Raw genomic sequence first — 227,830 nt, forward strand, 5'->3', positions numbered from 1 at the left:
CCGCGATGCACTCCGCGCCGATGCGATCGAGCGCCTTGTCCTCAATCGCCGCCGGCGGGGTTCGCGCGGCGCAGCGAATGCAACGCCGCCAAAGCCTCGTCGCGCCGATCCGACGGCACCAGCAAATGATCGTGATGGAAGCCGGCCAGCACGTTGCAGGCGATGCCGCGCTCGGCCAACACCTGCGATACCGCGGCGGTCAGGCCGACCGCCTGCAGCGCCGAATGCACGCTCAGGCTCAGCCAGGCGGCGACGAAGTCGTAACTCAGGCCGTGCGCGTCGGCGTCTTCGCGGCGCAGCACACAGGTCAGGCCTTCGGCTTCCTCGATCGTCGCCAGCGCCAGGGCGCGCGGCAAACGCTCGGGCTGCACGGCGGTGACGAATACGTACTCGCCGGCACGGGCTTCGACCTCGAGCGTCGCCAGCATGCGGGCCAGATCGGTTTCGGGCGGCCGGGTCGGTTGCGGCTCGGCGGCGCGGCTCATCGCGCCACGGTGGCGGGCGCGGCGCGGGCGCCGTCGCTGCCTTCGATCGCCACGCGCTCGGCTGCGCGCGCCAGCGCTTCGATCAGGCCGTCGACCTGTTCGCGCGTGTGCAGCGCCGAGAACGTCACGCGCAGGCGCGCGCGCCCTTCCGGCACGGTCGGCGGACGGATCGCCGCGACCCAATAACCCTGCTGCTCCAAGGCCTGCGCCATCGCCAGCGCGCGGCGGTCGTCGCCGCACATCACCGGCTGGATCGGCGTGCCCGAGGCCAGCAGCTCCAGGCCGAGCTTGCCGGCGCGTTCGCGGAAATGCGCGGTGAGCTCGGCCAACTTCTCGCGCCGCCAATGGTCGTTGCGGGCCAGCTTGAGCGCCGCCCGCGTCGCCGCGGCCTGGGCCGGCGGCAAGGCGGTGGTGTAGAGATGGCTGCGCGCGGTCTGGGCCAGATGGCCGATCAGGTCGGCATCGCCGTGCAAGGCCGCGCCGTAGCTGCCGAGCGCCTTGCCGAAGGTCGCCAGCTGCAACGGCACTTCCTGCACCGACAGACGCGCCGCGGCGACGGTGCCGCGCCCGTCCGGGCCGAGCACGCCGACGCCGTGGGCGTCGTCGACGTACAGCACGGCCTTCTGCGCGCGCGCGACCAGGGCGAGGTCGCGCAAGGGCGCGAGATCGCCGTCCATGCTGAATACGCCATCGGTGGCGAGCATCGCCAGGCCGTCGGGAACATTGCGCAACTGCCGGATCGCGCCTTCGGGATCGGCGTGCGGATACCGGCGCAACCGGCAACCGGCCAGGCGCGCGGCGTCGATCAGGCTGGCGTGATTGAGCCGGTCCTGCACGCAGACGTCGTCTTCGCCGAGCAAACCCTGCACCGCGGCGATATTGGCCAGGAAACCGCTGCCGAACAACAGCGCGCGCGGCGAACCGAGCCAGTCGGCCAATTCGCGTTCGAGCGCTTCATGCTGGGCGTGGTGGCCGCAGACCAGATGCGAGGCGAGCCCGCCGGTGCCCTCGCGGGCGGCGGCATCCTGGAAGGCGTTGATCACCGCGAAGTGCTGCGACAGGCCGAGGTAGTCGTTGCCGCAGAAGTTCACCAGCGAGCGCCCGTCGACCTCGCAGCGCGCGCCGTCGCGGTGGGTGACCGCGCGGTGGATACGGGTACGGGCGGTCGCCACGCGCTCGGCGTGGGCGGTCTGGATCCGGTCGCGCCAAAGGGTTCGCTGGCTGCTCATCGCGGTAGCTCCGCCGCGTCAGGCGGCGCAGGAGTGGGCGGGGTCGGTGGTTGCCTCAACGTGCTCTTCAATACTCGCATGGACGGTGCCCGCGGTCTCGACGATCTGCATTGGGCGCAGGCCGAGACGGGCGAACAGGGCCAGGTCGCGCTCGGTGTCCGGGTTGCCGGTGGTCAGCAACTTCTCGCCGTAGAAGATGGAATTGGCGCCGGCCAGGAAGCACAGGGCCTGCAGCTCGTCGCTCATGGCCTCGCGGCCGGCCGACAGGCGGACCATCGACTTGGGCATCAGCAGGCGCGCCACCGCGATGGTGCGCACGAATTCGAAGGGGTCAAGCTCGGCGGTGCCGGCCAGGGGGGTGCCCTCGACCTGGACCAGGCGGTTGATCGGCACCGAATCCGGGTGCGCCGGCAGGTTGGCCAGGGTCTGCAACAGGCCGGCGCGCTGCTCGCGCGACTCGCCCATGCCGACGATGCCGCCGCAGCAGGTCTTCATGCCGACATCGCGCACATGCGCGAGGGTGTCCAGGCGGTCCTGGTACTCGCGGGTGTGGATGATCTCGTTGTAGAACTCCGGCGCGGTGTCGAGGTTGTGGTTGTAGTAATCCAACCCCGCCGACTTCAGCGCCGTTGCCTGGTCGCCCGAGAGCATGCCCAGGGTCGCGCAGGTCTCCAGGCCCAATGCCTTCACCTCGCGGATCATCGCCGCGACCTTCGGGATGTCGCGGTCCTTCGGCGAACGCCAGGCCGCGCCCATGCAGAAACGCGAGGCGCCGGCGGCCTTGGCCTGGCGGGCCTTCTCGATCACCGCCTCGGTGCTCATCAGCTTGGTCGCGTCGACACCGGTGTGATAGCGCTGCGCCTGCGGGCAATAGGCGCAATCCTCGGGGCAACCGCCGGTCTTGACCGACAACAGGGTGCTGACCTGGACTTCGGCCGGGTCGAAATTCTCCTGGTGCACGCTACCGGCGCGGTGCAGCAACTCGGGGAAGGGCAAATCGAACAGCGCACGGACCTCGGCGCGGGACCAATCGTTGCGAAGAAGGGGCATAGACACTAGAGCTGGCTCCACAGCGGGGATTTCACTGACGGCGGGCAACGGGGGATACCGACAGCGCGGGCCGTTCGGAGCGGGCAGTCTGGGAAGCATGTCGACAACTGTCAACCAGGGTCGGCCACTCAGGGTTGACAGCATCTGGCGGCGTCTGGGCTGGGCCCTGTGGCCGCCGCGCTGCCTGATCTGCGCCGAACCGGGCCTGTCCGGACGCGACCTGTGCCGGACCTGCGAAGCCGAATGGCCGCGGCTCGGAGCGGCGTGTCTGCGTTGCGCTCTGCCGTTGGCGGGGGTGGCGGCGGCTCGGATTTGCCACGCGACGATCGACCCGCCCGGCCTGCCCCTGGTCTGCGGCCATTGCTTGCGCCGGCCACCGCCGCTGACCCGGGTCCACGCGGCCTGTCTGTATCGCCCACCGCTCGACCGCCTGCTGCCGCGCTTCAAATTCCATCGCGACCTGGCCGCCGGCCGATTGCTCACGACGATGATGGCGCAGGCCTTCGAGCCGCTGCTGACGCAGAGCCCCCCGACTATGACGCCGGGGCTCGCCGTGCCCGAGATATCGGGCACCGCCATCGCAGCACCCGAGCCGGTTCTGGTCCCGATCCCCTTGCATCGCAGACGACTGCGCGAACGCGGTTACGACCAGGCCCTGGAACTGGCGCGGCCCCTGTCGCGGCAACTGCGCCTGCCCCTGCTCGACCACGGCCTGATCCGCCTGCGCGACACCCCGGCGCAGTCCCTGTTGGACGCCAAACAGCGCCGCCGCAACCTGCGTGGCGCCTTCGCCTGGCGTCCTGGCCTGCCCCTGCCCGCCCACATCGTCCTGATCGACGACGTCATGACCACTGGAGCCACCCTTCATTCCGCCGCCATCGCCCTACGCCGCGCCGGTGCCCAGCGCGTCGACGCCTGGGTGTGCGCGCGGGTGACGGCGGGCTGAGCCACGGCGAGACGTCGATTCGACGAGCAAGCTTTCGCCGTCGTCCGTGGTTTCCCGGCCGTCCACGATGTCGTCGCGATCTCGGAGCTTCACGTCCGTGGCTTGTGATCGAAGGAAATCCAGTAGGACGCCGCTCCTACCCAGGCGCAAAGCTCTGGCGATTGCGATTGCGATTGCGATTGCGATTGCGGTTGCGGTTGCCGTTGCCGTTGCCGTTGCCGTTGTCGTTGTCGTTGTGGTGATGAGCTTGGCGCAGTAACGACCTTGCGAGAACGCCAGGAGACCCGGAGGGCGCCGCACAGGACGTGCGGCGTTTTCCGATAAGACAGGGACGTCTTATCGGAAAATCCCGGCGCGGGCATCGCACTCGTGGCCTGTGCCCTTGCAAGGAGAGCCCTTTTCTTTGGTTACATTTCTTTTGGGCTTAGCAAAAGAAAGTAACCCGACCGCGTAGCGGACGGAAGCTCTGCTCTTTCTTGAAGGGTTGTGCCGGAGGCCGGCAGAGCGTGGTCGCAACTTACGTCGCTCCTACAGGGGTACTTCGCACTTGCCTGTGGCTTTAATGGAAGCAAGACCAAACGATAAAAGCTTCCGCCACTAAAGCGGCGGGTAACTTTCTTTTGTCTAAAGCAACAAAAGTCCGTCTGGATTCCCTTCGGTCAAAGGTAACCAAAGAAAAATGCTTTTCTTTGAATCACAGGCCCGCACGAGCGGTGCCGACGCAGGGATTTTTCATACGGGACATCCCTGTCCCGATGAAAAACGGCGCGCATCCTTGCGCGCCGCCCTTCGGGTCTTCAATTGCATCGCAAGCCGAAACTGCGCACAGCAACGGCAATAGCTAGGGGCCACAGCCAGAGCCAGAGCCAAAATGCCGCGGAAGCAGTAGGTCTAGCTGCAACCGCGATTGCGCCTATGAATGACGGGCGTCGAAAAGCAACTCTCCTCTGCCTTCACTACCTGCTGGATCTTCCACTCCAGCTGGTGCTAAGCGGCATCCGATTCGCAACCCAGATCAATCCACCCGCGCCACCACCGGCGCCGCCCCGACCCGAATCGTCCACTTGCGCGAATGCAGCAACAGGTTGCCGGCCATGCTGGCCTTCACGAACGCGGTCTTGTCGGTCACCCGCAATTCCAGGGTGCGCGTCGCTGGTGTCGCGGCATCCTGGCGGAAGTCGTAGCTGGCCGCGGTCGCACCCGGGATCGCCACGCCGTCGAGATACCACTGCACCGCGACGGTGCCCACGCTGGGCCGCAGTAAGGTCGCGCTGAAGCGCCGCGTGGTGCCGCGTGCGTAACCGACCGCAGTGGCCGGCGACGGGATCTCGGTGCCCGGCTCGATCAAGTCGATGCCCGCTGCTGGCGAGCCGAAACCGCCGCGATACAGCATGCGCACGTATTCCTGCCGGCACACCGCGCAGAAGCTGGTGCCCAGGCTGCGCATCAGGCAGCTGCTGTCGACCGGCCGGAACATGCCGGTGCTGCGGTAGCGCGCGCCTTCGAACAGACCGGTGCCGGCAGTACCGTCCGGCGTCGGGATCGGCAGGCCCGGGGTGAACCAGCTGCGCCACTTCACCAGGCTGGCATTGCTCTGGTTGGTGACGTTGGCTTCGCAGGCCGCACTGCCGCTGATGTCGCTGCAGGCCGGGAAGCCCGGGTACGGGCTTTCGTACTCGTCGGCGAGGCCGTGGAAGCTGTGGCCGAACTCGTGGATCGCGATCAAGGCGGCGCTGCTGTGCGCCGAGATCACCGCATAGGAGCCGCCGGCGCCGCCGTAGACCGGGTCGTTGACGGTGACGATGATCTTGTCCCAGTTCGGGAAGCTGGCCGCGGCCGCCATCACCTTCGAGGACCGCGCGGTCAACAGGCGATGGATCTGGCTGGTGCAGAAGGTGGAATCCAATGCCGTGGCGACGAACTGGCCGGCGCGCGGATCGGTGCGCGAATCGGCGTCGGCGCAGCAACTCGTCCCGGTGCAGCCGGCCTGGTAGGGCGGATGGTCGGCGCCGGATTGCTGCGAGGCGACGAAACCGGCCTGCCAATTCACGAAGCTCAGGTACTCCTTGTACGGGCTGACGTTGAACATCGCCGTCTTCAAGGACGCGGCCTGACTGGTGAAGGTGCTCTGTTCGGCCGCGGTGTAGCCGTCGCCGAGCACCAGGATATCCAGGCGATTAGCCGAGTTCGCCGCCTTGGCGTCCTGGGCCTGCTGCGTACCCACCATTGCGACCGGCTGCTGCAGCATCTGCGCCAGCGGCAGCTGCGAGGAGCGGATCGCCAGCTCGCGCAGATCGATGCGCTGCACCGACTTGGCGTTGCCGGCAGCGCCGAGCAGTTCGATCTCGTCGGCCTCCGCGAGTGGCACCCGCACGACGAAAGCACGATGCGGGTCGCGCACCAAGGGGTTCAACTGAATCGCGCCATCGCCGTGCTCGGGATCGCGCGCGAACTCGGCGCGGATGAAATTCGGCACCTGCGCTTCGTACAGCGCCGCGCTCTTGGCGCCATTGCGCGAGGCGCGATACGCCACGCGCTCGACGCCGCGCTCGGCCTGGCGCGCACCCTGCCGGTCGCGCTGCCCATCGGACAGTTGCACCTGGGTGTAGAACACCGGCTCGGCGCGCCCTTGGGCGTCCCGTTCGAACACGATGTAGTGGGCCGGCACGGCGGCGATGGCGCAGGAACTCGCGAGCAGCCACAGGCTGGCGATGCGCAGGAGGGGGGACAGGGTCATGGGAGCGTTCCGGAAGCACGGCACGACGGGCGGCCGCGCAGCGGGCGCGGCCGATTCTCGCCGGAGCTTGCCCGGACCACGACGCTGGACCGTCTTCGATCGGCACCCGACGACGACCGCACGCTAACGCAGTCGCCGCCCCAGGATCACCGTACCGATCGCACTATTCGGGCGTCTGCCGCCCTCGGATGTGTGACGTGCTTGTGCGAATACGCACAAGTCATAACGCAGCCGCCGATTGGAGCCACTAGTCGGCTGGCGATTGAACCCGCGAACGCCTCCTTTGCGACCCGGTGGCGGAGTCCTTTCCGCCACGCGCGCCATCCTGGGCGCGTCCCCGATTCCGACCGGCCGCCGTTCCCTGGCGGTCGCTTCCTTTCGCGCCGCTTCCGGGCGCGCCTGATCGAATCGAGCGGGTTTTTCTGGCCGGCGCTTCCTTCGCCGTGTCGACCGGGATCTCGATCGGAACGCGATCCGCCGACGAGGACGCGATGCCGCATTCCGTTGCTCGAGCCCCGATCCGACTGCGTGGGAGTCCCTTCCCTTTCGCGTGAGTCATTGTCGCTTTCGGGCGTCGCACAGGCTGAGAAGTGGCGGCCTCCGACGACGTCTTTTTTACGGTTTTTTCTGCGATTTTTTGCGATTTTTCGCTTGCTTTTCCCTCCGGCTTCCATGCGGTTTTTCGTCGTCGTGGGCAGCTGCGGCATCCGTGCCGCACGACCGGGTTCCGTAACGGCCGCGACGCTTCCCACGGACATAGAATCGCCTGCGCCGCGGCCCGGGTCAGTCGGGCATCGGCGCAGGCGCGGGTAGGATTTTGCCGGGGCGTCGTCGGACGCCCGCGCGGCACTCAGGGCATCACGGGCGGGTGATAGGTCAGGGTCGAACCGAGCAGCCACAGCAGGCCCAGCACCAAGGGGATATGCACCAGCAACTGGATGAAGGTGAAGCCGACGATGTCGCGCGCCTTCAGGCCCAACACGCCGAGCAGAGGCAGCATCCAGAACGGATTGATCAGGTTCGGCAAGGCCTCGGCGGCGTTGTAGACCTGCACCGCCCAACCCAGATGCACCTGCAGATCGTTGGCGGCCTGCATCACGTACGGCGCCTCGATGATCCACTTGCCGCCGCCGGATGGCACGAAGAAGCCGAGCACCGCCGAGTACACGCCCATGACCAGCGAGAACGTCTCGGTGGTCGCGATCTGTACGAACACGCTCGACAGATGATGCGCAAGCGTCTGGCCGTCGCCGCCCTTGGCCGCGGTCAGCAGGCTGGCGATGCCGCCGTACAGCGGGAACTGGATCAACACGCCGGTCGTGCTCGGCACCGCGCGGGTGACCGCATTGAGGAAGCTGCGAGGGCACCAATGCAGCAACAGCCCGGCGGTCAGGAACACAAAGTTGTAGGTGTTGAGATTAGCGATCGCGGTGACCAGCGGCTTGTGGGCGAACTCATAGGCGAGCCAGCCCAGGCTCATCGCCGCCAGCAGGATCGTGATCAGCGGACTGTATTCGAGCCATTCGCCGGGCCGCGAACGCGGCGGCAGCACCGACGCCGCGCGCTCGTCGGAGACGTCGAAGTCGGCCGCGCGCCGCACCGAGCCGCCGCGCGGCGCGGTCACGAAACACACGACCAGCGAGACCGCGATCAACACCGCGGTCAGCGCGATCGACTGCCACAACAGGATGGTTTCGCTGAAAGGGATCACCCCGGTGATCGCCAACAACGCAGGCGGCATGCTGGCCGGGTTGGCCTGCAACTGCGCCGCCGACGAGCTGAGGCCCATCGCCCACACCGCACCGAGGCCGAGATAGGCCGCGGCGCCGGCGGCGCGGTAGTCCATGTCGAGGTCCTCGCGGCGCGCCAGCGCGCGCACCAGCAAGCCGCCGAACACCAGCGAGAAACCCCAGCTCAGCAGCGAGGTCAGCATGCTGATCAGGCCGACGTAGCAGATCGCGCCGCGGCCGCTGCGCGGCACCCGCGCCAGCGCATCGATTACCCGCGCCACTGCCGGCGCGGTTGCGACCACATAACCGCCGATGACCACGAAGGCCATCTGCATGGTGAAGGGAATCAGGCTCCAGAAGCCGTCGCCGAAGGCGGTGGCGGTCGCCGTCGGGGTGGCGCCGAAGCCGAGCGCGAACACCGCGACGATGACCACACCCAGCGCCGCGAACACGTAGGCATCGGGAAACCAACGCTCGGCCCAGGCGGCGCTGCGCAGGGCGAAACGAGCGAGCGGCCCGTCGGCGGGTGCGGCGGAAACTGCGGTCATGACGGCTGTCCTTCGACGAGAGCAAGGCATTGTCGAGGCGGTCACGGCCACGACCACTTGCACTTTAGTCGCAGGGAAGGGGTGTGGCGAAGGTCGTCGTCTAAGAGCAAATCCCCCCTGCCCCCCTTTTGCAAAGGGGGGAACAGAAGCGGGGCTCGATTGGGCCCGGTGGTTGCGATGCTCATTGAGCTGCGACGCTCGCGGACCTGCGGTACTCACGGAACTCCGGCGGTACCACGGCTGTCGCTCAATCTGGCGGCCGTCGTGCTTGCCGAATAGCTTCGATAATCCTGTCTGTTCGACAGCCAAACCGTTCCCCCCTTTGCAAAGGGGGGCCAGGGGGGATTTGCTCTTACCCCCAAGCACCACGTCCTACATCAAGGCCCCGCCGGCTTCGCAATCTCCGCCTTGGGCCGGCTACCCGAGCCGATCACCGCCTCGGCACGCAGCTCGAAGCTCGCGTCCTTCGAGAACAAGCCCGGCGTCGCGACCGCGGTCCAGGCCGGGTAGTGATCCTTGAAGAACTCGCGGTGCACCTTCAGCACCGGATCCATGCGACGCCGGAACTCGGCGTGATCGGCCGCGACATGAAAACTCTGCAGCTCGACCACGTCGGCCAGGCTCGCCCCGGCGCTGCGCAGATGCGCTTCGAGCTGTTCGAACACCCAACGCGCCCGGGCTTCGTCGTCCGCGCCTTCCATCGCCGGGATGCCGGAGACGATGACCCGGTCGCCGATCTTCACCACCGGCGAGTAATGCAGCCCGTGGTACGAGCCCTCCCAGCCCTTCGGCGCGAAATGCTCGCGGCTCGGCGCCGGCGCCAGCGCCGACTGCGCGAACGCGGCGCCGCTGCAACCCACCAGAGCGGCCAGGGCCAGGCCCTGCAACCGCAGGCCACGCGACAGATTCAACATGACGGCACTCCACTCGGGACGATCCGCCATTGCACGCCAGCGGCGCGCCCCTGTCATTAACCGCGATCACGCACTCACGGCCCGGTCCGGCCGATCCCCCGGGGCAATCCTCGTCAGCGAGCACCCGCGATCAGGCCGCGACGCTGGTCGCGCGCAAGGCATAGTCCAGGGCCAGGCCGGCAAAGATCGTCAGCCCGACCCAATGGTTGTGCAGGAAGGCGCGGAAGCAGGGCTCGCGCTCGCGGTGCCGGGCGATCACGAACTCGTAGGCCACCAAGGCCGCCGCCACCGCCAGACCGCCGAAGTAATACATCCCGAGGCCGGCCCGCTGCCCGACCAGGAACAGCGCGACGAACATCAGCGCGTACAGGATGCCGATCGCGACCAGGTCCATCTCGCCGAACAGGATCGCCGTCGATTTGGAGCCCATCTTCAGATCGTCCTCGCGGTCGACCATCGCGTACCAAGTGTCGTAGGCGGTCGACCACAGGATGTTCGCCGCGTACAACAGCCAGCCCACCGCCGGCACCTCGCCCTGCACCGCAGCGAACGCCATCGGGATGCCCCAGCCGAAGGCCATGCCGAGATAGACCTGCGGCAGATAGGTATAGCGCTTCAAGTACGGATAGCTGGCCGCCAGCACCACGCCGACGAAACTCATCAGAATGGTCAGCCGGTTCAAGCTCAGCACCAGCGCGAACGCCGTCAGCATCAAGGCCGCGAACACCGCCAGGGCCTCGCGCCCCCGCACCTCGCCGGTCGCCAGGGGCCGATGCTTGGTGCGTTCGACGTGCGGGTCGAGCCAGCGGTCGGCGTAATCGTTGATCACGCAGCCGGCCGCCCGGGTCAGCCAGACCCCGGCACTGAACACGAACCAGGTCCACAGCGGCGGCACGCCTTCAGCGGCGATCCACAGCCCCCACCAGGTCGGCCACAGCAACAGCAACCACCCGATAGGCCGGTCGCCGCGGGTCAGTTTCCAATACAGCGCAAGCTTGCGCCGCCAGGCCGGCGCAGGGGTGTCGGGGTGAGCGTGATCCATGGCGCATAGAGTAACGCGGCCGTCCCGGCGCTTCGCCGCGGCAAGGCCCGACGGGCTTTGCGGAGGGCGGCGGCGTTGGGCTGGGGGCTATGGAGTCGAAGGGCCGGCATCGAACGGGGCTAACCGCGGCTGACAAGGACGGCGGATGCCATGGCACCGCAAGGGCGCCCTGCTCCTCACCTAGGCCGGATCGCCGGGCCGGTTCCCGACCCGTCACCTTCGGCTGCGGTTTCCGCTAGAATGCACGGCCGCACGATCGCTTCGTGCGTGTCTACCACGCGCCTGTAGCTCAGCCGGATAGAGTAGTGGCTTCCGAAGCCATTGGTCGGGGGTTCGAATCCCTCCAGGCGCGCCAAACTTCCCCTTCCAACTTTTTCTACGCCTCGTCGCGACGACGAAAAAGGCCTTATTTCCGAGGCTTTTGGCGTTTTCCATTGGTCCGGGAGTTATCCACAGGCAGGCTGTTTGGCTATTTTTTCGCCTCTCTCCTGCCCTTTTTCTCTAGACCTGTGGTCGGCCGACCATTGGACACCTATACGAATCAGTGACTTAGCAATGGCCTGAGTCAACAGTTTTTTTGACATTTTGATTCGCGACGGCGACAACCCTGACCTACCGTGACTAGCAACTTCGGCTGAGGCAACAGATGCCCTAGCCTGGCTTGAATACGAGCCTCAAAGAATCGGGCGTCAGTGGCACAATGCGCCCCACCAACCGATGCCGAAGGAGGGCGCGCATGTTTGCAAGGCAGCTGATGTTTCCGGTACTTCTGTTAGCTTTCGCCGCGCCCGCATCAGGCGCCGACATCGCCACCACTCAGATCGACAGGGCAAAGTTGCTGGTTTCGCAGCGACTGAAAGACCCGTCGAGCGCCCAGTTCGACAGCGCGACTCATTACAAGCTCGGCGGCGAGATTGACGTCGTATGCGGCAAAGTAAACGCGAAAAACTCTTATGCTGCCTATACGGGCACCCAGCAATTCGTTGTCATCAACGATGCTGTCTCTCTACGCGATGAGCGTGGAGGTAATTCTGCGTTTGACAGTATGTGGCAGCACTTCTGTCAATCGAAAGGGCAGGCTCAAGATCAGGGTATCGCAACCACTGCACTAACTATTGATTCCGCGAGCAGCGCGTATGTGACCCCTCAGCCCTCTCTAAAGAAAAGGTCTAGAACCGGTTCTTATGATCCAACAGCGTTTAGCGAGATCGTGCTTGGTGCGACCACACCGGCCGAGATGGAGGACGCCTTCGGGGAACCGCATACAGTCATGAGCTTGGGCGAAGGACTCATGATGGCTACATGGATGCGTGATTTGCAGTCTTTTGCTGCCGTCTTTGAGGAGGGGCGATTTAGACGCCTACAGATGGTGAATGGAATACGGCTGAATGCGGTCGAACGCAAGCGACTTGGACTTTGAGGGTCGTAATTGGCTCACCACTGAACACGGCTCACGATTCACCCGATACCATCACCCATACCAAAGTGCACAAGCGGAAGTCGATTTGCAGTTCGGCTCCCGTCTCTTAATCTTTTGTTGCATCGGGCTACTCAGTTCGATTCGCACTCATGGCGTTGCTCACGAATGTGCCGTAGGCAAAAGATAGAAGATCCAACACGAGTCGAGCTGCAATCTACTGGGCCGCACTACCTACGCTCAACGGCAATTTGCTTCGTTGGCTGTTCCGCTCGATGAATTGGCTGCGGCGGAAACCAGTACGTGTACGCAGCAAATGCGAGTCCAATTACGCCTAGCAGGAATCCGCCGATCGTGTAGTACTTCTGTACGCGATACTCTCTGCTCTTAAGGGTCACCAACTCCCTAATTTGAATTGTCAGCGGCTCAAGCCTATCCGGGCTCGCCTGCATATCTTCCCTAAGTCTCTCCAGATGAATCCGTATCTCATTTGGAAGGCCATCAAAAGGTTCTCGCTCTTTCATCTCCTTGATGAGCGACTCAATCAACGGCTGATGCTCTTGCAAGCTCAGGTTCCGCTGGGCAAGAACCTCTCGGAGCAGGATCTTTAGAGTCCGCTGAATTTCGTGTTGCGTAACGCCCCTGGTCTCCGCAATCTGTTGAATATGCTGAAGAGTCAAGCTTTTTCCACGATTAAGCAAAGCCAAAACCAAGTCCGCAGAGAATATTTTTTGCTTCTTCAGCTTTAATAGTTCGTCGACGAGGCTAGACCCTTGCCAAAAGGCAAATACGCTGACAGCTAATAATAAAATGACTAGCCCAAGGGAGAACCACTGAGTAAGGATCATGATTGATGTCATTTGATATTAGGACGTGCAAGTCCAACTCACATCCAGTGCAGCCCCCTGGCGCGCTGAACGTAACCCCATAATAGAACGGAGTTTATGGGGCCAATGTTCAGATGACAAGCAGGACTAACGCGGGCTAAGCGGCCGAACGAGATAGCCCTAGATTAGGCGAAGATCCCCCCAACCTCGAATCTTGTCCATCGTTTCAACGAGGCACGATTTGTGGATCATTCCCTCGATGCGGGGCTGCGGCAATCGCAGCCAGTGCAGATCATCGGGTCCAGGCGGAGCAAATGGCGTCGACGGATCAGGGAGGTCGAGGTCAGTGCTCAAGGAGCTTCGCGAATCGCCGCTTGCCGGTCGGACGCGAGACTGGATAAGAGCAATGCCAGTTCGAATTGCCCGACTCGCGCCAGCCGAAAATCGTTGCGCGTCTTGGCGAGTAGCCCCAGTTCTCCCTGCGCGTGCGGCCCTGACATAAGCAGATCAATCGCGGGTGCACTACTATATGAATAGGCGCCTGTCGGCGCCCACAGGGGGCCGCGCCGGTACGGCGGGCCGAACTCACCAGCCCGCAAGGACCAAACCGCATGAACACCACTGGAGCACCGACCTCCTCCACCCCGAACACCGCAGGTCGCGCAGCTTGGATATGCCTCGCCATCGCTTGGATAGCATTCCTATTGCCGATTCCTGGAATCGGTGTCTTTATTGGCTGGCCCCTAAATCTAGTCGCCTTCATTCTCGCGATCGTAGCGATGTCGAAGCGTGGCGCCCTAGGTGGCTTGTGGCAGCTGCTGGCATCTCTCATTGCCTCGCCAATCGTCTACTTCATCGGACTGGCAATATTCGCGGGCGTAGTTGGTGCAGCCGGTGAAGCTGGACGCCAAGCAAAAGTCGATGCGCCGAAAGCGGAAATTTCCGCAGCAGCAACGGCAGACGCGATCACGTTGGACGCTGCAACTCTTCACCAAGCCTATGAAGCAAACGAGATCGCCGCTGATCAGCAATACAAGGGCAAGTTGCTCAGAATCAATGGGACCATTGCCGACGTAGCATCTGACGTGAGCGACGACCCGCTTGTGTCGCTTCGCGTAAGTGACTTTGAGTCTGTTCACGCAAAGGGCCTAGCAAAAGATGTGGCAGCCAGCCTCTCAAAGGGCCAATCGATCACCTTGACGTGCACCGGCGACGGCGAGGTTATCGGAACGCCCGTTCTGAGCAACTGCACACTTTAAGTAGGCACTCAATCACTAGGCCCGGTTTACCGGGCCTAGTTGAGTTCTACTAAGCGTCCCATACACGGCTTCACCTACTCCGCAGCCGCTCCTATTTCGAGCGTAGCTCCGTCCGGCTCGCTCCCGCAGGGGAGCTGCGACTACGTGATCGCCTGTTTTTGAGATGACTCAAGGGAGGCGATGCTGCTGCGTCTATGCCGAGCTTGAAGTTCCGCCATCTCCAGAATAGGGGCTCACTTCGACTTGCAGGAAGTGTTATTACCCCCTCCCGCTGAGCGATCCGATTACAGGCACTAGCGCCGCTAGCTTAAGTTTCTCGCATCCGCTCGGCTCAGTTTGATGCGATCCAGTACTTTGCGCCTTGCGCGCTGCCGCTTTGGGTCGAAGCGACGGGCCGCCCAGGCTTCTATAGCCGCCCGGCACTCTCTGTTATAGAGACCGATGCTATCTGGATCGCAGTGCTCGGCGGGAAGTATTGTGCTTGCCGCGGTCGGATGCCAGCGATCGGGCCGATACAGATCCCCGGCCTCAACCAAGCCTAACCCCTGCTCGATTGCATAATCCGCCGCCGCCCAAAAGATGGTCAGCCATTCGCCAGGAAAGATCTGCCCCATACGCTGCCGGACGAGCGAATCCCGTGCGCAATCCAAGCGCAATTGCCTTACCCCCTCAGGGCTTAGGAATGCACCTAAGCCCGCAGGAGAACGAAGCTTCAGAGTACAAATACCGAGACGCTCGCTCTCGGGTATCAACGATTCCCAGTCGATTGCGTACCTATCAAAGAATTGGTCACGCAAGAGCGGCAAGTGTCGACCACTGCGGATATACCAATACTTCCGAAGCGCGCTGCCCACCATCGGAAAGGCGTACCCATAGCCCTCTGGGAAGGGCCTCTCTGCCCTTAAGGACTTCCCTATTATGAGATACCCCTGCAACCTGGATTTGCAATCCTCGTCGAGCCCAAATTGCTCACTGATTCGTAGATAAGCGCTTTTATCGTCTAAGTGGTCGAGAAAAACGCTCCTGAACTCGGCAGGAGATAAAGGGTGATAAGTGAGGTGATAGCCCATAACAATCCATCCTTGTGATTGACAGTCGCTATAGACTAGCAAAAGCCTCGCTCAGTTCAATATCGTCCGCGCTGGGACGCCAGAGGTGAAACACAACATGCGCAATTCAGTGACCTGATTCCCAATCCGTGTCGCGCGCGAGCTCCGCCCGAATCAATCCACCCTGGCGATCGAGCCAGCGCGCCACCCAGCCGGCGGCGGCTGCCGCCGTCCGAAACGGACGGTCGATGTGACTGGCTCGCGCCTTGTGGCGCCGAATTGTGGCGATGCAGCCGACCCCATCGTCACCGATGGAAGCCAGCCAGACCTCCGGCGCAGTGTCGGGAACTGCAACAAGATGCTTTGTGGGTGCCGCACCCAGGACTTCCCAGTGGAAGCCTGTGGGCAACGGGGCATGCTGACTGCTGGTCGTGTCCATGCCGCCACGCTAATCGCACCTCGTCGCAAAGCACGCGACACGCTACCGCCGGAACATCAGTACCGAAGTCGCCGCGTTGACTGGCTGAAGCCTGGCGACCAAGCCATTCTCACTCCGTCGATGCGCCATGCTGCTCAAGGAGTTGGCGGGCCGTGCGCTTGTTCAGGCCACTCACGATGGCAATCTTTTGCATAAATACCTCACGCGGCACTGCCTTCTTCGACTCCCACTTCCAGACCGTGTTCTCGCCAGACCCGACGAGTACTGCGAACTCGCGCCGCGACAGTTCCAGTCGTTCGCGAAGCTGGCGCAGCCTGCTCGCGGCGAAACGGAACTTCTTCTCATCAGCACTTTTCGGCAGCGCTTCGCCTTGATTGCCTTGCAGGCGCGGCTGAGCGGAGCGCACCGTACCCTTCGAGACAGTCGCCAGCTGCCGCTTCAATCCGTCTCGCTCCTGTTTCATTTCGGACACCGCCTTGCGAAGCGCCGCAATCTGAACTTTCAATGGGTCAATCAGCGAGCGACACTCCCTGCGGGAGATGCGCGCTATCTTTTCGTTAAGTGCCATCGCAACATTAGTCATAGTTGATTGTTCCTGTATAGATTTTATCCAAAGCAATCAGAATCTACGAAGCACAAGACGCCGGGCTAATTCCGACGACTGCAAGCTGATCGCTCCAAAGTAAAGGCGGACTCATACCCAATCGGTCGATCTGCACATCGGGCACGGTATCGTCTAGAATTCCTGCGATGATCTCGGGTGCCAGCAGGGTCAGTTTGATGATCCGCCCGACATAGCTGTTATCAGTGGATTCGCGCTCTGCGATTTCTTTCGCCGAGGCAACCTCACCGCTCTCCAGCATTCCTCGCCATCGAAACCCACGCGCTAGGGCGCGTTGCAACGAAGTCAGGTCGGACGCCGAGGCCGCCGCCATGACGTCCTTCGGCGCTCCAATTCGCTTTCGACCCGCGCGTCGAGTAATGCTTACCGGCAAGATGACCGTCAGCGCACCGTCGCTGGTCACAATAATGCTAGGCGATCCGCCTATTCTCATCTTCGGCTTCATGCCGCCACCGTCTGCGACTCGAACGCGCCGGCAAGTGATGCAATTCCATTGGGGTAGAACCGAATCTCTATAGCCTCCGGCCGTACAATGATTTTCTCCACTAATAGCTTCACCAACCGCTGTTGCTCAGCAGGGAATAGAGCATCCCAAACCTGATCGAACTGGCGCATCGCCACCGTCACCTTCGCTTCGTCCAGCATCCTGTCGAGCGCGACTGCCTTCCTCGTGATCAGCTCAAGCATCTCGCTGGAGGTCAAGAGTCTTCGCAAGTACGAAACTACGATGGACTCCACCTCTTGGGCAGGAAGGCGCGGCATCGTTGTTGCCATCTTGCCCTCATGAATCTGCGCCGTGCTTAGGTAGTAACGATACATCCGGCCGTTGCGCTTCGTGGTGTGCCACGGAGTCAGGGCCCGCTGGTCGGGCCCAACTAAGAGCCCCTTGAGCAGAAAATGCACCTTTGCACGGCTCGCGTTACCGCGAGCATGTGCATTCGTGGCAAGCACAGCTTGCACTTGATCCCAAACCCCCTCCTCGATGATCGGTTGGTGGGATTCCTTGAAGTATTGATCCAAGTGCTTCAACTCTCCGAGGTAGGTGCGATTGTGCAGGATCTTTTGGATCGTGCTCCTGTCGTGCGGCTGCGGCTCTCGAACACGACCATCGAGCGTCGTCCATCCTTTGCTCCTATAGCCCATGCCGCGCATATCGTTGACCACGGCCATAATCGATTGCGTCTCGATGAGACGCCGGAAGATCATGCGGACCTGTGCCGCCTCCGCGTGGTTCACTACCAATCTGCGTTCCTGGACGTCGTACCCCAGCGGGGGGATGCCATGCATCCATAGCCCCTTCTTTTTGCTAGCTACCATCTTGTCCCGAACCCGGTCCACCGCCAGTTCCCGCTCAAACTGCGCGAATGCCATCATCATGGTCAAGTTCATGCGCCCACTGGCGTCCGTCGTATTGATGCTCTCCGTAATCGAAACTAGCGTGACGCTGTGCTGATCGAACAAGTCCAAGAGCACAGGGAAGTCCCTCATAGATCGAGTCAGGCGGTCAAGCCGATAGACCACGACAACGTCGACCCTGCCGCTCCTGATGTCGTCAAGCAGTCGCCGCAACACAGGACGATTCATATCGCGTGCCGAGACCGCTAACTCGTCGTAGTCGGCTTCAGCCGGGACCCAACCTTCGCTACGTCGGCTGGCTATGTAGTTCGCGCCGCCGTCGCGCTGCGCCTCGATGGAGTTGTACTCGCGCTCAAGACCCTCTTCGTTGGACTTGCGGGTATAGACGGCGCAGCGCAGCCGATTCGGTACCGGCGCGCTCATGCGGCCATCCGGATCAGCACGGCTTCAAGCACCTTGCACTCCAGTACGTGTACGTCATGCCTATCGAGAAACCGCTTGAGCAGGCTCCTGTCATCTGTGATCGTCGTTAGGCGATCCCAGCCGCACACAGCGACGCAATCGAGGTGCCCCGCAGCGGCGTCTAGGAGCATTCGCTGAAACTCGGGCCGAACCTGCGTGTCCGGGCAGAATCCATCATCGGTGTAGAAAGTCAGGACCGGGGGCAGATCGGTGCAACGGTCAAGCGTCCGCTTGATCACTTTGCGTTGGAATCCGATCTCGTCGCGATCTTTCAAGATCGTGTGGCAGTAGATGGCGATGCGAAGTGGCTCTTGAATAGCAGACATAGAATGTCCTCAAGGTGTGCTGATTCGCAGCGCCGACAAGGCGCGCACGAACCAGGAAGATGTGGGGGCGTGCCGCGATGCGGTGCCATCGGATTCGATAGCTGTTTCTGATCCGCTCTTGGTTGCGGCGGGCTCGATTCGCGCTGCAACAATCAGCGGAATACCGGCGGCCTGGAATCGGACTCGGAGCCGAAGATCGTCCATGTACGACCGAGTGAGCCGATCATGCGACGCCACGATAATCGCCCGAACAAACCCCGCGTCTACATGCTGAAGCAGCGTTTGTAGCGCAGGGCGTCGCATTGTAGATCCCGCCATGCCGTCGTCGCAGTAGGTAACCGTCGCAGGTTCGCCCAACTCCACTTCGGCCGAGCGTTGTGCCGCAGCATACTGCTGCATGATTGCGCCGGGATCTTGTACATCCGAACGCGCATAGATCACTACGCTACCGGCCTTTTTCTCATAGGTCATTACCTACTCCCTTCTTGCTCGCCTGATTTCTTAACCCGAAGAACGCCGGACCCGACCAACGTGTCCCAGTAATTTCCCGCGCCACTTTCGACAAGCTGCTGAACTGTTGCCCTTGGTACTCGAACAGCCCCCCGGCGAGCACAACCACGCGATGGATATGGCCGTTGTGGACGCGGGTCAGCACGGTCCCGAGCAGCGGCGCCGCTCGCACTGGGCGGCGGCTCACACGTCCCGTTTCCAGCAGCTGACTGATTCGCCGCGAGTTGTCATCGATCAACCCTGGATGCGATAGTCGATACGCGTCTTCTTGAATGCGATGCGCCAGACGCCGGACCACGTAGCGTCGGTTGTTTATTCCCGGCGGCTCACCAAACAGCGCGATCCATCGAGTTCTCAGTTGATTCCAGGGCAGATCGGGCAACGCTGCGATCTGCCCTGCGATGGATGCTGTCTCTTTCAAAGATTGCGATGTCACGCTAGCCTCCAGGGCTCTCTAAGGTGTTGACATACACCCTCGGGTGGCCCGGCTTATCAAGTCCAACTTTCGGAGAAAGGCTCTCCGCAGTTTTCGGCCGTGCACGCAGCCTGATCAAGGCGCTTGCGATCAATTCCGCTACTACCTCGACATGATCGTCTGTTGCTCTGACTCGACTCGGACTATCCCTCATCCGATGTACCTTCTCTCTTCGCAGGCACGACTTCTTTACGAATCCACACCTCGCCGCTTTTGTAATCAATGAATCGGAAGAACTCCGGCTTCATTAGCTGATGAAGACTCGTGTATTTCCCGCGATACTTAGATCGACGCAGAAGCCAGTCAGTACTCGCTCGTTTCATTCCGCGCCCGTGTGCATCCGCCAACGCACGAAAGAAGCGACGCTGCCCACGGCGAAGGAGAAGTTCTTCATCGCCCAAAATGAGACGATCCGCGTTGTAAGTAAGACGAAACCACAGCGGGGGAGGCTTTGAAACCACATCAACCAAGTGCTCCACATTGAGCCAGAGCCCTTCCGTCTCCAGCTTCGCCACACTCAACAACGGCACGACAAACCGATCGGGCTCAACGAGGTCGCCGTCGTGGAGCGTGGATGTCGTAAGCACGAGCTGCCGGACCCCGTTCTCCGAGCGCAGCACTTCGGAAATTTCGTCATAGTTGACATGCAAACCGCACCGGAGGAGGTAGACGGGAATACGCCCGGCCTTGGTCTTGATATGGGCCAGTCGCCACAATCTGTTCTCGATCAACACGGTCGGCGCGTGATCGGCGGCGGCCATCTGCTGAGTCAACGCATTGGGTAGCCATTCGTGATTGATCTGGACCGATTGGAACGCCATACCGAGCTCCACATCGGAGCCGCACTCGGTACAACGCAGACCATGATCACCATGGGAATAACTCTGTCTCGCATCGCCGCGGCGACAATTCATGCACGTCACTCGTATAGCTCGCCTGGGCGTGCTCAATGCACCCAGCACAAGTAGGTTGTTGGTCCCTTCGTTTTCGTCAACGGGCATGAGGGCATCCACCGGTTCGCGTTCGAACCAGCGCAAAAATCGTTTGAACACAACAGAACGTCCTTCAGAGAATCGCGGGCAAAGACTGTCCGTCAAGCCGTAAACGGCTTGCTGACGAAGCTCTCAGCAGTTGGAATCAGCGGATCGGCGAAGCCGACGTCGCTGGGCATCCGTGTTGTACGCAGTCAATGGCTATATCGAGTGCGAGTACGCGATCAACGCAATCCGGAATGCCGAATTGCGATATCAGGAGGCGATTGATGGACCTGCCTGCAGAGGGGTGCGGCAATGCCGCATGGTGAAACATTCCGTTGTTCATGGGGTGGTCGCCTTCGACCAGTACTTGCTTGCAGTGTTTGCTGAACGAAGCCTATGCGGCTTCCTGGCTGTGCGCAATATCACACACGCGACTATTTCGCTCGCGAGACTGATTCGAGGACCGCGATTCATCATCCGTTTGGATAGAGGCAGGGTCGAGCTAGGAATCGGCCTCGATTCCTAGCTGTTTCTAGCTGATTTCTAGCTGCTTTCCCTCTTTCGCAGCTAGCCACTTTGAGACGACGCTTCTCCACGGCACGCGTGTGCCGATGCATGAGAGAGGAGTCATTACCTTGAGCAGTACCCACCTTTCCACCGACCAGCTCGCCGCGCGCTGGGAGGTCACCGTCGATACGATCGAACGATGGCGGTCCGAGGGCATTGGCCCGCGCTTCTTGAAAGTGACGCGCGCCATCCGCTATCGCCTCAGTGATATCGAAGCCTTCGAAGAACTGTCCGTGCGGTCCCCGCAAGACGCTGCTGCCTCTTCGGGGGCGCACGGATGAGCCTGTTGCAACGCTGTGTAGACCGGCCTGCCACCGAGCTGGCCGGGTATGCTCCGGAACTACTACTCGATCTGAAACACGAAGCATCCGTGGCATTGGCCACGGCCAAGGCGCACTTCGACTTGGTCGATCGCGCCTTGGATTTGAAGTACAGCCGGCTCGCCCTGGCGCAGCGATTGGCTGCAGGAAAGGACACTGGCACCGTCACGTTCGATGACGGTCCGATCCGGGTTAGTGTCGAGTTGCCGAAGAAGGTTGAATGGAACCAGGCCGCACTCGCGTGCATCGTCGATCGCATCCGGGCTGCAGGCGAGAACCCAGCCGAGTTCGTTGAGATCACCTATAAGGTAAACGAGGCCAGATACGGCGCTTGGCCGGCGTCCGTGCGGTCCTCGTTCGAGCCCGCCCGAACGCTCAAGACCGGCAAGCCGAGCTTCCGACTGTCGGTACTCGGGGAGTCCCCATGAGCGGGCTGCCGATCATCACCGCCAACCAGCGACTGGCAGAGTCGCGCGGCGTCAAAGGCGTCCTCGTCGGTCGCTGGGGCCTAGGTAAGACCTACCAGCTGTGGACCCTCGATCCGTCCAGCACCTTGTTTATCGACATCGAGGCCGGCGACCTAGCCGTGATGGAGTGGCCGGGCGACAGCCTGCGTCCCCGCACCTGGGAAGAATGCCGCGATATCGCCGTCCTCGTCGGCGGCCCGAACCCGGCGCTTCGCGACGGCCAATCCTTCAGTCAGTGGCATTTCAATGAAGCACGTCAGCGATTCGGCGATCCGGAGAAGCTGACCAAGTACCGCACCCTCTTCATCGACTCGATCACGGTCGCCGGCCGGTTGTGTCTGCAATGGTGCAAGGGCCAACCGCAGGCGTTCTCCGACCGGACGAACAAACCTGATACCCGTGGTGCCTATGGCCTGATGGGTCAGGAAATGGTCGCGTGGCTCACCCATATCCAGCACAGCCGCGGGAAGCACGTCTGGTTCGTCGGCATCCTCGACGAACGGAGCGATGACTTCAATCGCAAAGTCTACGAGCTGCAGATCGACGGCTCCAAGACCGGCCTGGAGTTGCCTGGCATCGTCGATGAGGTGATCACGCTGGCGGAAATCACCACCGGCGACGCCCCCCCGTACCGCGCGTTCGTCTGCCACACCGCCAACCCCTGGGGCTTCCCCGCCAAAGACAGATCCGGCCGCCTCGACATGGTCGAGCCCCCGGACCTGGGCCAGCTCATGCGAAAGCTCGGCGCCGCCGAAGCCGCCGCCCCGACCGACCCCACCGCCTACTGATTTACAGGAACCGCATGTCCAATTGGAACAACTTCAACGACGCCGAGAGTCCGGCGTTCTCGCTCATCCCGAAGGGCACCTTAGCTAAGGTCCGCATGACCCTGAAGCCCGGGGGCTACAACGACCCTAGCCAGGGGTGGCTGCATGGCTGGGCCACGCGCGGCGATACGGGCTCGATCTACCTCAGCGCCGAGTTCGTCGTGCTGGAAGGCAAATACGCACGACACAAGCTGTGGTCGAAGATCGGCCTGTCCAGCGTCAAGGGTACTTCGACCTGGGGGCAGATGGGACGCAGCTTCATCAAGGGCGCACTGAACTCCGCATTCGGCCTGCATCCGGACGACGAAAGCGCAACGGCACAGGCGGGCCGATGCATCGAAAGCTTCGGCGACCTCGACGGCCTGGTCTTCGTCGGCAAGGTGGACTGGGAGAAGGACCTCCAAAACGAGGACAGAGCTGTTATCAAGATCCCGATCATGCCCGATCACCCCCAATACAAAGAGCTCATGGGGGCAGCGACATCGGCATCGGTCGCCCGTGCCGCGCACCGCGCGCAGGTACCGGCTCACATCGCGCACACGGCGCAGCCCCCGGCCGCCGCGCAGTCGGTTGCCGGTCGCCCCGCGTGGGCGCAGTGAGGACGAAACTAATGCTCCCGACCTTAGGTGAAATCGAAAGGCTTCGTCGTCTACTTGACGTGATTGACAGCGTAATTCTGGCATGCGAGTCAGAGAAGGTGATTCCCGTATCGGCCAATGTGATCGCCGAAAGAGTCGTCGTCGCCCTGGGAAGCACACATTCATCCGGCCAGATGATCCAAGCCCGGACCGAACTTTGTCGTGACCTTGCGCAGCTGAAGCTGGCATCGACCTTTGAACCGAACTTCGTCACCAGGCCTGTATTTGAATGCGCGACACAGACGCTCTGTTTGGTCCCGAGAACGTCCGGGAAATACCCAGACTATGTGAATGCACATGATCTGAGCGACAGTGAAGCCGCATACCTCTACTACGCCCTAGAGGAAACCGCCGACTGCTACTTGAACATGGCTCGTCCATTCAAAGAGCGATGTGAGAGGGACTCCTCCGATTCAACCCGATGACGCCCTGCTGGGGCTGTGGTCGAGCCGCGCGGGGTCTTGGCCACCTGGACGTGCGCCGTAGGATCGGTGATCCGCGGCGCGCGCCATACCGATGGGCGTTCTGCACGACCACCTGCCAGGACGCCTTCCACCAACTCTACGACACCCGACGCCGGAGCGATCCGGCGGCGCTGGAGGACCTATTGCCTGTGACCCACCCACTATCCCATGACGTACAGCGCGCATGCATACAAGCGTTTGCATCCGTAGTCGATGGCATCGGTTACGACGTTCCGCTCGGTCACTACAACCAAACGCAAGCAACGCAAGTCATTGAAGCGATTACCCAAGCCTACGAAGTGTCGATTCGCTCGCAATCGAATCCCCGCTCACGGCGAACGGATGGTTTCGAAGATGAGGAAATTCCATTTTGACGATGCGGCGATCAGAACCCCATGCTCGATTTCAACACGCATGACTTGTCGGATCATCTCGGTACGCTCGTCGATGCCGCAATGGAGCGCGAGGCCGCTCTCCATCCTCCGCGTACGTACCTGGGCGCTTCCAGCCTCGGCGAGGACTGCGCCCGCCGACTGCAGTTCCAGTACTTCAATGCCCCCAAAGACGTCGGCCGTCATTTTCCCGGCCGATTGCTGCGTGTGTTCGCACGTGGCCATCGTGTTGAGGACTGGATGGCCGAATGGCTGCGCTTGGCCGGCTTCGAGTTGCGCACGCGCAACGAGAAAGACGAACAGTTCGGATTCGCCACGGCTGAAGGCCGCGTACGCGGCCATGCCGATGGCGTGGTCGTCGCCGGCCCCGACAGCTTTAGCTATCCGATGCTCTGGGAGTGCAAATGCGTTGGCAATAAGACCTTCCGCGAGTTGCAGAAGAAGAAGCTAGCCGCCAGTCGACCAGTCTATGCCGCTCAGGTCGCTCTTTATCAGGCGTACCTCGGGCTGCATGAACACCCTGCGCTGTTCACGGCGATCTGCGCCGACAACATGGAGATCTACGCCGAGCGTGTGGTGTTCGATCGAGGGCTGGCGCAGCGCGCGTCCGACCGTGCCGTCCAGATTCTGCGCGCCTGCGATGCGGCCGAACTACTGCCCCGCATTTCCACCACACCCACTCACCAGACCTGTCGCGATTGCCCCTGGCAAGACCGCTGCTGGGCTTTGCCCTTCTCCCCTACGTCCCACTAATCGAGAAACACCATGATTGGCGACAATCTCCCCCTTCCCGGATCGACCGATACCGATTTGTCGTCGGCAATCGCGGCGCTCCCGGACTGCGTGCAGTACCAAATCCACGACGTGCTGATAACGCCTGTGCTCGCATCCACATGGCTGCGGCGCAACGAGGCCAATCGAAAGCTTCGACAACGCGCGGTGGCCCAGTACGTTAACGACATTCAACGAGGTGCATGGAAACCGACTGGCGAGACGATCAAGTTCAGCACGACCGGTCGCTTGCTGGACGGTCAGCACCGCTTGGCGGCGATTGTCGCGTCCGGTGTGGCCGTCCGCATGTGTGTGGCCACTGGCTTGGACAACAGCGCCTTCGACGTTATCGACACAGGCCGGTCGCGCACCGGTGCGGATGTGCTGGTCATCGAGGGCGTTGGCCTACGGGAGTCCACGATTGTTTCGGCCGCTATGCCCTTGATCCTGAACTACCAACGTGGCTTGGTGCCGCACAGTCGAACACGCTATCCGAATCAAGAGCTGATCGAGACCTGGAACACGCAGGCAACGATCCGGCGCAGCAGCCAGTTTGTCGCCAAGCTCCCCAGGAGGGTCATGCCGATCCCTCATTCGAAGGCGCTATTCCTGCACTGGGCGTTTTGCCAGCGCGACATTGCTGCCGCCGACGAGTTCATCGAACGGTTGTTTACCGGAGAGCACCTCGGTAAGTCCGAACCGCTGTACCACTTTCGACAGCGTTTGCTGCAACTGCGCATGGAAGGCCAGTCCATCCCGGACACCGTGGTGCTGCACGCTGGCATCAAAGCTTGGAACGCGACTCGTACTCGACGTTCCTACGGGAATTGGCGGCCGGTGTTCCCGCGCTCCGACGAAACCTTCCCGGAGATCGGACGATGAGCCTGCCGTTCCACCCGCTGTGCTTGGCCTTGCCGGACATGTCCTCGGAGGCGTTCAAGGCCTTGGTCGAAGACGTTCGTCGCAACGGGCAACTGCGGGATATCGTCTTGCATGAAGGGATGATCCTCGACGGCCGACATCGCTATCGCGCCTGCTTGGAGTGCGGAACCGAGCCGCGCATGGTCGAGTTCAGCGGCGGCGATCCCATCGCGTTCGTGATCAGTGAGAACGTGGCACGCCGGCACTTGAGCGAATCTCAGCGCGCGATGGTCGCCGCACACCTAGCGAGCCTTGAGAAGGGGCAAACCCTGAGATCGGCAAATTTGCCGATCTCACCCGTTACCCAGCCGCAAGCCGCTGAAATGCTTGGGGTTTCGGAAAGGACTGTTCGGAAAGCTCAGGACGTTCGCAAATCCGGTACGCCGACGTTGGTAACGAAGGTTGAGGCCGGGGACATCACGGTAAGCGAGGCCGCGAAGATTGCGTCATTGGGCCCCAAGTCTCAGGACCGCATCGTCCAGATCGAGGATAAGCGCGAGCGCCAGTATGAGCTGACTCGGGCACTCAACATCAGCCAAGGTCGGAAACACCACAGTCCACGCACGGATTTCATCGAGCCGGTGAAACAGTCTGCCTGGCTGGTGACTTTCATGGCGCGTCTGGAGAGCCTCATCCAATGCGCAGCGGACGCAGGCATCGAACCGAGCACTCTTCTGCACCGCCTCCTTGCCGAGGCGGATTGGAAGGACCCCCGCTTCGCGGAGCGCTATGGCAGGGCGGCCCCGTGGATGATCGCCCTGGGCGAACTGCCGGACACAGTAGATGTGCAAAGGCGGTCGGCATGATCGACTTCAACGATGCCGGTCCGCCACCGGAGCAGACGCAACGACCTGAGCGCCCCTCTCGCGATGAGGTCAGGGTGCTGCTGATGCAGCGCCTGGACGGCGTGCTCCACTCGTTGTACCCCGATGGCCGTGTTCGCCGCGGCAAGTTCAACATCGGTGATGTCCAGGGCGCTGCCGGTGACAGCCTTGAAATTGCCATGAGCGGCGAGAGAGCCGGTCTGTGGATCGATCACGCTACAGGCCAAGGTGGTGATCTGTTCGATTTGATCGCGGCGCAAGCCGGGCTTGATGCGCGCCACGGCTTCGCCGCGGTGCTTGATCGTGCTTCTGAACTGGTCGGCCATGTGCCGGTGCCGTCTGCCGGCCCGCAGCCCAAGAAGCGGCGGTCCGAACCGGTGCTGGACGATCTCGGCCCGCATACCGCTCGCTGGGACTACCTGAGCGCCGACGGTGAGTTGATTGCGTGCGTCTATCGCTACGATCCACCCGAGGGCAAGCAGTACCGACCCTGGGACGCAAAGCGACGCAAGCACCAGGCGCCGACACCACGGCCCCTCTATAACCAGCCCGGCGTCGCGGCGGCGACCGAGGTCGTCCTAGTCGAAGGTGAGAAATCGGCCGATGCGTTGATCGAGCGGGGCGTCTGCGCCACGACCTCGATGAACGGCGCGAACGCACCGATCGATAAGACCGACTGGGCACCGCTGTGCGGCAAACATGTGCTGATTTGGCCCGATAAGGACAAGCCCGGTTGGGAGTACGCGACGCAAGCGGCGCAGGCGGCGTTCAAGGCCGGCGCCGACTCGTGCGCGCTACTGCACTTGCCCGACGATAAACCGCCGGGATGGGACGCCGCCGACGCCGCCGAGGACGGCTTCGACATCGACGGGTTCCTGCGCGCGGGCGAACGCACCTTTCTGTCGCCCGGGAATGACGACGTCCCGCCTCCGATCGACTTCGAGGGTCTGGACTGGAGCAGCGACGACGGCCTCGGCCTGGCCTTCACCCGCCGCTATGCCGACGACTGGCGCTACTGCGCGGCCTGGGGCCAGTGGCTGAGCTGGACCGGCACGCGCTGGAACCCGGATCGGACCCTGGTTCTGCAGCACCTGGTGCGAGGCGTCTGTCGTGCGGCGCAAGCGTTTGCCGACAAGCCCACGCAGCGTTCCAAGCTGGCGTCGGCTTCGACCGTGGGCGGCGTTGAGCGCCTGGCACGCAGCGACCCGCGCCATGCCTCGTTGGCTGACGACTGGGACAGTGACCTGTGGGCGCTGAACACGCCGAGGGGGATCGTGGATCTGCGGTCCGGCGCGCTGCGCCGGCATGCCCGCGGCGAGCACATGACCAAGCTGTCCACCGCCAGCCCGCAAGGCGATTGTCCGATATGGCGGCGCTTTCTGGACGATGTGACCGGCGGCGACGCCGATTTGGCGGCGTACCTGCAGCGTGTCGTCGGCTACTGCCTGACCGGCGTCACTCGCGAGCATGCGCTGTTCTTTCTTTACGGCACCGGGGCCAACGGCAAGTCTGTGTTTGTAAACGTGCTAGCGACGATCTTGGGCGACTATGCCACGAACGCACCGATGGACACGTTCATGGAGTCGCGCCACGACCGCCACCCGACCGAGTTGGCCGGTCTGCGCGGCGCGCGGTTCGTGGCAGCGAGCGAGACCGAGCAAGGCAGGCGCTGGAACGAATCGAAGCTCAAGTCCATCACCGGTGGCGATACGGTCAGCGCGCGCTTTATGCGCCAGGACTTCTTTGAATATACACCGCAGTTCAAGTTGGTCATCGCCGGCAACCACAAACCCGCGATTCGGAACGCCGATGAGGCGATGAAGCGCCGTCTGCACCTTGTTCCGTTCACAGTCACGATCCCGCCCGAGCGGCGCGACGGTCGTCTGACCGAGAAGCTGTTGGCCGAGCGAGACGGGATCATGGCGTGGGCGGTTGAAGGTTGCTTGCATTGGCAGCATGCCGGCCTGCGCGCGCCGCGCTGCGTCATCGAGGCAACCGAAGAGTATTTCGAGGGCGAGGACGCGCTCGGCAATTGGATCGAGGAGCGCTGCTACGTGCACGCACAGGCCAAAGCCATCACCGCTGACTTGTTCGCCGACTGGCGTGAGTGGGCCGAGAACAGCGGTGAGTTCGTCGGATCGATCAAGCGATTCTCCGACCTGCTCGTGACGCGGCAGTTTCAGAAGCACCGCGGCGGAAAGGGGGTCCGGCACTTCATCGGGATCAGCCTCAAACCTAAAACTTTTGCGCAATACGGAGGCGCCAGCCATGAATGAAATCAATCAGTTGCAGGCCGGGGTGACAAGGGAGGCAGGCATGCCGGTTCCCCCTTATGTGTGCGTGCGCGCGCACACACGCGCATTAACCGGCAACCCTGGCACCCTCGTCACCCCGCTCGGCAATGACCTTGCTCCGACGCTTCTTGCCCTGGACCTGGGCACAACGTTGGGCTGGGCGTTGCGTTTGTCTGGGCAGGCCATGAGCGGCACCGAGCACTTCAAGGTCGGCCGCTTCGAAGGCGGCGGCATGCGTTACCTGCGCTTCGTCCGCTGGCTCGATGAACTGTGGCGCTTTGCCGGTCCGCCCTCGGCACTCTACTTCGAGGAGGTGCGCCGACACCGGGGCGTCGATGCCGCTCACGTCTACGGCGGCTTCCTGGCGCAGCTCACCGCGTGGTGCGAGCGCCATGGGGTTCCGTACCAGGGCGTCCCGGTCGGCACGATCAAGAAGTTCGCCACGGGCAAAGGCAATGCCGACAAAGCGGCGATGATCGAAGCGGCGAAGCGGTGGGGCCACCGGCCCGCCGACGACAACGAAGCCGATGCCCTTGCGCTGCTGTGTTGGGCCATCGCGCAGGAGACGAAGGCATGATCGCGTCCGAGTTCCGATATCGCTCGCCGCTGGGGCGCTTCGTGCCGCAGACGCTGGATCTGGACCGGGTCAAACGCGAGGGCTGGCGCGAGCAAGGCCTGCTCGTCGTGTCGGCCCAGGACGCGCGCTTGGACTGGGTGGAGCGGCAGCTGCTGAGCCAGATTGCCGAGCGCCTGTACGGGAAGCGGGAGAAGGCGCATGGCTGAGTGGACCGTGCAGAAAGTCGCCGATCAATTCCAGGAGGCGGCAATCACCGCTCGCCGGCTGCCGGCGGCCAAGGTGCAGGGCTATGCGTCTTACTGGCCGGATATCCAGCGGCAGTCGTGGGAAGGCTATGCCGACGAGCGCATCGTCCTGCGTTTTGCTGCGTCACCCGCTGCGATCGACCGGTTCGGCCAGACCGTACGTTGGCTGCGGTGGCTGGATGAGGAGCAGCGCCGCTTGGTCTGGCTGAGAGCGCAGTACGTTCCGTGGCGCGAGGTCTGCGCCCGTACTGGCTTGATCCGCAAGACGGCGTGGCGCCACTGGCAGCACGCCCTGGTCCTGGTCACCGTCCACCTCAACGGGCCACTACCCCGTATGGCAGAAGCAAAATCGAACCAATTTGAACTGGCAGGCGACTGAGTTTCGGCTCCCGCCTGCTTAAACCGGCGTAAACCGGCATAACCGGAAGTTGGGCATGTCCCAACTTCCCCGGTTTTGCCCTAGCCTAGTCGGCATGCTGAGCACGGTGTGTCAGGACAACCAATCGACACGTCGGGTCAGTCCGGACTTCAAGCCAAAGGTCGCAAGCCGAATAGCGAGGTTAGTCGGCGCGTCCAGACCATCGGTTTCGAACGTCAGAACGGCATCCGATCTGGATTGACGCTCAATCGATACGTTCCTGACTTCAGGCAGACGGGCCAGCGCCATCGCCGCTAACTCGCCAATCGGCAAGGTAAGGTGTGGTCCCGAGGACGGCTTAATCACGAAGAGGAGATGTTTCGTCATCCGACTTAGACTCCGACGGCCCACTCACATCTTCCTACCTTCACGAAGTGCACGGGAACCGTTGGTCCCCCAGATTGCTCCGTCGGTGCTGGTCGTGGCGCATCTCAATGGGCCGCTGCCGCGCTTTGCTCAGGCCGTCACCGGCGGTCTCGGAGGCGAAATCGAGATGACTTTGTGCCGTTGGGGGCAATTGGGGGTGATTGGGGGCTAATGCGAAAACCGGGGGTGTCCCAAAATCCCCGGTTTTACCCTAGCCTAGTCGGCATGCTGATCGTGGTCTGTCGGGGGACGCATCACTCAGCACGGGTCAGCCCGAAGTGTTTAAGAGCTTGCTCTGGCACTTCTGGCTGCCCCTCCCCGAACCACTCAAACGCCATTTCCACCACCGTCATCCCCGGATCGCCGTCCACTCGCACCATCCTTGCCGAGCGGATGCCTGGGACACCATTCATGGCAGCGACGGCCAGTTCGTGCAGCGGCACTGCCGCCATCGCGACGGCCCAGTTCCTGCGAAGCTTGATCGACGTCTGCATGGCCCATCCAATGCTGGTGGTGAAGTACGCAGGCGGAGCCGCCGGGAGCGAATGCAACGGCTAGCCATGCCCAGAAACTCTGAACTTCTAGCCTAGGCCGTCAGCGAATCGTAATGCGCCACCGCAGTCGCACTTAGGTCCTTATAGCGCACCCACACCAATCCGAACGTTTCCAGCGTGCTGGCGAAGGTTGAAGAAGGACACGATGAAGATGTCCAGAAGCTCAGCTCCGCGGATGTTCTGGTTTGGTGAGTGACTTGGATGCCCTCAATATCGGGCATCCGGGTCAGCGCGAGCAAGGCGAGTTCTCCAATTGGAACCAACGTTAGAGCCCCATCTATCTTGCGCTTCACCGTCAGCAAATACCGGCTCATGACTGTACAGAATTTGAGAGACCAAGAAGCATACAAATCAGTGTGTGTACGCGTTGTAGAACATCCTGAACAAGCTGTCGCTTGGTGACTGCCCGCGCCGGAAGCCAGTTTCCTCTACTCAGCAGCGTAATCCTCTGAAGATAATCCGCGCTGGTTGAGGTGCTCCTCGATGAGGTCGAAGCGTGGATCTTTCCACGCAAACTCGATTCTCACTGCGCCGTCGCTCTCAAGCAGCACCGAGACCCCGGCAGCACCAGGCAATGCCTGTACCGCCGCCAGTGCGTCTTCTCGCAGAGCCTTCCTGGCGTGCTGGCGGGATGAAATCCGTCTCAGGATCAGCTTTGGCATAACAGTCCCCGTGCATCAACGTTTACACCGAAAGCGTAACAAGCGCGTAGGACAACCCAGTTGTCTAAGTCACACGGAAAGCGTGCAAACACGTGAGGCCGGTCATGAATCCTTACACGCGATCGAAATGCGTACGCAATGGCGCACTTGTTCAAACACGACTACGCCGCGACACAGCCGCCACATGCGGCAGGCCAACAGGCCGCCGCCGATCTCCCTCACCGCCTAATTACGCGGCCCACACGCGCCGACACGGCGCGGCCCTCGGCCAAAAAACGCGGGTCCTTCCCCTAGCATAAATCGGGCGGGGGGCCAAGCCGCGAAACCCCACTAGCGACAGAGGCGCGAGTTCGGTTTGCACCCAGTTTGGGGGCGCGAGTTCGCACCGCTCAGGAAGTCGCCAGCCGATACGTCGCGTCCCGACTTTCGACGGTTCCGGAGCCAGGTCGGCCATTCCTGCCCGCCTCTGTGAACTATTTACGCTGTTCATTTGACCTTGCGCGGCAGTTAACAGATCGGGCGTATAGTGATTTTGCGACCAGGCCATCGCGCTCCCCAGCGGCCTCCGGGCAGTCTGGACGCAGGGCGACCCATCTCGATTCGAGTCCCGGTGGGCCGCCCTTCTTTTAAGCCGTTTCGTGATGAGCGAAATCGAATCCCGCCAAGAAGGCCGAGTTCTGATCTGGGAAATCACCAGGGATTGGATTCGGCCCTAGGTCTGGCCAACCCGCGATCTCGATCGTTCGGACGATGGCAGACCCTGACGGCAGCGTCTCTACTGTGACGGAGACGATTAGTCCGTTAATCGGCAGCTGCCGGCGCACGATCTTAGGTAGTTCAGTCATGGCGCGAGCCCCGGAAGCCTCCTGACCATCCCTTTTACTCACTAGTCGTCCGCCTCGCTATTGCGAGGCGCCGGACGAAGAGCGCCCACTTGAGCCTTCAGATCGAACTGCGCCCGATCGAGGCGCTCATTCCGTTTGCGCGGAACGCAAGAACGCATTCCGACGCGCAGGTCGCGCAGATCGCGGCCAGCATCGTGGAATTCGGTTGGACCAATCCGATCCTGGTCGACGGTGCCAACGGCATCATCGCCGGCCACGGCCGGCTGCTGGCGGCGCGCCAGCTCAAACTCGCACAGGTGCCGGTGATCGAGCTGGCCCATTTGACTCCAGCGCAAAAGCGCGCCTACGTCATCGCCGACAACCGCCTGGCAGAGAACGCAGGGTGGGATGAGGAACTGCTGAAGTTGGAGTTGGCCGAGCTTCGCGACGCGGAGTTCGATCTGGACCTGTTGGGCTTCACTGACGACGAGCTGGACGAGCTGCTGATCGATGACCTGGCCGGACTGACGGACGACGACGAGGTGCCCGAGCCGGCCGAGCATCCGGTTTCCCGGCGCGGCGACGTCTGGATCTGCGGCAACCACAAGGTGCTATGCGGCGACGCCACCAGCACCGACGACTATGCCGCTTTACTCGGCGACGAGCTGGTGGATATGACGTTCACCGATCCGCCCTACAACGTCGACTACGCAAACAATCCGAAGGACAAGCTCCGCGGCAAGCATCGTCCAATCCTCAACGACAACCTCGGCTCCGACTTCGGCACCTTCCTGCAGGCCGCCTGCCAGCAAATCCTGACGGCGACCAAGGGCGCGGTCTACATGGCGATGTCCTCGTCCGAGTTGGACCGCTTGCAAGACGCCTTCCGCGCGGCCGGCGGTCGCTGGTCGACTTTCATCATTTGGGCCAAGAACAAGTTCACGATGGGCCATGCCGACTACCAGCGGCAATACGAGCCCATCCTCTACGGTTGGCGCGATGGCAATGACCGGTTCTGGTGCGGCGCGCGCGATCAGGGCGATGTCTGGTTCATCGACCGCACCAGCAAGAACGACCTGCATCCGACTATGAAGCCGGTAGCGCTGGTGGAGCGGGCTATTCGCAACAGCAGCAAGTCCCGCGATTTGATCCTCGATCCGTTCGGCGGCTCCGGCACGACGATGGTCGCCTGCGAGAAGACTGGTCGCCGCGCGCGATTGATCGAACTCGATCCGAAGTACGTCGATGTCATTGTCCGCCGCTGGCAAGACCACACGGGCCAAGCGGCCACCAGGCAATCGGATGGCGTCGCGTTCGAGGACGCGGCCCGCGATGCTGAGGCCGAAGCGAAGGCCGAACTCGCGTGACCCGGCCGGCGTACTACAACGAAATGGACCCTTACCTTTGCGAGTGGCTACGAAATCTAATCGCGGCTGACATCATTCCTTCCGGTGACGTCGATGACCGAGACATCCGATCTGTTTCCCCAGTTGACCTGCGCGGCTACGGCCAATGCCACTTCTTCGCCGGCATCGGCGGGTTCGCCTACGCCTGCCGGCTCGCGGGCTGGCCGGACGACAAGGAAATCTGGACCGGCGGGTTCCCCTGCCAGCCGTTCAGCGTTGCAGGCCGCCAGCGCGCTCAAGCGGACGACCGCCACCTCTGGCCGGAACTGCGCCGCCTTGTTGCATCGGCGCGACCCGCTCTATTCCTGGGTGAGAACGTTGCTGGCCTCATCCCGCTGGGTCTCGACGGAGTTCTTGCTGATCTGGAAGCCGAAGGCTACGCCAGCCGGGCGATTGTTGTTCCAGCTTGCGCCGTCAACGCCCCGCACCGACGCGACCGCGTCTGGATCGTCGGACGGAGTTTGGCCGACGCCGCTGCTGCCGAGCGGCGGGCGTACCGTGCCGGCGGGAACATCGCTGACCGGCACGATGCCGAATGGCCAGAAGCGAACGATCGACCTGCCGAATCTGGCGAAGAGAGTGTGGCCGACCGCGACGGCGAACGATCCGGAGAAGCGCGGCGACTTTGCGGCCGAGCGACGCAATGGCCTGCCGGGAGTGGTGAAGGCGGTCTGGAGCACGCCGCGCGCGAGCGACGGCGAGAAGGGCGGGCCGAATCAGCAGTTCGGCAGTGGGTCGACCCGACCGCTGACGGCGCAGGCGGTCTGGGCGACGCCGACAACGCGGGATCACAAAGACGCATCGAGCATTGGCAGCGCACCGGAGAATGGGATGCTTGGCAGACAAGTCAAACCCTCGCCGGTCGCCGGGTACCTGAATCCGGAATTCGTCTTCTGGCTGATGGGATATCCGCAAGAATTCCTAAGCTGCGCGCCGCCGGCAATGCGATTGTCCCGCAGGTTGCCGCCGAAATCCTCCGCGCCCTGCGCGGCTGACGTCGCGCCCGCCCGCGACGCCAGCGCCGTCCAGTCTCAGTCCGCGTCAGCGAGGCCGACGTAGCGTGCGTAGTCGTAGCCATCGGGCCGGATGTAGAGGGTCAGGCGGGCGGGCGCGCGTATCACGACGCATCGGTCGCCTAACCCTTTGAAGCTGGCGATCCAGTCCTGCGCCCGGCTCATATCGCAAACATAGGCATCGTACTCGGCGGCGGTCATCGTCTTAATCGCGTTGACGCTCACGCGCTCTTCTTCAATATGGTACCCGCTGTGCTCGCGCAAGATGCTGCGCAGGTTGGCAGGCTTGCGCGAGAATCGAACGGTGGCGGCATAGGGTCGGCAAATGGTGGCGGTCATGATGCGCTCCGTGGTTGGGGTGCGTCATGAACGCTTCCTTCGCGCGGGAAGCCAAGTCAGACCTCGCGTCTTCGCGCGGATAAATCGAACGCGTTAAGGCGTCGGACAAGAACGGCCGTTCTCAGAACGACAACGGCGCGCAAGATCTGCGCGCCGCGTCGGGATCAGTAGATCAGGCCGGCTCAAGCCAGCCGGTCTCGGGGTTGTATCGAAGTCCGACGCCCGTGCGAATGGGCGTCGCGCCACCCCAGTAGATGTCGGTCGCGTAAGCCGGGCGATACTGAACTGCCCGTTCCGCTTGCTCGATGGTCAAGCCGCAGGCGACGAAGTAGTGTCGCAGTTCGTCGTCGCTCGCAGAATCGTTGTTGCTGAGTTCGTCCTCAATCAACGCCAGCAGCAGATGCGGTAACGCGGCAAGCAGCGAATCGGGGCCGTTCGTGTCGTTCTGGCTCATGGTGCGGTCTCCGTGTTGGTGACGCATGAACGCTTCCTCCGGCGGAGAAGCCAAGCGCATTCCAATCCAATCTGCGCCGCAGCGGCGGCGCGTTAAGGTGTCGGACAAGAACGAGCGTTCTCGATCCCGCAATGCGGCCGGGCGTGTTTCCCGGCCGCGCGCGTTCCTCATTCTTCTTCGTCGGCGGCGGCGACTTCCGCCGCTGCCGCCATCGCCTCGGTCTTGATGCGGTACACGCGGTCTGCCCTACCTTCCTTGTCGCTGATCAGTTCGTAGCCCTTCTTCTTCAGGGTGCCGGCAAAGAATCCGCGCACCGAGTGCTGCTGCCATTCGGTGGCCTCCATCACCTGTGCGATGGTCGCCCCCTGGGGGCGCAACAGCAGGCCGACCACTTGGTCCAGCTTGCTCTGGGTGCGCTTAGCGGGCGGGTTGGGCGTGCTGGCCTCGGTGCTGTCGGAGCCGCCGGCATCATTTCCTTCGTCCGGGGTAAGGTCAGCCTCGACCGCCGCATTGGCGTCGGTGTTCGCGGTGGCACCGCCATCGGCGGCATCGTCGTTGTTCACCGTGTCGCTCCCGGCAACGTCGTTAAAGCCGGCCTCAACCGTGTCGGCGACTTCCGGGGGCTGGTGACCAACTGCCTCGTAGCCGGCGGCCGTGAGCGCGTAGCCGGAGCCGTCAGCGGCAATCAGATGCTCGCGCAGCAGGCCGCGCACCACTGCCGTGCGCGCACCGCCGCCGAGGTTCTTCGGATAGTTCTCGATGCGGCCAGCGGTCTCGGTCGCGAGAAGGATCAGGGCGCGCTGGCTGTCGGTAAGCTTAGTCATTGCAGTTTCCTTGGTAGGTGATGGGTGTATTCGGGTAAGCGCGCCCCACTGCTGCGGGGCGCGCGGGGTGTTCAGCTGATCAGGACTTCGCCAATGACGCTGCGCACATCGATGTCGCGGCTGGCGATGGCCTGGATCACTTCGTCGGGAAGCTTCTGCAGGAAGAAAGTGGCGCGGCGCTCGATTTCGCGTTGCGCGATATCGCTCCAGTCTTGGAGCACCGCGAGTTGTGCCAGCGCCGAGCGGTTTCCTGTGTTCAGGCCGGCGAGATAGTCCTTCAGGATTTGCGTTTCGTCTCTCATGTGTGGCCTCCGTGGCCGTCGTTGGTGTGGGGACATGAACGCTTCCTTCCACCACGAAGCCAAGCGAATACAGCGGAGAAGAACGAGCGTTCTTCATCGCGTACAGCTGTTAGACACCTTCGAAACGCGGGAACAGAAAGGCGCCCCGTAGGGCGCTCGGAGTGCTTCGGTAGATCATTCGCCGCTGATAGCTGTCTTCGCGTGCTGAAGCCCCCGGCGTGCCAGCCGTAGGCCAATGCGGTACTCGGCATCGCGGGGGCTGGTTTGCAGGTGCTCATCTATGCCGCTGAGCATTTCCTCCAGATTGGGCTCCGACGTCGACGCGCTCGCGTTGAGAAGGTTGAGAATCTCCGGAACATCGCGGGCAACATCTGTCAAGTACACCGCGTGGCCGCCGGTTTCGGCGAGCATCTCGACGATCGCGACGCTGTTCGCCACCAGCTCGGCGGCGGCCTCAAGCTCAGCGGCGAGCAGCGCGGCGTCGCCTCCGGCGTTCAGGGCTTCCAGCGATGTGCGGCACTCTTTCAAGGCGACGAGGGCGTTGCGAAATCGGAAGGTGTTGTTCGTGTTCATGCTGGTCTCCGTGGCTGTCGTTGGTGTGGGGGACATGAACGCTTCCTTCCGCGCCGAAGCCAAGTGAATAGAGCGACTAAGAACGAGCGTTCTCCACCGCGTACAGCTGCCGGACAACTTCACCAAGCGCGCACAAAAAAAGCGCCCCGGAGGGCGCTTCGCGCGCGACGCGGATTAGAGGATTCGGCGCTGCAAGATGGCCGTCGGGATCAGCTCCGTGCGTGCGCGGTCCGCTTCCCAGCGATTCCCAAGCAGGGCTTTCTCGGGGATGGGCGCGGTGAAGATGGTTCTGGCGCCGGGGGTGCTCGGAAATTCGCTCGTCCCGCCCTCACCGAGCCATGTGTTGCCCACCATCGTGTGCTGCTCAGTCGGCAGCTCATCGTCAGGGGTGCCGCTGCCGTTGGCGGCGCGCGCGCAGGCGGCGTAGCCGGCCAAGTAGGCGGCGGTCAGCGCTGCCTTAATTCCCCAAACTCCGACGCTGGGGAAATCCAGCGAATCGCTACCTTGTTCTTCCAAGGTGTCCACATCGAGGTGCTGCTGCGCGATGGTGGTAAAAAGTTCGATGTTCATGTCGGCCTCCGTGGCCTTGCGTTGGTGTGGGGACATGAACGCTTCCTTCCACCATGAAGCCAAGCGGTTCTAGCAACAAAGAACGCTCGTTCTTCAAAGCAGACAGGTGTCGGACAGCTACGTTGCTCGGCAACAGAAAACGCCCCCTACGGGGCGTTGTCGGGCGTTGCGAAGTTCAGGCGATTCGGCGCTGTCGGATCGCGGTAGGAATCAGTAAATCGCAGGCCCTTGCCTCCTGCCACCGGTACGCGGTTAGGGCGACCTCCGGGATCGGCGCGGTAACGACCGTCTCGGCGCGCGGGTCGATGGACCAGTCTTCTGCTTCGCCTTCGCCGAGCCATACGCTGCCAAGCATCGTATGCCGCTCGGTCGGCAGGACGTCCGCTGCGCTGCCGCCAGCCGCGCGCATCGCGGCGGCGTAGCCCGCGAGGTAAGCGGCGGTTAGCGCGCCGTCGAGGCTGCTGGCACACACGTTGTGGAAGTCGAGGCCGTCGTTGCCCCGCATATCCAGCGTTGATACGTGCAGGTGTTGTTGCGCAATGGTGGTGAGCGTCTTGCGGTTCATGGCAGCCTCCGTGGCTGTGCGTAGGGTCGACGCATGAACGCTTCCGCTGGGTGGGAAGCCAAGCGGACTACTCGTCATATCCCGACTTTTCGCAGGCCCTGGACAACGGCCGTACAGCTTCCGCCGCCCAGTTGTCCAAGGCTTAAATGAGTTGGGACAACGCTCGTTCTTCGTGCGGATTCCGCTTGGCTTGTGAGCGAAAGGAAGCGTTCATGTCGTCGCCGCGCTTGGCGGTGAACGCAAAGAGAAGGGAATGGAAGACGTAGAGCGAGCGGTCTTTACGCTGGGCGCGCTGCCCGGCCGCATACGATGGTTGGTCGAACAAGCGCCGACGGACTTGGAGCCGGTGTGGATGCACGGCGTTTGCAGAGTTGAGGCGTGCGCTGCCTTAGCAGGGTTCCTAGAACCCTGGGCCCGTCTCGACCGTGCGCGGCGTGTTGAACCTGTCGAGCTTTGTTCGCGCGTGGCCGCCGCCGACGATGAACTTCGTAATTGGGAGCGACGGGTGCGAAGCGGGTTCAACCCAATCAAACGTCGACCCAAACGACGCAACGCGGCCGTCGCCAGTGCCCTGTCGGATGTGGCCCGCCAGATCGATGAGTACCTCCAGTGCCGACCGGCTATGACCCCGCGTCAATGGGTCGAACACGCGCTCACGGTGGTCGAGCGGTTGCACGTATGGCGGTCCCGCGACGCCGAGTACCAACACGGAATCAGCCTCGCGCTCAGCGGGCTGGAGCAAGCGCTAGGCCAGTTGCAAGAGTAGACGCAGATGGGCTTATGCGAAGCTGTCGGAGACCTGTCTGAAGTCGGAAAGGCGCCGACATACTATTGGCTTCTGCTGAAAAGGAAGCGTTTATGTGGACGCCGCAACGACGCGGCGAAACGGAAGAGAACGACGATGGCGAATATGTCCAATTACCGATTCCAGAACACCGCATCGGGTCTGGCGGACTGCGTAGAGGTCTTGGAAGATATGACCGATGGCGATCCACCTCCGCTGAGTGAAGAGGAATTGGAGGCGGCACACCGCTTGGTCACCAGTTGCCTGAGCATCGTGCGGCTGTTGGCCGAACGCGGATCGTTGGAATTTGAGCCCGACATGGATCTCGCTTTAGTGCTCGATGATTTGAACTTCTCAGCGACCTGATTCGGCGAGAGAGCAGACCCCAGCGCCGACTCGGCGCTGGGGTATTCCCTCTTCCAATCGTATCCGTCCACACGCTGTACGGCATCGGCAATACGTTCAAAGCACCTTGATGTTCCGGCGGGATGAAGCGTTCATGTCGTCGCCGCAACGACGCGGCGTACAGCAGGAGCAGGTATGTCGCAGAGCAACATCAATGTGTTCAGGGCCGCTGGCAAAGCCATCGCGCCGTGTACCGAGGCAATCAAATCAACCGAAGATTATAGGAAGCGGTTTACCGAGACGGAGAGCGAACAGGTCGAGTGGATGCTCGACATCTGTTGCGATTTGTTCGAAACGCTTCACGTCTGGATGCGGTGGGATTACAGGCTGAACGACCGTGCGGGCTTGCTCTACTACTTGGACCGAAGGCTTTGCCTGAAACCCGGACAGGACACGCGCCATCTCCCACCCTGTCGGGCCGGCGTCTTCGCAGCTGGAGTAGAAGCAATGTGCGCGGCTCGCGAACGCCTGCGAGCGGCTGGGCGCGGTACTCAAAGGCCGCTGAGTATCCGGGAGAACTACGCAGCCGATGAAATGGTGCAGGCAGTCGGAAGATTGTTCGACGCCATAGACCCCTGTGGGCCTTTTATCGAAATGGCTGAGGCCATGCGAGGAATCATCGGCGAAGGCGGTGTCCCGATTCCCCACGCCAGCGAGCCGCAAGCGGAATGGTAATGGCCGACCGCTACGACCGACCGTAGCCAGCCCCGACATCGAGAGCGCAGACCCCAGTGCTCACCGGGCGCTGGGGTGTTCCCTCTCAGGGATTCCTGTCTGACAGCCGCCTATGTTCGAAGACTAGTTGCTATCCGCTTGATGTTTACTCGGAAGGAAGCGTTCATGTCGTCGCCGCACCGTCGCGGCGATGCCAAGGAAACGAAATGCCGAACCTGTCCTACTGCCGGTTTCGCAACACGCTCGTGGATCTGAATGAGTGCCAGTCGGCGCTGGAGTCGTTGATCCATGATGAGCCGCTGATCCCACTGTCCCGCGAGGAACTGGCCGCCGCGAAAGAACTGGCGAGGACTTGCTTGGGCATCGTGTACTTGTTGTGCGAGGCCGGCGGTGAAGAAATCGCCGACGAGCCTGACATGGCGAAGCTGGTCGAGAAGTTCAATAGAGAAGCGGCTGCACCGTAAGTCCGGGAGAACGAAGGCCCCAGCGCCCACCGGGTGCTGGGGTATTCGTTCTTCCAAAACGTCGTTCAGCAGCTTCCTGTCCGTCCGCTGTCTCGCCATTGATCTCTGTGCAGAAAGCGCTTGGCTTCTTCCCGAAGGGAAGCGTTCATCACGACGCCGCACCGACGCGGCTCGACAAGGACAAAGCCATGAACAAAAATGCGGCCTTCGCCGAAGCACAGTTGCGCAGCCTGAGCGATTGTTTGGAACGGATACTGCTGTCCATCACGCCGGATGAGGAAGCCGAGAACTGCCTGACGCTCTTCGGCTGCTACGGCCTCGCCAGCGTCCTCGCCGAACGCACCATCACGTTCCGGACCAACCGCCTCGGCGGCGATGTCCTTGAGCGGTTGGTGGAAGATTGTCGGCGGGAGTTGGCCCCGCTGGAGTGGGTTAGCGATGAGGCGAAGGGCAGGTTGGCGAAGCGCCTTGTGCCCAGCGAAATCAGCGAGGACGAGATGACCCTGCGCTGGTTGCTCTCGACCATCGAGCGGTACTTAGAAGGACGGGAGCCGGAGTATATGGCGCTGCCGGTGCATCAACTTCGGCGCGCGGTACGCGAGGTCCGATTGATGCAGGTCTGGGATGTCATCGATGCCGAGTACCAGCCAAAGCTGAGGTTGGCCCTGCGTCACTTGGAAAGCGCGATCTCGGGTGCGGAATGCGCCCCGCGAAACTAATCTCGCTTGGCTTCTGCTCGGAAGGAAGCGTTCATGTCGTCGCCGCAACAACGCGGCTGAACGAGGAACGCGACGATGAGCGAACACCGGGACTTTCGCAGCACGGCAAAGGAGCTGCTGCGATTCGAGGTCTACCTGCATGAGCTGCTGCGCTGGGACGACACGCTGCAACTGGAACTAGACGACCTCTTGGCGGCGGGAACCATGGCGTCGAGCTGCTGGGAAATCGTGAAGATGCTGTGCGAGCACGCGCGTATCGAACTGCCGAGCGAACCCGATTGGCGCACGATTCTGGATGAGGTCAACGAGGCAGCAACGGTTCCTTAACGCGGAGTGGGAAAACCCCAGCGCCCCTCGGGCGCTGGGGTTTGCGCGCTTCGTCTTCACTAACTTCCGCGCCGGGGCCGGCGATGACCGGATTCGACTGCTTCTATCGTGGGAATTTCCATCCGCGCGTACGGCCGCCATCGGGGCGTGTCGGATACGGCCGTACGCAAAGCCATCGCCGCTGGCCGCATCACCGCCGAGGCGGATGGCACCATCAGTCCCGCGCGCGCCGACGCCGAGTGGGCGGCTAGCACCCGCGCGCCGGACCCGCCCCTGGCCGCGCCCGCGCGGCCGGCGCGGGCGCGCGCGGCAACCGCCGCCGAGGACGATGGGGCCGGCATAGCTCCGGTCAGCACCAAGGGCGGCAGCAACACCTACGCGCAAGCACGTACTGCCAACGAAGTCCTCAAGGCGCAGCACCACAAGCTGCGCATCGCCCAGCTCAAAGGCGAGTTGATCGATCGCTCGCAGGCGATGGCGCAGGTGTTCGCGCTGGCGCGGGCCGAGCGCGACGCCTGGCTGAATTGGCCGGCGCGGATCAGCTCGATGCTGGCCGCCGAGCTTGGACTTGACCCACACACCATGCATGTCGCGCTGGAGCGCGAAGTGCGGCAGCACCTGACCGAACTCGCGGAGTTCAACGCCCGACTGGACTAATTCTTGTACGACGGCTTCGACCACGTTGAGAAGGCGTGGCGCGATGGCCTGACGCCCGATCCGTTGCTGAGCGTCTCGGACTGGGCTGATCAGTATCGGATGCTGTCCTCGGTGTCCTCGGCCGAGCCAGGTCGCTGGCGCACCGCGCGCACGCCGTATCTGCGCGACATCATGAACGACCTGTCGCCGGCTTCAGCGACTGAACGCATCGTGTTCATGAAAGGTGCGCAAGTGGGCGGAACGGAAGCAGGGAACTGCTTCATTGGCTACGTGATCCACCATGCGCCCGGACCGATGATGGCGGTGGCGCCGACGGTCGAGATGGCCAAGCGCAACTCGAAACAGCGCATCGACCCGCTGATCGAGGAATCGCCGTCGCTGCGCGAGCGCATTGCGCCCTCGCGGGCCCGGGACGCCGGCAACACGATCCTGGCCAAAGAGTTCCGCGGCGGCGTCCTGGTCCTGACCGGGGCGAACAGCGCGGTCGGCCTGCGCTCGATGCCGGTGCGCTATCTGTTTTTGGACGAAGTGGACGGCTATCCGCGCGACGTGGAGGGTGAAGGCGATGCGGTGGCGCTGGCCGAGGCCCGCACCCGCACCTTCACCCGCCGCAAGATCCTGCTGGTCTCGACGCCGACGATTGCCGGCGCCAGCACGATCGAACGCGAGTACCTGGCCTCCGACCAGCGGCGGTACTTCGTGCCATGCCCGCACTGTGCCCACGAGCAATGGCTGCGGTTCGAGCAGCTGCGCTGGACCTGGGGCGATCCGCGATCGGCACGCTATATCTGCGAGGCCTGCGAGCAGCCGTTCGGGGAGCACCACAAGACGGCGATGCTGGCAGCAGGCCGCTGGATCGCGACCGCGCCGAAGAACAAAGGCAAGACCGCCGGCTACCACCTGTCGTCGTTGTACTCCCCAGTGGGCTGGCGCAGCTGGGCCGACATCGCCGCCGCCTGGGAGTCGGCGCAGGGATCGGCCACGGCGCTGAAGGCATTCAAGAACACCGAGCTCGGTGAGACCTGGGAAGAGGAAGGCGAAGCGCCCGATTGGGAGCGCCTGCTGGAACGCCGGGAGGATTATCGGATCGGCACCGTGCCCGCCGGTGGATTGATGCTGAGCGGCGGCGCTGACATCCAGAAGGACCGCATCGAGGTCTCGGTCTGGGCGTTCGGGCGCGGTCGGGAGACCTGGCTGGTCGAGCACCGCGTGCTGATGGGCGACACCGCCCGCGCTGCGGTCTGGAATGAGTTGGGAGCGATCCTGTCGGAGCACTGGACCCACGCCAGCGGCGCACTGTTGCCGCTGACTCGGCTAGGCTTGGACACCGGCTTCGCGACGCAGGAGGCCTATGCCTTCGCGCGCAGTGTCGGCGATCCGCGGCTGTTGCCGATGAAAGGCGTCGCCAGCGGCGCCGCATTGATCGGCACGCCCACCGCCGTCGACGTCAGTGTGCCGGGCAAGCGGTTGCGCCGGGGGCTGAAGCTGTTCGCCGTGGCGGGCGGCATCGCCAAGCTGGAGTTCTACAACGCTCTTCGTTTGTCGATCGAGATCGGTCCCGACGGGCAGCCGGCGTTTCCGGCCGGCTACGTCCACCTGCCGAAGATCGACGGCGAGTTTCTGCAGCAGCTGACCGCCGAGCACCTGATCAGCCGTCGGGACCGCCATGGCTACCCCGTTCGGACTTGGGAGAAGCGACGGGATCGAAACGAGGCTTTGGACTGCTACGTCTTGGCACGCGCCGCGGCGATGCAGGCCGGTGTCGATCGCTTCGAGGAGCGGCATTGGCGCGAGATGGAGCGATCGCTCGGGGTTCTGCCGCCGTCGACTGCTTCGCCACCGGTAGTTCCGGTCTATCCCTCCATCGAGGCCGCCCCACCGGGTGGCCTTTCCATTTCTGCACCCGCGCGCCGTGGGCGCCGGGTCATTCAAAGCCGTTTCATGCGATGACCGAACTTCCCTATACCCACGAACAACTGCAGGCGCTGCGCAAGGCGCTCGCGCGCGGCGAACGCCGCGTCAGCTTCGGCGACCGCCTGGTCGAGTACCGCAGCGTCGACGAACTGCTGGCCGCGATTCGCGAGATCGAAGCGGCGCTCGCAGGCACCGAAGGGACTCCGCGACGCGTGCGCCGCCTGCGCGTGACCACGAACAAGGGCTTCTAAGATGACCTGGTGGTCGCGCGTCCGAACGGCGATGTTCGGAGGCTCGCCTGTGCACGAGGCGACCGGGCACGGCCGTCGCTCGCTCGCATGGCAGCCTAGCAATCCCGGCGCGGTGGCCGCACTGCTGGCGACCGGCGATGCCCTGCGCGTTCGCTCGCGCGACTTGGTCCGCCGCAACGCCTGGGCCAACGCCGCGATCGAGGCGTTCGTCTCCAACGCGGTCGGCACCGGCATCAAGCCGCAATCCCTCCTGGCGGATCAAACCCAGCGCGAAGCATTGCAGGCGCTGTGGCGGGATTGGTGCGACGAAGCCGATGCGGCCGGGCTGACCGACCTGTACGGCTTGCAGGCCTTGGCCTGCCGCGCGCTGTTGGAAGGCGGCGAGTGTCTGGTGCGCCTGCGCCCGCGTCGACCCGAGGACGGTCTTTCGGTTCCGCTGCAGTTGCAGTTGCTCGAACCCGAGCATCTGCCGATGTCGCTCAACCGGGAAGAGCCGAACGGCAACCTGATCCGGGCCGGCATCGAGTTCGACCGCCTCGGTCGACGCGTGGCGTACCACCTGTATCTGTCGCACCCACAGGACGGGGCGATGGCGCCGATGTCGCGGCACGGCGGGATGGAAACGTTCCGGGTGCCGGCGTCGGAAATCCTGCACATCTTCCGGCCGCTGCGGCCGGGGCAAATCCGTGGCGAGCCGTGGCTGGCGCGCGCGCTGGTCAAGCTCAATGAGCTGGACCAGTACGACGACGCCGAGTTGGTGCGTAAGAAGACGGCGGCGATGTTCGCCGGCTTCATCACCCGCGACGGCCCGGAAGACCCCTTGCCCGGCGACGGGCCGCCCGACGAGTCCGGCAACGCACCGCTGGGCCTGGAGCCGGGCACGTTGCAGATTCTGGAGGCGGGCGAGAACGTCACGTTCTCGCAGCCGGCGGACGTGGGATCGAGTTACGACCCGTTCCTGCGCGCCCAATTCCGGGCCGTCGCCGCCGCCATCGGCATTACCTACGAGCAGCTGACCGGCGATTTGTCGGGAGTGAACTACTCGTCCATCCGCGCAGGCTTGCTGGAGTTCCGGCGCCGCTGCGAGATGATCCAGCACGCGGTGTTGGTCTATCAGCTGTGTCGGCCGATCTGGAATGCGTTCGTCGACGCGGCGGTCCTTTCCGGCGCGATCGAACTGCCCGGCTATCGCCGCCGCAAGCGTGAGTACCGCGCTTGCAAGTGGGTGCCGCAGGGCTGGAGCTGGGTCGATCCGGAGAAGGAGTTCAACGCGATGATCCTGGCGATCCGAGCCGGGCTGCTGTCGCGTTCCGAAGCCATTGCCAGCTCCGGCTACGACGCCGAGAGCATCGATCGGGAAATCGCCGCGGACGCTCAGCGCGCCGACGCCCTCGGCTTGGTCCTCGACAGCGACCCTCGCGCCGTTGCCCGCAACGGCGTCAAGCACGCCCCACCGCCGGCCGACGCGCCGGTTCTTCAATCCAACGGTACCCAATGACCGGACTACCCCATCTGGCGGCGCGTGTGTTCAACACGCCGCTGCTGATCCAGCGCGCCAAGCTGGACGTGATCCTCAGTGTGCTCGAACCGAAGTTCGAGTTGCAGACGCTTCCGCCTCCCCAGATGGCACCACCCGCCCCGACTGCGCCGCGTTTAGCGGACGAACGTGGCATCGCCGTGTTGCCGATCCACGGCACGCTGGTGCAGCGCACCGGCGGCCTGGACGCGCTGTCGGGCCTGACCAGCTATCAATCGATTGCGCGCCGGCTCGACGCCGCGCTGGCCGACGACTCGGTGCGCGGCATCGTGCTCGACGTCGACAGTCCCGGCGGCGAAGCCGCAGGGGTGTTCGACCTGGCCGACCACATCCGCGCAGCGCGAACGCGCAAGCCGATCTGGGCGGTGGCGAACGAAGCGGCGTTCTCGGCGGCCTATGCCCTAGCGAGCGCGGCAGATCGTGTGTTTGTCACGCGCACCGCCGGGGTTGGCTCCATCGGCGTGATCGCATTGCACGTGGACCAGTCTCGCCGCGACGCCAACGCGGGCCTGAGCTACACGCCGATTCAAGCCGGCGCGCGCAAGAACGACGGGAGCCCTTACCAGCCGCTCACCCCGCAGGCGCGCGCTTCGATTCAAACCGAAGTCGACCGCCTGTACGAACTGTTTGTCCTAACCGTAGCCGAGCAGCGTGGCGTATCGGCCGACGTCGTTCGCCACACCGAAGCCGCGCTCTATTTCGGCCAAGACGCCATCGATGCCGGCCTCGCGGATCGCATCGGCACGCTCAACGATGCCATGCAGCAACTACACACCGAACTGGACGCCACCGCGCGTCCTCTTTTCTTGGAGAACCCCATCATGTCCACCCCCGATTCGACGGCGCCCGCCGTTGAACCCGATGTCGTGCGCGCGCAAGCCCGCAGCGACGCCCTTGCGATCGCCGAGCTGTGCGAACTGGCCGGCCAGCCGAAGATGACCGCGACGCTGCTCGCCGAAGGCATCACCCCGGCCGTCGCCCGTCAGCGCCTGCTCGCGGCCAAGGCCGATTCCGCCGAAATCACCAGCCACCTGTCGCCGACCACACCGACCCCGTCGACGGCGTTGTCGCTGGACGACAACCCACTGATCCATGCCGTCAAGGCGCGCGCTGCGCTCGCGCGCAAGGAGCGCTGAGATGCGACTGACCACCTATCCGCCGATCCACGAGGGCCAGAACCTGGGCGATTTGCTCAAGTTCGAGGCCGACAACCTGTACTCGCGCGACGCAGTCACCGTCGCGGCCGATCAAGTGCTGAAGCTCGGTCATGTCGTCGGCCGCCTGACTGCGACCGGCGAGATTGCCGCGCTCGATCCGCTCGCCACCGATGGCCGCGAGGTCGCGGCCGGTGTCGCCATCGTGCCGATCACGACCACAACCGACCCGAGTCCGGACGGCTTGATCGTTGCCCGGCACGCAACGGTCGCCGACCACGCCCTGGTCTGGCCGATCCGAGCCACCCCTGAACAACGCGCCGCCGCCACTGCGCAGCTGCGCGGCATCGGCGTCCTTGTGCGCCGCGGAGTCTGATCTATGTCCATGAACAACCCGTTCCATAACCCCGCGTTCTCGATGAGCGCACTGACCACCGCGATCAATATCCTGCCCAATCAGTACGGCCGATTGGACGAACTGAACCTGTTCCCGGTTAAACCGGTGCGCACGCGCCAAGTCACGGTCGAGGAGCGCAACGGCGTGCTGTCGCTGCTGCCCACGCAGCCGGTCGGCTCGCCGGGCACCGTGGGCAAGCGCGGCAAGCGCGCCCTTCGCGCCTTCAACGTCCCGCACATCCCCCATGACGACGTGGTGCTGCCCGAAGAGGTGATTGGCGTTCGGGCCTTTGGCTCCGAGAGCGAACTGCAGACGGTCGCAGGCGTGATGGCCGACCACCTGCAGACCATGCGCAACAAGCACTCGATCACGCTGGAACACCTGCGGATCGGCGCGTTGAAGGGCGTGATCCTCGACGCCGACGGCAGCGAACTGGCGAACCTGTTCGACATCTTCAACATCACGCCGAAGACCTTCGAGTTCCAATTGACCGACCCGAAGACGGACGTGCGCGCCAAGTGCATCGAACTCAAGCGCTATATGAGCAAGTCGCTTCAGGGCGAGCGCATGAGCGGCATTCATGTGCTCGTGTCCAGTGAGTTCTTCGACTTGTTCACCGCGCATCCGAAGGTGCAGGAGGCCTACCAACGCTGGCAGGAAGGCGCCGCGCTGCGCGACGACATGCGTTCGGACTTCCGTTTCGCGGGCGTCCGGTTTGAGGAATACGCCGGCGAGGCGAGCGATGCAGAGGGTAATACCCGTCGCTTTATCGAGGTCGGCGAGGCGCATGCCTTTCCGCTCGGCACCCTGGATACGTTCGCGACGTATGTGGCCCCAGCGGACTTCAACGAAAGTGTCAATACGCTCGGCCAACTGCTCTACAGCAAGCAAGCGCCGCGCAGATTCGACCGCGGTACCGATCTACATACGCAGTCGAACCCACTGCCAATGTGCCATCGCCCGGCACTTCTGCCCAAGCTCAAGGCATGACGTCCGCGTTCGAGACCATGGACGATGTACTCTTCGAGACGCTCGGCGTCGTCGCGCGGATTGAACGTGATAGCGGTTACACGGTGAGATCGCGCATTGTGGTGCGCGACGGCGTCGAGCGTCTCGGTGAATTCCAACAGGTCATCGGACGCGCGCGCCACGTCGTCGTCCGGAATCGAGACTGGGTACTACGCCGTGGCGACAAGATCGCGCTCGACGGCCGTGCACTGCTCGTAGAAGCTTTGGTCTCCGATGATGGCCTGGTCAACGAGGCGGTGCTGCATGGCTGAAGCCGCGCCGAGCTGGGTGTTGTTGCAGCGTGTCGCCGAGCGATTCGGCGAGATCCGCATCGACGCAGGCTATCGAACCGACATCGGCGCCGCGGTCGCGCTGGAACCGGCCCAGCATCCCGACGACGACGTGACCGGGCTGACGTTGGCCGCTTTGGGCATTCAGCGCGACGCCAACAAGCCCCATGGGCGGCATCGCGTGCTGCAAGCCCTGGCGGAAGCGACGGTTCCGGCCTCCTTGGCCGACGCCCACGCGCGATCGCACGCCATCGCGGCCGACATCGAGGACGCGCTGGACGACTGGATTCCGCTGCCGCAGGCGCTGCCGGTGCAGGTCGAGGACATCGTGTTTCTCGACCGACCCGAGGGGCTACCGGTGGTCGCGGTCCAAGTCGCGCTGACGATCCGCTACCGCCGCTAATGGACCTTTTCCTCGACGCCAACCCGGTGCTGGCCGCAGTTAAACGCATCAGCCAGATCCCGGCGAAGGCTGTGTTGGCGCAGCGCCGAGCCCTCGGCACGCTGCGTCGGCGTTGGCCGGTCATTGCCCGTCGCGACATCCAGACCGAGTACGCCTTGCCGGCCCAGCGCATCCGGGCCGGCGTCAGCGTGCGCACCACGCGCGAGGGCGTCGAACTGGTCGGGGTAGCGCGCGGTGTCGGTCTGCGCAACTTCGCTTCCAAGCGCAGCGCGGACGACCGTGGCCTGGACTACACCGCGGTCCGCGGCCGGCGCAGCTTCAAGCGCTCCGGTTTCCATCGCCGCCACGGCGGCGCCGACATCGCTTTCGAGCGCACGCCGGTCGCGGGCGCCAAGCGCGTACCGCGCACTCCGATCCGCCGCCTGTACGGCCCGTCGTTGGCGCAGATGCTGCGCAAAGGCGATCGGCCCGAGCGCATTGCCCAAGCCGGCCTGGACGTCATCACCGATGAGATCGACCGGCTGCTGCCTTCGCTGCGCCGCTGATCTCCAGCTGCCCTCGGCAGCCACAGCCCTACACCTTATATTTAGGAGCAACGCGACCCATGGCCGCGCAGGACCTGTTTTCGTTTCAGGGCAAGGTCTTCCTTGCCCAGCGCCAATCCAATGGCAAGCCCGGCCCACTGCGATGGGTCGGCAACGCCCCCCAACTGCAACTGCAGCTGGAGGTGCAAAACTCGGACAAGACCGAGTCGTTCAGCGGCAATCGGATGCTGTATGGCCGACTGGTCCAGAGTAAGACCGCCAACGTCAATCTGACGTTGGACGAGGCGACCCCGGAGAACATCGCCGAGGGTCTGTACTCGGTGCCGGCGACGCTGCCGGCCGGTGTGGTCAACAACGAACTGCTGCCGCCGGGCTTGACGGCCGGCGACCTGATCGCACTGGACCGCGGCTGGGTCAGCGACGTTGCGATGACCGACAGCGCCACCCCGCCGGTCACGATCCCGCCCGCGAATTGGTGGACGGAGTCGGCGTCGGCGGGTTTGATCGGCGTGCGCAAGGTGGACGGGCTGACCCAGCCGTTCAAGGCCACCTACAAGCACGGCGAGACCGTGAACATCGCCCTGTTCAACACGCCGCCGCCCGAGCGGATGCTGTTCTTGGACGGCATCAACACGGTCAACGGCCGCCGGGCCAAAGTCACGCTCTATCGGGTGGCGTTCAACCCGATTGAGCAGCTCGACCTGATCTCCGAGGAATGGGGCAGCCTGCAGCTATCGGGCGCGGCCTTGTTCGATGAAACCCGCGCGCTGGACCCGACCCTGGGCGGCTTCGGTCGCATCGAAATGGTGCGAGCGTAATGGCGCGCAAAGTCCAACGCCCTACGCCCGCCGCCGACGACCTGGTGGTGCTGCAGCCTCATCGCGTTCTACCGCTGGGCGATCGCAGCGTGACCGTTCGCGAGCTGGGCTTCTTCGAGAGTCTGCAACTGCACGGCGCCATCGCGGCCTTGGTCGGCGATCTGGTCGAGCAGACCGACGATGGCAACATCGACCTAGCCCGCTTGCATCGGGTCTGCGCACAGCACCCCGAGGCGACGATTGCCCTGTTAGCCCAAACCAGCGACCAACCGGTCGAATGGGTACGCTCGCTCCCCGGCGTTCAAGGCGACCTGCTGTTGCTCACGTTCTGGGCGGTCAACGCCGATTTTTTTCTGCAGCGCGTGATCGCGGCGCTGGAACTGCGACGCGCGGCGCCGGAAGCGACTGGCCCAGTGTCCTCGCCACCCTGATCGATCACGGTCACGACTGGTCGTGGATCGAGCGCGCCACCGCGCGCCAACTCGCCTTGTTCTACCGCGTCGCGATCCAGCGCGAGCGCGCGCTGCGCGCTGAGCGCATCGAGGACGTCAATGCCGGCTTCGCGGGCGGGCGCGACGTCACCGCTTTTATCCACTCTCTTCGGAAAACCTGATGAAACTGATCGATAACTGGCGCCAAGCCTGGCGCTTTGTAAGTGTGCAGGCGATGACCGTGGCCATCGCCTTGCAAGGCGTGTGGCTGAACCTGCCTGACGACCTTCGCGTCCATGTCCCCGACCGGATTGCGGCCAGCGTGACCGCCGGCCTGTTGATCCTGGGTCTGATCGGCCGCCTGTTCCAGCAGCGAGGGGCCGATGGCACGACTCTCCGCTGAGCAGGCCGGGGGCCAGAACGTTATCGCCTTCCTCGACATGATCGCGCACGCCGAAGGCGTGGAGCGATTCAGCGAGCACGGCGGTTACGACGTGATGGTCGGCGGCAAAACGTTCACCAGCTACACCGAGCATCCGCGCAGGCTGGTCTGGCTGCCTAAATACCGCATCAATTCCACCGCTGCGGGCCGCTATCAGTTCCTGTGGAAGACCTGGAACAGTCTGCGCAATCGTCTACGGCTGCCCGATTTCGGCCCTGCATCGCAAGATCGCGCCGCCATCGAACTGCTGCGCGAGACCGGCGCACTGGCCGACGTCAAGAAGGGCTGGATCAGCAGCGCGGTGCGCAAGTCGCGCAAGACCTGGGCCTCGTTGCCCGACGCCGGCTACGGCCAGCGCGAAGTGCCGCTGGAACGCTTGCTCGCCGTGTACCAGAAGGCGGGAGGCCAGATCGCATGATCGCACTGAAAGTTTGGGCGACCACGGTGCTGACCGCGCTCGCCGCAGTGCTGGCTGCCTTCGGCTTGGGCCGCTGGAAAGGCCGGCAGCATGAGCGGGCCGACACCGCCGGGCGCGTTGCTGAGAGCGAGCAGCGGGTACGCGTCGCCGAACGCGAGCGCGCCGATTCCGAAACCCGTACCGAGGTAGACACCGATGTCCTGCATCTTCCGACCGGCGTCTTGGCGCCAGTGGCGATCGCTGTGCCTGATTCCGCTGCTGACCGCTTGTACGACGAATGGTCCCGTGACGGAAGCGACCACGGGTTGCGCCTGGACGCGACCGATCCTGGTCTCTCGACAGGATCAGCTAACGGATCTGACAGCACGACAAATCTTGGCCCATAACGAAACCGGTCGCCGACTGTGCGGCTGGGGACCGAAACCACCGGCGGCGGTAGAGCAGCACTGATTCATGGCGAACCGCGACACCACGATCACGCTGCTGATCCGGGCCAACGCCGCACAACTCAATCAAGCACTGGAACAAGCGGGCGTGCGCGCCCGGGTATTCGGCAACGAAGCCGAGGGTGCCGGCCGGCGGGCAAGCAAAGGGTTTGATCAAACCCGCAACAGCGTGGCTGCGATCGGCCGACAGCTGGACCAAACCAAGACGCAGTTGCTGGCCTTTGTGGGTTTGCAGAGTGCTGGCGATGCCGCAGGCGGCCTGGTCCGAGCGGCCGATGGCTACGCCAACCTCTCGGCCAAGATCAAGCTCGCCACGACCTCGCAGGCCGCGTTCAATCTGGCCGAGGACGCGGTCTTCGCGATCTCGCAGCGGACCTCGACTGCGCTCGACTCCACCGCCACCCTGTTCGGCCGGCTCAGCAGCGCACTGAAAGATCAGGGCGGATCGCAGCGCGAAGTCCTGGGCCTGACCGAGACCATCAACAAGGCGTTGGCGGTCTCCGGCGCCACCGCTGCGGAAACCTCCTCAGTCATCGTCCAGCTGAGTCAGGCGTTCGCGGCCGGGCGGCTCAGCGGCGACGAGTTCAACTCGATTAACGACGCCGGCCCCCGCCTGATGAAGGCGCTGGCCGCCAGCATGGGCGTCACGGTCGGCGAGCTGAAAGCGCTGGCGGAAGCCGGCAAGCTGACCAGCGAGCAACTGCGCATCGCCTTCTCTGGCGATCAGGCCAAAAAGATCGCGGCCGAGTTCTCGCAACTGCCGCTGACGATCGAGCGCAGCCTGGTCCAGCTCGACAACGCGTTTACCCGCTTTATCGGTCAGCAGGACCGGGCCAGTGGCGTGTCGGTCGCCGTCGCGGGCTCGATCCAAGGGCTGTCGCAGAACTTCGATAGCCTGGCGGGTGTGGTCGGCGTGGTCGCAGTGGCGGCGCTCGGCCGATTGATCGCGACCCTGGCTACGGCCGGCGCATCGAAAGTATCGGCCCTGCGCAAGACGCAGCAATTGGCGCAGGAAGAACTGGCGCAGGCGCGCGCGGCGGAAACGGCAGCGCAAGCCGAGCTGGCACGCGCTCGCGCGTTGGCCCTGGCCGGTGGCGCCACGACGCGGGTGACCAGCGCCGAGGCCGGGTTGGCCGCCGCGCAAACCCGGACCGCGGCGGCGACCCAGGCGGCGACGGCCGCCGTCGGCGCCAAAGCGGTCGCGATTCGCGGGCTGTCGTCGGTGCTGACGCTGATGGGCGGCCCACTCGGTTTGGCGATCACTGGGGTCACCCTGCTTGCCGGTGCCTTTGCCACCGCGAGTGCGAACGCCACCGCCGCCATGGTTGAGTTTGAAAACACGATCAAGGCCGCCCAGCGCTTTCGCGACCAGCAAGACCTCGATACCGGGGTCGACCTGGGCAAGCGACTGATCGATCAGCGGCAGCAACTGCAGAAGGAACTCGACAACCTCCAAGTTCTAAAACAACCGCTGGGGCCCTTCTACGGCGGCATCCACGACAGTCCCGGCCAAAGCAGCATGCAGTGGCTATGGGGCAGCGATGTCGATGCCGAGATCAAGCGGGTCCAGACACAGCTCGCCACGACCAAGGCCGCGTTGGGGCAAGTCAAAGGCTCGTTGGCAGATCTGCGTCAGGCGCAGGCAAGTGGTGGCCGAACCCGCGTACAGGTCACCAAGGATGCGACCGACTTCACCAAAGCGCTGAACGACCAGAACGAGCGGCTCAAGGTCGAGCGCATTGAGCGCGAGAAGGGATTGCGCGCGGCGCTGGAGTATCAAGCGGTCAAGGCGGCGGGCGTCAAGGACACCACGCAACTCACCGAGGCCATGCGCAAGGCCATCGACGTGCAGGTGCGCGAACGGGAGGTCGCCCAGGCGGCGACCGATGCCGGCCGGGCACAGACGAAAGCCGCCCGAGCGGCCGAGCGCCAGAACAAGGCCGACCAACGCAAGCTGGCGGCCGATCAGAAGGCACAGGCTGACGCGGCAGCCAAAGCGGCCAAGGACGATGGCACCTTGGATCGCACCGTGCAGGACGCGGATATCGCCTTGATGCGCAACCGCGGCGACGGCGCGGCAGCGCGCAGGAAAGAGCTGGACCTGGAGTACAAGCAGGCGCTTGCCGATCTTCAGGCGAAAGGGCGCACCGCCGATGCGCTCAAGGTTCGACTGCGCATCGACACTGACGTGGCAAAGGTCGAGCTGGAGGATCTGCAAGCTCAGGTTAACCGCGTGTTCGGCGAGCAATCTCGGCAAGAACAATCCATCCAAACTCGCCAGCAAGCCGGTCTGTTGACGGAGATCGGTGCGCGCCGGGAGTTGATTGACCTGCATGCCCGCACCGCGGCCGAGGTCGAGCAGCTCCTGCCGATGATGGACCAACTGGCGGCCAAGACCGGTGCGCCGGAATCCATTGAGCGAGTCAAAGACCTGACGGCCCAAGTGGCAGCGCTGAAAGTCCAGTCGAACGAGTTGGTCGTTACGCTCACCAATGGCTTCGAAAGCGGCCTGAGCAATGCGCTGGAAGGATTGGCGACCGGCACGCTGACCTTGCGGCAAGCGCTCAGCGGTCTGGTGCAGGACATGACCCGTTCGCTGGCGCAGCTGGCATCTCAGCAGCTCGCGGCGCTGGCTACGGCCAAGCTGATGTCGGTTGTGGGCAAGATCGTCGGTGGGGGCAAGACACCCGACGTGGCCCAACCGGACCCCGTCCAGGCCGCCGCCGCTGGCGTCGCTTACGCCACGCCGATTACCGGTGCCTCGGTGGCGCTGGGTGTAGCCGGTGGTGTGGTTTTGAAGGCCGCCGCCGCGATGCAGTCGGCCGCCGCGACCCTATTGGCCGCTAACGCCGCCGAGAGCGCGAGCGGGTTCTTCGCTTCGGGCGGCTTTACCGGCATCGGTCCTAAGTACGCCCCAGCCGGCGTCGTGCATCGTGGTGAGTTCGTCCATCGTCGCGAAGTCGTGCGACAACCGGGCGCGCGCTCATTTCTTGAGCGCTTCAACCGCCTGGGTATGTCGGCGCTAGAAGGCTTACGCGGTTACGCCACGGGCGGCTTTGTCGCCCCGGCGCCACGCGCGCCGGCGCCCTCTCTCGCCCCGCTGGCCGAACGCGGTCCAACCACGTCGGATGCCGGTCAACGTGGATCGCAGATCACCAACGTGCTGTATCTGGACCCGCGCGAGATCGTCAATGTTATGAGCACACAGGCCGGGCGACAGGTCATCATGTCGACTATCCGAGCGAATGCGCCGACCGTTCGTCAGGACCTGGGATGAGGACAGCCTTTACGTGTACCGGCGCTCCAGGCCGCGGGTGGCGAACATCTGGTTCACACGCGTCAGCACGTAACCGCGGTCTTGGATGTCCGCTTCGGACAGCAGACGCTTAATTCGCCTGTCCAAAAACGTGAAGAGCTCAGGCTCGCTATTCATTTCCTTCGGCCAGAGCGGAAGGGTAGAGCGCAGGGTGAACAGTTCGGAGGCGAGCTGGGATCGAGACTTGGCCATACCTGCGGGAATCGGGCTGGATGCATGGACGCGGGTAAATCATACGGCGCGGATTCGCTGAATCAGCGACAAGCCGATTTCTGTCCCGAGTAAAACGTGAATCACATCAACCTTGTCCCCGCCAGCGAGTGCAGTTCGGACCCATCTCCCGTATTTACATTACCTTACGCATCGGCGTTGCCAGCGACTACTACGATTTCCTCAACCAATTGGAAGCCGCGCTCTGTCGCGAGGGCCATGCCTGGGGTCTGCTATACGCGGGCACCGGCACGCGGACCGATGACCGATGACCGATGACCGATGACCGACGGCCAGGACTCCCGGCTGACGGCGAGCGCCGGGGATCGCAGATCACGAATGTGCTCTACCTCGATCCCCGTGAGATCGTGAATGTTATGAGCACACAGGCCGGGCGACAGGCCATCCTGTCGACTATCCGAGCGAACGTAGGCAGCATCTACTTCCACCGCAGCCAATGCACGAAACGTCTGCTTCCAATTCAGACGGGCGATGCCCCGCCGGCATGCGAAAACTTGCAGAAGATGGCCGCCTTACGCCGTCCGCACCGTTCCAACCGTGGTGGACTGTCAAAAGAGGGTCAATCATGAACGGTTTCATGAAGCATGCGGTCATTCTCGCTTTTCTGGCATTTAGCATCTCAACCTCCAAGGCTCAGTCCTGTCGATGGGATGGAACAGCCCCTTTCTGCGACGGCGAATGCGCTGCCGGAGAAGAAGAAATCACGCGACTATCGACTTGGCCGGGACATTGGACGGGAGCTGTGTCCAGCCCTGCAGTGAATCACTTCGGTAGCGCTTGTGTTACCGGCTCGAAGGCGCTGTGCTGCAGGACGGGACGCGCAGCGTCCCGACTAGGGTTAGCTCCGGTGATATTGAGTGGGGCAAACAAGTGCCTTGATGTACATGCGCCTGATCAAAGGAGTAATGGCGCAAGAGTACAGGTGTGGGATTGCAACAACTCGCTCCAGCAGACCTGGAAGGTCGAGGCGGGAACAATTAAGAGCGGCGCAGGGAAATGCCTGGACGTCCATGTATTTGACCAGCATCAGAACGGCGCAAAAGTCCAAGTATGGGACTGCAACGGTTCGCAACAGCAACGTTGGACAGTTGTAGGTCGCACCATAAGGAGCGGTGCTGGCAAATGCCTGGATGTGCATGCTCCTGACCAGCACAACAACGGGGCCAAGGTTCAGGTCTGGGATTGCAACGACACAATCCAGCAGTCATGGACTGCACCTTGATTTCGATATTCAAGGGGGCGGCATATCTCATTTTCCAAACGTCGGTCTAGTTCTTTACGACCGATATCGGCCCAGCATTCACTGCGGACAGACAGCCCCATCCTCCGTTGGGGGCCTGACGAGACTGTCCGCCGGGGGGACGCGTTGCTGGCGCGTCCCCCTTTCTATTTGCAGCAAGCGCTCGGTTCCGCGACGTCCGTCGCGGCTGCCGAGCGACTCAGCCATTTGCATGCTGGCAATGTGCCGCATGGCCCACATTTCCCTTTCCTCAAGCGACTGATAGCTTGAGCGTAAGGTCTGTGCCTCCCCAGGAGGCCCTACCCACGCGACCGGAGCACACGCCGGTCGCGTTTTCATTTGTGCTCTCATGACGCTACGAAGCGGTATCGCTGCCGACTATTTCGATTTCCTCAACCAACTCGAATCGGCCTTGTGCGGTGAAGGGCACGCCTGGGGTTTGCTCTACGTCGGTACCGGCAACGGCGTTCTGACCGGTAAAGACGGTGCGACCGGCAGCTATCGCGGCGGACCTGCGGCGGTCGCTGAGGCCTTCACGATTACAGCGATCGATGCCAATCGGTTTCAAGTGACCGGATCGGTCGCAGGTGATTCCGGCATCGCGACGGTGGGTCAGCCCTTCGAGAACGAACGGCTACGATTCCTGATCAAAGCAGGCACCATTGCGTTCGTTGCCGGCGACCGCTTCACTCTGAACACCTCACCGCCCTGGACCTTGGTACGTCGCATCGGCGTGCGCAATCCCACGCTCCGCACCGGCAACTTCAGCAACTTGGGCCATCTGTTCGACGGCACGGTCGATACCTTCGGCTCGTGTCCTGTCGCCAATCTTCCGGCGACCGCAGGCATCGAAATGATCGGCCCGATCGCCGTACGAGCGATCACCTTGGGCGTTGCCGACGCGACCAATCGCGGTGTATCGGCCTTTGAGCTGCAAAGCTCGGTCGACGGTTCGACCTGGACGAAAGTGCAAGGGTGGACCGGCGTGCGCTGGGCCTCGACCCGGGCGCGTCAGACCTTCGTCGTGACGGGCAATCCGACTGCGGCTCGATACTGGCGCGTTCTTTTCACCGCCGCGAGCGGTGGTACGGTTCTGGATTGCAGCGAACTGTCGTTCCAGACCGATCTCAATGCCGACTTCGAGCTCGAGGAGCGGGCGCAATGGATTGTCCGCGCCCCCGGTCTGGACGGCCGTAAGGCGATCTTCATCGGTGCCGAACTCTACGAAGACCCTGCGCGCGCGGCGTACAACCTCAACTGGTACGGATTCCGCTTCCACAACCCACTGCTGGGCGTGCGCTCGCAGGTCAACAACAGCGGACTGCGGAACCTGCCGCTGCGCAACGGCCCGTTCGGTTACTGGCTGGCGATCAACGGCCAGCGGGTGGTCATTGTCGCGAAGATCGGTACGGTCTATGTATCCGCGTATCTTGGATTCGGACTGCCCTACGAGCCGCCGTCGGATCACGAGTTCCCGATGCTCGTCGGCGCCTGCGGCAGCAACGAAGGTGGAACGCCGGATGCGACGGACCCAAACTTCCGCGCCTTCTTCGACCCGGGCCGCTACGGCCTGGTGGCGTACTACCCCGACAACGTCTGGCGACCTCACGCCAATCGCTACCAAAGTAGCAACGACAACGGCGACAACGAAACGCAAGGGAAGGTCTATCCCAGCGCGATGTCAACGGACGGGGCGCGGGCTTGGCTGCGAGAGAACCTCGACGGGTCTACGCCGCTGCTGCCTTTGATCCTGCAACACCTCAACGTTCGCCATCACTGGGGCGAGTTCGACGGCTGCGCCTGGACCACGGGATTCAACACGCCGTCGGAGTCCCGCATCAACCGCGATAGCGCGATCTGGCTCGTGTTCCAGAACACCTTTCGTACTTCCCCCGACAACTATTTCGCACTGCGGATGGACTGATGGCATACCTCACCAGCTCTGCCAACGATCCGAACGAGTTGCTCGATAAGCTGCGGTTGTTCGCTTCGAGCGCTGGCTGGACTATCGATGGATTTCGCGATCGCACGGTGGCATCCGGTAAAGCCCTGAGCCTGCACTCCGGTAGCCTGCATGCGACCTTGATGTCGCAAACCACCGGCGGCGACAGCAACAATCCGTCGCCCTTCTTCCTCGGCTTTGGGCACACTGGTTACGCCGCCAATGCCAATCCCGATGTTCAGAACGAAGCCAGCCTGCCGGTCTGGACGAATTACGTGCAAGGCCCCTACAGCGCGGTGTACTTCTTCGGTGGCAGCGGCGCCTCTCCGTACCTGCATGTCGTTATGGAAACGCAGGCCGGCACGTTCAAACACTTCGGTACCGGCCGCCTGATCACGCAGGGCGTCGTGAACACCGGTCAGTATGTCTACGGCAGTCAGTGGTACTACCACAACACCTACATCGACAGTCCAAACGCCGGTCAGCACAGCGTCGCGTTTGATGACACCTTCGCCAACTACGTCTCGCCCAGTACGCGCGTGCGGGCCGACTACGACGGTGTTGCGCCGCGCTGGCACGCGATTCCCACCGACAACAACGACGCGCGGCGGCTGGTTTGTGGATGGCGATCCGCAGCGTCCCCGTTGGGCCTGCCGCAACGGACCGGGCACAGCATGTTGACCGGGCGGGCGCCGGGATACCCGCTCTGGTGCGCGGTCCCGCGCGGCGCCGGGCTGTTCTCCGGCATCGGTCATCCCCCGGATCTGCGCTTTATCCGACTTGACAGCTACGCACCCGGCGAGGAGGTCTCGCTGGGCACAGATCGCTGGAAGGTCTTCCCTGTGCATCGCAAGCAAGGGCCGGTCGGCTCACCCACCAGCGGTCTATACGGCTACGCCTACCGCATCAACGAGTAAGCCCTCATGTTCTGGCACGGCCTGTGGCCCCTGACATTCAGTGGCCGGCCGGACTATGCCGTCCCGCCGAAGGCCTGGGACGGCTCGCCGTCCATGGCCCTCGCCAGCGCTTCGGATCACGGTGGTGTGGCCTATGGCGTACCGCCCGTCGTTGCCGATCGGCGACCGGGTGCGTGGCAGTCGCTATTCGGCGACGATTTCTACGACCGCATCCACGTCGTCCCGCAAACGCTCAACCTGGGCAACGTCAGCAGCGTCCAGCAGCGGGCTATCCGCGTCTGGAATGCGTTCCGCGCCCGAGCGTTGATGCTGGTCGAAGCCTCGCTGTCGGGTGGCGAGGGCATCGTGCTGACGGCACCCGGCGCGCCACCGGTATCGTTCCCTCCGCTGTCGGAGCAGGTGTGGCAAGTCGCGGTCGGCACCGACGGGCCACCCGTCATCGCAGCCGCCTTGACGTACCAGTTCGCCGGATTCGACCCGATTCCGGTTGTGATTACTGGGCAGCGCATCGTCGCCTGGGCGTTCACTCCCGATTGGTCGCGCGGCGTGCTGGAACGGCTGGCCTGGAAGACCGACATCCTGCCCAGCCCGACGCAGGTCGAGCAGCGACGAGGCCTGCGCTCTGTCCCGCGTCGCTCATTCGAGGCCACGATGATCGTGGACGGTCGCGAACGGGTACTGCTGGATCTGGCTGTGTTCGGATGGGGCGGACGCACCTGGGCGCTGCCGGTTTGGCCCGATGGGCAGTGGCTGGCCGACGAGCATGCGCTGGGTATCCGGGTGATCGCTTGCGACCCAGTGCATCGCGACTTCCACGTCGGCGGCCTGGTGCAGCTGCGCGGCAAGACCGCCTTCGAGGTCGAAGTGGCCGAAGTCGAGGCCATCGGCGCAGCCTCGATCGCGCTGCGGCATCCGACGACGAGGGCATGGCCGCGCGGCACTCGGCTGTATCCGGTCCGAACCGCGAGGCTGGCTGAGCCACCGAAGGTCACACGCCTCAGCGACCAGGCCGCTTCCATCAGCGCACGGTTCGACGTAGTCGAAGCCTGCGAATGGCCTGCGATCGTCGATGCCCCGATGTACCGCGGCCATCCGGTGATGGTCGATCGACCGGACGAGTCCGAGGCGTTGTCGACGGGATGGCAACGCGCTTTGCTGAGCTTGGACAACGAGTTCGGACGTCCCTTCGTCCTGGACCCGGCGGATTGGGCCGCGGTCGTGCAGAGCCATCGCTGGCGGATGCACGGGCGTATCGAGCGCGCCCGCGTTCGATCCTGGCTCTACACCCTGCGTGGCCGCCAACACGCGGTCTGGCGGCCCACGCACGCCGACGACTTGACGCTGGTCGCGCCCGTCGGCGGCACCGCTACTGCCCTGGACGTCGCCAACGTCGGGCTGAGCCGCTTCGCCGGGCTGCGGCCGGGGCGTCGCGATCTGCGGATCGAACTGAAGAGCGGCCAGGCCTTCTATCGCCGGATAGCCGCGGCGGCGGCGATCGACGACGACGTCGAGCGATTGACGATCGATGAGGCACTCGGGGTGGACGTACGTCCGCACGGCGTTCGCCGCATCAGCTTTCTGGTCCTCTCCCGCGGCGATGGCGACGAGGCCGAAATCGAGCACCACACCGACAGCGACGGCGCCGCCGACGCGTCCCTTGTCCTTCGCGCGGTGCGCGACCCCGATAGCGACGACAGCGGCCCCGCACCGGCATGACCTTTGAACAAGTAGAACGATCGACTGCCGCGGGCAACCCGCGGCGGCTGTACGAGTTCGTGCGCGGCGCCAAGCGCTGGCGCTATACCGGCGGCGACCGCGACTTCCAGCTCGATAGCCAAAGCTATCGGGCAGTCGCCGTCCGCGACGACGGCCTCCGCCAGTCCGGGCACACCGCCAGCGACGTGCTGACGATCACTGCGCCCGGCGATTTCGAGGTGGCCCGTCTGTACCGCGGTCTGCCGCCGTCGACCGAAGTCGCCGTCATCGTCCGCGACGTCCACGAAGGCGATGGCGACGCGCGCGTCGTCTGGATGGGGCGGGTGGCGGGCGTCAATCGCCCCTCGCTGGACAGCACCGAAGTCCGTTGCCAATCACTCGATGCCGCCCTCGGACAACCGGGGTTACGCCTGGCTTGGACACGAGGCTGCCCCTACACGCTCTACGACCGCAACTGTCGGGTGAATCCCGAGGTACATCGGGTCGCTGCCGCGCTGACCAGCGTCACCGGCCATCTCGTCACAGCCGGCGAGTTCGGCCAATACCCGGATGGCTGGTTCGCGGGCGGCTTCCTCGCCTGGGACCTCGGCGAGGCGGGACTGGAGCGGCGCGGTATCCGATCGCACCAAGGCGAACGCCTGACCTTGCTCGGGGCCGGCGACGGCCTGCGCAGCGGCCAGGCAGTTTGGGCCTATCCCGGTTGCGGCCGATCAATGGCGATCTGCCACACCAAGTTCAACAACGCCCCGAACTACGGCGGCGCGCCCGGTCTACCCGGCAAGTCGCCGTTCGACGGCACTCCTATCTTCTGATCCTCGGCACTGCATGAACATCTGGGTCCAACTCGCGATCTGGGTCGTGAGCTATTTCGTTTCGGCGGCCGCACGGCCGAAACCGCCGCAGCCCAAACCGGCCGCGTTCGGCGACTTCCAATTCCCTCAAAGCACTGAGGGCACGCCGCAGGCGGTGGTCTTCGGCGACGTCTGGACGAGCGACTGGATGGTGCTCGGCGTCGGCCAGTACCGCACCCAGCCGATCAAGCAAAAGGGGGGCAAGAAGTGATCGTGACCTTGGCTCACCTGCGTCGTGCTCCTGGTTTTGGAGCGCGGCCGGGTTTCTGCGCTCAGGGTGGACGCGAGTGGTTCGCCTACTACGGCTTGGACTGGAGCGCGTTTGTACACGATGGCATCGAGGCCGACGTAATCGAAGCCACGGGCGACGCGCTGGGCTTGCACCTGGTCGCGTTCGCGCGCGCGGAGGCCGAGCGTGGGCAGCAGTAAGAAGCAGACCGTCGGCCACCGCTACCTGTTCGGCCTGCACATGGGACTGTCGCGCGGTCCGCTGGACGAGCTGGTGGAGATCCGGGTTGGCGACCGCGAGGCCTGGAAAGGCTCGATCACCAAGAGCGGCCGGATCTTCATCAACAAGCCCGACCTGTTCGGTGGCGACAAGGGCGAAGGCGGCATCAAGGGCTGGCTCGACGTGCTGATGGGCGACGCCGCCCAGGCAGTACTGCCGGCGCTCGGCGCTTTGCATGGCGTTCCAACGCCTGCGTTCCGCAACGTCACCACCCAATACTTCGATGGCCAGATCGCCGCCAACAACCCATACCCGAAGCCCTGGAAGATGCGCACGCGTCGCGCCCTGGCCGGCTGGGATGGGGCGCCGTGGTACCCAGAGAAGGCAGTCATTTGGTTGGCCAACGGCGCCATCCGGGCCATGAACCCGGCGCACGTCCTGGTCGAATGCCTGACCAACCGCGACTGGGGACGGGGCCTGGACCGCGGCGTGCTGGACGAAGCCAGCTATCGCCAGGCAGCCGATAAGTTGCATGCCGAGGGGTTCGGCTTGTGCTTGCGCTGGAGCCGCCAGTCCTCGATCAGCGAGTTCATGCAGGTCGTCATCGACCACATCGGAGCGGCGCAATACACCGATCGTTCGACCGGGCGCTCGACGCTGAAGCTGCTGCGGGACGATTATCGGGTCGACGACCTGCCGGTGTTCGACTACGAATCCGGCTTGTTGGCGATCGAAGAAGACGAGGGATCGGCGCAGGACGGCGCAATCAATCAGCTCATCATCGGCTGGTACGACCCGATCACCGACGAAGAGCGGCAGGTTCGAGTGCAGGACCTAGCCGGCATCCAGGCGACCGGCGGCGTCGCCTCCAGCACGACGGACTACAAAGGACTGCCGACGGCCGATCTCGCTGCCCGGGTCGGCATGCGCGACCTGACAGTGGCGTGTTCCGGGCTGAAGCGCTTGAAGCTGCGCTTCGACCGCCGCGGCGGGGTGTTGGCGCCGGGCAGCGTGTTCCGCATCCGCGATCCGTTCCGCGGGATCGACAACCTGGTGCTGCGGGCTGGCACCTACGATGACGGCAAGCTGGCCGAGGGCGCGATCACCGTGTCTGCGGTGCAGGATGTATTCGGATTGCCTGCGACGACCTATGTGGAACCGCAGCCGCCGGTCTGGACACCGCCCGATCGCAATCCCCAGCCGTCGCCAAACCGCCGGTTGATGGAGGCAAGCTACCGAGATCTGGCCGCCACGCTTAACGCCGCGGCACTGGCGGCGGTCCCGGTCGATGCCGGCGCGGTCTTGGCCGTCGCCGAACAGGCCACCGGCTTGGCACTGAACTACGTGTTGACCACCCGCGTCGGTAACGGCGAATTCACAGAGGCAGGGGTCGGCGATTGGTGTCCGACCGCGATGCTCGCCGACTCGACGGACCAAACCTCGACAACGGTGCAGTTGGCATCGGGTCGCGGCCTGGATCAGGTCACGGCCGGTACCGCCGCGCTGGTCGAGGATGAGGTTGTCCGTGTCGTCGCCATCGATCCCCAGGCGCAGTCCGCCACGTTGGCGCGGGGTTGCGCCGATACGGTGCCTGTCCCGCATGCGGCCGGGGCGCGCATCTGGTTCTACGACGACTTCGCAGCGAACGATCCGACCGACTACAGCGTCGGCGAGACGGTGCAAGCGAAACTTCTGACGCGTACGTCCAGCGCGCAGTTGGACCCAGCGCTTGCGCCGGTGGACGCGATCAAGCTGGCCCAGCGCCAGGCGAGGCCGTACCCGCCCGGCGACCTGAAGCTCAACGGTCAACGCTACCCGCCGTCGATCGACGGCGACCTGGTGGTGTCCTGGGCGCACCGAGATCGGCGGCTGCAGGCCGATCAACTGGTCGACCACGGCCAAGGGTCGATCGGACCCGAGGCCGGAACGGCCTATGTTCTGCGGCTACTGGACGCGATCGCGGGTCAAGCCCTCGATAGCCCACCCGCTCTAACCGGCAACAACTACACCTCGCCATTACGCGGCGCGTACCGCGTGCGCGCGGAGATCGGCACGACGCGGGATGGCCTGGCCAGCTGGCAACGGGCCACCCACACCTTCGACTTCAAGAACGGACTGCTGCGCACGGAGACCGGCGACGAGCTGATCACTGAGGCAGGCGACTACCTACTCATCGAGTAACCATGGCGAATCAAAAACTGTCCCAACTGCCTGCAGCAAGTGCGCTGACCGGCACCGAGATCGTACCCGTCGTACAAGGCGGGCAAACTCGAAGCGCCACCACAGCCGCAGTTGCCGACCTGCGTAAGGGCGCCTGGCAGGCACCGACGCTCAACGCGTCGTGGGCGAACTATGGGGACGTCTTCGCCGTGGCCGGCTACCGCCGGGATGCCGGACGCGTGCAACTTCGTGGGCTGGTGAAAGCGGGAGGTGGGGGCACCGCCATCTTTGTGCTGCCGGTAGGGTTCCGCCCGCCCACGCAGCAGATCTTTACGGCCGTGAGCGATTCAAGCGTTCAGGCACGCGTCGATGTGAAAGCGAATGGCGAAGTGCTGGTGTCGCAGCCGGGCGCCGGGGTGCTCGGCTGGCTATCCCTTGATGGGATCGCGTTCTTTGCAGAATAATTCTTCCAGATAATCTCGCTGGCGGAATCAGGCACACGCCGCACCGCCCTTTCCGAGCGCAGAAACTGCGGAGCCCTAAGGCTCCGCATTCACGAAATGAGAAAAACTGACCTCACGGCGCGTGGCATCCGAAGTTCAATTAGCTAAATTCCGGGCAAGAATCACTTTTTCTCTATTTCACGAACATAGAAAGTCTCGTCGCCGCAACCGCCGGCTTCAACTTGACGATCTAAGATTTTGTAGTGAAGTGCACCGTCAACGCTGGGCCTAGCTATTGATTCACCATGGACTATGACCGTATATCCGTCCCAGTCCTTAACGTTGCTGAGAACGGACGCAGGAAGCGCTAGATCATGGCATTTGCCGTCCTTCCCTGTAAGCGAGCCGGCCCCTCTTCCGCCAGTAAGTATGCTCAACCTCCCTTCTAAGATGTCCGCGTTGTTAGCCTGCCCCCTCACGTTGGATTGTGGAGAATTTGAGAAAGAACAGCCCGTGCAAAGAACTGTAATGATTAGCAAACTTTTGAACTGCATGTGACACCTCCTCCTCCGGCGGCCCCATCATTCTTGTTCCAGAACTGAACAAGTTTGACCATATCACTGCGTTGCTGTTGTTCTACCCTCGAACCCGCCACTTGTCGAATTCGATATCCAACGTCTGTTTTCTCTATTGCGAAAGCCCCAAGCGTAGAAATCATGTAGGCCGTCTGATGCGTAACGCCAGTCAAGCCCGCGTCGCCTCGACCTGGTATTCCGTTCAACAGTAATGGATGCGTGTGCCCGGGACTCTCATTGCCTTTCAAAGCGGAAACGTTGTACTTGCCCCCGGTGCCGCTTTCGCCGTTGCTGCAGCTCCAACAGATTTTAAGCAATGGGTTCGAGAAGGTACCTGTTTCACTAACCCTGAAACCTTGCTCGTCGTCCGTCTTTTCGTTTATGTTGGTCTTTGTATTATCCGAATACTGTCCGGATTTAAAGGCCACCCGCACCTGAGCATCCTTTGCTTGAACCGTTGGGCCTGGTCCAGGCTGCTGAGTTGTGCCCGACTCTGATCTTCTATCCTCAATACACATCTGTCCCGAGCCCTTGGGGCAGGCGGCGCGTCCATCCGGGTCGATGAACTTGTAAGGGTTATTATTAGCGTACCAATAGCGGTTAAAGTTCCCTCCAGTCGCTCCGTCAGCTGTCACCGGATCTACCGACAAGAATCTTCCGATTCCCGAATCATAGTAGCGTTGCTGCATATAGCTAAGGCCGGTCGCCGCATCGCTTGCGTGGCCGGCATAACCCGGACCGTCCTGGAGCGCGCGATTGACCTGTAGCCCATATGGCTCGTACTCAGTGCGTTCGACGATCTGCTGGTTGACGTCAGTAACTGCTACCGGGCTGCCGAGCGCATCGGTGTGAATATACTCGATCACGGTCTGCGCTTGTGTCATGACAGGGAGTGCGGCGAGTATGGCCATAGCGGAAAACTTGGTTGTCCATTTCATGTCGATATTCTCCGATCAGTCCATAGGCTCGGTGCGGCGGGTGGCCGGGAAGGGTGGCGTTGACCATGCGGAGCAGCCTCCCGATCCGCACGCACGCACTGCATAGTTCAACGTGCAGTACTGACCCTTCGAGCCTGATGCGATTTGAGTCGAAGTTCCACGATAGAGCAGCGCCCCGTTGTCCGAGGACTGTAGTTCGTAGGCCGTGGTTTTGGCCGTCGATGTCCATCGCACTGTGCAGGTGTCGTTGACAATCCGCCCGTTTAAGGTGTTTCGCAGCCAATCTGCCAAGGTGATGGCCGGTGTCGCGGGCGGAAGATCCACAGTAATGAACGTCACCTCGGAATACGACCCGCAACCAGCTGGGTTGCATGCACGGACGCGGTAACCGTAGCGGCCATCACCGCGGCCCCATACGGTGGTCCCGCCACTGCCGTCCTGGTGTATTAGCGTCCAGGCCGTCCCTTCGCGGCTTTCCTCCAATTGATAGACCGTGGCCGTCGCCACGCCGGTCCAGGCCACACCGAACGTGCCGGTGTTGCTGCTGGCCGGTACGCTGATCGATGGCGCCGCGGTCGGTGGGCCGATGACCTGAACATTGACCTGAGCCGAAGTCGCGCCGCAGCCGGCGGCATTGCAGGCACGCACGCGATAGCTGTAGGTGCCGGTGCTGCCGCCATGAATCATGCGACTGGTGGCATCAGCGTCCTGGATCAAACCCCAACCGCCGCCAAGCGCGCTCTGCTCTAGTTGGTAGCTCGTTGCTCCGCCGATCGCATTCCAAGTGACCGTGAAGCTGCCGGCATCACTTTGCGCCGGTGCGCTGATCGTCGGCGCCGAGCCGGGCGGATACAACGAGTACACGGTGCTGACCGCCGAGGTCGGGCCGCAACCGGCCGGGTTGCAGCCTTTGATCCGGTACGCGAAGTAGCCGTAGGGCTTGCCGGAGAACGACTTAGTCAGGTTGCTGCCGGTGTAGACGGTAGCCCATGCGCCGCTATTGAAGCTTTCTTCCAGGGTGTATTCCGTCGCACCCCCGGCGGCGGACCAACCGATGCCGTACTGGCCGTTCAAGGCCGTAGCCGGTGCGCTCAGCACCGGCGCGGCGCTGGGCGGGCGCTGCATCACCACCGTGGCCGTTGCGCTCCAGCCGCCGCAGCCGGTGCTGTTGCAGGCGCGCACGCGGTAGCCGTAACTGCCGTCGGTCTTACCGGAAATTGCCCGGCTACGCTGGCTGCCGCTGTAGATGCCTTGCCACACGCCGCCTTCGGCCTGTTCCTGCAGCTCGTAGTTGCCGGTGCTGGTGGTGGCGCTCCATTCGACGGTGAAGCCGCTCTGCGACACGAAGCTCGGCGCGGTCACCACCGGAACATCGGGCGCGACCGGCGTGGTGGCGCGCGCCACCAGACTGCCGTTCAACTGGATATAGGCGATGTCCTTTTCTTTGCGGTAGTCGCGCTGGTAGCGCAGTACGCCGTCCTGGCCGTACATCGACACGATGCTGCCAAGGGTCGGGCTGGTCGAGAGCACGCGCCGGCCGTGGCCGTCGTACCGGTAGGCTTCCTTGCCCACAGCTTCGCGCAACCGGTTGCCAAAATCGAACTTGAACTGTTGCTCGTTTTTGGCCTCAAGATTGCCTTGCACGTCATAGGCCAGCGCGATCACTTTCGCGTTGGTTCCCGTGGTCTGTACGAGCTCCAAGCGATTCAGCGGATCGTACAGATAAGTGTGGCTTCGCCCAGGCGTGGCTCCAGTGCCTGGAACGCTCACTGTACGCAAATTGTCCAATGCATCGTAGCTGTAGCTGGCGGCACCGAACATGGCTGAGGTGGCGGCCGTCAGCCGGTCCACGCCGTCGTAGACCATGCTGCGATTGCCACGCCCGTCCGGGAGGCCATCGCTGATCGCGGCCACATTGCCATTGGCGTCGTAATCGTAGCTGTCGTCATGGACAACCAGATTGCCGGCATCACGACTGCGCTCAGCCAGGCCGCGCGCATTCTGCTGCAGGGTGTGAACGATGCCGTTGCCGTAGGTGAAGCGCGACATGCCGCCGTTGGGGAAGTAGTTCACGCCCGTGGCATAGGCGCCAGCCTGGCGCGGCTGGCCCAGGGCGTTGGTTGCATAGCCGACCGCTTGGCCGTTGGGATAGGTGTGGGTATCGAGTTGGCCTTCGTTGGTGTAGCTCGAGCCGATCGCCCAATCGATGCCGTCGAACTGCAGGCGCTCGCGGGTCAACAAACGACGCTTGTTGTACTCGTAGGTGTTGATCACCTTCGCCGCGGCCAAGGCGTTGTCGGTGACCACCTGCTTGAGCTGCCCGTCGGGGTAGTAGTCCCAGCTCTGGTTGCCGCGGCCGTCGGGGAAGCTGAGGGTCTTGACACGATTGCGGCTGTCGTAGGCGCGCCCGACTGCCCGGCCGGAGGCGAGGGCTTCTTCGCGGTTGCAATGAGCATCCGACGGCGCCGTCACGCCGGAGGCCGACCAGGCGACGTTACCGGCGGCGTCGTAATCGACCACGGTCGCCCCGGTTTCCGGCTCGATCGATTTACACAGGCGATGGTGGCCGTCGTAGATGTACTGGCGCACAGCCTGCATGCTGCCGTCGCCGTTGCGGCGTTTGATCATCTGCAGCGAGCCGAACAGGTCGCGATGCAGCTCGGTGGCTATGCCTTCCGGCGACACGATCCCGACCGGCACGTCGTAACTGGGCTGACCGAAGGCCTGGAACAGAGTGACCGTTTGCTGCAGGCGTGGATTAGTCACACGCGTCAACAGCTGCGGCAAGTACTCGGTCTGAGTCTTGAGTTGCCCCAACTCGCTGTCTTGCTTGACCAGGGCCGTGCGGCCCAGGGCGTCGTACTCGGTGTGCACGCCCTGTGCAGGAGCGGTGGTGGTGGCACCCGGATAGCTGATGAATACCGGACGGTTTTTGTCGTCATACCGCGTTGCGGTAGTGCGCAGGGTGCCGGCCAAATCGGTGCCATCCCATTCGTGAGTCAGTACCGGGCGCCACAACGCATCGAGAAAGACGTTCTTGGCGCGGTTGCCGGTCACCGTGCTCTGCATCCAGTGACCGGCCGCGAGGCCGTGCTCGTCTATGTCGCGACGGCTGAAACTGATTGTGGTTGGATACCAGGCGTTGGTGTCGGCACCCGGGTAGGCGATCGTTTGCAACCGGCCCGCCGGATCGTAGGCATACGAGGTGGTGAACGCATTCTCGTCCGTGACCGAGGTGATCCAGCCGTTGTCGTCAACCACGGCCGATTCGCCGGTCTGGTCGGCGTAGCCGATAGACTGCGGAATGCCGCGCTTCCAGCTATTGAGCGAGGTCGCGTTGTTGCGCCCGTCGGTCACCGTCGCCAACGTACCATCGGGATGATAGTTGTAACCTTCGACAACGCGGCCGAAACTAAAGCGCACACTAGGCAGCGCACTGTTGTTGAAGTGAGTTTCGGACGTCACACGGCCTGTGTCGGTGTTGGTTTCCTTTTTGACCTGGCCCAGGACCCATAGCGCCAAGTCGTCATGGTACTCGGTGGTATCACTTCGGCCGCGGTCGCTCTGGGTGCCGGATGACCACTTGCTGACGCTTAGCGGGCGTGCTAGCACGTCGAAAGCATTCACGCTTCGATTGAATGTCGCGCTGTCCTGCGACGTGACGACGGTTTTGACGGGTCGATTTGAGTTCGGCAACCGATCCGCGTACTCGTCACCGCTTGAGCCGATCCACGAGAGAAACGGTTGATTCGCCGCTTCCGAGTCCGAGAGGTAGGTATTTTGAACCGTCTTGTAGTTCACTCCAGCCTTGCGCGTTACAACACTGAATAGCTGCCCTTCATTGATGTCTCGGTCGCGGCCGAAGGTATGGACATTCTGCGTCCCATCTGGCTCGGTGACAGTAATCGTTTTGTAGTTTGGTGCGGGCGGTGCGTACTTTGCGTTCCAGCCGGCACCGATGTCCCAACGAGACTCATCCTGGGTTTGGTAGCCCTCGCCAAGTCCGTCATAAGCATAGGTATACACTTGCTCCGGAACATTGGGGCCTGAAATGCGCTTCTCGATGAGTGACCAAGTATCGTGGTGCGTCGAGAATCGATTCCGCCTACTGTTACCTTCGTCCAGGCCGGTCTCGCACCAGTACGGCACGTTAGTGCGGCCGTGGCGCATACCTTTAAAGGTATATTCCGCAACGGCGCCGGACGGATGTGTGATCCGGGCTCGGGTCGTGGTGTCTTTAATGATGGCACCCGGTGAGCAGGGGACATTCTGCTTAAGGTAGGTCTGATTCGTGTCCGGGTTCAGGAGGTACTCGGCGACGTCCAGTCGGAAAGTATTGAATTGGCTAGGCCCCTCGTACTTCCACTGCGTACCATCGGGGTTGATGACATTGCCGCCGTCCGTAGGTGTATACGGGAATGACCAGGTCCGTCCGTTGGCTGTCGCTTTAAGGATGTTCGTCTGGAAGTTACCCGTGAACAGGTAGGGTGCAGGAGCGGAGTACTCCATCGTGATCTCGCGCCCGTCGTTCGCATAGATACGCTTGGGATGGTCGTATTCCCAATCGTACTTGACCCAGTTGCCGAAGCGGTCTTCGATCTTGGTAACGTAGAGCTTGAGCTTGTAGCGATGCAGGAGCGCATTAGCCACCGTATATCCCCACGGATGGGTGATCGATGAATAGCGCTTGTATACGAGCCAATCGAAGGTGTACTTGGAGCCGTCCGGCGCGTGGCCGATTAGTCCTTTGCCTGGACCGTTTTGCACGCTGGGCAGCTCGGAAAAATACCATCCATCCTTCGTTGTGAAGGTGTATGTCACCGACGTGTTGGGTTTGACCCGTTTGGGGTCGTCAGTGATCTTGAGAAGGTCCCCGCCCCCACCGCCGTTGATGGTGAGACGGTTGCCGCTCCAGAACATCGAGGGATCGAAATCGACATATCCGTTGTTGACGTATGGCGGAAAGGGAACCCAGCCTTTGGATTCGGCGCTCTTGCTGTGGTGGATCGCACTGACGTTCGGGATGTCCAGATCCCAGAGGCCATTCAGATCACCGCCAGTTACGTCGTGCGGATCTAAATAGATGCCTAGTGCAACGGGCAGCGCGCTATTGCCTGGGATGGAGATGAGGTCGTGGCTAAACCGCACGGTGCCGTTGAAGAGGCTAACCTTATCGCCGAAGGCGTCGTCGCTCAGGGGCGATACGTTCTCCTTTGAGCGAAGACGCTTTGCGTACTCATTCGGCCAATCTGTGCCCTGAGCATAAACAGCGCTCAAAGCAAAAACGAACCCCAAAAATACTGCCCCCATTAAGCCCCGCCGCAACGCTCCGCGACGATTAAAACCCACACTCGAATTTGTCATGCCGTGCATCCCTGTAAATCAGCCGCTGTGGCTGAAGCCAAATACTCTGGGCAATCGTTGCCCTCCCCACACTGCAAAGCTTGTCACAACTAGAATGCGATGCAAGCTTCTCAGAAGCTGAGAATAAGTCCTATAGACCGTGCTGTGGCGAAAGTGGGAGGGGTATGCGACGGGCCCCTACCGGGGCGGCGACCCCAACTCCCCCAGCGTCGAGCTCTTATCTCATTACTATCCGACTGGTCCACGCTGTGGTCGCCGGTGGTCAGGATTTCCGCATGCCTTGAGCCTCGATTTGAAATCTCTCGTGGCTGCTCCGTCGCAGCCGTGTCTTGAGAGGCGAGTGGCGAGTCAAAAGCTCGCGACCGTCTTTCCGCTCTGATCCGACTTGCTTACCGCCCCTTGCCCGCAGACAAGCTGGCCCTGGCTGAAGTTTAGAGTCCGATCTGCACTGGCCACCGTTTCCGGTCGGTGTGCAATGATCACCTTTGTTATGGCGAGCGAGCGCACAGCTTCGTTAACAAGACGTTCGCGGTCGACATCCAGATGACTGGTCGCTTCATCAAGAAACAGGATGCGGGGCTGCCGAAACAGAGCGCGCGCCAGAATGATTCTCTGCTTCTGTCCGCCGGATAGCGTGCTCCCCATGTCGCCGATCACCGTCTGGTATCGCATCGGCATGGCCTCGATCTCGTCATGAATTCCGGCCAGGAGCGCTGCGTTGACGACTTTCGTCGGATCGTTGGCCTCGTCGAAGAAGCTGATGTTTTCGGCAATGGTCCCTGCGAACAGTTGATCATCCTGCAAGACCGCACCGAAGTAATTCCGAGCCTGGCGAGGGCCGACCCTGGCCATATTGTGGCCACCGATGTAAACAGAGCCGCTGGTCGGGGTTAGCACGCCCAGCAGCAACTTCATCAGCGTCGTCTTGCCACACCCGGAAGGGCCGGTGATGGCGACGGATTCGCCGGCTTCGATCCGAAAACTACAGTCGTGAATGACCCAGGGTTCGCCGTCTGCGTATCGGAAGGACAAGTGATCCACGACGATGTCGGCATCGTTCAGGACAAAGTCGGCCTGAGGGCTGGCCAAGGACTGCTCCGGCGGGGTGAGGGCGATGTCGGCCAATCGCTCGCCGAATAGGCGCAGCATGCGGAACTCGACACCCTTGTCGATCAAGGCCGCGACACGCTGGGCGAACAGCTCCCTGTAGGCGAGATAGGCCACAAGCATGCCGACCGAGAAGGCGCTATCTAGCGCCATGGACGCGGCCATCAACACAACGACGATACGTTCGACACCGAATACCAATTGGTTGACACTGGTAAAGGCGATGCCTGCGCGAGCGAGCCAGATGTCGTGGTTGGCGGTCGCCACCATAAGGTTCTCGTACGCTGCGCCACGCATGCTCTCCCGGTTGGCCACCTTGAGACTCTGTACGCCCCGCAGGGACTCCAGTAGATGGCTCTGTTGCTTGGCGGCAGCAACTAGCTGCTGCTCCGTCCTCTCCTTGGTGTAGCGATAGACGACTACTCGCGCAGCGAGGTACAAGCCAACCGCGATCAGACTGATCGCCATGAGCTTGACGCTATAGACCGCCATCATGGTGAGAGTGACCGCGGCCATGAGGCCATCGACCAGCGCTTCGACGGTGCTGACGGTTAGCGTCTTCTGGATTGACTGCGCTGCCCCCATGCGCGATGTCACGTCGCCTACATGTCGCTTCTCGAAGAACTCCAACGGCAGCTTCAGCAAGTGGGCATGCAGATTGCCGACCCATTGGAGGCCTAAGCGAGTAGACAGCAGCACGACCGTGGCACCGCGAAGCCAGACAATGGCCACTTGGACTACGAGGGCCAACGTGAAGCCGATCGCGAGAACCAAGAGTAAATTCCGGTCTGCCGAGACCAGGACCTGATCAACGACCCATTGAACATAGAATGGTGCGATCGCGACAAACAGCTGGAGTACTAGGGACAGCAGGAGCACAAGCCCGAGCGAGCGGGTCAGGCCGGTGATTGGGCCCGTCAGCTGGCGCAACGTCACCGCGGGCTTGGGTAGGGCGCGGGTGAAATCACTGGCCGGAACTAGCTCCAGGGCAACGCCCGTGAAGTGCTCTGACAGGGCCGACAACGGCAGCCGTCGCTTGCCCAATGCGGGATCGAGTACGACTGCATGACGCGACGAGAGGTCCGCTAGCACGACGAAGTGATTCAGGTCCCAATGCAGCACACAGGGCAGTGCCAGGCGCGACAGCTGGGACAGATCCAGTCTTAGTGCCCTACCGCGTAGGCTCAGGTCTCCGGCAATTTCAATCAATCGCTGAAGTGTCGTGCCTTTGGCTGACACGGGGAATCGTTGGCGCAGCTCGCGCAGGCCGAAACTGGAGCCATGAGCCTCGGCAACCATCGCGATGCAGGCCAAGCCGCATTCGGTGGCTTGCGACTGTAGAACGACTTGAGGCTGCCTCATGAGTTGGCAGCCGATCGAAGGCAACGATCGCCTTTCGAGTCGGCTTTGTCCTGGCTCTCTTTGGACGGGCCTAAGACCCCCTCGCCAAGCGCTTGCTCCCCGTCGAGGGTCTCGCGCACTAGGCGATAGCGACCGTTCGGGAGCATCAGGGGCGCCACCGTAGCGTCAGGCGGGATCAGCACTTGATCCATGGGGATTGATCGTGGGGCCTCCGAAGCGACAAAGGCTCTGACGAGGGAGACTTGACGACTGGGCTTGATCTGGACGCGGCAAGGGTGTCGGTAGCCGTTCATACCAAGCCAAGTCGCTCGGCCATTCGCGAGTTGCTGACGTGGGTGGAACACGATGGTGTCGAAGCCAGGAGCCGTCAGGGGGCCGGTCGTAGATTGAACGACGGAGGGAACGGACAGCCCCGTGCTGACCGAGCGATAGAGCGCGCCGTCGAGTTCGGGGCGACTACGCGGGGTGCCCAGAACCTGGTTCACCGTAAGCGGGTCGATCCCGTGCTCTTTCTTGAGCACCAGGGCCATCCATTCGCGGCCGTCCGGCTCGGTTGACTCGGCAATGTGGCCCGCACCCGCGAAAATGAAGATGCGGGCAGCCGGATTGGCTTTGAGGATGGCGGCGATGTTCCCGGCCTGCGCTCGCTCGCGGACGAGGCGTTGGTCTTCTGAACTCCCGGCGCTGGACTCTTGATCCGAGCGCTGCTCGTAATCGAACAACGAGTATCCCAAGGCCGCGGCCTGCCGGGCCATGTCGGCATAGAGTGGGTCGGTGGTGTAGACACCGGTGCGCAGGTCCGGCGCACCGTCCGACATGCTCTCCTGCAGCGTGGAGCCAAAGGTCTCGGCGCCGAAATGGGTGAAGCCTGCCTTGCGCAGTTCCGTGAGCAACAACAGGCCGAACGCGCGGTGAAGTTGGTGATAGTGATCTTCGTTGAGCATCACCACCTGCTTTCCCGCCGAAGCTCGGAGGATTTCAGGTAGCGCTGGGCGCTTGACCCATTCAGGCCGGTCGATTTGCGGGTGCTCTGGTTCGCTCGTCTTGGCCCCTCGATCGTTCATCTGTGCGGTGCCGAGCGCATCGCCCGATATGGCGTAGAACTGGGCAGAGGTTGCCGCAGGGAACTTCCCGCTCTCGACTCCGGCACGGAGCATTTCCAGTGCCGGCAACGGCCGGTCTTCCTTAAGGATCAGGTTAAGGGCTGCTGAGAGTGATGGCGTCGGGCTTTCCGCTGCAATGGCAGCGCAGACCACCATCAGTGTGATGCCGATACCGGCCGCCGTGCTGAGTCGTGCGAACTTCATGTGCGCTCCCTGGACCATCCGTTACGTCCGCAGCCAATATAGCCTCTATGCGGCAATTTGCCGGCCGGCGGTGTCTGCAGCTTCTGGAGCAGGACATCTGCAAAGGCATCGGTAATCTCCCCGTCGACGAGATCATCGAGCCACGCCCAGACACCGTCCTGGTTGCACTCCAGGAACCAGTTGTTGCCGGTCTTGTCGACGATGAAGTCCAGGCTTCCGGTGGTAAGGCCCATGGCCTCCATGAAGGCGGCGATCTGGCCTTCCAATCCAGGATCAATTTCGCAGCGGGAGAACGTGTTCAGGCCCGTTGCCTTGCGCCAATCAACCTGCGTGGACTGAAACTTCTGTGAGTCGATGCGGAACGGGATGATCCGAGAGCCAGCGACCACCACGCGCAGCTCATGAGACTTTGCAATCTCCTCTTGAGCGAAGTGGGGACAAACCTCAAAGTGGCCAGGATCAGCTGCCGCGACATCTCTCTCCGGGACGCGCATCGTCATCACGACGTACGGCACTTCCTCGCCTTCCCCCTTCGTCGATACTTTGGCGCCCGACAGGGATTTCATGATCATGCTCTCGCACTCTCCAGCGAACGCCAGCAAAGCATCCTTGTCGTTCGAGACTAGGGTTCTCGGCACCCGAAGCCCCACCGACGCAGCGACGGTTTGTTGATACGGCTTGACCATGCACTGCCTGGAACGCAGGGTGTTCACGGCGCCGTCGCCGCAAAAGGCCGTCAGCAATGCGTAGTACGCACGCCACTCCTGAGCCGCGTAGCCGACCTCCGGCTCCGTGCCGCGAATGTAGTACCGCGTACCGGGCAGGATCTTCGTCTTGTCCCAGACCGTCGAGTCGCAGGCTAGACGCCGGCCGTCCACCTTGATGACTCGATGTGCTCGATCATCGAGCTCCAAAGAAAAAGTTGTGCCCGCGTGATAGTCGATCACGACGACATCCTTGCAGCCGCGCTCTTCCAGCCGACGCGCAACACGGTCAACATGTGGATCAGTTCTGGTGCCCAGCACCAGGATTACCTTGTCGTTCAACGTTAGAATCCTTTCGCTGTATGAGTGAAGCGGGAGAAGGTACGCGTCCCTCCTCCCACCCGAAGCTCACTTAGGCCGAATCGCAGCCGTCGTCCTTGGAGCCGGACTGGGTGACGGTGGTCGTGGTTTCCTTGCCACCCGGGCAGGCGTAGGCGCCGCCGACGGAGGCGATTTCGTCGTCGCGCAGCTCGCGGAACTGGTTGAAGTCCTTGTCGTACTGCTTCAGTGCAAACGGAGTCATAGCTACCTCTACTTCGTGATGCGCAGAACCCCTGCGCAGGGACTGGCGACTACCGCCGGTATGAATTCGCGGTGCTTTGGTTGGCGAGCGAGTAAAGCGGCTCGAACAGCCACTGGAAGAGGGGGCGGGTATCACCGAGCAGATCGGCATCAACCACCATGCCCGGACGCAACGGTTCCAAGCGGCCATACGCTGGGACCGTTTGCTGATCGAGCGCGACGATCACGCGATAGAGTGGCTGTCGATCGGGATCGGGCAAGTCCAGGGCCTTGGTCTCGGCGGGGCCGAGGGCATTGCGGCCGATATGGGTTACGTGGCCGATGTGATGGCCGAATTTTTGGTAGGAGAACGCCTCGTAGCGGAGAAGAACGATCCCGCCCGGCCGCAGAGTCGGGATCGCGCGGCTGGGAACCAGAAGTTCCGCTCGCAACGTGCTCCCCTCTGGCAGCAGGGTAAACAGCGGCTGCCCCGTCTGGACCGCTTGGCCTGGCTTGATGACTTGGGTAGCCACAACACCGGAGGTGGGGGCCGCGATCCTCAGCGCGCCGGCGCCTTCGATGTCGATCTCCTCTTGGCTCAGTTTGGCCAGGTCGCCGCGATGGGCCGCTATCGTGCTCGCGCGCTGAACTGGGACCTGGGCGAGTGCCTGTTCGACCTGAGCGGCAGCCCGCTGTAGGGTTGACGCTTGCCGCTCAACCTCCTGGGAAGCAGACACTCGATCCAGGGCTGCCGCTTCTTGCTGTTTGATCTGGATGTCGCTGACGTACTTGTCCGACTGAAGCCGGCGCATGCGTTCCAATACTTCGTTGGCTAACCGGGCCTGCGACTGGCGGGTCTTCCGCTCCGCTTGTAGCTGGATCAGTTCGTGCTGCAGGGACCGTAGTTGGGTCCGTAGGCTTGCCTCATCGACGTCCAATCGATCCTGCTGCGCCGCCTGATTGCCTTCGAGACTGGCTCGTCGCTGCTGCACAATCTTTCGCAGAGCGGCGGAAGTGTCCCCATGACCTACGGTCAGGCGCGGGACTCGAATGAGGCCGAGGACTTGTTGCTCCTGGATAGGATCTCCTTCGGTCACAGTCACGCTCTCCATCACCCCAGAAGCCGGTGCGATCACGCTGGCGAGTCCCTGGGCGGGGACCAGGCGCCCCTGAACTCGCGAGCGTTGGGTATAGGTCCCAAAGATCAGAAACAGAATGAGCCCGCAGCCCATTCCGCTAGCGAGTAGGGTCAACACCCAGGTTCGGTGTGGTTGCGCGAGGCTGATGCTTCCAAGCCAGACATTGCTCTGAGCCTCGATGACCTGCTTGCGAAAGAGATCAGACATGGCCCTTCCCTTTGCGGCAAACCCTATCGCGGGGACCTTGGCGTGGGGGCTGGCAAAGTAGCTCATCGCGCACCACCTGCACCGTTCTTGGTGCAGTAATACCGACGCGTACTTCGCCCGCGAAACGTGGCCTCAGTAAGCGGACCTCGATCTCGTCGCCGATCATTAGTGCCTGCCCGGGTCTGCGCGTCAGTACCAACATCGAAGCCGGCTCTTTAATGGTCATGGGTGCGCCGCACCGAGACGGTAGCCGTCGCACGCCTCTCGAAGCTGAAGGCTGCTATCGCTCTCGGTTTCAAAACAGAATTCGAGGAGTTCGTGAGGGAGCATGTAGGTAACTACTGATTCCAACTCGCCATCGATACCAGGAGCCCGCACTTCCGTAGGAACGCCCTGATCGAGGTGTCGCTGACGGGCTCGCACGCGAGCAGCCGCGACGCAAATTTCCTTGGAGGAAAACGGAACATGCTCGTCGTCGCCATTGACGGAAACGCGCCAATTCAGAGGTCCGCGCCAGACCACGTCGAAGTGCACAACCCTTGCGCTTACCATCCGTCGTATTCCTTGAGTGTTCCGATACGTCTGACGAAGCCGTCGCCGACCCATTGGGGGTGGTAGGTCCGATCGGACATCTGGTCGGGGTGCATAAAGAGGCCACCTGCTTCGCGCTCGCCAGGGTCAGACAGCGCCGGAAACACAGCCCAAAAGGTCGGGTCCACGATTTCGTGGCTCGGCAGAGTGAGCCAGGCGTGCAGGCTGATCCGCGCACCGGGCGCGATGCCGGTGCGCAGCATCTGCTCCAATCCTTCAATGGGCGTATGGCAGAGCCGCTGCCCGTTCTGATAGACGTAGCCCAAGGTGTAGGCGACGCGCACGCGCAACTGCGCTTCCAGTATCCCGCGCACCATGACGGTCAAGCCAAACCGCTGAGCAGCAACTACGTCTTCGCGTAGCCCGCCCAACCCGTAATCGAGGAGACGCCGGGTGGTAGCAATGGCTTCGGCCGATGCGAATCGCAACGGAAGAGGTTCAAAGCGCGGTGGCTGCAGACCCCAAAGGATGGTGCGCGCGCGCGCAGCCTCGAACTTGGCCTCATACACGCCAGCAGCATTCTCCGGCGAGCGGCCGCCCTTCTTGAACAGCCGACTTAGCCAGTTAGGCAAATGGAGGGGCATATACGTTGGTGACTGGAATTGAGACACAAAGCCCTCCTGACCACCCCTTGCGGAGCGGTGCGGCTGAGGTCGGGTTGGGAGGTGCCGCGTAGTACGCGGCGCATCTTCTACGTCAACTGCGCGATGGCCCGGATTGCTGCTGGCCTTGTTGCTGAGCCAGCGCCCGCTCGCGTTGATGCTCTTGCGCGATGGCCTGGGTGGCGGCTTCGAGCTTTTGGTCCGATTGCTCAACCGGCGTCCGCAAAGCCTGCTCGATCGACACTCCGGCCCGCTTGCTGGCGGGGTCTTCGAGCTTGCCCTCCACTGCGAAAATGTTGCCGGTGGGCCCTATGACCAGTTGGTCTACGCGGTTCAACTGATTGGCCGCCAACGAGTAGTCCTTGCCAGGGTGCATTTCCCGGTTGTCCTTGCAGGCCGCCAGCAGGCAGCGGCTGATGCGTTCGCTACCCTCGTCGTAGGGCTTACCAAACTTCTCATCCTGGGCGCGCATGCCGGTGCGAATTTGTCCCAGCATGGAGTGATTTGCGTTGCTCGGGTCATCCGGACCGCGAGTTGGGAGCACGCCGGAGCGCTCATTGCCGCCGACCGAAGGCGCCGCGGGTTCCGGTGACTTAGGGCTGGTCAAGCCCGGGAACTGCGCGCGCACCGCGCGCTCCTGCTCGTGAATGTAGTGGGTCATGCTCGGCAGGACCGTCTCTGTCATCAGATGGCGGGTGAACGCCTCGTTGCCCGAGGGAACAACCATGCCCGCCGCAACGGCCGTATGCACTCGTTCCATGTGGGAGTCGGTCGCGGCCTGTGCTGCGCCAGCCAGCGTGCCGCCGATGATCGCGCCGGCTGCGGGCGCCGTCTGTGTCCTGGCTCTGACCTCCAGGCCGGCATAGCCCAAGGCGGTGTCGGCCGCCTTGCCGACCCCTTCGACGCCGACCCGGTTCGCGCGCTCGGCCACCACCTCGACCCGCTCAAGATCAATCACGCGGCCTTCGGTTGCGGTGCGGATGGCAGATGCATCTTCGCGTGCTTCACGACGCGCCTCTTGGGCTTCGCCGATATTCTGTTGCCGTGCCGCTAGACCGGCCTCTTGCAAGTCGTCAGCGTTTCGATTGACCCACTTCTGAACGGAATCAGGTAGCACATCGATACCGCCAATACCGCGCAGCAGCCCCGCGCCGGCGGCTGCTCCCCGCGCCTGCACTTCGCCCTGGACCGTATCGATCGTGGCGTCGACGGCGCCAGCTACTTCACGTGCTTTAGCCACTCCCTCGCCACCGAGGCGAACATTGTTCTGGATCTGGCCATGCACGGCACCGACTACGACATCAGAGAAATCAGCGACCTTCCTGGACGCTGCATTTGCCAGGTCGCCAGTGGTGTCCAGTCCCTGCGCAGCGCTACGGCCCAAGGCGGCCGGCACTTCGCCGGCCCGGTGGCCCATGTGAGCCCCAACAGCAGCGACGCGGGCCGTATCGAGCACGGGGCCGGCGAAGGTGGACAACTCCTGCAGAGTCATCCAGTCGGTGCGATCGACCAGTTGCCCATCCTTGAAGGTTTTTACAGAGTCCAATGGCTTGAACTGGCCGGCAGCCAGCGGCAACTCGTTCAGCAGTTGATCGGTGTCGTCCACGGCTAACTTCTTGACGAACCCCGCCACAGCGCTCTCGGCATGAGGTGGTACCAGCTTAGAAAGGCCGAACTGAAGCGCTGCTTGACCTTCAGGCACCTTGTGTAGCAGCTCGCAAGCTTCCTTCAGAACGCCGGCCATCTGCTCACGGCGGTGAGCATCGAATCGGTGCACTTGCAACTGAATGCCGTCGTTCAGCAGTTCGCCGGAGATCTGATAAGACGTCACGATCTTAGAAGTATCGTAGACGCGAGTACCGGGATTCTCTTGTGCGAAGCGTGCGGCGGTGTCCGGATGCAAGCCCGAGGCGTTGTAGGTAGTCGCGGGCTGACCTGTGACCGCCGACATAGCCGAGGCCATGCCACCGCCGAGCGAGTGGCCCGCGTATTCGGCATCTAGACCGGCGAACTGCATGTCACGAGCCAAGCGCATGGCACGATCATAGAAATCAGTCTTCATGCCGACCGACTGCGGAAAATTATTGGCGAGGAAGTCCTCAGCCATGGTCTCTTCTTTGCCATTCTTGCCATCGATGACACCCGAAGATCCTTTAGGGGCGATCACCGGCTTGAACCCAGGTCCAAGGACGCTAGCGTCGGGAAGGTAAATTTCGGCGCGAAAGCCCGATCCCTTGGGTCGCAGATATTCCATAAGCTGGGCGTCATTCATCCTTGCCAACCCAGGGGCTTGATCGCGAAGCAAGTCAAGGTTTTCGCTGGCACGAACCCAGCCCGGCGGTGATTTCTGGAACTCGGGATCGGCATGCTTTTCAGCTGCCGAGAAATAGGTATCTTTAGCCAGGACAGCCATGTTGTCGTGGTGGTAGAGGATTCGCAGTTCATCAGCCTTGGCGAGGGCGGCAGGATCGCCGTTATCGCGCAACTGCTTAAGCAGACCTTGGCGTTCCTTGAGTTCTTCTGCCGTGGGAAACATCGTTGACTCCATTCGGACGGTGTGAGGCGTTAAAGCAAGGGAACGTCACGTTCTTCGTAGGGAAATCCCAGGTTCTTGCGCATACTCCGCAAGTGATCCGGCATAGGCGTTCGTTTGTAGCCGTGTTGCAGCAGCCATTGCTGACACTTGCGCTGCCAGGTGGGGTCTTCGGGGTTGCCGGGGTGCCAAAAAATGGCATCAATAATGTGCGATTGATTGGGCGTGGCTGGATTCTGTAGGTAGTTGACCGTAGGGTTCGCTCCTTTCTCCAGGAGCCAGTAAGCCTGCATAAATCCACCACCGCCGGCATAGTCTTGCAAGATCGTTGAACCTTGACTGCGCGCATTGATATCCGCACCCCGTTCGACAAGGAGCTTCACGCTCTCCCATTCGTTGCCTGAGAGGAAGGCTTGAAGCATCAAAGTTTCACTGTTGGAGTTGCGAGTATTCGGGTCTCCGCCGTGATCCAAAAGCAACTTTAGGTAGATCGGGTCGTTCGCTTTCGCCGCAAAGACCATCGCGTTGTTTTCGTAGGACACGCTTTCGCTGCCGTCCTTGAACTTCTCGATGATAGGTGTCGGAAAGCGAGCATTGGGGTTTGCTCCGTTCTCAAGCATCCCCTTCAACCCATCGGGGTTGTTTGTGATGACCGGCCAAGCAAGCAGTGGGTATCCGTCTTTGGAGAAGATCTTGTCGGGGTTGACCCCCTCGTCCTTCATCAGGCGGCGGATTTCGGCGACATTGCCATGCTCGGCGGCTACGGCCAGCGCCTGGGCCTTCGGGTTGCCGGGGAACCAAGAGGCGACGGGGAGCGAGGACTGCTGGCCGGGTGACGACGGGGCTAGGCAGCCTACGAGGAAGACCAGTAGGACCAGGGCCGCCCATCGCGCGTCGAATACACGTGTAAGTTTGGAGCGGACGATGTGCAAGGTGGGTTCCTTGTCGAAGACGGTCTTGGATTATTGGCGGCGGGAGCAGGCAGATCAAATCGTCGGTGCTAACTTGGTTCCCGTCCCCCGATCGCTTTGGGTCACGGACTCTGAGGCAGTGTCTTCAAGCTCGCTGGGGCTGGAATACCGTTCCAGTCCATTAGAGCCTTCTCCACAGCCGCTCCATTCGCCTTGATCCAAGCTCCAAAATCCTCTGCGGCGGACTCGCCGTAGTTCCGGTGCGCGTAAATGGACATAACTCCAACGCCATTGATCAATTTGAACCGAACGAAGGTCGTTTCGAAGAATCCTTTCCCCGGCAGAACTGCCACGAGCAGGTACTCGGCAGGCTTATCCGCCGTCAGAGGTGTCGAGCCCGTCTTGATGATCTGGCCCGCGCCTTTGTAGGTGGCCAGCGTGGCCTCAGCCAGCGAGGCCAAGGTCTGTCCATCGTGAGCATCTTGTCGCGGAACCAAAGTGATCATGTCCTGCCACTTAGAAAGATCTTCCTGGCCAACAGGAGTGAATTCGTGCTGCGTCCCCTTGGACCAGCGGTGTGCATAGCGCGCGCCATTGAAGGTCAAGCTGGACGCCGATTGGGCCTGGGTCGCGCTGCCGTTCGCTGTGGGCGATTTAGCCTGCAGTGACTGTGAAGCCGTGACGACAACGATGGCAGCCAAGATCAGGTGAAGCGATTTACGTGCGATCAACATTTTTTTCTCCCACCTTGGGTTGATAAAGCTCCAACACGCGATGATGAGGCGCACCGACGAGGTGGTGCGCCGGCACTAAAAGGAACGAGAGCTGAGAGTCTTCAGAGCCGTGGCGGTGGCTATGGATGCAGCTCCGAACTGTAAGGACTTGATCGCAGAGAAAAGGCCGACCATAACGAGCGCAAACTGCGTAACGACGATGGCTCCATTGCCGGTTGGACCTAAGCTCCCATAAGGAATGGATAGAAAAGTAACACCTGCCGCGAGCGAGCATATAGACGCAGCGAAGATCGCGAGCTGCGTATTCCGCCGATCGTATTTCCTGCCCGCGCCCGCAGAAGGTGACTGCTCACCAGAAAATCCGCTGAGTCGAAGAAGCCAGATGCATGCCACCGCCACAACTATAAGCATGATTCCTACGCCGGCAGAGAAAGCTGCGGATATCACCGGCATATCAATTTCGATTGCCCACTCAAAGCATCGTCCCGACATAGACATCATGTGCAGAACAAGGGCAGACAAGACAGCGAGCGACGCTGGACGAAGTAATCGTTCTGTCTCGCTCAGGTTTAGGCGTGGCTTTTTCATGAACGACCTCGCTGCCCGTGACTAGCGAACTTGAACGGGCAAGCTGCATGCCTTGTAGTAGACGTTGCAATCAGAGTCGCCGCGCTTGCGACAAGACTCCATGCCAAGTTGAGTTGCGTACTCGATTGTTGCTGCATGAGCGTCGGTGGACCCGGTATTGCCTTGAATTGTCACGACGCATTGATTGGTGTAAGACAGTGTCACTTTGCACTTCTTCCCTCCGCGAGCTTGGCATTCGGACAATGCGTCTTTGCCCGCCTTCCGCTTACTCTCGCGACTATCAACTGCCCCCATAATTCCGTTAACTTCGTCTGACGCGATCGCTCCCCAGCGCGATGACCAGCCTGGCCCACTGGGTGTTATTGGTGCCGGTCCCTGGGGCATCGGCCCACATGCGCTCGGGTCCGTTCCACCCCGGTAGGGGACCATGCCCGGAGGGCAGCCGGCCTCCGCCGCTACATTTCCGGCTACAGAACACAGCAGGACGCAGCCCGCGATGAGAAATTTAATGTTCATTTCTTCTTGATCTCGTTGTTGTTTGCTGAGTCATTCAGCCCGGTTGGCGTGTAACGACCAGGGTCGTAGCTCGGTCCCTGCATTTTGCCCCTGTCCGCGGCTCCGGCATCCGGATTACGAGGAGGAACGTACGTGCCGGGCGGCTGCCCCTGCGGCCCCGGCTGGCTGGATGCGCCAGCGCTGAAGGCAGAGTAGTGCGAGAAGCTGCCCAATGCCCCGTTGAAGAACGTACCCACCATCGGCGGCACCGAGATCAGAAGAACCGTGACGATGAGCCCAATACCGCCTTGCTGAATTGCCAGCGAGGTCATTCCTTCAGGCTCCAAGCCCAGGATGCCGTTCAATGCTTTGGACACCCAAAAGGCGACGGCGACCTTCGCCATGAACTTCAGGGCGATAGCGGACATCACGCTCAGCGCTGCCATCGCGAAGTAGGTCGCTATCCCCGACATCAACCACTTCTTGAACAACTCCTTGGTCTGTTCAAACATCAAGCATAAGATGAACAGCGGCGCCAAGCCGACGAAGAAGGCAATACCGAAGCGATACATCAGTGTAAGGGCACCAACAGTCATGGGGACGCTTGCGGTGCCGAACCCGGCCATGAGCAAAGCGCGGCCTTTCTGCTCTCTTGTTTCGTCGTCGCCGTCGACCACTTGAACGGCATCGATGGCGCTCATGGCGATCTGCATGTAGGCCAAGTTCTGATCAATGGCTGCGACAGAAGTTTTGCCCGTTTCGCCGCTGATTGTTTCGTGAATTTCGGCGTCGAGGCCCGTGGTGAGCAGGTTGTAGATATTGACGTTACCAAAGGTCATCCCGGTGGCGACGAACAGGATCAAAACCACCTTCAGGCTGTTGGTGACGAGTCCCATCATCGGCTCACGGGACTGACCCGTTGCAACGCGATAGCCGGCCACCAGGAAGTACAGCGTAGCCAGGGTGAGCGCGAGTCCACCTACCCACGTCATCATCCGCTGCATGAGCTTGAAGCCGAAGGTGGTTATTTCTTCGCTGAAGTAGTCGTTGATGAGCTTGAAGAAGGCGAAGTCCAAGACGCCGCCTTGAGCCTTCGGCGTAAAGAACGGGAAGATTCCGTCCAGGGAAAAGATATCCATAGGTCAGGTCCGGTCGAAGAGAGCAGAAGGGCAGTTGCTAGTACGAGTACGCGGGTTCATCGCGAGAGCGCCGCCTTCAGTACGCCCGCCTGGATAATCTTGCCGAGGATCTGCCCCTTGCCCCTGTTGCCGTTGAGCGCTCGCTTGGCAAGGCGACTCTGATCCCACTTGAGAGCCTCGACATAGTCGTCGTATGCCTTCATTCGCGCTTGCCAGTAGTCCAGTTCCATCGACGTACGAAGCATGAATCGCTGGGCTTCGTTGTCGTTCGCAGCGAGGTCGCCCTGCCGTGAGCCGGCGCCGTCTCGTTGTGCTTCAATCTGCTTGAACTCTACATTGCGGAGCATCAGCGTCCGCAGCATCTGGACCGACTCGTTGTATTTCATGTTCTCGGCGTACACCATGCGCTGACACACCGTCAGTTGCTCATTGATGACATTCGCGTCCAGTTTCGGCATAGCCATCTTGAAGGCCCCGGCGAGTTGTTCCTTGATCCCACCTTCTCCGGGGCACATGTCTTCCATGCCGTAGTCCGCCTGCCTCGGCGGGAAGGTGTCGGTCATCTGTGCTTGACCGAAGTTCAAGCGCTGGAGTCGGATGAGCTGCTGTTGGTAGTGATTCGCCGTATCTGTCCACCGCTTGGCATTCTTTCCGAACTCGGCCGCGTCCTTTGCGATCTGCTGCAGCTTCGCTGCGTAGTTGACTGGATCGTTGACGACCAGCTGTGCATTGGCTTGGCTTGCCACCAGACTCAACGCAATTACGACGGTTCCCACAGCCCCCCTGACGGAGCGACGCTTCACTCTGCTGCGATGCTTCATACCCACTCCTTGGTCACAGAAATACTTTTACGATTACGGCGCTACCGAAGGTCTTGGTGCGCCCGGCCCTTCTTTGAAAATCAGAGCTTGGGCATACGCTGGTGCTGCACCGCCATAGGCGGTGTCGAGGAACATGCGGCGAACTTTGCGCCCTCGTTGGCGCTTGGAAACGCGCCACCCCCCTACTCCGAGCTCTTCGGGCAGGCGCTGGATGCTTTCTATGCGGTCCTCGCGACCGGTGACGACTTCGTAAGCCATGATCCCGGCTGCGATTGCGGCTTCGCGCTTGGGATTAATCACCTTGAGCTTTGGCTTGGGTCGTACACGCCCGGCGCGTTTCGGCTTGGCGCCATTCTGTCGCCGACCCGACTCCACATGGGCTCGGGACAACTGCTGGCGTTTCTCGGCGATAGCCAGAGCCATCACAGTGGCTGCGCTGCGACGGCCTAGCAGAAAGGTCTCGCTCAGCAACTCACCGGAGGGCAGTGTGGTCTCGGCGACATAAGCGATTGTCAGCTCGCCATCGCGGATAGCCATCACTCCGTCGTAGACGGTGAATGTGTTTTCTCCGCGAGCCTCGAGCGGCCTTGCTGCGATCCTTGCGGGTGCGGTAGTCGAAATCCGTTGCCTGTGCATAATGCCCTCCGTGGCGTGTGTTGATACCTCGCAATTGCGAGCCGTACAAGTCTATTCGCGATGAAATTGAAAAAATGTAGGGAAAGTCTGATTTGCTTGTCACCCATTTGGGCGACACGTGTCGCCCAAATGGGTGACAAACAGGTGGGCTCTTCAGCAAATTCAGAAAATTTGACTTGAACCCTCTAGCACTATTTTGGCTAAGTCGCCTCCCCCATGGATGACAATAGCCAGGACCCGCTGTGATCAGAGTGTTCATTGTGGATGACCACGAGTTGATCCGCTTTGGCCTTCGGCGCTTGCTGGAGGATCAGCAGGACATTGCAGTGGTTGGCGAAGCGTGTAACGCTGCTGCCGCCATCGATAATGTGCCGCGAGTCACGCCTGATGTCGTGCTATGTGACTATCACCTGCCGGATGAAACCGGGCTGGTGATTATCAATGCCCTACTGAACACGGACACGGGGCTGAAGATTCTCGTAGTGTCAATGGCCGAAGATCCGGAAATTCGCAGACGCCTGTTGGCCGCGGGGGCAATGGGCTTCGTCAGTAAGACCTGTGGCGCGACTGTAGTGCGCGCGATTCGCCACGTGGCCGCAGGGCAGCGCTTCGTGGAGTTCTTAGCCGCCGCCGAGCAGCAGGACGAAGGGCGAGCGACTTCAAACACCCCTGGCCAACTCAGTCCGCGTGAAGTGGATGTGCTACGTCTCCTGCTGTACGGCCACTCCTACAAGAGCATTTCGGCAAGCCTGGCCATCAAGGTCAATTCGGTGAAGACGCACCGGAGTCGCGCATTTGAAAAGCTAGGCATCGGGAGCCGCATCGAACTCCTTCAATGGGCTCGATCGGTAGGCTGGGTGTCCGCAACGGACGAACCCTGACGGTGCCGAGCACTGGCGCGATCCGTTTTCCCTTCGGGCTGGCGCTGACCGCATCTGGCCGGAGCGATCTGCACCCGGACCGGTCCGGCGCCGAGCCCGCCGCTCCACCACTCCGCCACTCCGCCACTCCGCCACTCCGAGTACGCGCTTAAGCTGCCAACGAACTGCATTAGTTTCCAGCCACTTCCCACGTAGCAAGTGCAGTGGCACCATTTGCCCTAATTGACTTCCAGCGTAAGTTCGACCACCAAACGTTCTTTCTCATAGCAAAGGAGTGCGCCATGCTTTTCTTTAAAGACAGCTTTCAGCTGTATCGTTACGACGAGAACACCTCGCGGCTGGAGGAGGCAATTCATGGTGGCTGGATGGGGAGCCGCGGCGAACTGTTTGTCCGTGGGGCTACATCTATCATTATGATGTTCAGCGAAGCGCGTGCTTCAGCCGGAAGTGTAATTCCATGGTCTGGCGGCACCATGCCTGTCCCCGCGGATAGCTTGGCCGAGCGGGTACTGCGTAACGGGAGAGTCGAAGTCGCGTGCGCTGGAGACTGGCAAGCGTCTGCCTGGGATCGCCATCGCTCAAGCTTTTCTGATTCGGGGTTCGACGTCGTCGGGTTTCGCGTCCTTAAGCTCGTCGGCTTAAGGTCCAAATACGGCATGACGGTGAGAGATGGAATCTATTGGCGCAGCTGGTGATAGCGCTCCCTGGCTTGGTGCAATCCGATCGACAGTCCAAGCCAGCCCCCCAGCGCGGACGGCCACTTGGACTTTTGGCACTCGATGGCGAGCAGGCGCGTAACTGAAGCCAGCGCGCTCGCACCGTATTCCGACACACTGGCCCAGTGATCGTGTCGCTGGCGCCCACCACCTGTGCTCACGACTATGCTTAATCGCTTGCGCCATTTGTTCAAACCTGCTGCTACAGCACGCCCGGCCGACCATCCGCCATCCCCGTCGGAATCGCCCGAGGTCGTCATGTACTGGCTGGCGGATACCCGCCAGCCCCTAGCGGATTGGCAGCGCATTGCCGAAGCGGAGCGACCCGACTGGACCGATGCCGAACGCGACGTGTTCTGGACTGCTGCTGCGCACCAATGGCTGCAAGCCTTGGCCAAGGGGCTCGGCCCCGACTACCACGTGCTGTCGTCCGAGCGCTTCCTGCTGCTGACGTCACTCGAACCGGCCCAGGCCCAGCCGTTTCTGAGGTTCTGCGAGACCGCGCGACGTTGGGTCGTACGCAATCTCGGTCCGCTTGCTCATCCGATCGGCGGTGGGAAACATGTGTGCCTGATGTTCGCCGAGGACGACCAATACTACGACTACATCGCGCACTACTACCCCGAAGGGGGAGAATATGCGCTGTCGGCCGGCATGTTCGTAAACGCCGGCTACGGCCACTTCGCCCTGTGCGAGGGCGACGCCGACACCATGCAACCCACCATTGCCCACGAACTGACTCACGCCTTGCTGGGCCATCTGCGTATCCCGACCTGGCTCAACGAAGGCATCGCGGTCAACACCGAGCACAGCCTATTTCCGCGTTTGGCCGACCCGCGCGCCGCACTTTATTCGCCGCTAGAAATCGCACGGAAGCATGCCGCGTTCTGGACTCCCGAGCACATCCAGGAGTTCTGGTCCGGCGCCGCCTTTCACCGCACCGATGACGGCAATCTGCTGTCCTACGACCTTGCCAAGAAGATCGTCGGACTGGCCGCACGTGAGCATGACGCCTTCGTCGCCTTTGTCCTGAGCGCCGACCGGGACGACGGCGGCCAAGCAGCGGCGGAGCACCTCGGTTATCCCGTGCACCACCTGGTCGAAGCCGTACTGGGGGACGGACAGTGGGCGCCAGATCCTCGGCTTTGGTCATCGATGCCGGCCACACCCCGTCTGCAGAACTGAGTTATGCCTTCCGGCCGCGACCGGGCCTACCCTCGCCTAGGCCGTGCGGTCGACCTACCCAGTACCCGCGCAGGCGACACGGCGGCGGACGCGGCGGCGTGAGGCCAACCGGCAGGAGCCGGTTTAAGCCGGTTCAAGCCGGTTTAAGCCCATCAAGAGAGTTGGAGCCCGCGCGCCCTGGGCGCGCCAACTCCCCCACTTCAGAAAGTCTCTGCCGACTTCATCGGCAACGGAAAACCCCTTATTTCCGAGGGTTTCCGCGCCAGGCGTTGGACCTAGGTCCTCGCCGCACCGGCCAACTTCCGGCCGAATCCGGTCTCTCGTCCCCTCTTTTCTCTGCCCGTTGGTTTTTTGGTCCAATGGTCGATTTCGCGTTTCCTTTGTTTTCAAAGGCTTAGCGCTGGACCAAATAGAGCGGTTTGATGGCGTAGATGACCCCCAAGAGCGGCGTTCTAACGGCGTGCCGGATTAACCGTCACCGTGTTGAGCGCCAGTACCTCTTGAAGCGCAGCACCACAAACGACGCCAGAACCAACCCCGGCACCAGCCCGAGCCAAGCCCTCGGACTCGCGCTTCCTAGCACAATAAAGATGCCGGGCAGCAAGCACCAGTAGGCCGCCAGCGTCGCCCAGCCAATGACGCCCATTGACCACCAGCGCTGGTGATCAACGCCGGTGTAGTAGCAGCGCTTGGCGAAAAGACGCGAGGCCAGCCAAGCCATTACATGCCCACCGACTACAGCCGCCGTCAGCAGATACCAGAAGTAATCCTTCTGCATGGCTCTCCTCCCCTCCGTCCTTGACGGCCGCCAGGCTACTCCTCAAGCCAATCGGCGTGGGGCAGCAAGTCTTCAACGTAGGGGATCAGATCTCCTACTTCGCATTCGAGAGCGGCTGCGATCTTCACCAGCGTCTTAATGTTGGGCGCGATCTTGCCGGTCTCGATGAGCCCAAGGTGCGCCCGGTCGAGAGGGATGGCATGGGCGAGATGATCGCCGCTGAGCCCTCGCTCCCTCCGCACCTCTCTGATCTGGGCACCGACCAGCTTGAGCAGTTCATCGGGCTGCTTGCGGCGCTTGGACGTGGCAACCTTCGCTCGCTTTGCGGGAGCACGTTTTTTCGGCGCGACTGCCGCCACCCGCTTCGCAGGTGCCCTTGGCTTAGATGTGAAGGACTTCTTGGACATATCCAAGAAGCTAGAGCGAAGCGTGCGCGAATACCTCGGCAGCCCTCACCCGGTGATTCCTCACCTAATAACATAAGCTATTGATGCTGTTGACTTATCTCGGGAATTGCGGCCGTATCCGACCACACGATTGGACCGGTGCCGCAACCAATGCGCTTACGAAACAGCACGAAAATCACACATGCCAGCGACGAAGCGGGACGTTCCTTCCCCCTCAGAATGCGGCTCGATTGCGCGTCAGAAAAACCCTACAGAGCATGGAAACGTGCTTTTCGTCACATACGCCAGTGCAGCATCAAGTTGCAGGAAACCACTGCTTTTCAGCTTCCGAACCCGAATTCGGTCGCGCTGGGCCCCGACTACCTAGAGCAAACGCTCGGACTTCTTGGATTTTTCCCGTATCGACATTCACGCGAGCAGGGGGCAACACTACCTACGTCGCACCCGAGGCCGGAGGCCGAAGCTCTCGAAAAGGGAATTTGTGAATGAAGTACATCGTTGCTGATGATCAACCCTCAATGCGGCTGTTGGTATCCGAACTGATCAAGTCGCAGTTCGGACCGCCTCCTGAAGATGTCTGGCAGTGCGCTACGGGTGATCAGCTTCTGGAACTGGCGCTTCAACCGGACTACGCCAGCGCCGTCATTGTGACGGAGCTGTTGATGCCGGGACGGTTCAAGCGCCTCCAGCTAGTGAAGGAGCTGAAGCGGTGCGCTCCATTCGCAAGGGTGATCGTTCACACGGGCTATACGAGCCCACACCTCGCTCAGGAGCTTATCTTCCACGCCGTGCAGGGCTACGTCTTCAAGACTAGCCCGACCATATGGCTGAAGTGGGCGATCTCCAACGTTCTTCGCGGCGATCGATTCATCGATGAAACGCTGGACACCTCAAACAACCTGAGTAGCGACTGGTGGGATCTGACGGTACGCGAAAGTAACGTGGTAGTGGCCCTGTGCAAAGGGCTGTCGAGAGAACAAATCTGCTCCTTGTACGAGTTGAAGAAGAAGACGCTATCAGCCCACAAGTGCACAGCCATGGACAAGTTGAAAATCAGCGAAGAAGCGGGCCTAACGGCTTACCTCTACGCAAATGGATTGGACTACCTGATGGATGAGTAAACGCTCGAGCCGCTTCGGATGATCGCAAGGCGACAAAGAAGAGCGGCTGATCAATCGCCAAGTAGGTCTCTGAATTTTCAAAGGGAAGTGGAGTCGGTATGAAGAATCGCAGCAGAGTGAATCGTCGCTCCATCAGGGGGGCTTCAATCGCAGTAGCAGTGGCGGCCAGCTTGTGGGGCAGCGTCAATGCACAGCAGATCGTGTTCGATCCGAAGAACACTATCGAAAGCATCAAACAGCTTCAGGAAATGAAGCGCTCCTATGACAAGCTGAACGATCAGTACAAGGAACTGCAGAAGCAGTACAACCAGCAACTCGTCGCTGGCATGTCATACATCGGGCGAGACGGCGTGAAGGTCAAGCTCGACCGGCGCGCACTTGGCTACGGCGTAGCGGAACGCTGCACTGACATCAAGAACCCAGGTCTGAAGCAGAAGGAACTCTGCACCGCTTTGGTTCAGACCCAGAACCGCCAGTTCAATGCGATGGTCGACTTGCAGGAGCTGACCGAAGCTCGCGAAGGCGAGCTGAAAGATATCTATAAGGAACGCTCGGGGATCAAGCCCGATGAAGCCGGGCGACTCCAGTCGAACAACAACCGACTGCTCTCGTTCCAGGCCCGAACGCAAGTGGACCTTCAGAACGCACAGAACATGCTTGAAGCCTACGGCGGGCAAGTCAGAGTGCTTGAGTCTGAGCACTCGAAAGCCGCGCAGGCCGTCATCGAGGGCGAACAGTCGGGCAGCAAGCTCGATATCAAGCGCCTTGGTCAGGGCGGGATGCGCGCTGCTGCGCTGAAGGCCGCCTTTGAAGTCGCCAAACGCCGAGAGCGCTGATCTGGCGGAACGGACTCCCCTACCTCACTGGACTAGACATTATGTTCGATTTGTACTCTATCAGCTTGAACGATACCCTCGGTTCCTTGCTGCGTGCGGGCATCCCGGACGGCATCGATAGTCTCGGCTTCTTCGCGCTATTCAAGGATTTCCTCGACGGCGAGATAGCGGAATACTCGCGCAATCTTCTGCGACGGGTAGGTGCGCTTGGCGCCGTCGCCGTGACACCGCTCGTCACCTTCTGGATCATTTACCAAGGATTCCTTCGCGTAACCGGGCGCTCTCACGAATCCATGGTCGCCCTGCAGGTGGATGCAACGAGGATCGTCCTGATCACGATGGTCGCCGGATTCTTGGGAGGCTTCCAACCGACGATCTATAGGGCGATGACGGACGGCATTAGCCAGACGATTAACTGGACGATAAGCGGTCAAGACGACGCCACCGTTTACAACGACATTGATCAGGCGTTGGCGATCATGCAACTGGCCACCAGCAGCATTGACCTGCTCGACGTCGGCGACAATCAGGTCGCGATCAAGAAGCGAGATGATGCAAGTTTAATGGCGGGCCTCGGCGTCGGCGGCCCGGCAATTACGGCAGGGTGCCTGCTCATCCTGAACAAGTTCGTTATGGCCCTCCTCCTCGGTACTGGCCCATTCTTTATCCTCTGCCTGATCTTCAAGCAGACCGAAGGTCTGTTCAAAGGCTGGTTCAATGCACTGCTGGGAACGCTGATGTCTATGGCGTTCCTCAGCGTGGCAGTGACTCTTGCGATGGACATCACACTCGCCCTCGCGGGTGCCTTCTGGGCGACGGAGGGGCTATCGAGACTGCTGGGTATGGGCACTGCGTCGGAGGGCATCAACAGTGTAGTTCAGATGCAAGGCATTCTCGGCCTGATCCTGACCATGCTGATCCTCAGCGCGCCGCCTGCGGCAGCGATGTTGTTCAGGGGCCTCCTCGCAAACTTCAATCCGTACTCACAAATCGGCGGGGGTGGCGCTAGGGGTAGCGACAGGGCGCCCCCTCAAGGCCATCCTCAGTATCCTGGGCCGCAGGCGGGTCCAGCCGTTGTGCCCAACCACTCGACGCGTGCCGCCCCCGCTGGGAGCAATGACATCGACAGGTCCACAACCACAATCCGGCAGCGCGACTAGTTGAACATTTGGATGAAACTCATGAACAGAATGACTCTGTCATTGACGCTATTGGCTCTGCTTCCTCTACAGGTGTTTGCCCAAAGAGGATGCCCCGAGGGCTACTACGAGCAAAACTCATCGGGTTTGAACTCGTGCATCCCCATCCCAGGGGGCGAGCAGTCCCCGCCCCCTGGACCGAAATGGGTCAAGACGTGGGGAGCCATAGCGGTACAGGCCGGCGGGGGCGCCATCGGCGTATCGAAGAACCTGCTGACCAAGTCTAGAGCCAAAAAGGATGCCCTGGAGTTATGCCGGGAGGGCGGAGTGACTGGCTGCGAGGTTGTGCTCGCATACCACCACCAATGCGCTGCCATAGCAGAGATAGATCGCTCTGTAAAAGGTGAGCTGTCGAAACGGGGCTATGCACGTGGACCTGACATCGACGGCACTGGACGTGACGCCATAGCTAGTTGCGAATCAGTCAACCCAGGCAAGTCATGCGAGGTCATCTATTCGGCCTGCACCAAACCGGTCCTGCAGCAATAGGATCGGCTCAAGTGAGTATCAGTCGAAATCGTCGCCGGCTATCTCTAGGGAACTGACATGAACGGCAATGCGCTTAACCCCGACATTCGCATCTGGCTCGGCGACGAGAAGGCCGTTGATGCGTCGGCCATTGCGGCGCCTCTCGCGATGATTCTGTCGATAGTAATTCTGACGATTGCGGTGAAGTTGCAGGTCAGCGAGATGGTTGTGGTCGCCGGGATCACAGCAGCATTGTCACTGGCATGCCACATCTGGTTCGCGCTGCTTCGGTCCCGGCTCGTCATTGCGCTTTATCAGTACATCTTTGTCCGCTGGGGAAATGCACGCATCGATGCGATCGCACCGATCCGGCGACGGGCCGTGACCCTAGCAACGGGAGCGGTCGCCTCCTGGGTGGTCGCTGGAATGCAAGCATTGTGGTTGTTGTCGGTGAAGCTGGCTTACATGTTTCCGGAAGCTCTTACTGTCTACGCCGTCGTCATCGTTGTTTCTTGTGCGTACTCGACAGCATTTATCTACTCGCACAAAGCACTGCGCTGCGACGTTGAGCATCTGTGCGATGTTGCCCCTGCTTGCGAAACCCGACTCTAGCCAGTCAATTTTCAATGCGCTGCTTGCGGCGCCAACGAATGGACGAAATGAAGTGAAAAATCGAGTCGCTACCTGTCTCCTTGCAGCGGCACTAGTGCTGGTTCCCGCGTTGGCGGGCTGTAAGTCTCCGGATGTGCCGCAGGCCAGTGGCGGAAAGGACATCACGCGCGTACTCAACAAGAAGCCTAAGCACGTCGTTCAACTTGATGGACGTGTGCCCGCCTCCTTGCAAGTTAGGCTTTTCGCGCTGTACGTAACCGACACGAAGGACATGACTTGCTTTACCCATCCCGGCGCGAAGTGGGGCATAGGCCCGAACTACCACACCGAACCTCTCGAAGTGTCGCGCGCGAACGGCCGCTACAAGGCGACCCTCGTCGTGGACAATTACCTACCGGGCGTCTGCAACTGGACGCTGGCGCAGGTCAACGCCGCTGTCGGGAGGACCGGCAAGCCAGACGAGGAAGCTAAAGGCGTCGGACAAGTAATCCATGCCTACTATTTCTATCACGATGAATCGGACTCCTCAGGCTGCGACGTCAACCCGAGGTCTGGAGACCATCGCAAATGCCCTGTCGAGGAGAATTCCTTGAACACCCCAGTGATCATTCCTTGCAAAGTGCAAAGCTACGACAAAAACTTCCCTAACACTCCCTCAAGCTTCTACTGCCCGGACACCTCTGCGACCAAATCGGCATTTAAGCTGAGCCATCGCATCAAGCCAGGGCAGACGCATGTACAGATTGATTTTTACGACCTAGATAACGAAGCCGATCCCACAAAGTAAAACGATCCACCCGCACAAGGAATCAGTGTAATGAGCAAGAACGACACCCCGATCTTCCCCGGAGCCATGCTTGACCTCAAGGAAGACGCCGCCTACGCGATGCTGTCCGATGCAGCATATGGCGATCACGCCGACCTGGTTGCTGCCCGTGACGGCAAAAGCCCGTCTTACACACTCCCCCAGCGCTGGTCTTTGTTAGGTCAAGTGGAATCGACTCAACGGGACAACTTCGAAGATGACCGCAAGAACGGCCTGACTGTTGCGGCCTTCGAAAAGCAAGACGACCCTGAGCGACGCATCGTGCTGGCCTTTCGCGGCAGCGATGAAGCTCAGGATTGGTATGGCCCTAACATCAAGCTGGCAGCCGATGGTGATCTTCTCGGTGCAATCGGTGTGTCCGGACCGAAGACAGAGCGCACCCAGAAGCAAATGGGCGATGTACAACGTGGAGCGGTAGATCACGTGGCCAGTGGCCTGGGCCGAGGAGCGAAAGACTGGGACCCGCAGATCGAAGCGGCGTTGAACTATGCCCTCGCGATGCAACGGAAGTACGGCGCCGATCATAAGATCGAAGTCACTGGCCATTCGCTCGGCGGCGCACACGCGCAGATTGTCGCGCATACGTTCGGCTGGGGCGGGCGCACCTTCGATGCGCCAGGTGCAAAGAACATTATCGAATCTGCGGAATATAGAACTTGGTGTAAGCAGAACGGTGTTACACCACCCGGCGCTCCGGCTTACGAGCACGGAACAGTTCAACACAGCAGCTTGCTCAACTACACCGTCAACAACAGCGTCGTGAACGAACGCACCGGCGATCACATCGGTCCTAAGCTGTCGGTCTCTAGCCTCGCCGGCCGCCAAGGCGTACTCGAGCACGGGCAATGGGCAGTTGGGCTGATTGGAGGCGCGATTGCAGAAACGCCGTTGCTAGATCAAACACTGGGCAAGGTGATCGGCCCAGGCTCTAAATGGGTGGAGTATCTGTCGAAAGGTGCCGCGTTAGGCGCGGATGTCACCGAGCGGCACGACATGAGCCGCATCTCGCGAGCATTTCAAGAAGACATCGCCAATGGCAGGACCATGCCCCGACAGTATGGTGACGCCAGTCCCGGCGTTGAGGACAGTCGCCGACTGGCGAGCGATCCCGCCCAGCCAGGCCATCCCGATCATTCGATGCACGAGACAATCAAATCGGGCATTCAGGACATTTTCGCCAAGCGCGGCATGCCCTTCGATGAATCAGGCGAACGACACGTCGCGGCTTTGCTGGCGAATGCAAAGCAAAGCGGACTGACGCGTATCGACCACGTTGTCGAAGGCGTAGGTGCTAAGTCTGGCGCTGACATCTTCGTCGTTGAAGGCGATCTGCGCGATCCGGCAAACAAGCGGGCCCTGGTCAACACCGAAGTTGCGGCTCAGATCCCGGTCGAGAAGTCGATCCAGCAGATCGACGCAGCCAACCAACGTCAAGACCAACTGGCTCAAGAGCAATCTCAAGATCAGACCCGCACCGTAGCGCCCCGCACGGTCTAGTCGCACAACCACCCGACCCCATCCGCACCGCCCCGCAAGGGGCGGCCAGGAGCGCTTTGTGCCTCAATTTCAAACCCCGGCGATGCATTGGAAGCTACCAACTTGGTTACGCCGGCTTTTTTTCACTCATCGCAACCGGTCGTCGCAGCACGCCGCTGGCCACTACGAAGCCGTGTTCCTTGCGGCTCAGGCGCGTTCGATCCTTTGGGGGCTGCATCCGCCCTCGATGAATCCACTTCCGGCTAGGTACGCCTCACCGTCAGCGATCGCAGCCATTCGGTGGCAGCTGCATCGTGCGGTTGGCCACTTGGGCGAGGATGTCGTTGCTACACACCGGTTCGGCATCACCGCGGCGGTGCGAACGATGCTGGAAGCCGAGCTTAAGGTGCCGCTGGCCTATACGCTCGGATACATCCGACAGAACGGCCAGCGACTGTGTTGCACCCCGATCGCAGGTCTGGAGCAGATGCTGCGTACCGGCATCGCGCCTGGCGCGCGTGTGAGCCTACACGCGTGGCTCACCTTGCCAAGTCATGAGGTCATCGACGTCAGCTTCTGGGCTTTGTTCCCGGACCTAGGCTGCGCGGATGAGCGCGAGATGCGAAGCCTATTCATGCATCCAGATCAGATGCCGGGTCGCAGCTACCACCCGCAGTGGGTCGGGGACGAGTTCGTCCGCAGGATCGGTGTACTTAAGGAGTACGAGGGATGGTAGGCGCAAGGGTTGTGCACTTCGACGTGGTCTGGCGGGGACCTCTGAACTGGCGCGTTTCCGTCAACGGCGACGACGAGCATGTGCCGTTTGCCTCCAAAGAAACGTGTGTCGCTGCCGCCCGCGCCCGCGCCCGTCAGCGGCATCACGATACCGGAATGCCCACGGAAGTCCGAGCACCAGCCCTCGATGGCGCGCTGGAATCAGTCGTCACGTACATGCTGCCGGAAGACCTACTTGAGTACTGTGTGGAGACCGAGAGCGGCAGCAGTCGTCAACTGCGCGAAGCGTGCGACGTGTATGGTTTGGTGCACGCTCGTCCATGAACGTCAAAGGCCGAGGTTCAATGCTCGTCCTGACTCGTTGCCCAGGCCAGGCACTGATGATCGGCGATCAGATCGAGGTGCGCCTGTTGCCTCCTCGATTCGCGGGTGAAGTACGAGTCGGTATTACGGCTCCGAAAACGGTCCACGTCGTGCGCGAGGAGCTTCTGTGCCAGCCCCCGCGCCAAGGTCCCCGCGATAGAATGTGCCGCAAAGGGAAGGACCATGTCTGATCTCTTTCGCAAGCAGGTCATCGAGCCCGGAGCAACGCCTGGCTTGGCAGCATCAGCTTCGCTCAGGCGCGCCGAACCTGGATGTTGATCAACCCGTAGCCGCAGCATCTCAAATCAAGAGACGCGTTTGCACAACACTGGCCAAGAACAAGATTCGTCGCTGCGTCTCGACGAGGACGGCCTGGACACAACCATATTTCCAAGGAATAACGATGCTCGTTGGGAAAAGACTCATTCCGCTAGCCGCAAGCCTCGGTGTCGCGCTGACTGCCACGGCCCCATTTTCGGCGATGGCCGCATTCCCGGTTGAGACCGGACGGTCCCAGTGGCCTGCACCTGGTCCGAATTGGATGGGCGCATGGCCGTCGACCTATACGCTCCGTGACGCCATGGCCAGCTGCAAGCAGCACAAGATCGATAGAGCCGAGGACTTGATTGAGTACCCGCCGATGCAAGACGGATTCAATCAAAGGACATGGATCATCACCGACTGCAAGAAGGCAATTGTCCAGCCTGAGGTGACAGGGGGAAAGCTCACCATTCATTTGGAGATGGGCAATCGGTACGATCTTCCGCCATCTAAAGATCCGCCCGTGGAATGGTATGCGTACTATTACGGGTCGACCAACGCGTACTGGCCACTGAAAACACTCGAGGAGGACAGCGGCAAGAATCTAGGTCGAAGCGATTGCAGCAACAACTGCATCGGCAATCCTATCGTGGTGAACGCCGCAAACAAGTTCCAGGACGAGACGGACTATGCCGGCACCGGCGGCAGGGGCCTGAAGTTCCATCGTTACTACAACAGCGCCCCCGAAGTCGAATCGGCTGATCTCGGCGAGAACTGGCGGCATACGTACAGTCGGAATCTTGAGTTCAATGCCTTCTCGGCCGACAGTAAGGCCATCACTGTCCATCGTGATGACGGCATGCAGATCATATTTCGCAGGGTCGATGGCGCGTGGTTGCCCAGTGCTGAGGTAAAGATGGTTTTGATCCCAACCTTGGAGGCAGGACAGCCAATCAGCTGGGAGCTGACCAATGCCGCCGATGGGTCTGTCGAGACTTATGACGCGGATGGACGTCTGTTGGCTATCGACTACCGCGATGGCTATCACCTCACACTTGAGTACGCCTCGGGGCTCCTTAGCACGGTCACCGATGCTCAAGGACGGTCCTTGCACATCTTGCACAATGGGGATGCGCAAATTTCGTCATTGACCGATCCAAACGGCGTCAGGTACGACTACACGTACGTGGCTCCCGACTACCCTACCTTCCCGGGGGATACGGAACGGCGGCTAGAAAAGGTCGTGGCTACCTCAGGGTATAAGCGGGAGTACCGATACTACGCAGGCACAGAGATTGGGATGCGCGGACTCCTGACTCAGATCCTGGATGAGACCGGCGCGGTGAAAGCCACGTTCGGCTACGACAACAGCGGCAATCCCCTATCTACGGAGCACTCTCAGGGAGCGGAACGCTACGTTGTCGAAGGTGGCCAGTACGGCACAACGGATGTCGTGTATGCGAATGGCCTGCGATTCAAGTACAAGTTCACCACGATCAACGGGCGGAAACTCACGACGGATGCAGAGCGGATCTGCACGGACGGCTGCGCCAGCGCGACGGCCGTCTACACCTACGATGCCAACGGTTTTCCCGATCGGGTTGGCGACTTCGGGCGCACATCTGCGGACTACGACTACAACACCCGCGGGTTGGTCGCACAGAAGCGCGAAGCTATCGGAGATCGTGAGGAGCGGCTAACGCAGATTGATTGGCATCCTGTGTTCGACGTTCCGACGGAGGAGCGCGTCTACAACCGTGACGGCGAGCTTTGGACGAAACGCCAGTGGACATATAACGGACGTGGGCAAGAACTCACTGCAACTAAGATCGACCCGCTGAGTGGAGCCGCGCGTACCAGCACGACGAGCTACTGCGAGGCTTCCGATGTCCAGGCGGCCCGCTGCCCAATCGTAGGGCTGGTCACGCAGGTGGACGGACCGCGGACTGACATCAACGACACCACAATCTACGCCTACTACGCCCAGGACGACGCGGGATGTTCCACCCCCACCAGCAGCTGCGATCACCGAAAGGGCGACGCTTGGAAGGTGATCAATGCCCTGGGCCAGGTCGAAGAGGTTCTTAAGTACGACCGCAGTGGCCGGGCAATTTCCAGTCGTGATTCCAATGGCATCGTTACCGATCAGGAATATCACCCTCGTGGGTGGTTGCTCAGGCAGGTCGTACGGGGAAGCGACAGTGCCACCGAGACGGATGATGCAATCACCATGATGGAGTACGACTCAGTCGGGCTCTTGAAGAAGACCACGGACCCAGATGGCGTCGCGACCCGTTTTGAGTACGACCCTGGTGGCCGACTGACGGATGTGATCAGCTCCACCGGCGCACGAATCCACTACACACTGGACAACGAGGGACGCCCAGAGAAGACGGATATCAAGGACCCGGGCGGCGTGATTCAGCGCACCCTATCGACCCTGCGTAATCAGTTGGGGCAGATCAAGACCGAAAAAGACGCCTATGGGCGTACGACCAACTTTACATACTCCGCCGCGGGCACACCGAGCTATACGACCGACGCCTTAGGGCGCCAAAGCACTGAAACAGCCAATTGGTTCCGCCAGACGGACCAGACACGTGCCAACTTGACCGGTCGCACCACGGGTGCAAGTCACTTCTACGATGCCGTTGGCGAGATGATTTCGACCTATGACGGCCTGGGTCGCGAGACCGGCTACGATCGCAATCGGTTTGGCGAAGTCTTGACGTTGAGGAGTCCGGCGACTGGATCGAGCACCTACGCCTATGACAGCGGTGGGAACCGGACCTCGGCGACCGACGCAGACGGACGGCTCACTCAGTACACCTATGACGCGCTCGGCCGATCATTGTCAACGCTCTATCCGACCGATCCGACCCTGAACGTAACTCGCTCTTACGACGTCCCGTCCGCGGCGTGTGCGGCTGATGAAAAGTTCGGCAGGGGCCGCCTAGCCCGCATCACGGACTCGACCGGCTACACCGACTATTGCTATGGCCGCTACGGAAACATTGCCAGGAAGATCCAAGCGGTCAACGGAAAGACGTTCACTTCGCGGTACGAATACACCAAGGGTGGTCGGCTTAAGGCAATCACCTACCCAAGCGGTACGCTGGTCGCGTACGGGGCGAACAGCGAGGGCAATATCGCAAGCGTCACCGTGACCCGGCCGGGCCAAGCTAGCCAGGCGCTTCTGACGGGCATCACCTACTACCCCTTCGGTCCCGCCGGAGAGGTCGTCTTTGGCAATGGTCGCCGGTTGCGCCGACAGCACAACTTCAACTATCAACCGACGAGTATCCAAGACTCTGGGGTGGACGGCCTTTCAGTGGGCTTCGTTTTCAACGAGGTCGGGAATCTTGTCGAACTGCGGAAGGGCGACCAGTCCACACCGGCCTTGCGAAAGTACGGGTATGACACGCTCAATCAGCTCGCCGACGTCAAGACTGGAGCGGACGCTCCGCTCAAGACTTACCTTTACCATGACTTCACCCAGAACCGAACGACAGAGATTACCAATGGCGCGACGAGCATTAGCTCGGTCTATACGGTGGATCGCTTGACCGAATGGAACGGCGTAGCGCGAGCATATGATGGCGCCGGAAACACGATAAGCATCGGAGGCGCGGCTAAGGAGTTCACCTATAACGCGGCCGGCCGGATGAGCACCGTCAAGGCCAGCGGCCAGACTAAGGCCACCTATCGCTATAGCGGCATTGGCGAGCGAGTTCAGCGGCAGATCGGCAGTGTCGTGGACTATACGAACTACGATACGGTCGGTCGATTCCTCGGTAGATATGGTGCTACTGGCGCTGCTGTCCAGGAAGTGATTTGGTTAGGGGATACGCCTATCGGCCTTATTGCAGCAAACAAGCTTCTGTATATCGAGGCAGATCATCTGGGGACACCTCGCGTCATCATCGATCCGTCGCGACAACGGGCGGTGTGGACCTGGGATCTCGCCGGCGATGTCTTCGGAGCGACGCTGCCGAATCAGGACCCGGACAAAGACAGCCAATCGTTTGTATTCGATCTTCGCTTCGCCGGACAGCAATATGACGCGATCAGCGGGATGCACCACAATCTCTTCCGCGACTATGATCCCGCGACGGGCAGATATCTGCAAAGCGATCCAATCGGCCTGCAGGGCGGCTTGAATACCTACCGGTATGTGAGCAGTTCCCCTTTGCTTTGGACCGATCCAACGGGGCTGCTTCAGTGGACTGAGCTTCCGGCTAGGGAAATGTGGGGCGCTGTCGCCAGAGGAGGTCTGATGGAAACCTATCCCGGCGATGGCATCCAGGGGTATGAGCCAAACACATTGGCGCGAACGGGCATTGATTGGACCGTCGGCGTCAAGTGCCAGTGCGACATGGGGCAATACCGCTTGAATGAGTTTTCCGTGACGATCGAGCCTTTGGTCTTCTTCAGGAGCAGTTACAGTACGGCCAAGCTGACGAAGGAAGTACGTACTGACGAGTACGAGCATGTTAAGGATTTGAGGATGTGGATGGCTTCTGCAAGAAAGCGTGCGGCCAAGATGGAGAAGGTCCTCCAGGCCAACATTCATGCTGCCGAGACGGAGTGCGTCGCCGCAAACCACGCCGAAATGGGATCATTCTTGGCTATCGGCGCGCGGAAAGCCGTCCTCAGATCGAGTAAGAGATGGGACAAACCTGGAGAACACATGGCCGTAACTGGGGAGCCGCCGCTATGAATCATTTCAAGTCAATCGCAGTTTCGGTCGTTATTGTTTTCGCATCAGGATCAGTAACAGCTGCCGCGAAAGAATGCGGCGGTGGATTAAGGAAGGCTGTTCGAATTGAATACCTTGGCAACGACGCAGAGCGCGCCAAGGACTGGCACTACATTTACGGCAAGTACGTACTGAAGAACAATTCCGCTAAGACGTTGTCATTTGACAGCTACAAAGATAGCGTGGCGCCGGTTGTTCTGTACCCAATGGGCTTCAAGGTTGAGCGCTCATCGGATAGTGGCTGGTCTGAAGATGTGCGCGCGCTCGATCACCCGCGGGCACCGGATGCAACCGTTAGCGTGCCGCCAGGGGGCGAACTGCTTTTTCTTGGACAAAGTCGCCGAAGTGAGCCGGTGCTATATCGGATAAAGATACGTGAGAAGCGTGGCTGCTGGCTCACCTCGGATGCATTTCACTTTGCCGAAGCCGGCGCAACGGATGTACCCAACTAGATCGTGCGGCAAGACTAGCTTGGAAGGTGCGGGAGGCATGCCCACGCGAGCCGTCTGGCATGCTTCTTGTTCATCAGAGAACCCCTCATGAATTGGATCATCCTCCTCCTACCTCTGATCCTTCTTCTTCCCGCGAGCTCGCATGCGAACGGTGACTGCGACAAGCCAATTGAGGGGGTTCGGATCATCAACGATGGCCTGGATGCTGCGCGCGCTCACGATTGGGGCTACGTATATGGAAAGTACGTATTGATCAATGATTCAAAGAAGACCTTGCGATTCGCTACATACAGGGGTGAGAAGGAGCCGATCAAGCTGTATCCACTCGACTTCATAATCGAGAAGCAAACAGTCGATGGATGGAGCTATGACGTGACGGTCATCGACCACCCGTTACCTGCATCAGCCACGGTTACTGTGCCTCCGGGTGATCGATTGACCTTCCTAGGGCTCAGTAGGCCCACCGGGCCGGAGATCTATCGCGCCAAGATTCGGCAGATGCGCGGCTGTTGGCTCCCTTCAGAGCCATTTCAGTTTACGGGCGCCGCTGAATCGAGTGAGCCCCACTAGGCGGTGTTTCCCGAGCTTTCCGATTCACACCAAGGTGGGACATTTCAGCGCCCTCTCCATTCAGCTCATGTCAGGGGACTGCGCTAGCCGAATGGCGATCGACGTCTTCGTTTGCTGAGCGAGCTCTATCCAATCAAGTGACATATCCAGGGCAGCCCGATGAAAAGGATTTCGTTCGCTTTTGGTGCTATTTTTCTAATAGCATTATTTGCTACAGATGCGGAGTCGTGCGACGTCCCCATCGAGGTGGCACGAGAGATCAGTATCGTGTTTGTCGGTGAGGACGCTGGGCGATCGAGCGCTGGCTCCGCGACGCTCGGCAAATATCGAATAACGAATTACTCGGTCAAGCCTTTCGAGTTTGCTGCGTACAGGGGGATGCCCCCACTTCGCGCCTATCCAATGGACGCCTTGGTTGAGTATCGAGACCCGAGCGGGAAATGGGTGTTCGACCTCGTCGTCCTCGATCACCCAATGCCAGCAAATAAGATCGTAAGGGTAAAGCCCGGGCGATCGTATGAGTTCGTCGCCTCCGGCAGTGGTGGCCCACGTGAACTCTATCGACTGAAGCTTCGGCAGCCAGATGGATGCTGGCACTACTCGCAGCCGTTCAAGTTCAGTCAGCGCCAAGCAAAACCAAAGCAGTGATCCCGCGATGTCGCGCGGGCGCTGCTTCTATTTCAATTCTCAAGGACAGACCAAATGAACTTAAAAGGAACTCCCGGCCATCCGGCCCGGGGAATGCTCAGGGTGTCAGTAACAGCAAATTGCGTTGCAATCATACTTGCTAGCCTGGCGCTTCCTAGCGGCGCCTGGGCGCAGGAAAGCGGCCACAAATGGCGATTCTTTGACACGACCTACAACACACAGCAGGAAGCCGAGGCCGCGATACGGGCAATCGGTAACGGCTATGAGTACGTCAGGGTCGTGCGTGATCGTCGCATTGCCGAGGACAAGATCGAACTCGTCTACGGCATCCCCTACGAGATCGGCGCCTTGCGCGATTGGCATGCCTTTAGCTCCGGCAATGCCGGTGTTACTACCAGCGAACAAGCGTTTCTCGATGCGATACGCACGTACTACAACAACAAGAGCATCTCTGTCGGCTGCACACCAAACACGACGGCAACTCTCGACCGCAACTGGCGAGGCATTCGGTTCTGGAGTGATGGTGTCGCCTATCAGGAGATGGCTGATTACAAGTTGAGGTATGTGAGTAAGCCTATCGGCGGTACCACCTGCGGAACATTCTCCAGCAACGAGTCCGTATTGCGTGACCGCCGCCGATGCTCTAACGAGCATCTAGTTTGGGAAACCGGCGATGTCTGCAAGAATGACGTCTACAAGCACACGCTGGAGGCCCCGCTGGTCGCGTGCGACCCGTGCAATCTCATCGGCAATCCGACCGATATCTCGACCGGCGACAAGTTCGAAACCGAGTCGGATTTCGATCTGGGTTGGGTTTCGCTGCAGCGGTATTACCACTCGGCCACATCCAACAATGGCAATGGCGGGTTCGGCCACGGCTGGACGCATTCGCATGACTTCCGACTGGCGATCAACGCCAACGATTTCCCGACCGTCATTGGTCTTGTACAGCCGAACGGCTCCCATCTGGCCTTCCGCAATCTGGGCTCAAATGTCTTCGAGGCCGCGGACGACAGCGGCGATCGCATCATCGCCAACGGAGCCAACTGGGAGCTGAGCCGCTCCGATGAGGTAATGGTCTTCAACGCCAGTGGCCGCGTGGTCGAGCGGCGTTTCGAAAACGGCACCAGCCTGGCCTACGTCTACGACGCAGCGGGCCGCCTGACGACGATCAGCCACTCCAACGGTCGGTCGGTGGCCTTCAGTTACCAGGGCGTATCCACCCTCTCACCGATTGCCTCGATCACGTCGGCCGGGACGGCGCTCGCGACCTATGGCTACAACGCGAACGGCCAGGTGCAGACCGTGCAGTTCGCGTCGCCGGAGTCGCGTACTTATCACTACGAGGACACCAACTTTCCGCTGCATCTGACCGGGATCAGCGCCGAAGGCGGGGTGCGCTTCAGCACGTTCTCCTACGACACCCAGGGCCGCCTGATCGTCAGCCAACACGCCGGTGGAGCGGACAAGGTGTCCGTAGCTTATACCGCCCAGGGCGGCGCTGTGGTAACGGACGCCCTCGGCTATCAGACCAATTATGGCTTGAACGACGCCGGCTCCACGCTGCCCAAGCCGCGCAGACCCGGCGATGTGGTCGACAGCAAGGGCACCGTCGCCCGCACCTACTACCCCGAGTCGCAAGACTTCCGCCGCCGCCTCGACACCGTCACCGACCGCAACGGCACCCAGACCAAGCACACGTACGCCGAGGCCAACGACCCGGTGACCGGGCAGCCGGCGCGCACGCATACGGTCAAGGAAGCAGTCGGGCTGGCGCAGGAACGCAGCAGCGCGGAACGTCGCGATGTGGCCAGCAACCGCACCGTGCTGACCCAGATCGGCAATCGCGAGACTCGCATCGTCCGCAACGCGCGTCTGCAGCTGGTCACGGTCACCGTGCGCGACACGGTCAGCAACCAGACCCGCACGACGACCTACGCCTACTGCGAAGCGGCCGATGTGGCCGCGAGCAACAGCACCTGCCCGATCCTGGGGCTGGTCAAGTCGGTCGACGGCCCGCGCACCGACGTCAACGACGTCACGACGTTCCAGTACTACGGCAGCGACGACAGCACCTGCGCGACGCAGCCGGCGCTGTGCACCTACCGCAAGGGCGACCTGCGCAAGGTCGTCGATGCGCTAGGCCGCGTCACCGAAACCTTTGGCTACGACCCGCAGGGCCGTCCGTTGTCGGTCGTCGACGCCAACGGCATCGTCACCGATTACGAGTACCACCCGCGCGGCTGGCTCACCGCGACCAAGGTGCGCGGTGCTGACAACGCCGTCGAGACCGACGACCGCATCACCCGGGTCGAGTACTGGCCGACCGGTCTGGTCAAGCGCATCACCCCGCCGGGCGGCGCCTACATCACGTACACCTACGACACCGCGCAACGCCTGACCAGCGTGGCGGACAAGGCCGGCAACAAGATCCAGTACACCCTCGACTTGGCCGGCAACCGCAAGCAGGAAGACACCAAAACGGCTTCCGGCACTTTGAAGCGCACCCTGTCGCGCGTCTTCAACACGCTCGGACAGTTGCAGGCTGCCAAGGACTCGTTGGCGCGCGCCACGAACTTCAGCTACGACAACGACGGCAATCCGGACCTGACCACCGACGCCCTGAATCGCGTCACCAATCAGGACCACGACCCGCTCGATCGTCTGAGCCGCACCCTGCAGGACGTCGGTGGCCTCGCGGTCGAGACCAAGCTCGAATACAACGCCCTCGACCAAGTCACCAAGGTCACCGATCCGAAGGGTCTGGCCACGACCTACGGTTACAACGGCTTCGGCGACCAGATCCAGCTGTCGAGCCCGGACACCGGCGTCACCACCTACGGCTACAACAGCGCCGGCCTGCTCGCGAGCAAGCAGGACGCCAACGACGCCAGCCCGCATATCTACACCTACGACGCCCTGAACCGGCCGAAGACGGTGTCGTACAGCGGTGGTGCGGCTGACGTCGAGTACGACTACGACATGGTCAACACGGTCTGCATCGCCGGCGAGAACTTCGCCCTGGGGCGTGTGACTGCAATGCGCATCGACGGCACCGAGCTGAAGTACTGCTATGACCGCTGGGGCCAGCTCGTGCGCAAGGTACAGACGGTCGGCACCCGCAGCTTCACCCTGCGCTACGCCTACACCAGTTCGGGCCAGGTGCGCAGCATCACCTACCCGGACAACGCCATCGTCGACTACGTCCGCAACACCCTGGACCAGGTCACCGAAGTCGGGATCAAGCCGGCCGGCGGCGTGCGCACGGTGTTGCTCAACAACGCCGCCTACGAACCGTTCGGCCCGGCCACCGGCTGGACTTACGGCAACGGCCGCAGCTTGGCCCGCACCTACGACCAGGACTACCGCGCCAAGACGATCCTCGACAGCGCCGCTGGTGGCTTGTCGCTGGCCTACGGTTACAACGAAGTCGGTGAGCTGACCGAACTCAAGGACGGCCTGCAAAGCGCGTTCCTGGCCAAGTACGACTACGACACCCTGGGCCAGCTGAAGATCACCCGCGACGGTCCGACCGGCATGCCGTTGGAGACCTACGGCTACGACGCCACCGGCAACCGCAGCAGCCTGCTGCACGGCGGCATCACCACCAGCTACACCTACCCGGGCACGAGTCACCGCCTGAGCAACGTCGGCGGCGTCAGCCGCGGCTACGATGCGGTCGGCAACACCACCAGCATCGGCGGCACGGCCAGGGAGTTCGTTTACAACGCGAACGACCGCATGAGCCAAGTCAAGCAGGCCGGCGTGGTGAAGGCCAGCTACCGCTACAACGCCAAGGGCGAGCGGGTCTCGCGGGCCGACAACGCGACTGGCGCGATCACCGGCTACACGCTGTACGACGAAGCCGGCCACTGGCTCGGCGACTACGACGCCAACGGTGCGACCAAACAGCAGGCCATCTGGCTGGGAGACGCACCGGTCGGCTTGGTCGTCGGCGCCGGCGTCGCGCAGACCCTGCGTTACGTGCAACCCGACCATCTGGGCACCCCGCGCGCAGTGATCGACCCGAGCCGCAACGTCGCGGTCTGGACCTGGGATGCCAAGGGCGAAGCCTTCGGCAACAACCCGCCGAACCAAGACCCGGATCAGGATGGCACCGCGTTCGTGTTCGATATGCGGTTTCCCGGGCAAAAGTACGATGCTGCGAGCGGGCTGGTCTACAACTACTATCGCGATTACGATCCGAACACGGGGCGATACCTTCAGAGCGATCCTGTTGGGCTTGTCGGCGGAAGCTCCACTTACGGGTACGTGAAGGGAGCCCCACTAAATACCGCGGACCCTCGCGGGTTGCAGCCTGCATTCGGCTCAGGCCGGATTTGGTCTAATGGCCCTATAGGACCACTCGACGGATTGCCTGGTCACCGCCAGACGGAACACGTGTTCGCGGATGCAATGAAGATGGCCGAGAGATTGTCAGCTCGTGAGACGATAGCTGCTTTGGATGAGGACAGCGATGGCGATACTCACTGCGCGGAATTGATCAAACATTCGAGCACATTCGCAGCACCGAATGCCCAGCAGTTTTGGAGGCAAGGTCGTAGACTGCGTCCTGGGCTTCAGGTTGCACCGGGAACCGCTATAGCAACTTTCGATGAGAATGGCCGATACCCCGTTGGTCCCGTAAAGCACGCTGCCATTTTTATTGGGTACTCTGAGGGCGGCACGGGTGTACTGGTTCTAGACCAGTGGGATGGCGTCAATTTGCAGTATCGAGAGCTTCGCTGGAACTACACCATCGGTAATCCGCACACGAACTACGTACAATCTGCCTCTAATTTCTCAACCATCATTTGGTGACCCATGTCAATTTCTGCTGTGGCATTAGCTGTGGGAATGCAGATAGCCGCCTGCCCGCCGGTGATTGAAGATGCGCAAAGCATCCAACCCGTTACAGGCTGGAGCGTGTCCGTTAGGAAGCATCCTCGACGTTTAGATCGGGTAATGCTCTACACCGAAGAGCCCTCCAAACGCCGATCCGTGATGCCAGTCCCTGGCAAAGTAAAGGGAACACAAACCTGGAGCTTTAGGGGCGTGGATATCTGGGTCGAGTGCGAATATAGAGATTCCGCTGCTGTGCTCACCAGAAACCTAGGTCCTGTTACTTCCTGTGATTTCACCCGCCACCAGGGTGGCTTAACTCCGCCGGCGAAATTGGTCTGTAAGAAGTAGGGTTGAGCTTTTCGGCCGTTTGATCTACTGAGTTAACAAAGGCCCCGGCAACGGGGCCTTTCTTTTTCGTAGAAAGTCCCCGCAAAATAGCCGACAGCGCACCAACAATTGTCGCCCTCGAGCATGCAAAGCAGGAGTCCTTCATGACCCACGTCCCACCGGCTCCAAATGGATTTGAATGGAGGCAGTTCAGCGACGTTTTCGTCCTGAAGCCACTGGGCTGGAATGAGCGAAGCAAAGTCGATACGACGAAAGAACCGTCTGTTGACCTTCATGCGACCAGTCCCGAGACATTCTCGGAAACTGAATTCTTCGAGACGGGATTTACGCTTCAGATAATTCGCAATGCGGGCGCACTCTATAGCGCCAGCGCGGAGGCCGTTGCGTCCGCACATCTTCTTCCCTTTCTGCAGGAACGAGCGAAGGAGGACATCTTGCTGCTCAATGAGGAAGTGCAAGGCGAAATCGTGCGCATGATTGCACGCTATGTTGACCACTCTCCTGGGCTCAGGCCAGTCACGGTCCACAAGTTCTTAGCCGTAAACAATACGGCTGATTGCGTTCATGTCTTTACCTTCGAGAGTCCGGTAGAAACATGGGACGAGAACTGGGCAATGTACGGCGAGACGATCCTGGGCAACCTCTGTATGAAGCAAGACACGCCAGCGAATGAACCGATCTATTGAACCGAGCATTTTGCGACGAATTTGCACGCTTCGCTTTTCATGACTTGGGTGGCTCGGATTCTCCGGGTCTGACTCGATAGATGGCGTCGAGACCAGCTTATGGCGAACAGTCGCTATGGGTCCGTAAAGAACGCAACCCCATCCAGGGAAAGCCACCCGAGCACACCGGTCCCGGGCTGCGAAACCAGCACGTCACCATTAGCTTTGACATCGATGCGCGCCTGAACGCTCGAATCGCTGATGGCGGTAAAGATCTGCTGTGCAGTCGGGCGGAACCCGACAGGGAGTACGAAGATGACGGTTCCGCCAGCGCCGGCCTTTACCAGCCCTCGCAACTGGACCCGGCCTCCATCGCGTCGGTAGCCGGCTGACGCGAAGACGTCGCCATAGTTCGCCCACGGCGCGTTGAGCGTCGGCGCCTGCCAGGCGCCCTTACGCAGGTCGGCAACTGCGGCTGTGGTGGTGCTTCGGGTCTGCCCGCCTTGCACGATGGGTACGATCTCAGTGCCGGCCAGTGCGCTGGCGGCCGGCAATTGGGAGAGCTTCTGATTCGCCATGATTTACTCGATGAGCAGGTAGTCGCCCGCTTCAGTGACCAGCTCATCGCCGGTCTCCGTGCGCAGCAGTCCGTTTTTGAAGTCGAAGGTGTGGCTCGCTTTTTGCCAGCTAGTCAGGCCATCCCGCGTGGCGCCGATTTCTGCACGCACGCGATACGCGCCGCGAAGTGGCGAGGTGTAGTTGCTGCCCGTTAGAGCGGCCGGGCTATCGAGGGCCTGACCCGATATCGCTTCTAGCAGCCGCAGGACATAGGCCGTTCCGGCCTCTGGGCCGATCGAACCTTGGCCGTGGTCGACCAGTTGGTCGGCCTGCAGACGTCGATCACGGTGCGCCCAGGACACGACCAGGTCGCCTTCGATCAATGCCGGATAGCTCTGCCCATTTAGCTTCAGGTCTCCGGGTGGGTACGGCCGTGCCTGTCGTTGAGCCAGTTTGACCGTATCCACAGGCGCCAGCGCGGGATCAAGCTGCGCGCTGGACGTGCGCGTCAGAAGTTTCGCTTGCACGGTCTCGCCGACACTGTAGTCCGCCGGATCGTTTGCGGCGAAGTCGTCGTAGAACCAGATGCGCGTCCCGGGTGCGTGTGGCACCGGCACGGTGTCGGCGCAGCCCCGGGCCAACGTCGCGGACTGCGTCTGTGGGTCGATGGCAACTACACGGACGATCTCGTCCTCGACCAGGGCGGCGGTGCCGGCGGTAATCTGATCCAGCCCACGTCCGGATGAGAGCTGAACCGTCGCGGTGGTCGCGACCATGGGCTCGGCCAGCAGGGCGGTCGGGCACCAATCGCCTACGCCGGCTTCGGCGAATTCGCCGTTGCCGACGCGCGTGGTCAGCACGTAATTCAACGCCAGCCCTGTCGCTTGCTCAGCCACAGCCAGGACCGCGCCGGCATCGACGGGGACGGCCGCCAGCGCCGCGGCGTTGAGCGTGGTCGCCAGGTCGCGGTAGCTGGCTTCGATCAGCCTGCGGTTCGGCGGCGGCTGCGGATTGCGATCTGGCGGGGTCCACACCGGCGGCTGCGGTTCCAGATAGGCGGTCGCCGGCAACCCGAACACATCCTGCACTGCAGCGATCGTGATCGCACCTTCGGCCAGCTTGCCGTCATCGAACGTGCCCACACGCAGGACCAAGCTGTCCAGGCCGCGAAACGGATCGCGAATGCGGAACACGCCACCCGGCGCCAACATCCCACCGCGCCGGTCGAAACGCAGCTTTAATCGCTTCAAGCCCGAGCAGGCGATGGTCAGATCGCGCATGCCGACTCGGCTCGCCAACTCGGCGGTGGGCAGCCCTTTGTATTCGGTGTTACCGGACGCGACGCCGCCCGTGGCTTGGATGCCGGCGAGATCCTCGACCCGGATCTGCCGCTCTTCGTCCTTGATCGGGTCGTACCACGTCACGATCAGTTGATTGATCGCGCCGTCCTGAGCGGCGCCTTCGTCCTCCTCGATCGCCAGCAGACCCGACTCGTAATCGAACACCGGCAGGTCTTCGATCCGGTAGTCGTCGCGCAGCAATTTCAGCGTCAGCCGGCCGGTGGAGCGGTCGGTGTACTGCGCCGCGCCGATGTGGTCGATCACGACCTGCATGAAGTCGCTGATAGACGACTGCCGGTTCCAGCGCAGGCACATCCCAAAGCCTTCGGCGTGCAGCGTGTCGGCCGCCCGGCGATAGCTGGCCTCGTCCAGCACGCCGCGATCCAGACCGCGCCCCCAATCGCGGTTGGTCAGGCACTCGACCAGGATGTGCGCCGGGTTCATGGCGCGGATCGCCCCGCTGCCGAGCCAGATCACCGCCCTCTCGGGATACCAGGGCGCTCCGTCCCACCCCGCGAGCGCCCGCCGGGCGCGCATCTTCCAGGGCTTGGGATACGGATTGTTTGCCGCGATCTGGCCGTCGAAGTATTGGGTCGTGACATTGCGGAAGGCCGGCGTTGGCACGCCATGCAGCGCGCCCAGCGCCGGCAGCACCGCCTGGGCGGCCTCGCCCATCAGGACATCGAGCCAGCCCTTGATCCCGCCTTCGCCCTTGTCGCCGCCGAAGAGATCGGGCTTGTTGATGAAGATGCGGCCGGTCTTGGTGATCGATCCTTTCCAGGCTTCGCGATCGCCGACTTGGATTTCGACCAGCTCATCGATCGGTCCGCGCGACAAGCCCATGTGCAGGCCGAACAGGTAGCGATGGCCGACCGTCTGCTTCTTACTGCTGCCCACGCGCGGCCTCCGCACGCGCGAACGCGACCAAGTGCAAGCCCAACGCGTCGCCGGTCGCTTCGATAACCTCGACCTCGATGCCGTCGCGAACGAACGCGCTCCAATCCAGACCGTAGTAAGCGAACCATTCGCGCCCACCTTGGGCGCAGTAACCCGGCCGCGCGCCGAATCCTGGCGCACGACGCAGGTGATCGAGGGTCACGATCACTTCTTGCCCCCCTTTTGCTTGATCGGCTGGGTGCGGTACTGACCCACGCCCAGCACCATCCAGTCGCTCGTCCACACGTCGCCGAAGATCACCGCCTGCGGCGTGCCCTCGGTGCTCTGCGGAAACTGAAAGTCACCGAACGCGGCCGGTTTGGCCTGCGGCGGTTTCGGCCGTGCGGCGGCCGATACGAAATAGCTGATGACCCAGATCGCGAGTTGGACCCAAATATTCATGTTTCGATCCGATGGTCAGAACAATGGGGTGCCGTCGAACGGCGATTTACCGGGCAGGCCGGGTGCGCCGCCGTAGTTCGGGGCGTTGTTGAACTTGCTGTGGCAGATCGCCATCGACCGGCCGCAGCCGGGATAGGCGATGACGGCCTGGCCGATGCGTAGCCCGTCGCCGGCACCGAGCAGCACGAGTCGCTCGCCGACATGCGATCGAATGCCGCGTCGCTCCAAGCCGGCCTCGCCCAAGTCCCAGGCCAGAAACCCGCCCGCGAACCAGCCATCGGGGTACTGGCCGAAAATGCCGGCCGTGACCACGTTCCCGGCGAGCGTCGTCAACGAGGCCGGAACGCGGAACGACTCGGGATTCACACGGCAGTTGCGGTCGTACAAGCTGTAAGGACAACCTCGCGTCCACGCCAGCCGAAGTCCCGGCTGCCCGAGCGCGGCGTCGAGCGATTGGCAGCGCACCTCGGTGCTTTCCAGCGATGACCGATTGACGCCCGCGATGCGGCCCATCCAGACCACGCGCGCATCGCCATCGCCTTCATGGACGTCCCGGACCACAACCGCGACCTCGCTCGATGGCGGCAGTCCGCGATAGAGCCGCGCCACCTCGAAATCACCAGAAGCGGTGATCGTCAGCATGTCGCTGGCGGTATGGCCGGACTGGCGGATGCCATCGTCGCGGATAGCCATGGCGCCATAGACCTGTGTATCGAGCGCGAAATCGCGGTCACCGCCGGTGTAGCGCCAGCACCGCGCGCCGCGCACGAACTCGTACAGCCGCCGCGGATTGCCCGCGGCAGTGGATCGTTCCAGGGATTCGAAGCTCATACCGGCGTGGGAATTTCAGTGTCGGGATCGCGCACGGCGCGCAAGACGATGGATGCGTCGGCGGCGCCGTCGCTGTCGGTGTGGTGTTCGATTTCGGCCTCGTCGCTGTCGCCGCGGCTCAGCACGAGGAAGCTGATTCGCAGAACCTCGCGCGGACGCACGTCCACGCCGAGTGCGGCATCAATCGTCAGCCGCTCGACCTCGTCGTCCAGGGCCACTGCTGCGGTGATCCGACGATGGAACGCTTGGCCGTCGCGCAGTTCTATCCGTACGTCGCGCCGGCCAGGTCGCAAGCCAGCGAACCGGGCCAGGCCAACGTTGGCCACGTCCAGCGCCGTGGCGGTGCCGGCCAGGTTGGCGCCCAAGGTCAGGTCGTCGGCGTGGGTGGGCCGCCAGACCGCGCACTGGCGGCCACGAAGGGTGTACAGCCAGGACCGGACCGTGCCCCACTCTTCGCGCCCGTGCATTCGCCAATGGTGGCCCTGCGACACCGCCGCCCAATCCGCCGGGTCCATCACGAAGGGGCGGCCGAACTCATTGTCGAGCGTTAGCAGCGCACGCTGCCATCCGTTCGACAACCGGTCGGTTTCATTAGGCCGCTGCGCCAACACTGGGTGACCGCGATACATCGGCGCATCCGAGATCTGCGGCCAGTCGCAGGCTTCGACCACATCGAAGCGCGCGCTGACCGACGCGGCCTGATCGGTCAGGCGCGTGACCCTCGGCGGTTCGGCGAGCCGCGCGGTCCGCACCGGATACAGCCGAGAGCCGCGCGGCCACGCCTTTGTCGTGGGATGGCGCAGCGTGATGGATGCAGCACCGATCGTCTCGACTTCGGCAACTTCGACGTCGAACGCGGTCTTGCCGCGCAGTTGCACCAAGCCGCCAATGCGGAAGTCGCGATGGCCGGGATCGCAAGCGATGACACGCACACCAAGCGCATGGTCGCCCGCCAACCACTGAACATCGGGCCAGATGGGCAATGCCCAGGAGCGTCCGCCCCAGCCGAATACCGCGAGATCGAGCAGCACGCGCTCGCGGCCGTCCACGATCATCGTCGCTTCGAACGATCGTTGCGGCGCGGAGCGCAGGCTACGTCGCTGCTCGACCTGCGTTGGGCTGGTCAGAATGTCGGTCTTCCACGCCAGCCGCTCCAGCACGCCGCGCGACCAATCCGGCACGAACGCCCAGGCGACGATGCGCTGGCCGGCGATGACGACAGGGATGCTATCGAAGCCGTCGAACTGGAACGCCAACGTGGCCGCGATGACCGGTGGCCCGTCGGTGCCGACCGCGATCTGCCATGTCCGCTCGGACAGCGGCGCGAACGGCAGGGGCGTTGCGCCCGGCGCGGTTAAGACGATGCCCTCGCCGCCCGCCAGCGCGGCATCGGTCAAAGTCAGCGCGCGGGCGCGATAGGCATTCCAGACACGAACGGCGCGTTGCTGCACGCTGCTGACGTTGCCCAGGTTCAGGACGCGGGGCTCGATGTGGATGCGGTCGAAGAAGTCGTCGCCGAACATCGGCTGCGGCACGCCGCGGCGCTGGTCGGCGACATGAGAGGGCACCTCGACGGTACGTCGCCCCCAGGCTGGCTCGGAACCGAGCGCGATCGACGCACGGCCGTCCCAGAACGGCGGCGATTTGTAGTAGTCGCCCTGACCGCTGAAGGTCAGCGGCCACAGGCCATGCCACATAGAGCGAACTCGTCCTAGTCGGTGATGCGGTAGGCGTAGCCGTAGACACCGCTATTGGGCGTACCGGCGGGACCGTTCTTGCGGTGGACCGGAAAGACCTTCCAACGATCGCTACCCAACGGCAGTTCTTCACCTGGGGAGTAACTATCGAGCCGGATGAAACGCAGATCGGCCGGGTGGCCGACGTCGGAGTACAGCCCCGCACCGCGCGGCACTGCGCACCACAGCGGCTGGCCTGGCGCGCGACCGGTCAGCGTGCTGTGCCCGACATCCTTCAGCAGGTTGATCGGCGCGGCCTTTCCGCGCCAGCCGCACAGCAACCGCCGGGTATCGCTTTCGGAATCGGACACCGCATGCCAGCGCGGCGCGATGCCTTCATAGTCCGCCCGCACGCGCGTCACCGGCGACACGTAGTTGTTCCACGTGTCATCGAACGCGACCGCGTGGCGATAGTCGTCGGGGTTTCCGATGTAAGTGGCGTCGTAGTACCACTGGCTGCCGTACACGTACTGGCCGGTGTTGACCGCCCCCGCCGTGACCAAGCGGCCCGTTCCAAAGTGCTTGAAGGTGCCCGCCTGGGTTTCCAAGACGACGTGCAGATACGGCTGCGGTGCGGTCCGAGTGAAGAAGTGGACCGCGCTGTAAGGGCCTTGGACGTAGTTGGTCCAGGTCGGCACGCTGGCCTCGTTCTGCACCTCGGCGTTCGCATTGGCGGCGTAGCCCGTGTGGCCGACGACCCCAATGAACGGAGGCGGCCGGTTGCCGTCGCCTCCGGTGAGTTCGGTCAGAAAGGTGGCATGAAGGCTACCGGCGTGCAGGCTAAGCGCTTTGCCGACTTTACCCGTGCGGTCGCGGAACCCGTCGATAGCCCATCCGTTTGCCTGGGCGAACAAACGCAGCTTGTCGAGCAGTTCGTTCGGGTCGTTGGCTGCAGAGGTCGCGTAGGCCATCAGTCCAGCCTCAAGGCGAAATAGTTATCGGGTGAGATCCGGAACGTGTTCTGGAACGCCAGCCAATCGGCGTCGTCGTGATCGATGCGCGACTCCGATGCGGTGCTGAAGCCCGTGGTCCATCCACAGCCGTCGAACTCGCCCAGCGGATGACGCGGATTGGAACTGCCCAGGATCAGCGGCAGCACCGGGGAGGTGCCGTCGAGGTTCTCGCGCAGATAAGGCCGATCGCCCGAGGTCGACATCGCACTCGGGTAGACCTTGCCCGGCGTCTCGGTGTCGCCGTATTCGTTCGCCCCGGAGGCATAACGATTGGCATGCAAACGCCAAACGTTGTCCGGGTAGTTCACGACCAAGCCGTAACGACCGGGATCAAAGAAGGAACGGAAGTTGGCGTCGGTCGCATCCGGAGTCAATGTTTCCGCCGAACCGCAGGCACCGATGGCCAGAGGGTACTCGTGGATCGACGGCGGCTCGTAGGCGTTCACGAATCCGAGGTAGGCGCTGACGTAGACCGTGCCGATCCGGGCCACGATGACGACGCGTTGGCCATTGATCGACAACCAGTAGGCGAACGGCCCGTTGCGCAGCGGAAGGCACCGTAGTCCGCTGACGTTGACCTGTGTGCGTAGACTGCGCAGCGGGTTATGCGAGCGGAACCCGTACCAGTTGAGATTGTAGGCCGCACGCGCGGGATCTTCGTACAGTTCCGCTCCGATGTAGATGGCCTTCTGACCATCCAGGCCCGGCGCCTGCACGATCCACTGCGCGCGATCTTCCAGTTCGAAGTCGGCGTTGAGATCGGTGTGGAAGCTGACATCGTTGACTTCCAACGGGTCGCCGCCTGCGGTGGCGGTCAACAGCACCCGCCAGAAGCGCGCGGGCGTCGAAGTGCTGGTGACTGGATAGGAGCGGCGCATCTTGGCGGTCGGCCACGTCTGCCCTGACCACGCCTGCACCCGCGACCAGGCCGCGCCATCGTCGGAGCGCTGCAGCTCAAACGCCGCGGGTCCGCGCGCGCCGGTATCGCCGATTCCCAGAGTCACGGTCTTCACCGCTGCGGGCCCAATCATTTCGACCGTGGCGTGCGCCGGCAGATCGACCACCGGCCGCATGGCCCAGGTGTCGGTCCGGTTGTCGAAGACCGCGCCCGGAGCAATGAGGTTCGTGGTGCGGAAGGTCGGGTTGCGGCAACCGTAGCGACGGACCAGCGTCCAGGCCGGCGAGGTGTTCAAGGTGAAGCGGTCGCCGGCCGCGAACGGAATCGAACCGGCGTTGATGCGAAATCGCAGCCGGTCCAATTCAAACGGTTGACCCACCTGGGCGATGCCCAGCTCACCGGCCAACGCACCAATGACTTGAAACCGCTGGGCATCCAGCGCCTTCAGGGTGAAGCCTTCGGCCACGCTGGTAGCCCCGCCCCGGTACCCGCCGGTCGCACCGTCGATACCGGTCAGGGTGCCGTTGCCGGCGCCCGCGTACAGCAGACCCCAGGCATGGCCCTCGCGACAGAGCGCGGCTTCCATTTGGTTGAGGAAATCGTAGTAATCACTGGCAACGCCCGTTCGAAGTGTCATAGAGCAACCAAAAAAAACGCGCCCGGCTGGGGGGCCGGGCGCGCATAGCGGTAGAGAACAGGGGGGATCAAAACCGCCGGGCGCAGTATCCGGATCGACGGTCGCATTCGCTGCGACAGCTAGCCCAGGTCCTGTCGAACGGTCGGCGCGTTGGCCCGAATCGTGGACAGGATCACTTGTCGGCCCGCTTGCGTGCTCATGACATTGACGATCTCGCGCGGGTCCAGATACAGCACGTTAGTGATCTGCGATCCACGTTGGCTGGCATCCGGCGTTGCTGGTCCGCATTCGGCCAGCGGGGCGCGAGAGGGTGCCGGCGCGCGTGGCGCCGGGGTGACAAAGCCGCCCGTGGCGTAACCGCGTACTCCTTCCAGCGCCGACATACCCAGGCGGTTGAAGCGCTCAAGAAATGAGCGCGCGCCCGGTTGTCGCACGACTTCGCGACGATGGACGAACTCACCACGATGCACGACGCCGGCTGGGGCGTACTTAGGACCGATGCCGGTAAAGCCGCCCGAAGCGAAGAACCCGCTCGCGCTCTCGGCGGCGTTAGCGGCCAATAGGGTCGCGGCGGCCGTCTGCATCGCGGCGGCGGCCTTCAAAACCACACCACCGGCTACGCCCAGCGCCACCGAGGCGCCGGTAATCGGCGTGGCGTAAGCGACACCAGCGGCTGCGGCCTGGACGGGGTCAGGTTGGGCCACGTCGGGGGTCTTGCCCCCACCCGCGATCTTCCCCACCACCGACATCAGCTTGGCCGTAGCCAGCGCCGCCAGTTGCTGGGAGGCCAGTTGTGCCAGTGATCGGGCCATGTCCTGCACGAGACCGGTGAGCGCTTGGCGCAAAGTCAGCGCGCCGGTCGCCAATCCCTCCAGCGCATTGCTCAGGCCGCTTTCAAAGCCATTGGTCAGCGTTACGACCAGCTCGTTCGATTGGACCTTCAACGCAGCGACCTGCGCGGTCAGATCTTTGACCCGTTCGATCGATTCCGGCGCGCCGGTCTTGGCGGCCAGCGCGTCCATCGTCGGAAGCAACTGCTCGACTTCCGCGGCGGTGCGTGCGTGCAAGTCGATCAGTTCGCGGCGCGCCCCGATTTCGGTCAGCAGCCCGGCTTGTTGGCGAGTTTGAATCGATTGCTCTTGTCGGGACTGCTCGCCAAAGACGCGATCGATCTGCGCCTGCAAGTCGTCTAGCTCGACCTTCGCAACCTCCGTATCGATCCGCAATCGGACCTTCACGGCGTCGGCGGTGTTGCCCTTGGCCTGCAGGTCGGCCAAGGCTTGCTTGTACTCCAGATCCAGTTCTTTCCGCCTCGCCGCCGCGCCATCGCCGCGGTTGCGCATCAGCGCGATGTCCGCCTCTTGAACCGTGCGATCTAGAGAGTCATCGTCCTTCTTCTCTTTCGCGTCGGTTTGAGTTTGCTTCTTCTGGTCAGCTGCCAGCTTGCGTTCGTCGGCCTTGCGCTGCCGCTCGGCGTCGCGAACGGCCTTGGTCTGCGCCCGCCCGGCATCCGTCGCCGATTTGGCCGCTTCACGCTCGCGCACCTGCAGGTCGATCGCCTTGCGCATCGCCTCGGTCAGCTGCGTGGTGTCTTTGACCCCCGCAGCTTTGACGGCCTGGTATTCCAGCGCGGCGCGCAGACCCTTCTCTCGCTCAATCCGTTCGACCTTGAGCGTTTCGTTCTGGGTGTTGAGCGCCTTAGTGAAGTCGGTCGCGTCCTTGGTGACTTGTACGCGGGTTCGTCCCCCCGTCGCCTGCGACCTACGCAGATCGGCCACCGAGCCCTTGACCTGATCGAGTGCGGTCTTAGTTGTCGCGAGCTGCGTCTGAACCCGCTTGATCTCGGCGTCGACATCGTCCCCGAACAGAAACCGTGTACTGCTCTGTCCGGGAGCGTCGTGGATGCCCCCATAGAAGGGACCCAAGGGCTCTTTAAGCACTTGAAGGTTTTCGAGTTCCTTCTGCAGTTGCTGCCGCTGATCGATGAGCCGTTTGCCGAGGTCCACCCCGGTGTCGATGTCCTGCTGGTCGCGAAACCGCTGCGCGGCCTTGATGGTGCTTTCGAACTCGGCTTTAGCCGCGCTCGCATTCGCGCTGGCGGTAGCGAAGGCGCTCGCCAGCAAGGTGACGCCCGTAATCGCCAAGCCGAGCGGCCCGCCCATCAGGGTCAGCACCGAAGACAGGCCTCGGATCGCGACCGCCTTAGCGCCCACGGCCGCGGTCGCCGCTTGGGTCGCCGCCGCGGTCCTGGCCTGCGCGGCGGCCAATCCCGCCTCGGCGCTGGCCACACGCGTGGCGCCGGCACCGGCCAGGGTCAATGCGCGGGCACGGGCCAGCTCCGCCTGCGCCGCCACCTCGGCCGCGCGTGCCTGCGCCAGTTCCTCTTGCGCCAGTTGCTGCGTTTTGCGGGTAGCGGTGACTTTCGCGGCGCCCGCCGTGGCCAGCGTTGCGATCAATCGGCCCAGCGCGGCCACGGCGACCACACCGAGCACGGTCGCCAAGCTATCGAAGTTCTGCGACAAGCCCTGGATCGAACCGGCCACAGCCGCCGATACGCCGCTGGCGCGGTCCTGTTGGCCGATGAAGCGCGTGAATGCATTGTCCAGTTGGACCAGGCTGCGCTCGATGGTCAGCGGCAGCTGCGAGAACTCGGCGGCGATCTTCTTCGCCTGCTCACCGGAGAACGCGATGCGCAGCTGCTCGCTGGTCAGCTTGCCGGCTTCCGCCAGTGCTTTCAGTTCACCGACCGTGACCCCCATGCTGGCGGCCAGCGCCTTCATCAAGCGCGGGCCGGCGTCGTTAATCGAGTTGAACTCGTCGCCGCTGAGCCGACCGGCCGCAAACGCCTGGCTCAGCTGAAGGATGACCGACGAGGTTTCCGCCGCGGTGGCGCCGGAGACCGCGAGCGCCTTGTTGATCGTCTCGGTGAGACTGAGAACTTCGCGCTGCGATCCGCCCTGATCCTTCAGCGCACTGCTGAGGCGACCGAACAGCGTGGCGGTGGAGTCTAGCGCCGTCGAGGTGCGCTGGGAGATCGCGAAGACCGCGTCCTCGGCCAGATTGAATGCGGCCTGCGAGGTGGTGGCCAGCTTGATCTTGGCCGACAGGTTGGCGTAGCCGTCCGCTGCGCGCACCAACCCGCCCACGGCATCGCCCGCGCTCTGCAAACCCACAAAGGCCAGCAGCTGCGTCTTGGCTTGGTCCAACTGTCGGCCGATCGCAGTAACGCTGTTGCGGGTTTGATCAAACCCTTTGCTCGCCCGCCGGCCGGCACCCTCGGCTTCGTTACCGAAAACGCGGGCGTGCACGCCCGCTTGTTCCAGTGCTTGATTGAGTTGTGCGGCGTTGGCCCGGATCAGCAGCGTGATCGTCGTGTCGCGGTTCGCCATGAACTAGTGCTGCTCTACCGCCGTCGGTGGTTTCGGTCCCCAGCCGCACAGTCGGCGACCGGTTTCGTTATGAGCCAAGATTTGTCGTGCTGTCAGATCCGTTAGCTGATCCTGTCGCGAGACCAGGATCGGTCGCGTCCAGGCGCAACCCGTGGTCGCCTCCGTCACGGGACCATTCGTCGTACAGGCGGTCAGCAGCGGAATCAGGCACAGCGTTCTCCACCGGCGCGAGAACGCCGGTCGGGAGTTGCAGGACATCGGTGTCTACCTCGGTACGGGTTTCGGAATCGGCGCGCTCGCGTTCGGCGACGCGTACCCGCTGCTCGCTCTCAGCAACGCGCCCGGCGGTGTCGGCCCGCTCATGCTGCCGGCCTTTCCAGCGGCCCAAGCCGAAGGCAGCCAGCACTGCGGCGAGCGCGGTCAGCACCGTGGTCGCCCAAACTTTCAGTGCGATCATGCGATCTGGCCTCCCGCCTTCTGGTACACGGCGAGCAAGCGTTCCAGCGGCACTTCGCGCTGGCCGTAGCCGGCGTCGGGCAACGAGGCCCAGGTCTTGCGCGACTTGCGCACCGCGCTGCTGATCCAGCCCTTCTTGACGTCGGCCAGTGCGCCGGTCTCGCGCAGCAGTTCGATGGCGGCGCGATCTTGCGATGCAGGGCCGAAATCGGGCAGCCGTAGACGATTGCGCAGACTGTTCCAGGTCTTCCACAGGAACTGATAGCGGCCCGCAGCGGTGGAATTGATGCGGTATTTAGGCAGCCAGACCAGCCTGCGCGGATGCTCGGTGTAGCTGGTGAACGTTTTGCCGCCAACCATCACGTCGTAACCGCCGTGCTCGCTGAACCGCTCCACGCCTTCGGCGTGGGCGATCATGTCCAAGAAGGCGATCACGTTCTGGCCCCCGGCTTGCTCAGCGGAGAGTCGTGCCATCGGCCCCTCGCTGCTGGAACAGACGGCCGATCAGGCCCAGGATCAACAGGCCGGCGGTCACGCTGGCCGCGATGCGGTCGGGGACGTGGATGCGCAGGTCGTCAGGCAGATTCAGCCACACTCCCTGCATGGCGATGGCCACGGTCATCGCTTGCACACTTACAAAGCGCCAGGCGTGGCGCCAGTTATCGATCAGTTTCATCAGGTCTTCCGAAGGGATTGAATGAAGGCGGTGACGTCGCGTCCGCCCGCGAAGCCGGCGTTGACGTCCTCGATGCGCTCAGCGCGCAGCGCGCGCTCGCGATGGATGGCGACGCGGTAGAACAAGGCGAGTTGGCGCGCAGTGGCGCGCTCGATCCACGGCCAGTCGTGGCCGTGATCGATCAGGGTGGCGAGGACGCTGGGCCAGTCGTTGCCGGGTCCGCGCGCCGCAGTTCCAGCGCCGCGATCACGCGCTGCAGAAAAAAATCGGCGTTGACCGCCCAGAACGTCAGCAACAGCAGGTCGCCTTGAACGCCGGGGAGCGAGCGCACCCATTCGACCGGTTGGTCGCTGGTTTGGGCCAGCAGGGCAATCGTCGCCTCGGGGTGCTGTGCGCAGACCCGATGCAAGCGGGCCAAGTCGATGTTGCCATCGTCGGTCTGCTCGACCAGGTCGCCGACCAAGGCCGCGATGGCACCGTGCAGTTGCAGACTCTCGAAGAAGCCCAGCTCGCGAACGGTCACGCTGCGATCGCCCAGCGGTAGAACGCGATGAGGCTGCAGCACCACCAGGTCGTCGGCGGCGGGCGTAGGGCGTTGGACTTTGCGCGCCATTACGCTCGCACCATTTCGATGCGACCGAAGCCGCCCAGGGTCGGGTCCAGCGCGCGGGTTTCATCGAACAAGGCCGCGCCCGATAGCTGCAGGCTGCCCCATTCCTCGGAGATCAGGTCGAGCTGCTCAATCGGGTTGAACGCCACCCGATAGAGCGTGACTTTGGCCCGGCGGCCGTTGACCGTGTTGATGCCGTCCAAGAACAGCATCCGCTCGGGCGGCGGCGTGTTGAACAGGGCGATGTTCACGGTCTCGCCGTGCTTGTAGGTGGCCTTGAACGGCTGGGTCAGCCCGTCCACCTTGCGCACGCCGATCAAACCCGCCGACGCCGACTCCGTCCACCAATTCGCGGGCGGGATCGTGACCGGCGGGGTGGCGCTGTCGGTCATCGCAACGTCGCTGACCCAGCCGCGGTCCAGTGCGATCAGGTCGCCGGCCGTCAAGCCCGGCGGCAGCAGTTCGTTGTTGACCACACCGGCCGGCAGCGTCGCCGGCACCGAGTACAGACCCTCGGCGATGTTCTCCGGGGTCGCCTCGTCCAGTGTCAGGTTGACGTTGGCGGTCTTACTCTGGACCAGTCGGCCGTACAGCATCCGATTGCCGCTGAACGACTCGGTCTTGTCGGAGTTCTGCACCTCCAGCTGCAGTTGCAGCTGGGGCGCGTTGCCGACCCACCGCAGGGGGCCGGGCTTGCCATTGGACTGGCGCTGGGCAAGGAAGACCTTGCCCTGAAACGAAAACAGGTCCTGCGCGGCCATGGGTCGCGTTGCTCCTATATATGGTGGGGTGCCCGAGGGGTGGCAGGAGATCAGCGGCGCAGCGAGCGCAGCAGCAGCCGGTCGATCTCGGCGGTGATCACGTCCAGGCCGGCTTGGGCCATACGTTCGGGCCGGTCGCCCTTGCGCAACATCTGCGCCAGAGAGGGGCCGTACAGGCGTTGGATCGGGGTGCGCGGAACACGCTTGTCACCAGAGATCGGGGTGCGCTCGTAGGCGATGGGCGTACCGCGGTAACGGGTCTTGAAGCCGCTGCGGCGAAGACCCCGCGTTCCCCGCCGTGCGCTGTAGGTCAGGCCCTCGGCGACCTTGCGGACGCTGAAGTTCATCAGACCGACGCCGCGCGCGACGCCGATCAACTCGACACCCTCGCGCGTGGTCCGCACGCTGATGCCGGCCCGGATGCGCTGGGCCGACAGGGCGTACTCGGTTTGGATGTCGCGGCGGGCGATGACCGGCCAGCGACGACGCAGGGTGCCCAGCGCGCGCCGCTGCGATAGGGCGATCTTCGCCGGGATCTCGCTCACGCGTTTCGCCGCGTCGAGCACGGCGTTGGCGTCGATGAAAACGTCCATCAGCGGCGATAGCGGATCGTCAGGGCGACCTGGACGGCAACGACGGGAAGCCCTTCCGGCCGATCCAGGAACACGATGTCATCGACCTGCACCGGCAGTGCGTTCGGCAGCGGAATCCAGTCATCCAGCGCATCCTCGATGTCGGCCGCAATGGCGTGCGATCGCGCGTGGGCGTCGGCCAAGGAGGCCGGAACGGTCGCTTCGGCCAGGGCTTGCAGCAGCCGATGCCGCCCGTGCGGCTTGTTGGAATCGCGCTGAATGCCCAACGCGGCCAGCGTCAGCCCGGTCACGTCGTCGTCGGGATGTTGGGCCGGTTCCAGCGCGACCGCGGCACCGATGTCGGTTCGGTAGTCCGCCGCGGTTCGGATGTCGGCCAACCGCTCAGCGACTCGCTGCAACAAGGTCCAGGTCTGCACAGTGTTAACCATGCAGGACGGCCTCGTTGACCAGGCCATCGTCGCCGACCAACGCTTCGACGGGTTGAGTCCGGCCTTCCAAAAGCACAGCGTCGCCGCGGCGGAACACCCACTCCCGATTTCGAGCCACGACATGTCGGGCGCGGCCGACCACCTGCTGGAACTCGCCCAGTCGCTCGACGCCGTCGCGCACGATAAGGCGGATCGGCGCCGAGGGGTTAGGTGGGCGCTGAACCTGCGCGACGGTGCCGAGCGTGTCGAACACTACGTCATCCATCGTGGAGAACGCGTCCACGCTCTTATGCCTTGAGCTTGGGCAACAACGCCGGTCGGTGGCACATCGGCAGCGGATTGGACTGCGTGTGCAGGTCCGTGCCGCGGTCGAACTTGCGCGGTGCTTGCTTGCTGTAAAGCAGCTGACCGAGGGTGTTGACGCTCTCGTTGAAATCCGCCGGTGCGACGTAGGTCGCGAACGTATCCAGGGTGCCGAGCGGAAAGGCATGCGCTTCGCCGACTTCGATGAAGCGCCGGGTATTCCCCTCGGCATCGCTGGCTTCGCCGGCATATTCCTCGAATCGGACACCGGCGAAACGGAAGTCCGAGCGCATGTCGTCGCGCAGTGCGGCGCCTTCCTGCCAACGCTGGTAGGCCTCCAGTACCTTCGGGTGCGCCGTGAGCAAGTCGAAGAACTCGCTCGACACCAGGACATGAATGCCGCTCATGCGCTCGCCCTGAAGCGACTTGCTCATATAGCGCTTGAGTTCGATGCACTTGGCGCGCACGTCCGTCTTCGGGTCGGTCAATTGGAACTCGAAGGTCTTCGGCGTGATGTTGAAGATGTCGAACAGGTTCGCCAGTTCGCTGCCGTCCGCGTCGAGGATCACGCCCTTCAGCGCGCCGATCCGCAGGTGTTCGAGCGTGATCGAGTGTTTGTTGCGCATGGTCTGGAGGTGGTCGGCCATCACACCCGCGACCGTTTGCAGCTCGCTCTCCGAGCCAAAGGCGCGAACGCCAATCACCTCTTCAGGCAGTACCACGTCGTCATGCGGGATGTGCGGGACGTTGAAGGCGCGAAGGGCGCGTTTGCCGCGCTTGCCCACCGTGCCCGGTGAGCCGACCGGCTGGGTCGGCAGCAGCGACAGCACGCCGTTGCGCTCTTCGACCGTGACCTGCCGCGTGCGCACCGGCTTGACCGGGAACAGGTTCAGTTCGTCCAAGCGGCCGTACTGGTTGGGCAGGATGTTGATTGCGGTGGTGAGCGCGCTCATCGAGAACGCGGGGTTATGAAACGGGTTGTTTATCGACATGGATCAGACTCCGCGGCGCACGAGGACGCCGATGGCACGCAGCTGCGCAGTAGCGGCGGCGCATTGTTCAGGGGTGGCTCGGATTGGCCAGACCACGGCGTGGTCGGCGACGGTCGCGTGCCGGGCGACGATCAAACCGTCCGGACTCGGATCGGTCGTGGTCGTGATCGGAACGATCGCCACGCCGATAGCTACTTCTCGGCCATCGGTGGCCAGCGGATCGAGCGCGGCAATCTCGCCGGTGGCGGAAATGCGGCCGACAACATGACCGAGCTTCAGCACTTGATCGGCGGCGACGGTGACTTGGTCGCGCGAGTACAGGTTGTCGGCCTCGAACTTGAGCAAATCGCCCAGGTTCTGACCCTCGTGGACCGGTGGGTAGGTGGTCAGTCGCATCTCAGCGCTCCTTGCGCGCGAGCGCAGCGCGCGCCTTGATGGCTTGGATCAGTGGGTTGTCGTCGAGCGACGCAGTGGTGGTCGACATCGGCGCGGTTGGCGACAAATGGCTGGTGATTTCGGCGGAGTCGGCCTTGGCCGCGAGCAGGCGCTGACGAGCAACAGCCGGGGTGACGCCTTCGGCCAGCAGCGTCGCGGTCATCTGTGGCTGGCCGGCCAACTCGCACAGCTCGGCGATGGCGAGGGCGTCGCTGCGGGCTTGCGCGCGGGCGGCATCAAGATCAACAACGGCCGGCGCCGTCGCATCGGGGGTGGACATCGTGGGGTTCTCCAGGAAAGGCAGACGCACGGTGGCGTCGAGTTCGGTGTGCATTTGCTGCACGGCATCGCTGAGCGTGCCGAGGCGGTCGGCCAGGCCGACGTTGATGGCGTCCTGGCCGAAATACAGCGCCGCTTCGGTCTTGCGCACCGCCTCGGCGCTGAGACCGCGCTGGTCGGCGACGGTCAGGACAAACAGTTCGTGGAGGCGGTTGACCTCGGTCTGGATCGAATTGCGGGCTTCATCGGTCAGCGGACCATGCGGCGTGCCGTCGTTCTTGCGCGCACCCGCATGGATGGGGGTGAACTTCAACCCCGCGTTCGTATCCGATTGCGACTGATCGACATGCAAAGCGATCACGCCGATCGAACCGACACCGGCGGTACGCGTCAGAAACACGCGGTCGGCGGCACTCGCGATCGCGTAGGCGGCCGAGAACGCGGCGTCGTTGGCCACGGCCCAAATCGGCTTGCGCAATCGCGCCGCATGGATTTGGTCGGCCAGATCGAACACGCCCGCGGCTTCGCCGCCGGGGCTGTCGATGTCGAGGACGATGCCGCGGACCGACTCGTCGGCCAACGCCGCATCCAGCCGACGCGCGATCGACTGATAGCTGGTGAGTCCCGACAGCGCGTCCAAGCCGGCGGTTCGTTGCACCAGCGTGCCGTGGACCGGCAAGACGAAGATGCCGTTCTGTGTCGGAAGCGTCGGCGTGGGCGTCGGACCGGGCGGCGCCATCTGCGGCGGCGGCAGGGTTTGCAGCTCGAATTTGGGCGCCAGCACGCCCAGGATGACTTCCAGCTTGGCGCGTTGAATGAGCAACGGCGTGTTGAACACGCGCGCCGCCAGGTGAGGCAGTCCGGTCATTCGGTAGGCTTCGTTTCAGTAGCCGGCGCATCGGCCGGCGGAGGGGCGTGTTTGACGCCGTTGCGGGCGACGACGCGCGGATCGGTGTCGAGGACCAGGCCGAGCGCATCGGCGCGCTGGGCGTCGGCGGCAATCTCGCGGTCGATGGTCTCGGCGTCGTAGCCGGAGCTGGCAATCGCTTCGGAGCGCGACAACAGCCCAGCGCGGATCGCCAGGATCATCGCGTTGAACTCCTTCTCCGGATCGACCCAGCTCCAGCCCTGGGGCACCCATTTGCAGGCGCGGTACTGGCGCTTACGCCGCCGGTAGCCCGGTAGCTCGATCGCGCCCGACAGCACGGCTGCACCGACGAAGGCGTTCCAGATCGGTCGGCACAGCTGATAGACCAGGACCGCGTGCTGGAACATCTCGCAGCGGCGCCGAAACTCCAGCAGGCCCGCGCGAATGGAGGAGTAGTTCACCCCCGACAGATCGCCCGTCAGCTGCTCGTAGGTAATGCCAATGGCCGCGGCAACGGCCCGGAACTGGGCGCGCAGGAACGGGTCGTAGCTCGACCCCACATCCGCCGGTTGCGAGAAGGTGACGTTCTCGCCGGCCTCAAGGATCTGCAACGTGCCCGGCTCCAGACCGAGCGGCGCGTTGCCGGACTCGTCGGGCGGGCCGTCGCCGGGCAAGGGGTCTTCCGGACCGTCGCGGGTGATGAAGCCGGCAAACATCGCCGCGGTCTTCTTGCGGACCAACTCGGCGTCGTCGTACTGATCCAGCTCATTGAGCTTGACCAGCGCACGCGCCAGCCACGGCTCGCCACGGATCTGACCTGGCCGCAGCGGCCGGAATATGTGCAGGATTTCCGATGCCGGCACCCGGAACGTCTCCATCCCGCCATGCCGCGACATCGGCGCCATCGCCCCGTCCTGCGGATGGGACAAATACAGGTGGTACGCCACACGTCGACCGAGCCGGTCGAACTCGATGCCGGCCCGGGTCAGGTTGCCGTTGGCTTCCTCCCGGTTGAGCGTCATCGGCAAGTGCTCGGGTTCGAGCAACTGCAATTGGAGCGGAACGACCAGGCCGTCCTCGGGCCGACGCGGACGCAAACGGACCAGGCATTCGCCGCCTTCCAGCAGCGCGCGGCAGGCCAAGGCCTGCAGGCCGTACAGATCAGTCAGTCCGGCCGCATCGGCCTCGTCGCACCAATCCCGCCACAATGCTTGCAACGCTTCACGCTGCGGTTGATCGGCGAGCAACGATTGCGGCTTGATGCCGGTGCCGACCGCGTTCGCCACGAACGCCTCGACCGCGGCATTGGCCCAGGCGTTGCGGCGGACCAGGTCGCGCGAGCGCACCCGCAGGGCGTCGCCGGTCGCCAGCAACGCGGCGACGGCACCCGGGTTGCTGGGTTGCCAGGCGGTCGAGCGGCGGCCGTAGCCCGATGCTTCGTGCACGGGCGAGCCTCCGAACATCGAGGTTCGGAGGCGGGACCACCAACTCATCAGAATCCTTTGTTCGTGTTCACGCGCAAACGGCGGACGCGGCGTGGCTGGCCTTCAGTGCCGGCAAGCGCGGCTTCGATCTCGCGGATCGCCGCCAGCAGCTCATCGACGCTGCGGTACTCGACTAGGCGGTCGCCGAAGCTGACGCGACGTTCGCCGCGCGCGAGCGCCTTGCGCAGCGCCTGCAATTGTTCGTGGGTGTAAGGCAGGTCGGTCATCGCATGAAACGGCTTTGAATGACCCGGCGCCCTCGGCGCGCGGGTGCGGAAATGGAAAGGCCACCCGGTGGGGTGGCCTCGATGGAGGGATAGACCGGAACTACCGGTGGCGAAGCAGTCGACGGCGGCAGAACCCCGAGCGATCGCTCCATCTCGCGCCAATGGCGCTCTTCGAAGCGATCGACACCGGCCTGCATCGCCGCGGCGCGTGCCATGACGTAGCAGTCCAAAGCCTCGTTTCGATCCCGTCGCTTCTCCCAGGTCCGAACGGGGTAGCCATGACGGTCCCGACGGCTGATTAGGTGCTCGGCCGTCAGCTGCTGAAGGAACTCGCCGTCGATCTTCGGCAGGTGGATGTAGCCGGCCGGAAAGGCCGGCTGTCCGTCTGGGCCGATCTCGATCGACAACCGCAGGGCGTTGTAGAACTCCAGTTTGGCGATGCCGCCCGCCACGGCGAACAGCTTCAGGCCGCGTCGCAACCGCTTACCGGGCACGCTGACGTCTACGGCGGTCGGCGTGCCGATAAGTGCTGCGCCGTTGCCGACGCCCTTCATCGGGAGCAGGCGCGGATCGCCGACGCTGCGCGCAAAGGCATAGGCCTCCTGCGTCGCGAAGCCCGTGTCCAGGCCCAGCCGGGTCAAAGGCAGCAACACGCCGCTGGCGTGGGTCCAGTGCTCCGACAGAATTGCGCCCAACTCATTCCAGACCGCAGCGCGGGCGGTGTCGCCCATCAATACGCGGTGCTCGACTAGCCAGGTCTCCCGGCCCCGGCCGAAGGCCCAGACCGAGACCTCGATTCGATCCTTTTGGATGTCAGCGCCGCCGGTCAGCATCAAGCCACCGGCGGGCACGGTGCCGATCCGATAGTCTTCCCGGCGCTCCAGCAGCCGCTCCCAATCCGGGGCCTCGCCTTCCTCTTCCCAGGTCTCGCCCAGCTCGGTGTTCTTGAATGCCTTCAGCGCCGTGGCCGATCCCTGCGCCGACTCCCAGGCAGCGGCGATATCGGCCCAACTGCGCCAGCCGACCGGCGAGTACAGCGACGACAGGTGGTAGCCCGCCGTCTTGCCCTTGTTCTTCGGCGCCGTCGCGATCCACTGCCCCGCCGCTAGCATCGCGGTCTTGTGATGTTCGCCGATCGGCTGCTCGCAGGACTCGCAGATGTAGCGAGCCGAACGCGGGTCGCCCCAGGTCCAGCGCAGCTGCTCGAACCGGAGCCACTGTTCGTGGCGGCAATGCGGGCACGGCACGAAGTACCGGCGCTGGTCGGATGCGAGGTACTCGCGCTCGATCGTGCTGGCGCCGGCAATCGTCGGCGTCGACACCAGCAGGATCTTGCGGCGGGTGAAGGTGCGGGTGCGGGCCTCGGCCAGCGCGACCGCGTCGCCTTCCCCCTCCACGTCACGCGGATAGCCGTCCACTTCGTCCAGAAACAGGTAGCGGACCGGCATGGAGCGCAGGCCGACCGCGCTGTTAGCGCCGGTCAGGACCAGGACACCCCCGCGAAACTCCTTGGCAAGGATGGTGTTGCCGGCGTCGCGCGCGCGCGAAGGGGCGATGCGCTCGCGCAACGACGGCGATTCTTCGATCAGCGGATCGATGCGCTGTTTCGAATTGCGCTTGGCCATCTCGACCGTGGGCGCCACGGCCATCATCGGACCCGGTGCGCAGGCGATGACGTAGCCGATCCAGTTGTTGCCGCACTCGGTGCCGCCAACCTGCGCGCCCTTCATAAAGACGACGCGTTCCGTCGCCGAGGCCGGCGATAGGTCGTTCATGATGTCGCGCAGGTACGGCGTACGCGCGGTGCGCCAGCGGCCTGGCTCAGACGACGAAGTGCTCGACAGCACCCGATCCCGGTCGGCCCAATCGGACACATCGAGAAACGGATCGGGCGTCAGGCCATCGCGCCACGCCTTCTCAACGTGGTCGAAGCCGTCGTACAAGAATTAGTCCAGTCGGGCGTTGAACTCCGCGAGTTCGGTCAGGTGCTGCCGCACTTCGCGCTCCAGCGCGACATGCATGGTGTGTGGGTCAAGTCCAAGCTCGGCGGCCAGCATCGAGCTGATCCGCGCCGGCCAATTCAGCCAGGCGTCGCGCTCAGCCCGCGCCAGCGCGAACACCTGCGCCATCGCCTGCGAGCGATCGATCAACTCACCCTTGAGCTGGGCGATGCGCAGCTTATGGTGCTGCGCCTTGAGCACCTCATTGGCGGTGCGAGCCTGCGCGTAGGTGTTGCTGCCACCTTTGGTACTGATCGGCGCTACGCCGGCCAGGTCGTCAACGGCCGCGCCGTTTGCCGCGCGCGCCCGCACGGGCACTGCCAAGGGCGGGTCCGGCGCGCGGGTGCTGGCCGCCCATTCGGCGTCGGCGCGAGCCGGATTAATCGTGCCATCTGCCTCGGCGCTGATGCGTCCGGTCGCAATGGCCTTGCGCACAGCGGTATCCGACACGCCACGGTGGCGGCCGTAGGCCCGGATGGAAATTCCCACGGTAGAAGGATTCGACTCGGTAGAGCCTCCGCGACCGCCGGCCTCGGCGCGATGGATGGATGAAAGAACTGAAGTGGGTAAACCCCAGCACCCAATGGGCGCTGGGGTTTGCATCCTCCAGATCAGCGGGCGGCAGCCTCGTGCATGAACTTGTCAATCAGCGCCGCGAGATCAGGCTCGTCCTCGATAAGCACGTCAGCCGCTATGCAGACGGTGTTCACGATGTCCAGGCAGGTGATCACCATCTCCTTCGCGGCTGCAAGTTCTTCGCGCGACAAGGCGACGGGCTTCAGCGCATAGATCATTGTATCCAGCCAGTAGTAGCACTCGTTCAGATCGCTGAGGGTGTTGCGGAAGCGGCAGGAAGGTTTGTTCGGCATGTTGTTCTCTGGGCGTCTCCGCGTTGTTGCGGCGACGACATGAACGCTTCATTCCGAGCAGAAGCCAAGTAGTTTCCGGGCGTTCTCGCAAACTTAGTTTCGCGGGGCGCATTCCGCACTCGCGATCGCCCTTTCCAAGTGACGCAGGGCCAACCTTAGCTTTGGCTGGTACTCGGCATCGATGACATCCCAGACCTGCATCAATCGGACCTCGCGTACCGCGCGCCGAAGTTGATGCACCGGCAGCGCCATATACTCCGGCTCCCGTCCTTCTAAGTACCGCTCGATGGTCGAGAGCAACCAGCGCAGGGTCATCTCGTCCTCGCTGATTTCGCTGGGCACAAGGCGCTTCGCCAACCTGCCCTTCGCCTCATCGCTAACCCACTCCAGCGGGGCCAACTCCCGCCGACAATCTTCCACCAACCGCTCAAGGACATCGCCGCCGAGGCGGTTGGTCCGGAACGTGATGGTGCGTTCGGCGAGGACGCTGGCGAGGCCGTAGCAGGCGAAGAGCGTCAGGCGATTCTCGGCTTCCTCATGCCACGTGCTGGACAGCAGTATCCGTTCCAAACAATCGCTCAGGCTGCGCAACGGTGCTTCGGCGAAGGCCGCGTTCTTGTTCATGGCTTTGTCCTTATCGAGCCGCGACGGTGCGGCGTCGTGATGAACGCTTCCCTTCGGGACAAAGCCAAGGGATTTCTTGTGGATATCAGGATCGAGACAGCGAACGGACAGGTAGCGGCAGGCCAACGTTTCGGAAGAGGGTCGGTCTAGCCCGCCATTACCAGCTGGGATGGATGGTCGACCTACCCCCAATGAGGCGGTGAACCGAACGCCGCCCGCAGCGCACGCTTCAGTCCCCGAATACTCGCTCGCAAGCCCTTTTCGTATTCCGTATTCGGCATGTCCCAAATCGTCAGCAACTCCGTCTGCCGTAGTAGCTGATCGAGTTGATGCAGCGGCAGCAGCGCGGACTCAGGCTCTAGATCGTCCAGGTAGCGGCCAATCGCGCTATGCAAGCATCGCAGGGCTACTTCGTCGTCGCACAACTTGGCGGGGACCAGGCGCTTCTCGAACCCACCATTACCCTGACCGATGGGTTTCTCCAGGGGCTCCAGTTCGTCTATACAAGCTTCTAGTAACCAGATCAGCGCTTCCGGGTCGAGCCGACTGGCCCGAAGAGAAGTGCAGTGGGCAGAGAGCGTGCTGCCGAGCGCATAGCACGCAACCAAGGGCGCGCGGCTAGGCCCTTCAAATATCCGGACGTTGGATAGCAAAAGTTGCTCGATGCATCTGTGCATGACTTTTAATCTGACATGCGCGAGCGTTGAACGGTCGGGTGTCCAGGGGTCGCTCATTCTATGTTCCATGGATTCACCGCGGAGTGCGGCGACGACATGAACGCTTCATCCCGCCGGAACATCAAGGTGCTTTGAACGTATTGCCGATGCCGTACAGCGTGTGGACGGATACGATTGGAAGAGGGAATACCCCAGCGCCGAGTCGGCGCTGGGGTCTGCTCTCTCGCCGAATCAGGTCGCTGAGAAGTTCAAATCATCGAGCACTAAAGCGAGATCCATGTCGGGCTCAAATTCCAACGATCCGCGTTCGGCCAACAGCCGCACGATGCTCAGGCAACTGGTGACCAAGCGGTGTGCCGCCTCCAATTCCTCTTCACTCAGCGGAGGTGGATCGCCATCGGTCATATCTTCCAAGACCTCTACGCAGTCCGCCAGACCCGATGCGGTGTTCTGGAATCGGTAATTGGACATATTCGCCATCGTCGTTCTCTTCCGTTTCGCCGCGTCGTTGCGGCGTCCACATAAACGCTTCCTTTTCAGCAGAAGCCAATAGTATGTCGGCGCCTTTCCGACTTCAGACAGGTCTCCGACAGCTTCGCATAAGCCCATCTGCGTCTACTCTTGCAACTGGCCTAGCGCTTGCTCCAGCCCGCTGAGCGCGAGGCTGATTCCGTGTTGGTACTCGGCGTCGCGGGACCGCCATACGTGCAACCGCTCGACCACCGTGAGCGCGTGTTCGACCCATTGACGCGGGGTCATAGCCGGTCGGCACTGGAGGTACTCATCGATCTGGCGGGCCACATCCGACAGGGCACTGGCGACGGCCGCGTTGCGTCGTTTGGGTCGACGTTTGATTGGGTTGAACCCGCTTCGCACCCGTCGCTCCCAATTACGAAGTTCATCGTCGGCGGCGGCCACGCGCGAACAAAGCTCGACAGGTTCAACACGCCGCGCACGGTCGAGACGGGCCCAGGGTTCTAGGAACCCTGCTAAGGCAGCGCACGCCTCAACTCTGCAAACGCCGTGCATCCACACCGGCTCCAAGTCCGTCGGCGCTTGTTCGACCAACCATCGTATGCGGCCGGGCAGCGCGCCCAGCGTAAAGACCGCTCGCTCTACGTCTTCCATTCCCTTCTCTTTGCGTTCACCGCCAAGCGCGGCGACGACATGAACGCTTCCTTTCGCTCACAAGCCAAGCGGAATCCGCACGAAGAACGAGCGTTGTCCCAACTCATTTAAGCCTTGGACAACTGGGCGGCGGAAGCTGTACGGCCGTTGTCCAGGGCCTGCGAAAAGTCGGGATATGACGAGTAGTCCGCTTGGCTTCCCACCCAGCGGAAGCGTTCATGCGTCGACCCTACGCACAGCCACGGAGGCTGCCATGAACCGCAAGACGCTCACCACCATTGCGCAACAACACCTGCACGTATCAACGCTGGATATGCGGGGCAACGACGGCCTCGACTTCCACAACGTGTGTGCCAGCAGCCTCGACGGCGCGCTAACCGCCGCTTACCTCGCGGGCTACGCCGCCGCGATGCGCGCGGCTGGCGGCAGCGCAGCGGACGTCCTGCCGACCGAGCGGCATACGATGCTTGGCAGCGTATGGCTCGGCGAAGGCGAAGCAGAAGACTGGTCCATCGACCCGCGCGCCGAGACGGTCGTTACCGCGCCGATCCCGGAGGTCGCCCTAACCGCGTACCGGTGGCAGGAGGCAAGGGCCTGCGATTTACTGATTCCTACCGCGATCCGACAGCGCCGAATCGCCTGAACTTCGCAACGCCCGACAACGCCCCGTAGGGGGCGTTTTCTGTTGCCGAGCAACGTAGCTGTCCGACACCTGTCTGCTTTGAAGAACGAGCGTTCTTTGTTGCTAGAACCGCTTGGCTTCATGGTGGAAGGAAGCGTTCATGTCCCCACACCAACGCAAGGCCACGGAGGCCGACATGAACATCGAACTTTTTACCACCATCGCGCAGCAGCACCTCGATGTGGACACCTTGGAAGAACAAGGTAGCGATTCGCTGGATTTCCCCAGCGTCGGAGTTTGGGGAATTAAGGCAGCGCTGACCGCCGCCTACTTGGCCGGCTACGCCGCCTGCGCGCGCGCCGCCAACGGCAGCGGCACCCCTGACGATGAGCTGCCGACTGAGCAGCACACGATGGTGGGCAACACATGGCTCGGTGAGGGCGGGACGAGCGAATTTCCGAGCACCCCCGGCGCCAGAACCATCTTCACCGCGCCCATCCCCGAGAAAGCCCTGCTTGGGAATCGCTGGGAAGCGGACCGCGCACGCACGGAGCTGATCCCGACGGCCATCTTGCAGCGCCGAATCCTCTAATCCGCGTCGCGCGCGAAGCGCCCTCCGGGGCGCTTTTTTTGTGCGCGCTTGGTGAAGTTGTCCGGCAGCTGTACGCGGTGGAGAACGCTCGTTCTTAGTCGCTCTATTCACTTGGCTTCGGCGCGGAAGGAAGCGTTCATGTCCCCCACACCAACGACAGCCACGGAGACCAGCATGAACACGAACAACACCTTCCGATTTCGCAACGCCCTCGTCGCCTTGAAAGAGTGCCGCACATCGCTGGAAGCCCTGAACGCCGGAGGCGACGCCGCGCTGCTCGCCGCTGAGCTTGAGGCCGCCGCCGAGCTGGTGGCGAACAGCGTCGCGATCGTCGAGATGCTCGCCGAAACCGGCGGCCACGCGGTGTACTTGACAGATGTTGCCCGCGATGTTCCGGAGATTCTCAACCTTCTCAACGCGAGCGCGTCGACGTCGGAGCCCAATCTGGAGGAAATGCTCAGCGGCATAGATGAGCACCTGCAAACCAGCCCCCGCGATGCCGAGTACCGCATTGGCCTACGGCTGGCACGCCGGGGGCTTCAGCACGCGAAGACAGCTATCAGCGGCGAATGATCTACCGAAGCACTCCGAGCGCCCTACGGGGCGCCTTTCTGTTCCCGCGTTTCGAAGGTGTCTAACAGCTGTACGCGATGAAGAACGCTCGTTCTTCTCCGCTGTATTCGCTTGGCTTCGTGGTGGAAGGAAGCGTTCATGTCCCCACACCAACGACGGCCACGGAGGCCACACATGAGAGACGAAACGCAAATCCTGAAGGACTATCTCGCCGGCCTGAACACAGGAAACCGCTCGGCGCTGGCACAACTCGCGGTGCTCCAAGACTGGAGCGATATCGCGCAACGCGAAATCGAGCGCCGCGCCACTTTCTTCCTGCAGAAGCTTCCCGACGAAGTGATCCAGGCCATCGCCAGCCGCGACATCGATGTGCGCAGCGTCATTGGCGAAGTCCTGATCAGCTGAACACCCCGCGCGCCCCGCAGCAGTGGGGCGCGCTTACCCGAATACACCCATCACCTACCAAGGAAACTGCAATGACTAAGCTTACCGACAGCCAGCGCGCCCTGATCCTTCTCGCGACCGAGACCGCTGGCCGCATCGAGAACTATCCGAAGAACCTCGGCGGCGGTGCGCGCACGGCAGTGGTGCGCGGCCTGCTGCGCGAGCATCTGATTGCCGCTGACGGCTCCGGCTACGCGCTCACGGCCGCCGGCTACGAGGCAGTTGGTCACCAGCCCCCGGAAGTCGCCGACACGGTTGAGGCCGGCTTTAACGACGTTGCCGGGAGCGACACGGTGAACAACGACGATGCCGCCGATGGCGGTGCCACCGCGAACACCGACGCCAATGCGGCGGTCGAGGCTGACCTTACCCCGGACGAAGGAAATGATGCCGGCGGCTCCGACAGCACCGAGGCCAGCACGCCCAACCCGCCCGCTAAGCGCACCCAGAGCAAGCTGGACCAAGTGGTCGGCCTGCTGTTGCGCCCCCAGGGGGCGACCATCGCACAGGTGATGGAGGCCACCGAATGGCAGCAGCACTCGGTGCGCGGATTCTTTGCCGGCACCCTGAAGAAGAAGGGCTACGAACTGATCAGCGACAAGGAAGGTAGGGCAGACCGCGTGTACCGCATCAAGACCGAGGCGATGGCGGCAGCGGCGGAAGTCGCCGCCGCCGACGAAGAAGAATGAGGAACGCGCGCGGCCGGGAAACACGCCCGGCCGCATTGCGGGATGGAGAACGCTCGTTCTTGTCCGACACATTAACGCGCCCGCCGCTGCGACGCAGATTGGATCGGAAACCGCTTGGCTTCTCCGCCGAAGGAAGCGTTCATGCGTCACCAACACGGAGACCGCACCATGAGCCATAACGACACGAACGGCCCCGATTCGCTGCTTGCCGCGTTACCGCATCTGCTGCTGGCGTTGATTGAGGACGAACTCAGCAACAACGATTCTGCGAGCGACGACGAACTGCGACACTACTTCGTCGCCTGCGGCTTGACCATCGAGCAAGCGGAACGGGCAGTTCAGTATCGCCCGGCTTACGCGACCGACATCTACTGGGGTGGCGCGACGCCCATTCGCACGGGCGTCGGACTTCGATACAACCCCGAGACCGGCTGGCTTGAGCCGGCCTGATCTACTGATCCCGACGCGGCGCGCAGATCTTGCGCGCCGTTGTCGTTCTGAGAACGGCCGTTCTTGTCCGACGCCTTAACGCGTTCGATTTATCCGCGCGAAGACGCGAGGTCTGACTTGGCTTCCCGCGCGAAGGAAGCGTTCATGACGCACCCCAACCACGGAGCGCATCATGACCGCCACCATTTGCCGACCCTATGCCGCCACCGTTCGATTCTCGCGCAAGCCTGCCAACCTGCGCAGCATCTTGCGCGAGCACAGCGGGTACCATATTGAAGAAGAGCGCGTGAGCGTCAACGCGATTAAGACGATGACCGCCGCCGAGTACGATGCCTATGTTTGCGATATGAGCCGGGCGCAGGACTGGATCGCCAGCTTCAAAGGGTTAGGCGACCGATGCGTCGTGATACGCGCGCCCGCCCGCCTGACCCTCTACATCCGGCCCGATGGCTACGACTACGCACGCTACGTCGGCCTCGCTGACGCGGACTGAGACTGGACGGCGCTGGCGTCGCGGGCGGGCGCGACGTCAGCCGCGCAGGGCGCGGAGGATTTCGGCGGCAACCTGCGGGACAATCGCATTGCCGGCGGCGCGCAGCTTAGGAATTCTTGCGGATATCCCATCAGCCAGAAGACGAATTCCGGATTCAGGTACCCGGCGACCGGCGAGGGTTTGACTTGTCTGCCAAGCATCCCATTCTCCGGTGCGCTGCCAATGCTCGATGCGTCTTTGTGATCCCGCGTTGTCGGCGTCGCCCAGACCGCCTGCGCCGTCAGCGGTCGGGTCGACCCACTGCCGAACTGCTGATTCGGCCCGCCCTTCTCGCCGTCGCTCGCGCGCGGCGTGCTCCAGACCGCCTTCACCACTCCCGGCAGGCCATTGCGTCGCTCGGCCGCAAAGTCGCCGCGCTTCTCCGGATCGTTCGCCGTCGCGGTCGGCCACACTCTCTTCGCCAGATTCGGCAGGTCGATCGTTCGCTTCTGGCCATTCGGCATCGTGCCGGTCAGCGATGTTCCCGCCGGCACGGTACGCCCGCCGCTCGGCAGCAGCGGCGTCGGCCAAACTCCGTCCGACGATCCAGACGCGGTCGCGTCGGTGCGGGGCGTTGACGGCGCAAGCTGGAACAACAATCGCCCGGCTGGCGTAGCCTTCGGCTTCCAGATCAGCAAGAACTCCATCGAGTCCCAGCGGGATGAGGCCAGCAACGTTTTCGCCCAGGAATAGAGCGGGTCGCGCCGATGCAATAAGGCGGCGCAGTTCCGGCCAGAGGTGGCGGTCGTCCGTCTGCGCGCGCTGGCGGCCTGCAACGCTGAACGGCTGGCAGGGGAAGCCGCCGGTCCAGATCGACTCGTCGTCCGGCCAGCCCGCGAGCCGACAGGCGTAGGCGAACCCGCCAATGCCAGCGAAGAAATGGCACTGGCCGTAGCCGCGCAGGTCGTCTGCGCAAACAGATCGGATGTCTCGGTCATCAACGTCGCCGGGGGGAATCAGGTCGGCTGCGATCAGATTTCGTAGCCACGCGCAAAGGTAGGGGTCCACTTCGTTGTAGTACGCCGGCCGGCTCACGCGAGCTCGGCCTTCGCTCCGGCCTCAGCATCGCGGGCCGCGTCCTCGAACGCGACGCCATCCGATTGCCTGATGGCTGCCTGGCCCGTGTGGTCTTGCCAGCGCCGGACGATCACGTCCGCGTACTTCGGGTCCAGTTCGATCAGGCGCGCGCGACGGCCGGTCTTCTCGCAGGCGATCATCGTCGTCCCCGACCCACCGAACGGATCGAGGATCAGATCGCGGGTCTTGCTGCTGTTGCGGATCGCCCGTTCAACCAGCGCCACCGGCTTCATGGTCGGATGCAGGTCGTTCTTGCTGGTGCGGTCGATGAACCAGACGTCGCCCTGGTCGCGCGCGCCGCACCAGAACCGGTCATTGCCGTCGCGCCAGCCGTAGAGGATGGGCTCGTACTGCCGCTGGTAGTCGGCGTGGCCCATCGTGAACTTGTTCTTGGCCCAGATGATGAAAGTGGACCAGCGCCCACCGGCCGCGCGGAACGCATCTTGCAAGCGATCCAACTCGGACGAGGACATGGCCATGTAGACCGCGCCCTTGGTCGCCGACAGGATCTGCTGGCAGGCCGCCAGCAGGAAGGCGCCGAAGTCGGAACCGAGGTTGTCGTTGAGGATTGGCCGATGCTTACCGCGCAGCTTGTCCTTCGGGTTGTTGGCGTAGTCGACGTTATAGGGCGGATCGGTGAACGTCATATCCACCAGCTCGTCGCCGAGCAGGGCGGCGTAGTCGTCGCCGCTGGTGGCATCGCCGCACAGCACCTTGTGGCCGCCACAGATCCAGACATCCCCGGTACGCGAAACCGGATGTTCGGTCGGCTCGGGCACCGCGTCGTCGTCGGTCAGCCCGGCCTGGTCATCGATCAGCAGCTCGTCCAGCTCGTCGTCGGTGAAGCCCAACAAGTCCAGATCGAACTCCGCGTCGCGAAGCTCGGCCAGTTCCAGCTTCAGCAGTTCTTCGTCCCAGCCGGCGTTCTCGGCCAGGCGGTTGTCGGCGATGACGTAGGCGCGCTTCTGCGCCGGGGTCAGGTGGGCCAGTTCAATCACCGGCACCTGAGCGAGCTTCAGCTGGCGCGCGGCGAGTAGCCGGCCATGGCCGGCGATGATGCCGCTATCGCCATCGACTAGGATCGGATTCGTCCAACCGAACTCCACGATGCTGGCGGCGATCTGCGCGACCTGCGCGTCGGAGTGCGTTCTTGCGTTCCGCGCAAACGGAATGAGCGCCTCGATCGGGCGCTGTTCGATCTGAAGGCTCAAGTGGGTGCTCTTCGTCCAGCGCCTCGCTATAGCGAGGCGGACAACTAGTGAGTAAAAGAGATAGTCAGGAGACTTCCCGAGGCTCGCGCCATGACTGAATTACCTGAGATCGTGCGCCGGCGGCTGCCGATTAACGGACTAATCGTCTCCGTCACAGTAGAGACGCTGCCGTCAGGGTCTGCCATCGTCCGAACGATCGAGATCGCGGGTTGGCCAGACCTAGGGCCGAATCCAATCCCTGGTGATTTCCCAGATCAGAACTCGGCCTTCTTGGCGGGATTCGATTTCGCTCATCACGAAACGGCTTAAAAGAAGGGCGGCCCACCGGGACTCGAATCGAGATGGGTCGCCCTGCGTCCAGACTGCCCGAAGGCCGCTGGGGAGTGCGATGGCCTGGTCGCAAAATCACTATACGCTCGATCTGTTAACCGCCGAGCAAGGGCAACTGAACAGCGTAAATAGTTCACAGAGGCGGGCAGGAATGGCCGACCTGACTCCGGAAGCGTCGAAAGTCGGGACGCGACGTATCGGCTGGCGACTTCCTGAGCGGTGCGAACTCGCGCCCCCAAACTGGGTGCAAACCGAACTCGCGCCTCTGTCGCTAGTGGGGTTTCGCGGCTATGCCCCCCGCTCGGCGAATCGACAGGGTAGGACCCGCGATTTCAGGCCGAATGGCGCGACGTGGGGGCCGACGTGCGCCGCCGCCAAGGAGGTCGGGGCCGTGTAGCGCGGTGTCGGCGAGCCGCACGTGCGGCCTGTATGGCCGCGGTGTTGCGTCGGGCTTCGTGCTCGACGCAACGTGATCAGCATGCCGGTCAGACTAGGGTAAAAACCCGATTCTTGGGACATGCGGATTTGTTCCCCGAGCTGCGTTTATCTCTGTTTAGCTCTGTCAGTCTGCAAGCCCATGCCTCAACGCCCGCTCTTCGCGCTCAACCTCAGCGAATCGCGGCAGAGATTCGTTGAGGTTGACGGTCACCAGCGCCAGCGAATGCAGCCAGTGGCGCCAGGCCGTCTTGCGGATCAACCCCGTCCTCGCGCAGATCTCCCTCCAAGGAACCTGCTGGGCGCGCAACCACACCAATCGTCGCTGATCCTGGTCCAGCCAGCGCATCCATCGCACGGTCTCGCCGAAGCGGTCGATCGCGGCAGGCGATGCGGCGAAGCGCAGGACGATACGCTCGTCGGCGTACCCTTCCCACGACTGCCGCTGGATGTCGGGCCAGTACGAGGCGTAGCCTTGCACCCGTGCCGCCGGCAACTGGCGTGCGGTGATCGCCGCCTCTTGGAATCGATCGGCAACACGCTGTACCGTCCACTCAGCCATGGGCTTTCTCTCGCTTGCCGTACAAGCGTTCGGCAATCTGGCTCAGCAACTGGCGCTCGACCCAATCCAGACGCGTGTCCTCGGCCGACACAACTAGCAGCCCCTGATCGCGCCATCCCTGTCGCTTGAGCCGGTCCAGGTCCAGCGTCGTCGGCACGAAGCGCCCCAAAGGCGAGCGATAGCGGAAGTCGGGCGGGATCATCGCGGTGCCTCCTGGGCGATGGCCCAATGCATCAGCGCGATCGCATCGGCTTCATTGTCGTCTTCGGGCTGATGACCCCAGCGCTTCGCCGTCTCAATCATTGCCGCCTTGTCGGCGTTGCCCTTGCCGGTCGCGAACTTCTTGATCGTCCCGACCGGCACGCCCTGGTACGGGACGGCGTGGCGCTCGCACCACGCGGTGAGCTGCGCCAGGAAGCCGCCGTAAGCGTGCGCAGCATCGACGCCGCGGTGACGGCGGACCTCTTCGAAATGGACGGTGGCCAGCGGGCCAGCGAAACGCCAAAGGTCATCGAGCCAACGCACGAATCGCAGGTAGCGCATACCGCCGCCTTCGAAGCGGCCCGGCTTGAACGACTCGGTGCCGCTCATGACTTGGCCCGACAGCCGCAGCGCCCAGCCCAAGGTCGTGCCCAGATCGAGGGCGACGATGGTCGGGCTGCCCGTATCGAGCGGCGGACTGAAATTCGTTGCGGGAGGGCCTGCCGACTCGTCGGGGATCGTCGTGTTGGCATCCGCGCCGAAGGCGTTCGGTTGACCGATGCGGGCGACCGCATGCGAGGTGCGTGCTTCGTAAGTCATTGTTTCGTCTCTAGGTCAGTTCGGTTTGTGACCGAATGAGGCCGTAGAATCGTAAGTCTATACGCGTGCGTGCGCGCACACGCGTATAGGGAGTTACGATTCTTCGGCACCATTCGGTCACACGGGGTTAGTTGTCGGCGTAGGGAAGCCGTGCGGATTGCTGCCGCGGCTTGAGCGAGAGCCCTGCCAGTCCCTTCGCGCCGCCGGGCAGTCGCAAGCGAGCGAAGCCTCTGGCGAGCAACTGCTGAACCAGCCACCGGGACGTTCCGATGTACTCGCCGCGTTGCTCGCCACGCTCTCGCCAACGAAGGAACGCCTCCTCGATCGTTACGCGCGCATCGGGGTGCACGAAGAAATCCTCGGTGACGAATTCACCGACGCGGTCTTCTTCCTCGAAATATTCGTCGGTCGCATCGATCACGCACTGAGGCGGGCGCAATCCGATGTGCTGCCAGTCCAGGCAGCCCTGCACGGCCCAGGTCATGATCCCGTCGCGCTCGGCCAGCAACTTCTCGGTCAATCGGCCGTCACGACGCTCGGGCGGAATGGTCACGGTGAAGGGCACCATGTGCAGCCGCCGCTTCATCGCCTCGTCCACGTTGCGGATCGCCGGCTTGTGGTTGCCGGCGATGACCAGCTTGAACTGCGGGATGTACTCGAAGAAATCCTGTCGCATGAAGCGCGCGCTGATCTTGTCGCCGCCGGTGATGGCCTTGAGCTTGGCCTCGTTCCAGCGCCGGCCCTGTTCGGTTTCGCTAGCCGCGACGAAGCGCGCGCCACGCAGCCCGGCCAAGTCGGTCGGGTGCCGATCACCACGGGCTTCCATGAACGTCTCCATGGGCGCGTTGGTCGCGTAGTCACCCAGGATCGTCGCCAGTGTGTTCACGAACACGGACTTGCCGTTCGCGCCCGTGCCGTACAGGAAAAACAGCGCGTGCTCCCGCGTGACGCCGGTCAGGCAGTAGCCCACGACGCGCTGCAGGTACGCCGCCAGTTCGGCATCGTTGCCCGTGACGTCGCCCAGAAAGCGGCGCCATGTCGGGCAATCGCCCATCGGGCTGGCGGTGGTCAGCTTGGTCATGTGCTCGCCGCGCGCGTGCCGGCGCAGTGCACCGCTGCGTAGATCCACGATGCCTTGCGGCGTGTTCAATGCCCACAGATCGCGGTCCCAGTCTTCTGCCGCCGACGCATGGCGCGGGTCGCTGCGGGTCAGTCGTTCGACCCCGCCCACGGTCGAGGACGACGCCAGTTTCGCCCGTTGCGAGGGGATGACCGCGAATCCGGAGGCGGCGCGGCACACGCCACGCACCAGGTGCTGCAACACCAGCGTTCGGTCCGGGTTCCAGCGCGTGCCCGTCCAACTGAGCCACTGGCCCCAAGCGGCGCAGTAACGCCAGTCGTCGGCGTAGTGGCGGGTGAAGGCCAAGCCCAGACCGTCGTCGCTGGCCCAATCGAGCCCGCCGAAATCGATCGACGGCGGCACGTCGTCCGTGCCGGGGGTCAGGAACGTGCGCTCGCCCGCACGCAGGAAGCCGTCGATGTCGAAGCCTTCCTCCGCGGCGTCCGCGGCGTCCCAGCCTTGCGGCTTGTCTTCCGGCAGATGCAGCAGCGCACAGGAATCCGCACCAGCCTTGAATGCGGCCTGCGATGCCTGCATTGCGAACTCCCAGCCGGGCTTATCCTTGTCCGGCCAGATCAGCACGTGCTTGCCGCACAGCGGCGACCAATCGGTCTTGTCGATCGGAGCGTTCGCTCCGTTCATCGACGTTGTGGCGCAGGTGCCACGCGCAATCAACGCGTCGGCCGACTTCTCACCCTCGACCAGGACAACCTCATTCGACGCCGCGACGCCGGGTTGGTTGTAGAGCGGGCGTGGCACCGGCGCCTGGTGCTTGCGCCGTTTCGGGTCCCACGGCCGATATTGTTTGCCCTCAGGCGGGTCGTAGCGATAGACGCATGCGATCAGATCGCCATTCGCGCTCAGGTAATCCCATCGCGCGGTGTGCGGACCGAGATCGTCCACCGCCGGCTCGGACTGGCGTTTCTTGGATGGTGAGCCCCTCGTTGGCGCCGGCACATGGCCCGCCAGCTCGGACGCACGTTCGAGCACCGCGGCGAAGTCGTGCCGAGCATCCAGCCCGGCCTGGGCCGCGATCAGGTCGAAGAGGTCGCCGCCCTCGCCGGTCGCGTGATCGATCCACAGGCCGGCCTTCTCGCCACTCACCGAAACTTCCAAGCTGTCGCCGGCCGCGCCATGAACGTCGCCGAGGTGGAACTTGCCGCTGCGCATACGGCCTTCGGGATACAGCGACCTCAGCACGCCATCCAGACGCAGCATCAGCTGCGACCGGATCTCGTCGCGCGCGGGGCGGTCGGGCTGCCGGGTCTCCCCCAGCGGCACGGCATCATTGAAATCCATCATGCGGCTTGCGACCTCCGCAGCAGCTCCTGGTGAAGCTTGGCGACGGCTTCGATGCCCCGACGCGCGTGAGCGAGCCGCTGAAGCAAGATCGGCTCGTTCCAGTCGAACTCGCTCAGGAACCGGGACGCGAAGGCCTCGGCATCGTCGGCGCCAAGCAGCTGATTAGTAATTTGGTCGAGTCGGTTCAACGTATCGCGCACGAAGACGGTGCCCGGCAGGGTCTCGATCAACTCAGGACGTGGCGTCTTGGTTCGACTTGCGCTGCGGTTCAACGACGCCGTCAGCTCGCGCTGCCGAAGCTTTCGGTCGTCAATAGCCACAAGCCGTGCTTGGGTCCTCGGATTCAACTCAGCGATCTTGGCAGCCTCGTGCAGGGAGATAGCACCGGCGTCGACTTGGGCGACGAGTGGCTCAGCGCCGTGCTCTTTCACTCGCGCGGCTTTTGCAACGCTGCGATCAGAAACCGCTAACATCCGCGCTGCGTGGGTTCGCGTCACCAAGCCATTCTGCAAATTTGCAGAATGGCCATCACCGCCTACGCTCCGGTTAGCCAGTCGCGCGGCCACCATGGCTCGCTGGGACTCGTTCAAATGCCGTCGCGCCACGTTCTCGCTGATCACGAAGCCGAGCGGATCGCTACCGGTGAATTCGATGTAGCGGGGCTCGATCTGACACTCCATGCAAGCGCGATACCGATGCCTCCCGTCCAGGATCTGGTCGTCCAGCAGCACGATCGGATGCAGTAACCCGTTGCTTTTAACGTCAGCCACCAGTTGCTGAAACTGATCTTTGTTCATATCGGGCAGGGCTTGGCACAACGGATGAAATGCGTAGCTCACGGCAACACCTCCGGAAATGCTTCGTCGGACGAAGGAAACAGCGCCCGCCAGCCGCGCACGCGCTTGTGTGCGCGCTCGGCGTTCCAAGCCTTGATGCAGGCGTGCAGTTGGGCGCCGTCGTCGGATTTACGCCGTTCCACGCGATCAAGCAGCAGCCGCTCGCGCAGATGGAACACCGCGCCCATCCGATCCAGTCGATCGCCCACAAACAAGCCTTCCATGAATTGGTCGGCTGCGGCCACGTCATGACGCGCGAACGCCCAATGTAGGAACATGGCCTTCGATTGACTGATCGGAACCATTCGGTGCGGCAGCTTGGCCACGAACTGACTGCTGGCACGGACCTGAGGCTGGCTTGCCCAGCAGTCCAGCAGTTCGTGATTGGGATAGCGCGTAGAACTATGCGGCAGCAGACCGCACCGGTAGTTGATGATCATCGGCAATGCCGCTGCGGCGATCCTAGCCTCGAACACGCCGATGCCTTCGATGATCAGCACGTCAGTGCTGGTGCGGCGACGGCCGGTATCGATCGTATCGAACGCCGCATCCGCCACGCCGGTGACGATGAGCATCGGCTGAGCGATGCCTGCAGCGGCGATGGCAGCAATGCGGTGCTGCCCATCCAGCAGGCGGCCGGAGCGACCGAATTTTACGGTCTCGCCGTTCTGCTGCCAGTGACCGCTCTTCAGGTCGTTAGCGTATTGGGCGACCGCTTTCTTGCGAATCGGTCGGTTGCTGGCGTTGCGACGAAGCCAATGTCCGGCGATCTCCGGGGTGACCGACACCGGAACTGCGTGGTAGTCCCGGATCTCCGGCAACATCAGTGCGGCCTGCTGCAGGTCGTCGGCACTGGCCTTTGCGTCGAGTCCAAAAAGTTCAGTGAGAGTGCTCATTCACGTTCTCAATCAGTGGGAGGTTGGGGGAAGGCAGCGACCAGCAGCGGTCTTGCCATGGGCAATCGCGACAGGTCTGGTGGGTGGGCGTGGTGGAAATGCGGGGCAACAGTTCGGCGGCATCGCAGGCGCGCAGGATCTGGACGGCGCGGTCGGACGATCGCTGCGCCAGCCCGCGATCGAACACCACCCTTTCGGCGTAGATTTCCATGTTGTCGGCGCAGATCGCGGTGAACAGCGCAGGGCGTTCGTGCAGCCCGAGGTAGGCCTGATATAGAGCGACCTGAGCGGCATAGACGGGTCTACTGGCGGCTAGCTTCTTCTTTTGCAGCTCGCGGTACGTCTTGATCCCGACGCATTTGCACTCCCAGAGCATCGGGTAGCTGAAGCTGTCGGGTCCGGCGACTACCACGCCATCGGCATGCCCGCGCACGCGGCCTTCAGCCGCGGCGAATCCGAACTGCTCCCCTTTCTCGTTGCGTGTGCGCAACTCGAAGCCGGCCAGGCCCAGCCATTCGGCCATCCAGTCCTCAACTCGGTGGCCACGTGCGAACACGCGCAGCAATCGGCCGGGAAAATGACGGCCAATGTCTTTCGGGGCATTGAAGTACTGGAACTGCAGGCGGCGGGCGCAGTCTTCGCCGAGGCTCGACGCACCGAGGTAGGCGCGCGGCGGCAACAACGCCGCCTCGCGCTCCATGGCCGTGTCGATCAGCGCGCTGACCTGATCGGACAAATCGTGGGTGTTGAAATCAAGCATGGCTCAAAACGGAATGGAGTCGTTCTCGAACCCATCGAGCGGAGGCGCGACTTTGTAGGCGCCCGCTTGCGTCTGCGTCCGAATCGATGCCTCGTAGGCTTGCGTGATGGACTCGATGACCTCGGTGGCTTGCGCCTGGTTGTAGTGGCCGAGCGGGGTGTCGAAGCCGATCCGACCGGCAACGGACGCTAGCGCTTTGAGACATGCGTGCTGCGCTTCTTGGGTGAATGGGTGGGTCACAGGCAAAAGCTCCTCTATCGACGCCGGATCGTTCCGGCGCCGGGTGTCGTAGAGTTGGTGGAAGGCGTTCTGGCAAACCATCGAACAGAACGCCCATCGGTACGGCGTGCGCCGCGGATCACCGATCCGGCGGCGCAGGTCCAGATGGCCGAAGCCGCGGGCGGGCTTTCCGCAGGCCCAGCAGCACGTCATCGGCCATGGCGGGACTTATCGACCACGCGATCGCGGTAGGCGATCAGGGCTTTGGCATGCTCGTGGTGTTGCTGAGCCAATTGCAGTTGCTGCTGGATCTGCACCTCCAGGTCTGCGCCGGTGAGCTTGCGCAGGTCGGTGTAGATGCCATCGCGGTTCGGGTATCGGTCTTGGGGAAACGTATTTCGCTTCATCCGCTACCCCGCCTTACTGCGCCCACGCCGGGCGACCGGCGACGGGGCTGGCCGAGGACGCGGCTTGGGCCGCGTGCGCGACGTGCGCCGGCACCGCAGCCGCGTGTGCGCCGCGCGCAGCCGGCGGCGTGGCCGTCGTGCCCATCAGTTCTTTGTACTGCGGGTGGTCAGGCATCACCGGCATCTTGATCACCGCCTTGTCTTCGCCGAGGCCGTCCTTGTCCCAATCGACCTTGCCGAGGAACACCAGGCCGTCGAGATCGCCGAAGCTTTCGATGCAGCGCGCGGCCTGCGCTGCGGCGCCCATGTCGTCGGGATGGACACCAAATGCGGAGTTCAGCGCGCCCTTGATGAAGCTGCGCCCCATCTGGCCCCAGGTCGAAGTGCCTTTGGCGCTCGACAGACCAATCAGCGACCACAGCTTGCGTCGTGCGTACTTGCCCTCCAGCACGACGAACTCGCCATTGAGATACACCGAGCCGGTATCGCCACGCGTGGCCCAGCCGTGCATCCAACCCTGGTTCACGTCGTTGTAGCCACCGGGTTTGATCGTCATGCGCACCTTGACCAGGCTGCCTTTCGGAATCAGAGCGAACGAGGGATCGTCTGCGTCGTTGAAGTTGTTCCAAGTCGTCATCGGGGAATGCCTGCAAAATCAGGGGGGGAGGTTTCGTTGGTTGCGGCGGCCTCGGGTGCGCCGAGCTTGCGCATGAGCTTGCCCAGATCAGGGGGCTCGACCATGTCGAGACGGCCGGATCGGTCCTTTGCGGGGTAGCCCCACGGATTGCCGGTCTGGCAGACAAAGGCGCGATACGGCGGCCCGTCACCGGGTGCGATCTCGACCAGGGAGATCACCTCGTCCACGATGCCGGGCAGCTCCAAACCGGTCTTGGAGCCATCGATCTGCAACTCGTAGAACTTGCGGTTGAACTCGTCGATACGCTCATCGAGGATGCCGACGAACCAAACGTGGCGACCGCGGGTGTGCTGGATGTGGGTCAGCCACGCGACCATCTCCTGACCGAGCAACCCGTAGGCGCCGCGCATGTCGGGCTTGCCGGTGCGATCTGACGTCGCCTGGGGCTGGCCTTTGCACCATTGCAAGCACAATCGACCGGCGACCGTGATCGAGTCGATGAAGAGCGTGCGGTAGCGATCGAGCACCGCGGGATCGCCGTAACGCTGGCACGCCTGCTCGTAGTGCCACTGGCTGAAGTACTGGCCGTCGCGCAAGGCCGGGTTCGGGCCGCCGAGGAATACCGCCAAGTCGCGGCAGTCGTCCCAGGTGCGCGGGCGCAAGCTGTCGCCTGGCCAGTTCTTGACCGCCAGGTCGCCTGCCTCGATATCCACGAACAGCGTCGTCGCGGGGTCCAGGGTCCACAGTTGGAAAGTCTTGCCCAGGCCCCATCGGCCGACGAGGACACCCTTCACGCCACGAACCTCGGCCAGACGCTGGTCGGCGGTGATAATCGGGAGGGTCATCGACAGCCTCCCGCCAGCTTGCGCAATAGCTCCGCCCATTCGGCGTCGCCGGCCGCGGTCGAATTCGTCCTTAGATCGGTCCCGGAGTCCCGAGGCGTGTCGGAGGTCATAGCGGAAGGGGCGGTGGCCGGCAGCGGCGTACCGCCGATGGATTCACCGGCGACGTAGATCAGCGTCAGCCGTTCGCAACCGAAAATTGTGATTTTCATCACGATTCACCGTCCGCCAGTGACAGCCGGAAGGCGGGCTTGCCGGTCTTGAGCGTGCGAGCGGCATCGAACGACGAGCGCATCGACGCCGACCAGGCGTTGTACTTGGCCTCATTGATCCGATAAGTGACCTCGATGAACTCGGACGGATCTTCGCCAGCCGCACGGATACGATCGGCGATGCGCGCCAACTGGACTTGGTTCCACTCCACCTTCTTGGGCACCTCGACGCTGACGCGGACGACGCCATCGGTGAACGAGACCGCCCCGGTGTCTTTGCCGGCGGCGAGTCGATGCTCAGCGGCGACACGGCTGTAGCGCAGGTCCAGCGCGCGATCGATCCACTCTGCGTTGGCCTTCGCGGTCGCGACGGCGTCCGCGGCCTGCTGCTTCAGGTCGAGCAACATCTCCGGCGGGTAGTCGGCCAACTCCGACGCCGGACGCCCGATGCAGCGTTCCAGCAGGCTCATGCGCACACCGCCTGCGCGGCTGCGACGCTCGAACGCAACGAATCGGACTCGTACGACGCGATGTCCTCAAGCCGATAGCGGATGCGTCGTTCCATCTTCAAAAATCGCGGGCCGACACCTTCGCATCGCCAGCGTTGCAACGTTTCGATCTTGACGTCCCAACGAGCGGCAAGCTCTTCGGGGGAGAGATAGGTACCACTCACTGCGAAGCTCCTCATTGTCGTCGGCAGCACCGTGTGCCGAGGACGAGAGGTTCCGCGCAATCGTGATAGAGATGAAAGCCAAGCTCGATAGAACTTCGATAGAAGGTTGATAGAACTTTCGTGCGCGGTCAGCACATAACCCAACGGCGCATGAACACATTGGACTACGAACACCGTCTCACCGCACGCCATGCACGTGTGATATTGCGACCCGTTCATGTGCGCGCTAGGCTGCGAAGCAAGACAGATAACCACCACTAGAAGTGGTTGCAGGATTCCCCCATGAACAAAGGATTGTTGGACCTCATCGCGCTGTTACGACCCTGGTCGCAGCAACTCGATACGCCACGCATGCAGCGGCTGATCGGCGTACAAAGCCGAGACCTATCGCTGTGCGCAAGTGATCTGGCCTCAGTCAGAGCGCGGCGACATCGATCGATATCGCCCTAAGCGAATCGCTGCACGAAATCTGACGATACCCTGCGTCGGGTCGATATCGACCTGATCGGAGCCGTTCGTCCTTCGAAAAATCAAGGTAGTAATTTGCGTGCTCAAACCTTACCTGTCCTGGTTCGAAGACGAACCGGTCGATGCCGTCGTGCCTGCGAAGGGGGCGGAGTTCATGCCCGACCTCGCCGCGCTGGGGGCATTCCATGCGGCTAAGCGGACCCGAAGAATTCGGTGCCGCGAGTGCGGAAAGCAGATGCCGCGCCAAGTCTATGAAGCCGGCGACCACCTGTTGCGCTGCCTGGACTGCGGCGGCAATGTCGAATGGCTCGGTCCGCCGTATCTGTCGGTGCAGTTGCGGCACCAATGGCTGCCGGAAGCGTTGAACGCGCAGATGGGCGGCGGCGCCGCGATGCCCGAGGAACTGTTGAAGGATCGCCTCTGGCGACTGGTCGACGCGAAGGCTCCACGCGGCAGCGTGCCGGTCGTGCTTCTGCGCTGCGGCTGGAGCGTGGACTACGCGGCGGTCATCGCAGCGATCCGTAAGGTCTCGCCACGCCGGGTGATCGTCCTGACCACTTCGCGTGTCCACAGCGAGCAGATCGTTGGCGCGGGTCGCGCGGTCGTGCCTTTGGCAAGCGTCGCCAAACTCAACGCGAGCGGTCTGTGGCTGGATCGCGAGGAACTGACCGAGCGGTGCCTGCGCGGCAATGTCTTGACTCGCAAAGTGTTGTCGCAATCCGCCTCGTCACCGCACAGCAATGGGCTGTGGTTCGAACTCGCGCCTGATAGATCGTGGCTGCGCGTCAACGGCAGGGTCATGCGCCTGTGGGGAAAGCAGCGCGCGTTCGTGGCCTCCATCGAGAAGGCACACAAGCGAAACTTTGCGCACAAGCGATTCGCGGACGCACTCAATGATGCCGAGTACGAAGGCGATGTGCGCAGCCTGAAGCAAGTGAGCAAACGCAAGGACTTCAGTGACTTCATCGGCATCCGCGATGGCCTGGTTTGGATTCGCGACGATGTGGATTGATATCCCAAGGCCGAACGTCGTCGCCCAACCCAATGCTCCCCGGCCACCCCCATGATCAACAACCCGCAGCGCCCAAAACTCCCAACCCCGCAAGGACTCGACATGACCAATCAAACACAGCTCAAGAACGACATAGCCCGCATCGCGCGTAAAGAAGCCAGGGTGCTCATCGCGCCGCTACTCAAGCGCCTGGCCGTGTACCGTCACGATATCGCTGCCCTTAAGCGCGAGCGCGGGGCGCACCTGCGATCCACGAAGGCAGTCGCCAAGCGCGAGCCAGCTCCCGCGAAACTATCCTTGGAGGAAGCCACCGAGGCCTTCTCCGCGGATGCGCTGATCGCGCTGCGCACGCGGCTGGGCCTGACCGCACAGGAATTTGGACTCCTCATCGACGCCTCGCCCATGTCCATCTACCGGTGGGAATCGGGTAATGGTCGCCCGCGCGCTACGTTCCTGTTGAAGCTCGCTTCGATTCGCAATATCGGCAAGATCAAAGCGCGTAAGCTGGTGACCATTGCGCAAGAAGGCTAATGCCCCAAGAGAGACCGGAGCATCGGCCTCGGTCTCTCTTCGACTTAATCAATCGGCGACCTTGAATATATGCAGTAGCTGATCCGCCGATAGATGGTGGCTCGTCACCTCCAGCATCTCCAACCGGTACATTTCGTAGGTCGCCTCATACGTCTCCAGCATCGGTCGGCTCGCTATCAGCGGGCCACGTCCTAAGAAGCGGGCGAACATGCACATGTGCTGCAGGATGAAGCGGGCTGTCGCCAAGAACTCCCATTCCGTTTTCGCGTCGAATCCCGGCATCCTCAATGGACTTTTCCCGAGCCCAAGGGCCGCCGCCACGCGCTTCTTATCTTTGGCCGATAGCTCGTCATAGGCGCTTTCGAGGTGTTCCCACATTCCCAGGTAGGCATAAACGCGCGTCACCTGGGGTGGCGATGGCTCAAGTGCGAATAGGCCTATGTACTTATTTGGAATCGCCCACTGCTGGTTCTGTCGAATCGCTTCCATGATAAAGGCCGGATTTACCGCATCATCGTCTTCCGTTACTGCCAGCTTTTGCTGAATACTCGCCAGCATTGCCACAATCAAGCGTTGTTCGTTGCTTAAATTCACCGGATTCCCCCCTGTACGTATTACATTCCATAGTGCGAGTTCTTTGACTAAAAGCGCGACCGGGCACGCCGTGGCAGTCGGGTTGCCATTCTACGATGACACCCGTTAACGAACCGGCCAAGGCCCACCACGTCCTGGCGGCGCCGGACGAGAACGCTGGCGGAAGCCATTGGTTTACACGTCTCGGCCTATGCGACGGGCGCGGCTTAGCGTCCCCTCCATGGAACCGACTTCGATCTCGCAGACCCCGTTGCCCGCAGGCTTTCACTGGGAGGTGGAAGGCCTCGGCCGCGCCCGCCATTGCGTCGCCGTTCCGGACTTGGCACCCGAGATGTGGCTGGCAACGATTGGCCCCAGCCATTGCGGTTGTACCGCGACGATTCGACGCCACCAGGCGCGCGCCTTGCACATCGATCGTCCGTTCCGAACCGAAGCTGCCGCCGCGGGGTGGGTGGCCCGCTGGCTAGAGCGTCAGGGCTACCTGATTCGGGCCGAGCTCCAGGCGGACGTAATCACCGCAGGCAGCTGACCTGCGCCTAGCTCCGTTTAGTTCGCACTAGCTGCGTTTAGCTCTGATTAGCTGCAACGCGCGCTGGCGCTGTGCCGGCGCGTACCTAATGTGTCGCGGATGTTCCTCTTGGGAGATTCGCATGACACAGGGTGACCTGACCCCCGCCGACCCGCCGGCCTACTTCAACGAGGCGGCACTCGCCGAGCGCTGGCAACTTGCCGCCAGCACGCTGCGCAAATGGCGCTCCCGAGGCGACGGCCCCGCATACACCAAGCTGGGTGGACGTGTCCGCTATCGGGTGGTCGACGTGCTTCGCTATGAGCAGCAGGTCTCCCACGCGGCGGGCAGCAAGCCATGACTCCGGCCTCGAACCAGCGCAGCCTCAGCGCGCGGCCTACGCCCGATGACCGCCGAACACAGATCGCGGGGTTGATCGCAATTGCATTGGTACGTTGCCGTCGTGGTGAGCGGTTAAACGACCATTGGACCGGTACAGGGGTTGCTATTCGGCCCACCGGAAGCGTCCATGCACCCCCCTCTCAGCCGAGTCCAAAGGCACGATGAAAACCACCCCGCCCACCTTGCCCACCGCGGTACTGGCCCGCATCGCGGCACTGCCGAAGATGCCCCTGAAGATGCTCAACGCCGAGTGGCGCGCGCTGTTCGACCATGATCCGCCGCTGACCCATCGGCGTTTCCTTGAGCGGCGAATCGCGTACCGGCTGCAAGAACTGGAATGGAACAAGACGCACGGTCCGATGCTGGAGGAGAACCGCCAGCGAGTGGCGGCCTTCGTTGAACAGGGCACGCTGCCACCCCGCGTCCGCAACGGCAAGCTGATGCCCGGCTCCATTCTGGTTCGCCACTTCGACGGCGAAGATCATCAGGTCACGGTGACTGCGGATGGCGACTTCGATTACCGCGGCCAGCTATTCAGCAGCTTGTCGGCCATTGCCAAACGCATCACCGGAACGCAGTGGTCGGGACCGAGGTTCTTTGGGCTTCCCACCGGCAGCAAGCGCAAGGAGGGTATGCGATGAACACGACGGCCACACCGCGTCGCCTGCGCTGCGCGGTCTATACGCGCAAGTCCACCGAAGAGGGGCTGGAACGCGAGTACAACACCATCGACGCCCAGCGCGACGCCGGGCAAGCGTTTATCGCCAGTCGTAAGGGCGAGGGCTGGATCCCGGTCGGCGACGACTACGATGATCCGGGCTACTCCGCAGCCACCTTGAACCGGCCGGCGCTGCAGCGACTTCTGGATGACGTGCGCGCCGGCCGGATCGACATCATTGTGACCTACAAGATTGACCGCCTCTCGCGTAGCCTGCGGGACTTCCACGAACTATGGGATGTGCTGGCCGCGCACAACGTAGAGTTCGTTTCGGTGACTCAGCAATTCAATACGACGGACTCGATGGGTCGGTTGATGCTGAACATTCTGCTGTCTTTCGCCGAGTTCGACCGCGAGTTGGACGCTGACCGCGCGCGCGACAAGATGATCGCCAGCAAGAAGAAGGGCTTGTGGATGCACGGCGTACCGCCGCTAGGCTACGACCTGAAGGACCGGCGCTTAGCCATCAACGACACGGAGGCTGCCATCGTGCGCCATATCTTCGAACGGGTCGCCTCCGACGCGTCGACTGCGCAGTTGGTTCAGGAGTTGAAGGTGCTGGGTGCGACATCCAAATGCTGGACCACACGAAAGGATCGCCAGATCGTCGGCAAGCCTATTGACAAGTCACTCATCTATAAGATGCTGGGCAACCGAACCTATCTCGGCGAGTTGCGACACGGGGAGCAATGGTTCCCTAACGCGCACGCGCCCATCATCGACACCGCGCTGTGGGAACGAGCACAGGCAGCCATCGCCTCGCCCGAACGGACTCGGACTTTGCCGGGTCGGTCGCAGGTTCCGTTCCCATTGCGCGGGCTGGTCTTCGCGTCGGACGCCCGAGCGATGACGCCGTGGCACACGACCAAGCGCGGCCGCACGTACCGCTACTACGTCCACACGCGCGCGCTGCATGAGGGGGCGGGCGCGGTCAAGCTACCCCGCGTGTCGGCCGGCGAACTGGAGGCCGCTGTCATCGAGCAACTGCGGCACGTCCTGCGCGCTCCCGAAATGATCGCGGCGGTGATCCCGCAAGCGCTGGAACTAGACGGCACCTTGGACGAAGCGCAGGTGACGGTCGCCATGCTGCGTCTGGATGAGATCTGGCAGTACCTGCTCGCCGACGAACAGGCCCGGATGCTGCAACTGCTCATCGAGCGCGTTGTCGTCCATGATCGACGGGCGGAACTGCGGCTGCGGCCGTTGGGCTTAGCCAGCCTGACTACGGAGCTACTGGCGAGCAACGGGGAGCAGGCCGCTTGAGCCGCTCCAAGTTCACGGTGGACGTCGTCGCCGGCAGCGACGGCTCGATGACGTTCGACATTCCCTTGCGAATCGTGAAGCGCGGCTATCGCAAACTAGTCCAGATCCCGAGCCCTGAGGGCGCACAGCGCCCTTGGGATACACGCCCCACGGCCCTGCAGCGCGCGCTCGGGCGAGCCGAACGTTGGCAGCAGATGCTGCAGTCCGGGGAGGTAACGTCGATCAACGAAATCGCAGCGCGCGAGAAGGTCGACTTCAGCTACATCGCGAGGTTGTTGAATTTAACCATGCTGGCCCCACCGCTGGTGGAGGCCATCTTGGACGACACACTACCCAGCGGCACGTCCGTCAACGACTTGGCAATCAACCCGGCTTTGCTTTGGACCGAGCAGGTGGACCGGCTGGAACGCAGGCGTGGTCGGCTAACGGAGTGACCTCATCGTTTTCTTTCGGGTATGACGAAGAGCATTCCATGGAAATACGCGTCGATGAGCCTGAAGGTATTTTTCTCACCGGCAGGTACGTAGATCGTTCTGCAATTGTCGGCAATCATCTTGAAGCAGTTGCAGGTTTCCCCTTCACTCTTCTTTACGATCCTTGCCTTCCTGCCCGAGAGGTCACCTGCCTGGACTTGCACCAGTGACTCGCTGTTGCAGTTGATGCCAACGTATGCATTTTGGCGGTGCAGCCAGATGGAGTATGAACTGCATTTGCAGATTCGGGTCGGCTGCTCGATAGGCTTGGCACTGCTCCTGCGCCCAGGGAGGTGGAGCTACCAGGATTTCGTGGACACCCGCTAGTATCCGCACTGATTGCTGAAGTAGTTTCCGTGTCTGCGGACAAGGCGCAAGGCCAAGCTAGGCAAGCCTGTAAGCGGGTTGAAGTGCATCAGGTTGGCGCGGCGTCCAATTGACTTGGAATCCCGAGCATTGCTCGCGTGAACCATCGCGTGCGATTTCCCGTTCGACGCTAAACCGAGCTGAGGAGATCTACCTCGGTGATGTCAGTGCGAATGAAATGCTCGTAACTCCAGGTCATGTTTCGTATTCTTGCTTCAGTAACTACCGACCAGATTGATGAACCAGCCGCGGTGGTCGTAATCGAAATCGGTCAGGTCGTCGCTGAAGTCGGTGAAGTTGTAACCGGCGCCGATGCGGAAGTGCTTGTTGATGTCGCGGTCCAGTCCCACCAAGAAGCCCTGCTTGCTGCCGCCCTGATCGACATCCAGCCAACGGTATTCGGCCAGCGCGTGCCATTGGGTGCGCAGTTCGTAGCGCACCTGCGCGGCACCGAACGTCGTGGCCGAGTCGGCCCAGTCCCCGACGCCACGACCGAAGCGGACCTCGCCTTCGCGGCGCGCCAGCTTGGCGGCGTACTCCCAATGCTGGTTGTGCTTGTAGACGCCTTCGAACGAGAGGATCTGCGACTTCTGGTCGTATTGCGCACCGCCCGACTGCCCCAGCGTGGCCAGGTCGTACAGGTAGGTGTAACGACCAAATAGGCCCCAGCGCGTGCTGTTCCACGGACGCCAGGCGAAGCCGACGTTGCCTTCGATGAACTTCGCGCCGGCCAACGAATCCAGGTCGTCCGTGGTCCTGGAATAGTTGAAGCGTGCCGCGATGCGCCAGCTCTCGTTGATCTTGTGGGTCAGGCGATTGGTGGTGACCCACTGTTCGCGCCGCTCGGCGCCACTGTCCTCACGCCATTCCAACTTGCTCTGCCAGTCGGTCTCTGACGACGTGTGCCCGCCGCTGACGCTTACCGCGCGTCGATCGACATTGCCACCGATGCTGTTGGTCAACTCGCCATCCTGCAACGTGAAGCCCAGGTTCCATCCCTGCGCCGGATAGAAATCCATGCCGAAGGTGTGGGCCAGCCCTGACTGGTTCGGCTCCTTCAGGAACTGGCTTTCGTTGAACATGTTCACCTGGTTGGACAGGCGCCAGCGCTGCCCGAGGGTCCAGCCATTCTGCCGGTTAGGATTGAACAGCGACTCGTACTGAGTGGTGTCGGTCGAATAGGTGTAGCGGCCGTAAGCGGTATGTTCCGGACTCAGCCGGTATTCCGCGTTGAGCGTGGCCGCGTCGCCACGATCGCCGGTGCTGACTTCGGCGCCCACCGAGGACTGGCTGCCGAACAGGTACTTGCCACCCACGGCGAAGGCGTCGTTGTCGGCGTAGCGACCATCGTCGTCGTCCAGCGTGAACTGCGCCAGGCCGTACAGCTCCAGCGCGGTGCCGAAGTGATGCATGTATTTTAGTGCGCCCAGCAGGCCGGCGGCGTCCGTCGCCACAATGGTCTGCTCGACCCGGCGGATTTCACCGCTCAGCGTATTGAAGTCGTCGATCCGCCATTCCAGCGTTCCCTGTGCCTGGATCAGCGTATTGGCGCCGCTCTCGGCGTGGCTGTAGCGGGCATACGCACCAAGATTGGGCGTGAAATGTCCCAGGATTTCCGCACCGTATTCGGTGACCGGAAGGCCCGTGGAATAGCGACTCATCGAATAACCCGCACCGGTGTTGCGCCACCACGCACCGGCGGCCCAGTCCTCCTCCGTCCAGCCCAGTTCCTTGAAGTTGGCGCGCGCTTCCAGCGACTTGGCCTCGCCTTCGCGCGGCCCTTCGGCATTGATCTGCGCGAAGCTGAAACCGCCGTTGTCCGAGAAGAACACCGGCGAGGTGAACGATTCGGTCTGGACGTATTCGGCCTTGAGGTAGGTGCCCTTGCCTGCCTGAAGGGTCAGGTCGCCACCGGCGATGGTGTAGTCCTCGCCAGCGCGGTTTTCGTCGACATAGGTCACGCCCACGCCGACGTGGTCACCGAACCAGTGTTTGGCGCGGACGCCGGCGGTCATGTTGTCGGCATCGAAATCCGACGGCAGCCACTCGTAGTCCACCACCAACCGCTGTTCAAAACCGTCCAGTGGTGCATCGCGGGTCAGGGTAGGACTGTTTTCGCGGGTGACCTGCGCCAGGGAGCGGGTCAGCAGGATGCGGCCCTGCAGTTCGTCGATTTCATAATCAGCGCCGCGCTGCAGCGGTATGCGGTTCTCGACCCGCCCCGTGGTCAGGTCGCGCACTTCCAGCACCACGGCATCCGAGCCGGGCAGGATGTCGGTGTGCTTGAGGTAGTACAGGCTGCCGCCGGTGCCGATGAACTCGTTGTGGCCCGGCGCGGTTTCGGCCTCCGAGCCGAAGGCGCGGACTTCGGAGCGCGGATCGCCCCACGCGTTGATGCCGCGCGAGCGCCAGCCCAACGCCGCGCCGTACAGCGAACGCACGTACTGGGCGTACTCGGTGTCGGTCATGCCGGTGGCGTAGTTGCCCCACAGCGCCTGGTTCTTGTCCCAGTCCACCCGCAGGTAGAACCGCCCCATCGTGTCGACGTCGCGATAGGTGGTGGAGTCGTCGCCGTAGACCGGGTAGTACAGGTCCGGATCCAGGCGCCGGAAGATGTCGTATGGATACGCCTTGGAGAACCCGTCGAACAGGTGCTCCAGGTCGCGCTCGGTGGTGTCGGCTTGTGCCGTCACCAGGTATTTGCCGCGCAGCTTGGCCTTGCCGTAGAACGCCAGGCGTCCGTCGCTGATCACGTCATCCTGGTAGCGGCTGTCGACCGCGAACGGTTGGACGGCACCGCTGATGTCGTTCTGCGCGATGGTGACATCGGCCAGGCCGACGCCGAAGAAGTAACGACCGGTGACATCGATGGCCAAGGTCTGGTGCGTGCCGGCCTTCGGTTCGCCCTTACCTTGCCGGACACCGATGTCGAACCTGTGCTGCCCCACCGGCACCAGGTACTCGGCGACGAACTTGCGTTCCTGGTCCACCGGATAGTTGTCGCCGTTGATGGTCAGCGACGCGTTCTGCGGCACGTTGCGACCCTGGATGCGAATGCGCGAGCCATAGATCGGAATGTTCTGCTGGCGCAGCCCGTTCTCGGCGAAGGCGCCATCCAGCAGGCTTTGATCCTGCGCCTGCTCCAGCGTCAGTGCGGTACCCAGGCTGCCTTCGGTGCTGTCGCGCAACAATTGGCCGCTGCGCTCGGCTTCTTCCGGCCGCACCAGCTGGACCGTGTGCGGATGGGTTTCGTCGAACACGCCGTTGCGGTCATAGGCGCGCAGCACATAGACCAGCTCGTCACCGGCGCGGAAGTGATACTTCGCCGGAAGCTCGCCGTTCCAATCGGTTTGTGCGACCGCGGCCACGTCCACCGGGACGGTGGCAATCGGTTCGATCAGGTCACCGTCGCTGGCCCTGTACACGCTGATTTCGTAGCGCTCGATGAAGGCGGTGTAGTTGCCGCGCACGAAGAAGCTGATCGGTTTGCTGATGCGTTCACCGTCGAAGGGCACCACAGACGGCGCCGACACCGACAATTCCGGTTGCCCCAGGTTCGGGTCTTCGGTGGCCCAGATCACACCGCCGTTGGGCAATGCGATCGAGAACTTGCCGACCGCGGTCGCCTTGCCCGGTGGTTCCACCGCCACTGTCGCGCGGCGATCCGGTTGCAGCGCTTCGGACGAGGATTGCTTGCCCGTGCCCTCCGTGACCGGCTTGCTGTAGCTGCGCGTGCGCAGGCGCAACAGCAATCCGCTTTTGTCGGTGCAGGTATCGTCCGTGCAGTCCACGGTCGGGGCCGCGGCTTCGGGCTGTTCCTGTTCCGGCGGCTGCTCCTGCGGCGTGCCGGTCGTGTTCTGCGCTGCCGCCAGGGGGGCCATGCCCGCCAGCAGGCTGATCAGGGTGTAATCCAGCAACTTCATCTTCATGATCCCTGCCCCCCCTGCTTGCGCTCCGTGCTGACCGGGGCTGCCGGATCGTTCCCGGTTTCCACGCGCACCTTGGCGCGCACCCCCGGGCTCAGACGTTTGGCGATTGCCTCGTACACCGCTTTCGCGCGGCGCATCCCCAGTGCAGCGTTGTGGGCATACGAACCACGCACGTCGGTGTGCCCGGCGATCACGACCGCACCTCCACCCCGCTGCTCCAGATCTGCCGCCACCTTGTCCAGCAGCGGTTCGAACTCGGGCTTGATCGTCGACTGGTCGGTGTCGAACAACACCGTGCCCAGTACGGTGCCGCCCTCGTCCAATCCGACCACCAGCGACTCCGGATCATCGACATGGCCGCGGGCGCTGATGACCACGCCCTTGAGGGACTCGGCATCCAGCAAGTCGGTCAATGCCGCCTTCACGGCGTTCGCGCGGTCGAACGCCAGGCCTTCGGTGTCGCCATTGGCATCGATGACCACCTCACCGCCGTGGTACTCGCGTACCTTCGTCGCGATCTTCTCGAGCACCGGCTGATGCTGCGGCTGCACTTCGGCACCGCCCGCAGCGAAGAACACCTCGCCCAGCGCCATCTCGATCTGTTCGGTGCCGCCTTCGATCACTCCGGCCGGCAGCTTGACGCCCCAGTCGAACCGCACCGGCAGGCCTGGAGTGATCCGGCGCAGCAGCGGATTGTCGGTAGTGAACTCGGCGCCGCTCGGCAGCGTGGATGGGTCCACCTTCAGGATAAAGTTACGGCCACGCTCCCATGGACCGCCCGACATGCCCGCCAGGTGGTAACGACCGAACTGGTCGGTTTCGATCAGCAGCCCTTCCGTTGACGCGATGCGTACGCCGGGAATGCCGCGTTCATCGACGCCGGCGTTGCCAATGATGTAGTCGACGACATAGCCGCCCTCGCCTTGTGCGACACGCCGCTCCACCGTCGGCGCGGCGGCGTTCAAGCCCTTGGCCGCTTCGGCTTGTTTCTCGACGGTGGTGGTGCCAGCGGCATCCATCCGCACAGTGACACCCTCGGCACTGGTCAGCACGAAGTCGTTGGTGAAGCTCAGAGCGCTCAGACGCTGGCGCACGATCACCTGATGCGCGTCTTCCGGATCGGCGTCGGATTGGCGTGCGCTAATCGCACCCACGTCGATGCCATGCAGCATCGGCGAACTCGCATCGGGCTCGGGTTGCGGACCGGCGCCGCGGTCGACGGTAGTCGAGTTCGCGATATACGCACTCGGCGCAAACCCACCTTGCACCTGCACACCGCTCAGATCCGCACGATCCTGCCAACCGTCGCCGTCGCGGTCATCGAACACCGTGCCCATGATCAGGCTGTCATCCAGCAGCGGATCGGCGACCAGTTCGACCTGCGCGGTCGCCACGTTGGAGATCGGCTCGCCCGTCGTCGGCGAGAACGCCTGGGCCTGGTTCTGGTGCATGCCGGGACGCACGCCTGCGCCGACGCGCATCAGATAGGTCAACGTCGCGCTCTGACCGGCGGCAATATCCAGGCCGGTGAAACGCAACGGATGCTGGCCTTCCACACTGCCCTGGTTGTCGCCATCGACCACCAGCAACGAACCTTCGACATACGTGAAGCCCGCCGGAGGCGTGTCCACGACGCTGCCATTGGTCAGGGTGCCGTTGCCGACGTTTTCCACGGTCAGCGTGTAGCGCACCAGATCACCGATCCGGACCTCGCGCACGGCCGCGATTTTCACCAGCCGCAATTCGGAAGCGGCGACCTGGTGCTGCGTCGAACAACTGTCGCAAATGGGAGGTAACTGGCCGCTGCCCGTGCTAGTCGCTGTCACGGCATTGCCGACGGTGGCACCTGCTTGGTCATTGACCGTGGCGGAGTACACGAAGGTACGGACACCGACCGGCGATCCCGCCGGCAAGGTGCAGGTGATGGTCGCCCCGCTCATCACGCAACCGCTGGGCAGTGCCCCAATCGTCAGCCCTGGATCCGGGGTGTCGACCAGGATCACATCGGCGATGGTCGCCGAATTGCTCACCGTCACGGCCAGGGTGTACGTGATCGTCTCGCCCACCTGCACTTCCGTATCGGCATCGGGGTCGGACGACTTGGCCACGTGGATCGCGGGCGCGGCCACCGGCGTGGCGGTGCTGCAGGTGCCGGCGCAGGTCGGATTGTCTGTGCCGGCGCCGGCCACGGCGTTCGTCACCGAGCCTGTCGCCTGGCCATTGACCGTGGCGGTGTAGCTCAATGCATACGTGCCTGGCGCCGTGCCGGCAGGCAGCGTGCATACCAGCGGGTTGGCCGCATTGCAGGTGTAGATGCCGGCGTTGGTCACTTCCCCGAAGGTCAGGCCCGGGCCCAGCGTGTCGGTTAGGGTCACCACGCCCGTGGTCTGCGAGTTGCTCACCGTGGCGGTCAGGATGAAGGTGAGGACATCGCCGGTCCCCACTGGGCCGGCCGTGTCGACGGTCTTGCTGTAGCTCACCGCCGGGGGCGCCACCGGCGTGCTGGTGTTGCACGTGCCGGCGCAGGTCGGCGGACGCGGGTCGTTCGGATCACTCGTGCCGACCACCGTATTGGTTACCGTGCCGGTGGCGCTGGTGTTGACCGTGGCGGTGTAGCTCACCGTGTAGGTGCCCGGTGCCGTGCCGGCCGGCAATGTGCAAACCAGTGGATTGGCATCATTGCAGGTAAACACGCCGGCGCTGTTCACGGCCACGAAGTCAAGGCCCGGGCCCAGCGTGTCGACCAGCGTGACCGCATGCGTGGTCGCGGCATAGGCCACCGTCACCGACAAGGTAAACGTGATCGCATCACCCACCGCTACCGGACCGGCGGTGCTGACCGTCTTGCCGTAGCTCACCGACGCCAACACAGTCACCGTCGCGCTGTCCGTGGCCGGCGTCAGCGTGCCGCTGGCCGGCGTGCCGGTCGCGCTCGCGTTGTTGGTCACCGACCCGGCATCCAGGTCGGCCTGGGTGATCGTGTAACTGCCGGTGCATGTTGTGCTGGCTTGTGGCGCCAACGTCGTCAGCGGGCAGGTCACCGTGGCGATCTTGTCGTCGGTGACGGTCAGTGCACTGATCGTCACGTTGCCGGTGTTGGTCACCACGTATTGGTAACCAACGACATCACCCACCGCGGCATACGGATTGCCCGAGACCACCGTCTTGTCCAAGGTCAGGGCTGGCGTCGCGATGGCATTGACGGTCACCGTATCCGTGGCCGGTGTCAGCGTGCCTTGTGTCGGCGTGCCGGTCGCGGTCGCAATGTTGGTCACCGATCCGGCGTCCAGGTCGGCCTGCGTCGTGAAATAGGTGCCCGAGCAGGTGGTGTTCGCGCCCGGCGCCAGCGCCGTCGCGGCGCAGGTGACCGTGGCGATCCTGTCGTCGGTGACGGTCAGCGCATTGATCGTCACGTTGCCGGTGTTGGTGACGAGGTACTGGTAATTGACGGCATCGCCCACCGCATCGAACGGAGCGCCCGACACCGCCGTCTTGTCCAGCGTCAGCGCCGGGGCCGCCACCGCCGCGACCGTCTCCGTGTCGGTGGGTGGCACGATCGACTGATCTGCGTTGGCGGTGGCGATGTTGGTCACCGCGCCGGCATCCAGGTCGGCCTGGGTGATGGTGTAGCTGCCGGTGCACGTGGTGCTGGCGCCCGGCGCCAGCGTCGTGACCGGGCAGGTCACCGTGGCGATCCGGTCATCGGTGACGCTCAACCCGGTGATGGTCAGGTTGCCGGTGTTGGTGACGAGGTACTCGTAGTTGACGACATCGCCCACCGCATCGAATGGATCGCCCGACACCGCCGTCTTGTCCAACGTCAGCACAGGCGACTGGGTAGCGTTCACGCTCTCGCGGTCCGTGCCCGGCACCAGCACGCCGCTGGCCGGCGTGCCGCTCGCGGTTGCGTTGTTGATCACCGATCCGGCATCCAAGTCGGCCTGGGTGATCGTGTAGCTGCCGATGCACGTGGTGCTGGCTCCGGGCGTCAGCGTCGTCACCGGACAGGTCACCGTGGCGATCTTGTCGTCGGTAACGGTCAAGGCGTTGATCGTGATGTTGCTGGGATTGGTGACGAGGTATTCGTAGCTGACGACATCACCCACGGCGTCGTACGGATCGCCCGCGACCGCCGTCTTGTCCAGCGTCAACGCCGGGGTCGCCGAGGAGGTTACCGTCGCGCTGTCGGTCGCAGGGGTCAGCACGCCACTGGCCGGCGTGCCGGTCGCGCTTGCATTGTTGATCACCGACCCGGCATCCAGGTCGGCCTGGGTGATCGTGTAGCTGCCGGTGCACGTGGTGCTCGCGCCCGGGGCCAAGGTCGTCAGCGGACAGCTCACTGTGGCGATCCTGTCATCGGCGACACTCAACGCGCTGATGGTCACGTTGCCGGTGTTGGTCACCACATATTGGTAACTGGCGACATCACCCACCGCGTCGTACGGATTGCCCGACACCACCGACTTGTCCAGCGTCAGCATCGGGGCCGCGGCAGCGGTCACCGTCGCATTGTCGGTCGCCGGGATCAGCGTGCCCTGGGTGGGCGTGCCGGTTGCGCTCGCGTTGTTGGTCACCGACCCAGCATCCAGGTCGGCCTGGGTAATGGTGTAACTGCCGCTGCACGTGGTGCTGATCCCGGGGGCCAGGGTCGTCACCGGACAGGTCACCGTGGCGATCCGGTCGTCGCTCACGCTCAACGCATTGATGGTGACATTGCCGGTGTTGGTCACCTCGTACTGGTAACTGACGACATCGCCCACGCCGTCGTACGGATTGCCCGACACGGCCGTCTTGTCCAGCGTCAACGTCGGGGTCGCGGTGGCCGTCACCGTGGCGGTGTCGGTCGCCGGTGTCAGCGTGCCCTGGGTCGGCGTGCCGGTGGCGGTCGCGTTGTTGGTCACCGACCCGGCATCCAGGTCGGCCTGGGTGATCGTGTAGCTGCCGGTGCACGTGGTGCTGATTCCCGGAGCCAATGTCGTCACCGGACAGGTCACCGTGGCGATCCTGTTGTCGCCCACGGTCAACCCATTGATCGTCACATTGCCGGTGTTGGTGACGAGGTATTCGTAATTGACGACGTTGCCGACCGCTGTGTACGGATTGCCCGAAACCGCCGTCTTGTCCAAGGTCAGCGCCGGGGTCGCGGTGGCCGTCACCGTCACATTGTCCGTCGCTGGCGTCAGCGTGCCACGGGCCGGCGTGCCGGTCGCATTCGCGAGATTGGTCACCGCGCCCGCATCCAGGTCGGCCTGCGTGATGGTGTAGCTGCCGGTGCACGTGGTACTGGCACTGGGGGCCAATGTCGTCACCGGGCAGGTCACCGTGGCGACCCGGTCGTCGCTGACGATCAACGCGCTGATGGAGACGTTGCCGGTGTTGGTCACCAGGTATTGGTAGTTGACGACATCGCCAGCGCCGTCGTACGGATTGCCCGACACGGCCGTCTTGTCCAGCGTCAGCGCCGGAGTGGCAGTGGGTCCGGTGAGGGTCACCGAGTCCGTGATCACCCCCAGCGTGCCGGCAGGCGGCGTGCCCGTCGCCGTCATGACGTTGGTCAGCGTGCCCGCATCGATGTCCGCCTGGGTGATGGCGTAATTGCCCATGCACGTCGTGCTCGCGCCCACCGCCAAGGTGGTCACCGGGCAGTTCACCACCGCGATGCGGTTGTCGGTCACCGTCAACGCATCGATCACCGTGTTGCCGGTGTTGGTGATGACATACGTGTAGGGAATGACTTGCCCGACCGACGTGTAGTTCGTCGCCGTAGTCCGCTTGTCCGCCGTCAGGGCCGGGAACGCACGATTGATCACCGCATCATCGGTATCGATTGCAAACTGGCCCGTCGTCGTGCTGCGGGCCTGTGCGGTCGCGATATTGGTGACCAGCACATCGTCGATGTCGGCCTGCGTAACCGTATAGCTGCCGGAGCACGTGACACTGGCTCCTGGAGCCAACGTGGTCACCCCACCACAATTAATCGCGGCAATCCTGTTGTCGGTAACCGTCAGTGTATCGACGGCCACGGCACCAATATTCGTGACGACATAGCTGTAGGTGGCGATGTCACCGACGCTGTCGTAGAGCTGGCCGCTGGTGACGGTCTTAACCACCTCAATGAAGGCCGGCGCGCTGGTGACCTCGTTGGTGAAGACGCAACTGATGTTGTCGGTCTGGGTCACCGTCAGGGTGAAACTGCTGCCGCTGCCGCTGGGGAGCACCGTGGCGGAGTTGGGCGTGGCGTTGGTGCACGAAATCGCGGGCGAATAGGACGACAGCGGCGAGCTGCTCCCGGCCGACATCACTTCCGACAAGGTGTAGACCGAGCCCACGGCCGCTGGCCCCACCGTGATGGTGCCGTTGCCCACGGCACTGCCCGTACCCGTCGTCGTGGTCTGCCGGCCGTTGGTGCCGATGATGCGCAGCACGAACTGGTCATTGACGCTGAGCCGGTTGGCCGACAGCGCCTTGGTCAGCTGGATGCGTGGCAGCGGATCGGGGTCTTCGCTGATCGTGCTGGTCGTGTTCGCCAGCGGCGCGCCGCCGCAGGTCTGCAAGGACGCCAGGTTGTAGGGCGCGCCGGTGCCGGCGGTATCGGCGATGTTGAAGGTGATGGTTTCGCCCGGGTCGCCGGGACCATCGTCTAGGATGGTGATCGGCAACGGGAACGAGCTGCTGTCGTACACACCTTCCGGAATGAACACGGAGACATCGGTCGTGCCCGAGGCGGTGGTGTAGTCGAGCCCCAACGTCGCGGTGCCGCCGGTAATGGTCACCGTCACGGTCATGCCGCCTGCCGGGACCGTGCCCGCTACCAGCAACCGGGGACGGTTGCCGAGCGGGGATGTTTCGTTCTGCGTGTACGCAGCCTGTGCGAATTCGACGAACGGGCGCAGGTTGACGCGGATATTGTCGAGAAAGTTGCCTTGGGTGACGCCCCCGGCTGCGCTGATTGCTTCAAAGCCCAGATCCACCGTGCCGGTAGCCCCGGTGTAGCTGAATACACCGCCGTAGTCGACCCACCCATTGCCCGCCTGAATCGGCGTATCCGCCGTCCCCAAGAAAGGCGTGATCGAACTGGAACTGCCGTCATTCGCTGTCGCCATCCGCGCAATGGGGATGGCGCCGATCTTGAATTCCATGACGTCTGTGCCGCTGCGACCCCGATGACTCGCATTCCAGTCCACGGTCTCGCCATTGAGTAGGCAGACATCCTGGCGCAAGCGTGCCGCATTGAAGGCATTCAACTCGACAAAGGTAGTCCCCGCACGGGGAGGAATGCCTGCGAACCCGCCTGCCCAGAGCTCGAGGGGACGGCCGGTGGCACTCGCGCCCGCAATGGGTACGCCTTGACAATCCGTCGTGTTGAGACCGCTTCTAACGGGCTCCGTAGTGACCCAGCCGGGCACGACGCTATCGGCGAGAAATCTGAGGCATCCGCCTGCTGGGTTAAGCGGCGGTTGCTCGAAGCCGGTATTGATGATGGTGCGCTGCACCTGCGCGTGCGTTGCCGATGCGGCCAACAGTAGGACTGCGGCCAAGAGCCAAGTGCCTATCTTCCCTACTGGATCGCAAGCGCGATCACTCCCACGCACGACAGAAGACTGACCCGCGCTGCCCCGTGCGCCGACTTCATGTCCCGTTTCCATTTTTTGCTTCCCCGCTCCGACGCACAACCAGCCGTTGAGAGGGCCTCTGCAAAAAGCAGATGCCTCGCATCACAAACGACAGCAGTACCCCATCAGAGCTGGCAGCAGGATCCTGTCCCTTAGCTCTGCCTGCAACGCTAATACTCCTGGTTGCTGCTTCCGTCAAGTCTCCAGACCTCCATGACCATGCGATCAGGCGTCTGGTCACTGGGTTACCTCACCCATGCCGGCAACACCATTCATCGCACCTACGATTCGAAAAACCATCTGCTGACTCAGGTGCGCATGCAGTATTACGATCAAGGAACTCTACGGAGCTCAGCCAGGAGTTGGGATCGCGGGTAAGAAGCGGGCGTCGCGGCGAAAGGTTAGCAAGGTTGCTGCCAAGTACCGCGACCCAGAGAACGAGCGCAACACTTGGTCGGGGCGTGGGCGTATGCCGCGGTGGCTGGCCCAGAAGACGGAGTATGGCCGCAACGTCACGGACTTCCTGATCCCCGGCCTAGGAAGGCCGACCGCGCGCAAGAGCAGTTCAATAGGCCGAAAAACAGTCGTCAAGCATGGCTGACGCAGAATTCTTCATCCAGGCCGAGCCGCGAAGCGGCTTCGACTGAGATACTTTCGGACAGAAGCGTTTCTCTTGGCTAAGCTGGGTCGGGCCAGCTTGCCGTCCCGGCAAGTATCCGAGGCACGAGTGTTTCCCCCCAACGTTGCCTGAAACATTACTACATCGCGTTGCAGCGGGCGCCGGGGGGGGCGGTGGCTAGTGACGCTGTCTCCGGAGAGACGTCCCCATCAACGAGATCACAGCGCGCGAAAAGATGGACTTCAGCTAGATCGCGAGGTTGTTGAACTTGACGATGCTGGCGCCGCAGCTCGTCGCCGCCATTTTGGACGACACGCTACCCAGCGGCACCACCGTCAACGACTTGGCAATCAACCCGCCACTACTATGGGCTGAACAACTTGTTCGCCTGGAAAGCAAGCGCGGTCGGCTCGCGTGCTGATCTCATCGTTTTTTTCGGGTATGACGAACAGTAATCCCCGCTTGTATGCGTCAAGGACCGTGAAGGTGCCTTTGTTGGCAGGCACGTAGATCGTTCTGCAATTGTCGGTGATCATCTTGAAACAGTCGCAGGTCTCCTGGCCGTTCTTCTTGACGATCTTTGCCTTCCGGCCCGAGATGTCATTTGCCTGGACCTGCACCAAGGACTCGCTGTTGTAGCTGATGCCAACATAAGCGTTCGGCGGTGCCGCCAGATGGGGGATGAACTGCATTTGCAGATTCGGGTCAGCCGCTAGAAAGGCCTCGCACTGCTCCTGCGCCCAGGCAGGAGTCGTCAGAAAATAGGTGAGAAAGATCCATTTTCGCATCGTGTTCTCCGAAGCTAGGTAGGCCGGGTTGACGCGGCCGTGGTGGTGGCCGCCAACTATGCCGAGAGGCCACCAGCCTCCGCTAGCCCCCGACTTTGCGAAGGGAGACGCCTGCCCGAAAAATTGTCGCAGGGTTATTCGTCAGGGCAGCATCGGTGTTGCGGCCATGCCGACAACTACTTGGTGTCGGGCTCACGTCTGATCCAACCATCCCCGTAGAGGCGTTCCTTGACCGCGTGGTAATACGCGTCTGGCTGCGCCGGGCTGACCCCGGGAAGCTGGTCCTCAATTCGGTCATCGCGAAGCCAGAACGAACCATCGGCGATATAGGCTTGAATCCGCAGTCTGGCGAAGCGGCCTAATTTTCCAGGCCCATACATACAGTTGAGCTGCGCCCCCTTCTGGATGAAGTAGTACGCGACGACAAGCGGGAAGTCGGAACTGGCTTGCAGCAGGGCGCGGAATGACTCGATCGAATGAAAATGAGTGTCGACCACTTCGATCGCTACGAAGGGGTTTTTGTCTGTCAGCTCGATTTCAGCATCGGATCGGCCCAGAAGATCGAAGCGAATAAACCTTCCGCGTACCAGACCAAATGCAACCTCTTTCTCCCACTTAAATTCCTTGAGATCAAGAAGTTTCTCGAAGCCCTTGTCTTCCAACCAAGGTGTTTCGTAGTAACCGATCCAGGTGCGTGTCGAGTTCTTGTTCAAGAACCCACGCAGGATGTCGCGTCCCTTGTTGTGCTCTTCGCTTTCCAATGCGCGCGCATCAAACTGCCTTCGCAGTGGGCGCCTAGCAAAGAAATGGGGCGTTTCTGGATGATTGCGAATACCAAGCCGGATGTCGCCATTCGGCCGTTCGCGTAGCTGGCGGGCTTTCAGGTAGGCCCGTCGATCCGGTCGCGCCAACTCCTTGTAATGTGCCTCGACCCACTGCTTGTTGTCGTCTTGGAAAAACGCAGTCTGATGAAGGGGCATCTCTACCTCAGTGGGTCGGCCTCGGCGGCAACGCCCCATAGGCTAATCGCAGCAGATGAGACAATGCCGCCCGCGGTTTCGAACTGGAAGCGGCATCGCACAACGTCAGCCCCCCTTCGGCGGCTCAGGTCAGGTGAACATCCCGAGAGAAAAGGCCGAGACTTCGCTGATCCGACCCCGTCAGAGAACTCCTTGGATGGGGGTGAGCACCCCCTCCCCAACTACGCTGCTGCCGTCCGAGGCTAGGCCAGTACCCCTGGGCACAAGACTTCAGTCCGAGCGCGCGGCCGGTCAGCCGCTTGTTTTTGCGTTGTTTTGGTTGCGTCGGAATTGTTTAGACGCACCCATAATTGCTATCTATCCAAATAGGGGATGTTTATGAAATTGTCAATCTCATGGGTTGCCACTTGCCTAGTTCTCGCAGCGGTCAACGTCAACGCCGGCGAACCCGTCCGGGCAGTTTCGAAGGATTTGGGCGAGGCGATGGACAAGACGATAGTCGCAGTCGAGCGGGCCGCAACCGTCGCCGGCACTTGTGTTTCCGAGTATCCGAAGCTGGAGTCGTGCAACCAAGTTCATGGGCACTGGCAGTGCGTGGCCATCCGTGCGAATCACAAGGGCAGTTGCGCGCAGCGCCCAACGACGCTGGACGACGTAATTAAGGCGGCAAAGGGGTTCTCGGCCGCCGCCGCGCAGCAATGCATGGGCGGTGGGTCATGAGGTGGACAATACCAATGGCATTGGCGGCCGGGTTGTCGCTGGCCTTGCCTGCTGCGGCAGGAACTAAGATTGCCGTGGAGGGCGATAGCCTTGAAGCTGCGATGGATGCGGCGACGATCGCTGTAGAGACAGCGGCTAGAAACGCGCGTCGATGCGTCTCTTCGTATCCCAGGGCGGAAGCCTGCACGCGGCTTCCAGTGGCGCGATGGCGGTGCCATGGTGTGAGGGCAAACCACAAGGGCAGCTGCAACTGATGACGCTAGTTGGCGGCCGTCGAGCTTGCTCTGCGGCCGCCGCTTCTCTCCACAGAGGCCGAATACGGCAGGTTGGCGCCCTATGTAGACGCGTGTTGACCTGCGTGAATAGACTGGTTTGAAAACCGCAGCCGTGGGCGCGCCAATTCCCCCTCAACTTTTTCTACGCCTCGTCGCAACGACGAGTAGGCCTTATTTCCGAGGCTTTTGGCGTTTTCCATTGGTCGGCGAGTTATCCACAGATAGGCCGTTTGGCGATTTTTTCGCCTCTCTCCGGGCCTTTTTCTCCAAGCCTGTGGTCGGCCGACCATTGCTCGCCCTTGAAAATCAGACACTTACAAAGGCCGGTTTTTTTGATCTTTTGAGGCCGAGGCGACATCCAACCGCTTTGAGCCGACCATTGGGTGCGTCGGCATTGTTTTCACGTCTGAATTCCGGTTGCACCACCACGTTGCCGCGTCAAACCCTTTTTTGACCTCGTGCAGCGGAAGACAGAAGCGCCTAATTCCCCGGTCATTTCTGTAATAGCCCTTGGTTTTCGGAGAGTCGGCGCAACGTCGGTTCCGACTCCGAAATGGTCGGATATTTCAGCTCTTTCTCCCTTCCTGTGGTCTCGGAACCAGAGGCCTGACTTCTCGGTGCTTACAGATCAATAGCTTAGTCGTGGACCTCTCGGCGAGCTTTTTGGTGATCAATTCGGCAGCCTGGACGTAAACTGGCAACCGCGTCCCCGGCCCGATCGCACGGTCCTTGTCGCCGCCTCAGACGATGGAAAAGGATGTCCATGAACTCGGTTGCCCGCGTGTGCTGCCTGGTCGTTGCCTTTGCCCTGGCTCGCGATGCAATCGCCGCGGACGGGCGCGAGTTGTATCCGAGCTTCGTGGTCCACCCTCATGAAGGGACTAGGCCTGAGTTCAAGTTCTCCGAAGCCTATGCCACCTCGGCGTCGCCGGTGGTAATCACCGTCGTTGGACGGAAGATGAAGAAGTCCGACAGCGAATACCGGACTAGCTTGCAAAGACATTGGCTGTCGGTCCACCTGCCAGAGCAGATGGAGATCGTCATGCGCGAACAAGTTCTCTGCGATTTCAAGACTGGCACGGACGCGTCGCGTTGCGATCGATATCTCTTCGAAGGCGGCGGAAAGACATTGGAGTACTACTTCTATCTCAATAACTGGCGTTGACCTTCTAGATTGATTGAACTCGTAGTTCACATCACGAGCCGAGCCGCTTTGCGGCCGAGCTCAAGTCAGGGAATAGACTCGCGTGGACATATCATCGCAAACCCAACTCAGGCAGCACGGGCAGCCGAAATTCTGCTATCTCTGTGGCGAATCATTGAGTGACGGCAGATCCGTTGACCGAGACCACTGCCCGCCTAAGGGTTTTTTTGCGCCGGTTGATAGGACCAATTTTCCGATAATTCTTCCAACTCACAAAGCATGCAACAACAAGTGGCACGGCGCCGACGAGCTTATCGGGATAATTACCGATGCGCTTCACACTAAGAAGAAAAGCTCAGATCCTTCTGTCACGAAAAAGCTGGATGCTTGCCTGCTACCGTTCAAAGGCGGGCAGGCTGCGGCCGTTACTAATGTGCCATTAGGTCCATCGACCGCACGGATAGTTCGTGGCATGCACGCGCTGCTCTACAACGAGTTTTTGCCGCTGGACACTCCAAGCAAATTTCATGTTCCGCTTCCTGAAGCGGACGTTGCCACTGGGACGCTTCGTCAACCACTGGATCAGACCTTTGCCTTCGGGAGCGCCATTCGCAAAGCAATTATTACCGGAAGTACAGACATGGTTCGTGCATACAGCGGCAATTTTAGGTATGCGTGTACTTGGGAGCGGTTCGAGAATGGAAAGCCCTTCTGTATAGTCGCGTTCGACATCTATTCCTTTCATGTCCTGTCCCCAAAAATAGATAATTTCCCCAAGTGCTTTATCGGCATGTACATTCCTGTGTCAGCACCGAAAACTGCTTCTTGGGCCTCACAGCTAGAGATCAAGGTGAGCCGTGGCGAAATGCTCGATCCACTACTGCGAACCTAATGTTCATTCAAGCCGGTGCCGGGCTTCGCCGCTCGGCTTAATTGAGGCGTTACGCAAGCCCACCCTTCTCTCAAACTTCAGCATCGACCTTAATTCGCTTATTACGCACTCTATTGCTACGGATGTCCGAGAGTACGTTCAGCGGACTCTAGAACTGCCGAAGTCGATTCGACGCCCCAGGCCGTAACCAAATGATGACGCAAGCACTTCATTTCGCCGCCCTTTCTTTTGTCGACTTCAGTCGAACGATTTCGACGCTGGAAGCACGCCTGGGGCTTGAAGTCTTAGAGCGGGACGATGAAGTTGCATGGGCCTATGTGACCGCAACCCTTCCTGATGGGACTCAGATCAACCTTACAAAAACAGACAAGACGACTGAAATCGTGACCTGGCTGCCGGGCGCTCCGGGCAACGTCAACTGGCAGATAATTTTCAGCGGCGACGAACTCTCGGGCTCGGGCGTGTCCGCCGCCCTTCTGGTAATGGAGGACGCGCTCGGTGTTCGACCGGAGCAGTATCATCCTGGCTGACGGCGTATTTGAGCCGAAGCCGCTTGTAGCTCAACCAAATTCAATGCGGAGCTCGCCAATGAATCAGCAATATGAGGAAGAGATGGAGTCAGTCACACGCCGACTCACTGAATCTCATCTCAATAATATGAGGGGTTCTGCGATAGGTGGCGCCAGTGTAGCTACTGCCATAGTGCTACTACTTTTACAGACTGGTATATCGAGCTCGGCGCTAAAGCTAGGCCTTTACTCTGCATCGCTAGCAATCCCAGCGTGGCTTGCCGCATGGCAATACATTGAGGCGTATAATTTTTACGGTCGCTCCTCGTATCACCATTTCAACACCGTAAAAGGATCGGGAATTGCGATCGCTCTCGCCGTCATTGGCATGACGTGCCTATTCACCAGCTTAGCGTCGCTGATCTGGCATTTGGCACCAATGGCTTCTGCAATATTTTCGCTAGCGTCAGTGGCTATCGCCATACTTATCTTCAAACATAACAACGCAGTCAAGGTGGCTGCTGATAGCCTTAAGCATACTAGTGATGCATAGCAACTCATTCAGACCGAAGCCGCTTTGCATTGATGCCTCCAGCCATAAGCGGATCGAGGGGCTTACCCCTCGATCCGTGTCTCACTATGTTTGGTCGTCCACAGTTGCCGTGGGCCCGTTCGCTTTCACCGAAGCGATACCACCGTCGCGAGCCGATTCACTCGAATAGAGCTCGCTGGTCCCGATGACCTGGCCGTTCGAGGCCTTGAGGTTGAACATCGGCTTGCCGTTGCTGGAGACCTTGCGCTCGTATCGCTCATCGAGCGCAGAATTCTTCTTTACCGATTCGATGCCATCCTCTGCGCTGCCCTTCGCGTTATAGAGCTCGCTAGTGAGAATAGTCTCATGGTTGCCTGCCTTCAGGACGAACCGAAACTGCTAGCCAGAACGGCTGAGTACATAACGTGCTGCCATGGACTGCTCCTTTGATCGAGAGGACCCGGATGCAACCTGTTGCTCGTCTCGAAGCCAGGTGATTGCATTGGGCAATCGATACTTGCACGCCCATAGCGCGCGAAACAACTGGCCGAGCACTCCGGTATTTCGACGCCGCAAGTGTGCTTTGCTATTGATTCAGAAGTGACTAGCCCTTAGCCAGCAGCCGGACCGAATGGGAACGCTTCCACAGAAACGAACAGGCAGCCTGAGCGGGCGTATGCACCCGCAAAAGGCTCAGCGGCCTTGGCGCTTGTTCATTTGCTGACATCGTCGCGTTCACGGAACTCCGCAGGGAAGTACTCGATGCGGCCGTCCGTCTCCGTGTCGGGATAGAAAGAGCGCCGGGTCCCCCGACCGGTTGTCTCGACCTCAGCGTCGGCGCTCGTGAAAGGACCACGCTTTCCTGATGCAAACGACGCGTAGACGTGAGGGGTTTGCACGTACTCGTCACCGATGTCATCTATGTCCAAGACATCCTCGAATGCCACCACACCGATCACTTCGAGCCACGCTTGGTTTGCCTCCGGAATCCTATTCCAGAAATCGTGGATGGCCTTCCGTTTCTCGCCGAATCCGTCGTCGCCCAGCCAAGGGTCCTCATGCGTGCTACTTTTTGCGTCGTTCACGGCCATGGCAGCGTCCCACGATTTGCCGTCATCAGAGAGGTACGCGAAGTAGCGTCGTGTGCAGAACTTGAGCCCTTCGTGCGACATGCCCCGGTACGGCCACACCATCCACAGCGGATCTTGCTTGAAATTGGCGAGGTCGCCGGTATACGGGTACTCGATGGCATCAGGTGAGCGCAGTAGCAGCGGCGCGTGGGAGTGGTCCTCCAGCATGCGGTTCGCCTTCCTCTTCATGGCAAGCCTGGCACGCAAGTCGGCCCGTTGCGAACGTCGACGGATCGTAAGAGAGACGCCGAAGTAGGCGAACAAGAGGTGGTCGTTTTCAGGCCGAAAAAGCCGATCCTCTAACTCAGCCTTGCCCCAGAGGTGCCACTCCTCCAATGCCATCTCGCGGCACTTCCTGGCAAAGTCATCGCGGGCCTTCTTGGAGAAATCGCAGGCCGCCGCGAAAACAAGTCCATGAAGCTTCTCATCCGGGTCGAGCGCAGTATCGCCCAAGTACTCGACCAACGCCTTCGGCCCGATGGCCCGTTCACGTTTGCACTGGATAAGCCAGAGCCGGTCATCAGCGCCTTCGCTCAGCTCCTCAATCGAATCGCCGTCTTCCGCCGAAGCAGAGGACCGAGCCTCCTTGGCAGTGATCTCGTAGCCTCGAACATCGAACCCGTCGTCGCTCCCCGAGCGTCCTGTGGCCTCCAGTCGACGCCAGGGCTTGAACTCGTATGCAAGCTGCCGCACGAGGTCTTCGAACCGTTTCGGGTCCAGGTCTTCGAAGTGCAGCGGGCCAATGGTACGAGTGATGATCATGCGACACGATGTCCTTTCTCGCGGAGGGCTCTACGAAACGTCGCTATCTATTCCAACTTTGTGATCGTTATTCTCGGGTCGCCTTCTGGATTCAGCATAGAGACGACACCGTTCTCGTGGAACACTACGAGTGTACCGGGGGCGATGCCCGGATATGAGCGGACAGGCTGGTAGTCACCTGCGTAGGCGAAGTAGATAGCGAGCGGATTAAGCAAGTGTCGATTCTTCTCATACTGCTCAATCGCGCCAAGCACAAAGAACAGCGCCGCGAATGCGCCAGCTACGTTGCAAGCCAGCCGCCAAACCTGCTGATTGCTGCCGCCGGTCGTGATCAGCTGCGCATATAACCATAGCTGCCCAGCGACCGCGTATGTGCCGAGGATTGCTGACGTGGCCGCGATCGCTGCGGGGATGTAGAGCAGCACCGAAAGCATGGCCACTGCCCAATCGAAGTCCTGACCCGGAAGCCCGGTTGCGGACGTCAGAACAGTTCTCGCCAATGAACCAGCTATCAAGAGCACCACAAAATTGGAGATGGTGAATGCGAGTTTTCCAACCGGGTGCGACCATACTCTCTTCACGACTGGCGTTGCCGTAAGCGCGAATCCTAGAACGAACAGGATACCCGCGATAACTAACGCCAAACTGGCAATCGGGTAAGCCGAACGCGCGACGGTAAGCACGACCCAAGCAACCAATGCGAAGGTCGCGGCGGCGTAGAGCCACGTTACGCATGTTTCGATGCGTGAGGACATAACCTCCGTATTCATCATCTATCCTAAATGGCATGCAGCAAGTGGCGTTTCGGGCACTGAGCGAAGCGGAAGACCGATCTCCCCATCATGCAGATTAGGAGTGGCTAGTCGCACAGAATGCGACAGAAGAAGACACTTTGTGACGTATGTCGCCAAAATCTTCTATCTCCTAAGCTCATCATCCGCCTACGACCGAGCCATCAGACGCATATGGACATCCACGAACTGAAGACGATTCTAGATCCCTGGCTGCGTGTGGACACATGGCACACCGGGCACCCACTCGATGAGGAGCGGTTCCACAAGGCATTACATAGCGCATTTGTCAGGTTGAACACTCCGATTGCGCACGAATATTTCAAGACCGCGATCATTGAGCAGGTCAATCAGCGTCACCCGGGGTTTGCCCCGGATTTTCTGGAGAAAGAGGCGGACGAGCTCGCCCTGACAGCCGAGCGTATTTCCTACTACGTTCACAATACGGCAGCGCTCGTAACCTAGCGACGGCTTGATGTTCTATGTTTATGGATATTGGCTTAGTTCCTGCCGAGATCATTGGCTTTCCGAGGCCGCAGCTTGGATACTGCTACCGACGTTATCCGCGCTCCATTTGGTCGCAATGGTGGCGTAGGAGAATCGTCGCAAACCATGCTCCGGGCGCTCTACACACAGCGCTGCGAGGTGCGGGCGAACGACAGAGCCAGAGAAGGGGCCTCCTAGTGGACGCCAGGAGGCAGGCTCTGCAAGCGCGAGTGGCGTTCAAAGTGAAAGCTAGTTCGCGCCAGACTCATATAGCGAAGCTCGCTTCGGCTGGTAGAGCCGGCCGGAATGATTAGGCGACGGGACTGGAGCCCGACTTCTGCTTGACCCCCGCCTTGCGCGCATTCTTCGTAGTCGCCGCAGGCTTGATCGCCGCCTTCCTAGACGCGTGTTGTTCGATAAGCGCGTCGATCTGCTTCCTACTCAGGCCTCGCAAGGCTGCGATTTTCTGCAGGAATTCCTGTCGCGGCCGAGTATCGGTCTGCTCCCAGTTATAGATCGCCTGCGAGCTCGCCCCCAATAGCGGTGCAAAGGCGTCGCGGCTGAGCCCGAGGCGTTCCCGCAGTTTCCGAAGGCCGACGGACGAGTATCGGATCGCAGCTGCCGGTGCATTGGAGGCCTTCTTGACCGGATCGGCCTGACGAAACCCCTTAGAGGCGGACTTGACGCCACGCCGGAGTGTTTCAACCTCCTGCTTCAACGAAGTCAGCTGTTTACGCTGTGTCACAGTCAGGTACGAGTAGCGTGCGACCGGTGGCTAATAATTCATTCAGGCCGAAGCTGCTTCGTGGCCCAGATCAACACAGACGAAACCGCACACGGGCGCTTTAGACGGCGAGCGTCAACGTACGATGTCCGCGCAAACGTCGCCCTCGGTGAAGTAAGAAAAGACTTTATACGCGCGGGTGAAGACCGCCACCTTGCAGGAATGCTCTGCGCCATTCTTGCCGCGATAACCCTTCTCATAGGTCAGCCGCGACTCTCCCTGCATGACTTCGGTGGTGGCCGACGGAAAACCCCAATGAGCGCGGAACTCGGCTTCGGTGCGGCCAACCCAAGGTTCGAGCAGCGCCGCTCCGGCTTGACGACTGCGCTCGGTATCGGCCTTCGCGCCGGCGTGGATGCGCGCGTAGTCGTAGTCGAAATATGCGCGGCCGGAGCAGTTCGGCGCCGACACCAGACAACCGGCGCCGTTCGCCGCGGCGCACTGGCTCAGCGCGTCCACGCGCGCGGCTTCCGGATAGGAGCTTTCGGCCACGAACGGCGCGCCGCCTTTCTTCGGCCATGCCGCCACCAGGCAGCTATTGCTATGCGCCGCGATCAACTTGCACGCCGGCCCGGTGCAACGACTTTTCGCGGATTTCTCGGCATCGGCCTGCGACAGCGCGTTCGCCGCCGAGTACACGGCCTTACCGTTGCCGGCCAGCGCGCCGAAGAACTGTCGATCGTCGCCGGCGATTTCGAACAAATGCGCGCGCTGCTGGGCGCTCATGCCGCCAGTTTGCAGCAAACCGCCGGCGATGCCCGAACACAGCGGCTCGCTACGCAGATTACAGATCTTGTCCGGGCTTTTCGCATTGCAGCCGCTCAGCGCGTTACGGCTGGCGGCGATCTCGTCCTGGCCCACCGCGCTGGCGAATAGCTTGTCGGCATTGAACGCCACCGCGATGCAGGCGTTGTTCGCGCTCGCCATCAGCGTACAGCCTTGACCGCCCTGATCGGCGCATTGCTTGAGCGCCGCGCTTTCGGCCTTGCGTTGACTGCCCAGATCGCCGGCGATACCGAGCTGCGCCAGTCCCGGCGACGCCGCGATCGCGCCCCAACCCTTGCGCGCTTGCGCGCCGGCCTTGGCCTGCATCGCCTCCATCGGACTTTCCGGGGGCGGCAGCGGTTGATTCTGCGCTGCCGCCTGCATCGCCTGCTGATACGGCACGACCACGTTCTGCACGAAATTCTGCATGCACTGCTGTTGTTGCTGGCCACCGGCTACCGAGCATTGCGCGCGCGCCTGGACGCTCCAGCCCAGAAGCAGCAATGCGGGCAGCAGAAGGATCTTCTTCATCGAGTCCATGGGGGAATCTCCGTTTCCTGACTATCGAATGGTCGCAATTTTTGCGCGAAATTTCCTGGTTTATATCTCTGCGCAGCGATTGCATCGGCGAAGGAACCGCCCTCGGTTCCCAACGGCCTGCGCAATGAAGGCATCGGATCGAGGTCGTCGTGAGGTCGGCCGCTTCAGAGCCATGCCGTGGCAACACTTCGAACCATACACTGAGTCTAACGGCATCATACAGATGAGTCGACGGCGCTTCGTCAGACCATCGCTATCAGCCAGAAGCAGAACGACTGGGTAGTCCCGGAGACCGTGGCCTCGCATTCCACGCGTGCCTTGCGAATGAGTAGCTGCTCCTGCTGGATGGAGCCGATGGCTGCGCACCTGAGAAGTATCGTAGCCCCGCGCTGTCGAATGGGCCCTACCGAAAACTCAGTAGTATTTGGTTGCACTGTCATTGCCTCCAAGGTTCCGGGCTTCGCAGCGGGTGTCGGACTGCGCAGCCAATCGACTGCCTGACTGATCGCCCGACTACGTCCTGGCCCTCGACTCGGATCATCAGGTCCGCGCTGCATGCCTTCTTGCGAAAGCTGCATTTCCCGCTGCAGATTCAACGACTGCATTTCGCGCAGGGTGTGTTGCATCGCCGGGGCGGCGCCGATGGCCGAGACCCGAGTGCGGAAACCAGGCGTGCGGGCTCCGACCCAAAGCTTCCGCCGGCGACGCCGACCAGGCCTACGCTTTCTGCGTCCCGTTCTGGCATGCGTGGATGTCGCTGTTCAAAAAGCAGCTCCAGCTCACTAATGCTCACCGTGTGACCGCAGGCAGGTTCCGTCGGCGGGTCGTCCAATACCCTCGCCTTCGGATGTGCGGCCGAAATGGAGAGGGGATATGCATAACAATATCTCGCGCAATCTCGCGTTCTTTGCGACGCTCGCTTGGCTCATGCCCCACCCCTCCCTTGCGGCACTGTCTGCGCTGGGAACGCTGGGCGGCAACCTCTGTATGGCGATCGATGTCAACAACGAGGGAGCCGCAGTAGGTAAATGCCGAACGCCTGCCGGAGATATCGTCCCTACCTATTGGGCCAGTGGCAGCAGCGCGGCGATGGCATTACCTGGATTGGAAGTCGACGGCCCTTGTTCCGTTGTGGGTATCGGCGGGAGCAACGCTGTGGCGGGTAACTGTGAACTTGGGGCGGATGGCGAGCGGTTTCCCGTACGCTGGTTGACCCCATCACTTCCGTCTGCGGTGCCGCAAATACTCAATGCGCGGACTGGACATGATCGCGCCGAAGCACAGCTCATGAACCAAGCCGGCAGCGTGGCTGGTATCAGCACCGATCCCGACGGAACGGACCATCCGGTCCTATGGAAAAATGGGCAAACTAACGCGACAGCGCTGCCTGTCCCTGGATTGCTTCCACCCTTACTTTCGCCCATAACCGATTGTCATATCACCAGCATGGGGCACGCGGCGACTCCCGCGCTCGTAGGCTATTGCGACTTGCGCTACGGCGGCACCCTGGCTGTGAAGTGGACGCCGAACGCCATTGGGGGCTACAACGTCGCATCACTCCCCCGAATCCCGGGCGGATCAAACTGCGTGGCCATTGCTGTTAATCCGAACGGCTATGCCGCAGGAACATGCGAGGACACGGTCGGCGACCTGGCGGCTGTTCGTTGGAACCCATCCGGCGGCGCGCCTGCGATGTTGCGTGGGTTACCGCGCGAAGCTGCAGTGGGTCAGCAGGTATTTGCCGCCGACATGAACAGTGCAGGCACGATCACCGGGAATTACACCGCGACTGACGGAACGACTCGGAGTTTTGTGTGGGCCCCCACCGACGATCCCGACTCCGAGGACGGGCTGGATCTCGGCACCCCCGATGGCGACACGATGCGCGCGGAGCGGATCGCCGATAATGGGTACATCCTCGGGAGTGCTCTGGATGCTCAGGGTGGGAACGTTGCCGTTTTATGGACGCTCGCGACCAATCTGCAGACGCTGGGAACACTCGGCGGCCCGTACAACCGTCCGGTAGCGATCAGCCCCAATGGGGCATGGATTGTCGGCACCAGTGAGATCAGCACCCGGAATCAGCACGCTTACCGGGTGGGATCGGCGCAAGTCGGTGGCACGTCCAAGGCGAAGGGCTTTATCGGTCTAGCTGGGGCCCCCATCGAATCCAATTGGTGTGCAACTCTCGGGAAAGAGAGCACTGATTGTCCGGATGGGTTCTAGACGACGCCCGGAGTTGCCAGGAGTTTGCAGACAAGGCGCAACAAACGCCCCAGCCGAAGCCGCCTCGCGCCTGATTTCAGGCACGCGGTGCGGCGAGCTTGTCAGCGGAGCGACGCCGTACTGCTGCTGAGTGCGCCTCGCCACCTCCAGAGTGGCCTCCAACCGCTGCGGAGTTGGATTGATCTTGTGGACGTTGTGGGTGGCCAACCGGTCGGCCCGCTCAATAGCCTCCAAGGTCGGGGCTGACGACTCGGAATCGCGGCGAACTGTTGCTCATGCTGTCTTTCCCTGATTAGAAGCAGTAGCGGCAATCGGACCTGGCGGCCTCCGCCCTTTCAGGCATTAGGCCGCATGGGCGAGATTGCCGCTCCTCAAGGACTGCTTCTGTCGCCTCAACGGCTCCAGCGCTACGGTTGAGGTAACTGCCGATAGTTCCCGCACTGTGGCGATTCGATGAGCAGCGCATCGTCGCTCCGGCTCCTGGACCTGTATCGCTCTTAGAGTATATTGCGTATCGCCGTGCTGAGGCCCTGGATGCGGGCTAGCCATTTACTCAAGTAGAGCCACTTCGCGGGTCAGTTCAACTCAGGCGCTAGAGGGCAGGACATGGATCACCGCGAGACACTCTCGAACAGGGAAAGCACGGCATGAAAATGCTTGGAGTTCTGTTTTTTATCCCCCTACTCCTGCCATTCGAGGCAGAAGCGTGCCCCACTGGCATGTTGTACGACGGCAACGGCTGTAGCCCGCCTTACGAGTACAGCATGGACGATTGGATCCGCGAGAAGAATGATTACCTGGACTCCCTGGGACCCAAAGATCGCGCACCGGCACGCTCTCTGAGCCCGGAGGAAGTGGAAAACCTCAGGAAACTTCAAGCCGAGAAAGACGAGAGGGACGCAAGAATCGCTCAGGAAGTCGCCAAGGGCATCTGGTTCTCCGCTTCGAGCTCGACGCCTGAAGGCAAGCTTTGCACGGCTTCATTTGCCAAATTGACAAGCGAAGACAACGGCAAAAGCGGAGGCATCGTCAGCATCATGGGGTTTCAGAAGCCCAAGCCGGATGCCTGGCTGATTTTTTACGGCACAGGCATTCCAAGGCCGAAGAACGTCAAGAAAATAAAGGTCGAGCTTCAGCAGGATGATGAGCCTGCTCAGACCGTCCAGGTGTTCAACTACAGATATCAAGGCAGGGCTGGAGCCGTCGCATTTTCCGTGCCTGGGCTGGCGGCGGCATTGGACGGTATGCGTGATAAACAGAGCTTCAAATTGTCGATTGATGGGAAAACCGTAATGGCGATACAGTGGGCAGACGCCGCGCCGGTTATCGGGCAACTTAAACAATGTTCAAAGTAAAGCGACGGCGCGAGGAAAACCTTTCATTCGGCTTAGTTACGCTCGCCACGCTATAACGAGCCGCTCAAGGCCGACGGCATGCAGCCGCGGCCGAGCGCCAACGTTGGCGGCATGGACAGCTCTCAGCTACCGGCAGCAGCTTTCTGCACTTGCGTTTACATGCCTACTTTAAGTTGTCGCTCTCTTCGACATCGCTAATTCAGCGAATGGATGTTTGAAGTTTGCACTTCGGCCGCCATCGTTGGCGAAAGAAGCGCCATCCGCAGCCGCTCCGCCGCTCCGCCGCTCCGCCCGAGCGTCAGATAGCCTGATCGAGACTTCTCGCATTTGTTGCAGCTCTGCCTACTCCATGTCCGCTGCGGCATGCGGCCGCTGGAGCATGCTCGTGCCGACGAGGAAGGACGTTTCGGCTACGGTGCGCGCGGGAGAGATCGCATTCTTTCAAGTAGGAGGGCGGACGGATTTTCAAAGAACAAATAATTTCAGCGGGACTCGACACCAAGCGCCCTATCCGCGGATTGAGCGACGAGGAAATCGCGGAAGTCGAAAGAAGTCAGGCGTCGAACTTCCGGGTATTTACAGAACATTTCTCGCGGAATGCGGAAGATCGGCAGGAGAACTTTTCTACGATGTCCACTTTACGTTCGCGGCATTAATACATCTCAAGCAGAAACTCAGGGCCCTGATGGAAGAGGAAGGCACCGACTTTGAATTTCCGGACAATGCTTTCGTATTCAATGCCTATCAGGGGTATCAGTTTCATTATTTCGTTTGCGACCAGGACGACCCGCCCGTCTTCAGAGTCTACGACGATGGCACAGTCGAACCGGCCGCGGGCTCTTTTTCAGAGTACATCCGCGAAGCCATAGAATCCTGAAGTTTGTTGGGCAAGCACCCGTATGAAAATTGGGAATCTGTTGCCGCCGCCTGTATCGTCGATCGCGATTACATGCTCTCCCGAGACTTTAGCCACCGGCAGGCCTTGCAGAAGCCGCTTCGCGACCGGCTTAACTCTTGCGGTCGGGGATGTCCGCTTTTTTGGCCGAGAGCGGCAACACCGCCACCATTTAATTACCCCCGTCAGAAATGGGGTCTATTTGACGTTAGGCCGCAAGAACTCTGCTCCTCCGTTTTCATATATGTCCATATGGACGTGAAGCGGAGTGGTGTTATGAGGACGTTACTATATCGTTCACTAATCCTGTCGTCGTGCTTTCTTCTTGGCGGGACGGTTGGCGGCGTCGCGAAGGGCGCCGGATTCTGCGGCGGGCGCAATGAGATCGGCATCTTGGGCGTGGAGGCCGACAGCACCTCGGCAACCGTCACGTGGGCAGGAAGCGAACAATCGTGCGGCCGTAGCCACTACAACGTGGCTTGGGCCGGCGGCGGCGGACGCATGCAGCGCGAAGTGCCGATTTCGAGGAGCACCAACACATGGCTTGGCGAGCGGATCAGGGGCGCTGTGTACACGGTAGCCATGCAGGCATGTACGTCACGTACAGCCGCACCGTCGATATGTGGCCCTTGGGTTTCAAAGAAGTTCGTGTCCTGCGGCACGAAGGGCGTACCTTGCGGACATCCACGACTCAACGCACCCGAGCCGATGGTCATCACGTCAGGAGCAGGGCTGTGCTTGGATGTACACGCCCCAGATCAGGCCAAAGACGGCGCAAAAGTGCAGGTCTGGGTTTGCAACGGGTCACCCCAGCAAACCTGGGTGGTCGATGAGAAAGTCGGAGCGGTCATCAGCCTCGCTGGAAAGTGCCTCGATGTGCAAGCCGCGAAGGTAGGCATCGATGGAACACCCGTTCAAATGTGGGACTGCAATCGGCAAGTGCAGCAACGATGGCAGCACAAGACGCGTGTGAGGCGGGCGCCAAGCGGCGGTCTGTTCAGCCCGATGGCGCTCCAGAACGCTGGCGGAAAATGCCTTGATGTCCATGCGCCAGATCAGTTCAATAATGGGGCGAAGGTCCAGATCTGGAGCTGCAACAGCGAGAAGCAACAGAGGTGGCAGATCACTCCGATGCGCTGAAGCACGGCAGAGTCCCGGGATTCAGGCGCACGCTAGCCCGATGAGATTCTCGACCCCCTACTCGGATCATCCGTCCCGCGCTACTCGGCTTCCTGTGCAAGCTGTAGATCGCGCTGCTGACTGAATAACTGCGCTTGTCGCAAGGGGCCCTGCATCGCTGGCCCGGGCTCGGCGACCGGGACACCGGTATGGCAGCCCGGGATCTGCGCACCTGCTCAAAGCCTGCCGCTGGCTGCGCCGACCGGTCCGATGCATCCGCGCTCACGGTTCGGATGTCGCACCGATCAACATCACCTGGCGGGATTGCCTTCTTGAGCATCGAATTGCGAAGCCAAGCGCAGAGATAGCTGTCGACTTCGTTGTAGCAGGCGGACTTGATCAGGCTTGTCGCCGGCAATCGGATTGCGCGGGTTCCGCCTGGCAAGGGCGGTAGCGAGCGTGATTGACTTTGGAACAACGGGCGATGCCCGCGACACAATGCCCACAAAGATATCGAAGTCGGTCGTCAGTCCATTCCGCTTAGTTTTTTATCTGGATCCCGGGCACAGTTACGCATCGATCTCTTCTAGGGTCAGCACGAGTAGTCGCTCCTGACCGCGCGAGTACGCTACTCATTGGCGATATCCCGCCCCTGGAGAGATTTCATGTATCCATCCGATATTTCTGGTCCGTCGCGACTCCCGATGTCGCCGCTTCCCGACCCTCCGGGGCCGCCGACACTAACGCCGGTGCAACAAGCCGAGCTCGCCGAGCGATACGCTCCCATCATGTACTTCCATCCAATGGAAGAGAACTTCCTTCAAGATCCGAATAAGTTCATCGAGCAATCCAGCTTGCGCGAAGACAGGCACTACATGCCCGACAAGGAGATTAGATCCCAGGGCAATGTCACGGCAGAGGATCTGTTGAAGATCGGCCCCAAGAACGACAAGTCCGAGATCCCTAAATTCCTGGACAATCGCGATGAGGACTTCGATTACGTTCGAGATGGAGATCTTCGCAACAGCAAGAATCTTTACCAGTACGATGCGGAAAGCAACACGCTTACGTACCACTTTTTCTACTCGTATAACGATGGTGCGCCTGGCCTAGGGGACGCGCAGAATCATGAGGGCGACTGGGAAAAGGTAACGATTCAACTCGACGACACGCTCCAACCAACCGCCGTTCGCTACAGCGCCCACAGCAACTCGTCATCTGAGCGTTCGTGGGCTGACGCTCCGAATGAGAACGGCCGCCCGGTCGTCTATGTCGGAAAGGGATCGCACGTTAACGTCCCGACGCCGGGCCATTGGCGCAGTGATTCCGGCTGGGTGCAGGACGAGGCAGTGCACGGAATTCGCTTCGACCTTCGCACTTTACCGACAGTCGATGTGACGCAGGAGCCGTGGTACGGAACACACGTGCAGTGGGGGGAACGCGGTTCGTTGACTCTCGCCGGCAGGTGGTTCGGATTGGACGCAAGTGGCATGACCAGCGGTCCAACGGGCCCGTCGGAAAGCAAAGGCCCCATCCTGGCTGGCGATGCTGATCCGAATCGTTTCCCTACTGATGACAGGTGCCCGGACACGAGGCCGCGACCGACACGGTGATTTAGCGCTCGTTCGTACACGGCACCGTTCTTCGTTGGATCAGTGCACCGCGGCTTCGGAATGGCTGCGTGGGTCTGCGCCCATCTTCGGGGCAGACCCTATCACTCAATTTGCAATTTGCAGACGACAACCCAGCCGCCAGATCATCGAAGGCAATGCCATCGCCCCGATAGGGGCCGCGCACGTATCGCTGAAGCCTGCCGAAGATTCGCTGCCGACCACTGCGGACTAGCCAGCTCCCGCTTGGCGGACTCGCTACCGTGCGCCAGGCACCGGCTCGGTACCCGCCCTCGCCCGAACCCCTCTCCCACGGTCGGGAGAGGGGCGAGACATCCACCGCGCGCGCATTCGCATGCACGCGCGATGGATCGGTGCCGCAGGATCAGAAGGTGACGCTCCAGGTATCGATACGGCCGGTATCGAACCAGGCGTTGTCGTTGACGCGCAACTTCCAGGTACCGTTGAGCGGCTCGCTCGACAGATCGAACGTAAACGTGCCGCTGACATTATCGGCGCTGCCGCCGGTGCGGTTGTGGATGTTGTACAGCGAGCCGTCCGGCGCGACCAAGTCGACCTTCAGATCGCCCTTGTAGGTATGGACGATGTTCACCGACACGCTGGCATTGGTCGGTCCGTTGTCGCTGCGGCCGGATACGGCGATCGAGCTTTCCACCGTGGCGTTGTCGCGGATGGCCACGTCGGTGCCATTGGTGTAGGTCTGGGTGCCGCTGCTGCCGACGGTGACCGTGCCGCTCTTGGTGTGAGTGGCGCCGTCGTCGTCGGTAACGGTCAGGCTGACGTTGTAGGTGCCGGCGGTGCTGTAGGTCTTGCTGGGGTTGGCCGCGGTCGATGTCGTGCCGTCGCCGAAAGCCCAACTGCGCGAGGCGATCGTGCCGTCGCTGTCGGTCGAGGTGTCGGTGAAGCTCACCGTCAGCCCGCTGACGCTGGAGGTGAAATTGGCGACCGGCGGGTTGTTGCCGGGACCTCCGGAGAACAAAGAATACAGCAGGCGGTTCGGTGAGCCGCGCAGGTCGGTGATCTTGCCGGGCGTGGCGTTGTTGACGATGGCGGTGTGTACCTGGTCCGGTGTCGCCGTCGGGTTCACCGCCAGATACAGCGCCGCGGCGCCGGCCACGTGGGGCGAAGCCATCGAGGTGCCGCTGTTGGCGGCCGATGCGGTGGCGCTGCCGATGCCGGCCGATACGATCGAGGTGCCCGGTGCGAACAAATCGAGACAGCTGCCCCAGCTCGACGCCTGGCCGCTGGTCCAGATGGAGCGCGCATCATTGCGATCGCTGGCTCCGACCGTGAGCGCACGCGGCACCCGCGACGGGGACTCGGTGCACGCGTCGATATTGCCGTTACCCGCCGCCACCACTGCGACGACACCGGCGTTGATCAGATTGTTGACCGCGGTGTCGGTGGCCGTTGAAGCCGGGCCGCCCAGGCTCATGTTCGCCACCGCGGGTTTGACGTGATTCGCGGTGACCCAGTCGATGCCGGCGATGATCTGCGAATTCGGCGCACTGGAACCGCAACCGAACACGCGTACCGGATGCACCGTGGCCTTCTTGGCCACGCCCCAGGTGGTGCCGGCGACCGTGCCGGCGACATGGCTGCCGTGACCGTGGCAGTCGGTGGTGCTGGAGTCGCCGGGCACCGAGGAGAAGCCGTTACCGATGCGTCCGGTGAACTCGGTGTGGTCGGCGCGCAGGCCGGTGTCGACGACGTAGGCGTGTACGCCGGCCGCGTCGGTGTCGTAGGTGTAGGTCGTGCTCAGCGGCAGATCGCGCTGATCGATGCGATCCAGGCCCCAGGTGGCGTTGTTCTGCGTTGCTTCCACCGACATGTAGCCGTCTTCCTCCACGAAGGCTACCCGCGGGTCCCTGAGCAGCTGTGCCAACGACGCGTCGTCCGCATCGATGACGAAGCCACGCAACGCGTGTTGGTAACTGCGCTGTAGTTTGACGCGGTACTGCTGGGCGATGCCCTGCGCGACGGCGGGCACGTTGGCCACGCCGTTGCGGCTGTCGGCCGATAGCACGGCGGCCTGTTCCTTCAGTACGACGATGTAGCGGCCCTCGATCGGCCTGTCGACGGTCAGCAGCTCCGCGGTCAGGCCTGGCAGTGCGACGGACACCAATGAAGCACCGATAGCCAGCGACAAAATGCGACGATTCATGCACATCTCTCCGTGTGTGGACGGGATGAGGACAGTCACCGTGGATTACCTATTCGGCGCATTGGCGGAGAGAGGCGCCCCACTCCACGCAGTCCGACGCGCCCCCTTGTGGCAAGCGCCCGGCATGGCACCGGATACAGCAGCGCGCTGCGGCTCCGCCGCCAACGCTTCTACGGCACTGACCGTTGTTGCGTTCCCGATTGAAACCCCAAGGGTGCCGCGGTACGCGGCGGGTAACCGTCCTGGCTTCCGCAGTGCGCAACATCAGAAAAGGCGAAGACCCGACGGCATGTACGGCCGATGCGCTCGCAGGGCCGTGGCGACCAACCTAGGTAGACAAGCAAGCGGCGTCTATGTTCTGAAAACGGTTTACCGGAGCGCAAATCGTGAACGTGACCCGCATTTCCAACTATCCAAGGAAAGCTTCATGAGCGCATGGCGAACCATACGTCGGCGTGCGCGCATCGTCACGGCACGAAGTTCTCAGGCACGGGATCTCGGGCTGCGTAACCTTCCTGCCTACGGCTAAGCGTGGGCAGAGTCGGCGGCCTCGCCGCAATCGAATTCAGCTTTCGCACGGCGTCGGCGCATCGTCGGCCGTCAAATCTTCTGTACCGCGGATCGGGTTACTGCGGCTCATGCGGCATCTCAGCCACGACCCGGTCGTCCCCACAGGGGCTTGTGTCCTCGTTCATTCGACGCAGACCGAAATCTGGAGTTTGTTCGCGGTGCCGTTCGTTCATCCGAACGCTCACGCATATCCAGCCAGGGTTTCGAGCGGAGTTGGCGTTCGGTTGTTGCGCCGCCGGTGGACATCGATCACGGGCACGTCATGCCATGGCCGAGATAGTGCGGGCTCTCTTGAAGTAGCTTAGGAGTCAGACATGTCAGATCGTGCAACCACGCATAATCTCAACGATCTCATCGAGATTGCCCGCGACGGCAAGGACTTCTACACCGAGGCTTCCGCAGAGGTGAAGAACGCCGAGTTGTCCGCGTTGTTCTCCCGCATCGCTTCGACGAAGTCCGACATCGTTACCGCACTCAGCACGCAAGTCGCGGCGACAGGCGGAAAGCCGGCCGAACATGGGACCTTCGCGGGTTCGATGCAACAGCTTTACGGCAAGGTCCGCGCGGCCTTTGGCGATACCGCCTACGGCTATGTTGCCGAACTGGAGGACTCGGAAGATCGTCTGCTCAAGGCCTTCAATGAGGTGGCAGGCGACTCCAAGCTGACGCCGGCCGCCCGATCCGCTGTCGAGCGCTTCTTGCCGATAGTCCGGGATACGCATCGCGAAATGAGTCAGCTGAAGCACTCGATGAAGGGCGCGGCTTAAGCGTTCTGTTCGCCGCCGAGCGCGGCATCCGGATCGAAGTCGAAAACTTCGTACCGCGATCCGAGGTCTTGGTCTCACTACGCAGTTCAACTCGTTGGAACCGACTTGCGATCTCAGTACGGGAGATTCGCATCAGTCAGCATTTCAGCACGGCAGACCAGCTTCCCCCCCGTAGTTGTTCTGCCTCGCGCGTCCGGTTCCCCAACCGGGCGCGTTTTTGTTTTTGGAGCCTGCCGGCGCTCGCCCGGATCGGCTGGCTCAGTTCCTCGAGGATTTGCCGTTCTTCTGCGGCCTGACTCTATTACCTGGCCAGGCGCGACCGGATCAGGCCTGATTGTCGGCAGTTGCGGCTTCGAGCATCACGTGAGTCCGGTCGCAACTTGGACGGGTCAGCGCCTGCTCGGCGATGCCCCTTGAAGCACGCAGCGGCCCATTCGCTGAGCGGATGCCGGCGGCGCCGGATCATGCCGCGGAGGGCTTCGATCATCGCCCCTCTGGTCTGCACGGTGAGTCTGGCCTCGCAGTTCACGCACGATGGATGGGGCCGTCAGTGACGTCCCCATCCATTCGACGACTAGCGAGTGAGGCGACCGATGACCCGGTCGGCGATCGGGTCAAGGCGTGGCTGCGTTAGTCCGTGCCCCTTGTCCTTTCGTCCCTTCTACAGGCCTCCAGGCGGTTTCGTCGGCGGTGTTGAGGTGATCGATGATCCCGTTGGCGACCGCGTCGAGTAGCGGCTGCGGCAGATCGTGCCCCATGCCTTGGACGCCCTTTTCCGGGTCTCCGAGCCACTGGGCCCCAGGGATCGCCTTGCGGGTGGCCTTGCCGCCGGAAATGTGGATGAGCGCGTCCTCGTTGCCGTGGATGACCAGGGTCGGCAGGGTCAGACCATTGAGCTCCTTCGTGCGATCGCCTGCGAGCAGGATCGCGCCGACTTGACGTGCGCCGCCGCCGGGGTGGGCCGGAGCACCGTTCGAATCGAGCGAACGCTTGTAAGCCGCCTCGGCAAGCGCTCGACGACGTGGGGCCTCTTCGCCGGCATGCGTTTTCGAGCCGATGAGAGCGTATAGCGCCGCGATATGATTGATCGCGCCCTCCTGGTCTGACGGCGGCTCCTTGATCAACTCGCCGATGACGCCGGGCTGCGCATATCCGACCCAGATGTTGCCGGTAGTGCTCATGATCGAGCATAGGCTGCGCGCCCGCTCGGGACAGTTGATCACCAGCCTTTGCGCGATCATGGCGCCCATCGAAGCGCCGACGATATGGGCGCTGTCGATCCCAAGGTGTTTCAGCAACTGGATGGCGTCATTGGCCATGTCCACAAGGCGATAGCCGTCGGCGGGCGGCTCCCCTGTCCGCCATCGGGTCAGGCCGCTGTCGCGGTTGTCGAAGCGGATGACCAGATACTCCTCTTTCAGCTTGTCGACGAGTTGCTGCGGCCAATGAATGAGCTGGGAATTCAGGCCCATGATCAACAGCACGGGCGGATGCGATGGGTCGCCTTCAACCCGATAGCACAGTTTTACGTCATCGATCTCAACGAATAAGTCTTCGGATTTCGCCGTCATGATTTTTCTCCGTTGCGGGGTTCGTGGATGAGTGTTTATGGATCGGGGGAGAACCATCCAACCTGTCTCGACTACGACCAACCTGGCGACTCGCTTCGCTCTGCAGATCGATCGGCCGCGCTCAAGCCGCCTTGAACTGGCGGCAACGCGGTAGTCAGAGGCGCGAGTCGACTGCCCAAGCCCTTGTCGACGCGGCTTATGGACAGGTGCCGTTGGATATACCGGCCATTCGAATCCGATTCCGAGACGGCGTAGTCGGAGTCCGGCTTCATCACCGAATCTAACTAACAAGCACGAAATCTAACGGGGAACCAAGGGCCTCGCCGGATCTCATTGCGTTCACTCATTGTGTGACGGGTCGCGTCCGCCGAATGAGTCCCAAGCGTAGATGTTGCGACGGCTGCGGTGACCCGTCGCACATAAAGGACATACATCACCGACAGCAATGACACTTCGAGCACTCGCACTTTCGCGAGCCTTGCTGCAGGCGACCGACCGGTAGTCGGGACCGCGCCAACCGGCCGGAACCCGATTGGACCGACGTGCGCCTCCGGCTTCCGCCGGCTTCTGGCAATGTAGCCTTCGCACTGATCTGCGCGATGCGACCATGAGGACGATCGACAACGGTTCCAGCGGCGAACCGACAGGGATATCGAAGGGCAAGCACTGGATGCAGATAGCCGAATGCTCCATGGAAAAAAATCGACGCCCGCGCTCGCAGGGACACAGGAGGGCACCGCGGCGTTATAGGTGCGGTCTTGTGCGTTTCTGTAAACCATCTTCCATGGGGCGCTCTGTCTGCATCAAACGACACCCGGCATGCGACGCTCCTATACCGCTGTTCATAAATCGGCTGGCCGATGTGCGCACTGGTTCTCGTTACGCCAGATAAGATCGGCTCTAAATGGGCTTCCTTGTGCCCGATATTTTGTGAGTACCGGCCTCTGGAGGCGGCCTTGAAAGAATCCCCGGCGGCATTGCTTGCTGCTCGCGGCTGTCTTATATCTGAGCTTATGCGCCCCTCGAACCGCCGCCCCAATGAGAATCCAACCGCGGAAAGGGTTAAATCGTCGGGCCTTTCTATTGTTCGACGCTTAGGTGTATAGGTGATGCTGCCTGGCATTACGCGAAACTCGCGGCCTTAGAAGGGGCGTTCAATGCGAGACGTAACAATCCAGAGTGTCGCGAGCCCTCCGGGGACCGATGCGAGATATCGAGCCGTCGTGCAGTCGGCTCTCGACGCGATCATCGTCATCGACGAACTCGGACAGATAACCGAGTTCAATCCAGCCGCCGAGCGCGTGTTCGGCTGGAGGCGCGAACAAGTCATCGGCCTTGAAGTCGCAGAAGTCATCATCCCGCCGGACGTGCGGGACAACCATCGGCGGGGCTTTCGTCGGCATTTGATGACCGGCACCTCGACCATCCTCGACCGGAGGTTGGAGCTTGTCGCGATTCGGGCAGGCGGCGAGAGGTTCCCCGTCGAACTGACAGTGACGCGGATCGATGGCGGCACGGTGGCCTACTTCACTGCCTTCATTCGCGACCTCACCGAGCAGAAGCGATTGCTTGCCGCGGAGGCCGACCATGCCAGATACGACATCGTAACCGGCTTGGTGCGCTATTCCGTTCTAGAGCCACAGATGATTCGGGCGGTCGAGAACGCAGGGGCGTTCGCCGCGGTGATCTTTATCGACCTGGATCGCTTCCATGGAATCAACGGCTCTCTGGGCCATAAGAACGGCGACGAGGTTCTGAGGGCCGTGGGCGTTCGCTTGCAATCGCTCGCGAGCGAACAGGTCGCTGTATGTCACTTCGCGAGCGATGAGTTCGTCGTCGTCCAGCAAGGCGGCGACGGGGCCGCGGCCGTACGCCTCGCCGAGAGCATTCGGAACCTGCTTACCTTGCCGTTCGAGGGCGATAGTTACCGCGTGTTATTGACCGCGACGATCGGCATAAGCTATGCCCCCGCGCATGGCGACATCGCACTGGATCTGATGCGCCGGGCCCAAGCTGCCGCGGAGCGCGGAAAGGTTCTGGGCCGCAACTGTGTTTGCCCATTCCAAACCGAGGACATGCAGGATATCGAGGACCGCATCGTAATGGGCGGCCTGTTACGCGAGGCCATCCAGGCCGGCGAACTGATGCTTCAGTACCAGCCTCAATTTTCCGCCTCGGATATGCGCCTGACCGGCTTCGAATCGCTGTTGCGTTGGAGCAGCCCGGTGCTCGGCGACGTCGCACCGGATAGATTCATACCTATCGCCGAAGGCTTGGGATTGATCCGGGAAATCGGTGACTGGGTGATACGCGAAGCCTGCCGCCAGGTCCGCCTCTGGCTGGACGCCGGCTATGGAGGATTCACGATCGCAGTCAACGTATCGCCGCAACAGCTGCGGCGCGCGGGCCTGCATCGTTCGGTCGACGAGGCATTGCGGGAGTTTCGGGTGCCCGGCCATATGCTCGAAATCGAACTGACGGAAAGCTCGGTACTGGAGAACCTGGTTCGAGTGAAAGATGAGCTTGGCAAGCTCAAGTCCCTGGGGGTCCTGCTGACGCTGGACGATTTCGGCACGGGTCATTCGAGCCTCGCCTATTTGAAGCATTTCGCCTGGGACAAGCTGAAGATCGACCAGAGCTTCGTGCGCGGACTGCCGCACGTCCTTCTGGACGCGTCGGTATCGCGTGCGATTCTGACCTTGGGCCGGGATCTGGGGCTGCGGGTGGCGGCCGAAGGCGTGGAAACCGCGAGTCAGGCCGAGTTCTTGCGCGACCTCGGATGCGACGAACTGCAGGGCTATCTGATGGGACAACCGGCGCCTGCCGACGCGGCTCAGGTTCATTTCAAGATCATCTGAGCCCGGAAGAAAGCCGTCGACTGAACTTAGAAGACGCCCTGGTAGCGAGCCGATTATTTCCGACGAACCCTCCAGGGGCCCGCGACCGGCCGGTGGTTTGCGTGCAGATACCGGCGGCAATCGCGCCCAAGTCACCGCTTGCCATGTCATGACGGGCGCCACTGGGGCTAGGTGGCGGTCGTAGCAGCGCAGCCGGTAAGGCGACGGGCCGAAACCGCCCCTGCGTCAAGACATGAGCAGGACTACGGATGCATGGAACGCATGACGTCCTGGCCGCGACTGCCGACGCCGGTCGATGTCGGCAGACTTGTTCTTTGGCCTGGCGGCGTGGCTTTTGGGCGAGGCCAAGGTGTCACACATACGCCTGCGAACCCATGCAGGAATATCGGCGTAGCCGCCGCCGTTCGCGGGACCGCCTCGCCCAGGCGGATGCTCGACGCCTGGGCAGCGCTGGTGCTTCTGTGCCGCCGCAGTCATGTTGCCGATGAAGGTGTCGAACAGGGCACCTCCCGACCCTGCGCTCGAGAGCGCGGTCGATCCTTGCCGAATATGCCGATTGGTTCCACCATCATTAGCCGCACGCTTTCGGAATGCGGCTGGCAGGCTCGGCGGATCGGAGCGGGTTTCTCGCCCGCCGATCGATTGCCTGAAAAGCGCGGCTGCACTGGATCGTCTTCCCGGGCGTAGTTGCTTTGCGAGGTGAGATCACGATGACCGGCCCCTGGCCTCCCGACGTCCGCTACCTGCAGCTGGCCGATCTGACCATCGATCTGCGTTTTCGCCGGCTGATCCACTCCGGGCACAGCGCGGACGTTCCGCAGCGAGTGTTCGATCTGCTGGTGTTGTTCCTGGCCGAACCCGACAAGCTGCACACGCGCACCGAGTTGTTCGAACGCCTGTGGCCGGGACTGATCGTCGAAGACACCAACCTGTCGCAGACGGTATGGCTGTTGCGCAAGGCGCTGGGCGAGGAGCGCAAGTCGTGGATCCGCACCGTGGCCAAGAGCGGCTACGTCTTTCAGGCGCCCGAGCCGGTACGTTCGGTCAGTGAACCGCCAACGGCGGCGATGCCTGCGGAACCGGCGGCCGAGCAGCCCGCGGAATCGGAATCGACTCCCGCGCAGGTCGACGCGCCAGCGCCCTCGCTCGAAGCGGCCAGGCCGACGCGCAGTGCGTGGTCGCGCCACCGTGTTCGGCTGCTGGCACTGGCGGCAATCGGCCTGGTCGCGATCGCAAGCGCATGGTTTTTCAATCAGCGCACCTCGCCTGCCGAGCCGCAACTCACCGTAGCCTTGGTCACGATAAAAGACGATGGCCGCGCGGCTCGCTGGCCGGCTGAACTGCTCGAACAATGGCTCGGTTGGAAGTTGGCCAGCCTGCCCGGCATCAATCTGCTCGACGAAGCGCAACTGGCCGCCGGCGCGCCGGGTTCGGTGAAAGTGCTGTTCCTGTCGTCGGCCACCTCGCCAGGCGACCCCGCAAAGATCAAGGTCCATGTCCGTTTGAGAGACCGCGGCAAGGAGCAACGGCTCGAAGTCGAAGGTCATCGGTCGGACCTGCCGGCCTTGGTCGATTCCTTGTCCCGCCAGATCGTGACGCGCCTGCAACCTGCTTACGCCGAGCCCTGGCCGGCCCTCGAGCTCAGCGCCGATGCCGCCGAGCGTTACGTGCAGGCAGCGCAGGCGTTCAAGCACGGCGATTGGAGCGCGGCGGTGCATCTGGGCGAGGACGTGATCGCCCGCGCTCCGCGTTTCGGCCTGGCGCGCATGCAGCTGGCGCTGGCACAGGCTCGTCTCGCCCAAACCACAGCGGCCAAGGTGCAAATGGACCAGGCCGTGAAGTTGCTGGCCGGATCGCCGCCGCCGGTCATCGAACTGCTGCAGGCTCAACGCCTGGCGATCGACCCGGCCCGCGGTCCCGAGGCTCTGGCGGCGTACGCCAAGTTGGCCGATCGCTCCCCCGAGACGGTGTCTCTGCAGCTTGAGTATGCGTGGCAGCTCATCAGAGCCGGCGAACCGCAACGAGCGCTGGAGCGACTGGCGGATCCCCCGGTCAACAACGACACCACCTGCATTTGCGTCGGCAAATGGTTGCTGCGGGCGAACGCTTACGCTGTGCTCAGCGATCCGGTGCGCATGCGCGCGGCCGCCAAGGAGGCAGTGGAGCTTGCGCGAAAGGCCGGTCCGGCATGGAATCTGGAGCAGGCCGATGCGCTCATGGTGCTGGCAAGCGCGAATGCCGGGCAGTTCCCCGAGCGCGGCACGCCGCCCGAATTCGAGCAAGCCGCGGTTCTGTACGAGAAGGGAGGCAACGCCACCGGCGCCTTGGAAGCGCGCGTGCTGGCGCGGCTATCCGCCCCGTTGCCGGCCGATGGCGCCGACCCGGCTTTGGAGGCATTGCTCGCACGCGCCAACGCCGCCGGCTACCGCGGCCTGGAGATCCATATCCTGATCGCCAGCGCGAATCAACATGCGCGGGCCGGCGATATCGCCGGTTATCGGTCGCGGCTGACCCAGGCGGCGGCGATCGCCAGCGCCACCGGCGATCTGATGCCGCTGACCGACTTGAATCTATGGTTGATGGCCGACGATTTGCTCAGCGCCCGCCTGAGCAGCGCTTCGGCGCGATTCAAGCAGCTCTCCGAGATGAAACTGCCCAGCGCGCAGCGCATGTCTTCCAGCCTGTACGCTGCGGACATGAGCCTGGTGCGTGGCGAGTACGCGCAGGCCTTGAAAATCATCGACCGCGCCGAAGGTATCTTTCCGCCGACTCCCGCCGGGCAGCCCGACTCGGAGATGCTCACCACATTGATCTGTATGCGCTCGCAGGCCTTGTTGAGCATGGGGGAACCGGCCAAAGCGCGCGCGAACATAGACCGATGCGCAAAAGGCGACCGAGAGAGTTTGCGCCACCTGGGATTGAGCCTTCGCAGCCAAGTCGAAATGCTCGCCGGCGACCGCCCCCAGGCCAAGGCCTTATTGGAGCAAGCTGAGCAGGCACTGCCCTCGAGCGCAACCGATCGATGGGTCGCGTCCTTGGAAGACGCCCGGTTGGCGACGCGTCTGGGCGAGCTCGACCGCTCGCAACGGCTCTACACGCAAGTGCTGCAGCCGATCCGGTCCGCGGGTTATGCCTTGTTGCTCGCCAGAGCCCTGGCCGGCCAGGCCGAGAACGCCACGGCGCGCGGCGATTGGGCGAGCAGCCGCGAACTCGTCGCGAGCGCGCGCCGCCTGATACCGAACGATGCCTGGGACGTGGTCGCCCGGCTCGATCTGCTCGAAGCGGCCGATGCGCTCGAACGCGGCGACCGCGCCAAGGCGTCGGCCCTGGGCAGCGTCTTGCATCGTGAGGCACGAAGCCGGGGCGACGCGGTCCTGGAACTCGAGCTGCATGGAATATTCGCAGCCGGATCGTTATCCGGCGACTGCAGCCCGGCCGAGCGCGAAGCCCTGGTCGCGCGGACCGGCATGCGCGGCGTCGATGCGAGTTGGCTCAATCTTCAATCCGCGGTTCTGGACGGCGGCAGCATCAAGACGACCATACCGGCAGGCGCCAGCTCGGACTGATTCGAGACGGTTTGAATCGGCAAAAGAGCCGACTCCAGGTCCGCTGGGCGAGCCGATTTCCAGCCCTGCCCCCCGGCTCGTCCGCACGCCCCTCCGAAAGCCCGATCCTGGCGGCCTTCCACGAATGTGTTCGGTTCTTGGCGCTTAACACGATCGCGCACCCGGCCTCTCGCCCGAGCGCGCAAGTGCGCGGGCTTATCGCGATAAACATCACAAACGTACAGATGCCATGACGACAGCCACTACGACGGCATGACGACGCATGGCATCAACATCCGGTCCGATCTGCCAGCAGTCCGGGTGGAGCCCGCTGAGGTTCCGCCCGCCGGCCGTCGTGGCCAGAGCGGACCGGTCGCGTTGCCTGCGATCGCCGCCGACTACTTTCACACCGTCATCGTCCAGGAAATTGCGCAGTGGCTATCGACTCTCGTAACTCATCGTCCCGGTGCAGGCGCGTAACGCGCATGCTGCCGGTCTTGTTCTTAAGCGGGTCGATCGTCGCCCCGGCCATCGCGGCGCAGCCGCGCATCGGCGGCGAAGGCCAGGCCCATGCGGGCTTGATGTGGCCGAGCGAGCCGCCGGCGAACTATTGCCAGGCGGGCGTCATGCCGAGCGGCCCGGCGATGCCGCCGCAAGGCGCGATCGTAGTCCCGGCCGGCGACAACAGCGGTTTCGATTTCAGGCGCGCCGGCGTGACCTTCTGGTTCGAGCCGGGCGTGCATACCCTCGGCACGGACAAGTACAGCCAGATCATCGCCCAGGACGGCAACACCTATCTGGGCGGGCCCGGCGCGATCATCGACGGCCAGAACCGCAACCATTACGCCTTCACCAACACGGCGCAGAACGTCGTGGTGCGTTACCTGACCATCCGCAACTTCGGGCGCTACAGCGACGACCCGACGGAAGACTACGGCAACTTCGACCAGGGCGTGGTCAACCACGACGCCGGCGACCACTGGACGATCGAGTACAACACCATCGCCAACAATCGCGGCGCGGGCGTGTTCCTCGGCAGCCACAACAAGGTCAGCTTCAACTGCCTGAAGGACAACGGCCAGTACGGCTTCAGCATGTACAAAAAGCCGCTGCAGAGCGAGGGCCCGCCGACGCCCGAGCAACCGGCGCCGGGCCGCTCGGCCATCGTCGATATCGAGCTGAGCCACAACGAGATCGCCGGCAACAATGTCGACGACTGGGAAGCCAGCACCAAGTGCGGCTGCACCGGCGGCGGAAAGTTCTGGGACGTGCGCGGCGCGAAGATCGTCGGCAACTACGTCCACGACAACCGCGGCACCGGCCTGTGGGCCGACACCAACAACATCGACTTCCTGTTCGAGAACAACTACATCCGCGACAACGCCGGCGTCGGCATCTGGTACGAGATCAGCTACAACGCCACCATCCGCGCCAACACCTTCATCAACAACGGCTGGACCTCGGGCAGCTCCGACCTCGGCGCGCCGGCGCCGGCGATCTATCTGTCCGAATCCGGCGGCGACAGCCGCCTGCCCAAGGACGTCAGCGGTTCGGACCTGCTGCGCATCTACGACAACTACTTCGAGAACAATTTCTCCGGGGTGTCGATCTACGAAAGCTCCAATCGCTTCTGCAACTCCAACGGCAACACCAGCCAGGTGTACTGCACGCCCTTCGTCCACCCGGCGCTGATCGTGCGTCCGGATCCGAAGAATCCGAGCAAGTACCCCGATCCGGTCAGTCATCTGCACCCCTGCTACACCCAGATCAACGGCGATGCGGCCTTGCAACGCGACTGCCGCTGGCACGCCAAGAACATCGAGGTGACCGGAAACGAGTTCTACTTCGACCCGGCGGTGGTGCCGTGCGGCAGTTCCAGCTTCTGCGGCGCGCAGGCGCTGTACGCCACCGGCGACAACAACCTGAGCTGGTCGCCGTACACCGTGCAGCAGGTGCAGAACGATGTGATGTTCGACAACAACAACCGCTTCGCCAACAACCACTACTACGGCCCCTGGCGTTTCGCCAAGCGTTACGGCGAGACGATGAGTTTCAAGAGCTGGCAGGCCGCGCCCTATCTGCAGGACGCCGGCAGCACCACCGACGGCTCGTCGTTCAACCTGCTCGATCCGCAAACCTCCGGCCTGGAAGCATCGGCCGGTCTGTGGACCGCGTGGTACGGCAGCCGCATCGCCCGCGCCGATGTCGGCCACGGCGGCGCGCACAGCCTGCAGGTGGTGGCCGAGGACAGCTATTGGGGCGTGGCCCTCGCCAATCACCCCGGTTACCTGTCCGACAACGCCGCCAAGCGCCTGAGTTTTTGGGTCAAGCGCGTCGCCGGCACCCCGCCGCTGCCCGCCAACGCGCGCATGCGCCTGCGCTGGCTCAAAGAGGACGGCACGCCGGCGACCGGCGATGAAGAAACCTCGTTCAGCGACGTATCGCTGGGCGCGGCCGGCGACGAGTGGACCCAGGTGGTCGCCGATGTGCAACCGCCCGCGCTGACCGCGAGCGTGTGGGTGCTGTTGGTGGGCTCGGGCGGCTCGGCCAATCACAACGCCGGCTTCTACCTCGACGACATCGTGTTGCAGGACGCGCCGCAGTAAGTACAGCGCACGACGTGCCGCGAACGATGCGTTCGCGGCCCGTTGACTGCGCCCACACACCGTTCCGACGAGTCGCTCCATGCAGCCGCCCGACTGACCATCGCGCTGAAACCCGCTCGCTTACTGCTTCGGGGCGATCTCGCCTTGCCCACGATGCGGCGCGGGTTCCGAGCATGACGGCCCGACTGTCGGCAGGTCCGCTGCGTTGAGGTCCATCCCGGCACGCACGACGCGACCATGCCGTGCGTATTCCAGGACATGCCGGAACGTCCAGAGAGCGGTCGGCCCCGCCATGTGTGACATGGTTCATGTGTGACATCTTCGGCGCGATGTGCCCCGCGCATGAGGGCGATAGCGTTTGAGCCTTCAACCGCCGGTATGCACCGTGCGGTTCAGACCGTTGAAGTCCGATGCGGCCGAGTCCATCCGCGCAGCGGCGATGCTATGGTTCGATTTCGCCATAGAAGCCAGGCGTCCGGAATCCGCTTGGGCCTGATCGATACGGTTATGTATGGCCAGATTTTCTCACGCATTCATCGTTTTCCTCTCACTGACGGTCCCGCAAGTCGCGGTGGCTTATCAGGCCTCAGCGAGCGCTGTTCCGCCCGGTGGCTATAGCATTCCGCCCGGGGCCTTGGACGATGCGCTCAATGCCTTCGCCTCTCGCAAAGACGTGCAGCTGATCTATTCGCCCGCCTTGGTGGCCAAGCGGCGCAGCGCAGGCCTCAGAGGCCAGCCCGGAGTTCGTGAGGGCCTGGCTCGATTACTGGAAGGGACCGGCCTCACCGCAGTCGCGGTAAAAGCCAATGTTTACTTGCTTCAGCCCACACCGCGCCCGCGGACCGAGGCGAGGCCGACAGCGCCGAAGGCGACCTCCTCGCCGAGGTCTCCGACCCAGTTGGACACGGTCCACGTCACCGGAAGCCGGATCAAGCGCGCGGGGCTTGAGAGCGCACTGCCTTTGACGCTGATCACGCAGGAGCAGATTCGCGCCAGCGGCCATCAGACCTTGTTCGATGTGCTGCGCCTGATGCCGGGCATGACCGGTCACCATCCCCGCAATATCGCCAGCGAGGGCGGCAACAGCCAGGTGCCGACGGCAGCCGCGGCTTCGGCCAGTTTGTACTCGCTGGGCCCGCGCGCGACTTTGTTCCTCGTCGACGGGCGACGCATGGCCAACTACGGCCTGGTCTCGACCGATATGGGCGCGTTGACCGACCTCAACGGCATTCCCTTGAGCATGGTCGATCACATCGAGATCGCTCGTGGTGGAGCGTCGGCCATCTATGGCGCCGACGCGATGGCCGGCGTAGTCAACATCATCCTGAAGAAGGACTACCGCGGCGCCGAGGTCGGCGGCAATTTTGGCGTGTCCCAGCGCGGCGATGCCGAGCAGCAACGCGCGTACGCCAGCTTCGGCGCGCAGACGCGCAGCGGCGGCAACGTTTTCGTCAGCGTCGATCACTTCACCCGTAATCCGCTGATCGGCAGCCAGCGCCCATGGGGCACGCTCGATCGACGGCGATTCGGCGGGGCCGATCGGCGGATCGCACTGGGCTTCCTGCAGGACGACGGCAGCGTGCTCCCGATTGCGGGCTGCCGCAATCGCGATCCCACGCCATCCGGCGTGGAGTGCGGTTTCGACGCTCCGCGCTACAGCAGTCTGCAACCGGGTATCGCCAGCAATGCCTTGTACGCCCACCTGCGTCAGCCGGTCAGCGAGAACCTCGAGGCCTACGCCGACCTGCGCCTGTCCCGGGTCGGGCTGGAACTGCGCAACGCTCCGAGCCATGGGGTGATGCCGCTGTCCGGGGATCACCCCGATAGCGAAGGAGCGCGCGACTATTCGTTCTTGAATTATTGGTTTTCCGACGTGGGGCCGATCGGCAATCGAGTCGTTACCACCAACAAGGACTACACCATCGGCATAAACGGCTACCGCCGAACTTGGGCCTGGGATCTGAGTCTGTCGCGCCGCGACAACGAGGTCGCCAATCGCATCAATGGCTTGATCTGCCTGTCGGCTCTCGGATCGGCCGTCGACGATCGAAGCTATCGTTTCAATCGGGTAGACAGCAATTCCGATGCCGTGCTCGCCAAGCTGTCGCCTCCCATCGTATTGGGCGGGAAGATGTCGCTGGAAACCTTGTCCGGCAGCGTGGACGGGCCGCTATTCGCATTACCCGCCGGCGACGTCCAGGTCGCGGCCGGATTCGAAGCCCGTCACGAGCACCTGAGCAACCGGCCGGACCCCTTGCTGACGAAAGGCGATATCGCGCTGGCCATGGACTTCCAGGGCCGAAGCGACCACCGCGATGCAGCCGCGGTCTATGCCGAGCTCAAGGCGCCGCTGCACGATAAACTCTCGATGGACGCGGCCTGGCGTTTGGATCGCAACCGGGGCTACGGCGATCAGATCTCCCCCATGTTCGGTCTGCGTTGGCAAGCTTTGCGGTCGCTGAGTCTGCGCGCTTCGGTTGGCGAGGGTTATCGTGCGCCTACATTGGCCGAGTTGCGTGGCCCGCTGCTGATCAAACAACAGACGACGTCCTACGTCCCCGCCGACGATTCGACCCGGCCCTGCCGTGACGAGTTCGACGACTATTGCGCCGTCGATCTGCGCGCACGAGTCAACCCGAGGCTGAAGCCGGAAACATCGACCAACCGCAATCTCGGTTTGACCTGGACCCCCAGCGAAGACTTCTCGCTGACCGGCAGTCACTATCGCATCCGGCGCAGGAACGAAATTCTGCCGATCAATGCACTCGGTCTCGACGAACTGTCACCGGAAGCCTTGATTCGCGACGAGAACGGCGAGCTGATCGCCGTCGCCAGCTATCTCGATAATGTCGGCAGCACCGAAGTGCGGGGCTGGGAGATCGAGGCCGAGTACAGCCACCGGACGCAGCACTGGGGCGACCTCAATTTCAGCCTGAGCGGCCACTACACGCATCGCCTGCTCCGGCGGCACCGTCCGTCCGAACCGATCGAAGACCATGCCGGCATCGAAATGCCCAGCCGAAGCGCGCTGGGCGATGTTCGCTGGAGCTATCGCGATTGGATCGTAACGCTCAATCTGTACTACATAGGGCCAACGACGGTGTCCGTGCCGGGACCCAGCAGTACCTTCACTTACGGCAGTAACGTCGACCACATGCGCCGTGCGCCCAGCGCGACCCTGGCCGGCATCGATGTTGCTTACGGCGGCTTCAAACGTTGGCTGTTCAGCCTCAACATCAACAACCTTGGCGATCGCCATCCCGGCAACTACAACTACAGCAACGGCGGCTACACTGTTGCCGACAGCGACCCGATCGGACGCTACTACTCGGTTAGTGCGACACATCAGTTCTGAACCGAACACCCGCTTCCTGCGCCGAACTTTGCATTTCCGTATGCCGCGCAGGCTTGGCTCAACACCAAAGAGACGATAGACAAGGCCCGGTCTCGACGCGGTGGACTTCGGGACAAGCATTGCAAGAGCGCGTTCGCGTGCCGTAGCAAGATGGCGAAACGGCTCTTTCAATCCGTTCTCCGCTGTCGCCGCAGCACCACGGAAAGGCTTCTTGGCAGGGTTTTGGCGATAGCCCGTAATCGGCGATCGATCCCCGCCTAGCGAATGCGGCCCAAGGCCGTCCCCTCTCTACTGCCGGCGTTCTCCAGACCTGTCCTCGGCCGAGCGTTGTGCATGCATACGAATCAGCGACTTAACATTCGCTGGAGACGACCGCACTTGCCGTTGCCGGCTCCTGGCGTTATCAAGGCACTTCAATCGGATCATCGCGCCTTCAACATCGAAAGGATTCCAGTTTGAACGATCGGTATCGGCGCTCCGCACGGATCGCGGCGTTTTTCCTGGCGCTCATGGCGTGTATCGGCCAGGCCCAGGCGCAGTTCGGAGCGAGCGGAACCAGCGATCTGCCGCTGCACCTCGTATTCGGCCCCTGGATCGTCCTGCTCGGCGTACTGCCGGTAGCGGGCTGGTTGCGCCCGTCCTGGCGGCCGCGGCTTTGCAAAGCGGCGCGTCGTGCGGTGGCCGGCTATCTCTTCATCGAGTTCGTTCCGCTGCTGGTCTGCATGCTGGCGGCCGGCCTGTTCGATGTGTGGAAGAACGCCGCTTTGATGGTCTGGGCCCTGACGATGCTGGGCGTGATCTTTTCCGGACTGGTACTCCTGTTATTCGTATCGGTGGCGCTGATCCTGGATTGGGTGTTTTTCTGTCGATGCCGGGCGCAGGCCGACCAGCAACGCGAGTTGGCCCCATGACCCAACAAGGGCCGCTCGCAACCAGTCCGCCGCCGGTGGATGCCCGGCTGGCGAAACGCCATCGCCGCGCGCGCATCTGCGCGATCGTCTGCCTGATCCTGGTGTTGCTGCTGGCAGCCGCTTCAGTCGTCTCCCTAAGCACCGGGGTCTTCGGATGCTGGGGCGGCGCCTATGTGTTCCTTGCCTGCCTGGTGGTTCTCGGCGTCCCGGCGTTGATCCTGCTGCTGACGGTCGCCTACCTGAGAGCGTTCGAGTTGATCTGGCTGGGCGTCGCGATATGGCTGATCTATTTTGCGGTCGAGGTGGCCTCGCATATCCTTCCGCCGGTGTTTTGCAGCGGCTCCGGCTGAGGTCGCCGATTGCCGGCGGAACGTCGGCCCGCACCGAGCTTGAATAGTCCAACCGACCGAAGCCGCCCCGCGGCTCGGCTCAGCTCAATCAGGGTATCCGCCATCAAGATGAAGCCACACCCTGCCGCCGCGCTTTCAGCGTTGATCTTGCTCTGCCTTCTGTCCGCATGCGCATTCCCTGCCAGAGAGAAAGCCGCCGACCTGCCCGACTCGGAGCGAGAGATCGCCGAGAACTGCGCACTGGCCAAGGAACGGCGGAATCAGGCGGCCATCGACCACTGGTGCCGTGAGCAAGCGCAGGGGAAGTGATCGCGATGGCCGACAAGCCGACGCTGCTTCGCGGCTGGCGACGCCAGCGGTCTTCGTCGACATCCGCGTATGCTTACGCAGGCAGATTCGATGCGGTCGAGAACTGAGACCGGCCTGGGCTTCCCCCGCTACCGCAAGAGAAAAGGATTTTTCAGATGAGTACGCAAGCCGATACCCGCCAAGCGTCGATCCCGGCCCTGCTGATGGTCGCGGCCCTGTGCAGCGGACCGCTCATGGCTCGGAGCCCGGCGCCGCCACCGATTCCGCCTCCGCCGCCTGAGCCATCCGGAGTGGTGCTGGAGGCGCCACCGATGCCGATGGCGCCGCCGCCGGCGTCCTCGTTGCCGCTCAAAGGCCCGGTCGACGTCAACGACTATGTCGGTTACCCGGCGGTCCAGCCTAGGCATCATGTCGGCGACGCCATCAGGGTGTTCGCGCTCAAATCGACCTGGGCCAAACCGCCGGCCGCCAGCAGTTCTCAGGACGCGTCCAACGACCTGCTGACCATCATTCCGGCAGAGGTGGTCGCCGTGAAGCCGGACGGCAGCGTGCAGATCCAGGGCCTGCTGACGCTAGATGTCAGCGGCATGCAACAAACCTACCGGGTCTCGGGCCTGGTCCGTCGCGAAGACCTCGACATCGATAACGCGGTGGTTTCGAACCGGATCGCCGACGCCGGGCTGGAATTGGTCGACGACGGCGGCATGGACCCTTCGCGGGTTAAACGCTCGATCGAGAACATGTACAAGTTTCTGAGTCTGCAGCGGGCGCGATGACGGCTTTCATCCAGGCGCCGCAACACTAGCGGGAGGCGACCACGACCGGCGAGGTCTGCAGGCGATGGCGAACATGCTTGAATCGGCCCCTGTTGCCGCGCGCTCTTCGATTGCCGGAAGATTGGCCGAAGCAGTGCCGCTGGTTTCCGCATCACCGCCGAAGCACGAACCAGGAGCCGTCCGCATGATCGACTACGACCTCGAGCTGCAACGTCACAACGCCGTGTTGCGGCGCGCGTACGGCATCCTCGCTTCCGATCGGGTCCTCGACATCGGCTGCGGGACCGGGCAGACGACACGCGAAGCGGCGCAACTCGCGGCAACGGGGTCGGTGCTCGGCATCGACTGCTCGAATGAAATGATCGAGCGCGCACGGGAACTCACCCGTGCAGCAAGGCTCGGCAACGTCGAATACTCATGCGCCGACGCCGAACGACATGGGCTGCCGCGCGAATCCTTCGACGTGGCCATCAGCCGATTCGGCACGATGTTCTTCGAGCATCCGCTCGCGGCCTTCTCCAACATACGCAGCGCATTGCGTCCGGAGGGACGCCTCGTGATGATGGTGTGGCAGCAGCGCGATCGTAATGAATGGGCCACCGCCATCGAAAGCGCGTTCCCGCCCTATGATGCGGCAGCCACCGATTCCCTCGCCGCTCCACCAGCGTTCTCCCTGGGCGACCAGGGCTTCGTAGAACGCATTCTCGATGCCGCCGGCTTCGCCGCCCCGATGTTCGAAGAGGTGCATGAGCCCGTCTTCTACGGGACCGATGTCGATGCCGCCTTCGAGTTCGTCTCCGGATTTTCTACCGTGCAGGAGAAGGTCGCCCGCCTCGATACCCGGCCACGCGAACAGGCGCTCGATCGCCTCCGCTGTCTGTTGACCGAGCACCAACAGGCCGATGGCGTCTGGTTCGATTCGCGTGCCTGGATCGTGACCGCGCGGCGGGGATGACCCGCCCGGCGACATCGCGAGATCTGCATGCGTCATAGCATCGGTCTGCTACCGGGTGCGGACACGCCATACGACTGGGCCGTCACGCTCGGGGTCATCTCCCATTTTCCCGGCGACCTTTATGAAATCGTCATCGTGATTAGCGCCGGCGCCCCTATGCCTTGGTCGTGAACGGCAAGGCTTTATCCTCGCCCCCAACATTCGCCAACGACGGAAGCGATCGCTCGCTTCCGTCGTGGCGGTCATCGGCATCGCAAGGCGGTCGCGATCAGTGGGTGGGCACCGAGAACACCGTCTTCAGGAAGCCCGGCCAGGCCGACTCCTGCACATAGCGAATCGGGCGATCGGTATTGCTGACCTTATAGCCACCGCTGGAGTAGTCGGCGTTGAACTCCTTGGCGTTTTGCGGGAAGAACACCGCCAGACCGGTGTCGCCGTAGAACTTGTTGCCGATCTTGTTGCCGCTGCTGTAGTTCGCCTTGACCGCCAGCGCCAACGCGTCCTGCGCGTCCTGCACGGCGGCCTTGCTGTCGGCGTCGATGGCCTTGGTCTTGAGCGTGGCCAGCCACGCGCCGATGTCCACCCCATAGGACGTCTCGTACGGGGTCATCGCCTTGCGCGCATCGCGCGCGGCCTGCTTCTCGGCGGTGGTGGTCAGGCTTTCGGTCACCGCATCGAGCGCGTCGGCGACCAGGCCGGTCTTGCTCAGGTCGATCGAGGACAGCGTGGTATGGCCCGACGGCTTGTTGGTGTAGTAGGCCTTGTAGCTGTCGACCACCCACTTGCCCAGCGCCTGCGCTTCGGTCGTGGCCGGTTGCTTGGCCAGGTTGGCGAGGAAACCGTAATCCCAACCTTCGCCCGGCTCGAGCTCTTCGCTGCCGACCAGGAACTTGGCGCGGTCGCGCAGTTCGTAAGCCGGTTCGATCATCGCCATCAGGCAGGCATCGAAGGAGACGATGTCGAGCTTCTTGCTTCCCAGCGCGGTCTTGATCGCGTCGGCGACATCGGAGTTGTAGATGATGTTGCCGGTTTCGTCGTCCGAGGACACCGAGCGGTGGGTGTTCTTCGCCCCGGGCGCAACGCGGAAGCCTTGGCCGTGGTTCCAGATCACCAGCATCGTGCGCTTGGCCGGATACTTTTGCGTGCCCCACTTGATGAACTCGGCGAGCGTTTCCTTATCGCCCATGTCGGTGTTCAACTTGGACTTGCCCAAGTCCATCAGCGCGCCCGCGGCAGTCGGCTTGTCGCCCTTCTTGACCCGGAACCGCTTGACGCCGGTCCAGTTGCCGTTGCTGCTGTCGTAGCCTGCGATGCGGCCGTACTCGACCAGGATGTTGACCTTGTCGGAACTGCCGACTTTCGCCATCTGGTTCCAGTTGTGGACCGTGAACGGCTCCAGGTTGTTCTTGCCGTTCATGAACACCAGCACGTTCCACTCGGCCTCGGCGGCTTTGGCAACGGGTTTGCTCGGGACTTTCGCGGTTGCCGCGGCACTGCCGCAAGCGAACAACGCCGCGGCAAGCAGTGACTTGTTTAACAGCTTCATGGATTCGATTCCTGTGTGGGTAAGGTAAGCCGCGCGCACGGCGCGCTACGTTCGCGCGGCGAAAGCGAGTGCACTTTCGCTACAGGTAAAAGCGCAGGCAGGCGCATGTCTCCCCCGGCCACCCCAGCCGAATGCATGGCGATTTGTGTGATCCCTATAGAAGAACGCGGAGGGACACGACGACGACGGCCGCCTCGAGCGCATCGAGGACTCGCCTTGCGACGCGCGAGTGCTCAGAGAAATCCGTTCGCAACAAGACTGTTTATCGCAGATAGACGCCACACAATCCGTCGCTCCCAACCGCAGAGACGGACCATGAAACATTGGAATTCCTGGCTATGGCGATTTTCGGCGAAGTAGTGGCAACGTCCGCACTCAAGGCAAGCGACGGCTTCAGCAAGCTTGTTCCGTCGCTCGTGGTGGCCGCGGGATACGTGACGGCGTTCTACTTCCTGTCGCTTGCGCTGCGCTCGATTCCAGTGGGTATCGCCTACACCATCTGGGCCGGGCTCGGCGTGGTCCTCGTCACCGCGTTCTCGTGGATTTATTAAGGACAGAAGCTCGACCCTGGGGACAGTGGCCGGCATGGCTTTGATCGTGGCCGGAGTCGTCGTCATGAATCTGTTCTCCAAGACCATGTCGCACTGATGTGCGCGCCGATATGCACGGTCTGCGAATCGAATCCGGGCGCGGGCCTCTGGGCACCTTCACTTCGCATCGGCACGGAGCGCGGCCGGTGAACCGCCATGCATCCTGGGCGGCCATGACACAGGCGCCAGGTGCCGACCCGGTCTGACGCCCATTGCAGCGTAGCCGCGGGTATCGGCGGGAACGAATCGACGTAATTATCAGGCGCAGCGCGGGGTTACGGCGTTCCAGACAGCGACCTGCGCACGATCGTCGGCGAGGAGCCGCATCGCCGCTTGACCCGCGTCGTTCCCGGCATGGCCCGGTTTCGGCCTTGAGCGATGGCGGGCACTGCCTAGTATCGATCCGGCGCATCGGACGCGCATGGCGGCTTCGCAAGGAGCGAGTGGCCTGCCTGCCCCACAAACGCGCGGACAGGTTTTCGCTCCGCAGGCACTCGTGCACCGACGTCCTCGCCATGGCCGCGGGCGCGCATGCGCCGCGTCGGCAGGCACCCCATCGGTCTCAACCTACGAGGGAACAAGATGAAGATGCTTTTGAAAGTATTGGTGCTGGGCACTGCGCTGCAGGCCGCGGCGTGGTCGACGGGCGTCGGTCAGGCCCAGGCGCAGGCAGGCAACGGCCCGAGCAATCCGGACTATTCGTTCTGCGCCGAAGGCGAAATCGCCGTGGATTACCCGCCCTACTGCATCAACCCGAACGACCCGGGCACCGGGCCGGGCGGGCCGGGCTCGGGCGGAGAGTGCGTGCCGCCGCCTTGCGTGCCGGGCAAACCTTGCCTCGATCCCTGCCCTTCATTCGACCCCAATCAAACCGTACAAACCGTCTCGGCCTGACCGTCGATGGCGAGGCACGGCGGAAGCCCGCGCCTGCCCGTAGCGGAGCGTGTTTGCCTTGTCTGACTGCCACCCTGCCCCATCCCTCGGAGGATTCATGAAACGTCCCGTCCGCACCGCTCTGTTGATCGCAGCATCGCTTTCCGCACTGGCCTTCGGCGCTTCGGTCGCGCGCCCGCCGCCGACCGGTTCCGGCTGGATCGAATACAAGTACTACGACAGCTCCAACAACCTGGTCGGAGCCCGGTTGATCGACTGCACCGGCATCGTCTCGACCTTCGGTGTCTCGCAGGGCCGTGTCGAGGTCGAGCAAGGCCCCTGCTTCTGAAGCGCTCCCCTCGGACTGACGCGTTTCGATCGCTCATGCGATCGCGAACTGAAGTCTGAATCGTGCACGGAGCTTTCCCGCCAGTCGAGGAAGCTCCATCAGCGACGGCTGGGCCGCCCCGCCAGCCCAGCCGTCCATGTTCGGCCCTGGCTGAACTTGCGCCCTCGTGGGCGCCGCTCAGTCGCCGATGCCCCGCGGCAAGGCCAGCCCCGCTGAGCCCGCGACCACTTTGCGTACGCTGGAGACGGCGGCCGACGAAAGCGACCGCTGCGCCAGAAACGCGGGGGTCTGGCCGCCGATGTCGGTCAACGACAAATAGGTCAGTCGCGTCCCGGCACTGGTCGGGGTCATGGTCCACTCGCCGCGCGAGCGCAGCGCAATGCAGTCGGGTTTGGGTTTTCTGCCGACATAGTCGAGGGATACGAACTTCACCCGTATCTCTCCGTTGGCCAGGGCCTGCCGCTCGAAACGCATGGAGTAGCAGCGATCGCTGGTGACCGGCGTGCTGAGCACGTCGGACCAGATCGCCTGGTCCGGTCCGCGCTGGACGAAGCTGCGGCGGATGTTCTTGTTCTTCTCGTCGAGGTACTTGCCGAGCAGGTAATCCGCAATGGTTTGCGGCGAGGCTTTCAGCGAGGTGGTGACGCGAAGCTCGTCGAAACGTTCGCGGGGAAGGCTGCGGGCCTCCAGTCGGATGCCGTCCTTGTCGCTGACCGTCCGCCACGCCGGGGCCTGTGCGCCAAGATTCGCCGACCAGGCGATCGGCAAGAACGCAAGGCAGGCCAAGTACCGGGCCAGCCCCTCGCGGACGGCCGCGACCCGACGGGTCGCAAGCGTGTGGAACGAAACCATGACTCGTCTCCCCGGCACTGAGCCGTTCCGGGGATTCGATGCCCAGGCCATGACAGGATCAAGACAGGCGAGATCCGATCGGCCGAATCAGGCTAGCTCGCTTGCTCGGCCGCAGCCTAAGTGCCGCATTCGAGATCCGCCGCGCCCATGTGGTCGAATCCCTGCAGCGTGAGACAGGATTTTCCCTGCGCACAATCTTGAAGATCCACAGACATGACGTTCTCCGGCTTCGGGCCATCGATGCGCAGACCGAACATGGCCTCGACCTCGCGCGCGCTCACCTTTCGATCGAATGTCACGGACAGGTCCTGCAGCTCTCCGTGCTCCCATTCAAGGTCGACCTCACTGATCGGCGAAGGCAGGGACTTGGCAACGCTGAGCGGAAGTGCTGGCCCGACATTGTAATTAGTTGTAGCACCGAGACAGGCGTCACCCCAGTCCATGCGGTCGAAATCGGCCGCGCAGCCGTATGTTTTGTCTTGTATTCCGAAACGCTTTTCGAGCATGCAACCGAAATCGGTTGCCTTCATTCTCGGCCACGTCGCCAGTTCGGGCGGCACCAGCTTGATAACGAAGGGGTTTTTTGCGGGCAGGGCGGCGAAAACCACATCCGCGCAAGCAATCGTCAAGACAGCGATAAGCACTTTTTTCCGCACAGCTGACACTCTCCTTGTATTCGGATTTCAGCCTATCACGTGCCGATTCGCGAACTTGGACAGTGCAAGCGAGCCTCGATCCGGACACCGTCATCGGCATCCGCCATCCAGGCATTGCAGAACGATCATCTGCGCCGCACACGACAGGGCCGAGCCAGTGCCATGGACCTTATCGATCCCGGTCTCGCCCGCAGAGAGAAACTGCAGTGCAGTGGTTCGGTCGACAGCCGGGAGTGAAAGGGCGCGGTTCGTTCGAGCGGTCCGACGTGTGCGGGCCGACCTTCGAACTGCCCTCACTGTCCCCAATCGACCCAGGCGCCCGGCGTCAGCGGCTGTATGTCGATCGCCTTTCCACGAGCCGCCTTTTTCACTTGCTCGATCGGGTCGGCGACCTCCACGTATTCGTCCATGCCGGACACGCCGTAGTGGATGGGGACCAAGCGTTTCGCACCCAGGATGGTCGCGGCGGCAACGGCTTGCTCCGGCGTCAGCACGCCGGGCTGGCCGCTGACCGGTTTGCGCCAACCGAAGCGCGCGCCGTTGACCGGCAGGAATGCCGCATCGAAGGGGCCGAACTGGCGGCCGATCCGCCACCAGTGCCCGTGCCAGAGCGTGTCTCCGCCGTGGAAGATGCGGCGCCCGCCCGCCGATACCACCCAGGACACTTGCGGGTCGCCATAGCCGTCCGACGCCGGCACGGCCGTGGCGGTGAAGTCGCCGATCAGTTGCGGCTCCCACAGCGGGCTCGGCCGCACCCGGGCTTTGGCAGGCAGCGGCAGCGGGTTCGTTCCCGCCGGATGCGCGAGGACGCCGCCGTTGCCGAGCGCCTGCGCGACCGCCTTCGCGTCGAAGTGATCGCCGTGCGCATGAGTGATGAGGACCGAAGCGTCGCCCACGGCGTCGCCGACCGGGATCAAGGCGTCCTTGAGCGCGGTCCCCCACTCCTGCGGATTCACCAGCGGATCGATGAACAAGGTGGCCTGCGGCAACTGCAGGCGGATACCGGCCCAGGCCAGCCGCTGGATGCGCAAGCCGTCGGCGCGGCCCGCCGCGAACGCGGCACCGCCGAAGGCCGCACCACCCAAAGCCGCACCGGCCAGGCCGGCGCAGCCGAGCAGGAACTCGCGGCGACGGATGGGTCGGCCCAGGATTTCGTCGTCGCGGCTCATGCGCAGCGCTCCCGCGAGGCCATCGCCGTATCGAGCTCGAACACCGACTGCGCGACGATGACCTCCAGGTTGCGCTGGTGCCAGTCGCGTTCGAACGCTGTCGGTTCGACCTGCGGCGCCAGGCAGGCTTCGATGGCGATCGCGGCGAGGCGCCGCTCGATGTCCTGTCCCGCGGCTTCGTTGCGAATGCGGATGACCTGGTCGCGCAGCCGATCCAGGTAATGGATCGCGTTGTCGAGCACGGTAGCGGGGAATCGCCCTAGGTGTCCGCCGATCACCGTGCTCCGGCCAAACTGGCGTATCCGGCCGATCGCGGCACGGATCAGCGCGGGGTCCGCCTTGGACAGGTAGACGATGTTGCCGACGATGTTGTCGCCAACGCAGACCAGGTCGGCGGTGGGCACGTCCACGCTGACGTGGTCCATGGTCTTGCCGGGGTTATGCACGAAGCGCAGTTCGTGTGCGCCCCAGCGCAGGGTCATGGCGCTGTCGAAGACCAGCTTCGGCTCGCGATAGAAATCGTCGACACGCCGGTTCTGCGACAAAAACGTATGGCGATGATGGCGGTGGGCCAGCGTGAGCGCGTCGGGGAACAGCGACAGGCCCGCCATGTGGTCGCTCATGTAGTGCGTCGCGGCGATGGCCCGCACGGTCTTGCCCAGGTCCTCGCACAGGACCCTGCGCATCCACTTCGCATCGTCCGCGCTGCTCAGCGAATCGACGAGCAGGACATCGTCGCCGTCGAGGAAGGCGGTGGCGACCGACTCGTAGTCGTCGCCGACGAACATCAGTACATCGGAACCCAGGGACTCGAATCTCATGACCAACGCTCACCGTGTTGCGACGGGCCATCATTGCCAGCGCCCCGGGCGCCGACAAACGAGATGTTTTGAGCCCCACATTAGAAAAACTAACTTGATAGGATGCGCGCTTCGGTCCGCGAACCCGAGGCGCTCTTGAAGTCACGCCCCCCTGCCCCGCTCAACGCCCTGCGGGCCTTCGAAACGGCCGCGCGCTGCCTGAGTTTCCAGGAGGCGGCCGGGCAGTTGTTCGTCACTCCGGCGGCGGTCAGCCACCAGGTCAAGCGCCTGGAGGCCTACCTCGGCGTGAAGCTGTTCGAGCGCGGCCACCGCGCGGTCGAGCTGACCGCCGAAGGCGCAGCGCTGGCGGCATCGTTGAGTGAACTGTTCGGCCAGCTCGATCGGGTCCTGGACCGGGTCGCCGCTCCCACGGCGGTGCATCTGCGCGTCAGCACCGTGGAATCCTTCGCGGCGAAGTGGCTCGCACCGAAACTGCACCGGTTTCACCACGACCATCCCGATATCCAACTGCGCATCGAGACCGGCAACGAACGCGTCGATTTCGTCCGCGACGACATCGACGTCGCCATCCGCTACGGGCCCGGCGCTTACACGGGCGTCCATGCCGAGCGCTTGCTGGATGCGCCGGTGTTTCCGGTGTGCGCGCCTACGCTGGCGAACGATGAGCGCCGGCCGCTGGCCTCGCTCGACGACCTGCGCCAGCACACCCTGCTGCATGACGAAGGTTCGACCGGGCGCGCCGGCGTACCGGATTGGGCCGCCTGGCTGGAAGCCGCCGGCGCGATGGGAGTGGATGCGACCCGAGGCCCGATGTTCGCCAGCATGTACCTGGCCCAGGAAGCCGCCGTCGCCGGGCACGGCGTCGCCTTGGGCGTCGCCCCTTTGGTCCAGGAAGACGTGCAACGCGGCCGCCTGATCAAGCCTTTCGACGGTTCCCTCGACAACGCCTACGCGTTCTGGATCGTCCGTCGGTCAGGCGCCGACATCGCGCCGGCCGTCGATGCGTTCTGCCGGTGGTTGCGGAAGGAAGCGTCCACGAACGCGGTCCCTTCGTCTGGCTAGGGATCGTCGCTAGAACGATCGTCGCGCCTCCCTGCGGCCATAAGTGGATGGAGATGCGTGCAGAAGCGGCCGCACCCACCATCAATGCAAATGAATCGCCAACCACAGCGCGCCCTCGGAAACACGGCGCACGCTATGCGGCGTACCGGCAGGCAGGAACAAATAGTCGCCGGAGCGCAGCTCGACGGCCTCGCCTGCGACCTCGAGCGTCGCCTCACCCTGCAGCATCGCCACCCACTCGTCCTGGGTTTGCACATACTGCGTCGGAGTGATCGCCGCCGAACTGACGATGCGCTCGATCACCAGGTTCTTGTGAGTGAGCAAGGCTTCGAAGCGCTCGCCTTGCGCCGGCGCCGCGGCATTCGCAAACAGGTTGTCGACTCGCATCAGGATGCTCTCGGTGGGACGCCTGGCGTCTGGGGCCAACCAGGCCGCAGCCTGGTGCTGGTTCTGGTTCTGGTTCTGGTGCTGGTTCTGGTTCTGGTTCTGGTTCTGGTTCTGGTTCGGCTGAATTATCGAACAGGGCTGCCCGCACGAACCGGGATCAGGCGCACTCCGAGCTCTCGATGGACCGAGCCGGATAGCGGCCATCCGCGCAGGCCCGATTGCTAGAATCCCTGCCCGCAGAACGGCGAGACAGACTCGTGACCCAAGACGAAATTCGGCGGTATCTCGCCGCAAACGGCTCGGTTCGCATCCAGGTGGCGGCGCGCGAAGACGGCAGCCCGGAGATGGCCTGGAGCGACACCTTCTGCTTCGCCGTGGGCGCCGACGGGCAAGCGAAGAAGATGCCGTTCGTCACCATCGTCACCAAGGACTACGTCGGCTTCGACGAGGAGTCCCGACTCGATCGCGGCCTGTACCGGGTCAACCTCGATGTCGGCAAGGCGAAGTTCGAGGCGCTGTTCGGCTTCGCTCCCAGAGACCTGGCCGATCGTCGCGGCGACTTCGACTTCGCTGCGGTCGATACACTGATTCCACACCCCGCCTATGGCGCGAACGGCTGGGTGTCGATCGTCGAGCCCGGCAAGCGATCCGACGACAAGCTCAAGGGCCTGCTGGATTTCGCGATTCATCGGGCGCTAGCCTGAAGGATTCAGCCCGGCGCGGCCGAACGATGCGGCGCCGCCGGGACGCTAGACTGGCGTCGCCGACGCATCGCCCCGAGCCCCATCCGCCTATGCCTGCCGCCCTCACCGATCGCGCCTGGACCGGCACCCTGCTGCTCGGTGAGCACCTCGCGGCACTGCAGGGCCGGGCCGGCGGCAGCGGCCGGCACGCTCATTACGCCCATCAACTGCTGCTCAGCGATGGCACGCCGTGGCAGGTCGAGATCGACGGCGAACGGCGTACCGGCCAGCGCCTGTGGCTGCCTTCGTTTCGGCCGCATGCGGTGCTGGCCGCGCCGAGCGAAGGCTGCACGGTCTATCTCGAACCCGGCCATGCCGACGTGGAAGCGATCCTGCGGCGATTGCCGCAGCTGCCGGCCCGGCTGCCGGCGCTGCAGCCCTTATTGCCCGAGCTATGCCGGGCGCAGCCCCTCGACCGTCGCCTGCAGGCAGCCATCGCCGAGATCGTTGCGCGCCTGCCCGACAGCGTCTGCGCCGCCGACATCGCCGAGGCCGCGCATCTCTCGCCGAGCCAGCTGCACCGCCGCTTCCAGTCCGACCTGGCGATTACCTTGCGCGGCTGGGTCTTGTGGCGACGCCTGCATCACGCCTTGGCGCGTTTCCTGGCCGGCGACAGCCTCACCGCCAGCGCGCATGCGGCGGGCTTCGCCGACTTGCCGCATCTGTCGCGCAACTTGCGGCGCATGTTCGGCATCGGCGCGGCGCAGTTACACGGCTTGCAACTGCAGGCATATCGCTAACCGCGCCGAACACGAGCCTGCAGCAGTTCGGCCGGCAACGCCGGCACATCGCCCTGCGGCAGCGCGCGGAACGGCGCCAGCAACTGGCCGGCATAATCGCGCGGGTACTCCGGCTGAGTACCGATCCCCAGGTCGCGACTGCCCAGTCGATAACCGGGCGCATCGAAAGCGGTGCCCAACAACCGATCCCAAACGGTGAAGAACAGGCCGAAGTTGACGTCGCCGGCGGCGCCGTAGCGCAGATGGTGGAAACGATGCAGCGGCGCCCACGCCATCAGCCGGCCCAACAGGCCCGGCCGCATGTCGACGTTGGAATGCTGCAACAGCAACTGGATGGCGATGGCGAACGCCAGCACCGCCGCGACCGGATACGGCAGGCCGAGCAGCAACAACGGCAACACCCCACCGACCGCTTCGACCGCCTGATGCAGCGGATGCTTCATCAAGCCGTTGAAACCGTACATGCGGGTCACGCTGTGGTGCACCGCATGCAAGCGCCAGAGCCAACCGATGCGGTGACTGGCGTAGTGCATGAGAGTAACGCCGAGGTCGGCCCCGATGACCGCCAGCGATAGTTGCAACGCGAACGGCCAGTGCGTGGGCCACCATTGCCACGGCATCCACGCCGCCAACAGCGGAACGGATGCGATCGACAGCAGATTAAGCGCCTCATTGACCACCGCGTGCGCGACATCGCGAGCCCGGTCGCCATGGTCTTGGTTGAAATGCGGGTCGTACGGCCAACGGCGTTCGGCCAGAAAGGACAGCGCCACCGCCAGACCCAGCAACGGCAACAACCACAAGGCAGGACCGTGGCGGTCACCGACCCACCATGCGGCCGTGCCGACGAAGCCGAACAAAAACAGCGGCGCATACCAGCGCAACATCCACTCTTTCATCTTCAACCCAGGCATCGACGAGGCCAGCATGCTGGCCCCGACGCTGGGCTTGCGGCTTGGATAAACCGCGCATGTTGGTGGCGAATTGCAGCCTGTGGACTGAGTGGCCATCCGAGCTACGAGCAGGAGGTACCGAGCGGAAGCGGAACGATGATTCGCCGGGAGCGCATCTACGCCGAATCAGAATTTCCCTACATCCGCCCGGGCAGTTCCTGCACTAAGCTTGCCGTCACTCCAAGGCGATATCCGGTCAGAAGAAAGCACATATAGCGCCATGGTTTTTTACCGGCTATAAGCAGTTTCAGATCGCCCCCAATGCGACTGAGTATGCCGCAAGAGCCGATCGGCCCTTGCGGACACACCGTCACCGGCTAACAATCCGGTCACGAATGCCAGGTGGGTAGGGGCAAGTCACCGGGGCTGTCCAGGCGAGCACGAAGCATCAACTGCACTAGGAAGCACACGAGCACACGGACTGGGCATTTTTCGCCGACTGAAGACGAATAGATCTATCCCAATGCGTATCCGCAGCCATCCAAAGCCGCGGCTTCTCAACGCTTGGGACAAGGTGTTGTTGTACTGGGAATCCGTTGATCGACAGAGCCGTCCGGTAAGGGCGCAGAAAGGGGACAGCATGAAGGGATCGATCGAGCGGCGCGCAGCTTGCGTGCTGGCCGCTGCCGTGGTTACTGCGATGGGGACTGCACACGCCCGTACGCCGGTTGCGCCGCTGGAGGAGTACTCCAAACGCGTACGTTCGGCCGAGATGGTCAGCCCACTGCAGTCCGATCTGATGGGCGAAAGCGTGAGCCTCTACAACGGCTCCACCGAATTCGTCGCGACCGATATCGATCTGCCGGGCAACAACGCCCTTCCCGTACGCCTCGGCCGGCGTTTCAAGGTCGAGTCGCGCAAGGAGACCGAAGTACTGGGCGGCTTCGGCGCTTGGGATATCGATGTCCCTTATATGTATGGCGTGTTTCCAGCAGGGTCCAAATGGAACGTGTCGGGCACGGGCACTACCCAGAGATGCTCGCAGGTCTGGTATCCGGACGTCGGAGCCCCGTTCAGTACCGCCGACATCTGGAGCGGGACCTACATGCATATTCCAGGAGGCGGAGATACCGAGATGCTTCTGCTCTTGGCGAATACCGTCGTCCCCAATGACGGAGCTACCTACAAATGGGGTTCCCGGTCGGACCATAGATTCCGCTGCAAGCCCAATACCAGCAACGGCTACCCGGGCGAAGGCTTCATCGCCGTCGATACGCAGGGCAATCGCTATACCTTCGATGTGGGCATCGAACGCGGAGCCCCGGTCGTCAGCAAGTACGGATCCGAGGACGGCAGCGCCATGATCGGGCGCGTCAAGGTCTTCCTGATGGCCAGCCGGGTCGAGGACAGACACGGCAACTGGGTCGCCTACAACTACTCGGGCGACCAGCTCGCCAGCATCACCTCCAGCGACGGCCGATCGATCCAGCTCGGCTATACCGACGGACGGGTGTCCAGCGCGACCGCCGATGGGCGCCAGTGGACCTACGAATACGCGACGCAGACGATCGGCGACTATTACCCCAAGAAGCTCTTGTCCCGGGTGGTGCAACCGGATGGATCGTCCTGGCAGTACCGTATCTATGGCGAGAACGGCACCATCAGCAATGCCCTGCTGCTGCCCCAATACCAGGGCCTCGACGCCAATCTGCGTTGTGCGCAACCCCTCGAGCCGGTCGACATGCTCGGGGTGCAGATTACCCACCCCTCGGGCGCCTTGGGCACGTTCCGATTCAACTTCATGCGCCATCTGAAGAACGGCACGCCTGCCAACGCCTGCGTGTTCGATCATCGCGACAACATGGGCAACGAGTACTACTCGCTGGGCATCCCCGAGTATTTCGATAACTACTCGTTGGCCACCAAAACCATTGCAGGGCCCGGCTTGCCGGCCATGCAATGGACTTACGAATACGAAGTTCCGCAGGAATTCGGCCGCGTCAATCAGATACCTTGCACCTCCTGCCGCGACTGGAAGCGGGTCTGGGTCACCCAGCCCGACGGAAGCATTCAGGAACAGAAATATGGGGCGTTGTGGCTGGTCAATGACGGCCGCCTGCTCGGTACGACCATCAAGAAGCCCGATGGAACCGTGCTTAGAACACAGACCTCCGAGTACGTGTCCGAAAGCGAGATATCTTCGATGCCGTTCCCGGATATCTACGGCGTCCTGACGGGCTCCGACGACTCCAGCTCCGTCCGTATTCGGCCGATCAGACGCAACACGATCGTGCAGGACGGCGTCGAGTTCAGCTCATACGTCAACCAGTTCGACAGCTTCGCCCGGCCAATCACCGAGAGAAAGTGGAGCTCGCTCGGCCCCTCTAAGGTGCAGGCCACCGCTTATCACGACAATCTGACGAGCTGGACTTTGGGGCAGGTCAGGTCGACCAGTATCGACGGCGTACTGAGCGAAGAAACCCTCTATCACTCGACGACCGCGCTACCGACAGAGATCCGCTCCTTCGGCAAAACCATCCAGACGCTGGTTTACAACCCGGATGCGACGCTGGAGAGCGTGGCCGACGGCCTGAATCAGAGGACCAGCTTTTCGAACTGGAAACGCGGAGTGCCGCAGAACATCAGCTACCCCGGTGGCACGTCCCAATCGGCAGTCGTCAACGACAGAGGCTGGATAGGCTCGGTAACCGACGAAAACGGCTTCGCCACCAACTACAGCTACGACGCCATGGGACGCCTGGCCAGCATCGCCTATCCCACTGGCGACAGCACTGCATGGAACCCGGTCTCGCTGTCGTTCCAGCAGATCGGCTTCGATGAACATGGCCTGCCCGCGGGACATTGGCGTAGCAGCCGCATTGAAGGCAACAAGCACGTCAACATGTACATGGACGCCCTGTGGCGACCGGTACTGGAGGAGCAACTCGACCTTGGCGACATCGCCGGGAGCTTGAGCCAGGTCGTCAAACGTTACGACTCCAGCGGTCGACTGAACTTTCAGTCCTATCCGCTACGGAACGTCGGCAACTTCGGCGATGTCGCTCAGGGCACCCGTACCTTCTACGACGCACTAGACCGGGTCACGCGCGTGGAACAAGACAGCGAGCTGGGCGTCCTGGCCACGACCACCGAATACCTGACGGGTTTCCAGCGACGGATCACCGACCCGCGCCAGAAGGTTTCCACGCAACGGTTCCAGGTCTTCGACCAACCATCCTATGACGCACCCCTGGGCATAGATTCGCCCGCAGGCGTGTCGACGACCATCAATCGGGACATCTTCGGGAAGCCGCTGGAGATGATTCGTTCCGGCCCAGAAGGCTGAGTACGCACTCGTCGATACGAAGACTGAAGCTCGCAGCGATTTCGAGCGTCCAGTGCCCAGAACCTGAAGGACCGAATCCGATGCTGTACTCACTGATTTTCCGACTGCTGCTGATGCTGTTGCTAATCGGCGCCGTCACCGATGCTCGCGCCACCTACGTCACCATGACGTCTACGGAATACGGCAACGTCGTAGCGCCCGCCACCGTAACGGTCGGCGTCAACGGCTACAACGATGACGACGGCATTCCGATCCAGCAGGTCAATCTGTTCCATAACGGACAATTGATCGCAAGCAATCCGTACGGGCTGTCTCACACCTTCACCGGCCTGCAGATCGGCACGCATCATTTCACCGGCCAAGCGGTCGCCGACGGTGCCGGGGCCAGCGAGACCATTACGATCCAGGTCATCGCGCCTGGCGGCAATCCGCCGACCGTCACCATCAACGCTCCGACCACGGCACCGTTCATCGCCCCGGCGACCATGACCTGGACTGCCAACGCTTCGGACCCGGATGGACAGGTCGTTCGGGTCGAGTACTACGCCAATGGCAACCACATCGGCACCGCGACCAGCGCACCTTATGGGATCACCGTAAACAACGTCGCCGCCGGCACCTACTCGGTCTATGCAAAAGCCGTAGACAACAATGGCGAGGCCACCTCGTCCGCGCCGACATCGGTTACGGTGGGTAGCACCGAAGTTACCGGCTGGATCGATAGCGTCAACAGCGCGTACAAGGTCGTCGGCTGGGCTTGTTCGACTGGCAGGAACCAACCCATCGACGTACATATGTACGTAGGCGGCGGCTCCGGTGTCGGAACATTCGTCGCCGCGCAGACCTCCAATGAGCCTAGCGAACCGGCGGTCGCGGCGACCTGTCACGCCCAAGGCGCCGCCTATCGCTTTTCGATTCCATTGACCGCCGCGATTCGCCAAGAGCATGCCAACAAGAAAATCTACGTTCATGGCATCTCGCCGGAAGGACGCTCGAACCTTCTGTTGAACGGCTCAGGCATCTATGTGGTGCCCGCTCCCTTGGCGCTGGCGCGCCGATACGTCTACGACCAACATCAGCGCCTTTGCAAAGTGATCGAACCGGAGACCGGCTCGACCGTGATGGAGTACGACGCAGCCGGCAACTTGGCATGGTCCGCCAGCGGGCTGAACCTGCCCAGCACCACCGCTTGCAACCGCTCAGAGGCCCAGTCTTCCGGCCGTGCCATCGGACGCGGTTACGACGTCCGCAACCGTCTGACCGCCCTGAATTTCCCCGATGGCCGCGGCAACCAGATCTGGACCTATACCCCCGACGGACTGCCTCAGGTACTGACGACCTATAACAGCGCCAACCAAGGCGACCCGGTCGTCAACGGCTACAGCTATAACCGGCGCCGCATGCTCGAGAGTGAGTCGGTCAGCCGCGCGGGCCTGCCCGCCTCGACCGTCATCCACGGCTATGACGCGAACGGTAATCCGAACCGTACGACCTATCCCAGTGGCATGGTCGTCGAGTATTTGCCCAATGCGCTTGGCCAGACCAAGACGGTTCGAGATACCTCCGGCCAAGTGTATGCATCGGATATCGGCTACTACCCGAACGGCGCGATCCAAACATTCCGTTACGGCAACGGCATCCAGCACACGATGACCCAGAACGCCCGGCAGTTGCCGGCGCGCAGCACCGACGCCGGCGTGCTCGATCACGAGACCGGATTCGATGCCGCCGGCAACGTCTCGCAGATTCTGGATCGCTTGAGGGGCGACCACTACAGCCGCTGGATGGCCTATGACGATCTGAACCGGCTCACCGCCGCTGGCTCCTGCAGCTTCGGCGGGGACTGCTGGCATCGCTTCAGTTACGACGCGCTCGACAACCTGCGGTCCTGGTCGCTGGGCGGCATCAAGGATCGCCGCTATCACTACGATCCCCGTAACCAACTGATCAACATCAAGAACCAGGATGGCCAAAGCATCATAGGCCTGGGTTACGACGCACAAGGCAACCTGTCGAACAAGAATGGCGTGACCTACGATTTCGACTACGGCAATCGCCTGCGCGAAGTCAAAGCAGCCGCGTCGCCCCCTGCTTCAACCTGCACCTCCGGCCCAGGCTGCCTGGGACCGTCCGAACCAGGCGGCGGTGGCGGAACCTTCATACCAGACGACAGCACCCCCGCTCCAACCGCTTCCACCGGGATTCTGGAGCGCTATCTCTACGATGCCGGTGGCTTGCGCGTGCTGACCGCCGGGGCCAACGGGAATGTCACGAGTCACTACGCAAAGTCGGGCCAATTGGTTCGACGCGTCAACGAGGCGACCAACAAGGAAACCGAGTACGTCTACCTCGCCGGCAGCCAGTTGGCCCAGCGCGAGCGCACGGGCGCTGGTGCATGGGCAGTCAAGTATCAACACACCGACGCCCTCGGTAGCCCGGTCGCTGCGACAGACGCGAACAGGACGGTCCTCGATCCGACCGATTGGGAGCCTTACGGAGCCGCCGTCAATAAGCCCGCCTATGACGGCGTGGGATACACCGGT

Annotated in this window: 227 protein-coding genes, 1 tRNA gene and 1 pseudogene (1 of these 229 running past the window's edge); 115 read left to right on the forward strand and 114 right to left on the reverse strand. The window is 62.5% G+C overall.

The genetic code is table 11. The annotated features are described in order from the left end of the window. Nucleotides 1–41: 41 nt before the first annotated feature. Genes ACKN61_RS23235 through bioB form a run of 3 tightly spaced genes read right to left on the reverse strand, consistent with a single transcriptional unit; the run spans nt 42 to nt 2,764 of the window. Complete coding sequence (locus tag ACKN61_RS23235; protein WP_051885328.1) at nt 42–485, reverse strand: ACT domain-containing protein; 444 nt, start codon at nt 483–485, stop codon at nt 42–44. Then, on the reverse strand, nt 482–1,714 hold the full coding sequence (gene bioF, locus ACKN61_RS23240) for an 8-amino-7-oxononanoate synthase (RefSeq protein WP_408951432.1): 1,233 nt from the start codon (nt 1,712–1,714) through the stop codon (nt 482–484). Before bioF ends, ACKN61_RS23235 begins: the two co-directional genes overlap by 4 nt. 18 nt (nt 1,715–1,732) lie before the next feature. Next, complete coding sequence (bioB, locus tag ACKN61_RS23245; protein ID WP_408951433.1) at nt 1,733–2,764, reverse strand: biotin synthase BioB; 1,032 nt, start codon at nt 2,762–2,764, stop codon at nt 1,733–1,735. A 97-nt stretch (nt 2,765–2,861) separates the two neighbouring features. Here bioB and ACKN61_RS23250 point away from each other — a divergent pair, with 97 nt between their 5' ends. Then, the gene (locus tag ACKN61_RS23250; protein WP_408951434.1) at nt 2,862–3,710 is read left to right on the forward strand and encodes a ComF family protein; all 849 of its coding nucleotides are present in this window, start codon (nt 2,862–2,864) and stop codon (nt 3,708–3,710) included. A gap of 1,015 nt (nt 3,711–4,725) precedes the next feature. On the opposite strand, the gene ACKN61_RS23255 is transcribed toward ACKN61_RS23250, so the two are convergent. The 4 genes from ACKN61_RS23255 to ubiA all read right to left on the reverse strand — a co-directional run bounded on the left by ACKN61_RS23255 (nt 4,726) and on the right by ubiA (nt 10,681). Next, complete coding sequence (locus ACKN61_RS23255) at nt 4,726–6,447, reverse strand: M64 family metallopeptidase (RefSeq protein ID WP_408951435.1); 1,722 nt, start codon at nt 6,445–6,447, stop codon at nt 4,726–4,728. Between the two features lie 850 nt (nt 6,448–7,297). Then, a complete protein-coding gene (locus tag ACKN61_RS23260; protein WP_408951436.1) occupies nt 7,298–8,725 on the reverse strand; it encodes a short-chain fatty acid transporter in 1,428 nt (475 codons plus the stop codon). Between the two features lie 377 nt (nt 8,726–9,102). After that, the gene (locus tag ACKN61_RS23265; protein WP_408951437.1) at nt 9,103–9,639 is read right to left on the reverse strand and encodes a Rid family hydrolase; all 537 of its coding nucleotides are present in this window, start codon (nt 9,637–9,639) and stop codon (nt 9,103–9,105) included. A gap of 130 nt (nt 9,640–9,769) precedes the next feature. After that, nucleotides 9,770–10,681: a 4-hydroxybenzoate octaprenyltransferase gene (gene ubiA, locus ACKN61_RS23270; RefSeq protein WP_408951438.1), complete on the reverse strand. Its 912-nt coding sequence runs from the start codon at nt 10,679–10,681 to the stop codon at nt 9,770–9,772. Nucleotides 10,682–10,959: 278 nt separating this feature from the next. Between ubiA and ACKN61_RS23275 the strand changes: the two genes are divergently transcribed. Next, a tRNA-Arg gene (locus ACKN61_RS23275) sits at nt 10,960–11,036 on the forward strand. A gap of 381 nt (nt 11,037–11,417) precedes the next feature. Beyond that, nucleotides 11,418–12,101 carry a hypothetical protein gene (locus tag ACKN61_RS23280; RefSeq protein WP_408951439.1) on the forward strand — a complete coding sequence of 228 codons (684 nt, stop codon included), beginning with the start codon at nt 11,418–11,420 and terminating at the stop codon, nt 12,099–12,101. Between the two features lie 227 nt (nt 12,102–12,328). Here the strand turns inward: ACKN61_RS23280 and ACKN61_RS23285 are convergent, their stop codons facing one another. Beyond that, nucleotides 12,329–12,946, reverse strand: a complete 618-nt coding sequence (locus tag ACKN61_RS23285; RefSeq protein ID WP_408951440.1) for a hypothetical protein — start codon at nt 12,944–12,946, stop codon at nt 12,329–12,331. 590 nt (nt 12,947–13,536) lie between these two features. Here ACKN61_RS23285 and ACKN61_RS23290 point away from each other — a divergent pair. Continuing rightward, nucleotides 13,537–14,184, forward strand: coding sequence for an OB-fold protein (locus ACKN61_RS23290; RefSeq protein ID WP_408951441.1), 648 nt, complete (start codon nt 13,537–13,539; stop codon nt 14,182–14,184). Between the two features lie 302 nt (nt 14,185–14,486). Here ACKN61_RS23290 and ACKN61_RS23295 read toward each other — a convergent pair whose 3' ends face one another. From ACKN61_RS23295 to ACKN61_RS23335, 9 genes are all read right to left on the reverse strand, one after another. Beyond that, a complete protein-coding gene (locus ACKN61_RS23295) occupies nt 14,487–15,254 on the reverse strand; it encodes a hypothetical protein (protein WP_408951442.1) in 768 nt (255 codons plus the stop codon). Between the two features lie 106 nt (nt 15,255–15,360). After that, nucleotides 15,361–15,672, reverse strand: a complete 312-nt coding sequence (locus ACKN61_RS23300; protein ID WP_408951443.1) for a hypothetical protein — start codon at nt 15,670–15,672, stop codon at nt 15,361–15,363. Between the two features lie 109 nt (nt 15,673–15,781). Further along, entirely contained in the window at nt 15,782–16,240 is a 459-nt protein-coding gene (locus ACKN61_RS23305) for a helix-turn-helix domain-containing protein (RefSeq protein WP_408951444.1), read from the reverse strand. Nucleotides 16,241–16,298: 58 nt separating this feature from the next. Then, nucleotides 16,299–16,739, reverse strand: a complete 441-nt coding sequence (locus ACKN61_RS23310) for a LacI family transcriptional regulator (protein ID WP_408951445.1) — start codon at nt 16,737–16,739, stop codon at nt 16,299–16,301. Beyond that, complete coding sequence (locus ACKN61_RS23315) at nt 16,736–18,073, reverse strand: recombinase family protein (RefSeq protein WP_408951446.1); 1,338 nt, start codon at nt 18,071–18,073, stop codon at nt 16,736–16,738. Before ACKN61_RS23315 ends, ACKN61_RS23310 begins: the two co-directional genes overlap by 4 nt. Then, nucleotides 18,070–18,438 (reverse strand): recombinase family protein, encoded by a 369-nt coding sequence (locus tag ACKN61_RS23320; protein WP_408951447.1) that lies wholly within the window; start codon nt 18,436–18,438, stop codon nt 18,070–18,072. The genes ACKN61_RS23315 and ACKN61_RS23320 overlap by 4 nt, the downstream gene beginning before the upstream one ends. Before the next feature lie 9 nt (nt 18,439–18,447). Further along, nucleotides 18,448–18,909 (reverse strand): recombinase family protein, encoded by a 462-nt coding sequence (locus ACKN61_RS23325; protein WP_408951448.1) that lies wholly within the window; start codon nt 18,907–18,909, stop codon nt 18,448–18,450. Next, on the reverse strand, nt 18,899–19,384 hold the full coding sequence (locus ACKN61_RS23330) for a DUF2924 domain-containing protein (protein WP_408951449.1): 486 nt from the start codon (nt 19,382–19,384) through the stop codon (nt 18,899–18,901). The genes ACKN61_RS23325 and ACKN61_RS23330 overlap by 11 nt, the downstream gene beginning before the upstream one ends. A 182-nt stretch (nt 19,385–19,566) precedes the next feature. After that, entirely contained in the window at nt 19,567–20,475 is a 909-nt protein-coding gene (locus ACKN61_RS23335) for a hypothetical protein (protein WP_408951450.1), read from the reverse strand. Between the two features lie 560 nt (nt 20,476–21,035). On the opposite strand from ACKN61_RS23335, the gene ACKN61_RS23340 reads away from it, so the two are divergent. Genes ACKN61_RS23340 through ACKN61_RS23400 form a run of 13 tightly spaced genes read left to right on the forward strand, consistent with a single transcriptional unit; the run spans nt 21,036 to nt 30,086 of the window. After that, nucleotides 21,036–21,248, forward strand: coding sequence for a helix-turn-helix transcriptional regulator (locus tag ACKN61_RS23340; RefSeq protein WP_408951451.1), 213 nt, complete (start codon nt 21,036–21,038; stop codon nt 21,246–21,248). Further along, on the forward strand, nt 21,245–21,715 hold the full coding sequence (locus ACKN61_RS23345) for a hypothetical protein (protein ID WP_408951452.1): 471 nt from the start codon (nt 21,245–21,247) through the stop codon (nt 21,713–21,715). Before ACKN61_RS23340 ends, ACKN61_RS23345 begins: the two co-directional genes overlap by 4 nt. Continuing rightward, nucleotides 21,712–22,542 carry an ATP-binding protein gene (locus ACKN61_RS23350; RefSeq protein ID WP_408951453.1) on the forward strand — a complete coding sequence of 277 codons (831 nt, stop codon included), beginning with the start codon at nt 21,712–21,714 and terminating at the stop codon, nt 22,540–22,542. Before ACKN61_RS23345 ends, ACKN61_RS23350 begins: the two co-directional genes overlap by 4 nt. Nucleotides 22,543–22,556: 14 nt before the next feature. After that, nucleotides 22,557–23,180, forward strand: a complete 624-nt coding sequence (locus ACKN61_RS23355) for a hypothetical protein (protein ID WP_408951454.1) — start codon at nt 22,557–22,559, stop codon at nt 23,178–23,180. Between the two features lie 11 nt (nt 23,181–23,191). Further along, complete coding sequence (locus ACKN61_RS23360) at nt 23,192–23,644, forward strand: hypothetical protein (protein ID WP_408951455.1); 453 nt, start codon at nt 23,192–23,194, stop codon at nt 23,642–23,644. After that, nucleotides 23,641–24,057, forward strand: a complete 417-nt coding sequence (locus ACKN61_RS23365) for a DUF6511 domain-containing protein (protein WP_408951456.1) — start codon at nt 23,641–23,643, stop codon at nt 24,055–24,057. The genes ACKN61_RS23360 and ACKN61_RS23365 overlap by 4 nt, the downstream gene beginning before the upstream one ends. Before the next feature lie 21 nt (nt 24,058–24,078). Then, on the forward strand, nt 24,079–24,828 hold the full coding sequence (locus ACKN61_RS23370; RefSeq protein WP_408951457.1) for a PD-(D/E)XK nuclease family protein: 750 nt from the start codon (nt 24,079–24,081) through the stop codon (nt 24,826–24,828). A gap of 12 nt (nt 24,829–24,840) precedes the next feature. Further along, nucleotides 24,841–25,728 (forward strand): hypothetical protein, encoded by an 888-nt coding sequence (locus ACKN61_RS23375; protein ID WP_408951458.1) that lies wholly within the window; start codon nt 24,841–24,843, stop codon nt 25,726–25,728. Continuing rightward, nucleotides 25,725–26,573: a ParB/RepB/Spo0J family partition protein gene (locus ACKN61_RS23380; protein ID WP_408951459.1), complete on the forward strand. Its 849-nt coding sequence runs from the start codon at nt 25,725–25,727 to the stop codon at nt 26,571–26,573. The genes ACKN61_RS23375 and ACKN61_RS23380 overlap by 4 nt, the downstream gene beginning before the upstream one ends. After that, the gene (locus ACKN61_RS23385) at nt 26,570–28,867 is read left to right on the forward strand and encodes a phage/plasmid primase, P4 family (RefSeq protein WP_408951460.1); all 2,298 of its coding nucleotides are present in this window, start codon (nt 26,570–26,572) and stop codon (nt 28,865–28,867) included. Before ACKN61_RS23380 ends, ACKN61_RS23385 begins: the two co-directional genes overlap by 4 nt. Next, a complete protein-coding gene (locus tag ACKN61_RS23390; protein ID WP_408951461.1) occupies nt 28,860–29,462 on the forward strand; it encodes a crossover junction endodeoxyribonuclease RuvC in 603 nt (200 codons plus the stop codon). Before ACKN61_RS23385 ends, ACKN61_RS23390 begins: the two co-directional genes overlap by 8 nt. Then, entirely contained in the window at nt 29,459–29,668 is a 210-nt protein-coding gene (locus tag ACKN61_RS23395; protein WP_408951462.1) for a hypothetical protein, read from the forward strand. The genes ACKN61_RS23390 and ACKN61_RS23395 overlap by 4 nt, the downstream gene beginning before the upstream one ends. Beyond that, the gene (locus tag ACKN61_RS23400; RefSeq protein ID WP_408951463.1) at nt 29,661–30,086 is read left to right on the forward strand and encodes a DUF6362 family protein; all 426 of its coding nucleotides are present in this window, start codon (nt 29,661–29,663) and stop codon (nt 30,084–30,086) included. The genes ACKN61_RS23395 and ACKN61_RS23400 overlap by 8 nt, the downstream gene beginning before the upstream one ends. A 111-nt stretch (nt 30,087–30,197) precedes the next feature. On the opposite strand, the gene ACKN61_RS23405 is transcribed toward ACKN61_RS23400, so the two are convergent. The 4 genes from ACKN61_RS23405 to ACKN61_RS23420 form a co-directional block, all read right to left on the reverse strand. Further along, on the reverse strand, nt 30,198–30,452 hold the full coding sequence (locus tag ACKN61_RS23405) for a hypothetical protein (protein WP_408951464.1): 255 nt from the start codon (nt 30,450–30,452) through the stop codon (nt 30,198–30,200). A 293-nt stretch (nt 30,453–30,745) separates the two neighbouring features. Next, nucleotides 30,746–30,985 (reverse strand): hypothetical protein, encoded by a 240-nt coding sequence (locus ACKN61_RS23410; RefSeq protein ID WP_408951465.1) that lies wholly within the window; start codon nt 30,983–30,985, stop codon nt 30,746–30,748. 92 nt (nt 30,986–31,077) lie between these two features. Then, nucleotides 31,078–31,359 (reverse strand): hypothetical protein, encoded by a 282-nt coding sequence (locus tag ACKN61_RS23415; protein WP_408951466.1) that lies wholly within the window; start codon nt 31,357–31,359, stop codon nt 31,078–31,080. A 114-nt stretch (nt 31,360–31,473) separates the two neighbouring features. After that, nucleotides 31,474–31,707 (reverse strand): hypothetical protein, encoded by a 234-nt coding sequence (locus ACKN61_RS23420; RefSeq protein WP_408951467.1) that lies wholly within the window; start codon nt 31,705–31,707, stop codon nt 31,474–31,476. 934 nt (nt 31,708–32,641) lie between these two features. Between ACKN61_RS23420 and ACKN61_RS23425 the strand changes: the two genes are divergently transcribed. Together ACKN61_RS23425 and ACKN61_RS23430 are read left to right on the forward strand one after the other, a co-directional pair. Beyond that, nucleotides 32,642–33,898 (forward strand): site-specific DNA-methyltransferase, encoded by a 1,257-nt coding sequence (locus ACKN61_RS23425; RefSeq protein ID WP_408951468.1) that lies wholly within the window; start codon nt 32,642–32,644, stop codon nt 33,896–33,898. 23 nt (nt 33,899–33,921) lie between these two features. Then, on the forward strand, nt 33,922–34,932 hold the full coding sequence (locus tag ACKN61_RS23430; RefSeq protein ID WP_408951469.1) for a DNA cytosine methyltransferase: 1,011 nt from the start codon (nt 33,922–33,924) through the stop codon (nt 34,930–34,932). Nucleotides 34,933–34,968: 36 nt separating this feature from the next. Here ACKN61_RS23430 and ACKN61_RS23435 read toward each other — a convergent pair whose 3' ends face one another. The 7 genes from ACKN61_RS23435 to ACKN61_RS23465 all read right to left on the reverse strand — a co-directional run bounded on the left by ACKN61_RS23435 (nt 34,969) and on the right by ACKN61_RS23465 (nt 38,577). Continuing rightward, a complete protein-coding gene (locus ACKN61_RS23435; RefSeq protein WP_408951470.1) occupies nt 34,969–35,289 on the reverse strand; it encodes a hypothetical protein in 321 nt (106 codons plus the stop codon). Nucleotides 35,290–35,461: 172 nt separating this feature from the next. Continuing rightward, entirely contained in the window at nt 35,462–35,743 is a 282-nt protein-coding gene (locus tag ACKN61_RS23440; RefSeq protein WP_408951471.1) for a hypothetical protein, read from the reverse strand. 167 nt (nt 35,744–35,910) lie between these two features. Then, nucleotides 35,911–36,567: a DUF3489 domain-containing protein gene (locus ACKN61_RS23445; RefSeq protein WP_408951472.1), complete on the reverse strand. Its 657-nt coding sequence runs from the start codon at nt 36,565–36,567 to the stop codon at nt 35,911–35,913. 71 nt (nt 36,568–36,638) lie between these two features. Continuing rightward, nucleotides 36,639–36,869 carry a hypothetical protein gene (locus ACKN61_RS23450; protein ID WP_057916360.1) on the reverse strand — a complete coding sequence of 77 codons (231 nt, stop codon included), beginning with the start codon at nt 36,867–36,869 and terminating at the stop codon, nt 36,639–36,641. A 174-nt stretch (nt 36,870–37,043) separates the two neighbouring features. Further along, nucleotides 37,044–37,442, reverse strand: a complete 399-nt coding sequence (locus ACKN61_RS23455; RefSeq protein WP_408951473.1) for a hypothetical protein — start codon at nt 37,440–37,442, stop codon at nt 37,044–37,046. Between the two features lie 174 nt (nt 37,443–37,616). Beyond that, nucleotides 37,617–38,012, reverse strand: coding sequence for a DUF6900 domain-containing protein (locus tag ACKN61_RS23460; RefSeq protein ID WP_408951474.1), 396 nt, complete (start codon nt 38,010–38,012; stop codon nt 37,617–37,619). Between the two features lie 175 nt (nt 38,013–38,187). Continuing rightward, nucleotides 38,188–38,577 carry a DUF6900 domain-containing protein gene (locus ACKN61_RS23465; RefSeq protein ID WP_408951475.1) on the reverse strand — a complete coding sequence of 130 codons (390 nt, stop codon included), beginning with the start codon at nt 38,575–38,577 and terminating at the stop codon, nt 38,188–38,190. A 253-nt stretch (nt 38,578–38,830) separates the two neighbouring features. On the opposite strand from ACKN61_RS23465, the gene ACKN61_RS23470 reads away from it, so the two are divergent. The 23 genes from ACKN61_RS23470 to ACKN61_RS23580 all read left to right on the forward strand — a co-directional run bounded on the left by ACKN61_RS23470 (nt 38,831) and on the right by ACKN61_RS23580 (nt 55,939). Continuing rightward, the gene (locus tag ACKN61_RS23470; protein WP_408951476.1) at nt 38,831–39,343 is read left to right on the forward strand and encodes a hypothetical protein; all 513 of its coding nucleotides are present in this window, start codon (nt 38,831–38,833) and stop codon (nt 39,341–39,343) included. A 135-nt stretch (nt 39,344–39,478) separates the two neighbouring features. Beyond that, complete coding sequence (locus tag ACKN61_RS23475; protein ID WP_408951477.1) at nt 39,479–39,727, forward strand: hypothetical protein; 249 nt, start codon at nt 39,479–39,481, stop codon at nt 39,725–39,727. A gap of 174 nt (nt 39,728–39,901) precedes the next feature. Next, on the forward strand, nt 39,902–40,441 hold the full coding sequence (locus ACKN61_RS23480) for a hypothetical protein (protein WP_408951478.1): 540 nt from the start codon (nt 39,902–39,904) through the stop codon (nt 40,439–40,441). Nucleotides 40,442–40,647: 206 nt separating this feature from the next. Beyond that, nucleotides 40,648–40,905: a hypothetical protein gene (locus ACKN61_RS23485; RefSeq protein WP_057916364.1), complete on the forward strand. Its 258-nt coding sequence runs from the start codon at nt 40,648–40,650 to the stop codon at nt 40,903–40,905. 107 nt (nt 40,906–41,012) lie between these two features. Next, the gene (locus ACKN61_RS23490; RefSeq protein ID WP_408951479.1) at nt 41,013–41,624 is read left to right on the forward strand and encodes a hypothetical protein; all 612 of its coding nucleotides are present in this window, start codon (nt 41,013–41,015) and stop codon (nt 41,622–41,624) included. A gap of 75 nt (nt 41,625–41,699) precedes the next feature. Then, complete coding sequence (locus tag ACKN61_RS23495) at nt 41,700–41,951, forward strand: hypothetical protein (RefSeq protein ID WP_408951480.1); 252 nt, start codon at nt 41,700–41,702, stop codon at nt 41,949–41,951. A gap of 108 nt (nt 41,952–42,059) precedes the next feature. Next, nucleotides 42,060–42,608 (forward strand): elements of external origin, encoded by a 549-nt coding sequence (locus ACKN61_RS23500; RefSeq protein ID WP_408951481.1) that lies wholly within the window; start codon nt 42,060–42,062, stop codon nt 42,606–42,608. A gap of 3 nt (nt 42,609–42,611) precedes the next feature. Further along, complete coding sequence (locus tag ACKN61_RS23505) at nt 42,612–44,558, forward strand: phage terminase large subunit family protein (RefSeq protein ID WP_408951482.1); 1,947 nt, start codon at nt 42,612–42,614, stop codon at nt 44,556–44,558. Next, entirely contained in the window at nt 44,555–44,773 is a 219-nt protein-coding gene (locus ACKN61_RS23510; protein WP_408951483.1) for a phage head-tail joining protein, read from the forward strand. Before ACKN61_RS23505 ends, ACKN61_RS23510 begins: the two co-directional genes overlap by 4 nt. A gap of 112 nt (nt 44,774–44,885) precedes the next feature. Beyond that, nucleotides 44,886–46,271 (forward strand): phage portal protein, encoded by a 1,386-nt coding sequence (locus ACKN61_RS23515; RefSeq protein WP_408951484.1) that lies wholly within the window; start codon nt 44,886–44,888, stop codon nt 46,269–46,271. After that, on the forward strand, nt 46,268–47,446 hold the full coding sequence (locus tag ACKN61_RS23520; protein ID WP_408951485.1) for a S49 family peptidase: 1,179 nt from the start codon (nt 46,268–46,270) through the stop codon (nt 47,444–47,446). The genes ACKN61_RS23515 and ACKN61_RS23520 overlap by 4 nt, the downstream gene beginning before the upstream one ends. A 1-nt stretch (nt 47,447) precedes the next feature. Beyond that, a complete protein-coding gene (locus ACKN61_RS23525; RefSeq protein ID WP_408951486.1) occupies nt 47,448–47,840 on the forward strand; it encodes a head decoration protein in 393 nt (130 codons plus the stop codon). A 3-nt stretch (nt 47,841–47,843) separates the two neighbouring features. Beyond that, a complete protein-coding gene (locus ACKN61_RS23530) occupies nt 47,844–48,851 on the forward strand; it encodes a major capsid protein (RefSeq protein WP_408951487.1) in 1,008 nt (335 codons plus the stop codon). 17 nt (nt 48,852–48,868) lie between these two features. Next, complete coding sequence (locus tag ACKN61_RS23535) at nt 48,869–49,141, forward strand: hypothetical protein (protein ID WP_408951488.1); 273 nt, start codon at nt 48,869–48,871, stop codon at nt 49,139–49,141. Nucleotides 49,142–49,163: 22 nt separating this feature from the next. Beyond that, nucleotides 49,164–49,562, forward strand: a complete 399-nt coding sequence (locus ACKN61_RS23540) for a hypothetical protein (RefSeq protein WP_408951489.1) — start codon at nt 49,164–49,166, stop codon at nt 49,560–49,562. Then, nucleotides 49,562–50,107, forward strand: coding sequence for a hypothetical protein (locus ACKN61_RS23545; RefSeq protein WP_408951490.1), 546 nt, complete (start codon nt 49,562–49,564; stop codon nt 50,105–50,107). Before ACKN61_RS23540 ends, ACKN61_RS23545 begins: the two co-directional genes overlap by 1 nt. A 59-nt stretch (nt 50,108–50,166) precedes the next feature. Further along, nucleotides 50,167–50,925 (forward strand): hypothetical protein, encoded by a 759-nt coding sequence (locus tag ACKN61_RS23550; protein WP_408951491.1) that lies wholly within the window; start codon nt 50,167–50,169, stop codon nt 50,923–50,925. Next, on the forward strand, nt 50,925–51,356 hold the full coding sequence (locus ACKN61_RS23555; protein WP_408951492.1) for a DUF6631 family protein: 432 nt from the start codon (nt 50,925–50,927) through the stop codon (nt 51,354–51,356). The genes ACKN61_RS23550 and ACKN61_RS23555 overlap by 1 nt, the downstream gene beginning before the upstream one ends. A 56-nt stretch (nt 51,357–51,412) precedes the next feature. Then, entirely contained in the window at nt 51,413–51,538 is a 126-nt protein-coding gene (locus tag ACKN61_RS23560; RefSeq protein ID WP_408951493.1) for a hypothetical protein, read from the forward strand. Continuing rightward, nucleotides 51,538–51,759 carry a hypothetical protein gene (locus ACKN61_RS23565; RefSeq protein WP_408951494.1) on the forward strand — a complete coding sequence of 74 codons (222 nt, stop codon included), beginning with the start codon at nt 51,538–51,540 and terminating at the stop codon, nt 51,757–51,759. Before ACKN61_RS23560 ends, ACKN61_RS23565 begins: the two co-directional genes overlap by 1 nt. Then, a complete protein-coding gene (locus ACKN61_RS23570; protein ID WP_408951495.1) occupies nt 51,740–52,216 on the forward strand; it encodes a glycoside hydrolase family 104 protein in 477 nt (158 codons plus the stop codon). The genes ACKN61_RS23565 and ACKN61_RS23570 overlap by 20 nt, the downstream gene beginning before the upstream one ends. Beyond that, nucleotides 52,213–52,602, forward strand: coding sequence for a hypothetical protein (locus ACKN61_RS23575; protein ID WP_408951496.1), 390 nt, complete (start codon nt 52,213–52,215; stop codon nt 52,600–52,602). Before ACKN61_RS23570 ends, ACKN61_RS23575 begins: the two co-directional genes overlap by 4 nt. A gap of 67 nt (nt 52,603–52,669) precedes the next feature. After that, nucleotides 52,670–55,939, forward strand: a complete 3,270-nt coding sequence (locus ACKN61_RS23580) for a tape measure protein (protein ID WP_408951497.1) — start codon at nt 52,670–52,672, stop codon at nt 55,937–55,939. Between the two features lie 9 nt (nt 55,940–55,948). Here the strand turns inward: ACKN61_RS23580 and ACKN61_RS23585 are convergent, their stop codons facing one another. Continuing rightward, nucleotides 55,949–56,170, reverse strand: a complete 222-nt coding sequence (locus ACKN61_RS23585) for a hypothetical protein (protein ID WP_408951498.1) — start codon at nt 56,168–56,170, stop codon at nt 55,949–55,951. 604 nt (nt 56,171–56,774) lie between these two features. On the opposite strand from ACKN61_RS23585, the gene ACKN61_RS23590 reads away from it, so the two are divergent. The 9 genes from ACKN61_RS23590 to ACKN61_RS23630 all read left to right on the forward strand — a co-directional run bounded on the left by ACKN61_RS23590 (nt 56,775) and on the right by ACKN61_RS23630 (nt 65,947). After that, entirely contained in the window at nt 56,775–57,431 is a 657-nt protein-coding gene (locus ACKN61_RS23590) for an RICIN domain-containing protein (RefSeq protein WP_408951499.1), read from the forward strand. Nucleotides 57,432–57,798: 367 nt separating this feature from the next. Continuing rightward, nucleotides 57,799–59,373 carry a discoidin domain-containing protein gene (locus ACKN61_RS23595; RefSeq protein WP_408951500.1) on the forward strand — a complete coding sequence of 525 codons (1,575 nt, stop codon included), beginning with the start codon at nt 57,799–57,801 and terminating at the stop codon, nt 59,371–59,373. Further along, complete coding sequence (locus ACKN61_RS23600; protein WP_408951501.1) at nt 59,373–60,308, forward strand: hypothetical protein; 936 nt, start codon at nt 59,373–59,375, stop codon at nt 60,306–60,308. Before ACKN61_RS23595 ends, ACKN61_RS23600 begins: the two co-directional genes overlap by 1 nt. A gap of 6 nt (nt 60,309–60,314) precedes the next feature. Next, nucleotides 60,315–62,024 (forward strand): hypothetical protein, encoded by a 1,710-nt coding sequence (locus tag ACKN61_RS23605; protein ID WP_408951502.1) that lies wholly within the window; start codon nt 60,315–60,317, stop codon nt 62,022–62,024. Further along, nucleotides 62,021–62,836 carry a phage BR0599 family protein gene (locus ACKN61_RS23610; RefSeq protein ID WP_408951503.1) on the forward strand — a complete coding sequence of 272 codons (816 nt, stop codon included), beginning with the start codon at nt 62,021–62,023 and terminating at the stop codon, nt 62,834–62,836. The genes ACKN61_RS23605 and ACKN61_RS23610 overlap by 4 nt, the downstream gene beginning before the upstream one ends. A 13-nt stretch (nt 62,837–62,849) precedes the next feature. Next, nucleotides 62,850–63,086 (forward strand): hypothetical protein, encoded by a 237-nt coding sequence (locus ACKN61_RS23615; RefSeq protein WP_408951504.1) that lies wholly within the window; start codon nt 62,850–62,852, stop codon nt 63,084–63,086. Continuing rightward, entirely contained in the window at nt 63,083–63,304 is a 222-nt protein-coding gene (locus ACKN61_RS23620; RefSeq protein WP_408951505.1) for a hypothetical protein, read from the forward strand. The genes ACKN61_RS23615 and ACKN61_RS23620 overlap by 4 nt, the downstream gene beginning before the upstream one ends. Then, nucleotides 63,291–65,504 carry a phage tail protein gene (locus ACKN61_RS23625; protein WP_408951506.1) on the forward strand — a complete coding sequence of 738 codons (2,214 nt, stop codon included), beginning with the start codon at nt 63,291–63,293 and terminating at the stop codon, nt 65,502–65,504. Before ACKN61_RS23620 ends, ACKN61_RS23625 begins: the two co-directional genes overlap by 14 nt. A gap of 2 nt (nt 65,505–65,506) precedes the next feature. After that, a complete protein-coding gene (locus tag ACKN61_RS23630; RefSeq protein ID WP_408951507.1) occupies nt 65,507–65,947 on the forward strand; it encodes a hypothetical protein in 441 nt (146 codons plus the stop codon). A gap of 161 nt (nt 65,948–66,108) precedes the next feature. Here ACKN61_RS23630 and ACKN61_RS23635 read toward each other — a convergent pair whose 3' ends face one another. The 18 genes from ACKN61_RS23635 to ACKN61_RS23720 form a co-directional block, all read right to left on the reverse strand. Continuing rightward, a complete protein-coding gene (locus ACKN61_RS23635) occupies nt 66,109–66,480 on the reverse strand; it encodes a hypothetical protein (RefSeq protein ID WP_408951508.1) in 372 nt (123 codons plus the stop codon). After that, nucleotides 66,459–67,439, reverse strand: coding sequence for an RHS repeat-associated core domain-containing protein (locus tag ACKN61_RS23640; RefSeq protein ID WP_408951509.1), 981 nt, complete (start codon nt 67,437–67,439; stop codon nt 66,459–66,461). The genes ACKN61_RS23635 and ACKN61_RS23640 overlap by 22 nt, the downstream gene beginning before the upstream one ends. A 15-nt stretch (nt 67,440–67,454) precedes the next feature. Then, the gene (locus ACKN61_RS23645) at nt 67,455–72,749 is read right to left on the reverse strand and encodes a hypothetical protein (protein WP_408951510.1); all 5,295 of its coding nucleotides are present in this window, start codon (nt 72,747–72,749) and stop codon (nt 67,455–67,457) included. 402 nt (nt 72,750–73,151) lie between these two features. Further along, nucleotides 73,152–75,272 (reverse strand): peptidase domain-containing ABC transporter, encoded by a 2,121-nt coding sequence (locus tag ACKN61_RS23650; protein ID WP_408951511.1) that lies wholly within the window; start codon nt 75,270–75,272, stop codon nt 73,152–73,154. Next, nucleotides 75,269–76,579, reverse strand: coding sequence for a hypothetical protein (locus tag ACKN61_RS23655; protein ID WP_408951512.1), 1,311 nt, complete (start codon nt 76,577–76,579; stop codon nt 75,269–75,271). The genes ACKN61_RS23650 and ACKN61_RS23655 overlap by 4 nt, the downstream gene beginning before the upstream one ends. Beyond that, nucleotides 76,576–77,625: a hypothetical protein gene (locus ACKN61_RS23660; protein ID WP_408951513.1), complete on the reverse strand. Its 1,050-nt coding sequence runs from the start codon at nt 77,623–77,625 to the stop codon at nt 76,576–76,578. The genes ACKN61_RS23655 and ACKN61_RS23660 overlap by 4 nt, the downstream gene beginning before the upstream one ends. A 70-nt stretch (nt 77,626–77,695) precedes the next feature. After that, nucleotides 77,696–77,866 (reverse strand): hypothetical protein, encoded by a 171-nt coding sequence (locus ACKN61_RS23665; protein ID WP_408951514.1) that lies wholly within the window; start codon nt 77,864–77,866, stop codon nt 77,696–77,698. A 49-nt stretch (nt 77,867–77,915) separates the two neighbouring features. Continuing rightward, complete coding sequence (locus tag ACKN61_RS23670) at nt 77,916–79,190, reverse strand: HlyD family secretion protein (protein WP_408951515.1); 1,275 nt, start codon at nt 79,188–79,190, stop codon at nt 77,916–77,918. After that, nucleotides 79,183–79,416, reverse strand: coding sequence for a carbon storage regulator (locus ACKN61_RS23675; RefSeq protein WP_408951516.1), 234 nt, complete (start codon nt 79,414–79,416; stop codon nt 79,183–79,185). Before ACKN61_RS23675 ends, ACKN61_RS23670 begins: the two co-directional genes overlap by 8 nt. A 319-nt stretch (nt 79,417–79,735) precedes the next feature. Further along, nucleotides 79,736–80,392: a hypothetical protein gene (locus tag ACKN61_RS23680; protein ID WP_408951517.1), complete on the reverse strand. Its 657-nt coding sequence runs from the start codon at nt 80,390–80,392 to the stop codon at nt 79,736–79,738. Between the two features lie 85 nt (nt 80,393–80,477). Beyond that, a complete protein-coding gene (locus ACKN61_RS23685) occupies nt 80,478–82,919 on the reverse strand; it encodes an XVIPCD domain-containing protein (protein WP_408951518.1) in 2,442 nt (813 codons plus the stop codon). A gap of 29 nt (nt 82,920–82,948) precedes the next feature. After that, nucleotides 82,949–83,848 (reverse strand): ankyrin repeat domain-containing protein, encoded by a 900-nt coding sequence (locus ACKN61_RS23690; protein ID WP_408951519.1) that lies wholly within the window; start codon nt 83,846–83,848, stop codon nt 82,949–82,951. A gap of 101 nt (nt 83,849–83,949) precedes the next feature. Continuing rightward, nucleotides 83,950–84,561 (reverse strand): hypothetical protein, encoded by a 612-nt coding sequence (locus ACKN61_RS23695; protein ID WP_408951520.1) that lies wholly within the window; start codon nt 84,559–84,561, stop codon nt 83,950–83,952. Nucleotides 84,562–84,636: 75 nt separating this feature from the next. Continuing rightward, nucleotides 84,637–85,149 carry a hypothetical protein gene (locus ACKN61_RS23700; protein ID WP_408951521.1) on the reverse strand — a complete coding sequence of 171 codons (513 nt, stop codon included), beginning with the start codon at nt 85,147–85,149 and terminating at the stop codon, nt 84,637–84,639. A 21-nt stretch (nt 85,150–85,170) separates the two neighbouring features. Further along, a complete protein-coding gene (locus tag ACKN61_RS23705; RefSeq protein WP_408951522.1) occupies nt 85,171–85,665 on the reverse strand; it encodes a DUF4189 domain-containing protein in 495 nt (164 codons plus the stop codon). Beyond that, nucleotides 85,662–86,783 carry a type IV secretion system protein gene (locus ACKN61_RS23710; protein WP_408951523.1) on the reverse strand — a complete coding sequence of 374 codons (1,122 nt, stop codon included), beginning with the start codon at nt 86,781–86,783 and terminating at the stop codon, nt 85,662–85,664. Before ACKN61_RS23710 ends, ACKN61_RS23705 begins: the two co-directional genes overlap by 4 nt. 56 nt (nt 86,784–86,839) lie before the next feature. After that, on the reverse strand, nt 86,840–87,604 hold the full coding sequence (locus ACKN61_RS23715; RefSeq protein WP_408951524.1) for a hypothetical protein: 765 nt from the start codon (nt 87,602–87,604) through the stop codon (nt 86,840–86,842). A 33-nt stretch (nt 87,605–87,637) separates the two neighbouring features. Then, nucleotides 87,638–88,141, reverse strand: a complete 504-nt coding sequence (locus ACKN61_RS23720; RefSeq protein WP_408951525.1) for a hypothetical protein — start codon at nt 88,139–88,141, stop codon at nt 87,638–87,640. Between the two features lie 341 nt (nt 88,142–88,482). Between ACKN61_RS23720 and ACKN61_RS23725 the strand changes: the two genes are divergently transcribed. The 3 genes from ACKN61_RS23725 (at nt 88,483) to ACKN61_RS23735 (ending at nt 91,022) form a co-directional block, all read left to right on the forward strand. Next, nucleotides 88,483–89,121 (forward strand): response regulator, encoded by a 639-nt coding sequence (locus ACKN61_RS23725; RefSeq protein WP_408951526.1) that lies wholly within the window; start codon nt 88,483–88,485, stop codon nt 89,119–89,121. Nucleotides 89,122–89,402: 281 nt separating this feature from the next. Next, nucleotides 89,403–89,816, forward strand: a complete 414-nt coding sequence (locus tag ACKN61_RS23730) for a hypothetical protein (protein ID WP_408951527.1) — start codon at nt 89,403–89,405, stop codon at nt 89,814–89,816. Nucleotides 89,817–90,095: 279 nt separating this feature from the next. Continuing rightward, nucleotides 90,096–91,022 carry a hypothetical protein gene (locus ACKN61_RS23735; protein ID WP_408951528.1) on the forward strand — a complete coding sequence of 309 codons (927 nt, stop codon included), beginning with the start codon at nt 90,096–90,098 and terminating at the stop codon, nt 91,020–91,022. Between the two features lie 475 nt (nt 91,023–91,497). Here ACKN61_RS23735 and ACKN61_RS23740 read toward each other — a convergent pair whose 3' ends face one another. Together ACKN61_RS23740 and ACKN61_RS23745 are read right to left on the reverse strand one after the other, a co-directional pair. Further along, nucleotides 91,498–91,800, reverse strand: coding sequence for a hypothetical protein (locus tag ACKN61_RS23740; RefSeq protein ID WP_408951529.1), 303 nt, complete (start codon nt 91,798–91,800; stop codon nt 91,498–91,500). A gap of 35 nt (nt 91,801–91,835) precedes the next feature. Then, nucleotides 91,836–92,207, reverse strand: coding sequence for a helix-turn-helix domain-containing protein (locus tag ACKN61_RS23745; RefSeq protein WP_408951530.1), 372 nt, complete (start codon nt 92,205–92,207; stop codon nt 91,836–91,838). Nucleotides 92,208–92,692: 485 nt separating this feature from the next. Between ACKN61_RS23745 and ACKN61_RS23750 the strand changes: the two genes are divergently transcribed. The 17 genes from ACKN61_RS23750 (at nt 92,693) to ACKN61_RS23830 (ending at nt 112,412) form a co-directional block, all read left to right on the forward strand. Further along, complete coding sequence (locus ACKN61_RS23750; RefSeq protein ID WP_408951531.1) at nt 92,693–93,328, forward strand: LuxR C-terminal-related transcriptional regulator; 636 nt, start codon at nt 92,693–92,695, stop codon at nt 93,326–93,328. Nucleotides 93,329–93,426: 98 nt separating this feature from the next. Further along, nucleotides 93,427–94,164, forward strand: coding sequence for a hypothetical protein (locus ACKN61_RS23755; protein ID WP_408951532.1), 738 nt, complete (start codon nt 93,427–93,429; stop codon nt 94,162–94,164). A 41-nt stretch (nt 94,165–94,205) separates the two neighbouring features. Further along, the gene (locus tag ACKN61_RS23760) at nt 94,206–95,324 is read left to right on the forward strand and encodes a type IV secretion system protein (protein WP_408951533.1); all 1,119 of its coding nucleotides are present in this window, start codon (nt 94,206–94,208) and stop codon (nt 95,322–95,324) included. 30 nt (nt 95,325–95,354) lie between these two features. Further along, complete coding sequence (locus tag ACKN61_RS23765) at nt 95,355–95,852, forward strand: DUF4189 domain-containing protein (RefSeq protein ID WP_408953898.1); 498 nt, start codon at nt 95,355–95,357, stop codon at nt 95,850–95,852. Nucleotides 95,853–95,909: 57 nt separating this feature from the next. Next, on the forward strand, nt 95,910–96,443 hold the full coding sequence (locus tag ACKN61_RS23770) for a hypothetical protein (protein ID WP_408951534.1): 534 nt from the start codon (nt 95,910–95,912) through the stop codon (nt 96,441–96,443). Next, a complete protein-coding gene (locus ACKN61_RS23775; RefSeq protein ID WP_408951535.1) occupies nt 96,412–97,230 on the forward strand; it encodes a hypothetical protein in 819 nt (272 codons plus the stop codon). Before ACKN61_RS23770 ends, ACKN61_RS23775 begins: the two co-directional genes overlap by 32 nt. A gap of 30 nt (nt 97,231–97,260) precedes the next feature. Beyond that, nucleotides 97,261–98,766, forward strand: a complete 1,506-nt coding sequence (locus ACKN61_RS23780; protein ID WP_408951536.1) for an XVIPCD domain-containing protein — start codon at nt 97,261–97,263, stop codon at nt 98,764–98,766. A 58-nt stretch (nt 98,767–98,824) separates the two neighbouring features. Continuing rightward, the gene (locus ACKN61_RS23785) at nt 98,825–99,481 is read left to right on the forward strand and encodes a hypothetical protein (RefSeq protein ID WP_408951537.1); all 657 of its coding nucleotides are present in this window, start codon (nt 98,825–98,827) and stop codon (nt 99,479–99,481) included. Beyond that, nucleotides 99,475–99,804, forward strand: a complete 330-nt coding sequence (locus ACKN61_RS23790) for a hypothetical protein (protein ID WP_408951538.1) — start codon at nt 99,475–99,477, stop codon at nt 99,802–99,804. The genes ACKN61_RS23785 and ACKN61_RS23790 overlap by 7 nt, the downstream gene beginning before the upstream one ends. Nucleotides 99,805–99,860: 56 nt before the next feature. Continuing rightward, entirely contained in the window at nt 99,861–100,034 is a 174-nt protein-coding gene (locus ACKN61_RS23795) for a carbon storage regulator (RefSeq protein WP_408953899.1), read from the forward strand. A gap of 212 nt (nt 100,035–100,246) precedes the next feature. After that, nucleotides 100,247–104,824 carry an RHS repeat-associated core domain-containing protein gene (locus ACKN61_RS23800; protein WP_408951539.1) on the forward strand — a complete coding sequence of 1,526 codons (4,578 nt, stop codon included), beginning with the start codon at nt 100,247–100,249 and terminating at the stop codon, nt 104,822–104,824. Continuing rightward, nucleotides 104,821–105,315 (forward strand): hypothetical protein, encoded by a 495-nt coding sequence (locus ACKN61_RS23805; protein WP_408951540.1) that lies wholly within the window; start codon nt 104,821–104,823, stop codon nt 105,313–105,315. The genes ACKN61_RS23800 and ACKN61_RS23805 overlap by 4 nt, the downstream gene beginning before the upstream one ends. Nucleotides 105,316–105,402: 87 nt before the next feature. After that, nucleotides 105,403–105,885, forward strand: coding sequence for a hypothetical protein (locus ACKN61_RS23810; protein WP_408951541.1), 483 nt, complete (start codon nt 105,403–105,405; stop codon nt 105,883–105,885). A gap of 159 nt (nt 105,886–106,044) precedes the next feature. Next, entirely contained in the window at nt 106,045–106,533 is a 489-nt protein-coding gene (locus ACKN61_RS23815) for a hypothetical protein (RefSeq protein ID WP_408951542.1), read from the forward strand. Between the two features lie 54 nt (nt 106,534–106,587). After that, nucleotides 106,588–111,354, forward strand: coding sequence for a BPSL0067 family protein (locus ACKN61_RS23820; RefSeq protein ID WP_408951543.1), 4,767 nt, complete (start codon nt 106,588–106,590; stop codon nt 111,352–111,354). 36 nt (nt 111,355–111,390) lie between these two features. Next, nucleotides 111,391–111,726, forward strand: coding sequence for an STY0301 family protein (locus tag ACKN61_RS23825; protein ID WP_408953900.1), 336 nt, complete (start codon nt 111,391–111,393; stop codon nt 111,724–111,726). 143 nt (nt 111,727–111,869) lie between these two features. Beyond that, nucleotides 111,870–112,412: a hypothetical protein gene (locus tag ACKN61_RS23830; RefSeq protein ID WP_408951544.1), complete on the forward strand. Its 543-nt coding sequence runs from the start codon at nt 111,870–111,872 to the stop codon at nt 112,410–112,412. Nucleotides 112,413–112,525: 113 nt separating this feature from the next. Here ACKN61_RS23830 and ACKN61_RS23835 read toward each other — a convergent pair whose 3' ends face one another. The 30 genes from ACKN61_RS23835 to ACKN61_RS23980 form a co-directional block, all read right to left on the reverse strand. Then, nucleotides 112,526–112,969 (reverse strand): hypothetical protein, encoded by a 444-nt coding sequence (locus ACKN61_RS23835; protein ID WP_408951545.1) that lies wholly within the window; start codon nt 112,967–112,969, stop codon nt 112,526–112,528. 3 nt (nt 112,970–112,972) lie between these two features. Beyond that, nucleotides 112,973–115,186, reverse strand: coding sequence for a phage tail protein (locus ACKN61_RS23840; RefSeq protein ID WP_408951546.1), 2,214 nt, complete (start codon nt 115,184–115,186; stop codon nt 112,973–112,975). Continuing rightward, nucleotides 115,173–115,388 (reverse strand): hypothetical protein, encoded by a 216-nt coding sequence (locus tag ACKN61_RS23845; RefSeq protein WP_408951547.1) that lies wholly within the window; start codon nt 115,386–115,388, stop codon nt 115,173–115,175. The genes ACKN61_RS23840 and ACKN61_RS23845 overlap by 14 nt, the downstream gene beginning before the upstream one ends. A 2-nt stretch (nt 115,389–115,390) precedes the next feature. After that, nucleotides 115,391–115,627 (reverse strand): hypothetical protein, encoded by a 237-nt coding sequence (locus ACKN61_RS23850; protein WP_223618884.1) that lies wholly within the window; start codon nt 115,625–115,627, stop codon nt 115,391–115,393. Nucleotides 115,628–115,642: 15 nt separating this feature from the next. Next, nucleotides 115,643–116,458, reverse strand: a complete 816-nt coding sequence (locus ACKN61_RS23855) for a phage BR0599 family protein (protein WP_408951548.1) — start codon at nt 116,456–116,458, stop codon at nt 115,643–115,645. After that, nucleotides 116,455–118,155, reverse strand: a complete 1,701-nt coding sequence (locus ACKN61_RS23860; protein WP_408951549.1) for a hypothetical protein — start codon at nt 118,153–118,155, stop codon at nt 116,455–116,457. The genes ACKN61_RS23855 and ACKN61_RS23860 overlap by 4 nt, the downstream gene beginning before the upstream one ends. 14 nt (nt 118,156–118,169) lie before the next feature. Continuing rightward, nucleotides 118,170–119,105, reverse strand: coding sequence for a hypothetical protein (locus tag ACKN61_RS23865; RefSeq protein WP_408951550.1), 936 nt, complete (start codon nt 119,103–119,105; stop codon nt 118,170–118,172). Next, nucleotides 119,105–120,682: a hypothetical protein gene (locus tag ACKN61_RS23870; RefSeq protein WP_408951551.1), complete on the reverse strand. Its 1,578-nt coding sequence runs from the start codon at nt 120,680–120,682 to the stop codon at nt 119,105–119,107. The genes ACKN61_RS23865 and ACKN61_RS23870 overlap by 1 nt, the downstream gene beginning before the upstream one ends. A gap of 119 nt (nt 120,683–120,801) precedes the next feature. After that, entirely contained in the window at nt 120,802–124,071 is a 3,270-nt protein-coding gene (locus ACKN61_RS23875) for a tape measure protein (RefSeq protein ID WP_408951552.1), read from the reverse strand. Between the two features lie 67 nt (nt 124,072–124,138). Next, nucleotides 124,139–124,528, reverse strand: coding sequence for a hypothetical protein (locus ACKN61_RS23880; protein WP_408951553.1), 390 nt, complete (start codon nt 124,526–124,528; stop codon nt 124,139–124,141). Further along, nucleotides 124,525–124,962: a glycoside hydrolase family 104 protein gene (locus ACKN61_RS23885; protein ID WP_408951554.1), complete on the reverse strand. Its 438-nt coding sequence runs from the start codon at nt 124,960–124,962 to the stop codon at nt 124,525–124,527. The genes ACKN61_RS23880 and ACKN61_RS23885 overlap by 4 nt, the downstream gene beginning before the upstream one ends. A gap of 19 nt (nt 124,963–124,981) precedes the next feature. Next, nucleotides 124,982–125,203, reverse strand: a complete 222-nt coding sequence (locus ACKN61_RS23890) for a hypothetical protein (RefSeq protein WP_408951555.1) — start codon at nt 125,201–125,203, stop codon at nt 124,982–124,984. Then, nucleotides 125,203–125,328, reverse strand: a complete 126-nt coding sequence (locus ACKN61_RS23895) for a hypothetical protein (RefSeq protein WP_408951556.1) — start codon at nt 125,326–125,328, stop codon at nt 125,203–125,205. The genes ACKN61_RS23890 and ACKN61_RS23895 overlap by 1 nt, the downstream gene beginning before the upstream one ends. 56 nt (nt 125,329–125,384) lie before the next feature. Continuing rightward, nucleotides 125,385–125,816, reverse strand: coding sequence for a DUF6631 family protein (locus ACKN61_RS23900; protein ID WP_408951557.1), 432 nt, complete (start codon nt 125,814–125,816; stop codon nt 125,385–125,387). Next, nucleotides 125,816–126,574 carry a hypothetical protein gene (locus ACKN61_RS23905; RefSeq protein ID WP_408951491.1) on the reverse strand — a complete coding sequence of 253 codons (759 nt, stop codon included), beginning with the start codon at nt 126,572–126,574 and terminating at the stop codon, nt 125,816–125,818. Before ACKN61_RS23905 ends, ACKN61_RS23900 begins: the two co-directional genes overlap by 1 nt. 50 nt (nt 126,575–126,624) lie before the next feature. Beyond that, nucleotides 126,625–127,167 carry a hypothetical protein gene (locus ACKN61_RS23910; protein ID WP_408951558.1) on the reverse strand — a complete coding sequence of 181 codons (543 nt, stop codon included), beginning with the start codon at nt 127,165–127,167 and terminating at the stop codon, nt 126,625–126,627. Next, nucleotides 127,167–127,583 (reverse strand): hypothetical protein, encoded by a 417-nt coding sequence (locus ACKN61_RS23915; protein WP_408951559.1) that lies wholly within the window; start codon nt 127,581–127,583, stop codon nt 127,167–127,169. Before ACKN61_RS23915 ends, ACKN61_RS23910 begins: the two co-directional genes overlap by 1 nt. Nucleotides 127,584–127,587: 4 nt before the next feature. Then, the gene (locus tag ACKN61_RS23920) at nt 127,588–127,878 is read right to left on the reverse strand and encodes a hypothetical protein (protein ID WP_408951560.1); all 291 of its coding nucleotides are present in this window, start codon (nt 127,876–127,878) and stop codon (nt 127,588–127,590) included. A gap of 4 nt (nt 127,879–127,882) precedes the next feature. Beyond that, a complete protein-coding gene (locus ACKN61_RS23925) occupies nt 127,883–128,890 on the reverse strand; it encodes a major capsid protein (protein ID WP_408951561.1) in 1,008 nt (335 codons plus the stop codon). Nucleotides 128,891–128,893: 3 nt separating this feature from the next. Further along, complete coding sequence (locus ACKN61_RS23930) at nt 128,894–129,286, reverse strand: head decoration protein (protein WP_408951562.1); 393 nt, start codon at nt 129,284–129,286, stop codon at nt 128,894–128,896. Between the two features lies 1 nt (nt 129,287). Beyond that, nucleotides 129,288–130,442, reverse strand: a complete 1,155-nt coding sequence (locus tag ACKN61_RS23935) for a S49 family peptidase (RefSeq protein WP_408951563.1) — start codon at nt 130,440–130,442, stop codon at nt 129,288–129,290. A gap of 26 nt (nt 130,443–130,468) precedes the next feature. Further along, a complete protein-coding gene (locus tag ACKN61_RS23940; RefSeq protein WP_408951564.1) occupies nt 130,469–131,845 on the reverse strand; it encodes a phage portal protein in 1,377 nt (458 codons plus the stop codon). A 119-nt stretch (nt 131,846–131,964) separates the two neighbouring features. Continuing rightward, the gene (locus tag ACKN61_RS23945; protein ID WP_408951565.1) at nt 131,965–132,183 is read right to left on the reverse strand and encodes a phage head-tail joining protein; all 219 of its coding nucleotides are present in this window, start codon (nt 132,181–132,183) and stop codon (nt 131,965–131,967) included. After that, entirely contained in the window at nt 132,180–134,126 is a 1,947-nt protein-coding gene (locus tag ACKN61_RS23950; RefSeq protein WP_408951566.1) for a phage terminase large subunit family protein, read from the reverse strand. The genes ACKN61_RS23945 and ACKN61_RS23950 overlap by 4 nt, the downstream gene beginning before the upstream one ends. 3 nt (nt 134,127–134,129) lie before the next feature. Further along, nucleotides 134,130–134,672 (reverse strand): elements of external origin, encoded by a 543-nt coding sequence (locus tag ACKN61_RS23955; RefSeq protein WP_408951567.1) that lies wholly within the window; start codon nt 134,670–134,672, stop codon nt 134,130–134,132. A gap of 122 nt (nt 134,673–134,794) precedes the next feature. Further along, nucleotides 134,795–135,052 (reverse strand): hypothetical protein, encoded by a 258-nt coding sequence (locus ACKN61_RS23960; protein ID WP_408951568.1) that lies wholly within the window; start codon nt 135,050–135,052, stop codon nt 134,795–134,797. 93 nt (nt 135,053–135,145) lie between these two features. Then, nucleotides 135,146–135,676 (reverse strand): hypothetical protein, encoded by a 531-nt coding sequence (locus ACKN61_RS23965; protein WP_408951569.1) that lies wholly within the window; start codon nt 135,674–135,676, stop codon nt 135,146–135,148. A 182-nt stretch (nt 135,677–135,858) separates the two neighbouring features. After that, on the reverse strand, nt 135,859–136,410 hold the full coding sequence (locus ACKN61_RS23970) for a hypothetical protein (RefSeq protein ID WP_408951570.1): 552 nt from the start codon (nt 136,408–136,410) through the stop codon (nt 135,859–135,861). 174 nt (nt 136,411–136,584) lie between these two features. Next, nucleotides 136,585–136,833: a hypothetical protein gene (locus ACKN61_RS23975; RefSeq protein WP_408951477.1), complete on the reverse strand. Its 249-nt coding sequence runs from the start codon at nt 136,831–136,833 to the stop codon at nt 136,585–136,587. A gap of 135 nt (nt 136,834–136,968) precedes the next feature. Continuing rightward, nucleotides 136,969–137,481 (reverse strand): hypothetical protein, encoded by a 513-nt coding sequence (locus ACKN61_RS23980; protein WP_408951476.1) that lies wholly within the window; start codon nt 137,479–137,481, stop codon nt 136,969–136,971. Between the two features lie 253 nt (nt 137,482–137,734). Here ACKN61_RS23980 and ACKN61_RS23985 point away from each other — a divergent pair, with 253 nt between their 5' ends. The 7 genes from ACKN61_RS23985 to ACKN61_RS24015 all read left to right on the forward strand — a co-directional run bounded on the left by ACKN61_RS23985 (nt 137,735) and on the right by ACKN61_RS24015 (nt 141,344). After that, nucleotides 137,735–138,124: a DUF6900 domain-containing protein gene (locus ACKN61_RS23985; RefSeq protein ID WP_408951475.1), complete on the forward strand. Its 390-nt coding sequence runs from the start codon at nt 137,735–137,737 to the stop codon at nt 138,122–138,124. A 175-nt stretch (nt 138,125–138,299) separates the two neighbouring features. Beyond that, the gene (locus tag ACKN61_RS23990; RefSeq protein ID WP_408951474.1) at nt 138,300–138,695 is read left to right on the forward strand and encodes a DUF6900 domain-containing protein; all 396 of its coding nucleotides are present in this window, start codon (nt 138,300–138,302) and stop codon (nt 138,693–138,695) included. 174 nt (nt 138,696–138,869) lie between these two features. Further along, nucleotides 138,870–139,268, forward strand: coding sequence for a hypothetical protein (locus ACKN61_RS23995; protein ID WP_408951473.1), 399 nt, complete (start codon nt 138,870–138,872; stop codon nt 139,266–139,268). 174 nt (nt 139,269–139,442) lie between these two features. Then, nucleotides 139,443–139,673, forward strand: coding sequence for a hypothetical protein (locus ACKN61_RS24000; RefSeq protein ID WP_057916360.1), 231 nt, complete (start codon nt 139,443–139,445; stop codon nt 139,671–139,673). Nucleotides 139,674–139,744: 71 nt separating this feature from the next. Further along, entirely contained in the window at nt 139,745–140,401 is a 657-nt protein-coding gene (locus tag ACKN61_RS24005) for a DUF3489 domain-containing protein (RefSeq protein ID WP_408951472.1), read from the forward strand. Between the two features lie 168 nt (nt 140,402–140,569). Continuing rightward, entirely contained in the window at nt 140,570–140,851 is a 282-nt protein-coding gene (locus ACKN61_RS24010; RefSeq protein ID WP_408951571.1) for a hypothetical protein, read from the forward strand. A gap of 172 nt (nt 140,852–141,023) precedes the next feature. Continuing rightward, complete coding sequence (locus ACKN61_RS24015; RefSeq protein ID WP_408951470.1) at nt 141,024–141,344, forward strand: hypothetical protein; 321 nt, start codon at nt 141,024–141,026, stop codon at nt 141,342–141,344. A 36-nt stretch (nt 141,345–141,380) separates the two neighbouring features. On the opposite strand, the gene ACKN61_RS24020 is transcribed toward ACKN61_RS24015, so the two are convergent. The 16 genes from ACKN61_RS24020 to ACKN61_RS24095 all read right to left on the reverse strand — a co-directional run bounded on the left by ACKN61_RS24020 (nt 141,381) and on the right by ACKN61_RS24095 (nt 153,703). After that, nucleotides 141,381–142,418 carry a DNA cytosine methyltransferase gene (locus tag ACKN61_RS24020; RefSeq protein WP_408951572.1) on the reverse strand — a complete coding sequence of 346 codons (1,038 nt, stop codon included), beginning with the start codon at nt 142,416–142,418 and terminating at the stop codon, nt 141,381–141,383. Then, on the reverse strand, nt 142,415–143,671 hold the full coding sequence (locus ACKN61_RS24025) for a site-specific DNA-methyltransferase (protein WP_408951573.1): 1,257 nt from the start codon (nt 143,669–143,671) through the stop codon (nt 142,415–142,417). Before ACKN61_RS24025 ends, ACKN61_RS24020 begins: the two co-directional genes overlap by 4 nt. Before the next feature lie 892 nt (nt 143,672–144,563). After that, nucleotides 144,564–144,998, reverse strand: coding sequence for a DUF6362 family protein (locus ACKN61_RS24030; RefSeq protein WP_408951574.1), 435 nt, complete (start codon nt 144,996–144,998; stop codon nt 144,564–144,566). Further along, complete coding sequence (locus tag ACKN61_RS24035) at nt 144,991–145,200, reverse strand: hypothetical protein (protein WP_408951575.1); 210 nt, start codon at nt 145,198–145,200, stop codon at nt 144,991–144,993. The genes ACKN61_RS24030 and ACKN61_RS24035 overlap by 8 nt, the downstream gene beginning before the upstream one ends. Next, entirely contained in the window at nt 145,197–145,799 is a 603-nt protein-coding gene (locus ACKN61_RS24040; RefSeq protein WP_408951576.1) for a crossover junction endodeoxyribonuclease RuvC, read from the reverse strand. Before ACKN61_RS24040 ends, ACKN61_RS24035 begins: the two co-directional genes overlap by 4 nt. 127 nt (nt 145,800–145,926) lie before the next feature. Then, complete coding sequence (locus ACKN61_RS24045) at nt 145,927–148,221, reverse strand: phage/plasmid primase, P4 family (protein ID WP_408951577.1); 2,295 nt, start codon at nt 148,219–148,221, stop codon at nt 145,927–145,929. After that, complete coding sequence (locus ACKN61_RS24050) at nt 148,218–149,060, reverse strand: ParB/RepB/Spo0J family partition protein (protein ID WP_408951578.1); 843 nt, start codon at nt 149,058–149,060, stop codon at nt 148,218–148,220. Before ACKN61_RS24050 ends, ACKN61_RS24045 begins: the two co-directional genes overlap by 4 nt. Next, nucleotides 149,057–149,953: a hypothetical protein gene (locus tag ACKN61_RS24055; protein WP_408951579.1), complete on the reverse strand. Its 897-nt coding sequence runs from the start codon at nt 149,951–149,953 to the stop codon at nt 149,057–149,059. The genes ACKN61_RS24050 and ACKN61_RS24055 overlap by 4 nt, the downstream gene beginning before the upstream one ends. Continuing rightward, nucleotides 149,937–150,713: a PD-(D/E)XK nuclease family protein gene (locus tag ACKN61_RS24060; RefSeq protein ID WP_408951580.1), complete on the reverse strand. Its 777-nt coding sequence runs from the start codon at nt 150,711–150,713 to the stop codon at nt 149,937–149,939. The genes ACKN61_RS24055 and ACKN61_RS24060 overlap by 17 nt, the downstream gene beginning before the upstream one ends. A 3-nt stretch (nt 150,714–150,716) precedes the next feature. Continuing rightward, nucleotides 150,717–151,145, reverse strand: coding sequence for a DUF6511 domain-containing protein (locus tag ACKN61_RS24065; RefSeq protein WP_408951581.1), 429 nt, complete (start codon nt 151,143–151,145; stop codon nt 150,717–150,719). Beyond that, complete coding sequence (locus tag ACKN61_RS24070) at nt 151,142–151,339, reverse strand: hypothetical protein (RefSeq protein ID WP_408951582.1); 198 nt, start codon at nt 151,337–151,339, stop codon at nt 151,142–151,144. Before ACKN61_RS24070 ends, ACKN61_RS24065 begins: the two co-directional genes overlap by 4 nt. A gap of 13 nt (nt 151,340–151,352) precedes the next feature. After that, nucleotides 151,353–151,976: a hypothetical protein gene (locus ACKN61_RS24075; protein WP_408951583.1), complete on the reverse strand. Its 624-nt coding sequence runs from the start codon at nt 151,974–151,976 to the stop codon at nt 151,353–151,355. Continuing rightward, entirely contained in the window at nt 151,973–152,821 is an 849-nt protein-coding gene (locus ACKN61_RS24080) for an ATP-binding protein (RefSeq protein ID WP_408951584.1), read from the reverse strand. Before ACKN61_RS24080 ends, ACKN61_RS24075 begins: the two co-directional genes overlap by 4 nt. After that, complete coding sequence (locus ACKN61_RS24085) at nt 152,818–153,030, reverse strand: hypothetical protein (RefSeq protein WP_408951585.1); 213 nt, start codon at nt 153,028–153,030, stop codon at nt 152,818–152,820. The genes ACKN61_RS24080 and ACKN61_RS24085 overlap by 4 nt, the downstream gene beginning before the upstream one ends. After that, the gene (locus ACKN61_RS24090) at nt 153,030–153,500 is read right to left on the reverse strand and encodes a hypothetical protein (protein ID WP_408951586.1); all 471 of its coding nucleotides are present in this window, start codon (nt 153,498–153,500) and stop codon (nt 153,030–153,032) included. Before ACKN61_RS24090 ends, ACKN61_RS24085 begins: the two co-directional genes overlap by 1 nt. Continuing rightward, nucleotides 153,497–153,703, reverse strand: a complete 207-nt coding sequence (locus tag ACKN61_RS24095; protein WP_408951587.1) for a helix-turn-helix domain-containing protein — start codon at nt 153,701–153,703, stop codon at nt 153,497–153,499. The genes ACKN61_RS24090 and ACKN61_RS24095 overlap by 4 nt, the downstream gene beginning before the upstream one ends. A gap of 547 nt (nt 153,704–154,250) precedes the next feature. On the opposite strand from ACKN61_RS24095, the gene ACKN61_RS24100 reads away from it, so the two are divergent. Next, on the forward strand, nt 154,251–155,183 hold the full coding sequence (locus ACKN61_RS24100) for a hypothetical protein (protein ID WP_408951588.1): 933 nt from the start codon (nt 154,251–154,253) through the stop codon (nt 155,181–155,183). A 51-nt stretch (nt 155,184–155,234) separates the two neighbouring features. Then, nucleotides 155,235–155,714: a helix-turn-helix domain-containing protein gene (locus tag ACKN61_RS24105; RefSeq protein WP_408951589.1), complete on the forward strand. Its 480-nt coding sequence runs from the start codon at nt 155,235–155,237 to the stop codon at nt 155,712–155,714. A gap of 48 nt (nt 155,715–155,762) precedes the next feature. Here the strand turns inward: ACKN61_RS24105 and ACKN61_RS24110 are convergent, their stop codons facing one another. Next, nucleotides 155,763–156,308: a YfbU family protein gene (locus ACKN61_RS24110; RefSeq protein WP_408951590.1), complete on the reverse strand. Its 546-nt coding sequence runs from the start codon at nt 156,306–156,308 to the stop codon at nt 155,763–155,765. 220 nt (nt 156,309–156,528) lie between these two features. Here ACKN61_RS24110 and ACKN61_RS24115 point away from each other — a divergent pair, with 220 nt between their 5' ends. From ACKN61_RS24115 to ACKN61_RS24140, 6 genes are all read left to right on the forward strand, one after another. Beyond that, the gene (locus ACKN61_RS24115; RefSeq protein WP_408951591.1) at nt 156,529–156,837 is read left to right on the forward strand and encodes a hypothetical protein; all 309 of its coding nucleotides are present in this window, start codon (nt 156,529–156,531) and stop codon (nt 156,835–156,837) included. Nucleotides 156,838–156,958: 121 nt separating this feature from the next. Further along, nucleotides 156,959–157,177, forward strand: a complete 219-nt coding sequence (locus ACKN61_RS24120; RefSeq protein ID WP_408951592.1) for a helix-turn-helix transcriptional regulator — start codon at nt 156,959–156,961, stop codon at nt 157,175–157,177. Nucleotides 157,178–157,379: 202 nt separating this feature from the next. Further along, complete coding sequence (locus ACKN61_RS24125; protein ID WP_408951593.1) at nt 157,380–157,859, forward strand: DUF2924 domain-containing protein; 480 nt, start codon at nt 157,380–157,382, stop codon at nt 157,857–157,859. After that, a complete protein-coding gene (locus ACKN61_RS24130) occupies nt 157,856–159,199 on the forward strand; it encodes a recombinase family protein (protein WP_408951594.1) in 1,344 nt (447 codons plus the stop codon). The genes ACKN61_RS24125 and ACKN61_RS24130 overlap by 4 nt, the downstream gene beginning before the upstream one ends. After that, nucleotides 159,196–159,633 (forward strand): LacI family transcriptional regulator, encoded by a 438-nt coding sequence (locus tag ACKN61_RS24135; RefSeq protein ID WP_408951595.1) that lies wholly within the window; start codon nt 159,196–159,198, stop codon nt 159,631–159,633. Before ACKN61_RS24130 ends, ACKN61_RS24135 begins: the two co-directional genes overlap by 4 nt. 38 nt (nt 159,634–159,671) lie before the next feature. Then, nucleotides 159,672–159,842 (forward strand): hypothetical protein, encoded by a 171-nt coding sequence (locus tag ACKN61_RS24140; protein ID WP_408951596.1) that lies wholly within the window; start codon nt 159,672–159,674, stop codon nt 159,840–159,842. A gap of 411 nt (nt 159,843–160,253) precedes the next feature. Here the strand turns inward: ACKN61_RS24140 and ACKN61_RS24145 are convergent, their stop codons facing one another. Beyond that, a complete protein-coding gene (locus tag ACKN61_RS24145) occupies nt 160,254–163,967 on the reverse strand; it encodes a hypothetical protein (protein ID WP_408951597.1) in 3,714 nt (1,237 codons plus the stop codon). Continuing rightward, nucleotides 163,964–171,460, reverse strand: coding sequence for an OmpA family protein (locus ACKN61_RS24150; protein ID WP_408951598.1), 7,497 nt, complete (start codon nt 171,458–171,460; stop codon nt 163,964–163,966). Before ACKN61_RS24150 ends, ACKN61_RS24145 begins: the two co-directional genes overlap by 4 nt. 589 nt (nt 171,461–172,049) lie before the next feature. On the opposite strand from ACKN61_RS24150, the gene ACKN61_RS24155 reads away from it, so the two are divergent. After that, complete coding sequence (locus ACKN61_RS24155; protein WP_408951599.1) at nt 172,050–172,181, forward strand: hypothetical protein; 132 nt, start codon at nt 172,050–172,052, stop codon at nt 172,179–172,181. Between the two features lie 368 nt (nt 172,182–172,549). Here the strand turns inward: ACKN61_RS24155 and ACKN61_RS24160 are convergent, their stop codons facing one another. Together ACKN61_RS24160 and ACKN61_RS24165 are read right to left on the reverse strand one after the other, a co-directional pair. Further along, on the reverse strand, nt 172,550–172,987 hold the full coding sequence (locus tag ACKN61_RS24160) for a hypothetical protein (RefSeq protein ID WP_408951600.1): 438 nt from the start codon (nt 172,985–172,987) through the stop codon (nt 172,550–172,552). A 176-nt stretch (nt 172,988–173,163) separates the two neighbouring features. After that, a complete protein-coding gene (locus ACKN61_RS24165) occupies nt 173,164–173,967 on the reverse strand; it encodes a hypothetical protein (RefSeq protein WP_408951601.1) in 804 nt (267 codons plus the stop codon). 372 nt (nt 173,968–174,339) lie between these two features. Here ACKN61_RS24165 and ACKN61_RS24170 point away from each other — a divergent pair, with 372 nt between their 5' ends. From ACKN61_RS24170 to ACKN61_RS24185, 4 genes are all read left to right on the forward strand, one after another. Further along, complete coding sequence (locus tag ACKN61_RS24170; protein ID WP_408951602.1) at nt 174,340–174,687, forward strand: hypothetical protein; 348 nt, start codon at nt 174,340–174,342, stop codon at nt 174,685–174,687. Between the two features lie 1,038 nt (nt 174,688–175,725). Then, complete coding sequence (locus ACKN61_RS24175) at nt 175,726–176,127, forward strand: hypothetical protein (protein ID WP_408951603.1); 402 nt, start codon at nt 175,726–175,728, stop codon at nt 176,125–176,127. Between the two features lie 82 nt (nt 176,128–176,209). Continuing rightward, nucleotides 176,210–176,998, forward strand: a complete 789-nt coding sequence (locus tag ACKN61_RS24180; protein ID WP_408951604.1) for a hypothetical protein — start codon at nt 176,210–176,212, stop codon at nt 176,996–176,998. A gap of 194 nt (nt 176,999–177,192) precedes the next feature. Then, nucleotides 177,193–177,528, forward strand: coding sequence for a hypothetical protein (locus ACKN61_RS24185; RefSeq protein WP_408951605.1), 336 nt, complete (start codon nt 177,193–177,195; stop codon nt 177,526–177,528). A 616-nt stretch (nt 177,529–178,144) separates the two neighbouring features. On the opposite strand, the gene ACKN61_RS24190 is transcribed toward ACKN61_RS24185, so the two are convergent. From ACKN61_RS24190 to ACKN61_RS24200, 3 genes are all read right to left on the reverse strand, one after another. Then, a complete protein-coding gene (locus ACKN61_RS24190) occupies nt 178,145–178,423 on the reverse strand; it encodes a YegP family protein (RefSeq protein WP_408953901.1) in 279 nt (92 codons plus the stop codon). A gap of 329 nt (nt 178,424–178,752) precedes the next feature. Then, entirely contained in the window at nt 178,753–179,931 is a 1,179-nt protein-coding gene (locus ACKN61_RS24195) for a restriction endonuclease (protein ID WP_408951606.1), read from the reverse strand. Between the two features lie 47 nt (nt 179,932–179,978). Beyond that, nucleotides 179,979–180,686 carry a hypothetical protein gene (locus ACKN61_RS24200; protein ID WP_408951607.1) on the reverse strand — a complete coding sequence of 236 codons (708 nt, stop codon included), beginning with the start codon at nt 180,684–180,686 and terminating at the stop codon, nt 179,979–179,981. Between the two features lie 210 nt (nt 180,687–180,896). On the opposite strand from ACKN61_RS24200, the gene ACKN61_RS24205 reads away from it, so the two are divergent. After that, the gene (locus ACKN61_RS24205; RefSeq protein ID WP_408951608.1) at nt 180,897–181,187 is read left to right on the forward strand and encodes a hypothetical protein; all 291 of its coding nucleotides are present in this window, start codon (nt 180,897–180,899) and stop codon (nt 181,185–181,187) included. A gap of 331 nt (nt 181,188–181,518) precedes the next feature. Here ACKN61_RS24205 and ACKN61_RS24210 read toward each other — a convergent pair whose 3' ends face one another. Together ACKN61_RS24210 and ACKN61_RS24215 are read right to left on the reverse strand one after the other, a co-directional pair. Next, nucleotides 181,519–181,926 carry a helix-turn-helix domain-containing protein gene (locus ACKN61_RS24210; RefSeq protein WP_408951609.1) on the reverse strand — a complete coding sequence of 136 codons (408 nt, stop codon included), beginning with the start codon at nt 181,924–181,926 and terminating at the stop codon, nt 181,519–181,521. 141 nt (nt 181,927–182,067) lie between these two features. Continuing rightward, on the reverse strand, nt 182,068–183,039 hold the full coding sequence (locus ACKN61_RS24215; protein WP_408953902.1) for a DUF4189 domain-containing protein: 972 nt from the start codon (nt 183,037–183,039) through the stop codon (nt 182,068–182,070). Here ACKN61_RS24215 and ACKN61_RS24220 point away from each other — a divergent pair. The 6 genes from ACKN61_RS24220 to ACKN61_RS24245 all read left to right on the forward strand — a co-directional run bounded on the left by ACKN61_RS24220 (nt 182,932) and on the right by ACKN61_RS24245 (nt 190,505). Continuing rightward, a complete protein-coding gene (locus ACKN61_RS24220) occupies nt 182,932–183,318 on the forward strand; it encodes a hypothetical protein (RefSeq protein ID WP_408953906.1) in 387 nt (128 codons plus the stop codon). The two genes, ACKN61_RS24215 and ACKN61_RS24220, sit on opposite strands and share 108 nt — an antisense overlap. 852 nt (nt 183,319–184,170) lie before the next feature. Beyond that, nucleotides 184,171–185,523, forward strand: coding sequence for a hypothetical protein (locus ACKN61_RS24225; protein ID WP_408951610.1), 1,353 nt, complete (start codon nt 184,171–184,173; stop codon nt 185,521–185,523). Nucleotides 185,524–186,287: 764 nt separating this feature from the next. Beyond that, the gene (locus tag ACKN61_RS24230; RefSeq protein WP_408951611.1) at nt 186,288–186,878 is read left to right on the forward strand and encodes a hypothetical protein; all 591 of its coding nucleotides are present in this window, start codon (nt 186,288–186,290) and stop codon (nt 186,876–186,878) included. 349 nt (nt 186,879–187,227) lie between these two features. Next, on the forward strand, nt 187,228–187,755 hold the full coding sequence (locus tag ACKN61_RS24235) for an SMI1/KNR4 family protein (RefSeq protein WP_408951612.1): 528 nt from the start codon (nt 187,228–187,230) through the stop codon (nt 187,753–187,755). 294 nt (nt 187,756–188,049) lie between these two features. Then, entirely contained in the window at nt 188,050–188,913 is an 864-nt protein-coding gene (locus ACKN61_RS24240; RefSeq protein ID WP_408951613.1) for an RICIN domain-containing protein, read from the forward strand. Nucleotides 188,914–189,557: 644 nt separating this feature from the next. Next, nucleotides 189,558–190,505 (forward strand): Vps62-related protein, encoded by a 948-nt coding sequence (locus tag ACKN61_RS24245; RefSeq protein ID WP_408951614.1) that lies wholly within the window; start codon nt 189,558–189,560, stop codon nt 190,503–190,505. 382 nt (nt 190,506–190,887) lie between these two features. On the opposite strand, the gene ACKN61_RS24250 is transcribed toward ACKN61_RS24245, so the two are convergent. Next, the gene (locus ACKN61_RS24250; RefSeq protein ID WP_408951615.1) at nt 190,888–192,687 is read right to left on the reverse strand and encodes a S8 family serine peptidase; all 1,800 of its coding nucleotides are present in this window, start codon (nt 192,685–192,687) and stop codon (nt 190,888–190,890) included. Nucleotides 192,688–193,571: 884 nt separating this feature from the next. Here ACKN61_RS24250 and ACKN61_RS24255 point away from each other — a divergent pair. Further along, nucleotides 193,572–194,024 (forward strand): PA2169 family four-helix-bundle protein, encoded by a 453-nt coding sequence (locus ACKN61_RS24255; protein ID WP_408951616.1) that lies wholly within the window; start codon nt 193,572–193,574, stop codon nt 194,022–194,024. Nucleotides 194,025–194,638: 614 nt separating this feature from the next. Here ACKN61_RS24255 and ACKN61_RS24260 read toward each other — a convergent pair. Continuing rightward, the gene (locus ACKN61_RS24260) at nt 194,639–195,595 is read right to left on the reverse strand and encodes an alpha/beta fold hydrolase (protein WP_408951617.1); all 957 of its coding nucleotides are present in this window, start codon (nt 195,593–195,595) and stop codon (nt 194,639–194,641) included. Nucleotides 195,596–196,818: 1,223 nt separating this feature from the next. Here ACKN61_RS24260 and ACKN61_RS24265 point away from each other — a divergent pair. From ACKN61_RS24265 to ACKN61_RS24300, 8 genes are all read left to right on the forward strand, one after another. Further along, entirely contained in the window at nt 196,819–198,453 is a 1,635-nt protein-coding gene (locus ACKN61_RS24265) for a putative bifunctional diguanylate cyclase/phosphodiesterase (protein WP_408951618.1), read from the forward strand. A 710-nt stretch (nt 198,454–199,163) separates the two neighbouring features. After that, complete coding sequence (locus ACKN61_RS24270; RefSeq protein ID WP_408951619.1) at nt 199,164–202,019, forward strand: winged helix-turn-helix domain-containing protein; 2,856 nt, start codon at nt 199,164–199,166, stop codon at nt 202,017–202,019. Between the two features lie 464 nt (nt 202,020–202,483). Beyond that, nucleotides 202,484–204,604: a right-handed parallel beta-helix repeat-containing protein gene (locus ACKN61_RS24275; RefSeq protein WP_408951620.1), complete on the forward strand. Its 2,121-nt coding sequence runs from the start codon at nt 202,484–202,486 to the stop codon at nt 204,602–204,604. A gap of 634 nt (nt 204,605–205,238) precedes the next feature. Further along, entirely contained in the window at nt 205,239–207,959 is a 2,721-nt protein-coding gene (locus tag ACKN61_RS24280; RefSeq protein ID WP_408951621.1) for a TonB-dependent receptor domain-containing protein, read from the forward strand. A 455-nt stretch (nt 207,960–208,414) separates the two neighbouring features. Continuing rightward, nucleotides 208,415–208,870 carry a hypothetical protein gene (locus ACKN61_RS24285; RefSeq protein ID WP_408951622.1) on the forward strand — a complete coding sequence of 152 codons (456 nt, stop codon included), beginning with the start codon at nt 208,415–208,417 and terminating at the stop codon, nt 208,868–208,870. After that, nucleotides 208,867–209,220 carry a hypothetical protein gene (locus tag ACKN61_RS24290; protein WP_408951623.1) on the forward strand — a complete coding sequence of 118 codons (354 nt, stop codon included), beginning with the start codon at nt 208,867–208,869 and terminating at the stop codon, nt 209,218–209,220. The genes ACKN61_RS24285 and ACKN61_RS24290 overlap by 4 nt, the downstream gene beginning before the upstream one ends. 464 nt (nt 209,221–209,684) lie before the next feature. Next, nucleotides 209,685–210,305 carry a flagellar basal body L-ring protein FlgH gene (locus tag ACKN61_RS24295; RefSeq protein WP_408951624.1) on the forward strand — a complete coding sequence of 207 codons (621 nt, stop codon included), beginning with the start codon at nt 209,685–209,687 and terminating at the stop codon, nt 210,303–210,305. Nucleotides 210,306–210,489: 184 nt separating this feature from the next. After that, complete coding sequence (locus ACKN61_RS24300) at nt 210,490–211,260, forward strand: class I SAM-dependent methyltransferase (RefSeq protein WP_408951625.1); 771 nt, start codon at nt 210,490–210,492, stop codon at nt 211,258–211,260. 268 nt (nt 211,261–211,528) lie between these two features. Here ACKN61_RS24300 and ACKN61_RS24305 read toward each other — a convergent pair whose 3' ends face one another. Beyond that, nucleotides 211,529–212,806 carry a clostripain-related cysteine peptidase gene (locus ACKN61_RS24305; RefSeq protein WP_408951626.1) on the reverse strand — a complete coding sequence of 426 codons (1,278 nt, stop codon included), beginning with the start codon at nt 212,804–212,806 and terminating at the stop codon, nt 211,529–211,531. A 315-nt stretch (nt 212,807–213,121) separates the two neighbouring features. Here ACKN61_RS24305 and ACKN61_RS24310 point away from each other — a divergent pair. The 3 genes and pseudogenes from ACKN61_RS24310 (at nt 213,122) to ACKN61_RS24320 (ending at nt 214,618) form a co-directional block, all read left to right on the forward strand. After that, a pseudogene (locus ACKN61_RS24310) lies at nt 213,122–213,454 on the forward strand (DMT family transporter). A gap of 524 nt (nt 213,455–213,978) precedes the next feature. Then, nucleotides 213,979–214,290 (forward strand): hypothetical protein, encoded by a 312-nt coding sequence (locus tag ACKN61_RS24315; RefSeq protein ID WP_031370237.1) that lies wholly within the window; start codon nt 213,979–213,981, stop codon nt 214,288–214,290. A gap of 97 nt (nt 214,291–214,387) precedes the next feature. After that, nucleotides 214,388–214,618 (forward strand): DUF6289 family protein, encoded by a 231-nt coding sequence (locus ACKN61_RS24320; protein ID WP_031370238.1) that lies wholly within the window; start codon nt 214,388–214,390, stop codon nt 214,616–214,618. Between the two features lie 177 nt (nt 214,619–214,795). Here the strand turns inward: ACKN61_RS24320 and ACKN61_RS24325 are convergent, their stop codons facing one another. The 4 genes from ACKN61_RS24325 to ACKN61_RS24340 form a co-directional block, all read right to left on the reverse strand. Continuing rightward, complete coding sequence (locus tag ACKN61_RS24325) at nt 214,796–215,470, reverse strand: hypothetical protein (protein WP_408951627.1); 675 nt, start codon at nt 215,468–215,470, stop codon at nt 214,796–214,798. 116 nt (nt 215,471–215,586) lie between these two features. Continuing rightward, complete coding sequence (locus ACKN61_RS24330) at nt 215,587–216,126, reverse strand: hypothetical protein (RefSeq protein ID WP_408951628.1); 540 nt, start codon at nt 216,124–216,126, stop codon at nt 215,587–215,589. Between the two features lie 293 nt (nt 216,127–216,419). Beyond that, complete coding sequence (locus ACKN61_RS24335) at nt 216,420–217,295, reverse strand: MBL fold metallo-hydrolase (RefSeq protein ID WP_408951629.1); 876 nt, start codon at nt 217,293–217,295, stop codon at nt 216,420–216,422. Continuing rightward, nucleotides 217,292–218,116 carry an MBL fold metallo-hydrolase gene (locus tag ACKN61_RS24340; protein ID WP_408951630.1) on the reverse strand — a complete coding sequence of 275 codons (825 nt, stop codon included), beginning with the start codon at nt 218,114–218,116 and terminating at the stop codon, nt 217,292–217,294. Before ACKN61_RS24340 ends, ACKN61_RS24335 begins: the two co-directional genes overlap by 4 nt. A gap of 135 nt (nt 218,117–218,251) precedes the next feature. Here ACKN61_RS24340 and gcvA point away from each other — a divergent pair, with 135 nt between their 5' ends. Continuing rightward, nucleotides 218,252–219,178: a transcriptional regulator GcvA gene (gcvA, locus tag ACKN61_RS24345; protein WP_408951631.1), complete on the forward strand. Its 927-nt coding sequence runs from the start codon at nt 218,252–218,254 to the stop codon at nt 219,176–219,178. A gap of 81 nt (nt 219,179–219,259) precedes the next feature. On the opposite strand, the gene ACKN61_RS24350 is transcribed toward gcvA, so the two are convergent. Then, a complete protein-coding gene (locus tag ACKN61_RS24350) occupies nt 219,260–219,565 on the reverse strand; it encodes a cupin domain-containing protein (RefSeq protein WP_408951632.1) in 306 nt (101 codons plus the stop codon). 218 nt (nt 219,566–219,783) lie between these two features. Here ACKN61_RS24350 and ACKN61_RS24355 point away from each other — a divergent pair, with 218 nt between their 5' ends. Continuing rightward, nucleotides 219,784–220,269 (forward strand): DUF6194 family protein, encoded by a 486-nt coding sequence (locus ACKN61_RS24355; RefSeq protein ID WP_408951633.1) that lies wholly within the window; start codon nt 219,784–219,786, stop codon nt 220,267–220,269. 89 nt (nt 220,270–220,358) lie between these two features. After that, entirely contained in the window at nt 220,359–221,048 is a 690-nt protein-coding gene (locus ACKN61_RS24360; RefSeq protein ID WP_408951634.1) for a helix-turn-helix transcriptional regulator, read from the forward strand. Here the strand turns inward: ACKN61_RS24360 and ACKN61_RS24365 are convergent. After that, nucleotides 221,045–221,947, reverse strand: coding sequence for a sterol desaturase family protein (locus ACKN61_RS24365; RefSeq protein WP_408951635.1), 903 nt, complete (start codon nt 221,945–221,947; stop codon nt 221,045–221,047). The genes ACKN61_RS24360 and ACKN61_RS24365 overlap by 4 nt on opposite strands. A gap of 517 nt (nt 221,948–222,464) precedes the next feature. Here ACKN61_RS24365 and ACKN61_RS24370 point away from each other — a divergent pair. Together ACKN61_RS24370 and ACKN61_RS24375 are read left to right on the forward strand one after the other, a co-directional pair. Continuing rightward, nucleotides 222,465–225,287, forward strand: coding sequence for an RHS repeat domain-containing protein (locus tag ACKN61_RS24370; RefSeq protein ID WP_408951636.1), 2,823 nt, complete (start codon nt 222,465–222,467; stop codon nt 225,285–225,287). A gap of 80 nt (nt 225,288–225,367) precedes the next feature. Beyond that, a protein-coding gene (locus tag ACKN61_RS24375; RefSeq protein ID WP_408951637.1) for an RHS repeat domain-containing protein crosses the window boundary here: on the forward strand, nt 225,368–227,830 show its 5' portion. Its footprint extends 693 nt past the window's final position; only the first 2,463 of its 3,156 coding nucleotides appear in the window; the start codon lies at nt 225,368–225,370; its stop codon lies beyond the right edge, outside the window.

The sequence above is a fragment of the Lysobacter sp. Hz25 genome (genome assembly GCF_046097045.1).
Taxonomy (GTDB): domain Bacteria; phylum Pseudomonadota; class Gammaproteobacteria; order Xanthomonadales; family Xanthomonadaceae; genus Lysobacter; species Lysobacter antibioticus_B.

Coding starts and splice junctions, on each gene's coding strand:
- ACKN61_RS23810 (WP_408951541.1), top strand. CDS start 105,403: ATGAATTGGATCATCCTCCTCCTACCTCTGATCCTTCTTCTTCCCGCG.
- ACKN61_RS23575 (WP_408951496.1), top strand. CDS start 52,213: ATGATCGCACTGAAAGTTTGGGCGACCACGGTGCTGACCGCGCTCGCC.
- ACKN61_RS23370 (WP_408951457.1), top strand. CDS start 24,079: ATGCTCGATTTCAACACGCATGACTTGTCGGATCATCTCGGTACGCTC.
- ACKN61_RS23770 (WP_408951534.1), top strand. CDS start 95,910: ATGAACGGCAATGCGCTTAACCCCGACATTCGCATCTGGCTCGGCGAC.
- bioF (WP_408951432.1), bottom strand. CDS start 1,714: ATGAGCAGCCAGCGAACCCTTTGGCGCGACCGGATCCAGACCGCCCAC.
- ACKN61_RS23310 (WP_408951445.1), bottom strand. CDS start 16,739: ATGAAGCCGAAGATGAGAATAGGCGGATCGCCTAGCATTATTGTGACC.
- ACKN61_RS23870 (WP_408951551.1), bottom strand. CDS start 120,682: ATGACACTTCGAACGGGCGTTGCCAGTGATTACTACGATTTCCTCAAC.
- ACKN61_RS24010 (WP_408951571.1), top strand. CDS start 140,570: ATGAGCCATAACGACACGAACGGCCCCGATTCGCTGCTTGCCGCGTTA.
- ACKN61_RS23815 (WP_408951542.1), top strand. CDS start 106,045: ATGAAAAGGATTTCGTTCGCTTTTGGTGCTATTTTTCTAATAGCATTA.
- ACKN61_RS23300 (WP_408951443.1), bottom strand. CDS start 15,672: ATGGACACGACCAGCAGTCAGCATGCCCCGTTGCCCACAGGCTTCCAC.
- ACKN61_RS24305 (WP_408951626.1), bottom strand. CDS start 212,806: ATGAAGCTGTTAAACAAGTCACTGCTTGCCGCGGCGTTGTTCGCTTGC.
- ACKN61_RS24005 (WP_408951472.1), top strand. CDS start 139,745: ATGACTAAGCTTACCGACAGCCAGCGCGCCCTGATCCTTCTCGCGACC.
- ACKN61_RS23385 (WP_408951460.1), top strand. CDS start 26,570: ATGATCGACTTCAACGATGCCGGTCCGCCACCGGAGCAGACGCAACGA.
- ACKN61_RS24120 (WP_408951592.1), top strand. CDS start 156,959: ATGACACAGGGTGACCTGACCCCCGCCGACCCGCCGGCCTACTTCAAC.
- ACKN61_RS23605 (WP_408951502.1), top strand. CDS start 60,315: ATGTTCTGGCACGGCCTGTGGCCCCTGACATTCAGTGGCCGGCCGGAC.
- ACKN61_RS24125 (WP_408951593.1), top strand. CDS start 157,380: ATGAAAACCACCCCGCCCACCTTGCCCACCGCGGTACTGGCCCGCATC.
- ACKN61_RS24000 (WP_057916360.1), top strand. CDS start 139,443: ATGAGAGACGAAACGCAAATCCTGAAGGACTATCTCGCCGGCCTGAAC.
- ACKN61_RS24015 (WP_408951470.1), top strand. CDS start 141,024: ATGACCGCCACCATTTGCCGACCCTATGCCGCCACCGTTCGATTCTCG.
- ACKN61_RS24320 (WP_031370238.1), top strand. CDS start 214,388: ATGAAACGTCCCGTCCGCACCGCTCTGTTGATCGCAGCATCGCTTTCC.
- ACKN61_RS24360 (WP_408951634.1), top strand. CDS start 220,359: ATGCCTGCCGCCCTCACCGATCGCGCCTGGACCGGCACCCTGCTGCTC.
- ACKN61_RS23360 (WP_408951455.1), top strand. CDS start 23,192: ATGCTCCCGACCTTAGGTGAAATCGAAAGGCTTCGTCGTCTACTTGAC.
- ACKN61_RS23965 (WP_408951569.1), bottom strand. CDS start 135,676: ATGAACAAGAACGCGGCCTTCGCCGAAGCACCGTTGCGCAGCCTGAGC.
- ACKN61_RS23795 (WP_408953899.1), top strand. CDS start 99,861: ATGATCGGCGATCAGATCGAGGTGCGCCTGTTGCCTCCTCGATTCGCG.
- ACKN61_RS24115 (WP_408951591.1), top strand. CDS start 156,529: ATGGAACCGACTTCGATCTCGCAGACCCCGTTGCCCGCAGGCTTTCAC.
- ACKN61_RS23730 (WP_408951527.1), top strand. CDS start 89,403: ATGCTTTTCTTTAAAGACAGCTTTCAGCTGTATCGTTACGACGAGAAC.
- ACKN61_RS23700 (WP_408951521.1), bottom strand. CDS start 85,149: ATGAAAAAGCCACGCCTAAACCTGAGCGAGACAGAACGATTACTTCGT.
- ACKN61_RS23975 (WP_408951477.1), bottom strand. CDS start 136,833: ATGGCGAATATGTCCAATTACCGATTCCAGAACACCGCATCGGGTCTG.
- ACKN61_RS23645 (WP_408951510.1), bottom strand. CDS start 72,749: ATGGGGGCAGTATTTTTGGGGTTCGTTTTTGCTTTGAGCGCTGTTTAT.
- ACKN61_RS23530 (WP_408951487.1), top strand. CDS start 47,844: ATGTCCATGAACAACCCGTTCCATAACCCCGCGTTCTCGATGAGCGCA.
- ACKN61_RS24315 (WP_031370237.1), top strand. CDS start 213,979: ATGAAGATGCTTTTGAAAGTATTGGTGCTGGGCACTGCGCTGCAGGCC.
- ACKN61_RS23865 (WP_408951550.1), bottom strand. CDS start 119,105: ATGGCCTACGCGACCTCTGCAGCCAACGACCCGAACGAACTGCTCGAC.
- ACKN61_RS23345 (WP_408951452.1), top strand. CDS start 21,245: ATGAGCCTGTTGCAACGCTGTGTAGACCGGCCTGCCACCGAGCTGGCC.
- ACKN61_RS24290 (WP_408951623.1), top strand. CDS start 208,867: ATGACCCAACAAGGGCCGCTCGCAACCAGTCCGCCGCCGGTGGATGCC.
- ACKN61_RS24325 (WP_408951627.1), bottom strand. CDS start 215,470: ATGGTTTCGTTCCACACGCTTGCGACCCGTCGGGTCGCGGCCGTCCGC.
- ACKN61_RS24300 (WP_408951625.1), top strand. CDS start 210,490: ATGATCGACTACGACCTCGAGCTGCAACGTCACAACGCCGTGTTGCGG.
- ACKN61_RS23235 (WP_051885328.1), bottom strand. CDS start 485: ATGAGCCGCGCCGCCGAGCCGCAACCGACCCGGCCGCCCGAAACCGAT.
- ACKN61_RS24295 (WP_408951624.1), top strand. CDS start 209,685: ATGAGTACGCAAGCCGATACCCGCCAAGCGTCGATCCCGGCCCTGCTG.
- ACKN61_RS23910 (WP_408951558.1), bottom strand. CDS start 127,167: ATGGACGTTTTCATCGACGCCAACGCCGTGCTCGACGCGGCGAAACGC.
- ACKN61_RS23325 (WP_408951448.1), bottom strand. CDS start 18,909: ATGACCTATGAGAAAAAGGCCGGTAGCGTAGTGATCTATGCGCGTTCG.
- ACKN61_RS23835 (WP_408951545.1), bottom strand. CDS start 112,969: ATGGCGAATCAGAAGCTCTCCCAATTGCCGGCCGCCAGCGCACTGGCC.
- ACKN61_RS23440 (WP_408951471.1), bottom strand. CDS start 35,743: ATGAGCCAGAACGACACGAACGGCCCCGATTCGCTGCTTGCCGCGTTA.
- ACKN61_RS23460 (WP_408951474.1), bottom strand. CDS start 38,012: ATGAACATCGAACTTTTTACCACCATCGCGCAGCAGCACCTCGATGTG.
- ACKN61_RS23475 (WP_408951477.1), top strand. CDS start 39,479: ATGGCGAATATGTCCAATTACCGATTCCAGAACACCGCATCGGGTCTG.
- ACKN61_RS23545 (WP_408951490.1), top strand. CDS start 49,562: ATGGACCTTTTCCTCGACGCCAACCCGGTGCTGGCCGCAGTTAAACGC.
- ACKN61_RS24065 (WP_408951581.1), bottom strand. CDS start 151,145: ATGACGTGCTGCTGGGCCTGCGGAAAGCCCGCCCGCGGCTTCGGCCAT.
- ACKN61_RS24200 (WP_408951607.1), bottom strand. CDS start 180,686: ATGTCCTCACGCATCGAAACATGCGTAACGTGGCTCTACGCCGCCGCG.
- ACKN61_RS23280 (WP_408951439.1), top strand. CDS start 11,418: ATGTTTGCAAGGCAGCTGATGTTTCCGGTACTTCTGTTAGCTTTCGCC.
- ACKN61_RS23610 (WP_408951503.1), top strand. CDS start 62,021: ATGACCTTTGAACAAGTAGAACGATCGACTGCCGCGGGCAACCCGCGG.
- ACKN61_RS24230 (WP_408951611.1), top strand. CDS start 186,288: ATGGACGATTGGATCCGCGAGAAGAATGATTACCTGGACTCCCTGGGA.
- ACKN61_RS23880 (WP_408951553.1), bottom strand. CDS start 124,528: ATGATCGCACTGAAAGTTTGGGCGACCACGGTGCTGACCGCGCTCGCC.
- ACKN61_RS24170 (WP_408951602.1), top strand. CDS start 174,340: ATGTTTATGAAATTGTCAATCTCATGGGTTGCCACTTGCCTAGTTCTC.
- ACKN61_RS23295 (WP_408951442.1), bottom strand. CDS start 15,254: ATGGGCTATCACCTCACTTATCACCCTTTATCTCCTGCCGAGTTCAGG.
- ACKN61_RS24085 (WP_408951585.1), bottom strand. CDS start 153,030: ATGAAAATCACAATTTTCGGTTGCGAACGGCTGACGCTGATCTACGTC.
- ACKN61_RS23650 (WP_408951511.1), bottom strand. CDS start 75,272: ATGAGGCAGCCTCAAGTCGTTCTACAGTCGCAAGCCACCGAATGCGGC.
- ACKN61_RS23525 (WP_408951486.1), top strand. CDS start 47,448: ATGCGACTGACCACCTATCCGCCGATCCACGAGGGCCAGAACCTGGGC.
- ACKN61_RS23925 (WP_408951561.1), bottom strand. CDS start 128,890: ATGTCGATAAACAACCCGTTTCATAACCCCGCGTTCTCGATGAGCGCG.
- ACKN61_RS23400 (WP_408951463.1), top strand. CDS start 29,661: ATGGCTGAGTGGACCGTGCAGAAAGTCGCCGATCAATTCCAGGAGGCG.
- ACKN61_RS24185 (WP_408951605.1), top strand. CDS start 177,193: ATGACGCAAGCACTTCATTTCGCCGCCCTTTCTTTTGTCGACTTCAGT.
- ACKN61_RS23390 (WP_408951461.1), top strand. CDS start 28,860: ATGAATGAAATCAATCAGTTGCAGGCCGGGGTGACAAGGGAGGCAGGC.
- ACKN61_RS24195 (WP_408951606.1), bottom strand. CDS start 179,931: ATGATCATCACTCGTACCATTGGCCCGCTGCACTTCGAAGACCTGGAC.
- ACKN61_RS23465 (WP_408951475.1), bottom strand. CDS start 38,577: ATGAACCGCAAGACGCTCACCACCATTGCGCAACAACACCTGCACGTA.
- ACKN61_RS23995 (WP_408951473.1), top strand. CDS start 138,870: ATGAACACGAACAACACCTTCCGATTTCGCAACGCCCTCGTCGCCTTG.
- ACKN61_RS23905 (WP_408951491.1), bottom strand. CDS start 126,574: ATGGCCGCGCAGGACCTGTTTTCGTTTCAGGGCAAGGTCTTCCTTGCC.
- ACKN61_RS24140 (WP_408951596.1), top strand. CDS start 159,672: ATGGAAATACGCGTCGATGAGCCTGAAGGTATTTTTCTCACCGGCAGG.
- ACKN61_RS23380 (WP_408951459.1), top strand. CDS start 25,725: ATGAGCCTGCCGTTCCACCCGCTGTGCTTGGCCTTGCCGGACATGTCC.
- ACKN61_RS24045 (WP_408951577.1), bottom strand. CDS start 148,221: ATGATGGATTTCAATGATGCCGTGCCGCTGGGGGAGACCCGGCAGCCC.
- ACKN61_RS23435 (WP_408951470.1), bottom strand. CDS start 35,289: ATGACCGCCACCATTTGCCGACCCTATGCCGCCACCGTTCGATTCTCG.
- ACKN61_RS24335 (WP_408951629.1), bottom strand. CDS start 217,295: ATGAGCCGCGACGACGAAATCCTGGGCCGACCCATCCGTCGCCGCGAG.
- ACKN61_RS23790 (WP_408951538.1), top strand. CDS start 99,475: ATGGTAGGCGCAAGGGTTGTGCACTTCGACGTGGTCTGGCGGGGACCT.
- ACKN61_RS23260 (WP_408951436.1), bottom strand. CDS start 8,725: ATGACCGCAGTTTCCGCCGCACCCGCCGACGGGCCGCTCGCTCGTTTC.
- ACKN61_RS23990 (WP_408951474.1), top strand. CDS start 138,300: ATGAACATCGAACTTTTTACCACCATCGCGCAGCAGCACCTCGATGTG.
- ubiA (WP_408951438.1), bottom strand. CDS start 10,681: ATGGATCACGCTCACCCCGACACCCCTGCGCCGGCCTGGCGGCGCAAG.
- ACKN61_RS24105 (WP_408951589.1), top strand. CDS start 155,235: ATGATCAACAACCCGCAGCGCCCAAAACTCCCAACCCCGCAAGGACTC.
- ACKN61_RS23555 (WP_408951492.1), top strand. CDS start 50,925: ATGGCGCGCAAAGTCCAACGCCCTACGCCCGCCGCCGACGACCTGGTG.
- ACKN61_RS23445 (WP_408951472.1), bottom strand. CDS start 36,567: ATGACTAAGCTTACCGACAGCCAGCGCGCCCTGATCCTTCTCGCGACC.
- ACKN61_RS24145 (WP_408951597.1), bottom strand. CDS start 163,967: ATGAAGATGAAGTTGCTGGATTACACCCTGATCAGCCTGCTGGCGGGC.
- ACKN61_RS23600 (WP_408951501.1), top strand. CDS start 59,373: ATGGCATACCTCACCAGCTCTGCCAACGATCCGAACGAGTTGCTCGAT.
- ACKN61_RS23405 (WP_408951464.1), bottom strand. CDS start 30,452: ATGACGAAACATCTCCTCTTCGTGATTAAGCCGTCCTCGGGACCACAC.
- ACKN61_RS23630 (WP_408951507.1), top strand. CDS start 65,507: ATGGCGAATCAAAAACTGTCCCAACTGCCTGCAGCAAGTGCGCTGACC.
- ACKN61_RS23290 (WP_408951441.1), top strand. CDS start 13,537: ATGAACACCACTGGAGCACCGACCTCCTCCACCCCGAACACCGCAGGT.
- ACKN61_RS24060 (WP_408951580.1), bottom strand. CDS start 150,713: ATGCTTGATTTCAACACCCACGATTTGTCCGATCAGGTCAGCGCGCTG.
- ACKN61_RS23375 (WP_408951458.1), top strand. CDS start 24,841: ATGATTGGCGACAATCTCCCCCTTCCCGGATCGACCGATACCGATTTG.
- ACKN61_RS23945 (WP_408951565.1), bottom strand. CDS start 132,183: ATGACCGACCTGCCTTACACCCACGAACAATTGCAGGCGCTGCGCAAG.
- ACKN61_RS23250 (WP_408951434.1), top strand. CDS start 2,862: ATGTCGACAACTGTCAACCAGGGTCGGCCACTCAGGGTTGACAGCATC.
- ACKN61_RS23735 (WP_408951528.1), top strand. CDS start 90,096: ATGTACTGGCTGGCGGATACCCGCCAGCCCCTAGCGGATTGGCAGCGC.
- ACKN61_RS23255 (WP_408951435.1), bottom strand. CDS start 6,447: ATGACCCTGTCCCCCCTCCTGCGCATCGCCAGCCTGTGGCTGCTCGCG.
- ACKN61_RS23715 (WP_408951524.1), bottom strand. CDS start 87,604: ATGAAGCATCGCAGCAGAGTGAAGCGTCGCTCCGTCAGGGGGGCTGTG.
- ACKN61_RS24205 (WP_408951608.1), top strand. CDS start 180,897: ATGGACATCCACGAACTGAAGACGATTCTAGATCCCTGGCTGCGTGTG.
- ACKN61_RS23395 (WP_408951462.1), top strand. CDS start 29,459: ATGATCGCGTCCGAGTTCCGATATCGCTCGCCGCTGGGGCGCTTCGTG.
- ACKN61_RS23800 (WP_408951539.1), top strand. CDS start 100,247: ATGCTCGTTGGGAAAAGACTCATTCCGCTAGCCGCAAGCCTCGGTGTC.
- ACKN61_RS23430 (WP_408951469.1), top strand. CDS start 33,922: ATGGACCCTTACCTTTGCGAGTGGCTACGAAATCTAATCGCGGCTGAC.
- ACKN61_RS24075 (WP_408951583.1), bottom strand. CDS start 151,976: ATGACGACTTGGAACAACTTCAACGACGCAGACGATCCCTCGTTCGCT.
- ACKN61_RS23875 (WP_408951552.1), bottom strand. CDS start 124,071: ATGGCGAACCGCGACACGACGATCACGCTGCTGATCCGGGCCAACGCC.
- ACKN61_RS23595 (WP_408951500.1), top strand. CDS start 57,799: ATGACGCTACGAAGCGGTATCGCTGCCGACTATTTCGATTTCCTCAAC.
- ACKN61_RS23350 (WP_408951453.1), top strand. CDS start 21,712: ATGAGCGGGCTGCCGATCATCACCGCCAACCAGCGACTGGCAGAGTCG.
- ACKN61_RS23410 (WP_408951465.1), bottom strand. CDS start 30,985: ATGCAGACGTCGATCAAGCTTCGCAGGAACTGGGCCGTCGCGATGGCG.
- ACKN61_RS23960 (WP_408951568.1), bottom strand. CDS start 135,052: ATGCCGAACAAACCTTCCTGCCGCTTCCGCAACACCCTCAGCGATCTG.
- ACKN61_RS23420 (WP_408951467.1), bottom strand. CDS start 31,707: ATGCCAAAGCTGATCCTGAGACGGATTTCATCCCGCCAGCACGCCAGG.
- ACKN61_RS24365 (WP_408951635.1), bottom strand. CDS start 221,947: ATGAAAGAGTGGATGTTGCGCTGGTATGCGCCGCTGTTTTTGTTCGGC.
- bioB (WP_408951433.1), bottom strand. CDS start 2,764: ATGCCCCTTCTTCGCAACGATTGGTCCCGCGCCGAGGTCCGTGCGCTG.
- ACKN61_RS24240 (WP_408951613.1), top strand. CDS start 188,050: ATGAGGACGTTACTATATCGTTCACTAATCCTGTCGTCGTGCTTTCTT.
- ACKN61_RS24090 (WP_408951586.1), bottom strand. CDS start 153,500: ATGAGCCTGCTGGAACGCTGCATCGGGCGTCCGGCGTCGGAGTTGGCC.
- ACKN61_RS23495 (WP_408951480.1), top strand. CDS start 41,700: ATGAGCGAACACCGGGACTTTCGCAGCACGGCAAAGGAGCTGCTGCGA.
- ACKN61_RS23755 (WP_408951532.1), top strand. CDS start 93,427: ATGAAGAATCGCAGCAGAGTGAATCGTCGCTCCATCAGGGGGGCTTCA.
- ACKN61_RS23710 (WP_408951523.1), bottom strand. CDS start 86,783: ATGGATATCTTTTCCCTGGACGGAATCTTCCCGTTCTTTACGCCGAAG.
- ACKN61_RS23775 (WP_408951535.1), top strand. CDS start 96,412: ATGTTGCCCCTGCTTGCGAAACCCGACTCTAGCCAGTCAATTTTCAAT.
- ACKN61_RS23695 (WP_408951520.1), bottom strand. CDS start 84,561: ATGTTGATCGCACGTAAATCGCTTCACCTGATCTTGGCTGCCATCGTT.
- ACKN61_RS23705 (WP_408951522.1), bottom strand. CDS start 85,665: ATGAACATTAAATTTCTCATCGCGGGCTGCGTCCTGCTGTGTTCTGTA.
- ACKN61_RS23850 (WP_223618884.1), bottom strand. CDS start 115,627: ATGAATATTTGGGTCCAACTCGCGATCTGGGTCATCAGCTATTTCGTA.
- ACKN61_RS23675 (WP_408951516.1), bottom strand. CDS start 79,416: ATGACCATTAAAGAGCCGGCTTCGATGTTGGTACTGACGCGCAGACCC.
- ACKN61_RS24370 (WP_408951636.1), top strand. CDS start 222,465: ATGCGTATCCGCAGCCATCCAAAGCCGCGGCTTCTCAACGCTTGGGAC.
- ACKN61_RS24155 (WP_408951599.1), top strand. CDS start 172,050: ATGCCGCGGTGGCTGGCCCAGAAGACGGAGTATGGCCGCAACGTCACG.
- ACKN61_RS23365 (WP_408951456.1), top strand. CDS start 23,641: ATGACGCCCTGCTGGGGCTGTGGTCGAGCCGCGCGGGGTCTTGGCCAC.
- ACKN61_RS23320 (WP_408951447.1), bottom strand. CDS start 18,438: ATGTCTGCTATTCAAGAGCCACTTCGCATCGCCATCTACTGCCACACG.
- ACKN61_RS24245 (WP_408951614.1), top strand. CDS start 189,558: ATGTATCCATCCGATATTTCTGGTCCGTCGCGACTCCCGATGTCGCCG.
- ACKN61_RS23890 (WP_408951555.1), bottom strand. CDS start 125,203: ATGAAACTGATCGATAACTGGCGCCACGCCTGGCGCTTTGTAAGTGTG.
- ACKN61_RS23470 (WP_408951476.1), top strand. CDS start 38,831: ATGGAAGACGTAGAGCGAGCGGTCTTTACGCTGGGCGCGCTGCCCGGC.
- ACKN61_RS24030 (WP_408951574.1), bottom strand. CDS start 144,998: ATGGCTGAGTGGACGGTACAGCGTGTTGCCGATCGATTCCAAGAGGCG.
- ACKN61_RS23900 (WP_408951557.1), bottom strand. CDS start 125,816: ATGGCGCGCAAAGTCCAACGCCCTACGCCCGCCGCCGACGACCTGGTG.
- ACKN61_RS23570 (WP_408951495.1), top strand. CDS start 51,740: ATGGCACGACTCTCCGCTGAGCAGGCCGGGGGCCAGAACGTTATCGCC.
- ACKN61_RS23985 (WP_408951475.1), top strand. CDS start 137,735: ATGAACCGCAAGACGCTCACCACCATTGCGCAACAACACCTGCACGTA.
- ACKN61_RS23860 (WP_408951549.1), bottom strand. CDS start 118,155: ATGTGGCATGGCCTGTGGCCGCTGACCTTCAGCGGTCAGGGCGACTAC.
- ACKN61_RS23550 (WP_408951491.1), top strand. CDS start 50,167: ATGGCCGCGCAGGACCTGTTTTCGTTTCAGGGCAAGGTCTTCCTTGCC.
- ACKN61_RS23980 (WP_408951476.1), bottom strand. CDS start 137,481: ATGGAAGACGTAGAGCGAGCGGTCTTTACGCTGGGCGCGCTGCCCGGC.
- ACKN61_RS23830 (WP_408951544.1), top strand. CDS start 111,870: ATGACCCACGTCCCACCGGCTCCAAATGGATTTGAATGGAGGCAGTTC.
- ACKN61_RS23970 (WP_408951570.1), bottom strand. CDS start 136,410: ATGAGCGACCCCTGGACACCCGACCGTTCAACGCTCGCGCATGTCAGA.
- ACKN61_RS24160 (WP_408951600.1), bottom strand. CDS start 172,987: ATGCGAAAATGGATCTTTCTCACCTATTTTCTGACGACTCCTGCCTGG.
- ACKN61_RS23640 (WP_408951509.1), bottom strand. CDS start 67,439: ATGAAATGGACAACCAAGTTTTCCGCTATGGCCATACTCGCCGCACTC.
- ACKN61_RS24255 (WP_408951616.1), top strand. CDS start 193,572: ATGTCAGATCGTGCAACCACGCATAATCTCAACGATCTCATCGAGATT.
- ACKN61_RS23855 (WP_408951548.1), bottom strand. CDS start 116,458: ATGAGCTTCGAATCCCTGGAACGATCCACTGCCGCGGGCAATCCGCGG.
- ACKN61_RS24235 (WP_408951612.1), top strand. CDS start 187,228: ATGTCCGCTGCGGCATGCGGCCGCTGGAGCATGCTCGTGCCGACGAGG.
- ACKN61_RS23825 (WP_408953900.1), top strand. CDS start 111,391: ATGCAGATAGCCGCCTGCCCGCCGGTGATTGAAGATGCGCAAAGCATC.
- ACKN61_RS24270 (WP_408951619.1), top strand. CDS start 199,164: ATGACCGGCCCCTGGCCTCCCGACGTCCGCTACCTGCAGCTGGCCGAT.
- ACKN61_RS23580 (WP_408951497.1), top strand. CDS start 52,670: ATGGCGAACCGCGACACCACGATCACGCTGCTGATCCGGGCCAACGCC.
- ACKN61_RS24340 (WP_408951630.1), bottom strand. CDS start 218,116: ATGAGATTCGAGTCCCTGGGTTCCGATGTACTGATGTTCGTCGGCGAC.
- ACKN61_RS24175 (WP_408951603.1), top strand. CDS start 175,726: ATGAACTCGGTTGCCCGCGTGTGCTGCCTGGTCGTTGCCTTTGCCCTG.
- ACKN61_RS24250 (WP_408951615.1), bottom strand. CDS start 192,687: ATGAATCGTCGCATTTTGTCGCTGGCTATCGGTGCTTCATTGGTGTCC.
- ACKN61_RS23665 (WP_408951514.1), bottom strand. CDS start 77,866: ATGACTCCGTTTGCACTGAAGCAGTACGACAAGGACTTCAACCAGTTC.
- ACKN61_RS23655 (WP_408951512.1), bottom strand. CDS start 76,579: ATGAAGTTCGCACGACTCAGCACGGCGGCCGGTATCGGCATCACACTG.
- ACKN61_RS23615 (WP_408951504.1), top strand. CDS start 62,850: ATGAACATCTGGGTCCAACTCGCGATCTGGGTCGTGAGCTATTTCGTT.
- ACKN61_RS24260 (WP_408951617.1), bottom strand. CDS start 195,595: ATGACGGCGAAATCCGAAGACTTATTCGTTGAGATCGATGACGTAAAA.
- ACKN61_RS23265 (WP_408951437.1), bottom strand. CDS start 9,639: ATGTTGAATCTGTCGCGTGGCCTGCGGTTGCAGGGCCTGGCCCTGGCC.
- ACKN61_RS23930 (WP_408951562.1), bottom strand. CDS start 129,286: ATGCGACTGACCACCTACCCACCGGTCCACGAGGGTCAGAACCTGGGC.
- ACKN61_RS23805 (WP_408951540.1), top strand. CDS start 104,821: ATGAATCATTTCAAGTCAATCGCAGTTTCGGTCGTTATTGTTTTCGCA.
- ACKN61_RS23455 (WP_408951473.1), bottom strand. CDS start 37,442: ATGAACACGAACAACACCTTCCGATTTCGCAACGCCCTCGTCGCCTTG.
- ACKN61_RS23480 (WP_408951478.1), top strand. CDS start 39,902: ATGTCGCAGAGCAACATCAATGTGTTCAGGGCCGCTGGCAAAGCCATC.
- ACKN61_RS23450 (WP_057916360.1), bottom strand. CDS start 36,869: ATGAGAGACGAAACGCAAATCCTGAAGGACTATCTCGCCGGCCTGAAC.
- ACKN61_RS24350 (WP_408951632.1), bottom strand. CDS start 219,565: ATGCGAGTCGACAACCTGTTTGCGAATGCCGCGGCGCCGGCGCAAGGC.
- ACKN61_RS23740 (WP_408951529.1), bottom strand. CDS start 91,800: ATGCAGAAGGATTACTTCTGGTATCTGCTGACGGCGGCTGTAGTCGGT.
- ACKN61_RS23485 (WP_057916364.1), top strand. CDS start 40,648: ATGCCGAACCTGTCCTACTGCCGGTTTCGCAACACGCTCGTGGATCTG.
- ACKN61_RS23760 (WP_408951533.1), top strand. CDS start 94,206: ATGTTCGATTTGTACTCTATCAGCTTGAACGATACCCTCGGTTCCTTG.
- ACKN61_RS23285 (WP_408951440.1), bottom strand. CDS start 12,946: ATGATCCTTACTCAGTGGTTCTCCCTTGGGCTAGTCATTTTATTATTA.
- ACKN61_RS23590 (WP_408951499.1), top strand. CDS start 56,775: ATGAACGGTTTCATGAAGCATGCGGTCATTCTCGCTTTTCTGGCATTT.
- ACKN61_RS24275 (WP_408951620.1), top strand. CDS start 202,484: ATGCTGCCGGTCTTGTTCTTAAGCGGGTCGATCGTCGCCCCGGCCATC.
- ACKN61_RS23510 (WP_408951483.1), top strand. CDS start 44,555: ATGACCGAACTTCCCTATACCCACGAACAACTGCAGGCGCTGCGCAAG.
- ACKN61_RS23520 (WP_408951485.1), top strand. CDS start 46,268: ATGACCGGACTACCCCATCTGGCGGCGCGTGTGTTCAACACGCCGCTG.
- ACKN61_RS23355 (WP_408951454.1), top strand. CDS start 22,557: ATGTCCAATTGGAACAACTTCAACGACGCCGAGAGTCCGGCGTTCTCG.
- ACKN61_RS23685 (WP_408951518.1), bottom strand. CDS start 82,919: ATGTTTCCCACGGCAGAAGAACTCAAGGAACGCCAAGGTCTGCTTAAG.
- ACKN61_RS23780 (WP_408951536.1), top strand. CDS start 97,261: ATGAGCAAGAACGACACCCCGATCTTCCCCGGAGCCATGCTTGACCTC.
- ACKN61_RS23635 (WP_408951508.1), bottom strand. CDS start 66,480: ATGCAGTTCAAAAGTTTGCTAATCATTACAGTTCTTTGCACGGGCTGT.
- ACKN61_RS23750 (WP_408951531.1), top strand. CDS start 92,693: ATGAAGTACATCGTTGCTGATGATCAACCCTCAATGCGGCTGTTGGTA.
- ACKN61_RS23315 (WP_408951446.1), bottom strand. CDS start 18,073: ATGAGCGCGCCGGTACCGAATCGGCTGCGCTGCGCCGTCTATACCCGC.
- ACKN61_RS24165 (WP_408951601.1), bottom strand. CDS start 173,967: ATGCCCCTTCATCAGACTGCGTTTTTCCAAGACGACAACAAGCAGTGG.
- ACKN61_RS23415 (WP_408951466.1), bottom strand. CDS start 31,359: ATGAGCCGGTATTTGCTGACGGTGAAGCGCAAGATAGATGGGGCTCTA.
- ACKN61_RS24035 (WP_408951575.1), bottom strand. CDS start 145,200: ATGATCCCGCCCGACTTCCGCTATCGCTCGCCTTTGGGGCGCTTCGTG.
- ACKN61_RS23565 (WP_408951494.1), top strand. CDS start 51,538: ATGAAACTGATCGATAACTGGCGCCAAGCCTGGCGCTTTGTAAGTGTG.
- ACKN61_RS24130 (WP_408951594.1), top strand. CDS start 157,856: ATGAACACGACGGCCACACCGCGTCGCCTGCGCTGCGCGGTCTATACG.
- ACKN61_RS24225 (WP_408951610.1), top strand. CDS start 184,171: ATGCATAACAATATCTCGCGCAATCTCGCGTTCTTTGCGACGCTCGCT.
- ACKN61_RS23670 (WP_408951515.1), bottom strand. CDS start 79,190: ATGTCTGATCTCTTTCGCAAGCAGGTCATCGAGGCTCAGAGCAATGTC.
- ACKN61_RS23305 (WP_408951444.1), bottom strand. CDS start 16,240: ATGGCACTTAACGAAAAGATAGCGCGCATCTCCCGCAGGGAGTGTCGC.
- ACKN61_RS23585 (WP_408951498.1), bottom strand. CDS start 56,170: ATGGCCAAGTCTCGATCCCAGCTCGCCTCCGAACTGTTCACCCTGCGC.
- ACKN61_RS24080 (WP_408951584.1), bottom strand. CDS start 152,821: ATGACCCTCCCGATTATCACCGCCGACCAGCGTCTGGCCGAGGTTCGT.
- ACKN61_RS23720 (WP_408951525.1), bottom strand. CDS start 88,141: ATGGCTATCCGCGATGGCGAGCTGACAATCGCTTATGTCGCCGAGACC.
- ACKN61_RS24055 (WP_408951579.1), bottom strand. CDS start 149,953: ATGAGCACTCTCACTGAACTTTTTGGACTCGACGCAAAGGCCAGTGCC.
- ACKN61_RS23745 (WP_408951530.1), bottom strand. CDS start 92,207: ATGTCCAAGAAGTCCTTCACATCTAAGCCAAGGGCACCTGCGAAGCGG.
- ACKN61_RS24070 (WP_408951582.1), bottom strand. CDS start 151,339: ATGAAGCGAAATACGTTTCCCCAAGACCGATACCCGAACCGCGATGGC.
- ACKN61_RS23765 (WP_408953898.1), top strand. CDS start 95,355: ATGACTCTGTCATTGACGCTATTGGCTCTGCTTCCTCTACAGGTGTTT.
- ACKN61_RS24040 (WP_408951576.1), bottom strand. CDS start 145,799: ATGACTTACGAAGCACGCACCTCGCATGCGGTCGCCCGCATCGGTCAA.
- ACKN61_RS23820 (WP_408951543.1), top strand. CDS start 106,588: ATGAACTTAAAAGGAACTCCCGGCCATCCGGCCCGGGGAATGCTCAGG.
- ACKN61_RS23535 (WP_408951488.1), top strand. CDS start 48,869: ATGGACGATGTACTCTTCGAGACGCTCGGCGTCGTCGCGCGGATTGAA.